Source organism: Pseudomonas sp. NY15374 (genome assembly GCF_048068255.1).
Classification (GTDB): Bacteria; Pseudomonadota; Gammaproteobacteria; order Pseudomonadales; family Pseudomonadaceae; genus Aquipseudomonas; species Aquipseudomonas machongensis.
This window is the reverse complement of sequence record NZ_JBLUPZ010000008.1, coordinates 52,943-278,585: the sequence shown is the minus strand read 5'-3', so window position 1 is coordinate 278,585 and position 225,643 is coordinate 52,943. Positions and strand designations below refer to the sequence as shown.

The window sequence follows — 225,643 nt, the reverse complement described above, 5'->3', positions numbered from 1 at the left end:
GCGACGCTGCTGCGCTCGCGCACGGCTTCAACGGGCAAGTAAGGGCGCTTGACCATGCAACTGAACAACCTCATCCGTCGTCTTGACCTGGTGACCTTGCAGTTGTTCGTCGCCATCCACGAGGAAGGTAGCCTGACCCGTGCCGCCGCGCGCGAGGCGATTGCATTGTCGGCGGCAAGCAAGCGCCTCAACGAGCTGGAGGCAGCGCTCGGCTCGCCGCTGTTCGCCCGCCAGGCCCGTGGCATGAGCCTGACCCCGGCCGGGGAAACCCTGCTGCACCACGCCCGGCGCATGCTGTTCAACCTCGAGAAGATAGGCCTGGAACTGGGCGAGCACTTGCAGGGAGTGCGCGGCTACGTGCGGATGCTCGCCAACCTGTCGGCGATCATCCAGTTTCTGCCCGAGGACCTGGCGCTGTTCGCCGCAGAACACGAACGGATCAAGGTGGACCTGGAGGAGCGGCCCAGCAATGGCGTGATCCAGGGGTTGCTCGATGGCGTGGCGGACCTGGGTATCTGCTCCAGCGACAGCGACACCCGCGACCTGCTCAAGGTGCGCTACAGACGCGACCAGTTGGTGCTGGTGGTGCGTGAAGGGCATCCATTGGCAGACCAGGCGCAGGTGGACTTCGCCGAAACCCTGGACAACGACTTTGTCGGCCTGCACTCGGCGAGCTCCATCAACATGCGTACCCACGAGGCCGCTCGCCGCGCCGGGCGGGTTTTGCGCCTGCGTATTCATGTCCCCAGTTTCGATGCAGTGTGCCGCATGGTGCAGGCTGACATGGGCGTGGGAATCCTGCCGCGCAAGGCCTTCGAGTTGTTTGGCGGTGCGCTGGGGTTGCGTGCGGTGGCGCTGAGCGACGACTGGGCCGAGCGTGAGTTGCTGCTGGTGGCGCGGGACCTTGAGTCGCTGTCACCGGTGAGCCGCTTGCTGTTCGAGCATTTGCGCGCGGCTGAGCCTGGCGGCTGAGGGGTGTCGCCCCTACCCTTCGCATTTGGCGAACGGTTGTTGCCGACACAGGATTGGTGCGTTCCCGGCGCCAGTCGTAGCCTCTACCTCAAAGTCCAAGAACAAAGAGGTACGCACCATGCCTGCCCCGCTACAAGGCATCAGGGTCCTGGAAATAGGCACGCTGATCGCCGCCCCCTTCGCCGCTCGCCTGCTCGGTGAGTTCGGCGCCGAAGTCATCAAGATCGAGGCCCTGGGTCAGGGCGACCCGCTTCGCAAGTGGCGAAAGCTGCACGACGGCACCTCGCTTTGGTGGTACCTGCAGTCACGCAACAAGAAGTCGCTGGCCCTCGACCTGAAGGCCGCTGAAGGCCTTGCCATCGTCAAGCGCCTGCTGGCCGACACCGACGTGCTGATCGAGAACCTGCGCCCCGGTGCGCTGGAAAAGCTCGGCCTGGGCTGGGACGTACTGCACGCGCTCAATCCACGCCTGACCCTGGTGCGTATCTCCGGCTATGGCCAGAGCGGCCCGTATCGCGACCGGCCTGGCTTCGGTGCGATCGGCGAGGCCATGGGCGGTATTCGCTATACCACCGGCGAACAGGGTTCGGCACCGGCGCGGGCAGGCGTCAGCCTGGGTGACTCGCTGGCCTCGTTGCACGCGGTGATGGGTGCCCTGCTCTCGCTGTTCAATGTGCGTGCCAACGGCGGTGTCGGTCAGGTGGTCGATGTATCGCTGGTGGAAAGCGTGTTCAACCTGATGGAAAGCCTGGTGCCGGAGTACGACCTGCTGGGGCATGTCCGCGAACGCAGCGGCGGTGCCCTGCCCGGCATCGCGCCGTCGAACACCTATCGCACCGCCGACGGTGCGTTCGTGGTGATCGCCGGCAACAGCGACCCGATCTTCCGCCGCCTGATGCAGGCCATCGGCCGACCAGACCTGGGCGAGGCCGAGGCCTTTGCCCATAACGATGGTCGCGCCGCGCAATCGGCACAGCTCGACGACGCGATCGAGGCCTGGACTCGCCGCCACCCGATCGACCAGGTACTGGCCACGCTGGAAGCCGCCGAGGTCCCGGCCGGGCGCATCTATTCGGTTGCCGACATCGTCAACGACCCGCACTACCAGGCCCGCGACATGCTGCTGGACAGCCAACTGCCCGACGGTACCCCGGTGCGCATGCCGGGTATCGTGCCGAAGCTTTCGGATACGCCCGGTCGCGTCGATTGGCAGGGCCCGGCGCTGGGCGAACACACCGATGCACTGTTGGCTGGGCTGGGCTTGGGCCCCGATGAGATCATCGGCCTGCGGGCCAAGGGGGTGGTGCAATGATCGACAACAACGCAGACCTGCTGGTGGTGCAGGAGGTTGCCCCGCGTGACGGCCTGCAGATCGAACCGACCTGGGTGCCGACCGAAGACAAGGTCCGCCTGATCGATGGCTTGTCGAAGCTGGGTTTCAGCCGCATCGAAGCGGGCTCGTTCGTTTCGCCCAAGGCCATTCCGGCACTGCGCGATGGTGATGAAGTCTTCCGTGGCATCCAGCGTCAGCCGGGTGTGATCTACGTCGCCCTGATCCCCAACCTCAAAGGCGCCGAGCGCGCACTGGCTGCCGGCGCCGACGAGCTGAACCTGGTGCTGTCGGCCAGCCAGTCGCACAACCTGGCCAACATGCGCATGCGCCGCGAACAGTCGCTGGCAGGCTTTGGCGATATCGTCCAGGCCGTGCAAGGTCGGGCGGTGAGTCTCAACGCCAGTGTCGCCACTGCGTTCGGTTGCCCGTTCGAAGGCGCCGTCGAGGAAGATCTGGTGCTGCGCCTGCTCGACGCCTACCTGGAGCTTGGTGTGCAGGGTGTGACCCTGGCCGATACCACTGGCATGGCCAATCCGCGTCAGGTCGCGCGCCTGGTGCGGCGCAGCCTGGAGCGCCTGCCGGCATCGATGCTCACGTTGCACTTTCACAACACCCGTGGGCTGGGCCTGTGCAATGTGCTGGCCGCCTACGAAGCCGGTGCGCGGCGCTTCGATGCCGCGCTCGGCGGGCTGGGCGGCTGCCCGTTCGCGCCGGGAGCATCGGGCAACATCTGCAGCGAGGACCTGGTCAACCTGTGCATCGAGACGGGCATCCCTACCAGCATCGACCTCGACGGCCTGCTGAAGATGTCGCGCAGCCTGCCTGCGCTGCTCGGCCACGAGGTGCCGGGGCAACTGGTCAAGGCCGGACGCAATTGCGACCTGCACCCACTGCCGGCCGGTTTGCCCGCCTGATTCTTCGCTACACCGAAGGGGCCGTGGCCCCGCCAGACAACAAGAACAACAAGGCCGCCCACAGGGCGGCCCGACTGGAGAACATCAATGACCCTTTCCGCCCTGCCGCTGGGTGCCACCGATGGCGCCGACAGCGAAAAAGCCCTGGTCCGCAAGGTCGCCTGGCGCCTCATGCCGTTGATCATGGTGTGTTATCTGTTCGCCTTCTTCGACCGCATCAACATCAGTTTCGCCAAGTTCCAGTTGCAGACCGACCTCGGTTTCAGCGACACCGCCTACGGCCTGGGAGCGAGCCTGTTCGTGGTGGGCTATGTATTGTTCGAGGTGCCGAGCAACCTGATGCTGTACAAGGTCGGTGCCCGCCGCTGGATCGCGCGGATCATGATTTCGTGGGGCCTGGCCACCGCCGCCATGGTGTTCGTCACCAGCGAATGGCAGTTCTATGCCCTGCGCTTCATCATCGGCGCCATGGAAGCCGGTTTCGCGCCCGGCGTGCTGTACTACCTGACGCTGTGGTTCCCGCAGCATTTCCGTGGCCGCATCACCTCGCTGCTGTTCCTCGCTTCGGCCTTCGCCGGGCTGTTCGGCGCGCCGTTCTCGGGCCTGGTGCTCGGTCATCTTGACGGGGTCATGCAGATGCGCGGCTGGCACTGGCTGTTTCTGCTGGGCGGCCTGCCCTGCGTAGCGCTTGGGTTGCTGGTGCTGACCCAGCTCAAGGACCGCATCGAGGACGCCGGCTGGCTCAGCGACAAGGAAAAACAGTTGCTGCGCTCACGCATCGAGCCGGCGCAGGCGGCTCATGGAAAAGGTTCGCTGCTGCAGGCGATCCGCATCCCCGGTTTCCTGATGCTCGGGTTGATCTACTTCCTGATTCAGATCGCCTCCTACGGCCTGAACTTCTGGGCACCTCAGCTGATCCGCAGCGCAGGGACGGAGAACCCGTCGATGATTGGCCTGCTGACGGCTGTGCCCTATGTCTGCGGGGCAATCACCATGGTGGTGTGTGGCCGGTGGTCGGATGCGACCGGCGAGCGGCGCTGGTTTACCGCCGGGTTGATCAGCCTCGGTGCCCTGGGCTTCCTGTGCGCCGGACTGTTCGATGACCACACGCCGTTGTTGATCGTCTCCCTCGGTCTGCTGGGTGCCGGTGTGGTGGCGGCCATTCCGAGCTTCTGGGCGCTGCCGCCGAAGTTGCTGGCTGGCGCAGGCGCCGGGGCTGCCGGTGGCATCGCGCTGATCAATACACTCGGGCAGTTGGGCGGGATCGTCAGCCCGGTACTGGTGGGACGTATTCGCGATCTGTCGGGCAGCACCACGCCTGCGCTGTATCTGATCGCTGCCACGAGCCTGGTGACAGCGGTGCTGTTGTTGTTCGCCTTGCCGGAAAAACTGCGCACGCGGGACTTGCCGAAACACTGAGGCCACTCGGTTGCCAGGTCCGCTGCAATCGCTTGCCTGGCAACTGATGAAAACCGCAAAACCAAGGCGACCAACGGTCGAACATCTGATCGTTGTTAATCCTGAGAAAATCCTGGCGCTCCATCCTCTCTCCATCGGCCGCTCCTGCAAGGCCCTTGAAGAATCAAACTACGATGGAGGGTCAAACCATGAAATCCCTGCGCTATGCCCTGGCCCTGCTGGCCGCCACCGCCGTAACCTCCGCCTTCGCCGAGGGCGGCGCCGAGCGCCTGCAGGAGCACCATGCCCGCTGGGCCCTGCAACAGCAGCAGAGCAAAGACATGGTGGCCAAGCGCGAAGCCGCCAAGGCCGCCCAGCAAGACGCCCAGGTCAACAGCGACAGCGGCCAGGACACAGCGGCGAAACCTTCGTCCTGATCCAGCAGAGGGTGCGGCCTCCTGTCGCACCTCAAGGGCTTTGGCAAGTGATGGGGCGCGGGCGTAGAATGCCGCGCCTTTTCGCCCAGTCGCCTCGTACGGTGGCTACCGGCAGCAATGACAACGTCCGTGCCTCAGCCACATCGCGCATGTGCAACAGGCTCAACCGACCCCGCCCGATCTCGTGCTCCGAGTCTGCGGTTGAGTCTTGCCCTGGTCGCATCTCCGCCCTGGCACTTACGTGCAGCCCCACTCCTTCGAGGTCCGGTCATACACGTGTGGTCGAAGAGGTTCATTCGCTGATCGATCACTTGAGGTACGTATGTCTCCGCGTTTGCTGGCGATGGCGCTGGCACCCCTGCTCGGGCTGTTCATCATTGCCCTGGGCAATGGCCTGCTGTATTCCCTGACCACCCTGCGCCTCGGCGAAGCCGGCGAATCGGCGACGATGATCGGTATCGTCTCGTCGGGCTTCTTCATCGGGCTCACCCTCGGCGCCATCTTCAACGACCGGCTGATCCTGCGCATTGGCCACATCCGTGCCTACAGCAGTTTCGCTTCGCTGATTGCCGCAACCATTCTGTTGCAGGGCCTGTTCGTCGATACCTGGGGCTGGTTCGCCCTGCGCCTGCTCAACGGCTGGGCGACGGTCGGCGTGTTCCTGGTGATCGAAAGCTGGCTGCTGCTGGCCGGTGACGCGAAGATTCGTGGACGCCTGCTGGCCCTGTACATGATTGCGCTGTACGGCGCGGGCGTGCTGGGCCAGGCGATGCTCGGCGAGCTGGTGAGCCTGGGCGCCAGTGCGCCGTTCACCGTTGCGGGCATGCTGGCGGCGCTGTCGGTACTGCCGATCGTGATCCTGCCGCGGGTATCGCCGTTGCTGGAGCAGGTCGAGCCGCTCAAGCCGCGGCAACTGCTGGGGGTGACGCCGAGCGGCCTGGTCGGCTGTTTTGGTTCGGGCGTGGCGATTGCTGCGGTATATGCGCTGCTGCCGCTGTACCTGCAGCGTATTGGCCTGGATGTCGGTGAAGTCGGGCGCATGATGGCCTGGGTGATCCTGGGCGCGATGCTGCTGCAGTACCCGGTCGGGCGCTGGTCCGACCGCAAGGATCGCCAGGATGTGTTGATCGCCCTGGGTACGCTGTGCGTCGTGCTGTCGCTGGTCATCCTGCTGTTGCCCTCCACCTCGGCGTGGCTGCCAGCGGTATTGTTCCTACTGGGTGGTGGTGTGTTCGCGGTGTATCCGGTGGCGGTCAGCCATGCCGCCGACCGCGCGCCGATGGATGCGCTGGTGCCGATGATCCAGGGCCTGCTGCTGATCAACTCGCTGGGGTCGGCGCTGAGCCCGCTGGCGATCTCGCCAGTGATGACCTCCTATGGCGAGGCCGGGCTGTTCTGGGCCTTCGCCGTGATCAACCTGGCAATGGTCAGCTTCTTCGTCTGGCGGCGTGGCAAGCGCCCGGCGCCCGAGCATCCGGCCCCCTTCGCGCCTACCGCGACTTTTTCGCCAACCGGCGCCGAGTTGCGCATGACCGAGGAACTGATCCACGCCGCGCAGGATCATCCGCCGATCGTCGATGCCGTTACGGGTGAAAGCGCCCCGCTCGCGCGCTCCGAGCCTGCCTGATCCAAGTGCGCACGTGGGGCTGCATGGCATCCCCACGACCGCCCGTCGCTCGACGGGCACCCTGCCCTCTGCGCGCAGCCGAACGAAGGACGATCATCCTCGTAGGAGATTCACCATGGCTCACATGCGCCCGCTGTTTTTCTTCCTCGCCTTTGGGCTGGCTTCCAGTGCCAGCTTCGCCGCAACCGACACCAATCACTCCGACCACAAGGCCCCCGCCACACAGGGCGAGACCGCCGGCGACGGCAGCAGCGTCAACAGCCCTGGCGGCAGCAAGGGTAACGACAGCAGTGATACCGGCAGCAACGCCGACGCGGCCGACGGCAGCACCGGTGGCTCGAGCAGCACTGGCGAGGCTACCGGCAGCGGCGCAGGGGCAACCGGTGGCAATGCCGAGGATCAGGACAGCCGGTGAGCCCTAGCGCCAGTAGCGTGGGTCATCGACCAGCCGCTCATGCGCCTGGAACAGCACCGGCAACTGCTCCTTGAGAAAGTCCAGCCAGGTACGCACCTTGGCATCGAGATAGTGCCGCGACGGGTAGATCGCATAGATCTCCCGTTGCCGCAACCGATGCGGGGCTAGCAGTCGGCAAAGGCGCCCGTCCTCCAGTGCCTGGCTGGCCGAGTAATAGGGCAACAGGCCAATGCCCATGCCGAGCTCGGTCGCCTTGACCATCGCATCGGCCACATTGGTGAGAAAGGTGTCCTGGGGGGAAATCACGCAGCTGTCCGGCGCGTCACCGAAGGGCCAGTCCTCCTCGAACAGCGGATCGACCGTGCGCAGGCAGACATGCTCGTGCAGGTCCTCAGGACGCTTGGGGACGCCGTGGCGAGCCAGGTAGTCGGGGGAAGCACACAGCACGCTGTAGATGCTGCCCAGCGGGATGGCGATCAGTTGCGAGTCAGGCAGGCCCTGGCCGATGGCAATGACCACGTCATGCCCTTCGGCGAGCAGGTCGGGGTTGCGCTGGGACAGGGTAAGCTCCATCACCACTTCACGGCACGAGGCGTTGTAGCGTGCCACCAACGGCATCATCAGCAGACCCAGACCATGACTGCAATGCACGCGCAGGCGTCCGCGGGGCGTAAGGTGGGCGCCGCGTGCTTCGTCGAATGCCTCTTCGGTCAACAGCATGATCTGGCGCGAGCGTTCGAGAAAGCGCTCCCCCGCCTCGCTCATGCGTAGCCGCCGGGTGGTGCGATGCAGCAGGCGAGTCTGCAACTGGTTTTCCAGTTCGGCGACGATCCGCGACACCTGCGCCGCCGAAATGTCCAGCGCATTGGCGGCTGCGGCGAAGCTGCCGCACTCCACGACCCGGGCGAAAGTGCGCATTGCGTGCAGCATGTCCATGAAGTGACGCTCCAGCGTGATTCATACCTTGAAGGCAGGAATCTATCACGGTCCAGCCCATTTATTGTGAAACACCAATGAATGGATCATGAGGGAAACCTCATCTGGAGTTCATCATGAAACGCTCGATCGCCGCACTTGCGCTGTTTAGCGCCCTCCTGCCCATCGCCGCCTTCGCCGCCTTCGCCGAGCAGCCTCGCACGCCGTCTGCCGAGGGGCAGGTTTACGAATACGGTATGCCGCTGGATGTCGCCAAGGTGGTGTCGATCACCCCGGCCAGTAACGCTGCCGATTGCCAGGTCGGCACGGCGCACATGGTCTACGTTGACCACCAGGGCCAGACCCACAAGATCGCTTACCGCGAAATGGGCAACTGCTCGCAGCAATGAGCATCAGGCCAGCAACTGGTCGATCCAGTCGATGTGCATCGCAAAAGCCTGGGCCTTGTCCTGAGGCACTTCCCTGGCCCGTTCGAAGTTGGCCAATGCCTGTTGACGCTGGCGCCGCATGCGCTGCCACTTGTTGATGAACGCCGCGCTTTTCTCGCGCATGAGCAAGGGGCCGAACAATAGCTCCTGCGGGCTGTAGCGCACCGAGTCGGCCTGTTCGGCGACGATGATCTCGTAGTCGAAGCGGTTCTCCCGCAACACCTCTTCGCTGACAATCCGATAGCCGTTGTCCATCAACCACTGGCGCAGCGGTTGCTCGCCGCCATTGGGTTGCAGCACCAGGCGCTGCCCATCCTGCAACCTCGCCTTGCCCGCCTCGAGGATCTCGACGATGGTTTCCCCGCCCATGCCCGAGAGGCTGATGGTGTCGATGCGATCATCGCTTTCGATGGCGGCCAGACCGTTGGCCAGGCGCACGCTGATGCGCGCGTCCAGCCCGTTGCGGCGCACATTGCGCCGGGCTGACTCGCAAGGCCCTGCCGCCGCCTCGCCCGCCACTGCGGCCTCGATGGCGCCACGCAATACCAGGACCACCGGCAGGAAGCCGTGGTCGGAACCGATATCGGCCAGGCGCGCCCCTGGCGGGATGTGAGCCGCCACGCGTTCCAGCCGCTGCGACAATGTCTGTTCGTTCAACGCCAACCCCTTGCATGAGAATCGGCGCGATTCTGAAGGCCGGGGCGCGTGATTTCAATGCATTTGCGACCGGGGCCGCGGCTCGCGTAGGCTTGCGCTTTCACTTCCAAAGCAAGGCAGAGTCGTTCATGGCCCAGACTGGTATCACCTTCACCCCCGATGCGGACGCCGCGTCCATCTCCTCCGATGTCGCCGAATACAACGGTATCCTGGTCACCACCCAGGTCCCGGTGCGCGCCGATGGCGAGCTTGAGCTGGGCGATATCGTCACCCAGAGCGAATGCACCCTGCAGGCACTCAAGGACGCGCTGGAGCGTGCGGGCAGCTCGATGGACCGCGTGCTGCACCTGACCATCTACCTGACCGACATGGCCGATCGTGCGGCATTCAACGAGGTGTACCAGCGCTTCTTCGCCAAGCCATGGCCAGTGCGTGCGGCGGTGGGCGTGGCCTCGCTGGCGTTCGAAGGGATGAAGGTCGAAGTGACGGCGATGGCGGCCAAGGGCTGATAGCAGAGCTAGACCTCCATCGCCAACAACGCCGCCCCCAGGCACTTACCATGGGCATCCAGCGCCAACGAGCGGGTCACGCCACCACGCAATAAACCCGGCAGCACGAAGTTCAGGGCCTTGAGTTGCGGCAAGTCATAGCGACGTACAGGCCCCGCGCTTTCATCGCGAAGATGGGCGAACCACGCTGCCACCCGTTCCGCTGTCAGCTCCCGTTCAAGCAGCGGGTAGTCCTCGTCCCGATACGCGATCAGCGAGATGTTCGAGGTGTCGCCCTTGTCCCCGGTACGGGTGTGGGCAAGTTCGTGCAGTCGGCGGGTCATGGACATTGCTCCAGGTGGACTTGAGGTTGCGCGAGTTCACGCGGCAGGTAGAGGCTGGCGACGGCCAATACTTCGCGGACCTGGCGAGTGGCCCCGCCACCGCCAGCCGGGCCATTGGTGTAGAGGGTCTCGACCTCGTTGGCGACCGCCTGCGCCGCTTCACGGCTCGGGCAGCGCGCCGCAACCCGCAGGCGTACCTCCCAGGGTTCGCCGCCCATGCCGAAGTGGCTGGCGTGCAGCGAATCAACCCCCATCAGCTCGCAGCGCAATTCTTCGACGGCGACGCCCGTCAACGCCAGGCGTTCCTCGACGATCCGCCCGGCCAAACGCGCCCGCGCCACGGCGTTCGGGCCACCGTAGGACATCTGCCCTTCGCCGATCCAGCCATCCCGATAGCCCACAGTAACCTTGAGGTGCTGCGGGCGAGCCGTGCCTTCGCCACCACTGACGCGCACCTGATCCTTGCCGCAGGCCTGCAAGTGCACGCCCGAAAAGTCGGCCGTGACATCCGGCGTCAGGTACCGACGTGGATCGTGTACCTCGTAAAGCAGTTGCTCGGTGCACGTCGCGACATCGATGCGACCGCCACTGCCGGCCACCTTGCCGAGCGTGGCCAGGCCTTCGCTGTCGATATCGGCGAAGGGGAAACCCAGCCGTGCCAGGTCGGCCACATCCTTCATGCCGGGGTCGGCAAAGTAGCCGCCACTGACCTGCCCCGCGCATTCGAGCAGGTGCCCGGTCAGCGTCCCTCGGCCTCGGCGGCGCCAATCGTCGGCAGGCCAGCCAAAGTGATGCACTTGGGGGGCAAGGAACAACGACGGATCGGCAACACGACCGGTAATCACCACATCGGCGTCCAGGGCCAGCGCCTGAACGATCCCTTCGACCCCCAGATAGGCATTGGCCGAGACCAGCCGCTCACCCAACCCGGCCACCGTCAGGCCATTGTCGAGCGTCCACTCCGGGTGCTGGCGCAGCACGTCGAGCACATCGTCACCTTCCACGGCCGCGACCTTCAGCCCCTGCACCCCGAGTTCAGCCGCGATGACCGACACTTGTCGCGCGGCGCCACGCGGGTTGGCTGCGCCCATGTTGGTGATGATCCGCAGTCGCTGCTCGCCGCGGCGTACGTAGGGCAGCACCGCCCGCATGCGCTCGGCCAGCAACGGATCGAAGCCGGCACGAGGGTCAGCCAGTCGGGCTTGCTGGGCCAGGGCAATGGTGCGTTCGGCCAGGCACTCGAAGACCAGGTAGTCCAGTTGCCCATCCCGGGCCAGTTCCACCGCAGGCTCCAGGCGATCGCCGGAATAACCGGCACCGGCGCCGATTCGCAAAGTGTTCATCTTCAGAAGACTCCAAGTGCCAGCGCGGTCAGGGTCATCAGCACCGACGCGGCGAACAGAAATGGCAGGGTGAAACGCTGGTGATCGGCAAGGTCAAGCTTGCACAGCCCCACCAGCAGGAAAGTCGCCGGGGTCAGCGGGCTGACCGGGAAGCCGGTGGTATGGACCCCGAGCAGCGACGCCTGGGCCACCTGCACCGGGTCCACGCCCAGCGAGCGGCCGACTTCGGCAATCACCGGCATGACCCCGAAGTAGAACGAATCCGGGTCGAACAGCAAGCTGAGCGGCATCGACACGAAGCCCACCAGGGCAGGAATCAATCGCCCGTGCCCCGGCGGAATCTGTTGCACCGCCACCTCGGCCATGGCCTTGAGCATGCCCGTGCCCTGCATGATCCCGGTGAACACCCCCGCGGCAAGCAGGATGCTGGCCATGGTCAGGGCAGTCTTGGCATGCGCGTCGATGCGTTCGCGCTGCTGGTCGACACGCGGGTAGTTCAGGCAAAGCGCCGCGACAGTGCCGAGCATGAACATCACCACGGGATCGACCCAGCCGGCGATCATCACCGCCATCACCAGCACGGTAAGCAGCAGGTTCGGCCAGAACATGTGGGTACGGCGCAGAGCCTGTTCATCGGCGGTCAAGATACGCTGCGGTGCCGCGCCGGCATCGGCGCCGGCCATGAGCCCCAGGCGCTTCTCTTCACGTCGGCCCAGCCAGTAGGCACAGCCGAAGACGAACAACAGCCCCACCACTTGCACCGGAATCAGTGGCTGGAACAGCTCGGCCACCGGCACGTGCAGCGCGGCGGATGAGCGCAGCACCGGGCCGGTCCAGGGCAGGAAGTTCACCCCCGCCGCCATCGCCGCAACGCAGGCCAGGACCCGCCGGTCGATGCCAAGCCGCGTATACAGCGGCAGCATCGCTGGCACCGTGACGAGGAACGTCACCGCACCCGAGCCGTCCAGGTGCACCAGCAACGCCAGCAGCGCGGTGCCGCAGACGATACGGGTCGGGCGGGTGCCGACGGCGCGCAGGATGCGGTCGATGATCGGGTCGAGCATGCCGGCATCGGTCATCACCCCGAAGAACAGGATGGCGAAGATGAACATGCCGACCACCGGGGCGACATTCTTGATACCCGTGAGAATGAAGCCGCTGGTCTGCAGGCCGAAGCCCGCGAGCAAGGCAGCCACGACGGGAAAGGCGATCAGCGCGACCAGGGGCGAGATGCGCTTGCTCATCACCGCGATCAGCAAGGACAGAATGGTAATGACGCCATAGAGGGCGAGCATGGAGTTACTCCGGCTTGTTTTTGTTGTTGCCCCGAGTATCAGGAGAGCGCCGGTAGCGTGTAAATTGCAATTTAAAGCCATGCACATTCGAAAAAACAAAATGAAGAACGCCCTGCAGCATATTCGTGCCTTCATCACCGTTGCCCAGCGTGGCAACTTCGCCCGCGCCGCCGACGACCTGCACCTGTCGCCCTCGGCCCTGACCGTACAGATCCGCCAGCTCGAAACCTGGCTGGGCGTCGCCCTGCTCGAACGCAGCCCTCGGCACGTCACCCTCACGGGCGCAGGGCGCGAGGCGCTGCCGGCAATGGAGAAGCTGCTGCTCGATCTTTCCAACATCGTCAGCGCCAGCCAGGGCTTGGCGGCGGTGCGCCGCGGGGTGGTCACCGTGGCTGCCCTGCCCTCGCTGTGCGCCGGAGCGCTGGCCGAGCGGCTGGCGGTGTTCCGCCAGTGGCATCCAGGTGTCGAAGTGCGTCTGCGCGACCTGGTTGCCGAGCGCATCGTCGAACGCGTGCGCGAAGGCGATGTGGATTTTGGGGTGGGTGTGCGCAGCCAGTTCGGCCATGGGCTGGACTTCACGCCGCTGTTGCGCGATCGACTGTGCCTGTTTGTGCCCGCCGGGCACCCGCTGGCCACCGGCCCTGTCAGTCTGCAAGCCTTGGACGGCCTGCCGATGATTCTCACCGGGCGCGACAGCAGCGTGCGGGCGCAGATCGAACAGGTGTTCCGCGCACACGGGCTGGTGTTGCAAGCGGCCATGGAAGCCAACTACATGTCGACGGTATTGGCGCTGGTGCGCAATGGGTTGGGCGTCACGCTGCTGCCGGAGTCGGCGGACGACGGTACACACAGGTTGCTGCGCAGGCCCTTGGAAGCGCGAGGTCTGGAGCGTGAAATCGGCATCATCACCCGCACAGAGTGCAGCCTTTCGCCAGCAGCTTCGGCCTTGATCGATTGCCTTGGTGATCTGTCTGGCACAGACGAGTGACCTATCATTTTTGCCAGTTGTCGACGAGCGCGGAACCTCAGTAGGTTAGATCTCAACAATGTTGTCCGAAACGGCGATGTCGTGTGTTGCTGTTCAAAGGATCTGACCCGAGGGAGCAAAGACCATGGCGAGTAAAGCACCGACCTCAATTAGTCTATTGGCCGCATTATTTTTATCGTGTTCTGCACTTTCCTCCGCCTGGGCAGCCGAGGTTACCGCTGATGAAGTAAACGAAGAAAACGCCTTGACGACAGTTGAAACATTGGGGGGGGAATTGACCAAGGCTCTCACCCCTGGCGTCCTGTATCAGTTGGATTGGGGCAACCCCAAGCATTATGCGTTCTACAAGGCTCAACAACTCCAGGCAGGGAATACAAAAGCACATGCGCCCGAACTGTTCAGGCGCATGGAAGCTGCGCATGAACAGCGGGTGAAAGCGCTAGCGGTTTCCGGCACAAAGGCCAATCCCGTAAAACCGGTTGACTTCCCCGAGACGTCCATTAATGCAGACGCCCCATTGGAAGATCTTCAGTTCATCTCGGAGCTTTCGCGCTCGACCGCGGCGGTAAATAGTTCAGCGATCACCTACCAGTCTGAAGCCATTTCCTCACTTGTGAACGGCAGTGACGCGAACACGATCACACTCGTTATGTATAACGACTTCACGGGGGATTTTGTTGCCTCGCAGACCGCGACTGACCTGACAAGTCTTCCTGACTTCCGCGTTAGCATGAGTGCCACGGTGGAGTCGGCAATTCCCGTTCGCGCTGTCGCTGTCTTCAGCGTGATCCCCAAAGACCCTGACGCTGAACTTCCACCGCCTGTCATGATAAAGGCGGTCAGTTCAACGGGGCTCGTTGATGCGTGTATGACAGAGCCCAGGCCTTGCGAAAGAGGCGCCAATGGCCAATGTGTCGCTGCTTCTGCATCGACTGAAGCCTGCAGCAATAAACTCGCTGACAAAGATAAACCCATCTTGATGTGCTGGAACCGCCTCAGCCGCGAAGAGTGCGATTATTGGGCAAGCCAGAACAAGCCTGTCAACTATGTAATTCCCGTCTCTGGCTACGCCGTCACCGAGGAAAAGACCGGATCCACGCTCACTGGCGCTACGACGATCTATTTACAAAGTCTGGCCGGAGGGGGGTGCCGGGTGTACTCCAGAACGGGGGAAAATTTGGACGATTGGACATCTGACGGTAACGGAAAGATGAGTTTCCAGTACGCTGCCGAAACGTTCAAACGTAACCCGTCCTGCTTGACCAACAACAAGGACTCAATCGTCAACTTCTGGATGACCAACAACGTAATCCTCCCAGGAACACCAGACGACCCCTCGCCACGAAACGTAACGTTTGTATTTACCAGCGATACCAGATCCGCTGGACAACCCGGCAGGGAGATCATCCCTCAACTCCGCATCATGGAAGGTTGTGTCGCAGGGGGCACATTGATCACCCTGGCGTCGGGCAAGACCAAGAAAATTGAAGATATCGTCTCGGGAGACCAGGTGAAGACACCTGCTGGCGTGCGCACCGTCAGTGAAAGAACCACGGGTACAGAAAATGAATTCATGCTTGAGATACGCACTACCGGCCAGACCCTCCATGTCACGCCCACCCATCCCATCATGCGAGCGATTCAAGTCGGGAGCGCCGTGAGAAACGTAGAGGTACAGGCACGGGAAATCCATCCAGGCGACAAGTTGGCCGTCGAGGGTTCTCCGGTTACGGTGACGGGCGTCGACTATGTCGAGGCTCACGCCACCCCTGTATACAACTTGCAGTTCAAAGGTGGCGTCGAGGGCAGTTATTATGCCAACGGCATTTTGTCGGGTAACCTCGCGACGCAAAATATGCTGGCAGATCTCAAAAGCAGAGCGCCACTTCTCAGCCCAGCGCAACAGCGAGCAAAAGTCCATCCGGCGTTCTTGACCGATTACGATAACCAGCAAAAACAAAAGGCGCAGCGTTCCTCTGACAAAAGCGGTGCTTCACAGGAGGTGGGCAATGCTGCGCGATAACGATGCACTCAGGCCCACCATCGTCCGGGCGGTTTACGAGGCAGACTGCCTGAGCGTGGCATGGAACCCTCTCGAGTGGGTCAAGCCCGCGGGTTGGGTGATCACCTTGTGCCATCAGGACGCAAGTGGTTGGACGTCATTGAAACATCAGTTCATTCCAGACCGCGCGGCCACCGCCGGCATATTGCCTCTGGCCGAACCCCTGAGCGCGATGCGTGAATATCGCGTCATCCTGATGGCGCTGCTGGAGCAGGGGGAATCAAGGAGCAGTGCCCCACTGCCCCTTGCAACCCTCCAGCCGGTCCTGCACTCGGCGATATACGATGGCGAGGCCCTGCACATTGATTGGCAGCCCTCCAGCCAGGCTCTCCTGGGCTATGAGATCGTCGTGTCATCAACGGTCAGCGGCACGACATTCGTCATTCCAGTCAGCGGAACAGACAGCGCCTGTGCTGTCGTGAGCAATTCGCAACTGGACGGGGGGCTAGGCAATAACCAAGGCTGGACAGTCGGCGTGGAGGCTGTGGCTTGCGAGCGTACCCGCGCCCGATCGGAGCTGATTCATTTCCCGCCATCCATGAACCCGCCGAATCTGGAGCAGAGCCCGCTTTATCGCGGTGGAAACCGCATAGCAGTAGCATGGTTTACGCTGGATCCCACAGAGATCGTGCGATACCAACTGAAGCTGCACAGTACGCTTACCGGCAAGCATTACGAAATGAGCCTGCCCATGGAATACGAGTTCGCCGACTTTCCACTGTCGTCGCCACTGCCGGAATTCGATGAGCTCACCTTCACCCTCACGGCCCTGACCGCAAAAGGTGCAGGCATCAGGACCACGCCTTTGCGCGTTGTGGCAGCCAGGCCCGAAATCACTTCAGTGGTGTTGGACAACGAGGGCGTCGATGTGGCCTGGAACATGTCGAACAGTCTGCAGTTCACTCACTACATCGTGCAGGTGTTTTCGCCAGAGACCGGCACGGTCGCCGCCTCTGCGAGCGTCGATGCCCCTCGGACCCAGGCGCGCTTGTCGTTGAAAGCGCCGCTCAGGACCGACAAGAAGTGGGTGTGTCAGGTCATTGCATATCCTGGGTCCGGGATCGGTACAGAAGGCGATTGGGTGCCGATGATCACGGGGGCTCCACGGCTTGCCCTGCTCCGGCCGAGAGTGGGCGTCGTGGATGTCACTTGGTCGCCTCCGGAGTCGGTGGTGTCGCCTGAAGGCACATGGGTATCGATTATTCGCGCAGGGAATGTCATCAGTCAGGACCGGGTCGCTGGCTGCAGTGCCCGGATGATGATTCCAGTGTTTGATGCGAACCTGGATCAATTGCTGAGCGTACAGCTGACGCCCATCTGTGGGAAAGCCTCCAGCAGGACGCAATGGCAAACCGAGCAAACTGCTCCGGCTCGCTGAAAGGTGTGGGCGCAGACGGGCCTGCTTCGAGGGAAGCGGGCCCGTCGCTGCAAGTACGCCCATCTGGAACGTCACGGGTGCCTGCGCGGCAATTCATCGCTACAATGCCGCCCTAAACCGTGACAGCCCGAACCTATAACGACATGTCCCTTCCAAAGAATCACCTGGAACTGCTCAGCCCTGCCCGCGATGTGGCCATCGCCCGCGAGGCCATCCTGCATGGCGCCGACGCCATCTACATCGGCGGCCCAAGCTTCGGCGCGCGGCACAACGCGTGCAACGAGGTCGGCGATATCGCCGAGTTGGTGGAGTTCGCCCGGCGCTATCACGCGCGGGTCTTCACCACGATCAATACCATTCTCCATGACAACGAGCTGGAGCCTGCACGCAAGCTGATCCACCAGCTGTACGACGCCGGTGTCGATGCATTGATCGTCCAGGACCTGGGGGTGATGGAGCTGGACATCCCGCCAATCGAGCTGCATGCCAGCACTCAGACCGACATCCGTACGCTCGAGCGGGCCCGGTTTCTCGACCAGGCCGGATTCTCCCAGCTGGTGCTGGCGCGTGAACTGAACCTGCAGCAGATCCGCGCCATCGCCGCCGAGACCGATGCTGCCATCGAGTTCTTCATCCACGGCGCGTTGTGCGTGGCCTTCTCCGGCCAATGCAACATCTCCCACGCCCAGACCGGCCGCAGCGCCAACCGCGGCGATTGCTCACAGGCCTGTCGCCTGCCCTACACCCTCAAGGACGACCAGGGCCGGGTGGTCGCTTTCGAAAAGCACCTGCTGTCGATGAAGGACAACAACCAGACCGCCAACCTGCGTGACCTGGTCGACGCCGGCGTGCGCTCGTTCAAGATCGAAGGGCGCTACAAGGACATGGGTTATGTGAAGAACATTACCGCCCACTACCGCAAGGAGCTGGATGCGATTCTCGAAGATCGCCCGGACCTGGCCCGCGCGTCGAGCGGTCGTACCCAGCACTTCTTCGTACCCGATCCAGACAAGACCTTCCACCGCGGCAGCACCGACTACTTCGTCAGCGACCGCAAGATCGACATCGGTGCCTTCGATTCGCCCACCTTCACTGGTTTGCCGGTAGGTGTGGTGGAAAAGGTCGGCAAGCGTGACCTGATGGTGGTGACCGAGGTGCCGCTGACCAACGGCGACGGTTTGAACGTGTTGGTCAAGCGCGAAGTGGTGGGCTTCCGGGCCAACATCGCCGAGCCGCGTGGCGAGTTCGAGGAAGACGGCCAGACACGCTACCGTTATCGCGTCGAGCCCAACGAGATGCCCGAAGGCTTGCACAAACTGCGACCGAACCATCCCCTGTCGCGCAACCTCGACCATAACTGGCAACAGGCGCTGCAACGTACCTCTTCCGAGCGTCGCGTCGCGGTTCAGTGGCAGGCCGTGCTGACCGAGCAACGCCTGGCGCTGAGCGTCACCAGCGAGGAAGGCATCACTGTGCAGGTTGCCCTGGACGGCCCGTTCGGTGCGGCCAACAAGCCACAGCAGGCGCTGGATCAGTTGCACGACCTGCTGGGCCAACTGGGTACCACCCAGTACCACGCCGAGGCCATTGAGCTCGATGCCCCGCAGGCGTATTTCATTCCCAACTCTCAGCTCAAGGCCCTGCGCCGCGAGGCTATCGAGGCGCTCACCGAGGCGCGGGTCAAGGCGCACCCTCGCGGCAGCCGCAAGGCCGAGACCAGTCCGCCACCGGTCTATCCCGAGGCGCACCTGTCGTTCCTGGCCAACGTCTACAACCAGAAAGCCCGTGACTTCTATCATCGCCATGGGGTGAAGCTGATCGATGCTGCGTTCGAGGCCCATGAGGAACACGGCGACGTGCCGGTGATGATCACCAAGCACTGCCTGCGCTTCTCGTTCAACCTGTGCCCCAAGCAGGCCAAGGGCGTTACCGGTGTACGAACCAAGGTCGCGCCAATGCAGCTGATTCATGGCGACGAAGTGCTGACCCTGAAGTTCGACTGCAAGCCGTGCGAAATGCACGTGGTCGGTCGGATGAAAGGCCACATCATCGACCTGCCCTCCCCCGGCAGTGCGGTGGGCCAGGTGGTTGGGCACATCAGCCCGGAAGACCTGCTCAAGACCATCGTGCGCGCGCCGCACTGAGGCCGAGCACGACCGCTGCCTCCGGCTCCCGGTGAAGTTTCGAGGCAGGCAAGGGTTGCCTGCCTGCGGGGCTCGAGCGCGAATTGATGCGGAAGATGACTACGGGTAGAAACCCGAAATTCGTGCCTTACCCTACTGCACTGTTGCGGTGCCGAGCTGCCCCGGCACCGCGCAGCATCGCTTACGAGCGACCGCCCTTGCGGCCCATGTCGTCGCTCTGCTTGTTGCCACCGGACTGCTGGCCCCCTTTGCGACCGGCTTCGGACGCTTTTTCCCGGTCGTTGGCGAAGTTGCCAGGATTTTTGCTTCCACCCTGACTGCCAGTCTTGTTCTGGTTATTGGCCATGGTCTTGCACCTCTTGTGGCTGTGGGATATGCACGGGCGTTTGCCGTACATAAGTTCGGAGCTCGGCGGCAACAGGGGATTCGGTTTATTACCGAGCCGCCAGACCGGCGGCGCTAAAGGTGCATGGCGGTGTATTTGGCGCGAGGTGCATTGCGCTACGGAGCATTCTCGAGGCGACGCTGGCGACGGCCCAACCAGGCGCCGGTAACCCCCCAGCCAAGCGCGAGGATGGCGCCGATCGACATCGCCAACTGCGGATGCTCGCCCAGCAGGTCCAGGCCACGCTTGACCCAACCGCTCAAGGCATCGCCACCCCGGTAGACCACGGTGTCGATGAAGTTCTTGGCTTTGTATTTCTCTTCGGCGGGCAACACGGTAAAGAGCATCTCCCGCCCTGGGCGAACCAGGGCGTACTCACCCGCACGACGCATGACCATCACGAAGACGAACACTGCAAATACCGGCGCCAGCGCCAGCCATAGGAAACCGACCGCCATCACCAGGGGCACGCCGACCAGTAGTACGCCGACACCCAGGCGCCGGGCCAGGCGTCCGGTGAGAAAGACCTGGGTGAGTATCGCCAGGGTTTGCACGACCGTGTCGATCAGGCCGAAGACCTGTGTCTGACGTGTCCGGTCGCTGAACGTCTCGCTGACGATACGGGCCTGCTCGAAATACAGGAACGTGCTGACGCTGGCCAGCAGTATGACGAACAACGCGATACCCAACAGGTAGGGCGACCGCAGCACGGCGGTGGCGCCGGAAAACGGATTGCCGCCCAGCGGCCGCGAGGTCGGATGCGCGGTGCTGGTCGGCAGCGGATTCAGCTCACGCCAGTGTTGCAGGTACAGCGCAGCGCCTATGCTGCCAAGCAGGCAGACGCCCGCCAGCACCAATAAACCCGCATGCCCGAGGGGAGAAACCAGCAGAGTGCCAAGAATCGGCCCGCTCAGGCCGCCAAGGCTTGCACCCGCCGCGAGCAGGCCGAACAGGCGCTTGCCCTGCTCGCTGGAAAACAGGTCTGCCAGTACGCTCCAGGCCAGGGAGATGGCCAGCAGGTTGAAAACCGACAGCCAGATATAAAAAGCCCGCGCATTCCAGAGGTCGTCCGGGTCGCGGGCAAAGAGCACAGCAAACAACAGCAGGTTGCTGGTGAAGAAGGCATAGGTCCACGGCAGGATGCGTCGCCTCTTCACCCGTGAAGCAAGCCATCCGAATAGCGGCAGGCAGGCCAGGGTGGCAATGAAGGTACCGGTGAACAGCCATTGCAGATTGTCCACCCCACCGGCCACGCCCATGGTTTCACGGACCGGGCGCAGCATGAAATAACCGGTGAACAGCAGGTAGAACAGCGCAAGACCTGCGACCACTGCCGGACCTTCGCCGGGCTGGATGTTGAGGCTCTGGTCCAGGCGCCGCCGCCAGCCGTTCATGGCGTCAGGCAAATTGCTTGATCAGCGCCTGGCGCTGGGCTTCGCTCAGCAGCGGCCCGCTGCCCGCCTTGAGCTGGTCAAGCTGACGGTCCGGTCCGCCGGTCGCAGGAATTACCGTGGTCACCGCCGGATGACTGATGGCGAACTTCAGGAACATCTGCGCCCAGCTGCCGATACCCGCCTCGGCCGCCCACCCCGGCAATGCCTGACCTTTGACCCGGGCGAACAGCCGGCCATCGTCAAAAGCACGGTTGACCAGCACCGCGACGCCTTTGTCCTGGCACAGCGGCAGCAGCTCGCGCGCGGCATCCGGGGCGTTCACCGAGTAGTTGATCTGGATGAAATCCAGCGGCTCGTTGCGCACGATGCGCGCCACCTCATCCTGGCCGCTGTTGAGATAGTGAGTGATGCCCACATAGCGTGTCTTGCCTTGCTGCTTCAACTCCCGGGCATAGGGGAGCTGAGTCTGCCAGTCGCGCAGGTTGTGGATCTGCAGCAAGTCGACCTTGTCGGTACGCAGGCTGGACAGGCTTTGCGCCCATTGCCGTTCGGCGGCGTCGCGGCTGTCGGCGGCGATCTTGGTGGCGATGAAGCACTGACGGTGCCAGCCACCCTCCTCCAGCAACTGGCCGAGAATAGCGTCGGCACCGCCGTAGTTGGGCGAGGTGTCGATGACCTTGCCGCCGCCTTTGAAGAACGCCTCGAGCACAGCCTTGAGCTGTTGGTACTGGGCAGAGCCGGCCTGGACCTCGAAACTGCCGGAAGTGCCGGCACCGATGACCGGCAAGGCCTCCCCGGTGGAGGGGATCTTGCGGGTCAGCAGGCCGCTGGCGGACTCGGCGCGCAGCCAAGGGCTCAGGGCCAGCGCGCCAAGCGCGGCGCTGGCCCGCAGGACATCGCGACGTGCGTACATGAAGGAGGCTCCCGTTTACAGGGGGAAACCTTCAAGGCTAGTCGCTCTACCCCGCGATGCGCAGCGATTCTGTATCGGGATATTTAACCGAGCAACAGGCGCAGGTCCAGGCCTTCAGCCCCCATTGGCGGGCACCAGTAGTAGCCGCCGGTCAGTGGTCGGCTGAAGCGGTACAAGGCATCGACCACGCCATCTTCCAGGCCACTCATGCGCCGCAGCTGGATTTCGAAGGCATCGAACGAACGGCCCAGAGCAACGAAAGCCAGCCCTGCGCCACGGTTGTCGGCCCAGGCCACCGAACGGCGCACCATGAAGGCCGCGGGGTCATAGCTTTCCTGCGCGGTACGCTTGACGTGGGCCGACTCCGGCGCGTCTTCCAGTTCCTCGTTGTCGCTCAGGCGACGGCCAATGATGTCGTCCTGCTCTGGCTGAGGCAGCGACTTGAAATAGTTGAGGTCGTGTTTCCACAGCTGGAACGCAGCGAAACTGGAACCTGCCAGGCCCGCTTGCTCGCCCGCCACGATGGCCGCGTCGACAGCATCGTTGTCCCGCGGGTTTTCGGTGCCGTCTTCATAGCCGGTCAGGTCGTGTCCGCCGTGGTGCAGAAAACCATCGACACTGTCGACCAATGTGAAAGCCGGCGCCAGGGCCTGCTCCAGGGCTTGGGCACGCAAGAACAGATCACCACGCGCGTCATCACGCAACCAGAGCCACAGTGCATGCTGGGTGGCCGGGTTTTCGACCGCCGCGTCCAGCTGCGGGAAGCTGCGCAAGCCTGGGACATCGCGCCCCAGTGCCTTGGCCAGCGGCGCGCCGACGGCCAGAATCAGGCTGTGGCCGTCGACTTGCTGCAACAAGGCATCCAGAACGGCAGGCAGCGCCTCCCCCGTATGCAGGGCAAAGAACAGGTGACGGGCGTGGGCCGGCACCGGAGTGGCGAGCAGACCTTGCTGGAACGACATGACGAGCTAATCCTTCGGCAAAAGCGCGAATCCTACTGTGCTCGGCAGTCCATCGCAACGCGTCAGGACGCGGCGAGGTGCGGCTCATCCGGAAATAATCAGTTACCAAAGGCTGGCACTTTGCGATTAGCTGATCGACGGAGCCTGCCTACACTCTCCGGAATCCCTCGCCCACGAGCATGCCAATGACCGCCTCCCCCTTGCTGACTGCCTTCCTGCCCATCGCCCTGGGCATCATCATGCTGGGCCTGGGGTTGTCGCTGACCCTCGCCGACTTCGCCCGAGTGGTGAAGTATCCCAAGCCCGTGCTGGTCGGCCTGGCCTGTCAGATCCTGTTGCTGCCGTTCATCTGCTTCCTGATCGCCAACGGGTTTGGCCTGGAGGCCGCGCTGGCAGTGGGCCTGATGCTCTTGGCCGCATCGCCGGGCGGGACTACCGCGAACCTGTTCAGCCACCTGGCACATGGCGACGTGGCACTGAACATCACGCTGACGGCGGTCAACTCGCTGATCGCCATCCTCACCATGCCACTGCTGGTCAACCTGTCGCTGATCTACTTCATGGAGTCGGACCAGGCCATCCCGCTGCAATTCGCCAAGGTCATGCAGGTCTTCGCCATCGTCTTGCTGCCTGTGGGCCTGGGCATGCTGATCCGCCGCTACGCACCGAGCTTTGCCGCGCGGATGGAGAAGCCGATGAAGCTGGTAGCGGGGTTGTTCCTGGCCTTCACCATCGTCCTGGCACTGGCCAAGGACTGGCAGACGGTGGTGGAGTACGCGCCGGTGGTGGGGGTCGCCGCGCTGCTGTTCAACCTGATCAGCCTGGGGTTGGGGTATTGGGTGCCGCGCCTGTTGCGCATCCCGAAACGCCAGGCAATTGCCATCGGCATGGAGATCGGCATTCACAACGGCACCTTGGCCATCGCACTGGCGCTGAGCCCCAGCTTGCTGAACAACGCCACCATGGCCGTGCCGGCAGCGATCTACAGCCTGATCATGTTCTTCACGGCCGCCGCCTTTGGCTGGTGGGTGAGTCGAGGACACAAAGAAGCCATTGCCGCGCAGGAAACCGCGAATTGAATCCTGCGCGACTCAATCACCTCGCCGCGCGCGCAACTGGCGCTTGAGCTCGCGCAGCGGTGGCGCGTAGAAGAAACCGAACGACACGCTACCCTCGCGCCCTTTGACCGCGTGATGAAGCCGGTGCGCCCGGTACAGGCGTTTGAGGTAGCGCTGCATGGGTTTGGGTTTACGCGGCCAATGCCGATGGAAGAAACCGTCGTGGGCCAGCACGTACAGCACTCCATAGCCCGCTACACCTGCGCCGACCCACTGCAGGGGCGCGTAGCCGGCCTTGCCCAGCGCCATCAGGCCAGCAGCGATCAGGGCCAGCGCCACCAGGTAGAGGTCATTGGTCTCGAGCACACCCAGGTGCGGCTCATGGTGCGAGCGATGCAGCCACCAGCCCCAGCCGTGCATGACGTACTTGTGGGCCAGCGTGCCGACACCCTCCATGGCCACCAACGTGGCGAGCAGCACGGCGGTGTTGAACAGCATGGGACAGTCCGGCGTAGATAGTTAAAGGCGCCAAGGTTACCACCGCTGACGAACGCATCGGAAACGGTAGGAGGTTTCGGCAATGAAGCAATTGTCATGAATTCGGCCTTGATTCTGCGCAACTGCAGGCGTAAGGTCCGCGTCGCACTTATGCATCCCCTACAGGAGTCCTGCATTGGACAGTAGCCCCAGTCGATTGCGACAGGTCCACACGGCAAGCTAGTCCGGCAGCATTCCTGCCGCTGTCTTGCCGAATACGGTAGACGGCGGTCCATCTCGCCTGCAAAGGCAGATCTCCCCTCTTCTTTCTCGCTCAGCCAGCTCATGCCGGCGAGTGTCGTGGTCCTGCGCGCTCATTCATTTCATCGGCGTCACGCTTGCCAGTGGCGTATGCGCGGGCCATTGCCCGTGGAAAGAGGTTTGCTATGGATTGGAAAGTATTTCTGCTGCGCGTCAGCGTGGCCCTCGTACTCGGCGCCCTGATCGGCGCCGAACGTCAACTGCGCCAGCGCCTGACCGGCCTTCGCACCAATGCGCTGGTCAGCACCGGTGCCTGCCTGTTCGTACTGATGACCCAGGCGGTACCCGGCATGGAACCCAGCGACGCCTCGCGCATCGCCGCGTATGTCGTGTCCGGGATCGGCTTTCTCGGCGGTGGCGTGATCATGCGTGATGGTTTCAACGTGCGCGGCCTGAACACGGCCGCCACGCTCTGGTGCACCGCGGCCATTGGTGTGCTGTGCAGCCTGGGGCTGTTGCTGGAGGCCACTCTGGGCAGCCTGGTGGTGCTGTGTGCCAACATCCTGTTGCGCGACATCGCCCAGCGCCTGGACCGTCAGGACGTGGTGCCCGCCAGTGAAGTTGAGCAGCGCTTCGAGGTGCGCATCGTCTGCCGGGCCGAAGACGAGATCCAGGTACGCAGCCTGATGCTGCACAGCCTCAGTGACCCAGGCCTGCGCCTGCAGTCGCTGCATAGCGAAGACCTCCACGACCCGCTGCGCCTGGAAGTACGCGCCGAACTGCTGGGCACCCCACAGGCGCCCACACAACTCGAGCGCCTGGTCAGCCGAGTGAGCCTGGAGAAAGGCGTCAGCTCGGTGCGCTGGCAACTCCATGCCCAAGCGGTAGAAGTCGATTAAGCATCGTCGCGCAAATGCCGCTCTCTGAGTTCCTGCCGCTCCTTGGCCTCGATGCACAGGGTCGCGGTCGGACGCAGCAGCAGGCGGCGCAGACCGATCGGCTCGCCGGTCTCTTCGCACCAGCCATAATCCCCCTTGGCCAGGCGCTCGAGCGCCTGGTCGATCTTGTCCAGCAGGCGCTTTTCCCGCTCAAGGGTGCGCAACTGCCAATGCCGCTCCTCCTCGGCACTGCCCAGGTCGGCCGGATCGCTGTGCACTTCCTGCTCGCGCAGCGCCTGGAAATCCTGCTCTATACGCTCCTGCAACTCCACCCGCTGCCCCAGCAACAGGTTACGAAAGTACTGGCGCTGGGGTTCGTTCATGTAGGCCTCGGCCGGCTGGCCGAGCAAGTCTTCTTCAGTCATGGGGCACACTCGTGCAATAAAGGGTCATCGATCGAATATCAGCGGCAGGCCCTGGCAGCGTGGCTGCACCTGGCCCTGATGCCAGGCGAGCTGGCCGGATACCACGGTGGTGCGCACCACATGCCGCAGGTGTCGATGCTGAAAGGGTGTCCAGCCACAGCGGGACAGGATCGGGTCGTCGGCGACCGGGCGCGGTTGCGCCAGGCGCTCGACCAGCGCCAGGTCGGCCCAGTAGCCTTCGCGCAGAAAACCGCGCTCGCGGATGGCGAACAGGCGGGCCACGGCGTGGCTGGTCTTGTCGACTACCTGGGTCAGGCTCAGCACGCCCTCGCCGACCAGCTCCAGCGCGGCTGGCAAAGCATGCTGCACCAGTGGCAGGCCCGAGGGCGCGCGACCATAGACGCGGCGTTTTTCCTCGAGCGTGTGGGGCGCATGATCGGTGCCAATCACGTCGATCACGTCGCCGGCCAGCGCCTGGCGCAGTGCATCGCGGTCGGCACGGGTCTTGATGGCCGGGTTGCATTTGATCAGATGGCCGAGTTGCGCATAGTCGCTGTCATCGAACAGCAGGTGATGCACGCAGACCTCGGCGGTAATGTGCTTGTTGCTCACGGGCCCTGGGGCGAACAGCGCCAGTTCACGCGCGGTGGTCAGATGCAGCACATGCAGGCGCGTGCCGAAACGCCTGGCCATGTCCACGGCCAGTGACGAGGAGCGATAGCAGGCATCGGCATCGCGAATCAGCGGATGAGCGGCCGCAGGAATGAATTCGCCATGGCGCTCCCGCCACAGCGTCTCGTTGGCCAGGATGCTCGGGGTGTGTTCGCAGTGGGCCAGCAGGATGGTCGGGCAATAGATGAATAGCCGCTCGAGCACCTGCGGGTCGTCCACCAGCATATTGCCCGTGGACGCACCCATGAACACCTTGACCCCGGCGACTTCACGCGGGTCGAGCGCGGCGATGGTGTCCAGGTTGTCGCGACTGACGCCGAAGTGAAAGCCGTAGTTGGCCTGCGAGCTGGCCGCCGCACGACGTTTCTTGTCGGCCAGCGCCGCAGTGGTGAGGGTTGGCGGGTCGGTGTTGGGCATGTCCATGAAACTGGTGATGCCGCCCGCCACCGCAGCCCGCGACTCACTGGCAATGTTCCCCTTGTGCTCTGCCCCGGGTTCACGAAAGTGCACCTGGTCATCGATCATTCCCGGCACCAACCACTGCCCTTGCGCATCGATCTCGACTTTAGCGCGCACGCCTTCGATGCTCGAGGCGATCTTGTCGATGCGCCCGCGGGCGACCAGCAGGTCAGCCTCGAACTCGCGCCCTTCGTTGACCAGTCGCGCGTTGCGTATCAGCAAGTCGGCCATGTTCAGAACTCGTTCTGCAGGGCCTTGTAGCCCTGCACCAGGTCGATGTTGGTGCGGGCGACATCCTCGGAGAACTCCGAGGCTGACACGCTGACCGGAGGGTAACGGTCAAGATCGGTGTGTGGGCCGATATGTTCGGTGGGCGGTACGTAAAAGCGCTCCGGCAGGTCGCGACCATCGACCACCGAGTTGTGACGCACGACGCTGCCATCACCCACGCGGCAATTGAACAGCACGCTGTTGAAACCGATGAACACCCGATCGCCGACCACGCAGGGGCCATGCACGATGGAGCGGTGGGCGATGGAGGTGTATTCACCGATACTCACCGCCGCGCCGGATTTGGAGTGGATGACCACGCCATCCTGGATGTTGGAGTTGGCACCAATGACGATCGGCTCCATGTCACCGGTGCCGTCCACCTCGTCGGCGCGTATGACCGCGTAGGGGCCGACGAACACATTGTCCTTGATGATGACCTTGCCGCAGATGATCGCGGTCTTGTCGATGTAGGCCGATTCGGCGATTTGCGGGAGGTGGCCGGAAGGGTTTCTGCGGATCACGGTGCGTTTCCTGAGGCAAGCTGATTCACGTAAATGTTACGTTATAACAATTTACTTGCAACCCCCTTCCCCTCCCGCCGAGCATGACGCCGGTGAGAAATTTCAAACTTTCGCCGCTTACCGACGCTCAACCGTCTGCGACACCGATGTCGCGACCACGGACAAGGAGAGACACATGAATACTCTGTTCCTCAAGCGAGCCGGTCTGTGCATGGCCATGGGCCTTGCCTCGATGCAGGTGATGGCCGCTTCCTCCGACGATTTCGTCGAGGCCGCGACCGAAGCCGGTATCGCTGAAGTCGTAACCGGCAACCTGGCGCTGGAAAAGAGCAAGGACGCCGAGATCAAGACCTTCGCTCAGCAGATGGTCACCGATCACACCCAGGCCAACCAGAAACTCGGTGATATCGCCCGCAAGCTGGATATCAGCGTGCCTGACGAGGCTGCGCTCACCGACAAGGTCAAGAAGATGATCCTGGAATGGCGCGACGAGTCGTTCGACAAGTCCTATGTCAACAATCAGGTCGATGCCCACGAGAAAGCCGTGGAGCTGTTCAAGAAGGAAGCCGCATCGTCCGACAAGCCGGAGCTCAAGGCCTTCGCCAGCGAAACCCTGCCCACCCTCGAGAAGCACCTGGAGCATGCCAAACAGCTTCAGGCCAAGCACCGCAAGTGATCCACAGGTAATCAGAGAGGCTTGATATGAGTAATGATGCTCTGCGCGCCGAAGTACTGACTCGGCTACTGCATGCCCACCCTGAAGGTCTGGGTAAGGAAGTACTGGACAACTACCGCGGCGAAAAGGCCGTGGCCGGCATGCTCAAGACGCTTCAGGAGGCCGGCTTGATCCATGATGGCAGCGTCAATGTAGATGCCGATCACCAGATCAGCGTGCGTTATCCAATCAAGTTGTCCAGTGCCGGCGTAGACGCGGCGCGTCAGCTCGACAGCTGAACCCTCGGGCTTGCGGGCGCGGCACTTGCTGCCGCGTGCGCACGCCCGAGGGATCATGACTCGGTTACTTACCTTTCTTTTCGTGATCGCGAGGTGGCTTTGCCGGACCTTGCGGGTCGACTTGCGGATCCTCCAGGTCAGGAGAGTCCGGATCAAAACCCAGGTCCTGCTTGCTGGACGCCTTGTCGGAGGAGTGAGGCCCTTGCGCAGGGTGGGGACGTTTCTGTTCGCTCATGGTGCGTTCTCCGTAACGGTGTCTACAGAAGAAAGCGCGGGTCTGGCGAAGTTTGATTTATCTACGCGCCCTTTGCCTGGAAGGTCTCGAGCTGCGCACAGCGCGCCTCGCTAAGTGTCAGACGATCCTGCAGGCGCTCGATCAGGCGCATATGTTCGGCGCAGATGTCACGCTGACCCACCAGCGCCTGACGCTCGCTGTCCAACTGCCGACGTACCTCCTCGCTCGCCCCCTGCGCCTGGGCCAGGATCGAGCGCAGCCCTGAACCTGGGCATCGCGCTGCTCCAATTGTTCGTCGAGTTGTTTGTGCTGGGCGCTGGCCTGTCGGTTTTCGGTCAGCAGGCGCTCATTCTCACGGTGCAGGTGTGTCAGTTCTTCCTGGCGGGCGATCGCGTCCTGCTGCAACTGACGCAATTCCCCTTGCGACTGCTGCAGTTGCTCGTCCTTGTCAGTCAGCCTGAGCCGCAGTTCGCCCAGGGATTGGTTGAGGCTGGCGCTGCGCAGTTGCTCGGCCTGCAGAGTGCTCAGCGCTGTCTCGAGCTTTTCCGACTCCGCCGCAAGGGCGCTGGCCTGAATCTGTTGTTGCTGGTGAGCAGCCGCGAGTGCTTGCTGGGCAAGCTGCAACTGCGCCTGCAATTGGCCGCGCTGTTCATCGAACACCGCCTGCGCGTCGCGAATACGGGCCTCTGCTTCCTCGCGCAACTGCTCGGCCAGTTGGCCTACGAAACGCCCCAGCGTGTCGCTGAGGGCCGGTGAACGCTTGTCAGCCAGCGGTTGCAGCGCTTCGAGCTCGCGCATGTAGCGATGAATGGTGGTTTTCGAACCGGTGTTACCCAATTCGATACGTACTGCATCAATACTCGGATGCTCGCCCCGGGCGATCAGCGCCTGCCGTGCCTGCTGTACTGCCGCCTTGTCGATGCCGCCACGGGCCATGTTCGCTCCTCATTTTCGTACCGTGGTATGTAGTCCGTAACAGTACCAATTGCCGAGCATAGCCGCCAGCCTGCTCTATAGTTCCCTTCATCATTCATTTGGCTGTCTCAGGGAATGGAGAACACCGATGAACCCTTTGCCTTCGCTATTCGACGGCACCCCAAGTGTCATAGCCCTCGACAACCGGGGACTTCCAGTGCGCGACATCGCCTACCACCGCCACCCCGACACCCCAGATATCAAGCACCAGCGTCTTACCCGCCATCGGTACGCCCCTCAAGGCTCTCTGATGAGCAGTACCGATCCTCGCCTGCACGACGTCGGGCTGTTCAACTTCATCTACCTCAGGCACCTGAACGGTGGGCTCCTGTACACACAAGGTGCGGATAACGGCACCACCCTTAACCTGAGCGACACGGCTGGACGCCCACTCGTCACGGTCAGTAACCTCTGCACCGACACCGGCGGTACGCAGGACAACAGTCAGTCGGTGACACGCACTTGGCAGTATGAGGGCCATACCCTCCCAGGGCGGCCACTGAGCCTGACAGAACAGGTCAGCGGCGAAGCTGCCTGTATCACTGAACGTTTTGTCCATGGCAGTAATTCGCAGGCGCGGAAAGGCCTGAACCTGGCCGGACGATGCATCAGTCACTACGATACTGCGGGGCTGGTGCAGACCGACAAGATGGCACTCACCGGCATCGCGCTGTCCCTGACCCGCCGCCTGCTGAAGGAGTCGGGTGAGGCGCAGATGCCCCCCAACTGGAAAGGGCAAGCATCCTGCAACTGGAATGACCTGCTCGCCGCAGAGGGAGAACGCCATACCACCTTGACCACTGCGGACGCCTGCGCAGCTGTATTGGCCACTACGGATGCAAAAGGGAATGTGCAGCGAGTGGCGTACGATGTGGCGGGCTTGCTCGCAGGCAGCTGGCTGACAATGAAAGACGGCACCGAGCAGGTCATAGTGAAAGCACTGGCTTACTCGGCTGCGGGACAGAAGCGGCGCGAGGAGCACGGTAACGGCGTGGTGACCGCTTATTCCCATGAACCCTATAAGCAGCGTCTCAGCGAGATCAGAACGGAGCGCCCGAAAGGACATGTGCTAGGGGCGAAGATGCTGCAGGACCTGCGCTATGCGTACGATCCGGTGGGTAACGTCCTGAAAGTCAGCGACAACGTCGGACAGACGCGCTTCTGGCGCAACCAGAAAGTGCAGCCGCAGAATAGTTACCGCTATGACAGCCTGTACCAACTGGTCAGCGCCACTGGACGTGAAATGGCCAACGCCGGCCAGCAGGGCTGCACTCTCCCACCCGCTACTATGCCGCCCTCCCCCGACGACTCTGCCTATACCGGTTATCTACGCACCTATACTTACGACATCGCTGGCAACTTGACGCGGATACGCCACGACCCAGCCACAGGCAGCGGTTACACGACGAAAATCACCACAAGCAACCGCAGTAACCGAGCCGTATTGAGCACCTTGGCCGACAAGGCCGCAGACGTGGATGCGCTGTTCAAGACCGGTGGCCAACAGACTCAGCTTCAGCCAGGTCAGAGCCTCACCTGGACACCACGTAACGAACTGCTGAAGGTGACGCCTGTGGTACGCGCGGGCGGCGCTGATGACTGTGAGCACTACCGCTATGACTCGAACAGCCAGCGCATCCTCAAGGTCAGCGTACAAAAGACAAACAGCAATCTACAGATAGATCGCACACTGTACCTTTCGGGACTGGAACTGAAGGTTCGTGCGTCTGGCGATACGCAAATGCAGAGTTTGCAGGTAATCACCGTAGGTGAGGCTGGCCGCGCACAAGTTCGAGTGCTGCACTGGGAGATCGGTAAACCGACCGACATCGGCAACGACCAGATACGTTACAGCTACGACAACCTCACGGGCAGTAGCGGGTTGGAATTAGATGGCAGCGGCAACCTCATCAGTCGAGAGGAATACTATCCGTATGGCGGCACATCCGTGCTGACAACACGAAGTCAGACCGAGGCGAAATACAAAACCCTCCGTTATTCGGGCAAGGAGCGGGATGCCACGGGGCTGTATTACTACGGTTATCGGTACTGTCAGCCTTGGGTTGGACGCTGGCTGAGTGCAGACCCGGCAGGCACGGCGGATGGGCTGAATCTGTTCCGTATGCTCAGGAATAATCCGTGCTCGGGCATGGATCGTGATGGACGGATATGGGAGTGGCCGGAAGAAGCCCACATAGAAACCCTTGCCGAAAAACTGCGGGACATCGACCGCAATGTTGTATTGGCGATATTGGAGCTCGACCAGGAAACGAATCCAGACCCGAGAGACCTCGCGGCATATATCATTAGCGGGATTAATAATGACTTCGGGCCTGCCAAAGATGCCATGACATACGTGAAATCACTCGAACCTCCGGCACCGACACCGCCCGCTGCGATCTCAGCGACAACATCGATGCCCGCCCCCAGCAACACCCAACAAAGCTGGACCTCTTCACTGTACATCGACCCTGCCATGCAAATTAGAATGAACTGGATCAAAGGCAATGCGCAGGTTCGCCAATCCGGAAATTTCATCTCCACAAACATTGAGGGCGATATATTTCAAAGTGACTATTTCCCCAGGGCATGGATAGTTTATGCAATTTTTAAAGACCCACGCCACAAGCATTACTTTGCCAGCGATGTTGCTAAACTGCAGTATGACGCAGTCTCAGAGCGAGAAAAATTTGACCGAAATCCAAACATAATCATCCATGACACTGTCATCAATCAAGAAACGCTCAAGGTCATGAATGAAGCCGCCCAGTCTGGAACGCCCTTACGACAACCATTTCTTTGGAATACGCCAAATGGGAAAAGCGCCAGGAGACTCATGGATGTTTTTAATCTAGAAGCTAGAAAAGTCACCCGGGCGGGCGATAGCTTCATCATCCATGTCAAACCCAAACCCTCAAAACTGTGGCGCCCTTGGCAAAGTTGAAGCATGTTCAAGCTTGGCGTAACCAATCGATGAACCGAGCGAAAAGTTCCGACTGCGAGTTGATGCCAAGCTTCAGATAGAGATTCTTGCGGTGCATGCGCACGGTTTCAGGCGAGATACCCAGCTCCAACGCAGTGGATTTGACCGAATGGCCACGCAGGATCATGTGTGCGACTTCACGCTCGCGATCGGTCAGCACCTCGCAACCGAAGCTGTCGAATGCAGCCTGCAGGCTGCCGTGCTCCAGTGACACTTTGCCCGGCTCGAGGTTGTGCCGTGCATAGCGGCCCAGGAGTTCGCGCACCACCGGCTCGACCGCGCGAAGCAGGTCGATCTGCTGCGGGCTGAGGTGCGTGCCACTACGCCCCTGGAACAAGCTCAAGGAAAGCTTGCGGCCATCGCACAGGTCGGCGATGTAGTAGCTGTCTTCGCTGCAGCCGGTGCCCAGGTAATAGGTCTTGTAGTAGTCGCTGTCGAAGAAGTTGTCCGGAGCGATGTCCTGCAAATGGTAAAACCCCTCGGCCAGGCCACCCTGCACTGCCAGGCAAAAGGGATCCAGCAGGTAGCCTGCGGCAAAGTAACGACCCAGCACGGCATCGCGATGAACCAGGGGAATCCCTTGCTGGTACAGCAGTTGCGGCGCCTGGCCCTGGCTCTCCAGGCTGATCATCATCGATTCGACCGCAACCAGATGACCAAGCGCTGCCGCCAGATGCTGCAGGGCGTCGGGCGATTCGCTGTGAACCAATGCGCATTGCAGCGCCGCATGCCATTGCTGCAATGCACCGAGGGTCAAGGTGAGCGGTGTGTCGGGGGAGGCCTGGGTCATGCCCGGCAGTCTAGCCTGCCGGGCACGCCCACGCACAGCCCGTTGCAGACTGCTCATCGCCCCTGGTACAGCCCTTGCGCCGCGAGCTCACGTGCGGTTTCGAGGATGCACTGACGCAGGGTCTCGACGATCTCGTCGACCTGGGCGTGGGTGACGATCAGCGGCGGCGACATCACGTTCAGGTGCATGATCGGCCGCACCAGCAAACCCCTGGCCTGGGCTTTGCTGTGGATGCGCTCACCAATATTGATCACATCGTCGAACAGTGCCTTGCTCGCCTTGTCGGCGACGAACTCGACGCAGGCCATCAGCTTCATGCAGCGCACATCGCCTACCAGCGGCAGATCGCGCAGGCTCTGCAGGCGTTGTTCCAGGTAGCTGCCAACATCCTTGACGTGTTCCAGCAAGCTTTCCCGCTCGATGATCTCGATGTTCTTCAGCGCCGCGGTACAGCACACTGGATGGCCGCTGTAGGTGAACCCGTGGGTGAAGCAACGCCCCTTGCCCGGCTCGGCGATCACCTGCCAGATACGCTCGGAGAAGATGCACGCACCCAGTGGCAGGTAGGCGGACGTCAGGCCCTTGGCCGTGGTGATGATATCCGGGGTGACACCGAACAGCTCTTCGCTGGCGAAGAAGGTGCCCAGGCGTCCGAACGAGGTCACTACTTCGTCGGCGACGAACAGGATGTCGTAGGTCTGGCACAGCTGCCACATGCGCGCGAAGTACCCCTCGGGCGGGATGATCACCCCGCCCGAGCCCATGATAGGTTCGGCGAAGAAGGCTGCGACGTTGTCGGCCCCCAGGGAGAGAATCTTGTCTTCGAACTCGGCGACCAGAAAGTCGAGGAATTCGGCTTCGTCCATGTTGTCCGGAGCGCGGTACGGGTTGGGGTTGGAGATGTGGTGGATCAGGTCGTGGGCATAGTCGAATTCAGGTACCCGGTCGGCAGCCTTGTTGCCGATCTGCATGGTCAGGGTGGTCGAGCCGTGGTAGGCGTTATAGCGGGCGATGATGTGTTTCTTGCCCGGCTTGCCGCGGCAGTTCTGGTAGTACTGGATCAGTCGGTAGGCGGTGTCCACGGCAGTCGAGCCGCCTGTGGTGAGGAAGACATGGTCCAGGTCGCCCGGTGCCAGTTGCGCAAGCTTGCGGCAGAGCTCGATGGCCACGTCGTTGGCCATGTCCGAGAACGGGTTCGAATAGGCAAGCTTGCGCACCTGGTCGGCAATGGCCAAGGCCATTTCCTCGCGCCCCAGGCCAATGTTGGTGCACCACATGCCGCCAACGGCATCGAGGAAGCGGTTGCCTTGGGTATCGCGGATATAGGCGCCTTCGCCTTCGGTGATGTTCAGCGCGCCCTGTTCGCGATGCTCGTCGAACATATGGTAACCGTGCATGTAATGGGCCTTGTCGGCTTCCACCAATGGATCGTGGACGATAGCGAATGCGTTGTTTGAGGTGGCCATGGGCAGCTCCTTGGCGAGGATCGTTCGAAAATGTTCAGAATCCGGTCTTGACCGTGCTCCAGACCCGCGTGATCGCACGCATGTCCTTGGGTGTCTGGGTCTTTTGCGCGAACAGCCGTTCGCGGGTCTGGGCGTCCGGGTAGATCGCCGGGTCCTGGCGGATATCGGCCTTTACCAGGGCGGTGGCCGCGGCATTGCTGTTGGCGTAGTGGATGAAGTTGGTCACCTTGGCCATGGTCTGTGGCTGCAGCAGGAACTCGATGAAGCGATGGGCGTTGCTGGCGTGCGGCGCGTCCTTGGGGATGTAGAGGTTGTCGAACCAGATCAGCGAGCCTTCCTTGGGAATGAAGAACGCCAGCTTGATAGCCTTCTTCGCCTCCACCGCACGCGCCTGGGCGGTGGCGTAGTCGCCCGACCAGGTCAAGGCCAGGCACACGTCGCCGTTGGGCAGGCTGGTCAGGTAGTTGACCGAGTCGAACTTGCGGATATAGGGGCGGATGCCCAGCAGCAGCTGTTCGGCAGCCTTGAGGTCCGCCGGTGCGGCGCTGCGCGGATCCTTGCCCAGGTACTGCAGGGCCAGTGGAATCACTTCGGTGGGGGCGTCCATCAAAGTCACCCCGCAATCGGCGAAGCGCGAAACAATGGCCGGGTCGAACAACATGGCCAGCGAGCCGATCGGTGCGTCGGGCATGCGCGCCTTGATCTTGTCGACGTTGTAGGTAACGCCGGAGCTGCCCCAGGTGTAGGGCGCCGAGTACTTCAGGCCAGGGTCGTAACCTTGCAGGTTGCTGACCACCTGCTCGTCGAGGTTGTGCCAACTGGGCAGTTGCTGTTTGTCCAGGGCCTGGAATACACCGGCCTGGATCAGCGGCGGTACCAGCGACGCATTGAGCATGACCAGGTCGTAGCCGGAGCGGCCGGTGAGCAGTTTGGTCTGGACCGTTTCATAGCCATCGAAGGTGTCGTAAACCACTTTGATGCCGGTGGCCTTTTCGAAGTCGGCCAAGGTGGTTTCACCGATGTAGTCAGTCCAGTTGTACAGCCTGAGCGTGTTGCTGCTGTCCCCCTCTGCCGCTGCCTGCACCAGTGCCGTCGAGGACACCAGCAGCAGACCGCCAATCACCTTCAGTGCCTTGCGCATAGCAACTCCATCGTGTGACTGCTCCGGATTGAGCCGATGGGGTCACTATGGGAGGTCTGGCTGGCTGCAGACATACCCCGAATGTGTGGGTGGTCGTTTTTGGGAAGGTCGCAGATGTGTCACTGGTTGATCAGCGTCAGCGTGCCGATATCCAGCAGGCTGAAAAAACCGCTGCTCCAGCCACCGGTATCCAGGTGCCACACGTTGCCCAATACCTTGTGCGTGATCACCGGGGTGTGGCCGACCAGCAGCGCACGCAGCCCTTGGATGGGTTGGCTATCGCCGCTCTTCAGGCGCCGGCGCGACCATTGGCAGACCTCGCGCACGGCAGGGTCGTCCCTCGTCTGCAGGCAGGCGCGCAGCTCAGCCCAGTCGGCGAACGGACTGTCTGCATGCAGCATGCCGACCAACCCGTGTGCAGTCTGTACTTCGAGCGCGACCGGCAGACGCTCGAACTGCTCGACGAAGCGCGCCTGCTCAGCCTTGGGCAAGTCGAGAAACCAGCCCCCGCCAGCCGCACGGTACATGTCCAGATCAACACGGCCACCGCGATAGTGGCTGATGGCCAATGCTTCGTGATTGCCCTGCACGGCATGAAACCAGGGTTGCGCCAGCCAGTTCAGGGCCTCTTCGCTGGCCGGGCCCCGGTCGACCAGGTCACCGACACTGAACAGCCGATCGACCTCGGGATCGAATGCCGCCTGCTCGAGCGCGGCCTGCAGGCGTTGGAAGTGCCCGTGGATATCGCCGACCGCCAAGTCGCGCCCTTTGTCGTTGGCAGCTAGCTGCCGAAAACGCGCCATTACATCATTCCTCTGCTGTGTCGCCGGCACCAGGCGTAGAATGGCGCGACAACGACGATCCTAACGCGGAGATGATCATGCGCTTTACCCTCGCCTGCGCTGCACTGCTGGTGCTGGCATACGACAGCATGGCACAAGGCATCCCGCCCGCGCAGGTCCAGGTCAGCTTCGATCACCCGGAAAAATTCCGCGATGCCAGCCTGAACACCCCCGGCTATGAGCGCGGCGCCGACCCAGAAGTGATGAAGGCACTCACCCGGCACCTGGAAAAACTTGGCCAGCGCTACCTTCAGCCTGGTCAGCGAGTACACATCGACATCCGCGACATCGATCTGGCAGGCCGCTACGAACCCTGGAACAGTCAGGCCTACAACGTACGTTTCATGCGCGAAATCACCTGGCCGACCATCGACCTCAGCTACACCCTCGTTCAACCCGGCCAGCCCGAGCGCAAGGCCGAGGAACGCGTCAGCGACAAGATGTACCTGAGCCGCCCGGGCCGCGTGGGCAGCAGCGATCGCCTGTATGCCGAGAAGGCCATGCTCGATGACTGGTTCCGCCAGCGCTTCGCTGCACGGCCGGCGTCCTGAGTTTTGCTGGTTAACGGCGAGCGGCTGAGGGTATCCTTTCCCTTTGTATCACCCAAGGAAGGATCCCCGTGAAGTACCTGCTGCTGGCATTCGCCAGCTACGCCTCCTGCTACTACCTGGTTGGCTTGCTGATTCGCGGCAGGCTGGCAGACATCGCCGAAGGGTTGCGCCATCGCCCGGATGCACCGACACCCGGCCAATACCTGCGTGAGGTCGAACGCCATGCCCGACGGGCGCAGCGGCACTACAGCCTGTTCGCAGGCTCGGTACTCGCGCTGGTGCTGTGCGCATTGGCGTGGTGGCTGAGCTGAGCGCTCAGAACAGCGACAGGCTCTGCCTGCCCTCGAGCGCCAGCAGATACTGCTTTGCCGGCAAGCCGCCAGCAAAGCCTGTCAGGCTGCCCGAGGCACCGATCACCCGATGGCAGGGTGCGATGATCGAGATCGGGTTGCGCCCATTGGCTGCCCCTACCGCACGCACTGCCGTGGGGTTGCCGATCTGTCGGGCGATATCGCTGTAGCTGCGAGTCTGGCCGAAAGGAATGGTCAGCAGCGCCGCCCAGACCTGGCGCTGGAATTCCGTGCCATCGAAGTCCAGCGGCAGCTCGAAGAGCTGGCGCTGGCCGGCGAAATACTCGCCTAACTGACGGGCAGCTTCCCGCAGTACGGGCACCTGGTCATCACGGTGCAGTTCGCCAAGGCGCACCCGATTGGCACGCTCCTCTTCCCATAGCACGGCGGCCAGGCACTCGCCACGGGCGACCAGTGTCAGGGCGCCGACTGGCGATGACATGAGGGTGAAAGCGCTGGACATGGGCAGATCCTGATGCTGGCTGACGACACCCCGGCACTCTACCGATCGCGTGCTAGGGCTGCATCCGCTTTCTTGACGTGCAATGCTCACGCCGCGGCCGTCGCACGCGCCGCGAGGGTGCGGGCCTGCTGCAGGTCGATCCTGGGGATCAATGCCGGGGGGATGCGTGAGCGGGTCGAGAGGTTATGAACGCGGAAACGCTCACCCACCACTTGATGCGCCATCAGGGTCAGTGACGGCAGGATACGGCTTTCCCAATGCTGGTCGAGGCCGCAGGGCGAACGCTTGCCGCCGCTGGTCTCATAAAAGCGCCCTGCCGACTGGTTCAGATCCACGCCGACCAATAGCACGTCATCGAAGCCCAGGTGGTAGGCCAGTTGCAGGGCCACAAAAGCCACGGTCCGGGCATCGAAGAACCCGTACGACAGGTTCCTGCTGAAACCGATCGAACGCGCCCGCTTGCTCCACAGCGTGCGGTTTCGCGCATAGCGTCCATCGCCGAGCCCCAGCCATTCGCTGAACGTCGGGTCCAGGGCCTTGAGCAGCGGGTAGCGCTCGGTGTCCTCAGGCAGGTCGAACAGATCGAACTGCTCCGGCCACAGCGCCAGCCGCGGACTGCTGTGCAATGCCGTGGCAAAAAGCTCGGGTTGCTGGTTGCAGAAATCTTTGTCGGTGCAAATGTAGAAGAACGGACGCACATCCGTGCCCACCAGCATCGAAATGGAGCCATTCATGGCGATGATCGGGACGCTGGCAAAATCTTCGAGCGGAAAATCTTTCGCTGACGCACCTGACGCCAGGATCACCACAGGGCCTTTCTGGGTATTGCGACACGCCTCAAAGCTGGAGAACGCCCCGCGTGCAGCCTCTGACTGCGACGGAAGTTGGTTCATGGGTCTGGCCAATGGTGTAGGTCGTTTCAGAATACAGTTGTTCACAATTCTTAAACGGTTTTTTACATAACCCTTACACAGACCCGAGGGAATGGATGTTGTAGGCAAGCGAGGCTGCAACGCGGGTCGGCATGTACGGCGACATGTTTCCCTGGCAACTGTCCGACCAGCAACACCTGGCCAACAGTTGATTGCCCAAAGGGCGACACCTCCTGTAAAAAACAAATTCAAGCCACTGATTTTATTGAAATAAAGCCACTGGCACGGTTTCTGCTCCGGTGAGCTGTGTACACGCACAGTTTCCCGAGGAACCCATGTCCACGCCTGCCGTCTCAGCCTCCTACGACATCCGCCAGCCGGATGCCCATGTCATCCGCGACGATGCCGAAGCCATCACCGTTGCCCACCAGATCGCCGCGCTGCTGCGCGAAGGCGCTGCCGAGCGTGACCGACGCCGAGAAGTCCCTGCCGATGTGGTCGATGCCTATTCCAACAGCGGTCTGTGGGGCATCACCGTGCCACGTGCCTACGGGGGTGCCGAAGTGTCCTTCGCCACCCTGGCGCAGGTGATCGCCATCGTCTCGGCCGCCGACCCTTCGCTTGGCCAGATTCCACAAAACCACTACTGCCTGCTAGAAGACATCCGCCTGCAAGGCACCGAAGAGCAGCGGCGCTTCTTCTTCGACTTGGTGCTCAAAGGCCATCGTTTTGCCAATGCACTGTCGGAAACCGGTGGCAAGACCGTCCAGGATATCCGTACCCGCCTGGTTGCCGAAGCCGACGGCTACCGCATCGACGGCCGCAAGGGCTACTGCACCGGCTCGCTCTATGCCCACTGGATCGGCGTCCTGGCCCTGGACGAACTGGACCGGGCGCAATTGGCCTTTGTGCCACGTGGCACTCCTGGGCTGGTGGTCGTCGACGACTGGAACAGCATGGGCCAGCGCACCACCTCCAGCGGCACCGTGCTGCTGGACGGATTGCGCGTGCCCGCATTCAACCTGTTCCCCAGCTACCGCTCCTACGAGCACCCTACCCTCGCCGGACCCTTCGCCCAACTGACCACTGCGGCGATTGACGCCGGTATCGGCCGCGCGGCGCTGGACGACACCATTGCCTTCGTACGCGACCATGCCCGTCCGTGGATCGATGCCGGTGTTGAAAAGGCCAGCGAGGATCCGCTCACCATCATTCAGATCGGCTCCCTGGAGATCCGCCAGGAGGCCGCCGAGGCCCTGCTCGAGCGCGCCGGCAAGGTGCTGGACGCCGCCAAGCCTGCGCCGAACGAAGACAACGTCGCCGCTGCCTCGGTGGCGGTGGCCAAGGCCAAGGTGCTGACCACGGAGGTGTCGATCGAGGTCAGCAATCGCCTGTTCGAACTGGGCGGGACCCGCTCCTCGTTGCTGCAGCACAACTTTGACCGGCACTGGCGCAATGCCCGGGTGCATACCCTGCACGATCCCGTGCGCTGGAAGTACCACTTGGTCGGCAACTGGGCCCTGAACGGTATCCGTCCCACGCGCCACGACTGGAACTGAGGCCGCGCCATGACCAAGCAGATCCGTCTCAATGCCTTCGCCATGAACACGGTCGGGCATCTGTCGCCTGGGCTGTGGCGCCATCCGCGCGACCAGGCGACGCGTTACACCGATATCCACTACTGGATCGAACTGGCCCAGACCCTCGAGCGCGGCTGTATCGACGGCCTGTTCCTCGCCGATGTGCTGGGTGTCTATGACGTCTACGGCGGCAATGCCGACGAAGCGCTGCGCAGCGGCGCCCAGGTACCGTTGAACGACCCGCTGCAATTGGTACCGGCGATGGCCGCAGCCACGTGCCACCTGGGGTTTGGCGTCACCGCCTCGGTGTCGTTCGAGCATCCCTTTCCCTTCGCCCGGCGCATGAGCACCCTCGATCACCTGACCCAGGGCCGTGCCGGCTGGAATATCGTGACCTCCTACCTGTCCAGCGGGGCACGCAACCTTGGCCAGCCCGAACAACTGAGCCATGACCAGCGCTACGCGCTGGCCGAGGAATACCTGCAGGTCTGCTACAAGCTTTGGGAAACCAGCTGGGAAGAGGATGCCGTGCGCGCCGATCGTACCAGCGGTGTCTACACCGACCCGAGCAGAGTCCACGGCATCGAGCATGACGGCACCTACTTCAAGGTCCCGGGTTTCCACCTCAGCGCCCCGTCGCCACAGCGCACGCCGGTGCTCTACCAGGCCGGGGCATCCAGCCGAGGGCGGGCCTTTGCCGCAGCCAACGCCGAATGCGTGTTCGTTGCCGCACCGAGCAAGACAGTGCTGAAGAAGCAGGTGGCCGATCTACGTGCCGCAGCCGTCGCCGCCGGGCGCAAGGGCTCCGATATCCTGATCCTCGAACAGCTCACGGTGATCGTCGCTGAAACCGACGAGGCCGCGCAGGCCCGTCTGCGCGAGTACCGCGAGTACGCCAGTGCCAGCGGCTCGCTCTCGCTGATGTCGGGCTGGACCGGCATCGATTTCGCTGCCTACAGCCCCGACCAGATTCTTCGCGAGGTGCCCAGCGAAGCCATCCAGTCGGTGGTCGAGGGCTTCACCCGCGCCGACCCGACGCGGACCTGGACCGTTGCCGAGATCGCCGAATACTGCTGCCTGGGTGGCGACGGCCCGCTGCTGGTCGGATCGCCCTCGACCGTCGCCGATCAGTTGCAAGCCTGGGTCGAAGACACCGACGTGGATGGCTTCAACCTGTCCAGCGTGGCCGTGCCGGAAACCTTCGTTGCCGTGGTCGATCTGTTGGTTCCGGAACTACAGGCTCGCGGCCTGTTCAAGCGCGAGTACGCCGAAGGCAGCCTGCGCAACAAGCTGTTCGGCCAAGGTGATCGCCTGCGTGCGCCCCATCCGGTGGCCGCGTTGCGCCAGGAGCGTGGGCGATGAATGCACTGTTGGCCAATCTGGACTGGAGTGAAATCGGCCTCGCCTGCCTCGAGACCCTGAGCATGCTTGGCGCCGCGCTGGGCTTCACCGTAGCGCTGGGGCTGCCGTTGGGGGTGCTGCTGTTTCTCACCGGGCAACGCCAACTGCTGGCCAATGCGCCGGCCTATCGGGCCATGTCGGCCGTGGTCAACGTGCTGCGCTCGTTGCCATTCATCATTCTGCTGATCGTGCTGATACCCCTGACCACCTTGGTTGTCGGCACCTCACTCGGTGTGCGCGGCACCATTCCACCACTGGTGGTGGGCTGTACGCCGTTCTTCGCGCGCCTGGTGGAGACCGCCCTGCGCGAAGTCGACCGTGGCGTGGTCGAGGCCACCCAGGCCATGGGTGGCAGCACCTGGCAGATCATCCGCCACACCCTGCTGCCCGAAGCCCGTACCGGGCTGATCGCTGCCGTCACCGTCACCGCCATCGTGCTGGTCGACTACACGGCAATGGCCGGTGTGATCGGTGGCGGCGGCCTGGGCGACCTGGCCATCCGTTTTGGTTACCAACGCTTCCAGACCGATGTGATGGTCGTCACCGTACTGCTGTTGATCCTGCTGGTGCAGGCGTTGCAGATGAGTGGCGATCGCCTCGTCAGACATTTCACCCGACGCTGATTCCCGACCTTTTTCGGAGCATTCCCATGAAAAAAATCCTCGCCACCCTGGCTGCGGTCATCGCCCTCAACGTGCAGGCCAACGAGCACCTGGTCGTCGGTGCCACCCCCGTTCCCCACGCCGAGATCCTCGAGTTCGTAAAACCGGTACTGGCCAAGGAAGGTGTCGACCTGGACATCAAGGTGTTCAATGACTTCATCCAGCCCAACCTGCAGCTTGCGCAGAAGAACCTGGACGCCAACTACTACCAGTACCGTCCCTTCCTCGCCGACTTCAACAAGACTCGACACACCGACCTGGTCCCGGTGGTCGGTGTGCACATCGAGCCGTTCGGTGCTTATTCGGCCAAGTACAAGAGCCTCGCGGAGCTGCCGGACGGTGCCAGCGTGGCCATTCCCAATGACCCGGTGAACACCGGTCGTGCCCTGGTACTGCTGGCCGAGGCCGGGCTGATTGAACTCAAGGACCCCAGCAACCCACAGTCGACCCAGCGCGACATCGTCGCCAACCCGCACAAGTTGAAGATCCGTGAGCTGGAAGGGGCAATGCTGGCGCGCTCGGTGAAACAGGTGGACCTGGCATTCGTGTTCGCCAACTACGCGCTGGAGGCAGGTATCGATACCAGCAGCGCGCTGATCGTCGAAAAAGGCAAGGATCTGTACGTGGAATACCTCGTGGCGCGTCCGGACAATCTGCAGGATCCCGGCATCCAGAAACTGGCCAAGGCGCTGAACTCCCCTGAAGTGCGTCAATTCATCCTGACCCGCTACAAAGGGCAGATCGCGCCTGGCTTCTGACAGCGCAACGTGGGTGCAGGGCATGCGACCTTCCCTGCACCCCGCCCAATCTCCCCTTATTGAAGGGCAACAAGCTCGGCGCGTTGCGCGGGATCAAGGTCATTGATCGAGACGATCCGAAGCGCGCCCTGCATCGCCTCCGCCACCGGCTGCCCAAGGTCAGCTGAGACCTCGTCCGGCAACTTGTACATCGCACCGGTCAGCGGATCGACGATCAGCATGCCGATAACACCGCCAAACAAGATGTTCGCCCAGTACCAACCGTCCACACTCGAGTCGAGTTCGACCTGTCGATCCGGGTACCCCTCCCTCATGAAACGCAACGTGTAGGTTTGGCCGCGAAAATATCCCTCCCCCGACATCAGTGTCACGACCCCAGGGGTGCTGCCGCGATGAACGACCACCCCTGATTTGTTGATGACCTCGAAATTCGCACCCGCCGGGCTGCTCGTGACAGTCACCGGATACTTGGAGTCACTGATGATGCTGGCGCAACCCTGCAGCGCCAGGAGCGCCAGAAGCGCCCCGATAGTTCTGGTTTTGTGAAAGCACACGGAATCGTTCCTCTACACGCTGATCGACATTGACCGAGAAAGGATTCTCCAGGGACGCTTTAGCGATGCATGCCATCCAAATAGCCATTGGCAGTAGGGGCTTTCCCAAAACTGGTTTTCTGCCCGTCGTACGCATTTTTTGACACCCCGTTCACGACATTTTCACGTCGCGGCTGGCACAGTCACCCTACATCCGTGAAATACTTCGCCCGCCCTCCCCAGCGGGCTTTTCTTTGCCTGCAGCATCCCTCGCAGGATGACCACGCTCGCTTCTGATAGAAATGGGCAAGGTTTCAAGAGCCCCCGGCATAGGGACGATCAGCCAATCCACCTAGCATGCTCGCGTACTCCACACACAGGATCGCGATCATGAGTGACAGCAAGACTCTCTTTATTACCGGCGTCAGCAGTGGTTTTGGCAGTGCCCTGGCCCAGGCCGCGCTTGCTGCAGGCCATCGCGTCATCGGCACCGTGCGCAACGACGGCGCACTGACGGCATTTCAGACCCTGGACAGCGAACGCGCTCACGCGGTGATCCTCGATGTCACCGACTTCGCCCGCATAGACGCGGTGGTTGCACAGGTGCAGGCGCTTCACGGCCCCATCGATGTGTTGGTGAACAACGCAGGCTACGGCCACGAAGGCATCTTCGAGGAATCGCCACTGGAGGAGATGCGCCGCCAGTTCGAGGTCAACGTGTTTGGCGCCGTGGCCATCACCAAGGCCTTCGTGCCGTATTTTCGAGAGCGCCGGGCCGGGCACATCATCAACATCACCTCCATGGGCGGCACCATCACGATGCCGGGCATCGCCTACTATTGCTCCAGCAAGTTCGCTCTGGAAGGCATTTCCGATACCCTGAGCCAGGAACTTCGCCCGTTTGGCATCGCCGTTACCGCAGTGGCGCCGGGCTCGTTCCGTACCGACTGGGCCGGTCGCTCCATGCAGCGTTCGCCGCGCAGCATCGCCGACTATGACCAGAGCTTCGACCCGATTCGCAAGGCGCGCCAGGACAAAAGCGGCAAGCAGCTGGGCGATCCGCGCAAGGCCGCCCAGGCGATCCTGCAGGTCATCGCCAGCCCCAGCCCGCCCGACCACCTGTTGCTGGGCAGCGACGCACTGGGCCTGGTGCGCGACAAGCTGCAGCGCATGAGCAAGGAGATCGATCAATGGCAAGACCTGACCTGCTCGACCGATGGTTGAGCGCCAGGCAGAGGACCGGGCAGTGACACAGACCGACACCCGCAGCGCGCGCATGGTGCAGTTGCTAACGCAGCTCGCGCCAGTGGAAGGCTATAACCTCAGCGCACTGCAAGACGTGCGCTTCCTGCGCTCGAACCGGCCGCTGAGCCATGTGCCGGTGCTCTACGAGCCCGGCATCGTCATCCTCTGCCAAGGCTGCAAGCGCGGCTACCTGGGTGACCAGGTATATGTGTACGACGCTCGGCACTACCTGGTGGTGTCGGTTCCCGTGCCCTTCACCATGGAAACCGATGCCAGCGAACGCGAGCCGATGCTGGCCATCTACATACGCCTGGACCTGCAGCTGGCCAGCGAGCTGACCCTGCAAGTGGATGAACTGCTGGGCAGCAGCAGCGAACCGCCGCAGGGCATGTACGCCTCTCCCATGGACGATGCGCTGCAGGCCACGACACTGCGCTTTCTTGAAGCCATGACCGTCGCCAGCGACGCACAGATCCTCGGCCCGGCGCTGGTGCGTGAAATCTACTACCGCATCCTCTCTGGCGCGCAGGGCGGCTCGCTGCGGGCGGCGTTGGGTCGGCACGGCCATTTCGCCAAGGTGACCCGCGCCCTGCGCACCATTCACAGCCGCTACCGGGAGCATCTGGACGTAGAGTCGTTGGCCCGCGAGGCCAGCATGAGCGTGCCCAGTTTCCATCGGCACTTTCGTAGCGTGACCAACACTTCGCCCATGCAGTACCTGAAGTCTGCCCGCCTGCACCAGGCACGCCTGCTGATGTTGCACGACGCCCTGAGCGCATCGACAGCCGCCTTCAGCGTCGGCTACGAGAGCCCCTCGCAGTTCAGCCGCGAGTTCAAGCGCTTCTTCGGCCGTACGCCCCAGGCCGAGATCGACTGGATGAAGGCAACCTATGCACTGCCCGCCCCCACTGGCTCACCGGTGTATGTTTCGTCCCATTGAGCAAGACGCTACTAAAAGCAGGTCCTTCCAGCAGGAAGCGCACAAAATTGTGAATCTCGTCGAAACCTATAGCACCCACATCATCTCCCCGCCCCCTTATCTCGACGCGCGAAAAAAACCCGCCCATCACTGAATGGGCGGGTTTGTATGTTCACCCTAGGATTTAGCCCAACAGCTCATTGGCCACTTGATCAACGGCACCCTTGGTGATGTTCACAATCAAGTCCGCTTCAGCCTCGGTGAGAATCAATGGCGGGGCGAAGCCGAGGATGTCGCCATGGGGCATAGCCCGGGCGATCATGCCGTGCTCAAGGCAGGCTGCCGAGACTTTCGGGCCGACCTTCAAGGCCGCATCGAAGGGCGTGCGCTGCTCACGGTCGGCCATGAATTCGACGGCCACGAGCATGCCGTCGCCGCGCACTTCACCCACCAACGGATGACCTTCCAGGGTTTCGCGCATCCGCCGGTTGAGATAGGCACCCACCTTGTCGGCGTTGGCCGTGAGGTTTTCCCGCTCCAGGATGTCGAGGTTGGCCAGGGCCGCCGCCGCACAAATCGGATGCCCGGAGTAGGTCCAGCCATGCCCCATCGGGCCGTGGGACTCGGAGGCTTTCTCGATCACATCCCAGACTTTTTCGCCGACGATCACCGCCGAAAGCGGCGCATAGGCGCTGGTCAGGCCTTTGGCCGTGGTGATCAGGTCCGGACGCATGCCATAACGCTGGCTGCCCATCTTCGCCCCCAGGCGACCGAAGGCGCAGACCACTTCGTCGGCGATCAGCAGCACGTCGTATTTGTTCAGCACCGCCTGAATGGCCGCCCAGTAGCCAGCCGGAGGAACGATGATGCCACCGGTGCCCATCAATGGCTCGCCGATGAACGCGGCCACGGTGTCCGGGCCTTCGGCCAGAATCATCTTTTCCAGCTCGTCGGCGCAATAACGCACGAAGGCCGCTTCATCCATGCCGGTGGGTGCCTTGCGGTACCAGTGTGGGCACACGGTGTGCTTGATGCCCTCGGCCGGCAGGTCGAAATGCTGATGAAAGCTCGGCAGGCCGGTCAGGCTGCCGGTCATGATGCCCGAGCCGTGATAACCACGGTCACGAGAGATGATTTTCTTCTTCTGCGGCCGACCTCGCACGTTGTTGTAGTAACGCACCAGTTTGATCTGGGTTTCGTTGGCGTCGGAACCGGAGAGGCCGTAATAGACCTTTTTCATCCCTTCCGGCGCCCAGTCGATGATGCGGCTCGACAGTTCGATGATCGCCTCGGTCGAGTGGCCAACGTAGGTGTGGTAGTACGCCAACTCCTTGGCCTGCTTGTAGATGGCGTCCGCCACTTCGGTGCGGCCGTAGCCGATGTTGACGCAATACAGGCCGGCAAAGGCGTCGATCAATTCGCGACCTTCGTGGTCGCGTATGCGGATGCCCGAAGCACCCGTGATGATGCGCCCCTTGAGCGCACCGCTGGCATGGTCGTGGGCGTGGGTGGAGGGGTGCATGAAGTGGGCACGGTCTTGTTCGAACAGCGGGTCGAATTCTTGGTTCATGGCGATCTCCTGGGAACGGGCCTTAGAACTGGCCTTGATGGTGCAAGCAAAAGTATTTGGTTTCGACAAAGGCTTCGAAGCCCTCGGTGCCGCCTTCACGGCCCAGCCCCGAGGCTTTCATGCCACCGAACGGGATCGGATGGCCAGTGAACTTGACGCCGTTGACCGCGACCATGGCGTGGTCGAGTCGACGGATCAGCGGGTAGATCAGATCCAGGCGATTCGAGCAAACGTAGGCCGCCAGACCGTACTCGGTGTCGTTGGCCATCTCGATGGCCTGGTCGAGGGTGTCGAACGGCATCACCCCGGCAATCGGCGCGAAGTTCTCTTCACGGTAAATGCGCATTTGCGGCGTGACGTCGGCCAGCACCGTGGGCTGGTAGAACAAGCCGCCGAGGGCATGGGCTTCGCCGCCCACCAGCCGTTGCGCACCCTGTTGCAACGCATCGGCCACGCGCTCGGCAGTCACATCGAAGGCGGCCTGGTGCATCAACGGACCCACCTCCACCTGTTGTTCCCGCTCGCCGATCATCGCCGGACCGACCCGTAGCTCACGCACAGCCTCGGCAAAGCGCTCGAGAAACGCCGGATAGACCGAACGCTCGACCATGATCCGGTTGGCGGCGCAGCAATCCTGGCCGGAAGTCTGGAACTTGGCGGCCACCGCGACTTTCACCGCCCGTTGCAGATCGGCATCGGCGCAGACAATGAATGGCGCGTTGCCCCCCAGTTCCAGCGAGACTTTCTTCACGTCATGAGCAGCCGCTTGCAAGACCAACTTGCCGACGCGGGTGGAACCGGTGAAGCTCACCGAGCGCACGCGGGTGTCCTGCACCAGGGTTTGCATGGCCATCTGTGGCTCACCCAACACCACGTTGAAGACCCCGGCGGGGAACCCGGCCTCTTCCGCGAGTTGCGCCAGGGCGAATGCCGAGTACGGGGTTTCGTGGGCCGGCTTGACGACCACGGTGCAACCGGCAGCCAATGCAGCCGCGGCTTTGCGGGTGATCATCGCCGAGGGGAAATTCCACGGTGTCAGCAGTGCACAAACGCCGACCGGTTCCTTGACCGTACCCAGATGAGCGCCGGGAATATGGCTGGGAATGTTCTGTCCATAGAGGCGCCGGGCTTCTTCGGCGAACCATGGAATGAAGCTCGCGGCGTAGGCGATTTCACCCCGGGATTCGGCCAGGGACTTGCCCTGCTCCAGGCTGAGAATCCGCGCCAGGTCTTCCTGATGTTCCAGGATCAACGCCGCCCAGCGCCGAAGAATCGCCCCGCGAGTCTCCAGGCTCTGCTCACGCCAATCGGCAAATGCCCGGTGCGCGGCATCCACGGCGGCGACGATCTGCGGTTGATCGAGCATCGGCACATGGCCGATCAGTTTCTGATCAGCAGGGTTGTGCACGGCGATGCTGTTGCCACTGTCGCTGTGCAACCAATGGCCATCGACGTAGCAGAGGGCTTTGAACAGCAGGGGATGTTTGTAGGTCATGGCATTCACTCCGAACCGTGTGCGTGGAGTTCATGCTAGGGCAGCGAGGCGTCGGGGAATTGCGGTTTGCAGGGGGGTATACAGGTGGTTTTTTCTGATTGAGCGGGGTCATTCGGAAGTTTTTGCGGCGAGGCTACCCCCCACCCTGCAGGCTCGCTCGCACAGTTTGATCGGGGGTGTTGCAGGTTTCAGTAGTCCTGAGACAACTCCGCAGGCAAGGCGCCGGCCGTCTTGATGGTCTTGGTGACGATGTAGGTGAAGTACCGCTCGATCCCCAGGTCATCGAGCAGCAACTGATCGATGAATCGCTGGTAGTGATCAATGTCAGGCGCCTGGATCATCGCCATGTAATCCACCCCGCCACCGGTGGCGTAACAGAACGCCACCTCCGGCGCGTCGTTCATCCGCTGTTCGAAGCGCCGCATGTCCTGCGCAGTGTGTCGGGCCAGGGTGATTTCCACCAGCACTTGCTGGCTCTTGAACACCGCGCCCCAATCGATCTGCGCGCGGTAACCCTTGATCAGGCCGAGGGTTTCGAGCTTGCGCACGCGCTCCCAGGCCGGGGTAACCGACAGGTTGATCGCCTCGGCCAGGCTCGACTTGGTGATACGCCCGTCGCCAGCGAGGATCCGCAGGATTTTCAGGTCATAGCGATCGAGTTTGTGCATGTGCCAAGAAGCTCCTGAGTGAATGGCAACCCCTGAGGAAATCAACCCAGTGGCAGTGTATTACTCCAGTATGTCCGCGATCACGGCAAGGGTATCGCCACACTGCACCAACCCCGGAAAATGCCGCGCCGCCAGCAGGCCGCCGCGTGCAGCACGATACTCCACCGGGGCCACGCCGCTGCGGGTGGCGTCGTGGACCCGGGCGATGACTTCGCCCTTGTCCACGCTGTCGCCCAGGTCGCGACACATTTCCAGCAGGCCGTCATGTTCGCTGGCGATGAAGCAATCACCGTCCGGCATGTCGAGCATGACCGACGGCCCCCTCTGCACCTCGCCCTGAAGAATCCCCGCATGCACCAGCACGTTACGCACGCCGCGCTCGGCAATCGCCACACTGCGCGCGGTGGAGGAACCGCCACCGCCCAGTTCCGTGGTGACGAAGACCTTGCCCTGAGACTCGGCAGCCGTGTCGTACATCGCCCCGGCATCCAGCTCCAGCATCCGCATGCTGTATGGCGCATTGAACGCGCGCATGCCCGCCTCACATCGCGCCTGCTGGTGTTTGTCCGGCAGCACATGGCAGGCGGCGAATGGCAGGAAATCCAGGGTGCGCCCGCCGGAGTGAATGTCCAGCACGAAGTCCGCCAGAGGCAGCAAAGTGCGGGTGAAATAGTCGGCGATCTTCTCGGTCACCGTGCCGTCCGGCCTGCCGGGAAAACTGCGGTTGAGGTTGCCCCTGTCGATGGGCGACGTGCGTCGCCCGGCACGGAACGCCGGGGTGTTCATGAACGGAATGATGATGACTCGCCCGCTGACCTCGGCGGCCGCCAGGCCCTGAGCCAGCTTGCTCAGGGCCACCGGACCTTCGTATTCGTCACCGTGGTTGCCACCGGTGAGCAGGGCCGTCGGCCCCTCCCCCCGCGCGATCACCGTGATCGGAATCATGACCGCGCCCCAGGCCGAATCATCCCGCGAATACGGCAACTTGAGAAACCCGTGCTGCACGCCTTCACGGCACAAATCCACCGTGGCGCTGATCGGGTTGGCAGGCAGATCGCTCATTGGCTCAATCCTTCACGAACAGTTGGCGTGGCACGTTGCACAGGGTTTCGACCCCCGTGTCGGTGATCAGAATACTTTCGGTGATTTCCAGGCCCCAATCGTCCATCCACAGGCCCGGCATGAAGTGGAAGGTCATGCCCGGTTGCAACACGCTGGTGTCGCCAGGACGCAGGCTCATGGTGCGCTCGCCCCAATCCGGCGGATAACTGATACCGATCGGGTAGCCACAACGGCTGTCCTTGTGGATGCCGAATTTCTCCAGCACCTTGAAGAACGCTACGGCGATATCACCGGTGGTGTTGCCCGGCTTGGCCGCTTCCAGGCCGGCGGCGATGCCTTCGACCACGGCTTTCTCACCCTCGAGAAAATGCTGCGGCGGCTTGCCCAGGAATACCGTGCGCGACAGCGGGCAGTGGTAACGCTTGTAGCAACCGGCAATCTCGAAGAAGGTCCCCGCGCCCTTTTCGAACGGCGAATCATCCCAGGTCAGGTGCGGCGCACTGGCGTCGGCACCGGTCGGCAACAAGGGCACGATGGCTGGGTAATCACCGCCATGGCCATCGGCACCCTGGATGCCGCTGCTGTAGATTTCGGCCACCAATTCGTTCTTGCGCAGGCCCGGTTCGATCCGTTCCAGGATCCGCCCGTGCATGTTTTCCACGATGCGTGCGGCAATGCGCATGTAGGCGATTTCCTGCGGCGACTTGACTGCCCGCTGCCAGTTCACCAACCCGGCCGCATCGATCAGCCGGGCCTTGGGCAGATGTTTCTGCAACGACAGGAAGGCTGCGGCGCTGAAATAGTAGTTATCCATTTCGACGCCGATGGTCAGCGCGTCCCAACCACGGGCAGCGATCACTTCCCGCGACAGGTAGTACATGGGATGCCGCTCCCGGGACTGCACGTAGATGTCCGGGTAACCGACGATGTTGTCCTGCTGCATGAACACCGTGCGCCTGGCGCCGTTGGCGTCCTGGCCGCGGCCGAACCAGACCGGCTCGCCATCCATCGCCAGCAGCACGCACTGGTGAACATAAAACGACCAACCATCGTAGCCGGTCAGCCACGCCATGTTCGACGGATCGGTGACCAGCAACAGCTCGATGCCCTGGGCCTGCATGGCCATTCGCACCTTGGCCAGCCGCTGGGCGTATTCCTCCCGGCTGAACGGGAGATTGACGACTATCTGAGACATGCACCTGCCCTCTTGTAGATGAAGCGGGGTAAATGACGCGCGGACAAAAAACCCTTAGCTGCCGAACTGGACGCCCTTGCCCGCCGAGCGCGCTCGCTCGAACGCGAGATTGGCCATGGCGGTATCCTGGGCGCCGGTACCGGTGAGGTCGCACAAGGTGACCTGCGAGGCGTCCGTGCGACCGGGACGTTGACCGGCCAGCACCTGGCCCAATTCGGCGAAGTTCGACTCGTCGCTGACGACGCCCGCCGCGAGGGCGTGATGCAACTCGCCGAGGATGCGGGTCTGGCTCAGTCGATCGGCCACGTAGCGGTCGACCTGTGCCAGCACCTGTGGGGAGATTTCGTTCTTGTGCTCGGCATCCGAGCCCATGGCGGTGATGTGCAGACCGGGATGCAGATGGCGCACATCGATCAACGGCTCGCGACTTGGCGTGCAGGTGATGGCGATATCCACCTCGACCATGGCTTCGTCGAGGGTGGCGCAGGGCTTGACCGCCAGACCGGTGTCACGGGTCAATTCCACGCTGAAGGCCTGCGCCTTGGCCAAGTCGCGCGCCCACACCCGCACGTTGTCGATGAGGCGCACCAGGCGCAGGGCCTGCAACTGCAACGCAGCTTGCTCGCCAGCGCCGATCAGCGCCACGCTGCGGCTGTCCGATCGCGACAATGCCCGCGCCGCCACCGCCCCGGCAGCGGCCGTACGTACCGCCGTCAGGTAACCGTTATCCAGCAACAAGGCATCCAGCAGACCGGTGCGCGCCGACAACAACATCATCATGCCGTTGAGGCTGGGCAGGCCGAGTTTCGGGTTGTCGAAAAAGCCCGGGCTGACCTTGATCGCAAAGCGCTCCAGCCCCGGCAGGTAGGCGGTCTTCACGTCCACTTCGCCGTTGTGCTCGGGGATGTCCAGACGCAGGATGGGTGGCATCGCCACGGCGGCGGTGGCCAGCAGCACGAAGGCCTGCTCGACGGCTTCGATACTGGGCAGATCAAGCGCCACACAGGCGCGCAGATCGGCTTCGCTCAGCAGGGTGATTTCACTCATCAACGGGCGCTCCCATGACGTCGTTATTGTTCGGTTTCATGCCTCGGCTCCGGCAAGTACCCGCAGGTGCTGATCGGTGTCGACGTTACGTCCGCTGATCACCACCACCACAGGGCCACGAGGCTCGATCAGGCCTTCGAGCAGCGCGGCGATTCCCACAGCAGCCGCGCCTTCCAGCACCTGGCGCTCTTCGCGATAGGCGTGGCGGATAGCGTTGGCGATGGAGGTTTCGCTGAGCAAATGCAGGTGATCGCAGGTGTCGCGGGTCATGCTGAAGGTGTATTGGTTGTCCAGACCGATACCGCCGCCGAGGGAATCGGCCAGCGTCGGCAGCTCTTCGACTTCCAGCGGATGGCCGGCTGCCAGGCTGGCGTGCATCGCCGCGCCACGCTGCATGCTGATGCCGTGGGTGACGATCTGCGGGTTGGCGGTTTTCAGCGCCAGCGCCACGCCGGCGAACAGACCACCGCCGGACAACGGCACCAGGACCTGGGCGACGTCCGGTCGCTGCTCGAGGATCTCCAGCCCCAACGTGCCCTGGCCGGCGATGATCGCCGGATGATCGAACGGCGGCAGCAGGATCGCACCCTGCTCGGCGGCAAGGCGCTCGGCTTCGCGCTGGGCGTCATCCTGGGAGTTGCCGACGATGCATACGTGGGCCCCAAGATCGCGAATCGCCCGCACCTTGTTCGCCGGTACCCGTTGCGACAGGCAGATCGTCGCCTTCACGCCCTGGCGGGAAGCCGCGTAAGCCAATGCGCGACCGTGATTACCGGTCGACGCCGCCACAACACCTCGTTGTTTTTCTTCAGCACTGAGTTGCGCCACGGCATTGCTCGCACCGCGCAACTTGAAGCTGCCGGTGATCTGCTGGGACTCGAGCTTGAGGTAGACCGGCACGCCCACCAGCCGAGACAGGCTGGGCGAATGCTCCATGGGCGTGCGCCGCACCAGCGCTTCGATACGCTGGCGTGCGAGGTAGATATCGTTGAGCTGTGGCGTTGGCATGACCGCGTCCCGATAAGATATTGGGCGCAGTCTAAGAGGCCAGGATTGTCGCGCTGAATGTACTAGGTCAATTCAGGACAACTTTTTTCGGCGTCTGTTTTCCCGCTCAAAAGTCATGGATACGTGGGTACTGACCAAAGATTTCACGCATGTTGATCAAGGCTTCGCGCGCGTCCTCGTCGCTGCATTCGGCGCCAACACACACCCTCACCGCCCGTGCCCTGGGTGTGCCACGCACGGTGAACGGGTCAGGCGGCGTGACGGCAATATGCCGATGGCGCAGGGCCCGCACGAGGCTGTCGACCTCCCAATGCGGCGGGATACCGACCCAGGCATTCAAGGCATGGGGATGTTGGCCCAGCACGAACTCCCCCAGGTATTCGCTGACCATCGCCTGGCGCACCGAGAGCAACTGGCGCTGCAAGCGCAGCAGCGTGTCGGCGCGACCATCGCGAATCCAGCGCGTGGCAATCTCCGAGACCATCGGCGTGCCCATCCAGCTGTTGACCCGCAGGATGCTTTCGGTACGCAGTGCCAGGCGCTTGGGCATCACCAGATAACCCACGCGCAAACCGGTCAGCACCGACTTGGTCATGCTGGTGCAGTAGAAGGACAGCTCCGGCAGGTAATGACTGATCGGCGGAGCGTGGCGCTCTTCGAGCAACGGGCCGTACACATCGTCCTCGATGATGTGCACGCCGAAGCGCCGGGCAATCTCGGCGATCTCCCGGCGGCGACTGTCCGGCATCAGCGTGGTGGTGGGGTTGTTCAGGTTCGGCGTGCACACCAGCGCAGTGATGCGCTCATTGCTGCACATGTCTTCGAAGTGCTCGGGATCGATGCCGTGGCGGTCCATTTCGAGCCCCTTGAGGGTGAACCCCAGCACTTGGGAATTGCCGATGACGCCGTGATCGGTTCTGCCTTCGCACAACACCACATCGTCGGGCCCGGCGAGAGAAGCCAGGGCGAGGAAGATCGCATGAGCCGCGCCGTTGGTGATCAGGATGTCGTCACGTTCGACCCGCAGGCCCAGGCGGCCGATCCATTGCATGGCCGCCTCGCGGTGGGATTCGAACCCGGCGATGGGGCGAAAGGCGTGAATCCACGGCTGATCTTCCTCGGTGCTGAGCTCCCGGCAGGTATCGCGCCAGACCTGGTCGTGCTCGCGGGTATGGAGGATGCGTGCGATGGAAAAATCCACCAGCGCTCGCTCGGGGCTGTCGAGAATGTAAGTCGCGACCCGGTCGCTCATGCGCCGCGAAACGAAGCTGCCGCGCCCTACTTCACAACGCACCAGGCCCTGGCGCTCAAGCTCCTTGTAGGCATTGGTCACGGTCTGCACGCTGATGCCCATGGCATCGGCCACATTGCGCTGCGCAGGCAGGCGTTGATCGTTGGCCAACAAGCCCTGTTCGATGTCGTCGGCAATCGCCTGAACCAGAATCTTGTATTTCGACTCGCCGCTGCGGGCGATTTCCAGTGCTGCTTTCCACTTGTCCATCGGCGTAGAACCCGCGTGTTCCCCAGTGTCGACAGCATCCCGCGAGAATCCGTGCAAAGCAATTGTCCTAGTGCAATGCAATGTCGTGTAGGGCTTTTGTATGCTCGTTCCAAGGTCGATGCCCGGACTTCTCGGCAAGCCCGAAAAATAAAACCAATCGATCTGTACGGCTGCAGTGCCCAAGCCCTGGTATCAGCTTTCGTGCGCTTTGCTCTTGTCACACTGCCTCCTAACACAGAGCCGTCATCGACGGGTCCACAAGAAACAGGAGATTTTATCGATGAGCAATTCCTTTCCCCGCAAGCCCAATGGTTTACGCCACCTGTTCGTGGCGTGCGCAATGTTCGGCCTCGCCGCCGGCGCCCACGCCGCCACGACGCTGGAAACCATCACCAAAAACAGCAAAATCCGGATCGGCTACGCCAACGAAACCCCGTTCGCCTTCACCGAAACCGACGGCCGGGTCACCGGTGAATCGCCGGAAATTGCCAAGGCCATCTTCGCCAAGATGGGCATCAAGCAGGTCGACGGCGTGTTGACCGAATGGGGCTCCCTGATCCCGGGCCTGCGTGCCGGGCGTTTCGATGTGATTGCCGCCGGTATGTACATCACCCCGGAACGCTGCAAACAGGTGATTTTCACCGACCCGCAATACCAGCTGCCCGATGCGCTTCTGACCGCCAAAGGCAACCCGAAGAATCTGCACAGCTATGAAGACATCGTGAAGAATCCGGAGGTGAAACTGGCGATCATGGCCGGTACCGTTAACCTGAAATATGCCCGGGATTCCGGCGTGAAAGAGGCCCAGATCCTCCAGGTTCCGGACACCACTGCCCAGTTGCAAGCCGTGCGCGCCGGCCGCGCCGACGCCGCCGTGGGCACTCAGCTGACCATGAAGGCCCTGGCCGCCAAGGGCGGTGAGAAGGTCGAAGCGGTCACCGAGTTCAAGGACGATCCGTCACACACCGGCTACGGCGCCCTCGCCTTCCGCCCGGAAGACAAGGACCTGCGCGATGCGGTCAACGCCGAACTGAAAAAGTGGCTGGGCTCCGAAGAGCACCTCAAGGCGGTCGCGCCGTTCGGTTTCGACAAATCCAACGTGACAAGCAAAACGGCTGCAGAGCTCTGCGCTCAATAGTCGAAACAGGCATGGCGCTGGCATGGCGCGATGCCTATTTCCCTGCTTAATCGGGATGCTGAACCATGGGTGAGTTACTTCCGCTGTTGATACAGGGCGCCTGGGTCACTATCCAGGTGACCTTCTTCGGTTCGCTGCTCGCGATCGTCGCGGCCATTCTTGCGGCACTCGGGCGCATGTCGCCGTGGCGGCTGGTGAGCTGGTTTTCGGTCACCTACATCGAAGTGTTTCGCGGTACTTCGTTGCTGGTGCAACTGTTCTGGCTGTTTTTCGTGTTGCCGCTGCCGCCGTTCAACCTGGAGCTGAGCCCCTACGCCGTGGCGATTGTCGGACTAGGCCTGCACATCGGCGCTTACGGTGCGGAGGTGATGCGCGGTGCGATCAGCTCCGTGGCCAAGGGTCAATACGAAGCGGCGACCGCGTTGAACTTCAGTGCCTACAAGCGCTTTCGCCGGATCATTCTGCCCCAGGCGCTGCTGGCCGCGATTCCCCCCGGCACCAACCTGCTGATCGAGCTGCTGAAAAACACCTCGCTGGTGTCGCTGATTACCCTGTCCGACCTGAGCTTCCGCGCTCGGCAACTGGATCAGGCTACCTTCCAGACCCTGGAAATTTTCAGCCTGGCACTGGTGATGTATTTCATCCTCGCCCAGGCGATCAACCTCGGCATGCGCGCAATTGAGCGTCGCCTGGCACGTGGCCGGATGCGTGGAGGCCTGTCATGAATCTGTTCGACTGGACGTATGCCTGGCAGATCCTGCCCGATCTGCTGCGCGCCTCGCTCAACACCGTGGGCATTACCCTGATCGGCTTCCTCATCGCCATCGTGCTGGGGCTGTTCCTCGCCATCGGCCGGCGCAGCCGCCTGTACTGGCTGTCGTGGCCGATCGCCGGGACGATCGAGTTCATCCGCAGCACGCCGCTGCTGATCCAGGTGTATTTCCTCTACTACGTGCTGCCCAACTACGGGGTGAGCATGACCGCCATGCAAGTGGGGATCATCGGCATCGGCGTGCATTACGCCTGCTACATCGCCGAGGTTTACCGCGGTGGGCTGGACGCGGTGCCACGGGCGCAATGGGAAGCCGTCACCGCGCTGAACATCGCGCCGTACAGCGCCTACCGCAACATCATCCTGCCCCAGGCCCTGCGGCCGATTCTGCCGCCACTGGGCAACTATCTGGTGGCGATGCTCAAGGACACACCGGTGCTGTCGGCCATTACCGTGGTGGAAATCATGCAGCAGGCCAAGAACATCGGCTCCGAGAACTTCCGATACCTGGAACCGATCACCATGGTCGGCCTGTTTTTCCTCGCCCTGAGCATCGCCCTGGCTTATCTGGTACGGCGCCTCGAACTGCGCCTGGAGCTACGCTAATGACTTCTCCACTCTCGTCTTCCCACGACCTTTCCCGGCGCGGCAATCTGACACCGCTGCATTTGCAGGAGGCCACGGCCATGCATCAACCGAAGGCAGTCCAGCCGATCGTCAGCTTCCAGGATGTCACCAAGAGTTATGGCAGCTTCACGGTGCTCGACCACTTACACTTGGATGTCATGCCGGGCGAGAAAGTCGCGATCATCGGCCCCAGCGGCTCGGGCAAATCCACGTTGTTGCGGGTGCTGATGACCCTGGAAGGCATCGATGACGGGGTGATCCGCATCGAAGACGACCTGCTGACCCACATGCCCAACCGCAATGGCGTGTTGGTGCCGGCCAATGACCGGCATATCCGTCGCGTGCGCGGCAAGGTCGGCATGGTGTTCCAGAGTTTCAACCTGTTCCCGCACATGACCGCGTTGCAGAACGTCATCGAGGCGCCGGTGCAGGTGCTGGGCATGAAGCCTGTCGAAGCCCGTGAGCGAGCAGCGGACCTGCTGGAGCTGGTGGGGCTGGGCAGCAAGCTGGGACATTACCCTTCACAGCTATCCGGTGGACAGCAGCAACGAGTGGCGATTGCGCGGGCTTTGGCGATGCGGCCGAAGGTCATGCTGTTCGACGAAGTGACTTCGGCGCTCGATCCTGAGTTGTGCGGTGAAGTGCTCAACGTGATCCGCAAGCTCGGCGCTGAGCACAACCTGACGATGCTGATGGTCACTCACCAGATGGGCTTCGCCCGGGAGTTCGCTGATCGCGTGTGCTTCTTCTACAAGGGGCAGATCCACGAACAGGGCACACCAACGCAGGTCTTCGAGCATCCGCAACAGGAGCGTACGCGTGCGTTTCTCAGTGCGGTGAAAGAAGCCAACTAGGGCCTGTCGGGTTCTATTCCATTTCCACGGACGGTTTGAAATCCGGCACTGACGGTCTGATCAGATAAACCCAGAACATGGCAAGCCCGTGTATATCTGCCCTGCAGACGAACTTGCCATGCACGGTCAATTAAATCCACATGAAACCCTAAGCTGCAAAGTGCGACAGGGGTCACAATTATCCAACCCATAAAAAATGCCGACAACTTCCCGACATTAACATGCGGCACCCGCCCTTCGGTAACCCAATGATTTAGCACTATTAATACAATTGAAAGCTTATATTGGTGCACGTTCTGCGCAGCGATTCATCATTTTGATTCCAATCAAAAAAAGAAGGATCGTTGTATGCGTCATTCACGCTTGAGACTTCCCCTGTGCCTGTTATTTACCAGTTTGAGTGTCGGTGCATTCGCGGCCAATGAATTCACTCGCGATTCGGGTGCACCGGTAGGCGATAACCAGAACTCTCAGACAGCAGGTGCCGATGGCCCGGTACTTCTGCAAGATGCCCACCTGATCGAAAAACTTCAGCGTTTCGATCGCGAGCGAATCCCCGAACGCGTGGTTCATGCGCGCGGCACAGGTGCTTACGGCACCTTCGAACCCACCGCAGACATCACCGACCTGACCCGCGCCGAAGTGTTCAAGAGCGGCACGAGTACCCCGGTCTTCGTGCGGTTCAGCACCGTGATGGGGTATCGCGGCTCACCCGAGCAAGCCCGTGATCCGCGGGGCTTCGCCGTCAAGTTCTATACCACCCAGGGCAACTGGGACATGGTTGGCATCAACGTGCCGGTGTTCTTCATCCGTGACGCCATCAAGTTCCCGGACTTCGTCCATGCCAACAAGCCCAGTGCTGTCACCGGTGTGCAGGACCCCAACCTGGCCTTCGACTTCTTCGCCCACAGCCCCGAAGCGACCAACATGCTGACCCACATGTACTCGCTCGAAGGCATGCCGGACTCCTACCGGCACATGAACGGCTCGGCGGTGCATGCCTTCAAGTTCGTCAACGCCCAAGGCGAGGTGCACTACGTCAAGTTCGCCTGGAAGACCCAGCAAGGCCTGCACAGCCTGGAGCCCGGGCAGATCAGCGAGTCCATCGGCAAGGACCCGAACATGATGACCAACGACCTGTACGGCGCGATCAACAAAGGCGACTTCCCCAAGTGGGACCTGTACGTCCAGGTGCTCAAGCCCTCGGAACTTGGCCAGTTCGCGTTCAATGCACTGGATGACACCAAGGTCTGGACCGGCGTGGCCGAGCGCAAGGTCGGCACCATGACCTTGAACAAGGTTCCGGACAACTACTTCGAGTCCACCGAAGAGTCCGCGTTTGCCCCGTCCCGCCTGGTACCAGGTATCGAGGCCTCCGAGGACCGCATGCTGCAAGGCCGCCTGTTCGCCTACGCCGACACCCAGATGTACCGCCTGGGCGCCAACTATCAGCAGATTCCGGTCAACCAGCCGCGTAACAAGGTGAGCAACAACTCGCAGGACGGCGCGATGAACAGCAGCGGTCGCAAGGGCGAGGTCAACTACGAGCCTTCCGGTATCGCCGAAATCCCGCAGGACCCGCAATACAAGTACGCCAGCACCCCGGTCAGTGGCGTCACGCAGCAGTTGGCAATCCAGAAACAGGCGAACTTCCTGCAGGCTGGCGAGTATTACCGCGCCCTCTCCTCCAAGGAAAAGGGGCTGCTGATCGAAGCCCTCAGTGGCGACCTGAACCATGTGACAAACGAAAGCAACAAGTACGCGATGCTCTCGTACTTCTACAAGGCCGACCCGGACTACGGCACTCGCCTGGCCAAGGCCACCCATGCCGATATCAAGCGCGTGGACACCGCCGCCAAGGCACTGGCGAACTGATCAGCCTGTGAGTGGCAAGCCTGCGCTGTCTGATGGCGCAGGCTTGCAGGAGAGTCCCGATGAGCATTGCACAAATCAAGACCAGCCTCGCCGCCGCCGCGGTGCTGCTGCTTCTGGTGATTGGATACCGGCTCTTGCATCTGTTCGTCCCCGGCCTGTGGCTACCTGCCGATACCGAACAGTTCCAGGCGCAGGCTGGAGTCCAGCGCGTCGATCCGCACCTGTACGACAGCCAGTGGTTCGATGCCGCGCGCGCCGGGCGCAGCGACATCACCGATGCGCTGCTCCAGGCCGGATATCCGATCGACAGCCAGACCAGCCGAGGCCATACCGCGCTGATCCTGGCGACTTATCACGGCGACCTCGACGAAGTGAACGCCCTGTTGCGGGCCCATGCTGACCCCTGCCTTGCCGACAACAATGGCAACACCGCGCTGATGGGGGCCCTGTTCAAAGGTGAAATGGCCATTGCTCGGCGCTTGATCGGCCTGTGCCCCATCGATACAAGCAACAACGATGGCCAGACTGCACTTTCGTTCGCAGCCCTGTTCGGCCGCCTCGACATCCTTGCCGAGCTGGTACGGCACGGTGCCGACCTGCAGCACAGGGATGCCAGGGGCAATACCGCGCTGATGATCAGCGAGTCCCAGGGTAACGATGCGGCGGTTGCGGCCTTGAAGGCCATTGCAGGTCATTGATGGCTATGCCGTTTGAGGTCGTTCCACATTTCCCGCAGCCCGTCCTTTTGTTTGCCAGCAGAGCAAAGATGGGCTGTGGATCAACGAGCCAAGTGTTACACTGCGCCGCTTCAAATCAGCGCTCGATGCGCTGAACATCCGTGACCGCCGCCAGCGCGATACCCGCCTCAGCTTCGCAACCCTGTGCCTGAGGGCTGCGCCATACATTCCCGCAGGACAAGTACTTGATTTCTACAGCCAATATCACGATGCAGTTCGGCTCCAAGCCGCTCTTCGAGAACGTCTCGGTCAAATTCAACAACGGCAACCGCTACGGCCTGATCGGGGCCAACGGCTGCGGCAAGTCGACCTTCATGAAGATCCTCGGTGGCGACCTGGAGCCGTCCGCCGGCCAGGTCATGCTCGAGCCCAACACCCGCCTGGGCAAGCTGCGCCAGGACCAGTTCGCCTACGAGCAGTTCAGCGTCATCGACACGGTGATCATGGGCCACGGCCAACTGTGGAAGGTCAAGGCCGAACGCGACCGTATCTACTCGCTGCCGGAAATGACCGAAGAAGACGGCATGGCCGTCGCCGAGCTTGAAACCGAATTCGCCGAGATGGACGGCTACACCGCCGAATCGCGCGCCGGCGAGCTGCTGCTGGGCCTGGGCATTCCGCTGGAGCAACACTTCGGGCCGATGAGCGAAGTGGCGCCAGGCTGGAAACTGCGGGTGCTGCTGGCACAGGCGCTGTTCTCCGATCCGGACGTGCTGTTGCTCGACGAACCAACCAACCACCTGGACATCAACACCATCCGCTGGCTGGAAAACGTGCTCACCGCACGCAACAGCACCATGGTGATCATTTCCCACGACCGTCACTTCCTCAACAGCGTCTGCACCCACATGGCCGACCTGGACTACGGCGAGCTGCGCCTGTTCCCGGGCAACTATGACGAGTACATGACCGCCGCCACCCAGGCGCGCGAGCAGTTGCTGTCGGACAATGCCAAGAAGAAAGCCCAGATCGCCGAGCTGCAGACCTTCGTCAGCCGCTTCTCGGCCAACGCCTCCAAGGCCAAGCAGGCCACTTCGCGCGCCAAGCAGATCGACAAGATCCAGCTGGCCGAGGTCAAGCCGTCGAGCCGGGTCAGCCCGTTCATCCGCTTCGAGCAGACCAAGAAGCTGCACCGCCAGGCCGTGGTCGTGGAAAAGATGGCCAAGGCCTTCGACGACAAGGTGCTGTTCAAGAACTTCGACATTACCGTCGAAGCCGGCGAGCGCGTAGCGATCATCGGCCCCAACGGCATCGGCAAGACCACCTTGCTGCGCACCCTGGTCGGCGAGCTGCAGCCCGATGCAGGCTCGGTCAAGTGGACCGACAGCGCCGAGGTCGGCTACTACGCCCAGGACCACGCCCACGACTTCGAAGACGACGTCACCCTGTTCGACTGGATGGGCCAGTGGACCAGCGGCGAGCAGGTGATTCGCGGCACGCTGGGGCGCATGCTGTTCTCCAACGACGAGATCCTCAAGTCGGTGAAGGTGATTTCCGGGGGTGAACAGGGCCGCATGCTGTTCGGCAAGCTGACCCTGCAAAAGCCCAACGTGCTGGTGATGGACGAACCGACCAACCACCTGGACATGGAATCGATCGAAGCGCTGAACCTGGCGCTGGAGAACTATCCGGGCACCCTGCTGTTCGTCAGCCATGACCGTGAGTTCGTGTCGTCGCTGGCCACGCGGATCATCGAGCTGTCGGCCGATGGCGTGGTCGACTTCAGCGGCACCTATGACGACTACCTGCGTAGCCAGGGTGTGGTGATCTAAAGCGGCAAGCCTCATCGAGGCACCGTGCAATGCGGTGCCCGTGAGGCGGCGGTGGAATTGCGGTGAGAGCGGTTCCGCTGGTTACGGCCGGTCGCGAGACGATCCCGTACCTTTGATCATCCCGCCGGCAGGCGAATCCTGAACTGCGCCCCACCCAATGACGACTGCGCCACGGTCAGCGTCCCGCCCTGCCCTTCGATCGCCCTGCGGCTGATCGCAAGCCCCAAGCCAAAACCACCGGTACTGCGGTCCCGACTGCGGTCCAGGCGGTAGAACGGCTGGAAGATCCGCTCGCGCTCCTCAGGCGGAATACCGATCCCGTCATCCTCTACCGTCAGCAGGCAAGCGCCATCCGCCTCGAGCTTGAGTCGCAGCAGCAGGCTTTCGTCGCAATAGCGCATGGCATTGCGCACCAGGTTCTGCACCGCCCGCGCGGTCAAGCGAGGATCGAGCACGAAACGTGGCAGCCTGTCGTCAGCGCGCACCTCCCATCTGATCCCGCGACCATCGAGTTCTTCGGCAAAGCTGCCCAGCACACTGTCGACCAGTTCCAGCAACGACACCTCGACCCGCTCGCGGACCTGGTCGGCGTTTTCCAGGCGGCTGTACGACAGCAGCTCAAGCACCAGCTCGTCCAGCTCCCGCACATGCCCCACCAGTTCCAACAAACGCTTGCGGCTGGTCGGCGGCACTTCGTCGAACAGCAGCACCAGGCCGAAGTCCAGGCGCGTCAGGGGGGTACGCAGCTCATGCGAGACCGCATTGAGCAGCTCGCGTTGCTGGTTGACCTGGCGCTCCAGGTCGCCTGCCATGGTATCGAACACCCCGGCCAGCTCGCCGATGTTCGAGCGCGGCGAGATCTGCGTACGCTCCGCCATCTCCCCGCGCCCCAGGCGCCGCGCGGTTTCCTTGAGCCGTTCCAGGTCGCGCCAGTGCGGCCAGACCCACAGCAGCAGGCAACCCAGCATGGCGGCACCGATCAGTACCGTGACGCCCCACGACAACACGTTGATGTCGAGCGGATCCGGCGGCGAGTGCAGGCGCACCAGCCAGTCCTTGTCCAGCGGCGCCAGCACGGTTTCGTAATAGCCCCAGTCGGCGATGCGCACTGCATACAGCCCGTGCTCCAGCCTCGCCCGCTCCTGCGGCGCAAGGTCGGCGGCGTCCATGCGCAGCAGTTGCACCTGCAGGGGCGCAAAGGCCGAGGCCAGGTCCTGCTCCACCGAAGGCCATTGCTCGCGCGGGGCCTGATGGAACTGGCGGACGATCAACGACTGCACGCCCTTGGCCTGGTCGAGGTTGTACGCCATGAAGCGTTCATGGAACGCCCCGACGATAGCGTCGGGGATCAGCAGCAAGGCACCGGCATAGGCGACGATGATCACCAGGTACAGGCGCACCAGGATCTTGAGCATGGCGCCTCAGTACTCCCACTCGACCCGGCTGAACAGATAGCCCTTGCCCCACACGGTCTTGATCTTGCGGGCTTCGCCGGCATTGTCGTCGAATTTGCGCCGCAGCTTGGAGATGGCCACGTCTACCGAACGGTCGGTACCGTTGAACTCGATGCCGCGCAGTTGCTGGAGGATGCGGTCGCGGCTGAGCACTTCACCGGCATTGCGTGCCAGCACCACCAGCAGGTTGTATTCGCCGCTGGACAGCTCCACCTCGCAGCCGCGCCAGCTCACGCTGCGCTCGGCCAGATTGATGCTCAGGCCACCGACCTGGATCAGCTCGCTATCGAGCCGTGGTTCGTTGACATTGCTGCGGCGCAGCAAGGTGCGGACCCGGGCCAGCAGTACGCGGGGCTCGCATGGCTTGGTGACGTAGTCGTCGGCGCCCATTTCCAGGCCCAGCACCTGGTCATGGCTGTCGTCACGGGCGGTCAGCATCAGGATTGGCAGGCTTTGCGACTCCTGGCGCAGCAGGCGGCACACCTGCAAGCCGTCAAGGCCGGGCAGCATCAGATCGAGCACCACCAGGTCGGGGCGCTGACGACGAAACTCGTCGAGCACATGATCGCCACGGGCGATGACCCGGACGTGGAAGTCGTTGCGCTGCAGGTAGCTGGCAATCAGTTCGGACAGCGCGCTGTCGTCTTCGACCAGAAGGATGTTTGGCATGTGGGTCGTCATCAACAGATAGGCTTGAGACCTTACCGTCGTCATTGCCGGACAAGCCCGCGCCTACAGAGGCTGCGAACACCTGTGGAAGCGGGCTTGTCCGGCGATGGGGCCAGTGCAGTCAGTTGCTCGCAGGATATAGAATCCTGCGCTCCACACGGCACGAGCCTTACACTTTTTCACACACGGCGTACACAGCTTAACAGCCCATGCGCGAGCGCCTGCCTTAGCATAGGGGCGATCCTATCCGGAAGATCCGTATGTCCATTCCCTTCTCCAAGCGCCCTTTGGCGATTCTCGCCTTGCTCACACTGGCCCTGACCGGCTGCAACGACGCCCCCGAACAGGACGCGCAGGCACCCGCCCCCCAGGTGCGGGTCGAAACCGTGCAGTTGCAAGCCATGGCGATCAGCACCGAACTCAGCGGGCGGATTCTCGCGCCACGCACCGCCGAAGTCCGCGCCCGGGTTGCCGGCGTGGTGCTCAAGCGGGTGTATCGCGAGGGCAGCGACGTCAAGCAGGGCGATGTGCTGTTCCTCATCGACCCGGCGCCGTTCAAGGCGGACCATGACAGTGCCCGCGCCGCGCTGGCCAAGGCCGAAGCCACCTTGTACCAGGCGCGCCTGCAGGAACAACGTTACCGCGAGCTGGTCGACGACAAGGCCGTGAGCCGCCAGGAATATGACAATGCCCGTGCCGCCTTCCTCCAGGCGGACGCCCAGGTTGCCGAAGCCCGGGCCGCACTCGAACGCGCGCGACTCAACCTGGGCTATGCCACGGTCACCGCACCAATCTCCGGACGGGTTGGCCGCGCGCTGGTCACCGAAGGGGCGCTGGTCGGACAGAACGAAACCACCGCGTTGGCCGTCATCCAGCAACTGGACCCGATCCACGCCGACGTCACCCAGTCGACCCGCGACCTCAACGCCCTGCGCCGCGCCATGCGCGCTGGCGAGCTGCAGCAGGTCGGCCAGGACCAGGCCCGCGCCACCCTGATCCAGGACGACGGCAGTGCCTATCCGCTGCCGGGCAAGCTGCTGTTCTCCGATATCAGCGTCGACCCGAGCACCAACCAGATCACCCTGCGCAGCGAATTCCCCAACCCCGACCTCGATCTGTTGCCCGGCAGCTACGTGCGTGTGCGCCTCGAACAGGCCCTGCAGCCCAAGGGCATCAGCGTGCCGCAGCGGGCGATCCTGCGTGACAGCGCAGGCGTGCCCAAGGTCCTGGTGGTCGACGCCCAGCAGCGCATCGAGGAACGCCAGGTGGTACTGGGCAATGCCCAGGGCGACCGCTGGATCGTCAGCGAAGGCCTGGCCCCCGGCGAACGGGTGGTGATCGAGGGGCTGCAGCACGTCAAGGTCGGCGATCAGGTCCGGGTCGATGCCGACAAGGCCGCCAACCCCATCGTCCAGCGCAACGGCCAGTGAGGGCCTGATCCATGCCGCAATTCTTCATCGACCGCCCGATCTTCGCCTGGGTGGTTGCGTTGTTCATCCTGCTCGCCGGTGCCTTGGCCATCCCGCAATTGCCCGTGGCGCAGTACCCCGATGTCGCGCCGCCGCAAGTGGAGGTGTACGCCGTCTACCCCGGTGCCTCGGCGCAGACCATGGACGAAAGCGTGGTCAGCGTGATCGAGCAGGAGCTCAATGGTGCGGACAACCTGCTGTACTTCGAGTCCCAGAGCAGCCTGGGCAGCGCGACCATCACCGCCACCTTCGAGCCGGGCACCATCCCTGACCTGGCCCAGGTCGATGTACAGAACCGCCTCAAGGTGGTCGAGTCGCGCCTGCCGCGGCCCGTCACGCAGCAAGGCCTGCAGGTGGAAAAAGTCTCCACCGGCTTCCTGCTGCTGGGCACCCTCACCTCCGAGGACGGCAGTTACGACGAGATCGCCCTCAGCGATCTGTTGGCGCGCAACGTGATGAACGAGATTCGCCGCCTCAAAGGCGTCGGCAAGGCACAGTTGTATGGTTCGGAGCGGGCCATGCGCATCTGGATCGACCCGGCGAAGCTGGTCGGCTTCAAGCTCACGCCCCAGGACGTCGCCGACGCCATCGCCGCGCAGAACGCCCAGGTTGCACCCGGCAGCATCGGAGACCTGCCCGCCCGTGCGACCCAGGAAATCACCGCCAACGTGGTGGTCAAGGGCCAACTGAGCACGCCAGAGGAGTTCGCGGCCATCGTGCTGCGGGCCAACCCGGATGGCTCGGTGGTCACCGTGGGTGACGTGGCGCGGGTCGAGATCGGTGCCCAGGAATACCAGTACGGCACACGCCTGAACGGCAAGCCCACCAGTGCCTTCAGCGTCAAGCTGTCGCCGGGGGCCAACGCCATGGAAACCGCGACCCTGGTACGCCAGAAGATGGATGAGCTGGCACGCTACTTCCCGGCCGGCGTGAAGTACGACATCCCCTACGACACCTCGCCGTTCGTCAAGGTCTCGATCCAGCAGGTCATCAGCACGCTGTTCGAAGCCATGCTGCTGGTGTTTGCGGTGATGTTCCTGTTCCTGCAGAACATCCGCTACACGCTGATCCCTACGCTGGTGGTTCCGGTGGCGCTGATGGGCACCTTCGCGGTGATGCTGGCGTTGGGTTTCTCGATCAACGTGCTGACCCTGTTTGGCATGGTGCTGGCCATCGGCATCCTGGTGGACGACGCCATCGTCGTGGTGGAGAACGTCGAACGGATCATGGCCGAGGAAGGTCTATCGCCGAAGGCCGCGACGCGCAAGGCCATGGGCCAGATCAGCGGGGCTATCGTCGGCATCACGCTGGTGCTGGTCGCGGTGTTCCTGCCGATGGCCTTCATGAAAGGCTCGGTGGGCGTCATCTACCAGCAGTTCTCGTTGTCGATGGCGGTATCGATCCTGTTCTCGGCCTTCCTCGCCCTGAGCCTCACCCCGGCACTGTGCGCCACCCTGCTCAAGCCAGTGGCCAAGGGCGAGCATCACGTACGCAAGGGCTTCTTCGGCTGGTTCAACCGCCGCTTCGAGGGCATGAGCAATGGCTACCAACGCTGGGTTGCCCACGCCTTGGCTCGTAGCGGGCGCTACCTGTTGCTCTACGGGCTGCTGGTGGCGGTGCTGGCCTATGGCTTCAGCCAGTTGCCCAGCGCTTTCCTGCCGACCGAAGACCAAGGCTACACCATCACCGATATCCAGCTTCCGCCAGGCGCCAGTCGCATGCGTACCGAGCAGGTGGCGGCGCAGATCGAGGCGCACAATGCCGCAGAACCCGGGGTGGGTAACACCACGCTGATTCTCGGTTTCAGCTTCTCAGGCAGCGGGCAGAACGCCGCGCTGGCGTTCACCACGCTGAAGGACTGGTCAGAACGCGGCGCCGACGACAGCGCACAATCGATCGCCGACCGTGCCACGATGGCCTTCGCCGCGCTCAAGGATGCCGTGGCCTATGCCGTGCTGCCGCCGCCAGTCGATGGCCTGGGCGAGTCTACGGGTTTCGAGTTCCGCCTGCAGGATCGCGGCGGCCTGGGTCATGCCGGGCTGATGGCAGCCCGTGACGAGCTGCTGGCCAACGCACGCACGAGCAAGGTGCTGGCCAACGTGCGCGAGGCATCGTTGGCCGAAAGCCCGCAGGTGCAACTGGAAATCGACCGACGCCAGGCCAACGCCTTCGGGGTTTCCTTTGCCGACATCGGCGCCGTGCTCAACACCGCGGTAGGCTCGAACTACGTCAACGACTTCCCCAACCTGGGCCGCATGCAGCGCGTGGTGGTGCAGGCCGAGGGTGACCAGCGCAGCCAGGTCGAGGACTTGCTGAAGATTCACGTGCGCAACAGCAGCGGCAAGATGGTGCCACTGGGGGCGTTCGTCCAGGCCCGGTGGCTCAGCGGCCCGGTGCAACTGACCCGCTACAACGGCTACCCGGCAGTGTCTATTTCCGGGGAACCGGCAAGCGGCTACAGCTCCGGCGAGGCAATGGCGGAAATCCAGCGCCTGGTCGATCGACTGCCAACCGGCAGCGCACTGGAATGGACCGGCCTGTCGTTGCAGGAGCGTCTTTCGGGTAGCCAGGCGCCCTTGCTACTGGCCCTGTCGCTGCTGGTGGTGTTCCTGTGCCTGGCAGCGCTCTACGAGAGTTGGTCGATTCCTACCGCAGTGTTGCTGGTGGTTCCGCTGGGTGTGCTCGGCGCCGTGCTTGCGGTAACCCTGCGCGGCATGCCCAACGACGTGTTCTTCAAGGTCGGCCTGATCACCTTGATTGGCCTGTCGGCAAAGAACGCGATCCTGATCATCGAATTCGCCAAGAGCCTGGTGGATCAGGGGGTCGACGCTGCGGATGCGGCGATGCAGGCCGCCCGCCTGCGCTTGCGTCCGATCGTCATGACATCGTTGGCGTTCATCCTCGGCGTCGTGCCACTGGCCATCGCACGCGGCGCAAGCTCAGCCAGCCAGCAGGCGATCGGCACCGGCGTGATCGGCGGGATGCTCAGCGCGACACTGGCGGTGGTGTTCGTACCGGTGTTCTTCGTGGTGGTGATGCGGTTGGCCGGCAAGCGCCGCGCTGAACCGGATCATGCAGTACCCCACGACGCCTGACTGGACAAGCCAGGCGTTGAATGAGAGGGTTCCGGGCATCGACTGCCCGGGACCCTTTTTCATGCCTGCCGCCCTGCCCCCCTGCTCCATCCTCATCCTCGCCGGTGGCCGTGGCCAACGCATGGGCGGGCGCGACAAGGGCCTGGTGCCATGGCGGGGCGAACCACTGATCGCACACATCCATCGGGTGGTGCGGGGGTTGAGCGACGACCTGGTGATTTCCTGCAACCGCAACCAGGACGCCTATGCCGCCTATGCCGACCAATGTGTGGGCGATGCCGAGGCGGATTATCCTGGGCCACTGGCCGGCGTCATTGCCGGGCTCAAGGTGGCCAGACACCCGTGGGTGGTGGTGCTGGCCTGCGATTCGCCGCGGGTCGACCAGGCGCTGATCGATGGGTTGCGCGGATTGGCTGCCCGCCATGACAGCGCTGCGATGGTGCGCCAGGGAGGCTATTGGCAGCCGATGTTCAGCGTATTGCCGACGCGCCTGTTGCCACGGCTGGAACAGGCGTGGCAGGCCGGTGAGCGGAGCCTGCAGCGGGCCTTGTCGCGTGAATCGCTGGAGGGGCTGGAATGTGCCGTCGACGATGAGCGGCTCGGCAACTTCAACAGCCCGGAGTGGTTACGCTAACCGGCTGACACCCCACCCAGTTCTTCGATACTGATCTCGCGCATCCGAAACTTCTGCACCTTGCCGGTCACCGTCATCGGAAACTCGTCGACGAAACGGAAATGCCGCGGCACCTTGAAGTGCGCGATGCGCGCCTTCGCCCATTCGCGCAACGTCTCGGCGCTGGCGCTGTGCCCCGGATGCAGCCGCACCCAGGCGACGATCTCTTCGCCGTACTTGCTGCACGGAATGCCGATCACCTGCACGTCGGCCACCGCCGGGTGGGTGAAGAAGAACTCCTCCAGCTCACGCGGATAGATGTTCTCCCCGCCGCGAATGATCATGTCCTTGCTCCGTCCGACGATACGCACGAACCCGGCCTCGTCCATCTGCGCCAGGTCGCCGGTGTGCATCCAGCCCTCCTCGTCGATACTCTCGGCGGTAGCCTTTGGGTTGTTCCAGTAGCCGAGCATGACGCTGTAGCCACGCGTGCACAGCTCGCCGATCTCGCCGCGTGGCAGGGTGTTGCCCTCGGCGTCGATGACCTTGCTTTCCAGGCGCGGCTGGGTACGACCCACGCTGGTCACGCGCACTTCCAGTTCGTCCTCCGGGCCGGTCTGCAACGACACCGGACTGGTCTCGGTCATGCCATAGGCGATCTGTATCTCGGCCATGTGCAGCTCGTCGATCACCCTACGCATCACTTCGATCGGGCAGGTGGCGCCAGCCATGATCCCCGTGCGCAGGCTGGAGAGGTCGAATTCGCAGCGACGCGGGTGGTCCAGTTCGGCAATGAACATGGTCGGTACGCCATACAGCGCAGTGGCGCGTTCCTCGGCCACGGCTTGCAGGGTGAGCAAGGGGTCGAAGGCATCGTTGGGGTAGATCAGCGTGCTGCCATGGGTCATGCAGCCGAGGTTGGCCATGACCATGCCGAAGCAGTGGTAGAGCGGCACCGGCACCACCAGGCGGTCATGCTCGGTCAGGCGCAGGCTCTCGCCGACCATGTAACCGTTGTTGAGGATATTGTGGTGGCTGAGCGTCGCGCCCTTGGGGAAGCCAGTGGTGCCGGAGGTGTACTGGATATTGATCGGCTCGCACGGGCGTAGACTTGCCTGACGGCGACCCAGCGCCTCGACACTGACCTCAACGGCGCGAGCCTGCAGGTCGCACCAGGCGAGAAAGCCTGGCGGCGGCTTTACCGCCAGGCTGATCACCCCGCGCAGCTCCGGCAGGCGCTCGCAGTGCACAGCCCCGGGCTTGCAGGCCGACAATCCGGGCACCAGGTCGCAGAGCATTGCGTGATAGTCGCTGGTCTTGAACGCATCTGCGCAGATCACCCAGCGGCAGCCCGACTGGCTCAGGGCGTAGTCCAGCTCACTGCTGCGGTAGGCCGGGTTGATGTTGACCAGGATCGCACCGATCTTGGCGCTGGCGAACTGGGTGATGCACCACTCGGCGCAGTTGGGAGCCCAGATGCCCAGGCGATCGCCCGCTTGCACGCCGAGCGCCATCAGCGCGCGGGCATGCTGTTCAACGGCATCGGCCAGCTGGCGCCAGGTGTAGCGCCGTTGCTGGTGACGCACCACCAGGGCCTCGCGGTCGGGGAAGCGGGCCACGGTGGCGTCGAAGGCGTCACCGATGCAGTGGTCGAGCAAGGGCTTGTCCGGGTTGCCCTGGGTGTGACTGGAGTGGGTCATGGAGGGGCCTGATAATTATTGTGTTGTTTAGGCGGGCCCTATCGCGGGGCAAGCCCGCTCCCACAGGTATCCACTGTAGGCAGAGGGGTAACCGTGGGAGCGGGCCTGCCCCGCGATAGGGCCGTCACAGACGACCGATTACCTGACGAACACCTGCGGCGTAGTGGTCGACATGTCACCCCCTGGCAGCTTGATGTTCTTCACCTTCTCCAGCGTGTTCGGATCGAACACCGCCAGGTCGTTGAAGGTCCCGCCCAGGTAGAGCTTGTCGCCCGCCTTGTCGAAGGTCACGCAGTAGTAGGTATGGTCCAGGTTCGCCGCCTTGACCAGCTTGCGCTGCTTGATGTCGTAGCGAGCCAGGCGGTTGAGCACACCATAGATCTGGTTCGGATCCTTGGGCGAGCGCAGCCCGGTGAAGTACAGCTCGGTCAGGTCGGCGAACTCCTGGGTGTGGGTCTTGCCGGTCTTGAGGTCCACGCTCAGGTAGCCGTACAGCAGCTCCGCGGTTGCCGGATCCTGTTTTTCATCCTTGAACCTGGCGATGGTATACAGCATCGAGAACTCGTGGCGCGGGCTCTGGTGCGGCCAGAAGTACAGCACGTCGGGCGCGCTGTAGCCCTTGCGGTTCCAGTTGCGCAGCGGCAGCGCCACGTCGTACTTGCCGGTCTTGACGTCCATCTTGTAGATATTCGGCCCGGCGACGAACAGGCTGCCATCGTCGGCGGCACGCATCAGGTAGACCTGGCGCGGCATGGGGAAAGTCCGCACCGGCTTGGCGCCCACCCCGTCGGCCGTGCTGAACACCTCCAGGCGTGGCGGCTTGACCACGTAGTGGTCGTTCAACCGCTGGGTCGGGTTGACCGTGGCATAGACCTCCTTGCCGTCGGGGCTGATGGCGAAGGAGTACATCGACTTGCCCACCTCGCCCGGCACACTCGACAGGTTGGCGTGGAAGGTGGTCTTGCAGGTGTCCAGGTCGATGCCATAGATATCGGCATAGTGATTGTTGAGGATGTAGGCGGTGCGGTTGTCCGGCGCCATCATCGCCGTGCCCGGGCCGAAGGCGTCCGGCAGGCGACAGCTCTTGAACAGCGTATCGCTGGCCACATCCACCACGTGCAGGTTGTTCGGGTAGTTGGTGGCGATCAGGTACTCATGGCCAGGCTTGAGGGCCGGCCCGGCGTCGCCGTCAGTGGCGTGCACGGCCAGTGTCGCGGCGCAGGTGGCGACGCTCAGCGCCAGTTGCGCGCAGAATCCAGGTTTCATGCGGTTTCCCCTTGTCGTTCTTGTCGGGCCGGTCACTTGTCTTTCGGGAATACGGTGCCGAGGTTGCGCCAATCGTCCTGCGAATTGCTCGCCTGGGCGTTCCAATCCTGGTAGGTGCTCATCATGTCGGGCACCTGGGCCGGCCACCAGCAAGGGTCGGAGCAGCCGTACAGGTCAGCCTCCATGGGCTGGCACAGCGAGCTGACGCCACCAAAGGCGTCCACTTCCCAGCCTGGGTCGGTGGTGGCGGTACAACCGGCCACTGCGCTCATGGCCATGACTTCTTCGACGCGGTCTTCGGCGGCAGCCTGTTCAAGAATGCGCGCCTTGTTGTTCAGGGGCTTCAAGTGCTTCATGTCAGTGCGCCTTGCGAGGAGTGATGTAGCGATCGATGAAGGCCGGGTTGGCGGCCATGATGCGGCTGTAGACCTCGATGCCGAAGTCGACCCAGTCGCGCATCAGTTCGCAGTAGTGGTAGGTCGGGTGCTGCGGGTCGCCGTAGCGCGCATAGCTCTCGTGATAGCAGCCACCGGAGCACAGGTTGCGGATGCGGCAGCTGTCGCATCCGGTGCCGCTGCGGTCCAGGCGCTGGGACAGGAAATCGTTGAGCTCGACCTGCTTGACCGCCGTGTGCACGTTGCCGAAGGTCGGCAGGCTGGAGCCGGTGAAGCGGTGGCACAGGTTCAGCTCGCCCTCGTGGTCGACCGCCAGCATTTTCAGGCCTGCGCCGCAGGGCAGCGCTTTCTTGTGCCCCTCGTGGATGTCGGTGATCAGTTGGTGCAGGTTGGAGAAACCGATGTTGCGGTGCTGCAACGCCGCCTCCAGGTACTGGCGCCCCAACGCCTTCATGTTGGCGAACACCTGCACCAGCTCTTCGCCAGTGAGGTTGAAGTCGACCATGTCGCCCGATGTCACCGGGGCGAAGCCCACTTCGGCAAAGCCCAGCTCGTTGAACAAGTGGTTCCAGATGGTCTCGACATCGGTGATGCCGCGGGTAAGGGTCACCCTGGCGCCGACCGGGCGGCTGTCATAGCGCGACAGCAGCATGTCGGCCTTGCGCCGCACCACATCGTAGGTGCCCTGCCCGCCCACGGTGATGCGGTTGCGGTCGTGCACGGTCTTGGGCCCGTCGATGCTCACCGACAGCCCGAAGCGATGGGCATTAAGCCAGTCGACGATCTCCTCGGTGAGCAGCGTGGCGTTGGTGGTCATGATGAACTCCACCTGCTTGCCGGCCTCGGCGAAACGTCGCTCGCAATAGCCGACCATGTGCTCGATCAGCGGCCGGTTGGACAGCGGCTCGCCGCCGAAAAACACCACGCTGTAGCGGGTTTCGTCGGGGGACTCCTTGAGCAGCATCTCCACCGAGGCCTCGGCGGTGGCGGCGCTCATCTTGCGCCCTGCCGAAGGCTTGTCGAGGTCTTCCTTGTAGCAATAGGTGCAACTGAGGTTGCAGCCCGTATTGACGTTGAGCACCACCGTATTGAGCGCGGTGCGCTCGACCTGCTTGAGGGCGATTTCAGGGGTCAGCGGCGAACCGTCGCTGACCAGCTCCAGTGCGATCAACTCGCGCAGGGTGTCCTGGATATCGTCGCCGGCGAACTGCTGGCCGAGACGCTGCATCAGCTCTTCGGCCGAGCAGCCTTGCTGGCGCAGGGTGTCGATGATGCCGCCGGTCACCGCGTCAGCGGTGAACAGCGAACTGCTGGGGATATGGAACAGCATGCGGTCGGCATCGACCTGCACTTCATGCAGGTTGCGTTCGACCAGATTCAGTAGTGCGCCCATGGTGATCTCCCGATAATCGATCCGTTGGAAAAACCGTGCCTGCTGCCCTTATGGGAGCGGCGGGTTGTTCCAGCGCTGGACGGTGACGATCATGTGGCCTTCACCCGTCTGTCCGCCGTCAGCCAGCGTGGCGATGACTTTCAGGTTGCCGGCGTTGTTGGTCATCATCTTGCGCGCCGGGTTCGGGCCGGCACCGCCGGGTACGAACACGCCGTCGGCCTGCATCTGCCCGGCGAACTTGACGTCTTCGTCCTCGACGGCGCGCTCGTTGAACGGCTCGACCTTCCAGGTGGCCGGCAGATAACCAATGCGCAACGGTTGGCCATTGGCGTCCTTGCCCCAGGCCTCGGCCTCGAAGCGCCCCTGGACCTTGGGTACCGAAGCACCGTTCTCGCCGATGCGGGCAATGGAGAACGCCGGCACCACCTTGACCTCCTCGACCTTGTCGTAGACCGCAAGATTCACGCCCTTGAGCGTGCCCAGCGTCACCTCGCGCTGGCCGGGTGCTGCATCGGTTGCGGCGCGGGCCTTGAGCCGAACCAGGGTTGGGGTCTGCTCCAGAATCTCGGTCACCTGTACACCGGCACCCAGCTCGGGCTTGCCGGACAAGCCGCTGCCCACCAAGGTGATCTCGCGCTCGTCCCCGGCCTTGATGAAGGCCGGTTGCACCGCCAGCAGGCGAGCCTTGCCCTCCTTCGCTGCGGTGAAATCGAGGCCGCGCTCGTCGTGCTCGGCCTCGAACATGCGCCCTTTCATCTCGCCATCGAGGGCGGCGAAGACCTGGCGCATCGTGCTATCGCCGATCTTCACGTTACCGCGCCACTCGTAGCCGTTGTAGAGGATCGCCGAGCCGCTGCCGTTGAACGGCGTGCCGTCAGCGTACTGCCCCTTGACCTCGACCTTGAAGCTGTCGCCCTGGTCGGCACTGACCGTCATCACGCCCCGGACATCGCCTTTGGCAAGCATATGACCACTGAACGCCCACTGCCCCGGCAGCGCGTCAGCCTGGGGCTTGGCCTTCTGCCACGCGCTCCAGGCGGGGCTATCGAGCGGGAAGCGCTTGGCCAGGTCCGGCACCACCTGCTTGAGGGCGATTTCCAGCCAGTCACGGTCACGTGCCTGGGCCTGGTATTCGAGGGACGGCCACTGGCCAAGGTGGAAGTTGACCAGGTGTTCCCATTCCTGCGCAGGGCGCCGCTGCAATGCGACACGGGCACCGGAATGGCAGCGGCCGCAGGTTTCGGCCAGTTGCGTATCGAAGTGTTCGACGGTATTGAGCCGGCGTTCCATGGCATAGCGCACGCCATCAGTCTCGCTCGGCGCCAGACCCTGCTTGTCGGCCAGGTACTTGACCAGGGTGCGGCGCTCGTCGTCGCTGATCTGCAGGCCGTGCATCACCTGCATGCGGGCGATGCTCATCAACCAGCCTTCGGGGGTCTTGCGCTGGTGGCTGATGCGACTGTAGGCATCGTTGCCCTCGGGGATGTGGCACCCCATGCACTTGTTCTGCAAAATCGCCGGGCCCGGTTCGGCCGCCATGGCCTGGGCGCTCAGCAGGGCGGCGGCGACCAGCGCCCATGTGCCCGCCTGCTGCCGGAGTCGAGTCGTCTTCAAGATCAGACCTCCACGGTGTTGTTCTTATCGTTATCGCACGCTTGGGTACCGCCGGTGCATGTGCCAGTAGCAATACAGGAAGCGTGCCAGGTGTTTGAAAGTGGCTTTTTTTCAGTGACTTGAGCTGCTTTGAGCGGTCTGCCCCGGTCAGTGGCGGCGGGTCGGAACGTCCCAATTCGCGACAGGTTGTTTCAGGTTGAGACAGGGGTATCGGTGGTGGTCTTTTCGCGGGCAAGCCCGCTCCCACTGGTTGGTGCAGGATTCAATACCTGTGGGAGCGGGCTTGCCCGCGAAAAGGCGCCTCGGCCTGCCTGTTTCACCACCGTCTCACACCGTCTCAATGTGCAACAGCACAGCGCCGCAACCCACCCTGTGCGTCAGAACAAAAATCAGCCTGATCAACGAGTTAAGCCCGCCAACCCACCTTGGCACGGCCATTGCGCCGCCCTTGCCACACTCCAATGACAAGAGGCACCGCCCCATGTTTTCCGACCTGCCCATCCTGCCCGCCACCCAGGCGTTCCTCGCGCGCAAGCTGAAGATGCGCATCGGCGCCGACTGGCAGGACGCTGCCAGTGGCCGCACTTTGAGCTTTCGCAACCCGGCCACAGGCGAAATACTCGGCGAGGTCCCCTCGGCCGACAGCGAGGACGTCGACCGTGCCGTGCGCGCAGCCCGCCAGGCCTTCGACGACTCGCCCTGGAGCCGGATGCGCCCTCGCGAACGGCAGAACCTGCTGTGGCGCCTGGCCGACCTGATGGCCCGTGATGCCCGCGAACTGGCCGAGCTCGAATGCCTGAACAACGGCAAGAGCGCCAACGTCGCCCAGGTCATGGACGTGCAACTGGCCATCGACTTCCTGCGCTACATGGCCGGCTGGGCCACCAAGATCGAGGGCAGCACCATCGAAGCGTCGATGCCGCTGATGCCCAACGAGCAGTTCCACGGCTTCATCCGCCGCGAAGCAGTGGGCGTAGTCGGTGCGATCGTCGCCTGGAACTTCCCGCTGCTGCTGGCCTGCTGGAAACTCGGGCCGGCGCTGGCCACCGGCTGCACCATGGTGCTCAAGCCTGCCGACGAAACCCCGCTGACGGCGCTCAAGCTCGCCGAGTTGGTCGATGAAGCCGGCTACCCGGCTGGCGTGTTCAACGTGGTCACAGGCACCGGGCTCAACGCTGGTGCGGCGCTCAGCCGCCATCCGGGCGTGGACAAGCTCACCTTCACCGGCTCGACCGAAGTCGGCAAGCTGATCGGCAAGGCCGCGATGGACAACATGACCCGCGTCACCCTGGAGCTGGGCGGCAAGTCGCCAACCATCGTCATGCCCGACGCCAACCTGCAGGAAGCCGCCGCCGGCGCGGCGACGGCGATCTTCTTCAACCAGGGGCAGGTGTGCTGTGCAGGGTCGCGCCTGTATGTGCACCGCAAGCATTTCGACAATGTGGTAGCCGACATCGCCGGCATCGCCAACGGCATGAAGCTCGGCAGCGGCCTGGACCCGGCGGTGCAGATGGGGCCGCTGATTTCCGCCAAGCAGCAGGATCGGGTCAGCAGCTACATCGACTTGGGCCGCGAGCTCGGCGCGACCATCGCCTGCGGCGGTGAAAGCTACGGGCCGGGCTACTTCGTCAAGCCAACGGTGATCGTCGATGTCGACCAGCGCCATCGCCTGGTCCAGGAAGAAATCTTCGGCCCCGTGTTGGTGGCGATGCCCTTCGACGATATCGACGAGGTCGTGCGCATGGCCAATGACAACCCTTACGGGCTGGGCGCGAGCATCTGGTCGAACGACCTGGGCGCCGTGCACCGCATGATTCCGCGCATCAAGTCCGGTTCGGTCTGGGTCAACTGCCACAGTGCGCTGGACCCGGCCCTGCCTTTCGGTGGCTACAAACAGTCGGGCGTCGGCCGGGAGATGGGTGCCGCGGCGATCGACTACTACACCGAGCTTAAGTCGGTACTGATCAAGCTCTGAACCTGAGCTGTCCCGGCCTCTTCGCAGCTTTGCCGGCAAAGAGGCCGACTTCCTGAAAACAACAAGAAAACATGGAGCACACCATGAGGCATCCGCTCGTCTGCACGCTGGCCTTTCTGCTGGCCACTCCCCTCACCCAGGCCCACGAGCTCTACAACCAGGATGGCACTGTCTTCAACGCCAACCTCGAGGCCTTGTTCGGCATCTTTCACAGTGACGAAAGCTTCAACCAGGCCGGCAACCGCACGCCTGGCAGCAGCAGCTGGCGCGAGGGCTACGTCAAATATGGCCTGAGCGCGAGCCAGACCTTGGCCGACACCGGCTCGCTGTACGGCGCCTTCAGCCTGCTCAGCTCCGCCACCTGGGGTGACGGCGATGCCGCGGGCCTGACCCTTGGGGACGAACGCCGCACGGCCGTCGAGGATGCCTACCTGGGCTGGCGCTCGGGCACGCTGTTCCCGCTGCTGGGTGACGACGGCATCGATATTTCCGGCGGCCGCCAGGTGGTCACCTTGGGGGACGGCTTCCTGATCCAGGGCGATCCCGTCAACCTTGGCAAGGTCGACCTGGGTGCCAATTTCAATCGCGGCGGCGCCTACTACCTGGCGGCGCGCAAAGCCTTCGACCGTACCGCCGTGCTGCGCCTGGGCGGCAGCCAGGGCTGGCGTGGCGACCTGATGTGGCTCAAGTCCGATAACCACTATCAAGCCGACAGTTCCATGGCTGTCGCCAACCTGGAGCACGTCGGCGACGCGGGTACCGTTGGCCTGAGCTGGATTCACGGTCTGGATGTGGACCGTCGCTATGCCCAGATCATGGGCCTGGAGCACCGCGATGGCATGGACACCGTCAGTCTGCGCGGGCGCGGCAGCCTTGGCGTCCAGGACCTGGAAGTCGCGGGCGAATATGTCACCCAGGACCAACGAGGCACCCGTGAGAACGCCTGGTACCTGGAAGGCAGCTGGACCTTCTCGCAGCTGCCATGGACACCCACCGCCACCTATCGCTACAGCCGCTTCTCCAAGGACTTCGACCCATTGTTCTACGGGCTCAGCCGGGGTTACGGGACCTGGTTCCAGGGTGAGGTCGCCGCCAATTATGCCGGCCCGTTCAATACCAACACCCAGGTCCATCATGTGGGCTTGAAGGCCAAGCCGCGCGACAACCTGACCCTTGGCGCGCTGTACTTCGATTTCGACACGCTGGACACCGACCAGGGCAACGTCGGCGGGCGGGAACTGGACCTGTATGTGGAATGGATGGTCAACGATCACCTGCTGGTCAGCCCGGTACTGGGCTTCTACAAGCCTGAGCGCAGTGCCGACAATGGCGGCATGCAGCTGGGTAGTCGGGATACCGGGACCTATCTGCAACTGGTGATCGGGACTTTCTTCTGAGCCTTCGCCAAGCGTCGTGCAGGCGCTTGGTTACTCAAACGCAATACGCGGCCCTCAGCGATAACCCTGCTCCAGCAACCAGCGCCGCACCATGGCTTGTGCCTGTTCAGGCTTGTCTGCCAACGCCTCGACCAGACCCAAACCTGCCTGCATGGCCCGTACCACCGGCGCCAGTTCGATGCCCTGCAGGTGCCATACCCCCAGCGGCTGGTCGGCCGTCACCACCACCTCGGCCTCGTCCACCCAGCCTTCGCGCAACACTGGCCTGCGCTCAACTCGAACCGCCTGCCAGTTTGCGGCCTGGTGCATGGCCTGGTCATCAGGCCATCTCTGGCGCGGTGCCCAGAATCCCGCGTCGGCATGCCTTTGTTCCAGTCGGTAGAAATCCCGACCTGTGCGGGCAAAACGCAGGAACAACTGCTCGACCCGCTGCTGATGGAAGCGTTGCGCCAACGCCGACCGCTCCGGTCGCCTCAACAAGGTGTTGATCACCACCGGCGCCTGCAAGGCCGACGACAGTGACTGGAAGATCCCGTTGCCCGACAGAGGATCGACGGCCATCGCCGCATCCCCCACCCGCAGCCAGTCCGCACCGGCACACGCGCCGGCAAGAATCGCCGTGCTGCTGCGTGCATGCACCTGAGCGGGCTCCAACGCTTGGGCATCGAACAACTGTGCGACCCCTGCCGACTGCCGCCGCCGGGCCGCGCAATACTCCCCCAGTGCCGCCTTGCCCGGCAGCGAGGCCGCGCTGGCATCGAGGGTGATCTGCCAGTAGCAACGCCCGTCTGCCAGGCGCGCCATCCATGCCCAGCCATCATCGAGGCTTTCCACTGCAGAGGCAGGCGCGCCGCGTGCTGTCGATTGCCAGAGGTTGAGCAGGCTGACGGTTTCCGGACCGCGCAGGCGGCTGGCAGGCAGGGGTGCCTGGCGACCACGGGCTTCGACCAGAAAATCGCCGTGCAGCACCTGGCCGTCGTCGAGCTGCGCCTGGTATCGCCCGTTCTGCGTCAGCTCGCGGACACGCCCGTGAATGACATTCACCCCGGCGCACAGCAGATCCTCGCGCAGCGCTCGATCGAAGCGCGCACGATCGAGCAGGAATTCCTGATTCATCTGCATCCGTTCGCCGTTCCATTGCACCTGGCGCGCGGCAGCAACCGTCGCCACCCCCAACGCCAAGCCAAGCCCTGCATGGCGCAGGCCGTCCAGCACCCGCTGCGATACCCCTTCGACGGCATCGAAACGGCGCCAGTCCGACACCAGCGTGACCGCATAGCCCATGCGGCGCAGGCCTATGGCGGTTGCGGCCCCGGCAGGGCCTGCACCAAGCACGAGGATCTGCGGGTCACGGCTCATCGACACCTCGACGCTCAGGCCCGACGAAAGCCGCATGCGCCTGCAGCCAGGCACGTAGCTGTGCAGGTTGCAGCTCGGGATGCTCGCGTAACAGTGCGCACATTCGCCCGGTCAAGGCCGCGCACGCCAGGCTGGCCCCTGCCTGGGCATTCCCCCCCACCGGCGCGCCGAAGTCGGCCTGCGCCGTGCCCAGCCATGACCACTGGCCTGCGCGGCAACGGGCGTCGCCCGTGATGCGCAGCACGTTCGGGTAGCTGGCCGGATACACCGCAGCGCCACGGGCTGGGCTGGCCGCGCACAACACGACGCCGGCAGCCTGGGCGGCGGCGCAGGCCTGGCGCAGCACAGGACGGTCCTGCTGCAGCCCCAGGCTCAGATTGACCAAAGTGGCGCCCTGCTCCACCAGCCACAGCAATGCTGCAGCCACCTGCAAGGCGCTGGTCCGTCCTTGGTCGCTGAACACCTGGGCTACCAGCACCGGTACATCACCGGCCCCCTCGCGCAGACACTCCAGGACCGCACGTCCGTGGCCAAGGGCATCAGGCTGCGCCTCGCCCTCCTGGAGCAATCCGTCTTGCAGCCAGAAGCGCCGCGCGGCCGCCACTGTCGACATTTGCGACAACGTGCAGCCGCTATCGATCACCCCCAAACGCAGTTCAGTGGCCATGATCGACACGTACCTGCTGCAGAATCCGCAGTTGGCCGTCCTGCAGCTGCAGATGCAGGTCTGCATCGGCCAGGGTCGACGGCCTGTGGCTGATGAGAATGCGCGTGCGCCCGGCAAACAACTGGTCGATAGCGGCAATCACCTCGCGCTCGGTCGCCTCGTCCACGGCCGAAGTGGCTTCGTCCAGTACCAGGATCGCCGGATCCTGTAGCAAGGCGCGGGCGATGGCGATACGTTGTTTCTGCCCGCCGGACAACTGCTGGCCGCGCTCGCCGAGGACGCCATCGAGCCCCATCGGCAGGCTGTGCACCAGGCCCTCCAGGCGGGTCAGGCGCACCACCTGCTCCAGTGCGCTGCGGCTGGCGTCAGGTGTGCTGTAGGCGAGGTTCTGAGCCAGGGTGCCACGAAACAGTACGATGTCCTGGCTGACCACCGCGATGCGACGGCGCAGTGCAGCCAGGTCGAGTTGGCGCAGGTCGACACCGTCGAGCAGGATACGCCCACGATCCGGGTCGTAAAAACGCTGCAGCAGGTCGATCAGGGTCGACTTGCCCACCCCCGAGGCTCCGCTGATGGCCACCTTCAGCCCACCCGCGACGATGATATCGACCTGATCGAGCACCGCCCCTTGGCGGCCATCATGGGCGAAGCCAACGCCTTCCAGGCGCAACTCACCCGGCCCGTCGGGCATCGGCGTGGGCATCTCTGGCTCGCTGACCGCCACCGGTTCGCGCTTGAGTTCCATGACCCGGCCCAGGCTCACCGCCATCCGCTGCACCGCGACATACAGGCCAAGCAAGCTCTGCACCGGCCCCACGGCCATGCCCAGGTAGGTCGAGAAGGCGATCAGGGCGCCCAGCTGCCAGGTGCCCTGGATTACCCACCAGCCGCCTACCAGAAAGGCACAGGCGCGGCACCACGAGGTCAGGGTGCCGGGCACGGCCTGGGTGAAGAATTCGGTGATCTGGACCTTGAGCAGTTGCTTCATGTAGCCCTGCCCCAGCTGATCCAGGCGCCCCGCTTCACGCCCCTGTTGCCCGGCGGCCTGGATGAACTTCATCGCGGGCAGCGTCTCGACCAGGAACGACGACACGTCTGCCGAACGCTCACGCAGGCTGCGCACTTCGCGTTCGACCTTGCGCCGCATCCAACGCAACCACAGCACTTCGATCGGTACGAGCAAGGCCAGCAACAACGACAGTTGCCACGACAACATCAGCATCAAGGCCACCGCGCCAAGCAGGCCGATGACGCTGGAGACGGCCGCGAACAGCGAATCCACGGCAAAGCGCTGGATCTCGGCCACATCACCGTCCAGGCGCGAAAGGATATCGCCCGTACGGCGTCGCCCATAGAACGTCGGCGACAGCTGCTGCAAGTGTCGATAGAGGTCGTCGCGCAAGGCGAACAGGATGCGCCCCGACAAGCGCGTATGCAGGTAGCGGTTGCCCCCCGACAGCACGGTACCCAGCACCCCGGCACCGATCATCAACGCCGCCATGTGCCAGAGCGTCTGGTAATCGCGTGCCAGCAGGCCCTCGTCGATCAAGGTCTTGACCAGCCAGGGCTGGGCCAGGGCCAGCAGCGAAGCGACCAGCGACAACCCCAGCAACACGGCGATGGCCCGGCGCTGGGGCCGCACGAAACCGTACAGCCAGGCCAGGGCCTGGCGCATGAGCACGGGGTCGCCAGACTCGATCAGGCGCGAGAACACTCCGCCCATGGTCTATCCGCGCAACTGCTTGAGCTTGCGGTACAGCGTCGCGCGACTGATGCCCAGCGCCTCGGCGGCGGCCGATACATTGCCCTGGTGGCGCGCCAGGGCGCCACGGATCAATTCCAGTTCATTCTCGCGCAGGCTACCGGCCGCAGGCGTGCCACTGGACAACTCGTCGAGCAGACAATCGGTCAGGTGATCGAGCCCGAGCACCTGCTCACCCGCCTCGCGCATGGCCAGCGCGGTGCGCAGTACCATCTCCAGTTGGCGGATATTGCCCGGCCAGTCAAAGCCTTCGAGCAGGGAGGTCAATGCCGGATCCAGGGTGACGCCGCGGGCGCCGAGCTTGTCCAGCACCCCGTCGATCAGGGCGCCGAGGTCATCACGCTCGCGCAGGGCCGGCAGGCGCAGGGACACGCCGTTGACCCGGTAGTACAGGTCCTCGCGAAAGTGCTGTTCGGCTACCTGCCGCTTGAGATCACGGTGCGTGGCGCAGATGATCGCCACGTCGATGTCCTGCTCCTCGCCGGCCCCCAGCGGTGCCACACGGCGCTCCTGCAGCACGCGCAGCAGCCGGGCCTGCAGGGCCAGTGGCATGTCGCCGATTTCGTCGAGAAACAAGGTACCGCCATGGGCCTGCATCAGCCGACCGACCATGCCGCCGCGGCGCGAGCCGGTAAACGCGCCGTCGCGGTAGCCGAACAGCTCGGACTCGATCAGCCCTTCGGGAATCGCTGCGCAGTTGACTGCAACGAACGGTTTGTCCGCGCGCGGGCTGGCTTGGTGCAGGGCACGCGCCACCACTTCCTTGCCTGTCCCGGTTTCGCCCAGCAGCAGCACCGGCAGCCCGTTGACCAGGCCCTGGCGAGCCATGCGCAAACCCCGCGCCAGACGGCTGTCGCCACCGCCCAGTGCATCGAGCGCCGACCACTTGACCGCCGCAACAGGCTTTGCCGCGACGGTCGCGCCCAGGTTGCCATGGCGCGGCAGTTGCAGCACCCGAACGAAGAATTCCCCTTTGGCGGTCTGCACACTGCTCATCCCGCCCTGCAACAGGCGGTTGAGAAAGGCCGGCGAACGCTCGCCGAGCAAGTCGCTGCAACGTCGGCCGATCAAGCCAGGGCGTGGCAGCCCGAGCAACTGGCAGGCATTTTCGTTGGCCGCCATCACCTCACCATCAAGGCTCAGGGCCAGTAGCCCATGCCAGGCACTGCCCAGGTACTGCGGGCGACTGTGGAACGCCAGCACCAACTGCTCGGGGTGGTACAGGCCGAACAGCCGACTCTCGATGTTGCCGGCGGCAAGCATCAGGGTCGAAAGGCTGTCCTGCGGCTGGCTCATCACCCCTTCGCGGGTGATGTCGAGCACGCCGATCACTTCGCCGCGTGGATCGCGCAGGGGCACGGAGGTGCAGGAGAACGGGCTGAGGCGATCGAGGTAGTGTTCACCGCAGTTGATCAGGGTGGGCCGCCCTTCGACCACGGCGGTGCCGATGGCATTGGTGCCGCGCAGCGCCTCGCTCCAGCAACTGCCGGGGTGCAGGTCGCGCAGGCCATTGCGATTGAGCACATGGGTCTGCCCTTCGATGGCCAGCACATTGGCCTGGGCATCGCCGAGAATGATGATTCCGCCCTTGCCCTGGCGCTCGACCAGGTAGTCGAGTTCGGGGGTGACGGCGTCAATCAGCGTGCGGTTGAGCTCGAGCAGGGTCTGCAGGTTCTGGCCGTGCTCGATGCCAAGGCCGACCTGTTCGCCTTGCAGGCAGTCCAGGCCATGGCCGTGGCTGCGCCGCCATGAGGCATCGATCTCTTCGCGCAGCATGCCGGAAGGCAGCTCGCCCTCGTTGGCCAGGTGCAGGCGGACCTGGCGGGATTGCTGCATCGGGTCGTGGGCGTCTGTTATGGGTGATTGTCGCGCCATCGTTTACTCCAGCTGTACCCCGGAACTCTGCGCAGTGTGCGTCAGCCTGACGCATACGTAAAGCGGGCTGCGGCTGTGGGTGGCGCAGGCTGTGCCGGTGTCTGCGGGCGAGCCCGCTCGCACGACGAAAGCGCCCGGCCACCGCGTCTTTTCCGATCCGCGGGTGCACAGGGTCGCTTGCTGGGACCGACCAACCCTGCGCTCAGGGCGCCCGCCGATCACTTGCCATGGGCTGGACGAATCAACAGCGATACAATCCAGGCTTACCCACACCAGTGCCCGCCATGATCCAGTCAGACCTCGACCTCTTCGGTTCTCAGCCGCAATCGCTGGCCAGCCAGGTCATGCTGTTGCCAGGCTTTGCCCTGCCCGAGGTCGAAGCCCTGCTCGATGCCCTGCGCCCAGTGTTGCGCGCGGCACCCTTTCGACACATGCAGACGCCCGGCGGGCTGCACATGGCCGTCGCGCTGAGCAATTGCGGCAGCCTGGGCTGGGTCAGCGACGCGCGTGGCTACCGCTACAGCCCGCTGGATCCGCTGAGCGGCAAGCCCTGGCCGGCGCTGCCCGAGGTGCTGCTGACGCTGGCTGCGCGGGCCGCTTCCCAAGCCGGCTTCGAGGGGTTTGTGCCGGATGCGTGCCTGGTGAACCACTACCTGCCCGGTACACGCCTGAGCCTCCACCAGGATCGCAACGAGCAGGATTTCAGCCAGCCTATCGTGTCGATCTCGCTGGGGCTGCCCGCCGTCTTTCTGCTCGGCGGCATGCAACGCAGCGACCGGCCGCAGCATGTGCCGCTCAGTCATGGCGATGTCATGGTATGGGGTGGCGAGGATCGCCTGCGCTTCCATGGCGTGCTGCCGATCAAGCCGGGCAAGCATGAGCGGATGGGGGAACGACGGATCAACCTGACCCTGCGCAAGGCAGGCTGAGTGACCGTACCGAATGCAGATCCGGCACGATCACTCAACGAGCATCAGCGACTGGCCTCCAGCACCTGGTTCAATGCCGCCCCGTCGATACTCAAGGTCGCCGAATCGAACATGCCGTTGACGTAATTGCGCACCAGTTGCTCCTGGCGTTGTGCCCTGAGCAGTTGGGTCAGTTGCGGTGTCACCTCCTCCAGGGTTGCCGCCCGCGCCGGTTGCTGTTCGACCAACTTGATGATGTGCAGGCCCGCCGCCGTGCGCACCGGTTCACTCACTCCGTCGACCTTGAGCCGCGTCACCACCTCACGCACTTCAGGTAGCAACTGGTCGAGCGCCTGCAGCCCGCTGTCGCCGCCTTGGGCGGCAGTGCCGGTGTCCTGGGAGTGCTCGCGGGCGAGCGTGGCGAAATTGCCGTCGCGTGCCTGCTTGGCCAGGGCCTGGGCCTGCTTGACCACTGCCTCGTCGTCCTTGGGATTTTCGACCCGCAGGAAAATCTGGCTCAAGCGATAGCGTACCGGCAGGCGCAGTTCGTCCTTGTTGGCTTGGTACGCCTGCTCAAGCTCTGCCTGGTTCGGGTAATCGTCAGGCACTTGCGTGACCGAAGCGAGGTAGTCGCGCAATACGATCTGTTCGCTCACCGCACGGGTCTGCGCCTCGACATCTGGACGCTGTGGCCAGCCCTTGGCTTCGGCCTGGCGATACAGCGCCTTTTCTGCCAGGCGGGCGCGAATCCATGCCTCCAGTGCCGGACGATCGCCACGCAGGTGCTCGCGGGTCGACTCCGGTAACTGCGCCAGCAGCGTCTTCAGCTCGTCGCTACCGACCCTCTGTTCGCCCAGGCTGGCCAACACCGGTCCTTTGACCTCGGTCGCCGCCGGGTGCGCTGCGGCGACCGGCTCCTCCCCCGGACGTAGAACAAGGGCGACAGCCACGGCAATGACGGCCAGCGCACCCGCGCCGGCCCAGAAGGTACGGGAAGTCACGAAGCAGTCGCCGCGCCAGCCACCTGTTCGGTCTGGTCGGCGACAGTGCGGCTGTAGTCGCGCAGGTAGACGATGAACTCCTGCAGCAGACGATCCCACAGCACCAGGCTACCCAGCAGATGCTTCTCGCTGACGCCATCGGCCACCACCACGTCCTTTTCCATCACCAGGAACTCGCCCTGCACCGACAGCCGGGCGAAACGACGGCTGGCGTTCCAGCGCTCGGCCAGCCCGGCCGGCAGCTCGCCCTGGATGCGCAATGCGCAACTGAAGGTAAAGTCGAGGAACTCGCCCTCCTGGTCCTTGGCTCGATTGCCGAACCGTACTGCGTAACCCACGCCCTGGCTGGCGCTGAGCAGCTGCACGACAGCATTCTGCTCGCTACGATTGACCCGGCAGCCGGCATCCTGCAGCAGCTTGGTCAGGGAATCGGCGCTCACGGTTTCGATCAGGGTGACTTCGGTCATGTGTAGCCTTCCTTGTGGTGATGAAACAGCTCGGATTCATTCACACGCAGCAGGAAGACGGCTATAGCGGGGGCTGGCAAGACATCAGCGCTGGCGAATTCCCTGCCTCTGCGACCGTCCATCTGCAATCGCGCGTGTCGATATCAAGTAGTAGCACAAGGATTGCGCTCGGCCAGAAATTCTCTTTGCCCTGGCATCGGCACATCGCGGCGAACCCTATCCTCCGCCCTTTCAAAGCCCGGTGCTTGTGTGTAAAACGGTCCAACCATCTTCTTCGACGCAAGGACCTCCAGCATGCGCTACCGCCCTCTCGGCCGCTCCGGCCTGCAAGTCTCAGCCCTGACCCTGGGCAGCATGATGTTCGGCGAACAGACCGATACCGAGGCTTCGCTGCGCATCATCGACCGCGCCTGGGACCAGGGCATCAACTTCATCGACACCGCCGATGTCTACAACGCCGGGCGCTCCGAGGAGATCGTCGGCGAAGCGGTGGCACGCCATCGCCAGGACTGGATCGTTGCCTCCAAGGCCGGCTACGGTCCGGCAGACGGCCTGCCCAACCGCAGCGGGCTGTCACGCAAGCACCTGTTCAATGCGCTGGAGGCAACACTGACGCGCATGGACACCGACTACCTGGACATCTACTACCTGCACCGCGAAGACCACAAGGTACCGCTGGAAGAGACCGTGCGAGCCATCGGTGATCTGCTGCAGCAAGGCAAGATCCGCTATTGGGGCGTGTCCAACTTCCGCGGCTGGCGCATCGCCGAGATCTGCAACCTGGCCGAACGCCTCGGGGTGCCCAAGCCTGTGGTGAGCCAGCCGCTATACAACATCGTCAACCGCCAGGCCGAGCCCGAGCAACTGACCGCCGCGGCCTACCACGGGCTGGGCGTGGTGCCGTTCAGTCCCCTGGCCCGAGGCGTGCTCAGCGGCAAGTATGCGCCAGGCTCGACCCCTGACGCCGGCAGCCGCGCCGGGCGTCAGGACAAGCGGATCATGGAGGTGGAGTGGCGTCAGGAGTCGCTGGCCATCGCCCAGAAGATCCACGCCTACACCGACGCCAAGGGCGTAGGTATCGTCGAATTCGCCATCGCCTGGGTGCTCAACAACCAGCTGGTCAGTTCGGCCATCGTCGGGCCGCGTACCGAGGCGCAGTGGGAAACCTACGCCGGCGCGCTGGAGGTCAACATCACCGCCGAGGACGAAGCCTTCATCGATTCGCTGGTAACACCGGGGCATGCCTCGACGCCGGGGTTCAATGACGTCGCGCACTTTGTCAGCGGACGCTTGGCGCGCTGAAGTGCGCCGCCGTTCCTCCCGAACGAAATCGATGATCGCCCGTGACGCCGTCGACACTCGTCGGCGGCTCAGGTACTACAGATAGCCTCCCGGATAGGCGACTTCTGCTACTGGATACGTCCGAAACGCTCTATTGCAGGCCATTGGGGAGCGACAAGCGGGGATACCGGTCCCCCTTTTCCCCAATGGGACAGGTATGGTGCAGCCCATCGTATTTACTGCACCCAGAGGCTTCAATGACACTCGAGCACCTGTTCCGCCCCGTTCAAGTCGGCCCCCTCACCCTGCCAAACCGCGTTTTCATGGCGCCCCTGACACGCCTGCGCAGCCTGGAACCGGGCGATGTACCCACGCCGCTGATGGCCGAGTACTACAGCCAGCGTGCCAGTGCCGGGTTGATCATCAGCGAAGCGACGCAGATTTCCTTCCAGGCCAAAGGCTATTCGGGATCACCCGGTATCCACACCGACGAGCAGATCGCCGGCTGGCGCCTGGTCAACGAACGCATCCACGCAGCAGGTGGGCACAGCGCGGTACAGGTCTGGCATACCGGACGTATTTCCCACACCTCGCTACAGCCCGGCCAGGCCGCGCCGGTCGCGCCGTCGGCATTGCCCGCAGATGCCCGCACCTCGCTGCGCGACGCACAGGGCAATGTCATTCGCGTCGAAACCTCCGCGCCGCGGGCCTTGAGCGAAGCCGAAATCGCCGACATCGTCGCTGACTTCGGCCAGGCCGCCCACAATGCGCAGCACGCAGGCTTCGACCTGATCGAACTGCACGCCGCCCATGGTTACCTGCTGCACCAGTTCCTCTCGCCCAGCGCCAACGTGCGTGAAGACCGCTACGGTGGCAGCGTCGAGAATCGCGCACGGATCGTGCTGGAAGCGGTGGACGCCGCCATCGCCGGCTGGAGCGCCGACCGCGTGGCGATCCGCATCTTCCCGCTGGGGCCATTCAATGGGGTCGACAACGGTGAGGATCAGGAAGCCGCAGCGCTGTACCTGATCGAAGAACTGGCCAAGCGCAACCTGGCTTATCTGCATCTCTCGGAGCCGGATTGGGCCGGTGGAAAGCCGCTGCGTGACGAATTCCGCGAGGCGATTCGCGCCGTGTATCCGGGGGTGATCGTAGCGGCTGGCGGCTACACCCCGGAAAAAGCCGAGGCGCTGATTGCGCGTGGGCTGATCGATGCGGTGGCCTTCGGGCGCAGCTATATCGCCAACCCGGACCTGGTGGAACGCCTGCAGCAGCAAGCGCCTTTGAACGAGCACCGCGCACAGTTCGATTACGCCAATGGCGCCGAAGGCTATACGGACTACCCCGCGTTGCGCCGGGCTTGATACCGGAGCTATGCAGGCGCGGACTTGACCGCGCCTGCAGGCGATAGCTCTGTGAAAGCAGGTTCAGCTGCGAAGCCGTTATCCCGCTGCGTGATCGGGTTTGCGTTCGCCTTGAGCAGGTGCGGGCTTGCTCCCAGACAACCGCCAGCTCACCCCGGTCACCCCATAACGCTCGGCCATGGGTCGACTCACCTTCTTGATCTTCTCTCGTCCGAACTTCGGAATGATCCCGACCCCTGCATCACAACTGGCCCAATGCCAAGCCTCGGCATTGTCCATTCGCTCCGATCGAATGATGAAGCTGCGCGCCTCGTCGTGCAGCGTGTATTCGATGATGTACAACTGTGGGGCTGGCATCACGGGCCTCCTCTTCTCCATGGATGACTACTGATTGATCAGGGTTTTCCGTGAAGATTCAAAAGATTATCGAACCCGCTGAAAAACCCTGCCAAGGCTGCACCGTCTGCAGCTGAGCAGCCGCTTGCTCATTGACTGCGACCACCGCCGTGGCTGTTCTGGCCACCCCGGCGCCCGGCTTCGGAAGCACGAGCTCGATCATTGGCGAAGTTGCCCCCCGAATTCTTGCCGCCCTTCTGGCCTGCACGGGAAGCCCGCTCGCGGTCGTTGGCGAAGTTGCCAGGGTTGGTTTCCTTGGTGCCACCACGTTGGCTTGGGCGATCCTGGTCGTGTGCCATGTCATTTCTCCTTTACGGTCTGTGGCGTAAGGCACGAATGCGCGCCCCACAAGAGTTCCGAACGGATGTGTGACGATCTGCTCCATCGCGTTGTCGGCGGACTGACCGGCGGCGCTAAAAGGCGGCGATAACGAACGCTTGCGCACCAACCTTCTCGCCGTATAGCACTGGGCTTCAGGCATGCACGCTCCACTGCACCACATCGGCCGCGACCGGCAGTTCATCGATCGCATGGATCATTCCGCTGGCCAGGGCCTCACGTGGCCCCAGGATGCGTGGATAGGCCATCAGGTAGCGCACCACATCCAGGTCCTCGGCCGAGCCTTGCGTACGTTCGGCGACGATCTCGGCATACAGACGCAGGTCGTAGTCCAGGCTCATGGCGTACTCGGCCATGCGCGAGTGGTCCACTGAGCCATGCAGGGTCCAGTGGAACGGGTGAAAGAGGAACTTGCTGTACTGGCAAGCCGTACGATGGCTGCCGGCAAGAAACAGGATGTTGCCCATCGACTCGACGGTGCCGAGGTTATGGGTGTGCACCGGCACCGGCTGGCCAAGCAGGAAGTTGTACAGCGTGAAGCCATAGCTGCACTCGCCGCCCATGGTGGCGATGTTGATCTGCAACACCTCGGCGCCCTGCTGCACGGCACGTGAGCAGGTACTGATCAGGTTGCCACAGGTCGAGGAATTGATCGGGCCGGTGAAGTGAATGATATGTCGGGCCATGCATACCTCCAGGGTCGTCCATCGAAGACGATGGTTCAGTCGGTCGGGCTGGCGATACCGGAGGCAGCGTGCAGCCGCTGCAGAAGGTCCGGCATTCGGTGGAATCGTCTGGCCCGGCAAAGTTCCCCCGCAACACCCAGCCCCGCGCCTGCCGGTGGACACCGACGGCGACGCGCCCCTGTGCAAGGCTGCCTGGGCCGCGCCGTGCTGTGGCATCATCGACGCTCCGACCGCCCGCGAGCGCCTGTGCATGCTGATCGACGAAGAACTGACCCTGAAGAAGCTCGAGACCTTTCTCGCCTTCATGCGCAGCGGCAACCTGGGCCGTGCCGCCAGCGAACTGTCGACCAGCGCGGTCAGCGTGCACCGGGCGATCCACTCGCTGGAAAACGCCCTGCGCTGCCCGCTGTTCAAGCACGAAGGCCGCCAGCTGATCCCGCTGGAAAGCGCCTATGTGCTGGAGAAAAAGGCCCGACAACTGCTGCAGGACGCCGAGCAGATGGTGCGCCAGACCCGCGAGGCCGCAGGTTTCTATGCCGAACGCTTTCGCCTCGGGGCGCTGTACTCGCTCACGGTCAAGACCGTGCCCAAGCTGGTCATGGGCCTGAAGCTGCGCCGCAGCGAGCTGAACATCGACCTCACGCTCGGCTCGAACGTCGACTTGCTGCACCGTCTCAAGAACCATGAACTGGACGCCATCCTGGTCTCGCTCGACGACAGCATCAACGATCCGGCCTGTGAACACCTGGCGCTGTTTTCCGACGATATCTTCCTGGCCGTGCCGACCGACTCGCCGTTCGCCGAGCAGGCCGAAGTCGACCTGGCGGACCTGGCCGACTCCACCTTCATCACCCTCACCCAGGGTTTCGCCACCCACCGTGACGGCGCGCGGGTGTTCGAGCAGGCCGGCTTCGAACCGAAAGTGGCGATGCAGGTCAACGATATCTTCACCCTGCTGAGCATGGTCAGTTCCGGGGTGGGCTATGCGCTGCTGCCGGGACGTATCGCCGCGGTGTACGAGAACCGCGTGCGCTTGATCGCGCTGCAACCGCGCTACCGGTTGCAGCAGCACATCGGTGCGGTGTTTCTCAAGGCACGCGAGCGCGAGCCGAACCTGCTGGCGCTACTGGCTGAATGCCGGATGTACAGTCGCGAAGGGTGATAGCCCAGGCCGACTGTGCTCCTCATCCAACCAGGCCGCGTACACAGAAATACAGGATCGACGGCCCCATCAAGCACCCCAGCCCGGTATGGAAAGTGGCGGTCAGCGCACCATAAGGCACCAAGCGCCGATCCGTTGCAGCCAGCCCGGCCGTCACACCGGAAACGGTCCCGGCCAGGCCGCCGAACACCATCGCCGAGCGCGGGTTGTCCAGGGCCAGCATACGTGCCGACACTGGCGTGAACACCATCACCAGGATCGCCTTGATCAGGCCTGTTGCAATCGACAAGGCCATCACATCGGAGCTTGCCCCCAGCGCCGCCCCGGTCACCGGTCCGACGATATAGGTCACAGCGCCCGCGCCGATGGTGGTGATACTGACCGCATCGCGATAACCAAAGGCCCAGGCCACCGCCGCGCCGACGATGAACGGCAGCACAGTGCCCAGCAACAGCGCCACCGCGCCAATCATCCCGGCCTTGCGCGCTTCGGTGGCCTGCACTTCGAAGGCGGTGGCGACGATCGCAAAATCGCGCAGCATCGCTCCCCCCATCAGCCCGATCCCGGAAAACAGCGTCACGTCCGCCAGGCCTTTCTGGCCGCCGGTCAGGTTGCCGCCGATCCAGGCCAGCACCAGGCCGATGACGATGGCGATGGCCGAGCCGTGCACGCGGCCGAAGGTGAGGTATTTGGAGAGCATCACCGATACCCACATCACCGCACCGACGACGGCGAAAGCGGTGATCAGGTCATTGTGTTCCAGGGCTTTCTCAATGAGTGGCCACATATCAACGACCTCCCGCAGGTGCAGGCTGCACCGAGGCTGGCGGTGTCGCATCGAGCGCCGGCAGCGGCTCGCCGCGGTGACTGCGGCTGATCAGCGCGATGGTCGCGCCGCACACCAGCACCGCACCGACCGCGGCCACCACGGCCACAGGCCCGCCGTGCAGGGCAGTGACCACATTCTGCTGGGCCGCCATGGCCACCACCACCGGGATGTACATCGCGCCCCAGAAACCGACACCGAACTCGCACTCTTTGCTCATGCCACCCTTGCGGTGCATGTACAGCCGCGCACAGATCAGCAGGATCATGGCGATGCCGACCCCGCCCACATTGGATTTGACGCCCAGCAGCACGCCCAGGAAGTCGCCGACGATAACGCCGGCCAGCGTGCACACCGCCAGCAGAGCCACACCATAGATGATCATTGTTGTTGTCCTCAGGTTGTATCGAAGTTGTTTGTTGTTGTCCTTCGAGCTACAGCGCGGTCATCGGTTGTCGGCCACCTCCTGACGCAACAGTGCATCGATGCTGTCGGCACGGGTGGACTCCACGCTCAGCACCTTTCCAGGCTCGAAGACTCGCCTGGCAAGACCCGTGAGTACGCTGCCCGGCGGCAATTCGAGGTGCAGGCGCACACCGCGCTCCCAGGCGCCGCGCAGGGTCGCGCGCCAGTCGACGATGCGAGCCATGTTGCCGGCCAGGTCGTCGCGCAGGCGTGCCGGATCGAAAATCGGTCGTGCCGTGCTGCCGCTGAGGTAGGTGATGCGTGGGCGACGCAATTGCACCTCGCAGAACGCTGCGGCCAGGGTAGCCGCAGGCGCAGCCAACAGAGGGCAATGCGACGGCACACTGACCGCCAGGCGCCGGGCCACGCCCTGCCCCAGGCTGCGCGCGCGCGCGGCGACCGCTGTCATCGCTGCATCGCTGCCGGCGATGACGATCTGGTTGTCGCTGTTGAGGTTGGCGAGGTACACCTCACCCCCGACCGCTTCCAGCAAACGCTCGACACTGGGCAGGTCCAGGCCGCTCAAGGCCGTCATGCCGTAGCCTGTCGGATAAGCCTGCTGCATCAGCTCGCCGCGCAGCGATACCAGGCGTACGGCGTCCTCCAGTGCCAGCGCATCGGCGGTGACCGCCGCGGCATAGGCACCGATCGACAGCCCGGCCACATACTCCGGCGCCGGGCTGCGTCGCATCAGCCAGCGCGCCCATGCCACGCCGGTCAACAGCAGGCACAGCTGCACGGCGCGGGTATGGCGCAACGCCTCGGCGCTGTCGAGCGTCAGCACCTGCTCGCCCAGCGCCTCGCTGGCCGCTTCGAGCAGATCCGAACTGCCCTCCGGCAGGCAATGAAGCATCCCCACCTGCTGGGCGCCCTGCCCCGGGAACGCGAACAGGCTGCTCATGCCGCATCCTCCTGCAGTTGCCATGGATCACTCACCAGACGCACGCCAGCCGCCGACTTGAGCAGCACCCGACGCGCCCCGCTGGCCCATTCGCGCAAGGCAACCGCGCCCTGGGGCGTTTCCAGTTGCGCATCGACGCGACAGGCCGCGCCTTCCAACTGTTTCAGCAGTCCAGCGGCCTGCTCACGAGGTATCGACACAGGGGCGCGCAGCAGCAGATCAAGATCGCTGCCAGCGTGCAGCACCTCGATCCCCGTCGCGAGCTGGAAACCCGCGCTGCCGGTAGGTCCCCACAGCCACTCGTGATCGTTCAACCAAGCGCTGACCTGCGATAACGCACGCAAGGCTGGCGACGACAACTCGCCCTCCCTGCGCAGCGCTTCGGGGCTGACCCAGCGCTCGATGTCCAGCAGGCGCATCTGCCAGGCAAAACGCTGCTCGCGCCCTCTGCCGCGTACCCCGACCGCCACCTGGTCCGGTGCCACCAGCGCCCGGCGCACTACCACCGGCTCGCCGGCTGCCAGCACCGAGTGCACCCAGGCAGGCGCATCGGCAGGCAGCATGGCCGGAGTCATGCCCCAGAGCAGGTCGTGTGGGCGCGGGGCGTACATCTCAGGCCTCCTGCCATTGGCTGCGCAGGCGCTGACGCACCTCGCGGGAGGCGCTGCGATGCTCGCCGTTCAGGCGACTACGCAGGTCGGTGGTATCGCCAATGTCGCGCACGGCATCGATCAGACTGGCACGGACCTGTACCAAATCCCGGGCGGTCGGCGCCTGCGCGTTATCCACGGCAAGACGCGTGTGCAGCAGCCCCAGTGAGGCGTAGCTTTTCAGGTCGTAGGCCATCGGCGGCACTTCGGCGGCCAAGGCTTCCAGGTCCTCGACACTGCGCAGGGTGATCCGCGCCGCTGCCGCCTTGCCCATCGCATGCACCATGACGCCACTGTCATCCAGCGCGATCAGGCGCTGCGCCTGGTAGCCGTGGGCAAGAAACGCCCCGGACATCGCCTTGCCCACCAGCAGCCCGATCACCGGATGCCCGGCCAGGCGCGCCTGGGCATACGCTTCCACCGCACCGGCCAGGGCCTGGTGGATGCCCAGCGCTTCCTCACGCCGCCCGTAGGCCTGGCTGGGTACATCGATCAGCGCAACCAGCACGCGTTTCTCACTGTCGCGGTCGGCCTCTACCGCCTCGGCGACCGCCTTGGCCAGGCCCCAGCCTTCAAGCAGGCCAACCTCGCCGCTACGGGCGCGTACAAAGGGATTGCGCGCATCGGGCACCACGGCGATAAAGCGCGCCAGGCGATTGTCCAGCTCGCCATCGACCACCTGCACCGAGGCGGGGAAGCCTGGCAGCGACTCGCCGCTGGCAAGGCCCTGCAACCAGTTCTGGGCACGGTTCATCAGGCATCTCCTTGATACAGGGCACGCACGGCGGCGGCATCGAGTTGCGGGCAGTCATCACCCAGTTGCGCCAGGCGCTCGAGAAACCACTGATGGCGGCTGGCACGCTGCGCAGAAGGTGCGTCCAGCAACGCCAGCAACTGGCTGCGAACAGCCTCGACGTCATCGGCGACGTAGCCGTCCGCCAAGCCGCTGGCGTGGCGCTGCTCGCCACCGGTAAGGCTCCAGATGAAAGGCCGGTCACGCGAGTCGTACTCACCGATCCCCGCTTCCTGCTCGATCACCTGTGGGCCATTGAGGCCCAGGCGTGCTTCGCGGGTTACCAGCAGATGGCTGCACAGCCCGGCGGCAATGGACATGCCGCCGAAGCAGCCGACTGAGCCTGCGATCACGCCGATGACCGGTTGGTAGGCACGCAGTTCGACGATCGCGGCCTGGATCTCGGCAATCGCCGCCAGGCCCAGGTTGGCCTCCTGCAGGCGCACGCCCCCGGTCTCCAGCAACAGCACGGCGCAGGTGGGGATGCCGTTACGGTTGTCTTCGGCGGCCAGTTCCAAGGCGCCGGCGATCTTCGCGCCCCCCACCTCGCCCATGCTGCCGCCCTGGAACCCGCCTTCGATGGCTGCGACCACGGCGGGACGGCCGTCGAGCGTGCCCTTGGCGATGACCACGCCGTCATCGGCCTGCGGCACGATGCCTTGGCGTGGCAGCCAGGGCGACATCAGGCGGTCGAAGGGGCCAAGCAGTTCGCGGAAACTGCCCGCATCGAGCAAAGCCCTGGCACGCTGGCGGGCCCCCAGTTCGACGAAACTGCGGCTGTGCAACAAGCGTTCGCTATCAGTCATGGCCGATCTCCTCGAAGCCTTGTTCCAGGCGCAGGCGCACCACGCCGGGCGTGGCGCCGAAATCATGGATGTCGATCTTCAGCGCGGGCAAGCTGCGGCCGTCGAACAGGCGCTGGAACAACTGGCTCCAGCGTGCCTGGCTGCCGTTGACCGAGGTCACGACCTGGATATCGAGGCTGCCGGCCTGGCCGGGCTCGATCAGCACCTCCAGGTCGCCGGAGCTGACGCAGCCGACCAGGGCGCGGCCACGGCCCGGTTGCGCAGCGGGGAATTGAAAGTTCAGGGTTTCCATGTCACAGGCTCCCGGCTTTGTCGAGGAACAGGCAGGCGGCCAGCAGATCGGCAGCACCGCCTGGAGAGGCATTGAGTTGCAGCAGGCGCGCATCCAGGGCGCGCAGTTGGCGGCGACCCGCCAAACTCGCGCTGCCGCCTGCATCGAGCACCGCACGGGCCCCTTGCTGCAGGGCATCCAGGCCTTGCTGACCGGCACGCCAGAGCACGCAGGTGTCGCTCAGCGAAGCCATGATCGCCAGCAGCGCGTCCAGGCGTGCATGGGTCTCGCTGGCGCCAGCGGCGCGGCTGCGCCAGAGTTGCGGCAGAGCGTGACCGGTGATCGCCGGAAAGCCTTGCTGGGCCTGCTCGCGCGCACCACCCGCGCCATAGCGGCGGCGCACCTGGGTGCCGTGGCTGTCCTGTGCGGGGGCGGCCGGATCATCGATCAGCGCAAGGCGCCCGGCACGGGCGGCAAGGGTATGCGGGTCGCTGCTCAGGGGGCTCAGCGCCCGCGCCGCAACCAGCAGCCCCAGCGCCCAGATAGCACCACGGTGGGTATTCACCCCGGCCGTGGTGGCGAGCATTGTCGCCTCGCCTTCGCGCCCAAGGCGTCCCAGCTCGGCGCGCAGCGGCGCAGCGATCTCGCCATGGCGTTGCGCCGCTTCGGCCATCTGCCGCAGGCACGGCCACAGCGACAGCGCCGAGGCGTGCATCAAGGCCAGGTTCATGTCGCCATGGGCGCCGCTGCCGCGCCGGTCCACCAGCCCAGGCTTGGGCGAGAGGTCGGCCTCATCGATCAGGGCTTCGACGGCCAGGTCCGCCAATTGGTCGGGCAAGGCCAGGGGCTGTAGGCAAAGTGCTTTCATCACCAGCTCCTGAAGCGTGCGGGCGGGTTATACAGGCCACCGGACCACTCCACGAGGTCGGCGATACTGCGTGCGGCGAGCAACTCACGGGTGGCGTCGGTACGGCGGATGCCCAGGTCTTCGGGCAAGGCCACCAACCCTTCGCGGCGCAGGCGCTCGGTATCCTTGGGGTCATGGCGCAGGCCAATGGCGGTGACCCCGGCCACCGCCGCGATCATCTGCTGGCGTTCCTGCAGGCTGCGCGCCTTGTACAGGTAGGCGATGCCCTCTTCGGTGAGCAGGTGGGTGACGTCATCGCCGTAGATCATCACGGGTGCCAGCGGCATGCCGGCCTTCTTCGCCACCTCGACCGCATCCAGGGTTTCGACGAAGGTCGGTTTACCGCCCTCCTGGTAAGTCTCGACCATCTGCACCACCAGCTTGCGCCCGCGCTCGAGCAGGGTTTCGGGCACGGTCATGTCCAGCCAGGCCGGTGTCGCGTGGCGTCGCCCGCGTGGGTCGTGGCCCATGTTCGGTGCCCCGCCGAAACCGGCCAGGCGGCCACGGGTGACCGTCGAAGAATGCCCGTCGCCATCGACCTGCAAGGTGGCGCCGATGAACAGGTCCACCGCGTACTGCCCTGCCAGCTGGCACATCAGCCGGTTGGAGCGCATCGAACCGTCGCGCCCGGTGAAGAACACGTCCGGGCGCTGGGCGATGTAGTCTTCCATGCCCAGCTCGGTGCCGAAGCAGTGCACGCTCTGTACCCAGCCGGTCTCGATGGCCGGGATCAGCGTCGGGTGAGGGTTGAGGGTCCAGTTGCGGCAGATCTTGCCCTTGAGCCCCAGCGACTCGCCGTAGGTCGGCAGGATCAGCTCGATGGCGGCGGTATTGAAGCCGATGCCGTGGTTGAGCGACTGCACCTGGTGTTTTTCATAGATGCCGCGGATCGCCATCATCGCCATCAGCACATGCACCGGCTTGATATGGCGCGGGTCGCGGGTGAACAACGGTTCGATGTAGAACGGCTGGTCGGCGACTACCACGAAGTCGATCCACGAGGCAGGAATGTCCACCCTGGGCAGGTCGTCGACACGGTCAACCAACTGGTTGACCTGGGCGATGACGATGCCATCGCTGAATGCCGTGGGCTCGACCAGCGCCGGGGTGTCCTCGGTGCTCGGGCCGGTGTAGAGGTTGCCATCGCGGTCGGCAGTGAAGCCTGCGACCAGCGTGACGTTGGGGATCAGGTCCACCAGCAGGCGCGAGTAGAGCTCGATGTAGGTGTGGATGGCGCCGACTTCGAGCAGACCGTCTTCGAGCAACTGGCCGATGCGCTGGCTCTGGGGGCCGGCGAAGGAGAAGTCGAGCTTGCGCGCGATGCCGCGTTCGAACAGGTCCAGGTGCTCGGCGCGGCTGACGCTGGGCATGATCAGGTGCAGGTCGTGGAGACGGCCAGGGTCGGCCTTGGCCAGCGAGCGCGAAAGAAAGTCAGCCTGCTTCTGGTTGTTGCCTTCGAGCACCACTCGATCACCCGGGGCGATCAGCAGTTCGAGGGCCTCGACGATCCGCTCGGTGGGCAGCACCACGCCATCGGCGAGGTGACTCACCCGCTCGAGACGGCGCTGCTTTTCGGCGCGCCTTCTCGACCATTGCGGCGGTGGATTCTTCGTTGTGGTCATTGGTGACTCCACGGGTTCGCTGTCGTGGGGTCACCTTAGGCCTGGGGGGTGGGAGGCATCAATCAAGCACGGTGGTCGATCGTTACGGTGAGCGTAATGTTTTTAACGTAAGGACTTGGGCCGTTGTCTTTCGCAGCAATGTCTTGTTCGCGGCTAAATCCCCCCCCCCGTCCTCGCCAGCTTTTTTGAACTCTCCCCTCACCTACTCCCTCAATTCTTCAGAGACCCGGGAGTCGTCCCGAAACCCGCCACGACCAAGCCGCCGCAGCATTTCCAGCGCCAGGATTGGTTTGAGTTCGACTGACAGCAGGAGCTTGGCAACGATGAACGAGCACATGATCCAGGCTGACGCGGGCACCCCTTGGAACGAATGGCAGAAATCCGCGCACTTGGCCCGGGCCGCCTGGATTACCCCCGAGCAACTGTGCCCGCCGGGTCGGCGCCTGGTGTTGGTAGCGCCGCATCCGGATGACGAGGTGCTCATGGCGGGCGGATTACTGAGTGACTTCCATGGCCGCGAGCAGGACCTCGTGCTCATCTCTGCCACCGACGGCGAAGGCAGCCACCCAGGCTCGGCACAATGGACTGAACGACGCCTGCGCCACCAGCGCCCACTGGAGAGCCGCCATGCCTTGCAGCAGCTCGATCTGCGGGTCGGCGATCTGGATTGGCGACGGCTTAACCTCAAGGACGGCGCCTTGCCCCGGGACGAGGCCTTCCTGGTCAATTACCTGAACCAGTTACTGCAACCCGGCGATCTGTTGATGTGTCCCTGGCGCCACGACGGTCATTGCGACCATGACGCGGTGGGCCGTGCCTGCGCACAGGCCGCCCAGGCGCGCGGGGCAACGCTGGCCGAAGCGCCGATATGGGCGTGGCGCTGGTCGACGCCGGACGATCCTCGGCTACCTTGGCAACGCGCGCGTCGTATCCAGCTCGACGAAGCGAGCCTCGCGCGCAAGCGCCAGGCCATCGCTGCCCATGTCAGTCAGATGGAGGCGGATGCGGACACGCCGCCCGTGGTGCCGCAACAGCTGCTGGAATGCCTGCTGCAGCCTTTTGAACTGGTCTTCATCTGACAGCCAACCCCTCGCAGATGCCCCTTCAGCGCCCGCGCTTGAGCGTCTCGCTCGGCAATTCGCGAAACAACTGGCGATAGCTCTCGGAAAACCGCCCCAGGTGCCAGAATGACCAACGCATCGCCACTTCCGCTACCGTCACCTCGCTGGCGCGGCGCAGCAGGTCGCGGCGCGCACCGTTGAGTCGGCGCAGACGCAACCAATGCGCCGGGGGCATGCCGGTAAAGGCCTTGAAGGCCTCCTGCAATTGACGCAACGACACCCCGGCCACCTGCGCCAGCTCCATGAGATTGAGCGTCTCTTCCGGGCAGTCCGCCGCCCATTCGCTGACCCGCTGCATGATCGCCCGCTCTTCACCGCGCTTGCCCAGTGCCTGGCCTTGCAGGCGCTGGCAGGCGTTGTCGAGGATGAACAGGCAGTCATCGAGCAGTTGCTCGGCCAAGGCCTGCCCTTCGAGTGGGCAGTCAGCCTGCGCCAGACGCGTCAGGGTCGCGCTCAGCCAGCTGCCGAACAGCGCATTCTGGCCGCTGCCCAGCGGCACCATGAACAGCCCCTGCAAACGCTCCAGATCCAGGCCGTGCCGCTGCAGGAACGGCTGGTCGAACACCACCGCCACTTCCTGGTAGTTTTCCGGGGTTATCCAGATGTTGCGGCTTTGTTCATTGAGCAGGTACAGGCTGTTCTCGACCTGGTCGAAGCAAAAGGTCAGCGAGCCGCTCGGGGCGCGGAAGAACTGCTCGACTCGAGTATTCAGGCGCTCTTCGTACACCTCGACGCCATCGAGCCCCAGGCAGCGCAGCTGGCCGCTGAAATGCCCGGGTGACATCTGCCGGTACTGCTGCTGCCAGCCAGGGGTGGCACGCACCTGCTCGGTGACATCGGTGGTGTTGAAAGCCTGGACCTGCAAGGCGGTTTGCGTATTCACGCGACGTCCTATATGCACTCTTTTGGTGCATTGATTGACGGAGAAAACGGATAGATCACCCCGAGGGGCAGCGCCCAAGATAGTCCTCAGCGTGACCTGTGGGAAGTGGCGCCGTGAAAAGGTTTGTAATACCTCCTGGAGGTCGACGGCCTTCACGCGCTGCGCATGCCCACCACCAAAACCTAACCAAGAGGTCTGTATGAACGCCCCCTTCGATCAGCTGTCCGCCTGGCTGAAAGAACACCGGATCACCGAAGTCGAATGCGTGGTCAGTGACCTGACCGGCATTGCCCGCGGCAAGATCGCCCCGACCAACAAGTTCCTCAACGAGCGTGGCATGCGCCTGCCCGAGAGTGTGCTGCTGCAGACCGTCACCGGCGACTTCGTCGATGACGACATCTACTACGGCCTGCTCGATCCGGCGGACATCGACATGATCTGCCGCCCTGACCCGGCAGCGGTGTACCAGATCCCTTGGGCGATCGAACCGACCGCCATCGTCATCCATGACACCTTCGACAAGCACGGCAACCCCATCGAGCTGTCGCCGCGCAACGTCCTGAAGAAAGTCCTCAAGCTCTACGCCGACAAGGGCTGGCAGCCGATCGTTGCGCCCGAAATGGAGTTCTACCTCACCCAGCGCTGCGAAGACCCGGACCTGCCGCTGCAGGCGCCATTGGGCCGTTCGGGCCGTGCCGAGAGCGGCCGGCAGTCGTTCTCCATCGATGCCGCGAACGAATTCGACCCGCTGTTCGAGGACGTCTACGACTGGTGCGAAATCCAGTGCCTTGACCTGGACACGCTGATCCACGAAGACGGCCCGGCGCAGATGGAGATCAACTTCCGTCACGGCGACGCCCTGGACCTGGCCGACCAGATCACCGTATTCAAGCGCACCATGCGCGAGGCGGCGCTCAAGCACAATGTCACCGCCACCTTCATGGCCAAGCCGATCACCGACGAGCCGGGCAGTGCCATGCACCTGCACCAGAGCGTGGTCGACATCGCCACCGGCAAGCCGGTGTTCGCCAATGAAGACGGCAGCATGAGCGAGCTGTTCCTGCACCACATCGGTGGCCTGCAGAAGTACATCCCCAAGGTACTGCCGATGTTCGCGCCGAACGTCAACTCGTTCCGCCGCTTCCTGCCGGACACCTCGGCGCCGGTGAACGTGGAATGGGGCGAGGAAAACCGCACCGCCGGCCTGCGCGTGCCGACCTCCAGCCCCGAGGCGATGCGCGTGGAGAACCGCCTGCCGGGTGCCGATGCCAACCCTTACCTGGCGATCGCCGCGAGCCTGCTGTGCGGTTACCTGGGCATGATCGAGAAGATCGAGCCGAGCGCGCCTGTACAGGGCCGCGCCTACGAGCGCCGCAACCTGCGTCTGCCGATCACCATCGAGGATGCGCTGCAGCACATGGAAGACTGCAAGGTCCTGGAAGACTACCTGGGGCGCCAGTTCGTCCAGGGCTACGTCGCGGTCAAACGCGCCGAGCATGAAAACTTCAAGCGGGTGATCAGCTCCTGGGAGCGCGAGTTCCTGCTGCTGAGCGTGTGACCCCATGGAGGGTTTCTGTGGGAGCGGGTCGATCCGCTCCCACAGGCAACGCGCTGCCCCTGCTTCCGTTTCGAACCCGAAGAACAAGTCCAACGAGGTGCCGACATGCGTCATTTGCAAACCCTGATTCCCGCAGCCTTCGCCCTGATGTTCGGCGCGGCCGCCCAGGCCGAGCCCACGGTCAGCGTGTACAACTGGACCGACTACATTGGCGAGACCACCCTGGCCGACTTCCAGACCAGTACCGGGATCAAGGTGGTCTATGACGTCTTCGACTCCAACGAAACCCTCGAGGGCAAGCTGCTCGCCGGCCGCACCGGCTACGATGTGGTGGTGCCCTCGAACCACTTCCTCGCCCGCCAGGCCAAGGCCGGCGCGTTCCTGCCACTGGATCGCAGCAAGTTGCCGAACTGGCAGCACCTGGACCCGAAACTGCTCAAGCAACTGGAGCAGAACGATCCGGGCAACAAATACGCTGTGCCGTACCTGTGGGGTACCAATGGCATCGGCTACAACGTCGAGAAGGTCAAGGCCGCGCTGGGCATCGACAAGGTCGACTCCTGGGCCGTGCTGTTCGAGCCGGAGAACCTGAAGAAACTCAAGCAATGCGGCGTGGCCTTCATGGACTCGCCTGACGAGCTGTTCCCGGCCATGCTCAACTACCTGGGCATGAACCCACGCAGCGAAGACCCGAAAGACTACGCCAAGGCCGAAGCACGGCTGATGGAGCTGCGCCCGTACATCACCTACTTCCACTCCTCCAAGTACGTCTCGGACCTGGCCAACGGTGACGTGTGCGTGGCCTTCGGCTACTCCGGCGACGTGTTCCAGGCGGCCAACCGCGCCGTGGAAGCCAAGAACGGCGTGAAAATCGCCTACAGCATTCCCAAGGAAGGCAGCAACCTGTGGTTCGACCTGCTGGCCATCCCGAAAGACGCCAGCAATCCAGACCAGGCCCTGGCCTTCATCAACTACCTGCTCGACCCGAAAGTGATCGCCAAGGTCAGCGCCACGGTCGGCTATGCCAATGCCAACCCTGATGCCAAGGCGTTCATGGACAAGTCGCTGGTGGAGAATCCCGAGATCTATCCGTCCCAGGAGGTTCTGGACAAGCTCTACGTCTCCAGCACCCCCAGCCCGCAGATCATGCGGGTGATGACCCGCTCCTGGAGCAAGATCAAGTCCAACCGCTGATTCGAGTGTTTCCGATGCCTCATCAAACCGAACACACCACCTCCTACTACGCCGCCACGGCCCGTGCCACGGCGCCCTACCCCGAACTCGAAGGCGAGTTGAGCGCCGACGTGTGCGTGGTCGGCGGCGGCCTGACCGGCGTCAACACCGCGCTGGAGCTGGCCGAGCGTGGCCTGTCGGTGATTCTGCTGGAGGCCCGCCGCATCGGCTGGGGCGCCAGTGGGCGCAATGGCGGGCAACTGATCCGCGGTATCGGCCATGACGTCTCGGGCTTTGCTCGCTACGTGGGCCAGGACGGCGTGCGTTACCTCAAGCAGGCAGGGCTGGACTCGGTCGAGCTGGTGGCCAGGCGCATCGAGCAATACGGCATCGAGTGCGACCTGCGCTGGGGCTTCTGCGAGCTGGCCAACACCCCGGCGCAGTTCGCGGCGTTCAACGACGAACTGCAGGACCTGGCCGAACTGGGCTATCGCCATGAAACCCGGCTGGTCGCCCCAGCGCGCATCCACGACATCGTCGCCAGCGACCAGTACGCCGGCGGCCTGGTGGACATGGGCTCCGGCCACCTGCACCCACTGGACCTGGTACAGGGCGAGGCCCGCGCCGCCAGCAGCCTTGGCGTGCGAATCTTCGAGCAGAGCGCTGTGCAACGCATCGAACACGGGCCCACCGTCACCCTGCACTGCGCACGCGGCAAGGTACGGGCCAAGAGCCTGGTGCTGGGGTGCAATGCGCACCTGGACGAGCTGGAGCCGCGCTTGACCGGCAAGGTGCTGCCCGCCGGCAGCTACGTGGTGGCGACCGAACCGTTGCCCGAGGCTCTGGCGCGCAGCCTGATTCCGCAGAACATGGCGCTGTGTGACCAGAAAGTCGGCCTTGACTACTACCGCCTCACCGCCGACCGCCGCCTGCTGTTCGGTGGCGCCTGCCACTACTCCGGTCGCGACCCGAAGGACATCGCCGCCTACATGCGCCCGAAAGTGCTGAAGGTGTTCCCGCAACTGGCCGATGTGCGCATCGACTTCCAGTGGGGCGGCATGATCGGCATCACCGCCAACCGGTTCCCCCAGGTCGGCCGCCTGAGCCAGCATCCGAACGTGTATTACGCCCAGGGTTACTCCGGGCATGGCCTGAACGTGACCCACTGGACCGCCAAGCTGCTGGCCGAGGCCATCGCCGTCGGCCACAGCCAGGGCCTGGATATCTTCAGTGCCGTACCGCACCTGACCTTCCCCGGCGGCAAGGCCCTGCGCTCGCCGCTGCTGGCCCTGGGGATGTTGTGGTATCGCGTGAGGGAGGTGCTGGGGTGATTGAAGGATGGTTTGCAGGCCCTGATTTCATGTGGGAATTCACATCACAGAACCAAGGGCGCACACCAAACCACCTGCAAACTGGCCAATCGCCAAGCAACTGCTAGCGTTGATCTGGCCTCCCCCTCAATGGACGCTACCCATCATGAAACCGCTGCCTCGCGCCACCCTGCTGTGCGCTGCCGTGCTTGCCCTGGCCGCCTGTTCCAGCAACCGCGTCGATCCGAGCCAGTATTCCGGGTTTCTCAAGGACTACAGCCGGCTCAAGCCGGCGGAAAGTATTTCCGGGGCACCGGTAATGCGCTGGATCGACCCCGGGATCAAGGCCAGCCAGTATCGACAGGTCTATATCGAGCCCAGCCAGTTCTACCCCAGACCACAACCCACAGCGGTGATCTCGGCGCAGACCCTGCAAGCGATCACCCGCTACTTCGACGACGCCATGCGCCGGGAACTGGGCAGCGTGCTGACGGTGGTCAGCGCTCCTGGCCCGGGAACGATCGTGGTACGCCCGGCGATCACCGCGGTGTCAACCAAGACCGAGGGGCTCAAGCCCTATGAAGTGGTGCCCATCGCCCTGGTGGCCGCAGCGGTGAACACTGCGGCCGGTGGTCGTGACCAGGAAGTGGACATCGCCGTGGAGGCGGCCTTCCTCGACGGCGCCAACCAGAAGGTGCTGGCCCAGGTGGTGCGCAAGGGCACCGGCGAGGCGCTGGAGAACGATACCGCGCAGCTCAAGCTGGAGAACGTCAAGCCGGTGCTCGATGGCTGGGCCAGCGACATGCGCCGTAGCGTCGTGGAACTGCGCAAGAAGGGCCAGTAAACGGCGTCGGATCAGTCTTTCGCCGCAGGCATGCCCGAGGTTTCAGTCGTGGTCTGGGCGCTGGCAACCGCGCCCGGGCTGCGGCTGATCACCGCCAGCCGGTCCCTGTCGAGTTCGCCCTCCCAGGCTGCAACAGTCAGGGTCGCGACCGCATTGCCGATGATGTTGGTCAGAGATCGGTATTCGGCCATGAAGCGGTCGCCGCCAAGGATCAGCACCATTGCCGCGACCGGTACGCTCGGCACTACCGCAAGGCTTGCGACCAGCGCAACGAAACCCGCGCCGACAGCCCGTATCAGGCGTGCAGCAGGAACGGCAGGGCGTGCTCGAGCAAGGCTTGCGGGGCTTCTTCAGGAATGTAGTGACCACAGGGCAACTCGCTGCCGCGCACGTCCTCGGCACAGGCGCGCCATTCCTTGAGCGGTTCGAAGCACTTGCCGATGACGCCGTCACGACCCCACATCACCAGCAGCGGGGTCCTGACCGTGTTCCCGGCATCGAGATCGGCCTGGTCATGCTCCAGGTCAATGCCTGCAGCCGCCCGATAGTCTTCGCACACGCCACGCGCTGCGCCCGGTAGCGACAGGCAACGACGGTACTCGGCGAACGCCTCGTCGGTGAACGGCGCAAGGCCGGCACTGCGTCCGCCCATGACGCTGCGCAGGTAACCTTCCGGGTTGGCTTCGATGAGGGTTTCAGGCAGTGGCGCCGGGCGAATGAGGAAGAACCAGTGCCAGTAGGCACGGGCGAAGGCTTCGTTGGTCTGGCGATACATTGTCAGGGTTGGCGCGATGTCCAGCAGCACCAGGCGGGACAGGCGCTGGGGATGGTCGAGCGCCAGGCGGTGCGCGACCCGCGCGCCGCGGTCGTGGGCCATCAGGGCGAATTGCTCGAACCCCAGGGCATGCATGAGCCCGACCATATCTGCGGCCATGCGGCGCTTGGAATACGCCTCATGCCGGTCGTCGGCCTCAGGCTTGGCCGAATCGCCGTAACCGCGCAGGTCGGCAGCGACCACAGTGAACTGCTCGGCCAGCTTCTCGGCCACCTTGTGCCAGATCACATGGGTCTGCGGGTGGCCGTGCAACAGCAGCAACGCCGGCCCCTTGCCGCCGATACGGTAGGCGATCTCGATACCTTCGACGTGCTGGAAGGCTTTCTTGAAATCCTGGAACATGCCAATCACTCCGTTCGTGTGCACTCAGGTCGCAAGGCGACCCTTCAGGTGCCGAGCATAGCTGCGGCACCGAAGGCATCAAGAACACAAATGCAGAGCGAAGCAACACGAATCGTGAAGCATGGCCTCAGGCAAAGAAGCCGTAGAAGATCGCAGACAAGGTGATCAACCCCACCAGCACGACGAACACGTTCGACAGCGCGCCCGAGTACTTGCGCAGCGAAGGCACCTTGCGCACGGCATACATCGGCATCAGGAACAGCAGGCACGCCAGCACTGGGCCACCGAGGCTTTCGATCAGTCCGAGGATGCTCGGATTGAGGGTCGCCACGATCCAGCAGCCCAGCACCATGAACAGCGCGGTCACCCGCTCCAGGCGCTTGGCCGACCAGCTTTTACCGCGGCTGCGCAGGCTCTTGACGATCATGCCCTGGAAGCCTTCGCTGGCACCGATGTAATGACCCAGGAACGACTTGGTGATCGCCACCAGAGCAATCAGGGGGGCGACGAAGGCGATGACCGGCGTCTGGAAGTGGTTGGCCAGGTACGACAGGATCGAGATGTTCTGCACCTTGGCCGCTGCCAGGTCGGCAGGGCTCAGGGCCAGTACGCAACTGAAGCAGAAGAACATCACCGTCAGCACCATCATCACGTGGGCGGTGGCCAGGGTACGGCCGCTCTTGCGGTCGGCGTCGGCGCCGTAGCGATGCTTCTGGTCAACGGCGAAGGCCGAGATGATCGGCGAGTGGTTGAACGAGAACACCATCACCGGGATCGCCAGCCACAGGGTCAGCAGCAGCTTGGAGGTGCTCAGGCCTTCGCTGGCCTGGGCGAAGAAGGCACCGTTCCAGTTGGGGATCAGGCTCAGGGCCAGCAGCAGGAGCGAGGCGACGAAGGGATAGACCAGCACGCTCATGACCTTGACGATGATCTGCTGGCCGCAACGCACCACCACCATCAGACCGGCGATCAACAGCAGCGACAACAGCGCACGCGGCGGCGCGGTCACATGCAGTTGGTGCTCGAGGAAGCTGGTCAGGGTATTGGTCAGGGCCACGCTGTAGACCAGCAGGATGGGGAAGATCGCCAGGAAGTAGAGCAAGGTGATGAGCTTGCCGGCACCCACGCCGAAATGCTCCTCGACCACCTCGGTGATGTCTTCGTTGCCGCCACGGCGCCCGGAAAGCACGAAGCGGGTCAGCGCACGGTGCGCATAGAAGGTCATCGGGAAGGCCAGCAGCGCGAGGATCAGCAGCGGCCAGAAGCCCCCTACCCCGGCGTTGATCGGCAGGAACAGGGTACCGGCACCGATGGCAGTGCCGTACAGGCCCAGGGCCCAGGTGGTGTCGTGGCGGTTCCAGCTGCGCGTGGCTGTGGTCGAAGCCGGCGCAGCCGAATCCGCACGAACGGTCGTGGTGTTGTGTACATCAGTCATGGGTTTCGCCTTTGTAGTTGTTTTTGTTGCTCGGTGCAGCGGGTGTTGCAAATGGGTTCAGGCTTGTTGAGTCGAACGCCTACAGGAGCGGGTTTGAACCAGCGAACTCAGCACTCGACAAAGGCAACGGCCAGGCCGCCGCGCGAGGTTTCCTTGTAGTTGGCGTGCATGTCCGCGCCGGTGTCGCGCATGGTGCGGATCACCCGGTCGAGGGAGATGAAATGCTCGCCATCACCCCGCAAGGCCATCTGCACGGCATTGATCGCCTTCACGGCGGCGATGGCGTTGCGCTCGATGCACGGCACCTGGACCAGACCGCCGACCGGATCGCAGGTCAGGCCGAGGTTGTGCTCCAGGGCGATTTCAGCGGCGTTTTCCAGTTGCGGCGGGGTGGCGCCGAGCACTTCGGCAAGGCCTGCAGCAGCCATCGAGCAGGCCGAACCGACCTCACCCTGGCAACCCACTTCGGCGCCGGAGATCGATGCGTTTTTCTTGCACAGGATGCCGACCGCCGCAGCGGCCAGCAGGAACGCCACCACGTCGTCGTCGCAGGCCGCGGGGTTGAACTTCATGTAGTAGTGCAGCACCGCCGGGATGATGCCGGCCGCGCCATTGGTCGGTGCCGTGACCATGCGCCCGCCAGCGGCGTTTTCTTCGTTGACCGCCAGCGCGAACAGGTTGACCCACTCCATCGCGCTCAGGGTCGAGCCGATCACGTTGGGCTTGCCCAACTCCTGCAAGCTGCGGTGCAGGCGCGCAGCGCGGCGCTTGACCTTGAGCCCACCCGGCAGGATGCCTTCATTACGCAGGCCGTTATCGACGCATTCGCGCATGGCGGCCCAGATGCTCAGCAGGCCGCTGCGGATCTCGTGTTCGCTGCGCCAGGCGCGCTCGTTGGCCATCATCAACTGGCCAACGGTCAAGCCATGGGTCTTGCACAGCGCCAGCAGCTCGGCGCCTGAGGAAAACTCGTACGGCAGCTCGACGTGCACGTCGGCACTGGCCGGCGCATCGATTTCGGCCTGCTCGATGATGAAGCCGCCGCCAACGGAGTAGTAGGTCTGGGTCAGCAGGCTGCCCTGCCCGCCCAGTGCTTCCAGGCTCATGGCGTTGGGGTGGTAGTCCAGGCTCTCGTCGAGCAGGCGCATGTCGCGGCTGTACTGGAACGCCACCGGATGCGAGCCATCGAGCATCAAGCACTGCTCCTGCATCAACTGGTCGATGCGCGGCTCGATGCTGTGCGGGTCGATGCGGTCCGGCCACTCGCCCATCAGGCCCAGCAGGCAGGCGCGGTCGGTGGCGTGACCGATGCCGGTGGCCGACAGCGAGCCATACAGGCGCACCTCCACCCGCTGCACCTGGGCCAGCAGGCCATGTTCGCGCAGCCGTTGGGCAAAGGTGGCGGCGGCACGCATGGGCCCCACGGTGTGGGAGCTGGACGGCCCGATGCCGATCTTGAAGAGGTCGAAAACACTGATAGCCATGCTAATGCCTGACCGCTGCGACGTTGTTTGCCGCTGCGCGGTCCTCCGGAAAAATTGATGGGTATTGCGAATTTGCGCGATACTGCCGCGCTCGCCTGACCATGACCAACGAAAATTCCTAAGCAAGCCTTTAGCAGGACTAAACAATGAAAGGGCAACTCAACGGCCAGGTATTCGTCTGGCTGCATGTGTTCTCCTGTGCGGCGCGGCATCTGTCGTTTACCCGCTGTGCCGAAGAACTGCACATCACCCCCGGGGCGGTCAGCCAGCAGATGCGCCAGCTTGAAGAGCGCCTGGGCTTCGCCCTGTTCCTGCGCCGCGCCCGTGGTGTGGAGCTGACCGCCGAGGGGCAGCGCCTGGCGCAGACTGTCGCCGAGGCCTATGGCAGCATCGAAGCCGAATTGCTGCGCCTGGACGCGGGTGAAATTCGCGGCACCTTGCGCCTGCGCTCGATCCCTTCGTTCCTCGCCAAATGGCTGACCCCGCGCCTGCCACGCTTCCAGCAGCGCTACCCGGACATCGAGCTGCGCCTGGTGGCCGAAGACAGCAAGCAGGCCCTGCATGACGGCGACTTCGATCTGGCGATCGACCTCAATGACGGCAGCTACCCCGGAATGCTCTCGACGCCGCTGCTGGACGAGCAGATCTTTCCGGTCTGCTCTCCCGCCCTGCTACGCGGTCGCCCGCCGCTGCACGGGCCGGCCGATCTGGTCCACTATCCGCTGCTGCACGACATCACGGCCTGGCGCGGCAGTTCGGAATACGCAGAGTGGGAGTTCTACCTGGAGGGCATCGGCGCGGGTGGCCTGAACGTGCGCCGCGGCCACACCTTCAACCGCAATCACCTGACCATCGAGGCGGCGATTGCTGGTATCGGCGTCGCGATTGCGCGCCGTACCTTGCTCAACGATGAACTGGAACGCGGCACCCTGATCGTGCCTTTCGGGGTGTCGATCCCCAATCACAAACGCTATGTGTTGCTCTACCCGCCAGGCGGCCTGACCCAACCCGGCGCCCGCGCGGTGCACGATTGGCTGGTGGAGGAAGCGCAGACCTTCCGGGCCCTGCATCCGCTGATGTAGTACCTTGGAGGTTCACAAGCGTCGCAGTGGGGCGCGCTTCCCCACCGCCACTCCCCTTTATCGGGAATCACCTGCGCAGCGCGTACTGGTTCACCGCCTTGGGCAGGCCAAGGTGCTCGCGCAGCGTGCTGCCCTGGTATTCGCGCCGAAACAACCCGCGCCGCTGCAGCAACGGCACCACTTCCTCGACGAACACCCGCGCGCCTGAAGGAAACATGTCAGGCATGATGTTGAAGCCATCTCCCGCCCCCGCCAGGAACCACTCGGCCAGGGTGTCGGCGACTTGCTCGGGCGTACCGACCGCCAGCCGATGGCCTACCAGGATGCGTCGCGACAACTGGCGAATGGTCAGGTTTTCGCGCCGGGCCAGGTTCAGTTGCGCCTCGAGAAAGCCATGGGAACCCTGCTCGAACGCAGCCACCGGGCCGATCCTGGCCCAGGGCAAGGGCGCATCCGGGTCCAGCTCGCGCGCATCGATACCGATGCGTCCGGCCACTTGCTGCAACAGGCCATGCTCGCCATGCCAGGCGTTGAGCTCGTCGAAACGCGCATGGGCCTCAGCCTCGGTGCTGCCGATCACCGTCGACAGGCCGGGCATGATCTTCAGGTGCCTCGGGTCTCGCCCCCAGGCCTTGGCGCGGGCTTTCATCTCCCGGTAGAAGGCCTGCCCGTCAGGCAAGGTGGTCTGGGTGGTGAAGATCGCATCGGCATAGCGCGACCCCAGCGCCTTGCCGCCTTCGGAAGAACCGGCCTGGACCAGGACCGGACGCCCCTGGGGCGAGCGCGGAAGGTTCAGCGGACCCTTGACCTGAAAGTGCCGGCCCTTGAAGTCGACGGTATGGACCTTGTCCGGGTCGGCGAAGCGCCCCCCTGCCCGGTCCCCGATCACTGCATCCTCTTCCCAGCTGTCCCACAGCTTGAGCGTCACCTCGAGAAATTCCTCGGCGCGGCCATAGCGATCGACATGCAGCGGCGCACCCGCCAGGCCGAAATTCTGCGCGGCCGCGTCGCCGGCGTTGGTGACCACGTTCCATGCGGCGCGCCCACCACTGATGTGGTCCAGCGAGGCGATGCGCCGGGCCAGGTTGAACGGTTCGTTGTAGGTGCTCGAACAGGTGGCGATCACCCCAATGCGCTCGGTGGCAGCGGCCACGGCGGTCAGCAGCAGGGTCGGCTCCAGCCGCCCGCCCGGCTGGCTGGCGACATCGCCGGGCAGTGCCGGGCCATCAGCGAGAAAGATCGCATCCAGGCAGCCCTTTTCCGAAAGCCGGGCGATATCACGGTAGTAGGCGACATCGACATACGCGTCGATGGCCGCCTCGCCCTGGCGCCAGGCCGCAGCATGGGCGCCGAACCCGAGGATGTTCATGCCCAGGCTCATCTGCGCTTGATCTGTGCTCATGAGGCTCTCCCCGCACTCAGAATCGGAAGGCAACGCCAGTGGTCACGTTGAACGCATCCCCTGGGTAGAAGTTCGCAGAGTCGCGCCCGCCTGCGTCATAGGCGGTGTTGGTGGCGCTGGCATAGCGCTGGTTGGTGAGGTTGCGCAGATCGGCGAACACTTCCCACTTGCGGCTAGGCGCCTGGTAGCCGAACTTGGCGCCCCACAGCAGGTACGAGGGCGTCTGCCAGGTGTTGGCGTAGTCGATGTAGTAGCTGGACGCGGCACGCAGGTTGAGCGAGGCATAGAACCCGCTGGCCTGGCGATAGGCGAGCTCGGCCTGGTAGACCTGACGCGGCAGGCCGGGCAGTTGGTTGTCGCCGAAGCGTTCGTCGTGGCGGTACTTGAAGTCGTTGAGGGTGTAGGCCTGGCGCAGGTCGAGGGTGTCGCCGTTGGCACCGGTCCAGAGCAAGGCATTGAGCCCCGCTTCGATGCCTTGATGAAGGGTCGGGCTGGCATTGGAGGTGGCCGTGAGCTGGTCCTGGGTGGCGGTTGCCTGTTGCGCGACCACGGTCAACAGCTCTTTCTGCACCCAGGAGCGGTACAGGGTCAGGCTGCCATCGAAGATCCCATGGCTGCCGCGTACCCCCACCTCGAAGGTCGTGGCCTTCTGCGGCCGGACATCGTAGAGGAAAGGATTGCTGGTGCTGCCCAATTGCCAGGTCACCGGCGGGTCGATGCTGCGGCTGACGTTGCTGAACAGCTGGAATTCGGGATTGATCTGGTAGCGCAGTCCCAGCCGCGGCGCCAGGTCGTTCTCGACGTATTCGACGCGGGTGGGGAAGTTGCTGGGGTTGGCCGCGTTCAGGGTACTCGCCTCGATCTCGCCCTTGCGACGGATGTTGACGAACGACAGCCCCGACGACAACCACAGGTCATCGGCCAGTTGCAGCTCGTTGGCCAGTGTCAGCACGGTATCGCGCGAGCCGGTGTAGTTGGTTTCCTGGGTCTTGAGCCCGGTGGCGCGGCTGTGCGCCTTGACATCGGCCAGGTAGGCGCGGGTGTTGCTGAAGATCACGCTGCTGTCACTGGGCAGGCCGAGGAAGGTGTCGCCGGTACGCAGGTAGCGCAGGGTCAGGTTGATATCCTTCGAGCGCCAATCCTGCGGCGCCAGGGCATAGCGCCAGCCATTGAGCAGCGGGTAGTTGTTGTACGACGCGCCGACTTCGAGCCTGGCGCCATCGTCGAAGGTGTAGGTGGTCTTGTTGCCGATGAAAGTGGTGCCGTCCTTGCGCCGCCCAGTGGGCACCAGGTTGCTGCGCGGGTCATGCTTGAGCTGTGCGCGGGTCAGGGTGTTGCCGTTGATCAACTGCTCTTCGCGGTACTTGAAGAACATGCGGGTCTGCAGCTTGGGGCTGAATACGTGGCCGAAGTTGGCGGCTATGCCGCGACCTTCGTTACTGGCGTGATCCTGGTAACCGTCGCGCTCGTTGTGCAGCACGTTGATGTAGTAGTCGCTGTCGCCCACCACACCGCCCGTGCTCAGCTGCTGCTTGCGGTAGCCATAGCTGCCGACCTCGAAGCGTGCATAGTTGCCAGGGTCGGTACGGCCGGTCTTGCTGACCATGTTGATCGCCCCGCCCAGTGCCAACGCGCCGTACTCGTAAGCGTTGGCGCCGTAGAGCACCTCGGTGTGATCCACCGCCTGCATGTCGAGGAAGTCTTCCTGGGTGCCACCGGGGCCGGTGATCGGCAGGCCGTCGAAGAGAAACTTGGTGCCCAGTACATAGCCTTGGTAGAAGGTGTTGAGCCCCGAGCCGCGGATCGAGATCTTGTTCGCAGCCGTGCCGCTGGTGCCCTGGGCGAACACACCGGGCTGCAGCGCCAGTACGTCCTCGGCGTTGGCCGCACGGCCCTGCTCGACTTTGCGGTTGTCGACCACCGTCGTATTGCCAGCAACCTTCTGCAGGCGCTTCTGGTCCTGCTGGGCGCCGGTTGCCGCGGCGCCGGTGACCGTCACCGTGCCCAAGGTGGATTCCTCGGCGGCCAGCGTTGCCGGGCTGAAAGCAGCCAGTAACAACGGCAGGCTGGCGGCGGTCACCAGACTGAAACGCGGCTGAGTGGAAAATCGAACTTTCGCACGCACTACTGATACTCCCCATTTATATATAAGGCCGTGTTTCGCTGTTATTCACGAAGTACGGTCGGGCATTCAAATGGGGTTATTGCAGTTGTTGTGCCAAGGCACTGAATACACTATTTCAGCGATTCACGTGTTGGAGGACAGGCTATTTGTGCAACCCACTGTTCAATAAACAACAGTTCAAGGCCACACCAGGAACTTCAGCTGTGATTCGGGTATTTCGATATAACGACCGCTGTTCGAAACTCAACAACCGGTCAACAGAAGTTCTCTGGGAACACACAACGTTCAATCCTTCGCGCGCTGTATTGGGCGTTCCGGCGCTTTCGCGGGCAGTCGAGGCGCCAAACCGCCGCCCCTGCAGCAGGTGGTGAACTGTCTGCAGGGGCGGGTTCATCAATCAACGCTGCTCGAACACCGGATACGACGCGTGCTCGATCGCTGCCATGGCCTGCGCCTCGGTCATCACACCGGACTCGGCCAGGATCGCCAGCAGCGAGCGCCCTTCACGCACCGACTGACGCGCCAGCTTGCTGACCTGGGCATAACCCAGGCGCGGCACCAGGGCCGTCGCCACCGCCATCGAATCGGTCAAATGCGCCAGGTTGCGGGCTTCGTCAGCCTGGATGCCGGCCACGCACTTCTCACGAAAACGCTGGATGCCCTGAGTGAGCAAGGTGATGCTGTCGAACACTCTCGAGGCCACCACCGGCTCGAAATGGTTGATCTCGAGCTCGCCGTACTGCACCGCCTGAGCCACTGCGACATCGTTGCCAATGATCGCGAAGCTCAGCTGGATCATCGCCATCGGCAGCACCGGATTGACCTTGCCGGGCATGATCGAGGAGCCGGCCTGGGCTTCGGGCAGCTTGAGCTCGCCCATGCCGCCCACCGGCCCCGACGACAGCTTGGTCAGGTCGGCGGCGATCTTCGCCAGCGAGGTGGCGCAGGTACGCAGCTCGCCAGATACGCGGCCGAACACATCCATGTTCTGCATCGCATCGAAGGGGTTGGCTGGCGCCTGGTAGGCGACACCGGTGATCGTCACCAGATGCCGGTACACTGCCGCGCGGTAAGCCTTCGGCGCGCCGAAACCGGTGCCGATGGCGGTGCCGCCCAAAGGCAGTGTGTGCAGCTTTTCACGCACGGCGACCAGTTCGTCGGCCAGGCGGTGAGTCAGCGCAGCGTAACCTCCGAACAGCTGCCCCAGGCGCATGGGCTGGGCGTCCTGCAGGCAGGTGCGGCCCAAGTGAAGGATATCGGCGAACTGCAGCGCCTTGGCATCGAACACCTGGGCCAGCAAGCGCACCTGCTCGATCAGCCCGGCAAGCATGGCGTGGGTGGCGATCTTCAACGCCGCCGGGTACACGTCGTTGGTGGACTGCGAGATGTTGACGTGGTCATTGGGGTGCACCACCTCGTAGCTGCCTGGCGCATGGCCGAGGAACTGTTGGGCGCGGTTGGCGATGACTTCGTTGAAGTTCATGTTGGTCGAGGTGCCGCCTGAGCCTTCCAGCAGATCGACGATCAGCGAGTCGTCACATGCACCGGCGATCACCGCCTGGCAGGCTTGGGCAATGGCGTCGGCCTGGGCCTGGGCGATCACCCCGCATTCATGGTTGGCCAGCGCTGCGGCCCACTTGCACTGGGCAAAGGCATCGCGAAAGGCCGGGTAATGGGCGATGCTCAGCGGCGACACGCTCAGGTTGTCGAAGCCGCGCAGCGAATTCACGCCATAGAGCTTGTCGGCAGCAATCCGCACTTCGCCCACATAATCCTGCTCGACGCGTGCATCGAGGCGATCAAAAGTACTCACGGGTATTTCCCTCATCGAATTTGACTAATGCCTCGACGCCCTTGCCCAGCGCCGCCAGGCGCGGCAGGAAGCCATCGAGGATGACAGCACGCGCCGACTCGCAGGCATCTGCGAAGAAGGCGCCGTATTCGTTGCGCCGCGCCACCAGGTAGAGCGAGCGCTCCAGGCTCAGCTCAGGGGTCAGGTGCGCGGTGACGTTGTCGACCCAGGGCATGGCCTGCAGAAAGCACATCGGGCTGGTCACCGCCCAGCCGATGCCTTCGGCGACCATCGCGGTCAGGGCGTCGGCGTTGTCCAGTTCCAGGCGGTTGGGCACCCGCACATTGAGGCCGCGCAGGTGCCGCTCGATCTGCAGGCCGACCTGCGACAGGCGATTGAAACGCACCACCGGCAGCACATTGGCCAGCGCCCGCACATCGTCGAGGCTGTGCAGCGCTCGCCCCAGCGCCTTGGGCGTAATCACGAAATAGCGCTCGGTGAACAAGCGATAGCGGATGACGTCGTTGGCATCCATCAGCGGATCGCTGGTGACGATCAGGTCCAGGTCGCGGCGCAGCAACGACTCGCCCTGCTGCGGGCTGAGGCCGGTACGCACCGACAACTGCGTGACCTGGCCAAGCATCTGCCGGGTGAACATCGAGCCACAGGTAGCGGCGAAGGAGTCGACCAGGCCAATGCGCAGGTCGGGTTTGACCCCGCGCCCGGCATCGAGCACCTGCGCCTTGAGGTTGGACAGCTCCTCGCTGAGCAGCGCGCCTCGGTTGCGCAGGGCCAGGCCGAACGTAGTCAGGGTCAGCGGCCGCGTGGTGCGGTCCACCAGCACCACGCCAAGATCGTCCTCCAGCTGGCGTACCAGCTGCGATACCCCGGATTGGGAGATGCCCATGCGACTCGCGGCACCGGACATGCTGCCCTCCTCGGCCACAGCGATGAACACCTGGACCGCGTACATGTCGATGAGTCTGTTGCCAGGCATGCTCAAGCTCCCGTGTGGGTGATCAATGGGCGTTCAACGGCCGCTCTTCAGGTTTGCCGTCGCCCTCCTCCGGCGTGACCGCTGCCAGGCGCTCCTGGCTGGTTTCCGGGGCGAACAGGTGGCAGAACAATCCGCCGAACAGCAGCACCCCGACGCACACGCCCAGCGCCGTATGCACCCCCAGATGCTGCACGGCGATCGGCAACAGGAAGGTGGCGAACGCCGAGCCGAAGCGGCTGGCGGCCACGGCCAGGCCGATGCCCGAGGCACGCAGGTGGGTGGGGAACAGCTCCGGCGGATAGACGAACTCCAGGTTGACCGCTGCCGCCAGCACGCACGCGAAGAAGCCGAACGCAATGATGGTGCCCAGCGCCCCGAAGTTGGCCCAGGCCAGTACGGCCAGGCCCACGGCGCTCAGGTAGAAGGTGCCGATCAGGAAGCTGCGGCGCGAAATGCGGTCGATGATCAGCAGGCCGAACAGTGCGCCCAGCATCAGCAACACGTTGTAGACCAGCCCGCCGACGAACTTGTCCTGCACGTTCAATGCTTCGAGCACACGCGGCGAGAAGGTGCCCAGGGCGAAGAAGGGAATCACCTGGCAGGTGTAGAACACGCAACCGACCAGGGTGTTCTTGCGCCAGCGGCGGCTGAACAGCTCGCTGAAGCTGCCGCGTTGCTGCGCCGCTGCCGGTGGCGCGACGGGCAAGGTCACGTGCGCACCGAACTTGGCCTGGACGATGGCCAGCGCCTCGGCACTGCGACCGCGCGCCATCAGCCAGATCGGCGATTCCGGCACACCCAGGCGCAACGGCAGGATCAACAAGGCCGGCACACCGCTCAAGGCCAGCATCAGGCGCCAGGCATCCGGGCCGATATCACGGATGGCGAAGCCCACCAGGTACGCGGCGACGTAACCTGCGGCCCAGGCGGCGGCCAGTACACTCAGTAAACGCCCGCGATAACGGCGTGGGGCGAACTCGGTGACCAGCGACTTGCTCACTACATAGTCGAACCCCAGCACCAGCCCGAGCAGCAGGCGCAGGGCCAGAAGTTGCTCGGGAGAAGTAACGAAGAACTGCGAAGCTGAAATAACCGCGAACAGCAACATGTCCCAGGCAAAGATACGGCGCCTGCCGAACTTATCGGCCAAAGGCCCTGCAAACAAACTGCCGAGAAACAGACCGGCCAGTGACGCCGCGCCGAGCAAACCCATCCATAGCGCATTCAATTGCAACGGCCCCGCCGCCATGCTGACGGCAATGCCGATAATCCCTAGCACGAATCCGTCACTGAATTGACCGCCCGTACCACTGAACACCGTCTTGATATGAAAACGGCTGAGTGGGAGGTCTTCGAACGAAACTTGGCTACTCATTCGTGTCTCCACTTGCTTCTTGTAGTTGTGAGCCGGCTCGGGTGGCCGGTTACGAATAAGTCTACGGTCACAACTTCAGCAAAACAGCAGGTGCGCTGACAGTATCAAGAATGCTGATAGTGTAAGCCGCAATTGTTGATGAAGTCGGGCGGCCGATATGCGGTCGCTCGTCTGGCAATTGCTCGCACGGGGAACTCTGGCCAATGGCCGCACCTCTTAATTGCATGCACGAGATCCCTTGGGCTGTGATGCTTCTGGAGGACTGATCATGCGTTATTCACTGCTTGTTCCGGCACTGCTGCTGTGCATTCCCGCAGGGTCCGCCCTGGCCCGTGTCGACGCGGGCGATGTGGCCACCTCGGCAGGGGTTTCTGCTTCGCTCTACTCCACATTCAAGGATGACAAACGGATCATTCCGGCGCGCGACGAGCTGTCTGCGTTCGTGGCCAGTGGCGGTGCGATTCGCGGGGCGTATGTGGAGTCGGCGCTGGAGCAGGTACGCCAGAGCCATCCAGGATTGCAGGCCAGTGATGAAGAACTGGCCAAGGCGCTGTTGTCGCAGGATGAGGTTGTCGCGGATCATTGATGACTGTGGTGTTCTTTTCGCGGGCAAGTCGCAGCGGCGGTTCACAGCGGCGACGTGCCCGCGAAAAGAATACCCATGATCTCAGGCTTCTCCACGCCACTGCGAAGGGCTCACCCCGGTCTTGCGCCTGAACACTCTCGCCAGCGCCGAAGGGCTCTGGTACCCCACCTCATCCGCCACCAGCGCCAGCGGCCTGCCCTCGCGGATACGCTTCTGCGCAAGCCCGATGCGCCAATCTGCCAGGTAATCCCCCGGGGTACTGCCCACCACCGCGCGAAAGTGCGCGGCAAAGCTCGCCCGCGACATCCCCGCCAACGATGCCAGCGCCTCCACGCTCCAGTTGTGCGCAGGGGCGTCATGCATCGCCACCAGCGCCCGCGACAGGCGCTTGTCGGCCAGCCCGGCCAACATGCCCGAGGCCATCTGGCCATCGCCGAGCAACTGTCGCAACAGCTGGATCACCATCAGCTCGAACAACCGGTTGAGCACCAGTTCGCGTCCGCAATCATCGCCGAAGGCTTCGGTGAACAGCCAGTCGCTGCTGGCCTGCAACCCGGTCAGGGCGCTCAGCGGGCTGACCAGCGCGTCTGGCAATGCACGGGTCAGCGGATTGTCCGGGCCACCGGTGAACGCCAAGGTGGCGCAGACCAGTTCGGCATTGTCCGACTCGCTGGCCAGCAGTTGGTGGGTCTGCGGACGTATCAGCAAAATCAGGCTGGGTTCTTCCAGCACCTGCTCGTGCCCGGCCGGGCCTCTGAAGCGCAGGCGCCCTGTGCGCAGCAGATGCACATGACCACTGCGCTGCTCGCCATCGAACCGCGAGAGGCCGCAGAAGCCGCCCTGATGGAACGTCGAGGCGTTGAAGTCGAAATGGTTGAGCAGCGTGGCGAGGCGGTCCATGGCAGATCCATATTTAGACGATCAGTCGCATAAACTGGACGATATGAACCCGAAAGGCAATTCCTGCTGGGTAATCTGTACCCAAGCTTGAACAGCAAGCTCCCACTCAGACAGGAGATTCACCATGACTCGCATTGCCGCCCTGACCATCGAACAAGCCCCTGAAGCCGCCCGCCCAGCCCTGCAAGGCGTGGAAAAAGGCCTGGGCTTCCTGCCCAACGCCTTCGCCACCATGGCCCACTCCCCAGCCGCACTCAACGGCTACATGGCCTTGGCCCAGGCCATGGGCAAGAACAGCCTGACCCCGGCCGAACGCGAGGTCGTGGCCCTGGCCGCATCCCAGGTCAATGGTTGTGAGTACTGCGTGGCTGCGCACAGCTTCTTCGGCGGTAAGTCGGGGCTAAGCGAGGCTGATATCCAGGCAGCACGCGCCGGCACCCTGAATCCGGTAGCCGTGCTTGCCCGCGCGGTGACGCTGAATCGCGGCCAGGTGCCCGACGGTGTGCTGGCCGAGGTACGCGCCGGAGGGTTGGACAATGCGCGGATCGTCGATGTGATTGCCCAGGTGACGCTGCTGACCTTGACCAACTACCTGAACAATGTGGCGCGGACCGAAGTGGACTTCCCACCACGCGGCGCATGATCGGCCAAGAGCAGCAGCCCTCTCGCGGGACAAGCCGCGAGGGGGCTGCTCTGTCAGCGCACACTTTCAAAGAAAAGCCGAAAGTCTAACTTCCATAACGATGTTTTTCAGCCAAACCGCGTTAGCTAAGGTATCCCCATCGCCCATCGATACCCAAGGAACCCCCATGAAAGCCATCGTCTTCACCGAACACGGTCTGCCCATCGACAGCGCCCAAGCCCTGTTCGACAGCGAACTGCCCCGCCCCACCCCAGGCCCACGCGACCTGCTGGTGGAGGTCCAGGCCATTTCAGTCAACCCGGTCGACACCAAGATCCGCGCCGGCGCCGGCAAGACGGCCCCGCGGGTGCTGGGTTGGGATGCGGTCGGGACCGTCCGTGAAATCGGCACCGAAGTCACCCTGTTCCAGCCCGGTGACCAGGTCTATTACGCCGGAGCCATCGATCGCCCCGGCAGCAACAGCCAATTGCACCTGGTCGACGAACGCATCGTCGGCCACAAGCCACGCAGCCTGGACAACGCCAGCGCCGCAGCATTGCCGCTGACCTCGATCACCGCCTGGGAATTGCTGTTCGACCGATTGGGTGTCGTTGAAAACGCAGGCCACGGCCAGAGCTTGCTGATCATCGGCGCGGCCGGTGGCGTGGGTTCGATCCTGCTTCAATTGGCACGCCAGCTCACCGGCCTCACCGTGATCGGCACCGCCTCTCGCCCCGAAACCCGTCAGTGGGTGAGCGAGCTGGGCGCGCACCATGTGATCGACCACAGCCAGCCGCTGGTCGAGCAACTGAACGCCATCGGCTACCCCGAGGTCGACCTGGTGATCAGCCTGACCCACACCGACAGTCACTTTGCGCAACTGATCGCGGCGCTGCGCCCGCAGGGCAAGCTGGCGCTGATCGACGATCCGGCCAGCCTCGACGTGGTGCCGCTCAAGCGCAAGTCGCTGTCGCTGCACTGGGAACTGATGTTCACCCGTTCGCTCTATCAGACCAGCGACATGATCAAGCAGCACGAGTTGCTGGAGCGGGTGGCGAAGCTGATCGACGATGGTGTGCTCAAGACCACGCTGGGTGAGCATTTCGGCACCATCAATGCCGCCAACCTGCGCCGAGCCCACGCGCTGATCGAAAGTGGCCGGGCCAAGGGCAAGATCGTGCTGGAGGGGTTCGGGGACTGATTTCAGTCATGCGGTGAGGGGATCGCGAGCACGTCGCAACGCCGCTGCCACATGTGTCGCCATCGATAAACAGGCCCGACATATCATTCCGCGTGATAATGACCTTCGCGCCATTCGATTCGTTCCTGTAACGCAACACACTCATGATCCGCCCACTATCAATACAGTGGCGGAGTTCTCCATGGAATATTCATTCAAGGCCCTGCGCTATCCCCTCGCTGCCCTGGCAGTGGCGGTGATCAGCGCTTGCGGTAAAACCCCCGACGCCATGCAGGCTCCCGCCGCCCCCAAGGTGAGCGTGGCCAAGGTGATCGAGCAGCCGATCAACGAATGGGATGAGTTCACCGGACGCCTGGAAGCCCCGGAAACCGTGGAAGTCCGCCCGCGCGTCTCCGGCCAGATCGATCTGGTGGCCTTCACCGAAGGCGCTCAGGTCAAGAAAGGCGACCTGCTGTTCCAGATCGACCCGCGCCCGTTCCAGGCTGAAGTCCGTCGCCTCGAAGCCCAATTGCAACAGGCCAAGGCCACCGCCATCCGCAGCGCCAACGAAGCCCGCCGTGGCGAGCGCCTGCGCGACAGCAACGCCATCTCCGCCGAGCTTGCCGAATCGCGCACCAGCGCCGCCGCCGAGGCCCGCGCCGGGGTGGATGCGATCCAGGCCCAGCTCGACCTGGCCCGCCTGAACCTGAGCTTCACCCGCGTCACCTCGCCGATCAGTGGCCGCGTCAGCCGTGCCGACTTCACCGCTGGCAACATCGTCACCGCCGACGTCACCCCGCTGACCAGCGTGGTCTCCACCGACAAGGTCTACGCCTACTTCGACGCCGACGAGCGCGTGTACCTCAAGTACACCCAGCTTGCCCGCCAGGGCCAGCGCGGCCAGACCACCCCGGTGTACCTGGGCCTGACCAACGAGACCGGCAACCCGCACCTGGGCCAGATGAACTTCGTCGACAACCAGGTCAACCCGCGCACCGGCACCATCCGTGGTCGCGCCGTGTTCGACAACCGCGATGGCCAATTCACCCCAGGCCTCTACGCCCGCCTCAAGCTGGTCGGCAGCGCCAAGTACGACGCCGTGCTGATCAATGACGAAGCGGTCGGCACCGACCTTGGCAAGAAGTTCGTGCTGGTCATGGACAAGGACAACAAGGCCGCCTACCGCGCGGTGGAATTGGGTCCGAAGCTCGAAGGCCTGCGTATCGTGCGCAGCGGCCTGAGCAAGGACGACCGCATCGTGGTCAAGGGCCTGCAGCGTGTGCGCCCAGGCTCGCCGGTCACCCCGGAGGAAACCCCGATGGCCAGTGAAGAAACCCTCGCTACCCTCGCCCGTCAGCGCCAGGCGCTGGAAGCCAGCAATCCGGCACCGGCGGTGGCAGGTTCGAATGTGAAAGTCGCCAGTGCCCAGGCACCGCGCGGTTAAGGGACAACATCGATGAACTTCTCGAAATTCTTCATCACCCGCCCGATCTTCGCCGCCGTGCTCTCGCTCGTGCTGCTGATCGCCGGTGGCATCTCGCTGTTCCAGTTGCCGATCAGCGAATACCCTGAAGTGGTGCCACCGACCGTGGTCGTGCGCGCCAACTTCCCGGGCGCCAACCCCAAGGTGATCGGCGAAACCGTCGCCGCACCGCTTGAACAAGCCATTACCGGTGTCGAGAACATGCTCTACATGTCCTCGCAGTCCACCGCCGATGGCAAGCTGACCCTGACCATCACCTTCGCCCTGGGCACCGACCTGGACAACGCGCAGGTGCAGGTACAGAACCGCGTGACCCGGACCCAGCCCAAGCTGCCCGAGGAAGTGACGCGCATCGGTATCACCGTCGACAAGGCCTCGCCCGACCTGACCATGGTCGTGCACCTGACCTCGCCGGACCAGCGCTACGACATGCTCTACCTGTCCAACTACGCCATCCTCAACATCAAGGATGAGCTGGCGCGCCTGGGCGGTGTCGGTGACGTGCAGCTGTTCGGCATGGGCGACTACTCTCTGCGTGTGTGGCTGGACCCGAACAAGACCGCCTCGCGCAACCTGACTGCCAGCGACGTGGTCGCGGCGATCCGCGAACAGAACCGCCAGGTCGCTGCCGGTCAGTTGGGCGCACCGCCCGCCCCCGGCTCGACCAGCTTCCAGTTGTCGATCAACACCCAGGGCCGTCTGGTCAGCGAGGAAGAGTTCGAGAACATCATCATCCGCGCCGGCGCCGACGGCGAGATCACCCGCCTGAAAGACATTGCACGCGTCGAGCTGGGCTCCAGCCAGTACGCCCTCCGCTCGCTGCTGAACAACCAGCCGGCGGTAGCGATCCCGATCTTCCAGCGCCCTGGCTCCAACGCCATCGAGATCTCCGACGAAGTGCGGGCGAAGATGGCCGAGCTGAAGAAGGACTTCCCGGAAGGGATGGACTACAGCATCGTCTATGACCCGACCGTGTTCGTCCGCGGCTCGATCGAAGCGGTAGTGCACACCCTGTTCGAAGCCCTGGTGCTGGTCGTGCTGGTCGTGATCCTGTTCCTGCAGACCTGGCGCGCCTCGATCATCCCGCTGATGGCCGTACCGGTCTCGCTGATCGGTACCTTCGCGGTGATGCATCTGTTTGGCTTCTCGCTCAACGCCTTGTCGCTATTCGGCCTGGTCCTGGCGATCGGGATCGTGGTGGACGACGCGATCGTCGTGGTGGAGAACGTCGAGCGCAACATCGGCCTGGGCCTGCAGCCCATGGAGGCCACGCAAAAAGCCATGAGCGAGGTGACCGGCCCGATCATCGCCACCGCCCTGGTACTGTGCGCGGTATTCGTACCGGCGGCGTTCATTTCCGGCCTTACCGGGCAGTTCTACAAACAGTTCGCCCTGACCATCGCCATCTCGACCGTGATCTCGGCGTTCAACTCGCTGACCCTGTCGCCGGCCCTGGCCGCGGTACTGCTCAAGGACCACCACGCGCCCAAGGACCGTTTCTCGCGGTTCCTGGAAAAACTGCTGGGCAGCTGGCTGTTCACGCCGTTCAACCGCTTCTTCGACCGTGCCAGCAACAGCTACGTCGGTGGCGTACGCCGGGTCATTCGTTCCAGCGGCATCGCCCTGTTCGTGTATGCCGGCCTGATGGGCCTGACCTACCTGGGCTTCTCGTCCACCCCGACCGGCTTCGTCCCGGCGCAGGACAAGCAATACCTGGTGGCCTTCGCCCAGTTGCCTGACGCCGCCAGCCTCGACCGCACGGAGGCAGTGATCAAGCGCATGAGCGAAATCGCCCTCAAGCAGCCAGGCGTTGCCGACTCGGTGGCCTTCCCGGGCCTGTCGATCAACGGCTTCACCAACAGCCCCAACAGCGGCATCGTGTTCACCCCGCTCAAGCCGTTCGATGAGCGCAAGGACCCGAGCCAGTCGGCACAAGCCATCGCCGCAGCGCTGAACGCGCAGTTCGCCGATATCCAGGACGCGTATATCGCGATCTTCCCACCGCCGCCGGTACAGGGGCTGGGCACCATTGGTGGCTTCCGCCTGCAGATCGAGGACCGCGGCAACCTGGGCTACGAGGCGCTGTACAAGGAAACCCAGAACGTCATCGCCAAGAGCCGCAGCGTGCCTGAGCTCGCCGGGTTGTTCACCAGCTACCAGGTCAACGTGCCGCAGGTCGATGCTGCCATCGACCGGGAAAAGGCCAAGACCCATGGCGTGGCGATCACCGACATCTTCGACACCCTGCAGGTCTACCTGGGCTCGCTGTACACCAACGACTTCAACCGCTTTGGCCGGACCTACCAGGTCAACGTCCAGGCTGAACAGCAGTTCCGTCTCGACGCCGAGCAGATCGGTCAGTTGAAAGTGCGCAACAACCTGGGCGAGATGATCCCGCTGGCGACCTTCCTCAAGGTCAGCGACACCTCCGGTCCCGACCGCGTGATGCACTACAACGGTTTCATCACTGCCGAAATCAACGGTGCCGCAGCCCCAGGCTACAGCTCTGGCCAGGCCGAGGCGGCGATCGAGAAGCTGCTGAAGGAGGAACTGCCCAACGGCATGACCTACGAGTGGACCGACCTGACCTACCAGCAGATCCTCTCGGGCAACACCGCGCTGTTCGTGTTCCCGCTCTGCGTACTGCTGGCCTTCCTGGTGCTGGCTGCCCAGTACGAAAGCTGGAGCCTGCCACTGGCGGTAATCCTGATCGTACCGATGACCCTGCTGTCGGCCATCACCGGCGTGATCATCTCCGGGGGTGACAACAACATCTTCACCCAGATCGGCCTGATCGTACTGGTGGGCCTGGCGTGCAAGAACGCGATCCTCATCGTCGAGTTCGCCAAGGACAAGCAGGCCGAGGGCCTGGACCCACTGGCCGCCGTGCTGGAAGCCTGCCGCCTGCGTCTGCGTCCGATTCTGATGACCTCGATCGCCTTCATCATGGGTGTAGTGCCGCTGGTGTTCTCCTCCGGTGCCGGTGCCGAGATGCGTCATGCCATGGGCGTGGCGGTGTTCTCGGGGATGATCGGGGTGACCGTGTTCGGCCTGTTCCTGACGCCGGTGTTCTTCAACCTGATCCGCCGTCACGTCGAACGTCGCCAGGCCCGCAAGGCCGAGCGAGTGCAAGCGCTGGAGAATCATGCATGAACCTGCTCAAACCCCTGACTCCTAGCCTTCTGGCGCTGGCCCTGGCGGCCTGCGCGGTGGGCCCGGACTACAAGACCCCAGACACCCAGCCTGCGCGTTTCGATACCGAAACGCCGGCCAAGGCCCTGGACCGCAGCCGCTTCGAGAGCAGCTGGTGGAAGCAGTTCGACGACCCGACCCTGAACCAGCTGGTGCAGGCATCGCTGCAGGGCAACCGTGACCTGCGCGTGGCCTTCGCCCGCCTCAAGGCCGCACGCTCGATCCGCGAGGACGTCTCCAACGACGACCTGCCGGTGGTCACCAGCCGTGCCAGCAGCGACATCGGCAAGGGCCAGGTACCCGGCCAGACCGATCGCCGAGTCAACACCGAGCGCTACGACCTGGGCCTGGACATGGCCTGGGAGGTCGACCTGTTCGGCCGCATACAGCGTCAGATCGAGGCCAGCAAGGCTCAGGAGGACGCCGCCGAAGCCGACCTGCAACAACTGCAGGTCAGCCTGATCGCCGAGCTGGTCGATGCCTACGGCCAACTGCGTGGCGCCCAGTTGCGCGAAAAGATCGCCCTGGCCAACCTCAAGACCCAGCAAGACTCGCGCAGCATCACCGTGACCCTGCGCGACACCGGGGTCGGCAACGAGCTGGATGTGGTGCGTGCCGATGCCCGCCTGGCGGCGGTCGAGGCCACCGTGCCGCAACTGCAGGCCGAGCAGGTGCGGGCACGCAACCGTATCGCCACCCTGCTGGGTGAGCGCCCGGACGCACTGAGCGTGGACCTGTCGCCCAAGCAACTGCCTGCAATCGCCAAGGCGCTGCCGGTGGGTGATCCGGGTGAACTGCTGCGCCGCCGCCCCGACATCCGCAGCGCCGAGCGTCAACTCGCCGCCGCCACCGCCAATGTGGGCGTCGCCACCGCCGACCTGTTCCCACGGGTCAGCCTGAGCGGCTTCCTGGGCTTCACCGCTGGGCGTGGCTCGCAGATCGGTTCGTCCGCTGCCAATGCCTGGGCACTGGGCCCGACCATCAGCTGGGCCGCCTTCGACCTGGGCAGCGTGCGTGCCCGCTTGCGCGGCGCCAAGGCCGACGCCGAAGGCGCGCTGGCGACCTATGAGCAACAGGTACTGCTGGCACTGGAAGAGTCCTCCAATGCGTTCAGCGATTACGGCAAGCGCCAGCAGCGCCTGCTGTCGCTGATCCGCCAGAGCGATGCCAGCGGCAAGGCGGCAGAACTGGCCTCGGTGCGCTACCGCGAAGGCACGGTGGATTACCTGGTGTTGCTCGATGCCGAGCGCGAAAAGCTTGCCGCCGAAGATGCCCAGGCCCAGGGCGAAGTCGAGCTGTATCGCGGCATCGTCTCGATCTACAAGGCCTTGGGTGGCGGCTGGCAGCCAGACACCGTGGCCAGCGTGAAGTAACCCTCACGCGATCCGTTGCAACGACTCCTTTGGTTGGTCCCTCCCCCAACCCTTTGCCCCGCCGACCTTGGTCCGCGGGGCTTTTTTTGCAGCCCTGGCCGTGCGCACCGGCGTCAGGCTCATGACACCGCACGGATCAATGCCAGGATGTCGTCCCGGCTTACCACCGTGCGGCTCAGCGCATTGTGAATGGTGAAGCCTTCGATCAGCGCATCCAGCGCCCGCGCGGTCTTCTCGTCGAAATGCACCTGCAACGCCGCCCGCGAGCGGGCCATCCAGTCGTCCATGATGTAGGTGTAGTCGGGGTGGCGCGAGACGAAGGCATAGAGTTCGAAGATCAGCAGCATCTGCCCGGAAGCTTTCCACAGCTCGCCACAGATCAGGTCGGCCAGCAGTTCGCGGGCATGCTCGGCATCACGCGCATCGCCCAGGCGGGTGAAGTACTGATCGGCGATGCGGTTGGTCATCTTGACGAAGGCTGCCGCGACGATCTCCTGGATGGTGCTGAAGTGGTAGGTCATGGTCCCTGGCGAAACCCCGGCCTCGCTGGCGATGCGCCGGTAGGTGGCGCACACCGAACCGTCGCGCTGGATCACCCGCAATGCGGCATCAATGATCTGTGCCTTGACGTCGCTGTCGCTGCTGTCCTGTTTTCGCGGCCTTGCCATGGTGGTCTCTTGAGGTGGGTTCGCTGCAGAGCATACCAGCCAGGACGCTTGCCCGGCATGCTGCACGATTCGTGCAGCACAGCATTACGTTGGCCGCGTTGTTCCACGATTCGAACGGAATAAGCTGGACCCAGGCGCTTACCGTGACGCCTACGCCCATGACCATTCGATCGCGAGTGACAGCCATGCATCGCCCCAGAACGCTCTACGACAAGCACCTCGACGCCCACACCGTCTGCACCCTGGACGACCAGGGCCATGTGCTGCTGTACATCGACCGCCAGGTCGCCAACGAATACACCAGCCCCCAGGCCTTCAGCGGCCTGCGCGAAGCCGGGCGGCAGGTCTGGCGCCCGGCCTGTACGCTGGCGGTGGTCGACCACGTCAACCCCACCGCCCCCGAACGCATCGCCACCATGCCTGACGCTGGCGGCGCACTGCAGGTCTCCTACTTCGAGCAGAACTGCCGCGACTTCGGCATCGAACTGTTCGATGTGCTGGACAAGCGCCAAGGTATCGAGCACGTGGTGGCGCCCGAGCAAGGTTTCATCCTGCCCGGCATGGTGGTCGCGGCCGGCGACAGCCACACCACCACCTACGGCGCGCTGGGCGCCTTCGGTTTTGGCATCGGCACCTCGGAGATCGAGCACCTGCTGGCCACCCAGACCCTGGTCTACAAGCGCCTGAAGACTCTGCGCGTCACGGTGACCGGCGAACTGGGCGCAGGTCTGGTCTCCAAGGACATCATCATGCAACTGATCCGCCGCATCGGTGCCTCCGGTGCGACCGGCTATGCCATCGAGTTCACCGGCCCGACCATCAGCGCCCTGAGCGTCGAGGCGCGCATGACCATCTGCAACATGGCCGTGGAGGCCGGTGCCCGAGGTGCCTTCATGGCGCCCGACCAGAAGGTCTACGACTACCTTGCCGACAAGCCCCGCGCGCCCAAGGGGGAACTCTGGGAGCAGGCAGTGCAGCGCTGGCGCGACACGCTGTTCAGCGACCCGGACGCGCAGTTCGACCTTGAGGTTGCCCTCGATGTCGGCGAGCTGGCGCCCATGGTGACCTGGGGCACCAGCCCCGACCAGGCCGCCCCTATCGACCAGCAGGTGCCCGACCCGCTGCACGAACCTGACCTGATCCGCCGCCAGGACCTGCAACGCGCCTTGCGCTACATGGACCTGACACCCGGCATGCAGCTTGACCAGATCCCCATCAGCCATGCCTTCATCGGCTCGTGCACCAACGCCCGCATCGAAGATCTGCGCGATGCCGCCCGCGTGGTGCGCGGACGCCAGGTGGCGGCAGGGGTGCGCGCAATGATCGTGCCCGGCTCCACCCAGGTGCGCGAACAGGCCGAGCGTGAGGGCCTGGCGCAGCTGTTCGTCGATGCCGGTTTCGAATGGCGCCAGTCGGGCTGCTCCATGTGCCTGGCAATGAATGACGACGTACTCAGCCCCGGTGACCGCTGCGCGTCGAGCACCAACCGCAACTTCGAGGGCCGCCAGGGCGCCGGTGCACGTACGCACCTGATGAGCCCAGCGATGGTCGCCGCCGCAGCCGTCAGCGGCCACCTGGTCGATGTCCGCACTTTTTCCCTGGAGGCCTGAGCCATGCAACCCTTCCTCACCGAAACGGGCATCGCCGCCCCATTCCTGGCCGCCAACGTCGACACCGACGTGATCATGCCCAAGCAGTTTCTCAAGGGCATCGATCGCAATGGCCTGGACCGTGGGGTGTTCTTCGACCTGCGCTTTGCCGCGGGCGGCGCGCCGAACCCTGAGTTCGTGCTCAACCAGGCACCCTGGCAGGACGCGCGCTTTCTGGTGGTCGGCCCCAACTTCGGCTGCGGCTCGAGCCGCGAACACGCGGTATGGGGCCTCAAGCAATTGGGGATTCGCGCGTTGATCGGCAGCAGCTTTGCCGGGATTTTCTTCGATAACTGCCAGCGCAACGGCGTGCTGCTGATCCAGCTCGAGGAGGCCCAAGTCAAAGAGATCGGGCAATCGGTCAGCGAGCCCCGCAGCGCTGAACTGAGCATCGACCTGGAGCGACAACGGATCGCGCTGCACGACGGTCGCAGCATCGACTTTGAGATCGATCAGTTGCGCAAGCAGGCGTTGCTGCTGGGGCTCGATGCCATCGGCAGCACGCTGCAACGTACCGAACAGATCCGCGCCTTCGAAGCACGGCATCTGCAGGCCCATCCGTGGCTGGCCTGAGCCGCTAGGGACGACACAAGCCCGCCCGGACACGGGCGGCGCTTCACGGCTCCTCGTACAACAACAAATAGAGGACATGCACATGAACAAGACTCTGGCGCCCAGCGCCGAACACACGCCCGTCCAGCGCCGGCTCAACGCGCTGCTCACCTACCCGATCGGTGTGATTCCCCTGCCCTATTTCATCGGCATCGCCCTGATCGTGTTCTGCTCGGCACACTTCGGTTACCTGCCCAAGACCATGATCGGCGGCCTGGCGGTGATCATGACCATGGGCGTGTTCTTCGGCCAGCTCGGCCAGCGCCTGCCACTGCTCAAGGAAATTGGTGGCGGCGCGATCCTCTGCCTGCTGTTGCCCTCGGTGCTGGTGTTCCATGGCTTCTTCGGCAGTGCCACGCTGGAGGCGACGAAGATGCTGATGAAGGATGCCAACTTCCTTTATTTCGTCATCGCAAGCCTGGTGGTGGGCAGCATCCTGGGCATGAACCGCTTCATCCTGGTCCAGGGCATGATGCGCATGTTCGTGCCGCTGGTGGCCGGCACCCTGGCGGCGATCGCGGCGGGAATACTGGTGGGCGTGCTGTTCGGCTATTCGGTCCACCACACCTTCTTCTACATCATCGTACCGATCATCGGCGGCGGCATCGGCGAAGGCATCCTGCCCTTGTCGCTGGCCTATGCACACATTCTCGGCGGCAGCCCCGAGCAGTACGTGGCGCAACTGGTGCCAGCAGCCGTGGTGGGCAACATCGTCGCGATCATCTGCGCCGGCGCCCTCGCGCGCCTGGCCGGCAAGCGCCCGCAGCTCAGCGGTGACGGCATGCTGATCCGCGCTCGCGAAGAAAACGACAAGTTCAAGGAGCAGGCCGACGACCAGGCCATCGACTTCCGCTACATGGGTGCTGGTGTGCTGCTGATCTGTACCTTCTTCGTCCTCGGCGGCCTGCTGGAGAAGCTGGTGCACATCCCGGGGCCGGTGATGATGATCGTGGTCGCGGTCCTGTTCAAATACCTGCGCGTACTGCCCACGCACCTGGAAAAAGGCAGCAAGCAGTTCTACAAGCTAGTGTCGACAGCCTTCATCTGGCCGGTGATGATCGGCCTGGGCATGCTCTATGTACCCCTGGAAAGCGTGATGGGCGTGTTCTCCATCGGCTATGTACTGGTCTGTGCCTCGGTGGTACTGGCCATGACCCTGGCGGGATTTCTGATCGGCAATCTGCTGAAGATGTATCCGGTCGAGTCGGCCATCGTCACCTGCTGCCACAGTGGGTTGGGCGGCACCGGCGATGTGGCGATTCTTTCGGCGTGCAACCGCATGGGGCTGATGCCCTTCGCGCAGATCTCCACGCGCCTGGGCGGCGCCGCGACGGTGATCGGCGCAACCCTGCTGCTGGGCCTGTTCAACTGAACGCAACAGGGGCCACCCCGTGGCCCCTGGCTTCAACCCAGCAACACCCTGAAGTGCCGCTCGAGAAACTCCACGCATACGCGCAGTTTCGCCGAGTCCGCCAGGCGCGTCGGGTACACCGCCCAGACGTTGGCACTCTGGGTGTAGTCGTGCAGCACCTGCACCAGCCGACCGCTCTCCAGCAGTGGCCGTACATCCCAGTACGAACGCAGCAGGATGCCCCGCCCGCCGAGCGCCCACTGCAGAACGATCTCACCATTGTTCGACGACAGCGGCCCGCTGACCCGCACCGTTTCTTCGCGACCGGCATGCTGCAACTGCCACACACCGAACGGGTTGTTGCGCTCCTTGAGCACCAGGCAGTCGTGATTGTCGAGATCCTTGAGGTTCAGCGGCGTACCACGCTGGGCAAGGTATTCGGGCGTGGCGCACAGCACCCGCTGGTTGCTCGCAAGCTTGCGCCCGATGTGCTGCGCCGGCAGGTCGTCGCCGATACGGATTTCAAGGTCGAAGCCTTCGGCAACGATATCCACCACGCGGTCGAACACGTCCAGGCGAATCTCCAGGGCCGGATACGCCGCCGACAACTGCGCCACCGCAGGTGCGACATGGTTGCGGCCGAAGCCGAAGCTGCTGCACAGGTGCAGCACACCGCGCGGCTCCTGGCGTACCTGTTTCATCTCGCCGACGAAGTCGTCCATGTCGCCGAGAATGCGGATGGCCCAGCGCTGGGCACGCTCTCCGGCGTCGGTGAGGGCAATGCTGCGGGCGTTGCGGTGCAGCAGCCGCGTGCCCAGCGCCACCTCCAGCAAGCGGATGCGCTTGCTGACATAGGCTGGCGACAAGCCCAGTTCGTCCGCCGCCGCTGCAAAACCTGACTTGCGGATCACCGTGAGGAAGACCCGCAGGTCTTCCGGCAGCGGCGATTCGGCACGAGGTGTGTTCATTGGAGGTACTCCCGAAGCGATTGATTCACGCTTCGGGCATGATGCCAGCCCTACCGGTTAGCGACAATCGATCCGATCGGGCCTAAAGCACCATCGCCGCTACCCAGCCAAACGCCAGCAGCGGCAGGTTGTAATGAATGAAGGTCGGCACCACCGTGTCCCAGATATGGTGATGCTGGCCATCGACGTTCAGGCCCGAGGTCGGCCCCAAGGTCGAGTCCGAGGCAGGCGAGCCAGCGTCGCCCAACGCACCGGCCGTGCCGACGATGCACACCGTGGCGAGCGGGTCGAAGCCCAACTGCACACACAGCGGCACGAAGATCGCGGCAAGAATCGGCACGGTGGAGAAGGAAGAGCCGATGCCCATGGTCACCAGCAACCCCACCAGCAGCATCAGCAAGGCACCGATACCCTTGCTGTGGTCGATCCACTGCGCCGAGGTCTCGACCAGGCTCTTCACCTCGCCGGTGGCCTTCATCACTTCGGCAAAGCCCGAGGCCGCGATCATGATGAAGCCGATCATGGCCATCATCTTCATGCCCTCGGTGAACAGATCGTCGGTCTCGCGCCAGCGCACGATGCCCGACAGCGAGAAGATCAGGAAACCGACCATCGCACCGATGATCATCGAATCCAGCCACAACTGGATGATGAACGCCGCAGCGATGGCTGCGCCGGCCACCAGCAACGTCAGTGGGTTGTACTGCACACTGACCTGCTCGACCTCTTCGATGCGCGCCAGGTCGTAGTCACGCTTGCGCCGGTAGCTGATGAACACCGCCACCAGCAGGCCAACGAGCATGCCCGCCGCCGGGATGGCCATGGCGTGGGTGACGTTGACGCCGCTGATGTCCACGCCCGCGCGGCTGACGTTGGCCAGCAGGATCTGGTTGAGGAAGATATTGCCAAAACCCACGGGCAGGAAGATGTACGGAGTAATCAGGCCGAAGGTGATCACGCAGGCGATCAGGCGCCGGTCGATGCGCAGGCGTGTCAGCACGTACAACAGCGGCGGCACCAACAGTGGGATGAAGGCGATGTGAATCGGCAGAACGTTCTGCGACGACACCGCTACCACCAGCATCAGGCCGATCAACAGCCATTTGAGCTTACCGCCCTGTGCTTGCCCCTGGCGGTCGATCATCGCCAGGGCGCGGTCAGCCAGGGCATGGGCCAGGCCTGACTTGGCGATGGCCACGGCGAAGGCGCCGAGCAACGCGTACGACAACGCCACCGTCGCGCCGCCGCCCAGGCCGCCATTGAAGGCCGCGAGCGTGCCCTCGATCCCCAGGCCACCGACCAGGCCCCCGGTCAGGGCGCCAACGATCAGGGCGATGACCACATGCACGCGGGACAGGCTCAGTACCAGCATGATACCGACCGCGGCGATCACTGCATTCATGGTGTGCAATACCTCATTACGACAGACAAAAAGCGGGCGCTCCGGCGACAAGCTGCGCTGGGCAGCGGCCGGACCAGGGGTGTTGTTATGGAGGGCGCACACTCTGAAGCACTGGGGGGAGGATGTCAAAACTGCCGAGGGATGGCGTTTGTATAGGCGCTTTTATCTTTATTGAACGTTCATATAAAGAAAAACCCGATTCCGCCGAAACAGTCGTCAGCCCCAGCTCTACTATTACAAGGGATGTAAACCATGCCGTTGCGTCAACTTTCCATCCAATGGAAGATCACCCTGCTCGCCGGGCTGTGCCTGGCCAGCATCGTCACATTGCTCGTCGGCCTCTCGTTGTATCGCATGGACCACAGCTCGGATCTGGTCAAAGCCAGCAGCTCGCAGATGCTCACTGAATCCGCCCAGGCCCGCATCGAATCTCAAGGCGAGGTCCAGGCCCTGAGCATTCGCCGTCAGTTCATGGACGCGTACCAGTACGGTGCCGGCTTCGCACGCCAGGTTCTGTTCCTGCGCGAACAGGCCGAAAAGCGCTTCATCGACGCCCACGACCTGCGCCAGGACATGACCGCCCAGGTCCGCGCCGCGCTGCAGGCCAACCCCGACCTGCTCGGCCTTTCGCTGGTATTCGAAGCCAACGCCCTGGACGGCAAGGACAAACTGTTCAGCGGCCTCGCCGAGCTTGGCAGCAACGAAACCGGGCGCTTCGCCCTGTACTGGTCGCAGCCGCGCGCGGGCCAGCTGACCGCCATGGCGTTGCCCGAGCGTGATATGGCCAACACCCAGATCGGCCCCAGCGGCGAGGCGGCCAATACCTGGTGGGCCTGCCCGCGCAGCACCGGCAAGGTCTGCGTGATCGAGCCCTACTTCTATGAGATCGCTGGCCAGCAAGTGCTGATGACCAGCATCGTCTTCCCGCTGATGGTGGACGGCAAGGTGATCGGTACCCTGTCCATCGACACCAACCTGAACAGCTTGCAGGCCCTGAGCGAAGACGCCAGCCGCAGCCTGTACGAAGGTCGCACCAAGGTCGGCATCCTCAGCCCCGCGGGCCTGCTGGCCGGCTACAGCCCGGACGCCGGCAAGCTGGCCGAGCGCTTCGACCAGGTCGATACCCGCCAGGGCGCCGAGCTGGTGCGCAAGCTGACCGCCGGCAAGCTGCAGGTGCTCCACGACCAGCAACGCCTGAAGGTACTGGCCGCGTTCGCACCGATTCCCGGCGGCAAGCCTTGGGGGGTGCTGCTCGACGTACCGGAAAGCGCCCTGACCGGCCCTGCCGACGCGCTCAAGCGCGAACTCGACGTGCTCAACACCAGCGGCACCCTGCTCGAGCTGGGCCTGGGCCTGGCTGCGGCGATCGCCGGCCTGCTGGCGGTGTGGCTGATGGCGCGCGGGGTGACCCGGCCGATCCTCGGTGTGGCAGCGATGCTCAAGGATATCGCCAGCGGCGAAGGTGATCTGACCCGTCGCCTGAACTACGACAAGCGCGACGAACTGGGTGAGCTGGCCGGCTGGTTCAACCGCTTCCTCGACAAACTGCAACCCACCATCGCCGAGGTCAAACGCTCGGTGCAGGCAGCACGCGGCACGGCCGACCAGTCTGCTGCCATCGCCAGCGAAACCAGCGCGGGCATGGAGCAGCAGTACCGCCAGGTCGACCAGGTCGCGACCGCCTCCCACGAAATGAGCGCCACCGCCCAGGACGTCGCCCGCAGCGCGGCCCAGGCAGCGCAAGCCGCGCGCGATGCCGACCAGGCCACCCGCGAAGGCCTGGCCGTGATCGATCGGACCACTGACAGCATCGATGCGCTGGCCGCCGACATGAGCAGCGCCATGGCCCAGGTCGAGGGGCTGGCGCAAAACAGCGAGAAGATTGGGTCGGTGCTGGAGGTGATTCGCTCCATCGCCGAGCAGACCAACCTGTTGGCTCTCAATGCGGCCATCGAGGCCGCGCGCGCCGGGGAAGCCGGGCGTGGTTTCGCAGTGGTCGCCGACGAAGTCCGCAACCTCGCGCGGCGTACCCAGGAGTCGGTGGAAGAGACCCGCCAGGTGATCGAGTCGCTGCAGGCCGGCACCCGTGAGGTGGTTGGCGCCATGGACAGCAGTCATCGTCAGGCCCAGGGCGGCGTGGAGCAGGTCGGCCAAGCGGTCACCGCGCTGCAGCGCATCGGCCAGGCGGTCACCGTGATCAGCGACATGAACCTGCAGATCGCCTCGGCCGCCGAGGAACAGAGCGCGGTGGCCGAAGAGATCAACAGTAACGTGGCCACCATCCGCGACGTGACCGAATCGCTGTCAGGTCAGGCCAATGAGTCGGCGCGGGTCAGCCAGTCGCTGAACAGCCTGGCCAACCAGCAGCAGGGGCTGATGGACCAGTTCCGGGTCTGAACACGCCTGCGCGGTGCCAGCCTGGCATCGCGCAGGGATCGGCGCCAGCCGCCGAACCAAGCCACTGCCCTCGTCGTCTACACTTTGCCCGACCCCACGAATTGGCAATCGACGAGGCCATCATGAAGAAAATTCCAACCTTGCTGGCCGGCCTGATGCTTGCGCTGGGCCTGGCCAGTACCGACAGCGCCGCACGCGCCGAGTCAGCCAAACCCATCCAGTTCGGCGCCATTGGCTGGGAAAGCGGCGCCCTGACCACCGAAATCCTGCGCCTGATCGTCGAGAACGGTTACGGCTACCCCACCGATACCCTCCCCGGCAGCACCGTCAGCATGGAAGTCGCGCTGGCGAAAAACGACCTGCAAGTGATCGCCGAGGAATGGGCCGGACGCAGCCCGGCCTGGGTCGAGGCCGAGAAAAAGGGCGAGGTGTTCGCCTTGGGCGACACCGTGAAGAACGCAGTCGAAGGCTGGTATGTGCCGGCATACGTAATCGAAGGCGACCCGGCGCGCAACCTGAAGCCGCTGGCGCCAGAACTCAAGAGCGTCGCCGACCTCAAGCGCTATGCGCAGGTATTCAAAGATCCCGAGGCGCCGACCAAGGGTCGCTTCCTCAACAGCCCAAGCGGCTGGACTTCAGAGATCGTCAACAGCCAGAAGCTCAAGGCCTACGGGCTCGATGGGCTCTACAGCAATTTCCGCACCGGCTCAGGCGCCGCCCTCGACGCTGAGGTCAGCTCGGCTGTTCGCCGTGGTCAACCGGTACTGTTCTATTACTGGAGCCCGACGCCACTGATGGGCCGCTTCGATTTCGTGCGCCTGGAAGAGCCCCCTTATGACGCCCAGGCCTGGGCCACCTTGACCGACCCGGCCAACCCCGCCCCACGTGGCAGCAGTTCGCTGCCCGCCAAACTGTCGATTGGTGTGTCGAAGGCCTTCAAGACCCAATACCCGGACCTGGTGGCCTTGTTCGAAAAGGTCGACTTGCCGATCGACACCCTCAACCAGGCCCTGGCCATCATGAGCGAGAAACGCCAGGACCCGCGGGAGGCGGCCAAGGTATTCCTGCGCGAGCATCCGCAGGTCTGGAAAGCCTGGATGCCGCCCGCAGTGGCGCAGAAAGTCGGCGACGCGCTCGGGAAACCGTGATCAGGCAAAGAAATGTAACACCCCTCCCCCTTGGCTCCGGCACTCCATGGACTAGGCTTACACCCATGTGATGCCGGGCCCCTCTGACGGTTTGCGCCGCCATGTCGGAATCACTGTTGCCATGCAACGTCGACAATCAAGGAGGGGCTCATGACAGCTCTGCAGACATTCCTCACAACACCCCTGCTCGGCACCAGCACCTGGCTGTGGCTGGTATTCGTCACCATCGTCATCGCTCTGCTGGTCCTCGACCTGGGCGTGCTGCACCGCCAGGAACGCGAAATCGAAATGCGCGAAAGCCTGCTGCTGTACTCGGGCTACTTCAGCGTGGGCGTACTGTTCGGGGTATGGGTGTGGTACGAGCTAGGCGCCCAGTCGGCACTGGAGTTCTACACGGGCTTCCTGGTCGAGCAGTCGCTGTCGATGGACAACGTGTTCGTCATGGCGATGATCTTCAGCTTCTTCGCCATCCCTCGCCGTTACCAGCACCGCGTGCTGTTCTGGGGCATCCTCGGCGTGGTAGTCCTGCGTGCGATCATGATTGGCGTGGGCGCCGCGCTGGTACAGAACTTCGCCTGGGTACTCTATCTGTTCGGTGCGTTCCTGCTGTTCACCGGGGTGAAGATGGCGCTTTCCAGGGAAGACAGCCATCCGGACCTGGCCAATAACCCGGTGCTGCGCTTCGTGCGCAGGCACATGCGGGTCACTGACCAGATCCACGGCAAGCACTTCTTCGTCCGTCTCACACCACCCGGCCAGAGCAAGGCGTTACGTTACGCCACCCCACTGTTCCTCGCCCTGGTGCTGATCGAGCTGGCCGACCTGGTATTTGCCGTCGACAGCGTGCCGGCGATCTTCGCCATCACCCAGGACCCGTTCATCGTCTACACCTCGAACATCTTCGCCATCCTCGGCCTGCGCTCGCTGTACTTCGCCCTGTCAGCCTTGATGCACCGCTTCGTCTACCTCAAGTACGCTCTGGCGTTGGTGCTGATCTTCATCGGTTGCAAGATCTTCTACCACGGGTTGGTGGGCAAGGTGCCGGCGCTGCTGTCGCTGGGCGTGACATTCGGGTTGCTGCTGGGCGGCGTGGTGCTGTCGCTGTTCAAGACCCGAGGCAGCGAAGGGCAAGAACCTGCCTTGGCCCAGGACAGCCCGAGCAAGGCCGAAGCTACCGCTGGCGACGCTGCGCCGAGGTCATCCACGGCCTCTACCACGAATCACACAGGTCCTTGACCGCAAGCACCTGCCCAGCGGGCTTACTGCCCGCCGCGCAGCATCTCCTTGGGCACATACTTGCCGATCTCGTACTTGCCGATCGCCGCCCGATGCACTTCGTCGGGCCCGTCGGCCAGGCGCAGGGTGCGCTGCATGGCATACATGTAGGCCAGCGGGAAGTCGCCGCTGACACCGGCACCACCATGAATCTGGATAGCGCGGTCGATCACCTTGAGCGCGACGTTCGGCGCCACCACCTTGATCTGGGCAATCTCGCTACGCGCCACCTTGTTGCCGGCGGTGTCCATCATGTACGCCGCCTTGAGGGTCAGCAGGCGCGCCATATCGATTTCCATCCGCGAGTCAGCGATCTTGTCGACGTTGCCGCCCAGCCGCGCCAGCGGCCGACCGAACGCGGTGCGGCTTACCGCACGCTTGCACATCAGTTCCAGGGCACGTTCGGCCATGCCGATCGAACGCATGCAGTGGTGGATACGTCCCGGCCCCAGGCGCCCCTGGGCAATCTCGAAACCACGCCCTTCGCCCAGGATGACGTTCTCGTAAGGCACGCGCACGTTATCGAACAGCACCTCGGCATGACCATGGGGCGCATCGTCGTAACCGAACACCGGCAGCGGGCGAACGATCTTCACCCCGGACGCATCGGTAGGTACCAGCACCATCGAATGCTGCTGGTGGCGCGGGCCATCGGGGTTGGACAGCCCCATGAAGATCATCACCTTGCAACGCGGGTCGCAGGCGCCGGAGGTCCACCACTTGCGTCCGTTGATTACCCACTCGTCACCATCACGCACGGCGGTGGCAGCCATGTTGGTGGCATCGGAGGAAGCCACATCAGGTTCGGTCATGGCAAAGGCCGAGCGGATCTCGCCACGCAGCAGCGGTTCGAGCCACTGCTGCTTCTGCGCCTCGCTGCCATAACGCACCAGCACTTCCATGTTGCCGGTATCCGGCGCCGAGCAGTTGAACGGCTCTGGCCCCAGCAGCGAGCGCCCCATGATCTCGGCCAGCGGTGCGTACTCCAGGTTGGTCAGCCCCGCGCCGTACTCGGACTCAGGCAGAAACAGGTTCCACAGCCCTTCGGCCCGGGCCTTGGCCTTGAGCTCCTCCATGATCGCGGTGGGCTGCCAGCGGTCACCCTCGGCAACCTGGCGCTCGAACACCGCTTCGGCGGGATAGACATAGGCGTCCATGAACGCAGTGACGCGCTCGCGCAGAGCCTGGACCTTGGGCGTATAGGCGAAATCCATCTGGGCTACCTTTGCGGAATGAAGAACATGCAGCAGAGCCTAGAGCAGTGCAGGTCAATCCACCTAGTCTATTTTCGGCGTGTATTAACATTCATAACCGATATATGATCGGCGAATAACATCAACAACACGTGGCGCCCTTATGAACCTCAGCAAGGTCGATCTCAACCTGTTCATCGTCTTCGACGCCATCTACACCGAAGCCAACCTGACCCGTGCCGGGCAGATCGTCGGCATCACTCAGCCTGCCGTATCCAATGCCCTGTCACGCCTGCGCGAAACCTTCAACGACCCGCTGTTCGTGCGCACCGCCCAAGGCATGGTGCCGACACCGATGGCACAGAACATCATCGGCCCGGTGCGTAATGCCCTGGCCCTGCTGCGTACCTCGGTGCAGGAAAGCCGGATCTTCAATCCGCAGCAGGCCAGCAAGACCTTCCGCATCAGCATGACCGACCTCACCGAAGCGGTGGTCCTGCCGCTGCTGTTCCAGCGTTTGCGCCGCCTGGCGCCGGGCGTGGTGATCGAGAGCTTCCTGTGCAAGCGGCGCGAGACCACCAAGGAGCTGGCCGCAGGTCGCCTGGACTTCGCTGTCGATGCCCCGCTGAACACCGATCCACAGGTGCGCCACGTCAAGCTGATGCAGGACCGCTATGTTTGTGCCTTGCGCCAAGGCCACCCCTTGGGCGAGGCCAAGCTGACCCTCGACAGCTACCTGGGCATGACCCATATCCATATTTCCAGCCGTCGCAACGGCCTGGGCTACGTCGATCTGGCACTGGGCAAGATGGGCGTGCAGCGCAAGATCGCGCTGCGCTCCCAGCACTACCTGATGGCCTCGCAGGTGCTGCAGCAGACCGACATGGTGATGACCGTCCCTGAGCGTTTCGCACGCCGCCATCAGTTGCGCTACCTGACGCTGCCGGTAGAAGTCCCGCCACTGGAAACGCACCTGTACTGGCATGAAAGCACTGACCAGGACCCGGCCAACCGCTGGATGCGCGAGCAGATCATCGAACTGTGCCAGCAGGTGGTGGCGCAGGATGAGCGAGAGATTGCCGCGCAGGCCGCTGCCGACTGAGCGAAGGCGGTGCATTCGATGATGGCACACTGGACGAACGGTGCTATCACCTCTAGCATCTGCGCCGCCCTCACCCAACGCTCAAGGACGATCATGCTCGCCACCGCAGCACGCTCCATCACTCTGGTTGCCGCTTGCGCACTGCTCGGCGCCTGCAGCTTCAACGGCACCTACCAGGACAGCAGCCGCACTGACGCGGCAAAACTGCGCTACGTCTCCAACACCTCCAACTCGACGCTGGATGTCTACCGGGGTCCCCGATGCGAGGGCAGCACCACCGGCCTGCTCAACAACTTCCTGGCCAGAGACACTCGCCGTCGCGCCGACATGCGCGTGCCGCCCACCGCCGACACCCGTGGCTACCTGGAGATCCGCCTGGAGCCCGACCAACCACTCTATCTGTTTGTCAACACCTTGAGCACCGGTGGCGCGCCCTGCTCGATCGGGGTCACCTTCACCCCCGCCGCCGGTTCGGAGTACGAAGTGAGCGTCGACCGCAGCGACGGTTACTGCATGCTTCAACTCACCCGCCTGCAACGCATCGACGGCAAGGATGTACGCATCCCCTACCCGCTGAACGATGAGCCCCTGGCAAGCTGTAGCGGCACCTCGCCGCTGTTCCCGCTACCGCCCACTCCGCTGCCTGCCTCCGTGCAACGCAGCGCGATGATCGAAAGCCTCATCAATGACAGCCTGGCCTCGTCCGGCGCAGTGATCGACATACTGCAAGCCGGCAACCTGCAGCAACCTCCGGCCGATCAGCAGATCGCCGAACGTCGCAAGGCCTTGGGCAATGCCACGCTGCCCGATGCCTACTGGGACCAGTACCGCGCCAATCTGCAGCATTTCGAGCAAGCCCTTGGCCAGGTCAAGCCCCTCGCCCAGGCCAGATTCCGCGACAATAACCGCAAGTACCTCAACAGCGTGCAGGACCAGCAGTTGCAGATCTGGGCGGGTCTGGAGTTGGGTAACCGCTACAATAGCCGCGAGGTTCGCATGCGCGACATGAGCCGTTACTACGCGCGGGTTTACCGCCAGATCACCGCTGAAGCGAAGCTCGAACACCTGCGGGCCATGGCGCAGCTTGACCGGCAATACGGCGTTTGCGAACGCTTCGAAGGGTGCTGGAGGCTTTGATGCAACGGTCAGCCAGAATAGTTTTCTTCTGGCTGACCTCAAGGAGAAAAATATTTCTACTGAACACTGAGAAAGGCGAAAACAAGAAAAACTTCTTCCCTCGCGGCTCCCCTAGCATGCTCACATCATTCTTCAGCCTCTGCTCGCACGGACCCACCCATGCACAACTCGCCGCTGTACCTCGACTACGCCGCCACCACCCCAGTCGATGACCGGGTCATCGAAAGCATGCTGGCCTGCATGGGCCGCCAGGCGCATTTCGGCAATCCTGCGTCCAGCGGTCACGCCTTCGGCCAGGCCGCCCGCGAGTTGGTGGAACAGGCCCGTCGCCAGGTCGCCGAACAGGTCGGCGCGGCGCCCGAATCGCTGGTATGGACGTCCGGTGCCACCGAGTCGAACAACCTCGCCCTCAAGGGCATCGCCCAGGGCGGCGGCCAGCCCGGTCACTTGATCACCAGCCAGTTGGAACACAAAGCCGTGCTCGACACGGTCGCCGAACTGGAGCGCCAGGGCTGGACGGTCACAAGGCTGGCGCCGGATGCACAGGGGCTGATACAGCCCGAAGCCGTCCAGGCCGCTCTCCGTGCCGACACCCGCCTGGTATCGCTGATGGCGGTCAACAACGAGCTGGGCACCACCACCGACTTCAGCCGGGTCGGCGAATGCGTACGCGCACACGGCGCACTGTTGCATGTGGATGCCGCCCAGGCCGTGGGCAAGGTCAGCATCGATCTGGCGCGCCAAGCCGTCGACCTGATGTCGTTTTCCGCACACAAGGTCTATGGCCCCAAGGGCATTGGCGCGCTGTATGTCGGCAGCCGCGCGCGCCCCTGCCTGCAGGCGCAGATACATGGTGGCGGCCATGAAGGCGGGCTGCGTTCCGGAACGCTGCCGGGGCATCAGATCGTCGGCATGGGAAGTGCTTTCGCCCTGGCCGGCGCCCTGGCCGCAAGCGAGCACGAGCGGATCAAGGCACTGTCGCAACGCCTGCGTGACGGCCTGCTGGCCTTGCCGGGTGTGAGCCTCAACGGTTGTGCCGAACAACGCATCCCACAGACCTTGAACCTGTGCATCGAGGCCAAGGGCTTCAGCAGTGCGGCATTGGCGAGCGAACTGGCCATTTCCACGACCTCGGCATGCAACTCGGCCAGTAACGCCGCATCCCACGTGCTCCTGGCCCTGGGGCTGAGCGAGCAGCAGGCACGCAGCAGTGTACGCATCAGCCTGGGGCGCTACAGCACCGAGGCTGATGTGGACAAGGCGCTCGAGGTGTTCGGGCGGGTCATTGCAGCGGGCGCCGTGGCGCTCTGGTAGCGACGTCTTCTGTCAGGTACGGACAGTGAAGAAAAACCCATTGCCATGGCATCCGGCCCCGATTACTGGCATCTTGGCGCTTTCCCCTGCGAAGGACCGCGCTCCATGGCATTGCATCTCTGGCTGACGTTTTCCCTGGCCTACCTGATCACCTCGCTCACCCCGGGCCCCAACGTCCTGCTGACCGTACGCAACGCCCTGCGTTACGGCCCGTCCGGCATGGGCATGACGCTGCTGGGCAACCTCAGTGCGCAGTTGCTGCTGATCAGCGGTGTGGCGATGGGCGTCGGTGCGTTGTTGATCTCGCTGCCGGCGGCATTTCTGGCATTGAAGCTGGTGGGTGCGGGGTATCTGATCTATCTGGGCCTGCGTCAGTTGCTGTCACGGGACAAGCCCAAGCTGCCCGCAGGCGAGATCCCCCCGGTAGCGCCGCGCGCGAAATGGCGGATCGGTGTCGAAGCCTTCCTGGTGTCGGCGAGCAACCCCAAGACCTTGGTGTTCTTCTGCGCCTTCCTGCCACAATTCCTTGAACCTGGCCGGCCAATCTTCGGCCAGTTCGCAGCAATGTTCATCAGTATCGCGGCCATCGTCGGGCTGGTGCATTCGTTCTACTGCTTCACCGCCTACCGCTTCGGCCAGCGCCTGAAGGCCTCGCGCCTGGCAGCCTGGTTCAAACGCGCCACCGGTGCGCTGTTCATCGGGCTGGGTGTGCGATTGCTCAGCACCAAGGCGGTGTAAGGCGCGTTATCTGAGCAATGCCTGGATCTGTTCATGCAGGGTGTCGAGGTCGAACGGTTTGGCCAGGATCGGCGCCTTGCGCGCGATCGGGCTGCCAGACTCGAGGATCTCCGCGGGATAGCCGCTGATGAAGATCACCTTGAGGTCCGGGCGCAGCTTGACCGCAGGCTCGGCGATATCAACCCCGGAAATCCCGCCTGGCAGGCGAAAGTCCGTGACCATCAGGTCCAGGTGCGGCTTGCTCGCCAGAATCGCGAACGCCTGCTCACCATTCTCGGCCACCAGCACGTGATAGCCCTCGCCCGCCAGGTAGTCGCGCAGGATCATCCGGATGACCGGTTCGTCCTCGACCACCAGCACCACATCTTGTGCATCTTCGCTCATGACAACGCCTTGAATTTCAAATAGTTGGCCATCTGACCACCAGGTCACACAGAGGTTGCCTGCGCCTGGTCACTTTGTTGATCGGCCGTCGCCAGCGGCAGCAGGATGCTGAACGTCGCACCCTGCCCCTCTTGGCTCTCGACCTGGATTCGTCCACCGTGGGCCTGCACGATCTGCTCGGAAATATACAAGCCAAGCCCCAATCCACCACTGGCCTGGTGCGCCGCAACCCGCTCGAACTGCTGGAAGATCCGCTGCTGGTTGGCGGCACTGATGCCGATGCCGTGATCCTGGACCTGCACACAGGCCATGCCGGTTTGTTCGAACACCCGCACCTGGACTGGGCGTCGCTCGCCATAGCGCAAGGCATTGGACAGCAAGTTGGCGAGCACCTGCTCGATACGGAACTCGTCCCACTCCCCCTGCAGCGCGTCGCAGCGTTGCAGCTCGATGTGGGTGTCCAACGCCGTTGCCTGGGCCGAGAAGTTCTCCACCAGGCCGCGCACCAACTGCGACAGGTCGAACAGCCGCGGGCGGATCGACAGCTTGCCGGTGCGGATGCGCGACACGTCGAGCATGTCCTCGATCAGCCGAATCAAGCTGTTGATCTGCCGTTCGTCACGCTCGACCATCGCATGCAGGTGGGTTTCGCTGAACGCCGCGAGGTTGCCCCGCGACAAATGCATCTTGCGCAGCTGGGTCTCCAGGATCAGGCCGTTGAGCGGCGTGCGCACTTCGTGGGAAACGATCGACATGAAGTCATCGCGCATGCGCACCGCACGCTCCAGCTCGCTGCGTGCCACCTGCAGCTGGGCAAGCAGTTGCTCCTGCTCCTGCCGGCTGCGCTCGAGCGCTTCCAACTGACGCCCGAGCACCTGGCGCTGGCGATAAAGGTCGACGAACACCGACACCTTGCTCTTGACCGCCTGGGTGTCCAACGGCTTGTGCAGGAAGTCCACCGCGCCGCTCTCGTAGCCCTTGAAGGCATAGTTCATCTCGCGGCCAGCAGCGCTGACGAAGACGATCGGAATGTTCTTGGTCTTCTCCATGCCGCGCATCAGCTCGGCCAGCTCGAAACCATTCATGCCCGGCATCTGCACATCGAGGATGGCCAGGGCGAACTCGTGCTCGAGCAGCAGCGACAAGGCCTGCTCGGCCGACTGGGCGCGGTGCACCTCACGGTCCTCACCCTGGATCAGGGCATCGAGGGCCAGCAGGTTTTCCGGCAGATCGTCGACGATCAGCAGTTTGGCGATGATGTGGCTTAGCATGCGCTGGGTTCCAGGGTGGCGAGCAACTGCCCGATACCGCTCAGAGAAAGAATATGGTCGGGGCGATGCAGGGCCAGTGCGGCCTCCGGCATCAGCGCAACCTGTGCGTCGCGGGGGTCCTGGACCACGGTCCGGCCTCCGCACTTCTTGATGTAGGCAAGGCCCTCGGCGCCATCTTCGTTGGCACCGGTGAGCAGCACGCCGAGCAGCCCTTCGCCATAGGCATCGGCAGCCGAGGCGAAAAGGAAGTCGATCGCCGGGCGCGAAAAGTGTACCGGTGCCTCCTGGCTCAGCGACAGGCTCAGGTCGCGCTCCACCGACAGGTGATAACCGGGCGCTGCAACATAGATCTGCCCGGCCTCGATCCGTTCCTTGTCACGAGCCTCGCGCACCGGGCGATGCAACCGGCGCTGCAGCACCTCGGCCAGTTGGCTGTGGCGGTCATCCGGCAGGTGCAGCACACACAGCACCGGCTGGGCGAAGCCCTCTGGCAAGCCGCCAAGCACCTCGAACAAGGCCGCGACGCCACCGGCCGAGGCGCCGATGACCACTGCGCGCACGCCGTTCATGTCTTGCGGTAGATCCGCTCGGGCCTGACCAAAGGCTCGAAGCGGTCGCTATAGGCCGAAAAATCCACCGATTCCTTACTGCCCAGGAACAGGAAGCCGCGATGGCACAACGACTCGTGGAACAGCCCCAGGGCACGGTCCTGCAAGTCTTTGTTGAAGTAGATCAGCACATTGCGGCATGACACCAACTGGGTTTCGGAAAACACGCTGTCGGTGGCCAGGCTGTGGTCGGCGAAAGTCACGTTGTCACGCAGGCTGCTGTCCATGATGGCGTTGCCGTAAGCAGCAGTGTAGTACTCGGAGAAGTCGCGCCGCCCTCCGGCCTTGCGGTAGTTCTCCTCGTACTCGCGCAGGCTTTGCATCGAGTAGATGCCCTGCTTGGCCTTCTCCAGCGAGCTGGGGTTGATGTCGGTGGCGTAGATGATGGTGCGCTCCAGCAACCCTTCCTCGCGCAGCAGGATGGCCATGGAGTACACCTCCTCTCCCGTGCTGCAACCGGCGATCCAGATCTTCAGTGAGGGCCAGGTGCGCAGCAGCGGCACCACCTCCTCGCGCAAGGCGAGGAAGTGGTCGGGGTCGCGGAACATCTCGCTGACCGGGATCGTCAGGTATTGCAGCAACTGCATGAACATGCCCGGGTCGTGCAGTACCCGCTCCTGCAGCGCAGTCACGGTACGGCAGTCGAACTGTCGCAGGGCATGGAGGATCCGGCGCTTGATCGACGCGCCTGAGTAGTCACGGAAGTCGTAGCTGTACTTGAGGTAGATCGCCTCGATCAGCAGCCGGATCTCGATATCGGTGTTGCGTTCGCTAGTCAAATTCGCTCCAGTTGCGGCAGCCAGACGCGGATCAGGGAGAACAGGCGATCAAGGTCGATCGGCTTGGCCAGGTAATCGTTGGCACCCGCCTGCAGGCAACGCTGCTGGTCATCCTTCATGGCCTTGGCCGTCACGGCGATGATCGGCAGCTTGCGCCAGCGGGGCTGCTGGCGGATCAGCCGGGTCGCTTCATAGCCGTCCATTTCCGGCATCATCACGTCCATCAGCACCAGGTCGACATCATCGTGCTGCTCAAGGCGCTCCAGCGCTTCCCGGCCGTTGCGCCCGATCTCGACGATAGCGCCCTTGTGCTCCAGGGCACTGGTCAGGGCGAAGATGTTACGCACATCGTCGTCCACCAGCAGGATCTTGCGCCCCTCGAACACCTTGTCGCGGCTGCGCGCGGTCTTGAGCATGCGCTGGCGCTCGTGGGACAGTTGCGACTCGACCTTGTGCAGGAACAGCGTCACTTCGTCGAGCAGACGCTCCGGCGAGCGCGCGCCCTTGATGATGATCGAACGCGAGTACTTGAGCAGGTCGGCTTCTTCTTCGCGGGTGAGGTTCCGCCCGGTGTAGACGATCACTGGCGGGAAGCTGCGGATGTCTTCGGCCGTCATGCGCTTGAGCAGCTCGTTGCCGAGCATGTCGGGCAGCTTGAGATCGATGATCATGCAGTCGTAGATGTTCTCGCGCAGCAGCTCCAGGGCCTCCTGGGCCATGGCCACGGCGGTGATCTCGATGTCGTCGTCGCCGATCAGGCGGGCGATGCTCTCACGCTGCAGGTCGTCGTCCTCCACCAACAGGATGTGCTTGAGCTTCTGCGTCAGCTTGGCTTCCAGGCGGTTGAACACCTCCTTGAGCTCCTCGCGGCTCGCCGGCTTGACCGCGTAGCCCACCGCGCCCATGTGCATGGCGGCCTCGACGCGGTCTTCCACCGAGATGATGTGCACGGGGATGTGCCGGGTGTTGGCCTGCTCCTTGAGGCGCTGTAGCACAGTGAGCCCGGAATGGTCGGGCAGACGCATGTCCAGCAGCACGGCATCAGGCACGTACTGTGCCGCCAGGGCGAAGCCTTCGTCGGCGCCATGGGCGACCAGGCAGTTGTAGCCCAGTTCATGGGCCAGGTCGTAGAGGATCCGGGCGAAATTCGGCTCGTCCTCGATCACCAGGATGCAGCGATTGGCGAACGGCGCCTGCTCGCGATCGTCGGCAAATGCGGGAATCGGCAGCGGCTGTTGAGGTGCAGCCAGCGCGCGCGGTGGCGGCGGCAACTGATCGAGGGTCGGGCGCAGGCTGTGGGCCTCTTCCTGTCCATCCACCGATTCGTAGCGCTCGGGAATGATCAGGCTGAACACGCTGCCCTGGCCGGGACTGCTGTCGACGCTGATCTGGCCACCGAGCAAGTGCGCCAGGTCGCGTGAGATCGACAGGCCCAGACCGGTGCCACCATAGCGGCGGTTGCTGGTGCCGTCGACCTGATGGAAAGCACCGAAGATTGCCTGTTGCTGGTCGGCGGCGATACCGATGCCGCTGTCACGCACGGCAAAGACGATGCCCATGCCGACCTGATGACTGATGTTCAGGCTCACCTGGCCACGCTCGGTGAACTTGATGGCGTTGGACAGCAGGTTCTTGAGGATCTGCTCCAGACGCTGTCGGTCGGTGAACAGGGTCGCCGGCACCTGCGACTCCAGCTTCACCTCGAAACTCAGGCCCTTGTCATCGGCCAGCGGCTGGAACATGCCGCGCAGTCCTTCGACCAGGCGCACCATCTGGGTGGTCTCAGGACGCACTTCGAGCTTGCCCGCCTCGACCTTGGCGATGTCGAGAATATCGTTGATCAGGTTGAGCAGATCGTTGCCAGCCGAATAGATCGACTCGGCAAACTTGACCTGTTCCTGGCTGAGGTTGCCCTCGCCATTCTCGGCCAGCAGCTTGGCCAGGATCAGCGAACTGTTGAGCGGCGTGCGCAGCTCGTGGGACATATTGGCGAGGAATTCGGACTTGTACTTGCTGGAACGCTGCAAGTCCTCGGCACGCGCCTGCAGTTCCACTTGCGCAGCATTGAGCTCGCTGTTCTTGCGGTCCAGGGCGACGGTGCGCTCGGCCAGTTGCTCGTTGGTCTGCTCGAGCTCGGCCTGCTGGGTCTCCAGGTGGGCCTGGGACTCCTTGAGCACCCGCGACTGCTCTTCAAGCTCCTCGTTGGCGGTCTTGAGCTCCTCTTGCTGGACCTGAAGTTCTTCATTCAGTTGTTGAGTTTCGGCAAGCACTTCCTGCAGGCGCTGGCGATAGCGCGCGCTCTCCAGGGAGATGCCGAGGTTTTCGCTGATCCGTTCCAGCAATTCGACATCACGCTCCTGCAGCGGTCGCAGGAAGCCCAGTTCGAGTACGCCATTGACCTGGTTGTTGTCACTGGCCGGCGCCAGCAAGGCACTGCGCGGCAGCCCGCTGCCCAGGCCGGAGCTCAGCCGGTAGTAATCCTGCGGCAGGTCATCCAGACGCAGCACGCGACGCTCGCGCACCACCTGGGCCAGCAGGCCATCGTGCTCGGCCATTACCTGCTCGCGCCCCTGCTGTTCGGCATCGAGCCCATAGCTGGCCACGCGCACCAGGCGCCCATGACTGTCACGGATATACAGTGCACCGACCACACTACCCAAGTAGCCGGCGAAGAAGCGCAAGATGTTGTCCCCCAGCATGGTCAGCGTCAGTTGCCCAATGACCTCCTGCCCCAACTGGGTCTGCCCGTTGCGCAACCAGGCCTGGTGTTCCAGACGCTCGGCCGAACGCTGCTGCGCCTGCAGGTTGTTGACATAGCTTTCGGACAGCGCCAACAGGTCACGCCGCCCCAAGTAGGCCAGCAGCGCACTGAGGCCGACGATGAACAGCACGAATGCGCTGATCGCGGTGATGGTGACCGTGCTGACCTTCTCGTTGCGCGCCATGCGCAGCTGCTGCTCGGTGGCAACGAAGTCGTCGAATTCCTTGCGGATCTCGTCAGTGATGCGCTTGCCGCGACCATTGCCGATTATGCCGCGAAAATCGCCCTGGTCGCGGCGCACCTTGATCAGTTCGCTACCGAACTCGTTCCAGGCACGCTGAAGGGCCACCAGCCGGTCGATGCGATCGACCTGCGGTGGGTTGTCCAGGACCATGCCACGCAGGCTGTCCAGACTGCTGAAGATTCTCGGCTTGGCCACCTCGTAGGGGTCGAGGAAGCGCTCGTCGCCGGTGATCAGAAAACCGCGCATGCCGGTTTCCATGTCGATCGACAGCTTGACCGTTTCGTTGGCATTGCCAATCACCCGATCGGTGTGCTCGACCCACTGCATGGCCGAGAGCAAATAGTTGATCACCGCAACGAAGGCGACGGCGCCCAGCAGGCCGACACCCAACGGGAGGCCGACGTTACGGCTCAGCAGCTTGCGAAAACTGCGTTGATCCATGGAGGCTGCTTGAATCATCTGATAACGCCCGAGCGAAATAAGTCCATTGAACAGTGTGTGGCCACTACATTCAGTCATTGTTGTATGCCGCTGCCACCCCCGCACCTGGTGCGAGTCTAACCAGCTTTGCCTGATCTGACAGGGCATTTAGCCAGTATTTGAAGCTATCCGCAGCCAATCGTTCCATCCGATTGCAGGGGCCGCTATCCTGACGGAACTTCTGCCTGTGCAACAGGCACAGAGTAAAGACATTTCCCTTACGTGACAGGATTCAAACCATGCACCTTCTGGTAGTCGAAGACGACGACATCGTTCGTATGCTGATGGTCGACGTGCTCGACGAATTGGGCTACACCACCATCGAGGCGCAGGACGCCACCACAGCCTTGAGGATTCTCGAGGATGGCACGCAACCCCTGTCGCTGCTGATGACCGATGTCGGCCTTCCTGACATGCGCGGCGAAGCGCTGGCCGCCAAAGCCCGGGAAATCCGGCCGCTGCTGCCGGTGCTGTTCGCCAGTGGCTACGCCGAGAACGTCAATGTCCCCGAGGGCATGCACCTGATCGGCAAGCCATTCAGCATCGACCAACTGCGCGATAAGGTCGTGGAAATCCTCGGGACGCCCTGACGCGGGCCTCACCTCTCACGGCGCAACAGGTAGGTATCCATGATCCAGCCCTTGCGCCGCCGCGCGTCCTCGCGCACTTGCACGATCTGTGTCTTGACCTCCACCAGCTTGCCCGCCACCAGGATCTCGTCTGCCGTTCCCAGATAAGCCCCCCAGTAGATCGTCAGGCCCGGGTCGCCCAGCGCGGTGAATGCGCACTGTCCATCGAGCATGACCACGACGTTGTCGATCACTGCCTGCTCGGCCAGGCGCCGCGCCGGCAGTACGATCAGGGGTTCGCCAATGCGGTTCAGCGCGATCCGGTGTCGCGCGGCCAAGGCCTGGACACTGCTGATCCCAGGGATGATTTCAAGCTGCAGCGCCGCCCCGCGCTCGCGCACCAGGTCAAGAATGCGCAAGGTGCTGTCATACAGCCCCGGCTCGCCCCACAACAGGAAGGCGCCGATATCGTCGTCCGCCAGTTCATCCTCGAGCATGCGGGCGTACAGGGCTGCGCGCGCGCGGTGCCAGTCCTGCACCGCACCGACATAGTCCTGGTGCTGCCCGTCCCGCCGCGGATCCTCCAGTTGCACCAGGCGATACCCACCCTCGGGGACATAGCGCTCGAGCATGAGTTTACGCAGTTGCAACAGCTCATGCTTGTCGCCACCTTTATCGAGCACGAAGAACACCGTGGCGCGGCGCAACGCGTCGACGGCCTCGAAAGTGACCTGACGGGGGTCGCCCGGGCCTATACCGATCAACAGAAGTTGCTTCATGGCATTGCCTCGCTGCCCGTACCGCCGATCATTGTTCATCGCCCAGGGGTATTTGGCAAAGTGCGTCAGAACACCGCGAAGTTGTAACTGACGATGACCCGTGTCTCGTCCATGTCACGCGCCCATCGTTCGTAGTTGCTGCGATACGTGGAGTTGCGCAGACGCACGCTGAGATCTTTGAAGGTGCCGCTCTGGACCTGGTACTTGAGTTCGCTGTCACGCTCCCATTCCTTGCCTTGGGCGCTGCTGCCCGGCACCTGGATATGATCACCGTTGATATAGCGAGTGAAGAAGCTCAAGCCAGGAATGCCCAACGCCTTGAAATCGTAGTCATACCGCAATTGCCAGGAACGCTCACCAGCGGCTGCGAAGTCGTTGACCTGAGCGTAATTGACCAGATAAGGGTTGCTGCCATCCAGATAAGGCATGGCGCTGTCGCCATACATGCGTTGCCAGCCGGCACTGAACTTGTGCCCGCCCAGGCTGTAGCCGAGCATGCCGCTGAACGCTCGGTGCTCGATCTCACCGGCGCGTGCGTTGCCGATATCGTCGCTCTTGATCAGGCGCAGGTCCGCAGAAAGCGCGCCCACCGCCAAAGGTTGCGTGGCGACCAGCCCGAGGAAGTGCTGGCGGTAGATATTCTCGAGCTTCGACACCTGGTACTGGGCACTGAGGCGATCATTGACGCGGTAATCGACGCCCGCCAGATCGAAGTGGTCGGCCTGGATATCGCAGGCGTAACGCTTGTTCTTGCAGTGCACGCGAATATCCTGGCGATCACTGGAGTCTCGCGCGGTGTACTTGTCCAGACGGGCCACGGTGAACTTCAGGTCGCGCAACTCTTCGGACGTCAGCATTGCACCGTGGAACATGGTGGGCAGCAGACGACCATCGTTGTACTTGAGCAGCGGCACGTCCGGCATCATCGCGCCATAACGCAGTACCGTCCGGGACACCTTCATCTTTGCCGCCACGCCCAGCTTGGCGTATTGATCGGCAGAATGGCGCGGGTCATGCCCACTTGAGGGCAGCAGACCACTGTTGCTGTCGGCGGGGCTGGAATCGAGCTTGAAACCTAGCATGCCCAGCGCATCGACACCGAACCCGAGCGTGCCGTCGGTGTAGCCGGAACGGGCATCGAGAATGAAACCCTGCGCCCATTCCTCGCGCTTGGAAGCACCCTGGGCGGAACTGCTGTGGCCGTCACGAAAGTCCCGGTTGAAATAGACATTGCGCGCCTCGACCTTGGCGTGACTGTCTTCGAAAAAACCATCGGCCTGCGCACCGGCTGCCGCGCACAACAAGGACAGGCCGGCAATACTGCGGCCAGGGGCGAGAGGAAAGGGAGAGCACATGCAGGGGAACATCCAGAAGAGGCGAGAAACATGCCGATGCACTATCGGGCACACATGCCGCGAGGCACTCAACATTAAACGAAGACGACGCGCCATTTTCACGCGGGCGCTCTAGTCGGGCCATTGGACCATGGTATGAAAGCTGTTGCAGAGGCCTGGAAAGCGCACTGAGTTTGCGGTTCGTGACGCCCAGAAAGTTCCTTACTTGCCGCTAAAAGTTTGAGGTTTACCGAACACTGGGCCACGTCTACACTCTTGTTCAGCGAACAGTTTCACCCATCCGCGTGGCCGGCGTTTATTACTGTTGCATGTTCGTCACGCCATGCCACGGCCGACTGACAGGAGTGATGAAAGTGTCCAGACTTGCAGAGTTTCGTGCGGCCGAAAAAGCACTTCAGGAGCAAATCGCGCAACTGGAGACAATGAAAAAGGACGCCAGCCTTAAACGCGAGATCGAGTTCGAGCAGAAACTACTCGGGCTGATGAAAAGCTATGACAAGGGCTTGCGTGACATTGTCGCGATCCTTGACCCCAAGGGCGTGAAAGCCAGCGCGAAAACCTCGACCAGCCCCGCCAAGCAGCAACGCCGTCCGCGCGTGGTCAAGGTCTACGAGAACCCGCACACCGGCGAGCTGATCGAGACCAAGGGTGGCAACCACCGTGGCCTGAAAGCGTGGAAGGAACAGTACGGTGCGGCCACGGTGGAATCCTGGGTACGCTGATGAAACATCCACGCCTGCTTCACAGTTTTTTCACATCGGCTGGGCGAGTATCGAACCAGCTAAAGGACTAGCGACCCCATCACGCGCCCGCACATGCGGGCCTCTAATTCCAGCGCCCTGCCTTCGTGCAGGGCGCTTTCATTTGCGCAATCGCTTCACTGCCGTATCATGGCCGTCCTGTTTTCACCGTCGGCGCGGTCTGCGCCGGCCTTGTCTCTGGAGCCCCCATGAGCCTGAACGATCTGCAAACCCTGCCCGGCGTCACCGCCCAGCCCGACACCGCTACCGCAAAATTCGTCTTCAATCACACCATGCTGCGGGTCAAGGATATCGAGAAGTCGCTGGACTTCTACACCCGCGTGCTGGGCTTTCGCCTGGTAGACAAGCGCGATTTCCCCGAAGCGAAGTTCAGCCTGTACTTCCTGGCCCTGGTCGACCCGGCGCAGATTCCTGCCGATGACGCCGCACGCCACCAGTGGATGAAATCCATTCCAGGCGTGCTGGAGCTGACCCACAACCACGGCACCGAGAGCGATGCCGAGTTCGCCTACCACAACGGCAACACCGATCCGCGCGGCTTTGGCCACATCTGCATCTCGGTGCCGGACGTACGTGAGGCCTGTGCACGCTTCGAAGCGCTGGAGGTGCCCTTCCAGAAACGCCTGCAGGATGGCCGCATGAACCACCTGGCGTTCGTCAAGGACCCGGATGGCTACTGGGTCGAAGTCATCCAGCCGACCGAACTGAAGGGCTGACCGCAGCAGGTCACGCTCGTCGGGGCCGGGAACTTCCGGCCCCACGCTGTGGTACATAGAGGTGAGCGCTTCCAAACCAGCACAGCGAGGTAAGGACGATGCAAACCCTTCACTGTGAGTACCGTGAGCACACCATCACCGCCAGTGTGATGCCCCACCCCGATTCTCCCCTGCCCTACGCCGCCGGCTGCCTGATCACCGATCCCGAAGGCCATACCAGCAGGCGCCTGTCGATGCCCATGAAGTTCTTCTCCGACCTGGAAAACGCCCAGCACGTTTCTCTGGCGCACGGCCGCGCCCTGGTGGACGAGCGACTGGATAAAGGGCAGAGGGTGTTCTGAGGGCATTCAAGCCATCACGGGGATCCCCGTGATGGCAACCGTTCAGGCTTCACGGGCGTAAGCGACCGCGGCCTCCACTTGCTCTACGGTCGGTCTGATACCGGTGTACAGCACGAACTGCTCCAGCGCCTGCAACGCAATCACGTCGAGCCCAGTGATCACCGGCTTGCCCAGCTCCTGGGCGAGAACGATCAGCGGGGTCATCGCCGGCATGGCCACTACGTCAAATACGAGTTGCGCAGCATCGACCGCCTCACGTGGGAAGGCCAGCTCCTGCGCCTGCGGCCCGCCGGCCATGCCAATGGGGGTCACGTTGACCAGCATCGGCGGACACAGGTCGCCCAGCTCGCGCTGCCAGCGATACCCGCAGGTATCTGCCAGTTGCCGCCCGGCCTGCTCGTTGCGGGCAATGATCAGGCCCTCGCGGAAACCTGCGTCACGCAGCGCACTGGCCACCGCCTTGGCCATGCCGCCGCTGCCGCGCAGGGCAAAGGCGGTGGCCGGATCGACCTGGTGCGACTCCAGCAGTTGGCGCACAGCCAGGTAATCGGTGTTGTAGGCCTTCAAGTGACCGTTGGTGTTGACCAGCGTGTTCACCGACTCGATGGCTGCCGCGGAGGGATCGATCTCGTCCACCAGGGCCATGCACGCCTCTTTGTAGGGCATGGACACACCGCATCCGCGGATACCCAGGGCGCGGATGCCACCCACTGCCGCAGGCAGGTCCTGGGTGGTCATGGCCTTGTAGTAGTAGTCCAGCCCCAACTGTTGATAGAGGTGGTTGTGGAAACGCACGCCGAAAGTGCCCGGACGTCCGGCAAGGGAAATGCACAGTGTCGTGTCCCTGCTGGGTGCAATCGCCATATCTGCTCCTGTCGTTGATGACTGAATCGTTTCTGCGAGCGTACCAGACCTGACCGTCAATCGCCCCTTACACAACCTTTACCTTGCACCTGTGCTCTCTTTACCGATTTCGCGGTCTTATTGATAAGCCCCAAGTGTGGGGTTATCGCGAGGATTCATTCATGAACCGTCTCATCCCCGGAATCGCCCTGCTGGTCGGCGCACTGGCCGTCAGCGGGCAGGCAGCCGCCCATGGCGGCGGTTGGGGCCCAGGCCCTGTACTCGGTGCAGCCGTGGTCGGTGCCGTGGTCGGGGCAGCAGTATCCGGCGGCCATGACCGCACCGTCTATGTGGAGCGCCAACCGGCCTATTATCCGCCGCCTCCGGTCTATGTGCAGGCGCCACCGCCGCCGGTGTATTACCAGCCCTATGTCGTCGAGCGCTATGTACCCGCGCCGCCGCCAGTGTATCGCCGCTACTACGGCCCGCCGCCGGTGTACTACGGCCCGCCGCGCTGGTGACCTGCACTTGTCGTTGAAAAAAGTAATGACCACTATCGAGCAAGTTGATTTCAAACAGCGTCGGCTGCTGCGTAAGGTAGGGCCATGTTTCACAGGAGGTCCAACATGGCCACTATCCACATCATGTCTGTCGTCGGCAGTGCTGTCCCTGCTCCCTTGCGCGCTCAAGGCCTGCTGGCCTGCTGGTACCTGATGCGCAACGGCGAGCCCGTCAGCGGCCCTCTGGATTCCCGCGCCAAGGCCCAGGCCATGGCCGAACAGCTGCAGGCCGGCACCCTTACCGCCTGACCACCGTTTTTGTTGACCGTTTCATGTGTTGTGCGTTGCTCCTTACGCTTCTTTCTGCCCGCCTCTGGCGGGCTTTTTTTCGCCTGTGCGAAAGCGCGGGGACCATTTGTCGCAACAGGCGGGAAAAACCGATACAGCATGAAGGTTTTTTCATTTCGACGCTGGGCCTGGACGAGCAATCGACAGCCGCTGAGCCATACTCCACAATGCAGCGGTTTTCGGGGGAAACCCTTGCACAGCCAACGACATACCAACTATTAGTGAGCCTCAACGTGAAAACTTCCCTGTCCATCCTCAGCCTGCTGCTGGCGCTCACAGGAACCGCGATCCTTCCGTCGACCGCTGCTGCACAATCCCCGGCCCAGGCACAACGCGATCCTTCCAAACTGCACCTGGCTTCCGGCAGCGCCTTGCTGATCGACCTGAATACCAACAAAGAGCTGTACTCCAGCCACGCCGACCGCGTGGTGCCCATCGCCTCGGTCACCAAGCTGATGACCGCCATGGTAGTGCTCGACGCCAAGCTGCCGATGGACGAGATGCTCACCATGACCATCGCCAACAACCCTGACCTCAAGGGTGTCTTTTCCCGCGTCCGCCCCGGCAGCGAGCTGAACCGCCGCGAGACCCTGCTGATTACCCTGATGTCGTCGGAGAACCGCGCGGCCAACACCCTGGCCAACCACTATCCCGGCGGCTATGGCGCGTTCATCAAGGCGATGAACGCCAAGGCCCGCAGCCTGGGCATGACCCAGACCCGCTACGTCGAGCCGACTGGCCTGTCGACGCACAACGTCTCCACTGCCCATGACCTGGCCAAGCTGCTGATCGCCTCGCGCAACTACCCGATGCTCAGCGAGCTCTCGACCACCCGCGAGAAGACCGTAGCCTTCCGCAAACCCAATTACACTTTGGGCTTTCGCAACACCGATCATCTGGTGAACAAGAGCAACTGGGATATCAAGCTGACCAAGACCGGCTTCACCAACGAGGCGGGGCACTGCCTGGTACTGCTGACCAGGATGGACAACCGCCCGGTGGCGATGGTGATTCTCGACGCCTACGGCAAGTTCACCCACTTCGCCGATGCCGGGCGCCTGCGCCAATGGCTGGAAACCGGCTCGGCCAAGGCCGCGCCGGCGGTGGCGATGCAGTACAAGTCAGACCGCCAGAACCGCTCGCGCGTGGCGTCCGAGTAAGTCACCACGTTCAGGGCGGCCCGTTGCGGTCCGCCCTGCCCTCACCCTCAGGCAATGGTGCTGATCAAGTTGCCGGAGCTACTGCTGTTCAGCTTGCTCAAGGCCTGCAGCAACTGCGCGGTCGCCTGCTGGATCTGACCGCTGATGGTCGCGATCTGCGCCTGGACACCCGCCACCGCAGCCAGCTTGGCCTTCTCGTCCATCGGTTGCGCCTGAACCTCGGACAGCCGCTTCTGGGCGTCGGCCAGTTGCTTCTGCATTTGCTTGATCAGCTCACGCAACTGGCGGATGTGTGACGGCTCGCTGCTGTTGTCGCTGCTCTTGGCCTTGTCGGCCTTGTCAGACGGTGCCGGCATGGCGACCTGGGCGCCGCCAGCCGCGCTGCTGCTCTTTTCAGTGTCGCTGGCCTGGGCGGCCGTCTGCAGCGCAGACGACTGCCCATTCACGCCGGTGACATTGACACTTGTGATCCCTACCATTTCCCTTCTCCGCAAGGATTTTGACCTGACCGCTGTATCGGCCGCCAAACGCCATGCTTGAGGCTTCATGCTTCCGGCAACAGGCTGCGCTCGAACAGAAAGGGGCCCACGCCTTGCGGCAGGTGCTCGTAAAGCTGTTGCGGCCGGCCCAGTCGCGGCTGATTGCGTTCGCCTGTATCACGCACCCAGCCTGCCTCCCTCAGACGCTCCAGGCGCTTGCGCAACGACGTGTTGTTCACCGGCCGCCCCAGGCACGCCTGCGCCGCACTCAACGCATCGAGCACCGTGAAACGCGTCGGCAGCAAGTACAGCGGCAGGCTGCTGTACAGGCTCTTGGCCGCCAGCCGCTCGCAGGTGCGCTGCACCAGCAGCCCATGATCGAACGGCAACAGCACTTTGCGGGTCGACAGGCTGTCGAGGTCGAAAAAGGCCAATTGCTCTGCCTCGATGGACTGCGCCGGGTCGAGCAATGCCAGGTAGTAGGTACTCAACGACCACCCGCGCGGATCACGAAAAGCGTTGCCTTCTGTACCGACCTGCTCCATGTGCCGAGGCAGAACCTGTGCCTTCTCTCGCAGCGCCCGCTCGGCCGCCGCATCCAGGCTATTGTCCGGTGTGCTGCCGTTGACGATGACACCCGGCAAGGCCCACTGGCCTCGATGCGGCTCTCGCTCGCGGCGGTGCAACAACACCTGCAACCCCTGCAAGTCCGGGGCAAGGCGCAATGCAACGATGTCCACGCTGGCCAAGACTTCAACTGCGCTCATGTCGACTCCTTGTTCAATACGCCATATTCCACCAGGTGTTTTTTGTGATGCAAGCCCTAGTCCCGAAAAAAGGCAGCTTGACACACTTATAATACCAGGTGAAATATATAGGCATTCCAGTGGAGGAACCTCCTGATGAAGATCGCCAGTTTCGACGTCGATGCCCAGAACGGCTTTACCGCTAACGCCCCGCAGGAGCTGCCGGTACCCGGCGGCCACCTGATTGCACCGGCGCTCAATGCCATGGCCCGTCGTGCCGACCTGCGCCTGGGCAGCAAGGATGCTCACCCTGCCAATGCCGCCTGGGTCGTGAGCGATGCCGCACAGATGCTTCAGCCACTGGCATTGACCAACGCCGACCTCACCTGGGTCAGCCACTGCGTGCCCGGCACACCCGGTTTCGAACTGCTGCCCGGCCTGCCTGCCCCGATCGATTACGACTATTTCGTCTGGAAAGGCGTGGAGCCTGACCTGCACCCCTACGGCGCCTGCTACCACGACCTGGCCGAGCACCGCTCCACCGGGGTCATCGAGTACCTCAAGGTTCACGCCGTCGAGGTCGTGCTGGTCGGCGGCCTGGCTTTGGATTACTGCGTGCGCACCACCGCGCTGCAACTGAACCGCGCCGGATTCCAGGTGCTGCTCTACCTACCGGCCTGCCGAGCACTGAGCGACGCCGGCGCCCAAGCTGCCTGCAGCGAGCTGGCTGCCGCCGGGGTAGTACTGTGCGCCAATGAGGAAGAGCTGGACCGCCAGCTCGCATTGTTCAAGGAGCCCCGCCCATGAGCGACGACGTTTTTGCCCCACGGATCATCCAGAACCTGCTGGATACCGACTTCTACAAGATCACCATGATGCAGGCGGTGCTGCACAACTACCCCAACGCCGAGGTGGAGTGGGAGCTGCGCTGCCGCAACGACGAAGACCTGTCGCCCTACCTTGCCGAAATCCGCTACCAGATCGAACAGTTGGCCGAGGTCTCGGTGACCCACGACCAGCTCGCCTACCTGGAAAAAATCCCCTTCATCAAGCCGGACTTCATCCGTTTCCTCAGCCTGTTTCGCTTCAACCTGCGTTATGTCCAGGTCGGACTGGACGATGCCGGGCAACTGGCGATCCGTATTCGCGGCCCCTGGCTGCACGTGATCCTCTATGAAATCCAGTTACTGGCAATCATTTGCGAGGTGCGTAATCGCTACCGCTATCGCGAAGTGACGATGGCACAGGTGGGCGAGCGCCTGTACCAGAAACTCGACTGGCTCAAGGCGCACGCCAGCAGCGATGAGCTGGCGGGGTTCCAGCTCGCTGACTTCGGTACCCGCCGACGCTTCTCCTATCCCGTACAGGATCAGGTGGTGCATATCCTCAAACGCGACTTCCCCGGGCGTTTCGTCGGCACCAGCAATGTCCACCTGGCCCGAGAATACGAACTCAAACCCATTGGTACCATGGCCCACGAATGGTTCATGGCCCACCAGCAGCTCGGCCCGCGCCTGGTCGATAGCCAGGTCGCAGCGCTGGAGTGCTGGGTGCGTGAATACCGAGGGTTGCTCGGCATCGCCCTGACCGACTGCATCGGCATGGACGCCTTCATGAAGGACTTCGACCTGTATTTCGGCAAGCTCTTCGATGGTCTTCGCCACGACTCCGGCGATCCACTGGCCTGGGCGGAAAAAGCCATCGCCCACTATGAGCGCCTGGGCATCGACCCGCTGAGCAAGACCCTGATCTTCTCCGACGGCCTGGATTTCGCCAAGGCACTGCAGCTCTACCGCGCGCTGCACGGGCGGATCAACGTCAGCTTCGGCATCGGCACCAACCTGACCTGTGACATTCCTGGCGTGAAGCCGATGAACGTGGTGATCAAGATGACCGCCTGCAACGGAGCCCCTGTCGCGAAGATCTCCGACAGCCCTGGCAAGACGCAGTGCCGGGACGAAAATTTCGTCGCCTACCTGCGCCATGTGTTCAAGGTGCCCGCCTGAGCCATCGTGCACTGGCAATTGCCCAAGCGCCGAATCTTTGCCTCTCCCCCTCGTTGCCGCGTGCAATTGTCGGTATGGTGTTGTCAAAGAAGGATGTTTTACCCGCACAGGAAAGACTTAGATGCCCCAACGCAATGTCATCAACGCCTCCGTCAGCCCCAAAGGCAGCCTGGAGACGCTGTCGCAACGTGAAGTCCAGCAACTGAGCGAAGTCGGTACCGGCAGTCTCTACACCCTGTTCCGCCAGTGCGCCCTGGCTATCCTCAACACCGGCGCCCATGTCGACAATGCCAAGACCATCCTCGAGGCCTACAAGGACTTCGAGGTCCGCATCCACCAGCAAGATCGCGGCGTGCGCCTGGAATTGCTCAATGCCCCGGCCGATGCCTTCGTCGATGGCGAGATGATCGCCAGCACCCGCGAAATGCTGTTCAGCGCCCTGCGTGACATCGTCTACACCGAAAGTGAGCTGGCCAGCCAACGCATCGACCTGGAAAGCTCCCAGGGCATCACCGACTACGTATTCCACCTGCTGCGCAACGCACGCACCCTGCGTCCGGGCGTGGAGCCGAAGATGGTGGTGTGCTGGGGCGGTCACTCGATCAGCAGCGAGGAGTACCAGTACACCAAGAAAGTCGGCCATGAACTGGGCCTGCGCAAGCTGGACGTCTGCACCGGCTGCGGCCCGGGCGTCATGAAGGGCCCGATGAAGGGCGCCACCATCGCTCACGCCAAGCAGCGCATGCACGGCAGCCGCTACCTCGGCCTGACCGAACCGGGTATCATCGCTGCCGAGGCGCCGAACCCCATCGTCAACGAGCTGGTGATCCTGCCGGATATCGAGAAGCGCCTGGAGGCCTTTGTCCGCGTCGGCCACGGCATCATCATCTTCCCCGGAGGCGCAGGCACGGCCGAGGAATTCCTGTACCTGCTCGGCATCCTCATGCATCCGGACAACCATGACCTGCCCTTCCCGGTCATTCTCACCGGCCCGCGCAGCGCCGAGCCGTTCCTGCAGCAACTGCATGCCTTCGTCGGTGCCACCCTCGGCGAAGCGGCGCAGCGCCACTACCAGATCATCATCGACGACCCGGCCGAAGTGGCCCGGCATATGGTCGAGGGGCTCAAGACGGTCAAGCAGTTCCGCCGCGAGCGCAACGACGCCTTCCACTTCAACTGGCTGCTGAAGATCGACGGTGGCTTCCAGCACCCGTTCGACCCGACCCACCAGAACATGGCCGATCTTGCCTTGCGTCGCGACCTGCCGCCCCATGAGCTGGCCGCCAACCTGCGTCGGGCGTTCTCGGGAATCGTCGCCGGCAACGTCAAGGACAAGGGCATTCGCCTGATCGAGGAGCATGGCCCGTACCAGATCCGCGGCGACCAGGCGATCCTCGACCCGTTGGGCAGGCTGTTGCAGGCCTTTGTCGACCAGCACCGGATGAAACTGCCCGGCGGCGCGGCCTACGTACCGTGCTACCAGGTCGTGACCTGACTGCGGTCGCGGCTCCAGCGCCAATCTGCGCGGATCAATCGCAGCGGTGAACTGCCACTGCGATTGATCCGCGCACGCGTCACCCCATGAGCAAACCTGTTATCTGCAATATCTTGCAGACAATTCCCACCCAAAGCAGTGAACCTGCCTACAAAAAAACGGTCTTTCGCTGACGGTCAATCCACCGACCGCTTCACGGCCCAGTCACCGGGCCTCCAACCGTACTGTTTCAGCGAAGACCACCATGCCCGAATTCCGCCGCGCCACCCTCGCCCTCGCCGCCCTGCTCGCCACTGCCCCGTCCATCCACGCCGAAGAATCCTCCAGCGACGCACGCTGGGTCAGCGACAGCCTGAGCACGTATGTGCGCAGTGGTCCGACCGATGGCCATCGCATCGTCGGCACGCTCAAGTCCGGGCAGAAGGTGTCGCTGATCGGCACCCAGGGCAACTACAGCCAGGTTCGCGGCCAAAGTGGCGATCTGGTGTGGATTCTTACCAGCGACCTGCAGACGGTCCCCGGCCAGAACGAACGCCTGCCGCAACTCGATGCCCAGGTCGCAGACCTGTCCGGCCAGCTCAAGACCATCGACGACAGCTGGAAGACGCGCGTGCAAGGCATGCAGGAAACCCTGGATTCGCGCAAGGCGCTGATCGATGAGCTGGAGTCGCGCAACAAGGCCCTCAACGAACAGCTCGAGCAGTCGCAGTCGAGCCTGCGCGACACCCAGGCACGCCTGGGCGACGAGAACAAGCAGGTGATGATGCGGTACATGGTCTACGGCGGCAGCATCGCCGGCGCCGGCTTGCTGGCCGGTCTGATCCTGCCGGCGCTGACCCGCGGGCGCAAACGCAACGACCGCTGGTTCTGAAGCCCTCAGCTGGCGGGTAACTGCCCGCCCGCCACCAGAAAGTCGATGAACAGCCGCACCCGCAGCGGCATGTGCCGCGCCTGCGGATAGATCAAGGTGAATGGTCGCGCCGTGCCACCGAAGGCCGGTAGCACTTCGACCAGCTCACCGCTGTCCAGGGCGTCCTGCACGGTGAAGCGGTACGCCTGCATCAGGCCGGCGCCATGTCGCGCGAGGGTGGCGGTGGCGAGAAAGTCGCCCAGGCAGGTGATCGAACCGCCGACCTCGATCTCCACCAGGCCACCGTCACGGCGAAAGGTCCAGGGCGCACTGCGTCCGCTACTGGGGATCTCGAACAGGATGCACTCATGCCGCGCCAGGTCTTCCGGTACCTGCGGATGGCCTGCTCGCGCCAGGTAGCCCGGGGTGCCCACCACCACCAGCTCGGCGTTTTCCAGGCGCCGTGCCACCAGGCGCGAATCGGCAGGCTCGCGTCCGCGGATGGCCAGGTCGAACTGCTCTTCGGCGAAATCGACATTGCGATTGCTGACATGCACGTCCACCTGCACTAGCGGGTAGCGCTCGCGAAAACGCGGCAGCCAGGGCAACAGACGGTGATGGGCGTAAGGCGTCGGCGCACTGACCCGCAGGCGTCCACGCGGCTCGATCTGGCCACCTGAAACTTCGCGCTCGGCCTCCACCAGTTGCCCAAGCGCCAGGCGGCACTGTTGGTAGTACATCTGCCCGGCATCGGACAAGCGCATCTGCCGCGTAGTACGCACGAACAACCGTACACCCAGGCGTTCTTCCAGGCGTGCCACCGAGCGGCTGACCGCCGCGGGCGTGACCCCGGCCTCGGTGGCTGCGGCAGTGAAGCTGCCGGTATCGGCAGCCAGGCAGAACAGCTCGAGGCTGCCCAGTTGAAGATCATCGAAATGGCGGGTCATGATGGCTCTATTGATTACATGAGGTATCGATTGAAATGCCATCCGCCATATTTTTCAACTTCAGATGAGGTCTTAGAGTGGCTCCACCTACGAACCAGCCGGTTCGCTTATCTGGAGACCACCATGAGCACCGCAAGAACCATCGTTATCACCGGCGCATCCAGCGGCTTGGGCTTTGCCCTCGCCAAGGCCTTTATCGAACGAGGCGACAACGTGGTCGGCAACGCCCGCACCCAGGCCCGCCTCGAGCAGGCCGCCATCGAGCTGGGCAATCCGGCAGCCTTCGTCGGCGTCGCTGGCGACATCGCCGACGCCAGTACCGCACCACGCCTGTTCGATACGGCGCTGCAAGTGTTCGGCCGCATCGATATCCTGGTCAACAATGCCGGGATCTTCATTCCCAAACCGTTCACCGACTACACCGAGCAGGACATCGACGCGCTGTTTGCCACCAACCTCAAGGGCTTCATCTACCCCTCCCAGGCCGCAGCGAAGATCATGAGCGCCCAAGGCCATGGACACATCGTCGCGATCACCGCCTCGGTCGCCATGCAGCCTAACGTGCGGGTACCCGCAGCGCTGCCGATCCTCGTCAAGGGTGGCCTGAACCAGGCGGTCAAGGGCCTGGCGCTGGAACTGGCCGGTAGCGGCGTACAGGTCAACGCCGTGGCTCCGGGGATCATCGAGACGCCCCTGCACAACAACGACGTCGCAGGCCTGGGTGTCTTGTCGCCGAGCGGGCGCACCGGCAAGCCGCAGGACATCGTCGATGCCGTGCTATACCTGACCGACGCACGTTTCGTCAGCGGCGTCGTACTTCCAGTAGACGGCGGCAGTACCGCCGGTACCTGGCACTGAAAACCCAAGGAGCCTGCCATGCCATACGTTCATATCCGTGTGACCGAAGAAGGGGTCACTGCCGAGCACAAGCGTCTGTTGATCGAAGGCACCACCGAACTGCTGCAACGGGTGCTGAACAAGCCACCAGCGAGTACCTTCGTGGTGATCGAGGAAGTGCCCACCGACAATTGGGGAGTGGGTGGAGAGACGATAACGGCGGTGCGCAAGCGCGAGCGGGGTTGACCCACATCATCGCCGTGGTCTTTTGGCGGGCAAGCCTGCCCAAGGACCACGGCGGTGCATGCCCGTGTTGGCAGTCGACACAGACGGTCATTGCCGCAACCGTTCCAAAGCCTCCAGCACATGCCCCGTGGCCCGCTCCACCTCACCTTCGCGGCAAGCGATTCCCAGCGCACGCCACAACCCCGGTCGCAACGGGCGTCGAGCGATGCGCCGATCCAGCTCAGGCGCCTCCCCCTCCTGGGGCAGCAATGTCGCGCCATACCCCGCAGCCACCAGGCTCTTGATCGCATCGTTGTAGTTCAACTCGATGCGCGCCTCCGGGTACAGCCCGGCCGCCGCGAACCAATCGCTGGTCACCCGCGAAAGCTGCGTGCTGCTGTCGTTGAGAATCAGCGCGCGCTGCCCGAGCCAGGCCGGTGTGACCCGCGCCGGAGGCTGCCAGTCGGCAGGCAGGTAGGCCATGATCGGGTCGCGTCGCCACGGGGTGAGTTTCACCCCCTTCACTGCCACCTGCGGCAGCGCCACCAGGCCGATGTCCAGGCTCCCCTCACGCACACGCGCCAGTGATGCTTGAGACGTGAGCACCTGAACCTGCACATCGATCCCCGGATGCTCACTGCGCAGGGCCGCCAATGCACTGGGCAACAGATGAGCGATGGCGCCAGTGGAGGCGCCCAGGCGCACCCGCCCGGTCAGCCCGGCCACCTGGCGTTGCACTTCATCCAGCGCCTGGTCTGCATCGGCCAGCAGCCGACGGGCACGCGCCAGCAGGGTTTCTCCGACCACCGTGGGCCGAACCTGCCCGCGGGTACGGGTAAGCAGCGCAGCCCCCACCCTCGCTTCAAGCTCGGCGACATGCAGGCTAATGGTCGGTGGTGCCAGGTTCAACTGGCGAGCGGCCTCGGCGAAAGAGCCAAGGTCGGCGATCACCACCAGTGTGCGCAGGCGGTCGAGGCTGATTTCTCGCAGGGTGCTGCTCCTTATGCTGTTGAACGTCGTGATTCATTTAATCTGAACATCGTCGTCATGATATTCAAATTTTCTTCAGATCAAACAACAGCGAGGATACACCCACTTCCTTCCTGAACGGATCCCCACCATGCACCAGCCCCTGATATTCATCGACGGCGACCAGGGCACCACCGGCCTGCAGATCCACGCCCGCCTGCACGGTCGCAGCGACCTTCGCCTGCTGACCCTGCCCGAGACCGAGCGCAAGGACCCGCAGCGCCGCCGCGAGGCCATCAACAGCGCCGATATCGCCCTGCTCTGCCTGCCCGACGCGGCCGCACGCGAGGCCGTGGCGACGATTCACAACCCGGCAGTACGGGTGATCGACGCCAGCTCTGCGCACCGCACCACCCCAGGATGGGTCTACGGCTTGCCGGAGCTGGACGAGCAGCAGGCCGAACGCATCGCCCAGGCCACACGGGTCAGCAATCCCGGTTGCTACCCGACCGGTGCCATCGCCCTGCTGCGTCCGCTGGTGCGCGCCGGCCTGCTGCCTGCGGACTACCCGCTGAGCGTGCATGCCATTTCCGGCTACTCCGGTGGTGGTCGGGCTGCGGTCGAGCGTCATGAGCAGTCGGGTGGCGATCCTGCCCCGGCGCTGCAGCTCTACGGCCTTGAGTTGGCGCACAAGCATGTCCCGGAGATCCAGGCCCATGCTGGCCTGAGCGCGCGCCCGGTGTTCCTGCCAGGCTATGGCGACTATCGCCAGGGCATCGTGCTGAGCATCCCGCTGCAGTTGCGCCTACTGTCGCCGGGCGTCACCGCCGAGCACCTGCAGGCCTGTCTCGAACAGCACTACCAGGGCGCGCGCCATGTCCAGGTAATGCCCCTGCACCAGCAAGGCCCAGCGACACCCTTGGACCCGCAGGCGCTGAACGGCAGCAACGACCTGCGCCTGGCACTGTATGCCAACCCCGAGCACGGGCAGGTCCTGCTGACGGCCGTGTTCGACAACCTGGGCAAGGGCGCTTCGGGTGCCGCAGTGCAGAACCTCGACCTGATGCTGGCAGCGATGCGCCAGTGAGGCCAAGCCGGTAAAAGCGGTTAGACTGTGCACCCCGCGTCATTCAGGCGCGGGGTGAGTTCAACCGCCGGAGCCTGTCCACCGATGTTCATCCTGAGCCGCCTCGACGGCGTGCCGCCCGAGTCCTTCCAGAACCAGATCCGCCAGCTGGTGATCGAACATGTCGGCGCGCTGAGCAGCGTCGCCATCACCGCAGACAACCCGCTGTATCCGCTGTACCAGTACGGTGTCGGCCTCGAAGTCCACCAATACCTGCAGGCCCTGGACGGCACCCGGGGCCTGGCCGTGGAGCTGGTCCTGGCACTGGACGCCGACGCCCCGGACCAACTGCTGGGTTTCGCCCTCGCCTTGCCCGCCCAGGATGACGCACACGCCTGTGTTCTGGCGTTTCTCGCCGTATCCCCTGCCCATCGTCGCGAGGGCATCGCCCGCGGACTGCTGACAGACCTGCAGGCACGCTACCGTTGCGTGGAGATGAGCGCGTTCGCCCACGCCGTGCCCTGGTTCGAGGCCATGGGCCTACAGGTCGTGAGCGCCACCGGGCCGCAGGTGCTGATGAGCAGCACCGGCAAGGCCAGCGGCGCGCTGGTCGGACGCCTGGACATCGCGCCTATCTACCAGACCCTGGAAGTACGTCAGATCCACGCCTACCTGCTCAAGCAGCATGGCGAAGAGGCGATGATCGACGCCGAACGTCAGCGCGATGAGCACCTTGACGAACTGGCGTTGCAGGCCCAAGCCTGCGTGGCGATGCGCAAGCGCGTGCATTGAGCCGAAATCGGTCGCCGCTCGCGGCAATGGCCTGTGATGCCATCGCCGCAGCGGCGACAGTCAATCAGCGAAGCGCGGTATGGCCAGCCCCAGGCTCTCCCTCAGGGTCGTCCCTTCGTAGGCCGTGCGGTAGACCCCTCGTTCCTGCAGCAACGGCACCACCTCCTGAGTGAAGCGGCGGAACTGCTCCGGATGCCCGATGTAGATATTGAAGCCATCCAGCGCCCGCGCTTCGAACCAGTCGGCCATCTTCGCCGCCACCGTCTGCGCCGAGCCCACGAAGGCACCCGGGCGTAGCTGGCGGCCGAACTCCACCGCCTGGCGCAGGCTGAAGCCCTTGTCCCGGGCCTGGTCGGCGATGCGCTTGGCATTGGTGAAGAAGCTGCTGCGGGCAAACTCAAGGCTCTGCTGCGGAAACGGCGCATCGAGGTCGTACTGGCTGAAATCGTGCCAACCGAAGTTACGCCCGAACTCCTTCAACGCCAGCTCGAAGCTGTGATCGGCCTGATGATAGTGATGCTCGATCTCACGGGCATGCTCGTCGGTGTCACCCACGTAGATCTCGGCGCCCGGCAGCACCAGCACCTGCTCAGGGTCACGCCCCAGGCGTGCGGCGCGAGCCTTCACGTCGCGGTAGAACGCCTGGCCCTGCTCGACGCTTGCGGCATGGGTGAAGATCACGTCCGCCGTGGCCGCCCCCAGGTCACGCCCCTGCTCGGAATCCCCGGCCTGGAAGATCACCGGCTGGCCCTGGGGTGAGCGCTGGATGTTCAACGGCCCGACCACCGAGAAGTGCTCACCCTTGTGGTTGAGGGTGTGCAGCTTGGCGGGGTCGAGAAAGCGCCCGCTCTGGCGATCCCGCGGGAAGGCATCGTCTTCATAGGAATGCCAGAGTTTCTGCACCACCTCCACATGCTCATGGGCGCGACTGTAGCGGGTGTCGTAATCGTAATGCTCGTCCAGCCCGTAGTTGCCAGCGGTACCGGCATCGCCGCTGGTGACCACGTTCCAACCGGCACGCCCCTTGCTGATCAGGTCCAGCGAGGCCAGGCGCCGAGCGACGTTGAATGGCGCATTGTAAGAGGTGGTCAGGGTGCCGACCAGGCCGATATGACGGGTGCTGACGGCCAACGCCGAGAGCAATGTCAGGGGTTCGAGACGATTGAGGTAATGGGACGGCGAACCTGGCGTGATGAACTGGCTGTCGACGATGAAGATCAGGTCGAACAGCGCAGCTTCTGCCTGGCGGGCAATATCGATGTACCAGTCGATGTTGACGCTGGCGTCGGCAGGCAACGCCGGGTCCAGCCACAGGTTGTGTCGCCCTGGGCCGCCGCAGCCCATGGTCAGGGCACCCAGTTTGATCTGTCGTTTGCTCATGCCGGGGCCTCAGTGCTGAGTGACGGCGCGGTCCTGCAGCGCCGCCGAGAAGGAGGTGTCGAACAGACTTGCGGCCGGATAGCCCTTGATCAGGCCGATTCCGGCAAAGAAGTCCACGGTCTTCTGTGCATCGGTGATCACCTGTGCGTTGAGTGGTGCCAGGTCGGTGCGGGCGCGGGCGAACCAGGCGCGGGCGATGTCGCCGTCGGCACGGGTACGCTTGGCCCAGGCGTCGGCGTACGCTTCGGTGTGCGCCGGATCGCTCAGGGTCCATTGACGCGCCTTTTTCAGGCGCTGGAGGAAGTCGGCGATCTGCGCACGCTTTTCCTGCACGGCCTTGGCATTGGCGACCACGAAACTCTGCGCTGGGATGATGCCTTCGGCGGTGGCCAGCACCCGTGCACCCTGGCGCTCCTGCTGGGTGACGTAGGGCTCCCAGGTGGCGATCACGTCGACCGATCCGCCATCCAGCGCGTGGGAGGCGTCCAGGGCGCTGAGGTAGCGCAGCTCCAGTGCATCGCGGGGTACACCGGCCTTGTCGAGGGCGCTGAACAGCAGTTGCTGGCTCCAGGAACCTTTCCAGATCGCCGCGCGCTTGCCCTTGAGGTCGGCCAGGCTGTGGATGTCGGAATCCTTGCGCGCGAGGATCGCCACACCCTCGAGGTTCTGCCGCGACACCGCCACCACCTTGATCGGCGCACCGAGTGCGCCGAGGAACAACGGTGGCGCATCCCCCAACAGGCCAAGATCGAGGCTGCCGACATTGAGTGCCTCGGCCACTGGAGAGCCGGCAGTGAACTGCTTCCATTCCAGGGTGTAGGGCAAGTCTTCAAGCACACCGGCCGCTTCCATCACGGCACGGGCGTTGTAGCTCTGGTCGCCGACCACCAGGGTCTGCGCAGCCGCCGCAAGGCTGATCGAGGTGGCCAGCACACCGGCGGCCAGTTGTTTGAGATAACGCACGTTCGTCTCCAGATGCCACTTCGGGCAAGTCAGGGCGATCCGCGCGTGCGGTCTCGTCGCGTGTAACAGTGAATATCAGGCGTTGCGCGCTGCCACCTTGGCGCGGGTCAACGGGATCAGTTCGCGGCCATAGTCCTCGGCGTCAGCCAAAGGGTCGAAGCCGCGGATGAGGAAGCTGGTCACGCCCAGGTCGTAATAGGCCAGCAAGGCATCGGCGACCTGCTCGGCGGTCCCCACCAGCGCCGTGGAGTTGTGACCGCCGCCCACCAGCGCAGCGATGCCGGTCCACAGGCGTTCGTCGACCCGCTCCCCCTTGGCCACGGTGTCGCGCAGGCGCTGGGCGCCCACGCTCTGCGGCTTGTTGGCGATCACCGGCCCTGCCTGCTCGAGGCGCTGACGAGCCTGACCGAGGATGCCCTCGGCCTTGGCCCAGGCCGCCTCCTCCGTGGCGGCGATGATCGGCCGGAAGGACACACTGAACTGCACCTGGCGACCATGACGCGCAGCCTGCTCGCGCACGGCGGCGATGGTTTCGGCAGTTTGCTCCAGCGATTCGCCCCACAAGGCGTATACATCGGCGTGCTTGCCCGCCACCGCCAGGGCCGCAGGCGAGGAGCCGCCGAAATAGATGGGCAGATGCGGCTGCTGCAGCGGCTTGATCGCCGAAAACGCCCCCGCCGCCTGGTAATGGTCGCCGTCATGGTCGAACGGCGTGTCATGGGTCCAGACCTTGCGCACCACATCGAGGAATTCATCGGTGCGGGCATAGCGCTGGTCATGGGCCAGGTGGTCGCCGTCCTTGCGTTGCTCGATGTCGCTGCCGCCGCTGATGATGTGCACCGCCAGGCGCCCGTCGAGCAGGTGTTCGAGAGTCGCCAGCTTGCGTGCGGCCAGGGTCGGTGCGACGAAACCCGGGCGGTGCGCCAGCAGGAAATGAATACGCGAGGTGGCAAGCCCTGCCAGGGCAGTCACCAGGAAGCCGTCAGGCTGGTCCGACCAATAACCGACCAGGATGCGATCGAACCCAGCCTGCTCATGGGCCTGGGCAAAACGGGTGATGTAGTCCTTGTCGAAGACGGGCCCGCTGGGAGCCAGGATCTCCGATGACAGGCGATGGCCGATCATGCCGATGAATTGAACGCTCATTGCAGGTGCCCCAAGGTCAGAAAGGGTTTTTATAGCGTTTGAATCTAAATGCCCACTGACTTATACGCTAACCACTTGATCACACCCTGTGAAATTCGTTTTAGGCATAACCTAATGCATTCAAAATGCAGGAATTGCAGATAACGCCTTATCACCAGTAAATGCTAGATTTGCATATTAGCTTATGAATAATTTGAATTTTGAGAATATTCAGGCAGTTGCTAGGGTTTGCCCATGACCGTCAGCCCGAGCCTGAACCATGAGCCAGACACCGCGCCTCGAGCGCCTGCGCCACTTCATTGGCGAACTCTCCGACCTGCTGGACCGCCACCCCGACGAAGCCACCCTGCTCGATCAGGGCCACACCCTGCTGCACAGCCTGGTCGCCCAAGACGACTGGTTGCCCGAAGCCCTTGCCCAGCCGGACCCCGCCCGCTACCAGCAATACCTGCTGCATTGCGATTCGCGCCAGCGCTTCTCGGTGGTCAGCTTCGTCTGGGGCCCAGGCCAGAGCACGCCGATCCATGACCACCGTGTCTGGGGCTTGATCGGCATGCTGCGCGGAGCCGAGTACTCCCAAGGCTTCACCCGCGACGCCCATGGCGCCCTGGTGGCCCAGGGCGAGCGGCTGCGGATCGACCCTGGCCACGTGGAAGCGGTGTCACCGCGCATCGGCGATATCCATCAGGTCAGCAACGCCTTCGACGACCGCGTCTCGATCAGCATCCATGTCTACGGCGCCAACATCGGTGCGGTCAGCCGCGCCGTCTACCTGCCCGACGGTAGCGAGAAGCCGTTCATCTCCGGTTATTCCAACTCCAGCCTGCCCAACATCTGGGACCTGTCCAAAGAGAACCCTGCCCCATGACCCGCCTCAGCACACGCAGTTTCCATGAAATTCGCTCCGCCCTGCTGGCCCAGGAAGAAGTCGCCCTGATCGACCTGCGCGAAGAAGACCCCTTCGCCCAGGCGCATCCGCTGTTCGCGGCCAACATCCCGCTCTCGAAGCTGGAACTGGAAATCTTCGCGCGCGTGCCACGCCGTGACACCGCCATCACCGTCTATGACGATGGCGAGGGGCTGTCGGCCATCGCTGTCGAGCGTCTGCAGGCACTGGGCTATAGCGATGTGGCGGTGCTCGAGGGTGGGCTTGGCGGTTGGCGCGATGCCGGCGGCGAGCTGTTTCGCGACGTCAACGTACCCAGCAAAGCGTTCGGCGAGCTGGTGGAGAGTGTGCGCCACACCCCCTCGCTGGCCGCCGAAGAGGTCCAGGCCCTGCTCGACAGCCAGGCCGACGTGGTGGTGCTCGACGCCCGGCGCTTCGACGAATACCAGACCATGAGCATTCCCGGAGGCATCAGCGTGCCTGGCGCCGAACTGGTGCTGCGCGTCGCCGAACTGGCACCCGATCCGGCGACCCGGGTGATCGTCAACTGCGCAGGGCGCACCCGCAGCATCATCGGCACACAGTCGCTGGTCAACGCCGGCATCCCCAACCCGGTGGCAGCGCTGCGCAACGGCACCATCGGCTGGACACTGGCCGGTCAACAACTGGCCCACGGCCAGGCGCAGCGCTTCGCCGAGGTCGGCGACAGCACCCGCAGCAGCGCTGCCGAGCGCGCCCGCGCCGTTGCCGACCGGGCCGGAGTGCAGCGCCTGGACCGTCAAGGTCTGGCCAGCTGGCAGGCAGAGACTGCGCGCACCACCTATCTGTTCGACGTGCGCACACCCGAGGAATACGTTGCCGGTCACCTGCCCAACAGCCGCTCCACGCCCGGTGGCCAGTTGGTGCAGGAAACCGATCACAACGCCAGCGTGCGCGGCGCCCGCATCGTGCTGGTCGATGACGACGGCGTGCGTGCCAACATGAGCGCTTCGTGGCTCGCGCAGATGGGCTGGGAAGTGGCGGTGCTCGACGGCCTGAGCAAGGCCGACTTCAGCGAAACCGGCGAATGGCAGGCACCCCGCCCGGCACTTGCGCGCAATACCGAGATCGACGTCGAGCAATTGCAGGCCTGGCTGGCCGAGGAAGGCACCGTCTTGCTGGACTTCACCGCCAGCGCCAATTACGTCAAGCGCCACATCCCGGGCGCTTATTGGGCGATCCGCGCGCAGTTGCCCGAGGCCCTGGAGCGCCTGCCCAAGGCCGAGCGCTACGTGCTGACCTGCGGCAGCAGCCTGCTGGCAAGCTTTGCCGCCACCGACCTGCAAGCCCTGACGCGCACACCGGTCTATCTGCTGGCAGGCGGCACGGCAAGCTGGATCGCCGCCGGCAAACCCCTGGAATCAGGTGAAACGCGCCTGGCAGCGGAGCGTACCGACCGCTATCGCCGGCCATACGAAGGGACCGACAACCCACGCGAAGCCATGCAAGGCTACCTCGACTGGGAGTTTGGTCTGATCGCGCAACTCGAGCGCGATGGCACCCACGGCTTCAAGGTGCTGTGACCTGAAGCGCAACGGCTGCAGGCGTATCCGCTCACGCGAGATAGGCCTGCAGCCGTTGCGCCAGAAACCCATGCAAGCGCCGCACTGCCGGGCTCAGCGACTGTCGGTGCGCGCATACCAGGTGCAGTGGCGCCGCCTGCCCTGCATGGTCCGCCAGCAACTCCACCAACCTTCCGGCGCGGATGTCCTCGAGCACATCCAGGCGCGACTTGTAGACCACACCAAGCCCCGCCACCGCCCAGCGTCGCACGATATCGGCATCGTCGCTGCAGCGATCGCCACTGACCAGCACCGTGCTCGTTGCCCCTGCATCCTCAAAACTCCAGCGATCGTGGGTCTGCTCCCCCATCACATAACGCAGGCAGTTGTGCCCGGCCAGCGCCTGCGGAGTCTGCGGCGCGCCATGCCGAGCGATGTAGGACGGTGCCGCGCACAACGTGCGGCGGTTATCGGCGGCCAGCGGCAAGGCCACCAGGCTGGAATCCCCCAGCAGCCCGTAGCGGATGCTGGCATCCAGTTGCTCGCCAAACAGGTCGGCCACCTGGTCGCTGACTCGCAGGCGCATGTCGAGTCGTGGATATTCGGCCTGAAACTCCGTCAGCCAGGGCAACAGCAGGTTGCGCCCCAGGTCCGACGGCATCGACAGACGCAATGGCCCCGCCAGTTCGGCGCGTGCCTGCTCCAGCGCCATTTCGCCATCGACCAGCGCGTCCAGGGCCTGACGCGCGTGGGGCAGATAGCGCTCGCCATCGTCCGACAGGCGCAGCCGGCGTGTCGAACGCACCAACAGACGAATCCCCAGGCTGTGCTCCAGGCGCTGCAGCGCGGCGCTGGCCAGGGCTGGCGAGATGTCCAGCTGTCGCGCTGCAGCTGAAAGCCCACCGGCCTCGACAGTGGTGACAAACACCTGCAGGTCGTCCATGCGCACCCGTTTCTTCATGCCACGACTCCTTCACGCCCCACGCGCCGTGCATCACGACGTATCGCCTGGGGCGGAATGCCGAACATGCGTACAAAGGCCTCGCGCAAATGCCGACGGTCGCGAAATCCTGTCTCGCGCGCCACCACATCCAGGCTGTGCCGACTTTGTTCGATCATCAGCCGCGCCGCCTCCAGGCGCAGGCCCTCGATGGCCCGCGCCGGCGATTGCCCGGTTTCGGCACTGAACACGCGGCTGAACTGGCGCGGGCTCAGGTGCGCAACCTCAGCCAGTTCCTCGACGCTCAGCAGCCGCTGCAGGTGCTGGCGAGCGTAGTCGAGCACACTCTGCATGCGGTCGGTGCGCGGTGCCAGGTCGAGCAGCTGAGAATGTTGCGACTGGCCTCCCGAGCGGCGCTGATGCATCACCAGCCGATGCGCAACGGCTCGTGCGAGCTCATGGCCGTGATCCTGCTCGAGCATGCCCAGGGCCATGTCGATACAGGCGGTCATGCCGGCAGACGTCCAGATGTTGCCATCGGCAATGAAGATGCGGTCGTCCTCTACCTGGATCGTCGGGTGCATCTGCCGCAGCTCCCGGGCGTAGGCCCAATGCGTGGTCGCCCGACGCCCGTCGAGCAGGCCGGCTGCCGCCAAGGTGAAGGCCCCCGTACAGATCCCGGCGGTACGGCGCGCCTGCTCGCCCAGCCGACGCACCAGGTCCACGCTGGCCGTAACGGCAGGTGAAGCGATCGGCGACAAGGTGCCCGCCACCAGCCAGGTGTCGGCATGCCCCGGCGTATCGACCGCCTGGGTCTGCAACTGCATGCCCAGCGACGACACCAGCCCACCGCCGGCCACGCTGTAGTTGCCCAAGGCGTAAAGACGCTTGCCCGTCAGCACATTGGCGAACTCGAATACCGACTGCGACGCCAGCGCCATGACCTGGAACCCTTCACACAACAGATAGCCGACCCGATGCATGGCCCACCTCGCTTGATGTCCTGAAAACGTACTATATGCGTCATTTGCGCCACAATCAAAGGCGCGCATCATCGCTGCAACCCAACCCACGGAGCAGCAACCATGACTCGTACAGCCCTCATCACTGGCGCCTCTACCGGCATTGGCGCACTCTACGCCGAACACCTGGCCCGCCGCGGCCACGACCTGATCCTGGTCGCCCGCAACCGCGAACGCCTCAATCAACTGGCCTCTCGCCTGAGCAGCCAGACCGGACGCAGCGTCGAAGTCCTGCCGGCAGACCTGGCCGACAGCCAGGACCTGGCGCGCATCGAAACCCGTCTGCGCGAAGATGCCAGCATCGGCCTGCTGGTCAACAACGCGGGTATCGGGACCCACACCGCACTGCTGGAAAGCGACGTTGAACAGATGACCCGCATGATCGCGCTGAACATCACCGCCCTCACCCGCCTGACCTATGCCGCGGTGCCTGGCTTCGTCGAGCGCGGCGAGGGTGCGCTGATCAACATCTCCTCAGTGGTCAGCCTGCTGCCGGAACTGCTCAATGGCGTGTATGGCGGCAGCAAGGCATACGTCACCGCCTTCACTCAGAGCCTGCACAAGGAGCTGGCCGACAAGGGTGTGCAGGTCCAGGCCGTACTGCCAGGCGCCACCGCCACCGACTTCTGGAGCATCGGCGGCCTGCCGGTGGAGAATCTGGATCCTGCGATCGTCATGACTGCGCAGGACCTGGTGGAAGCGGCACTGGCCGATTTCGACGCCAAGCGCCTGATCTCGATTCCGTCGCTGCACGAAATCGAACGCTTCGAGGCGTTCGAGGCCAGCCGCCAGGCGTTGAACGGGCACCTGTCGAATCAACAGTTGGCGCCACGTTATCGTCAGGGTTGATCTGGGTGTGCGTGGGTAGGTTTTGTGATAGCAGGTTCTGTGGGGGCAGTCCATTTTGTGGGAGCGGGCTTGCCCGCGAAGCAGGCTCCGCCGATTTTCGAGCATTGAGCAGACTGTAGGCCTTTTCCAGGTTGAGATTCTGGAAATCATCTCAAGGTGTTCGAATGTGATCGCGTGAGGGCTGACAGGTGTTCGCCGACAGCTTTTTAGGGCCTGTGAGATCGAGCGCCGCCCGCGCGGCGCTTCGCGGGCAAGCCCGCTCCCACAGTTTGTTTCGGGCCAATGAGTCCTGTGGCATTTTCGCGCGACCCCTTTGGCGCACGGCGCGATATCGAGTCGTACACACCAGGCGGTCGCGCGCCTATGGCACAGGCATAACTGGCCCGAAACAACTGTAGGAGCGGGCTTGCCCGCGAAGCGCCGCGCGGGCGGCGCTCGATCTCACAGGCGCTGAAGAACTCCCGCCAAGCAACAAAACTTGCGAGCCACCCCCCAAAATCGCAAGCTAGGCCGTCCCCCCATCCGGATAGCCCCATGGAACTACACATTCGCCTGGAGGGCCGCAAGGGCCTGGCCGAGCAGCTCTACCAGCAGCTGCGCAGCGCCATCGACAGCGGCCACCTGGCCGCCGGCACCCAGTTGCCGCCCACGCGCCTGCTGGCCGAGCAGTTGGGGATATCGCGCAAGACCGTGGCCGAAGCGTACTCGCGGCTGACCTACGACAATCTGCTCAGCGGCGTGGTCGGGCGTGGCACCTTCGTCAGCCCACGGCGGGCCCTGCAGGCCAGCGACGTCGAGCCGATTGCCCTGGCCGCCGCCAGCAGCCTCGAACGCTGGCAGCAACGCGCCACCGTGCTCGGCCGCTCCGCGCTCGAGGCGCCCTCGCGTTACGACTTCGTCGGCGGCGTATCGGCCAAGAGCCAGTTTCCCTTCGACCAATGGCGCGCCTGCATGCAGTACGCCCTGCGCTGCAGCCAGCGCCACAGCGAGCGCCAGTTCCCGGCCCAGGGCCTGCCCGAGCTGCGCGAAGCCATCGCCCATCACATTGCCTTCGCCCGCGGCGTGCACTGCAGCGCCGCCGATGTGCTGGTGTGCAACGGCGCCCAGCAGGCGCTCGACCTGATCGCTCGGGTGCTGGTAGAACCCGGTACACGCGTGGCCATGGAGGATCCCGGCTATCCACCGGCACGCCAGCTGTTTCTGGCGATGGGCGCTGATTTGCAGTCGGTGCCGGTGGACGATGAAGGGCTGTGCGTCGAGCTGATCGCAGACGGCACCCGGCTGATCTACGTGACGTCCTCGCACCAGTTCCCGCTCGGCATGCCGATGAGCGAACGCCGCCGACACGCCCTGCTCGCCCGCGCCGCTGAACTCGGAGCGCTGATCATCGAGGACGACTACGACTGCGAATTTCGCTATCAGGGCCCGGCCAGCGATGCGTTGCAACGCCTGGATCGACACGGGTTGGTGGCCTATGTCGGTACCTTTTCCAAGACCTTGCTGTCGGAGCTGCGCCTGGGCTATGCCGTACTGCCTCCCAGCGTCCTGCGCGCCGCCTGCGTGGCCAAGCACCTGAGCGACTGGCACAGCCCGAGCCTGCAGCAATGGGCGCTGGCGCGCTTCATCGGCGAAGGCCATCTGAACCGCCATATTCGTCGTTGCCACGACATCTATGCCGCACGGCGCGAGCGCATCCTCGCACGCCTGGAAAGCGACCTGGCGCCCTGGCTGAGCGCCGTACCGGCCAGCGCCGGCTTTCACCTCAGCGCCCTGGCCGCACCTGGAGTCGATGTGGAGCTGCTGGTCAGGCTGACTCGCCGGGTCGAAGTCGGCGTCTATTCACTGGCGCCGTTCTTCAACGACGTGCCAGTGCGTCCGGGGCTGCTGATGGGCTTCGGTGCCATCGAGCGGCTGGACATCGACCCGGCGCTGGACCGCGTCCGCGATGCCCTGCAGCAGCTCAGTTGAGCGTCGTCGCCTGCATCGAGCGCCCCCGCCGCGCCACGGCAGCGGTGTAGCCTCGGGGGGCAAAGCGTGCGGTCACCAGCAGCATCGCCACCACGGTCAGCGTCAGCAGCGTCCAGGCAGCCTGGAAATCGCCGGTGAACGCACGCAGCCAGCCCGTCACATAAGGCACGGTACCGGTGACGATGAAGCCGACACCCTGCACGAAGGCAGCCAGGCTCCCCGCCTCGCCCGGTGTTTTCAGATGCTCGAGGGTCAGGGTAAGGCTGAGGCTGAAGCACGCACCCAGCCCCAGGCCGATCAACGCCACCCAAAGCCCCATGGCCTGGGTAGGCGCCAGCAGCAAACCGAGAAACCCACCCAACTGGATCGCCAGCGCCAACCACAGACCAGGCCGCCGGTCATGCAGGCGCCTCAGCAGCAATGGCAGCCCCAGCGCGCCACTGACCTGGAAGATGGTCATCAGCCCCACCAGCTCGCCACCGCCCTGAGCCGTACCGCCGTGCTCCAGGTGATAGGCCGGCAGCCAGGCGACCATGCTGGTATAGCCGCCGTTGATCAGGCCGAAATACAGCGCCAACAACCAGGCACGGCGATTACCGAACCAGTGACCGCCGCTGGCCGCGGCCAGGTGCGGCGTGTCGTGGCGCGGGCGTAGCCAGGCCCAGCCGCACAGCGCAAGTAGCGCGGGCACTGCCCAGATGCCAAGCCCCGCCTGCCAGCGCCCTGCCACCTCGCTGACAGTCGGCCCGAGCACCGCAGCCAGGCCGCCGCCGCTCATCAACGCTGCCGAGTACAGCCCCATCGATGCAGCCAGGCGGCTCGGGAACCAGCGATTGACCAACCCCGGCATCATGCCCTGCACCACCGCCACGCCAAGGCCGGCGACCACGGCGCTGGCGATCAGCGCCCAGGCGCTGTCCAGTTGCAGCCGCCACAGGCACGCCAGGGCGATGGCCGAAAGTCCGGCGAGCATCCCGCCATGCTCACTGATCCAACGCCGCAGCCAAGGCTGCAGCAAAGGCATCAACCCCATGCACAGCACCGGTAGCGCCGTGAGCAACGCCGCTTGCTGGTAGCCAAGCCCGGTGCTGCTGCGCATGGGTTCGAGCAAGGGGCCGATGCTGGTCAGGATCGGCCGCAGGTTCAGGGCCAGCAGGATCACCAGCAGCAGGTTCAACGCGCCTCTCATACCGGGTTCGCCTGCCGCCACTGCTGGTAGAGGCCGGCCTCGCCCTCAGGCTTGAGCACGTGCAGTGGCAGGCTCTGCTGCTGCGGTGCACGTGCCATCTGCGCGTAGACCGCTGCCGTAGACAGTCCGTAAGGCTCGCCCTCGTCGTTGTCATAGGCGAACCATGCCCGCTCGATGCCGCACAGGTGCATGGCGGCCAGGCACATCGGGCACGGGTGGCCGCTGGCATAGATTTCGGCACCGTCCAGACGCGACCGGCCCAAGGCCTGGGCGGCTTTGCGGATCGCCTGCAATTCGGCATGGGCAGTCGGGTCCTGAGTGCTGTGGATCTCGTTGACCGCACGGGCGACGATCTGGCCCTGGTGCACCAGCACCGCACCGAACGGGCGACCACCCGCTTCGATATTGGCGCGGGCCAGTGCCAGTGCTTCACGCATGAAGGTTTCGTTGGACATGAATCGATACTCCTCGAACAACAGGCGGCCATTATCCCGGCTGCTGGCGCGCGGCAGAAATGAAGAGATTGGATGCAGGTCAGTGGCCGCACGAATGCCGGCATTGGTCTCCCGGCAAATAGCGGGATTGGCTATCGGGCCCTGCAGGCAACGGCGCTACGCTGGCACCACGAATCACCCCTGACTTGAACTGACTGGAGAATCACCATGCACGATCGAATCGAATGGGCCAGGCACGCCCCTGAAGCCTACAAGGCCATGGTCGGCCTGGAGCAGGTCCTGGCCAAGTGCGGCCTGGAGCATTCACTGCTCGAACTGGTGCGCCTGCGCGCCTCGCAGATCAATGGCTGCGCCTATTGCGTGAACCTGCACGCCAACGATGCGCGCAAGGCGGGCGAAACCGAGGCACGCTTGCAGACCCTGAGCGTGTGGCAGGAAACCCGTTTCTTCACCCCGCGTGAACGCGCCGCACTGGCCTGGCTGGAAAGCCTCACCCGCTTGCCTGAGCGCGGTGCACCGCAGGTCGAGTACGAAGCGCTGCTGGAGCATTTCGAACCGAGCGAGGTCGCCAACCTGACCCTGGCGATCGCTACCATCAATGCCTGGAACCGCTTTGGTGTCGGCTTTGCCATGGTGCCGGCTTGAGGTGGAGCCTTTGGGGCCGCTATGCGGCCCCGGCGGTCTACGGGTTCACACCCAGCCGGGTCCGATAACTCCCCGGACTCTGCCCCGTCCACTTCTTGAACGCCCGGTGAAAGGCGCTGGGCTCCTGGAACCCGGTCTGCTCGGCGATCTCGGCAATGCTCAGTTGCCCCTCGCGCAAACGCTCGAACGCCATGGCCCGGCGCACTTCATCCTTGATTTGCTGGTACGAGCGCCCCTCGCGCTCCAGTTGCCGGCGAAAGGTACTGGCGCTCAGGCCCTGGCGCTCGGCCATGGCCGTCAGGGTCGGCCACTGTCCGTAGCCACGGCTGCGCAGATGGCGATAAACCTCCGCCACCAGGTCGCCCTGGTTGCGAAAACGGATCACCAGGCCCTGCGGCGCGCTGCGCAGGAAGGTCTTGAGCGCCGCCAGGTCCTGCACCACCGGCAGGCGCAGCCAGGCGCTGTCGAACTCCACCTCGGTACGCCCACTGCCCAGGCGCAGGTCCGGCCCCCACAGCAGCGTGTCGTCGTCCTGCGCCGGGCGCGCCACGGCAAGCTCGGTGCGGTCGATGCTGATGCGTCGTCCGGCCAGCCAGCACAGCAGGCCGACCACCAGCACCAGGAAGGTTTCCTCGGCATAGACCCGTGTCAGCGGATCTTCGATATTCGACTGCACGCTGATCACCGCACGCCCGCCGCGCACCGAGAAACTGCCGCGCAAATCGCGCAGGAACAACGCGAAGTTACCCAGGCACTGACGCAGCGCCTTTTCCAGGGTCGGCTCCTGGATCAAGCCACGGCAGATCAGGGCGAAGCTGCCCATCGGCATGCCATGGCTGTCGAGACGGAAGAACTCGTCGTCCAGGTCTTCGATCAGCGCCAGCCACAGCCGGGCGAACGCCTTGGCCGGTACCCGCGCCTGGGGGCGGGCCAGCAGCGCCGGGTCGATGCCGACCGCACGCAGTTGCGCATTGCGCTCCTCGGGGCGATCGCGCAGGGCGTGGAGCATGGCATTGAGAAAGTACACCGCGACCGAATCGCTTTCGCGCATGACGGATATCCGCTGTCTATGCTGAGTGGCAAAAAATGCCAGGTTGACTGAGCAGTTTCGGCATAGGCCCGTTCCCGGCCTTTGCCTAGACTCGGACCCCATCCGCAACGGTCGCCATTCTCGCAGAGCCCGGCACCGTCCCGCCACGCCTTCGCAATCGGAGCTATATATGAGCAGCGCAGAAATCTATGTCGTCAGTGCAGTGCGTTCGGCCATCGGTGGTTTTGGTGGCTCACTCAAGGACCTGCCGCTGGCCGACCTCGCCACCGCCGTGACCCGCGCTGCCATCGAGCGCTCGGGCGTGGCCGCCGAGCAGATCGGCCATGTGGTGATGGGCAACGTGATCCCGACCGAACCACGCGACGCCTACCTGGGCCGAGTGGCGGCGATGAACGCCGGCATCCCCAAGGAAACCCCGGCATTCAACGTCAACCGTCTGTGCGGATCGGGTCTGCAAGCGATCGTATCCGCCGCCCAGGGCCTGCTGCTGGGCGATACCGACATTGCCCTGGCTGCTGGCGCCGAGTCCATGAGCCGCGGCCCTTACCTGCTGCCGCAAGCCCGTTGGGGGGCACGCATGGGTGACCTGCAGGGCATCGACTACATGGTCGGCATCCTCCAGGATCCGTTCGAAGGCTTCCACATGGGTATCACCGCCGAGAACGTCGCCGCCAAGCACGGCATCACCCGTGAAATGCAGGACGAACTGGCGTTGACCAGCCAGCGTCGCGCCGCCCGCGCCATCGCCGAAGGTCGCTTCGACAGCCAGATCGTGCCGATCGAGCTGAAAACCCGCAAAGGCAGTGTGCAGTTCGCCGTCGATGAGCACGTGCGCGGCGATGTCAGTGCCGAGCAGTTGGCGGGCATGCGCACCGCCTTCAAGAAAGACGGCAGCGTCACCGCCGGCAATGCCAGCGGCATCAACGACGGCGCCGCCGGCCTGGTCCTGGCGACCGGCGATGCGGTGCGCCGCCTTGGCCTCAAGCCGCTGGCAAGACTGGTGGCCTACGCCCATGCCGGTGTCGAACCTGAGCTGATGGGCCTGGGCCCGATCCCGGCCACGCGCAAGGTACTTGAAAAGGCCGGCCTGTCGGTCAAGGACCTGGACGTGATCGAATCCAACGAAGCCTTCGCCGCCCAGGCCTGCGCTGTGGCCCAGACGTTGGGCTTCGATCCGGAAAAGGTCAACCCCAATGGTTCGGGCATCTCGCTCGGCCACCCGGTCGGCGCCACTGGCGCGATCATCGCCACCAAGGCCATCCACGAATTGCAGCGCATTCAGGGGCGCTATGCGCTGGCGACCATGTGCATCGGTGGCGGCCAAGGCATCGCCGTGGTCTTCGAGCGCGTGTGACGGGAGCATTGACATGACCATCCAGCAGATCGCCGTGATCGGCGCCGGTACCATGGGCAACGGCATCGCCCAGGTGTGCGCGATAGCCGGCTTCCAGGTGTTGCTCATCGATGTCAGTGACGCAGCGCTTGAGCGCGGTGTCGCCACACTGAGCAAGAACCTGGAACGCCAGGTCAGCAAGGGTACCCTCGAGGCGGACAAGGCCGAAGCCGCCAGGACGCGCATCCGCACCAGTACCGACTACGCGCAGCTGTCGAGCGCGCAACTGGTGATCGAGGCCGCGACCGAAAACCTGGCGCTCAAGCAGCGCATCCTCCAGCAGGTGGCCGCCAGTGTCGCTGCACAGTGCCTGATCGCCACCAATACCTCATCGCTGTCGGTCACTCAGCTGGCCGCCAGCATCGATCATCCTGAGCGGTTCATCGGTGTGCACTTCTTCAACCCAGTGCCGATGATGGCCCTGGTCGAGGTCATCCGTGGCCTTCAGACCAGCGACACGACCTACGCCCAGGCGCTGCTGGTCACAGAGAAGTTGGGCAAGACACCGATCACTGCGGGCAACCGCCCCGGCTTCGTGGTCAACCGCATCCTGGTGCCGATGATCAATGAAGCGATCTTCGTGCGTCAGGAGGGCCTGGCCAGCGCCGAGGATATCGACACGGGCATGCGTCTGGGCTGCAACCAACCGATCGGCCCGCTGGCCCTGGCCGACCTGATCGGCCTGGACACCCTGCTGGCGATCATGGAGGCCTTCCACGAGGGCTTCAACGACAGCAAGTACCGCCCTGCACCGCTGCTCAAGGAGATGGTTGCCGCCGGCTACCTCGGGCGCAAGAGCGGCCGTGGTTTCTTCACCTACTGAGGAGCGCGCGTCATGCCGGTCACCGCTGCCCTGCGCTGCGCCAATTTCGAGGAACGCCGCGACAGGGCCATGGCGCTGTTCGCCGAAAAAGGCTTCGGCCAGGTCAGCATGCGCGAACTGGCCGCGCATGTCGGGCTGACGGCGGGCTCGCTGTACCACCATTTCCCGAGCAAGCAGGACCTGTTGTTCGACCTGATCGAGGAGCTGTACGAAGAACTGCTGGCCACGCTCGACCAAGGTCGCCGTGCGCTGGCCAGAGGCAAGCCGGCATTGCCTGGCCTGATTGCCGCGCACTGGCAGTTGCACAGTGAGCGGCCCTTGCAGTTTCGTCTGGCAGAGCGGGATTTCTGCTGCCTGAGCGAGGCTCAGCAGGCACGCCTGGGCGAGCTGCGCCACGACTACGAAACCGGATTATTGCAATTGGTCGCGCCCAAGGCGCGCCATGGCGGCGAGGTGCTGGCAGCGGCCGGGCACGTGCTGGGCAGCTTGCTGAATCAGCTGCCGGGCGTGCTGCAAGCGCGTGGCGTGCCCGAGCTGCAAGGCGTCGGGCTGATGGAGAGCCTGGTGGCGGGCGGGATAGAGCGAGCGTTGGTGTGAACGGTACGCGCTTCGCGTCCCGCTCACACCATCCTCTGCGTCAGGACGCCGCCGAAGCTTCCTCGCCCACCACTTCCCGCGCTGCGTAGCGCTGCGCCAGCACCGCACACACCATCAGCTGGATCTGGTGGAACAGCATCAGCGGCAGGATCATCGCGCCGATCCCGCTCCCCACGAACAATACCTGAGCCATCGGCACCCCGGTGGCCAGGCTCTTCTTCGAGCCGGCAAACAGGATGGTGATGCGGTCTTCGACGCTGAAGCCCAGCACGCGCCCCAGCAAGCGGGTACCGAGCAGCACCACCGCCAGCAACACGCCGCAGGCGACGAACAGACCCAGCAAGTGCTGCGGCGAGACGGTATTCCACAATCCCGTCACGACCGCTTCACTGAACGCGGTATAGACCACCAGCAGGATCGAACCCTGGTCGACGATCTTCAGCCAGCGTGCATTCTTCTTGACCCAGGCGCCGATCCAGCGACGGGCGATCTGTCCGGCCACGAAGGGCACCAGCAGTTGCAGGGTGATCTTCAGTACCGCATCGAGCCCCGAACCGGTATCGCCGTCAGCACCCAGCAACAGCATCACCAGCAGTGGCGTGAGGAAGATGCCCAGCAGGCTGGAGGCCGCCGCACTGCAGATCGCTGCCGGGACGTTGCCGCGTGCCAGCGAGGTGAAGGCGATGGCCGACTGCACGGTCGCAGGCAAGGCGCACAGGTAGAGCAGGCCCAGGTACAGCTCGTTGCCCACCAGCGGCACGAACAGTGGCTTGAACGCCAGGCCCAGCAATGGAAAGAGTACGAAGGTGCAGGAGAACACCAGGATGTGCAGGCGCCAGTGGCCGGCACCGGCGATGATCGCCTCGCGTGACAGCTTGGCGCCGTGCAGGAAGAACAACAGGGCAATCGCCAGGTTGGTCAGCCAGCCGAAGGCCACCGCGCCGTCACCCGAGCAGGGCAGCAAGGTCGCCAGCAGGACCACCGAGAGCAGGGTCAGGGTGAATTTATCGAAAAGCATGCGCAGGTACTTCATGAAGTGTCCGTCTTGTCATGGTGCAAGGCCTGACGATAAGGTCTGCGCTCTCTCGGCGCTAACGCCGGAACCCCCGCCAGTGTCGCTGAACGGACATTGGCCCTCTTCCAGGCAAGGAAACCTACCGATGTACAACCTCCGCCCCGCCCTGCTCACCCTGGCCCTGGCGATGACCGCAACCCCGGCGCTGGCCGACGACCTGCAACACCAGGTCGACGCCATCGTCCAGCCACTGATGCAGGCACAACGCATTCCCGGCATGGCCGTGGCGGTCTACGCCAATGGCCAGGCGCACTACTTCAGCTACGGCGTGGCCGACAAGGCCGACAATCGCCCCGTGACCCGCGACACGCTGTTCGAAGTCGGCTCGGTGAGCAAGACCTACACCGCGACCCTCGTCGCACTGGCCAGCGCCCGAGGCAAGCTCGACCTTGATGCCCCGGCCAGCCGCTACCAACCGGCACTGGAAAAGTCCGCTCTGGGCTCGGCGAGCGTCCTGGAACTGGGCGCCTACAGTGCTGACTGCCTGCCCTTGCAGTTTCCCGACGAGGTGAGCAACGACGCGCAGGCGCTGGTGTTCCTCCGGCAGTGGCAGCAGAAAACCGAGCGCGGCACCCGCCGTTGCTATTCCAATCCAAGCCTGGGACTGTTCGGTAACCTCGCAGCGCAGGCGCAGAAACGCCCGTTCGCCGAACTGATGCGCCAGGACCTGCTCCCAGGCCTGGGTCTGAAGCACACCTACCTGCAGGTCCCGGCAGCAGAGCGCAGCCACTACGCCCAGGGCTACGACGCCAATGAGCGCCCGATTCGCGTCAGCCCGGGGGCCTTCGCCGACGAAGCCTACGGCATCAAGACCAGCGCCACCGATATGCTCGCCTACCTGCGCGCGCAGCTCGACCCGCAGGGATTGTCGGCCGATATGGCCAAGGCGATCGCCATCACCCACGGCGGCTACTTCCAGGTGGGCGACATGACCCAGGGCCTGGGCTGGGAACGCTACCCCTATCCGGTCGCACTCGACACTCTGGTCAAGGGCAATGGTGTGCAGATGATCCGTGAGGCACAGGCCACCAAACGCCTGCAGCCGGCGCAGCCGGACGCTCCTGGGTACTGGTACAACAAGACCGGTGCCACCACCGGGTTCGGCGCCTACGTCGCCTTTGTGCCTGCCAAGGGAATCGCGATCGCGCTGCTCGCCAATCGCAATTACCCCAACGATGAACGGGTTCGTGCGGCCCACGCGATCCTGTCTGCCGTGGCGCCGTGAGTGGCATGCCTTTCAAGGTGGTTGCGTAGAGGCTGGGAGGGTTCGCCGAAAGATTTTCAGCGCCTACGAGATCGAGCGCCGCCCGCGCGGCGCTTCGCGGGCAAGCCCGCTCCCACAGTTTGTTTCGGGCCAATGGATCCTGTGGCATTTTCGCTCGCCCCCTTTGGCGCACCGCGCGATATCGAGTCGTACACACCAGGCGGTCGCGCGCCTGTGGCACAGGCATAACTGGTCCGAAACAAATGTAGGGGCGGCGGTTCGGCGCTCCGACTTGCCCGCGAAGCGCCGCGCGGGCGGCGCTCGATCTCATAGGCGCTGAAAATCTTTCGGCAGGCACCTACCAGCCCTCACACAATCGCATGCGAACTCCTTGAAACGGATGACCTCAAGTACACGCTATTCCCCTGAAAAAGCAGGATTGTCCGACAAGATGTAGTGAGCAAAAAGTTTCACTACAAAACCATTGACGCCCTTCCCCAGCCTTGTGCATGATGAGGCCGTCTCCCTGATCGGGAGCGGTGGCAAGGGTATTCCAGACGGCCTGCGCGGTAACGCAGGCCGTTCGTGGAGAGGGAAACTGTCCAAAAGGCAGCGTGAGAAAGCCCCTGTTGCGATGCTGCTGTAGCAGCCTTGGTAGAGCGCTACACCGCTGTGGCGCCAACTGTGAAAATCACCACCGAATGGGTAATGGGGGCTTTATGATGAACTTGAACAACAATCCTACGATCGACCAATTGGCCCAGCTGTTCGCCGCGCGCAAGGACAGCCTCGACGACCACCTGCTGTGGGTCAGCCAGACCGGCGAGGTCCGCCTCGACCGCCTGCCGGCCAACACCGTCGAAGACGAATCCGACCTGCATATGCCCGACAGCATGTGCGCCCGTTTCAAGGTCTACCGCCGTGGCCAGGGCTACGTCGGCAAGAAGGCCGCCGCTGACACTCAGTTCGTCGAACGCGTGCTCATGACCCTGCAACAAGAATGGCCCGCTGCCCGTGAGCAGCAGGCCGTCAAGGTGATCGACCCACTCAACTGAGTTGTACACCGCTACTTGAGCCCGGCCCGCAAGGCCGGGTTTTTTCATGCCTGGCACGGGCTCCTGCAATCGGATCAATGAGGCGTCAGGATGACTTCTTGGCTGGCACCCGTGGCGTGAAACGCCCTTTCTTGCTGCGCTGCAAGTGGGCCGGCTGAAGCTGCTCGGATTCGTCGAGGGTCATGTTGGCAAAACCCAGGTGAAAGGCCGTCTGGCCGCAACGCACCTGGTTATTGATCGGGAATGCGTCGTTCAGGTCTTCGATATAGGACTCGCTCATGCCCTGTCTCCCTCCAAAGGCGTCCGCGTCGGCAAGCAACCTGCTTGCCCAGAGAAACACGGCCCGTTGAACTGAGACTAGTCGGTCATTTGCAGACCGGCCGGACGAAACGCCTTGGCCCGACCAGTGGCTCCTGGCCGCTATCTAAGGCGCACAGCCGTCCCGGTGGCGAACACCACGACCATTCCGCCCTGCACGGACGGCATGCTGATTTCGAAGTCCACCCCCACCACTGCATCGGCCTGCAAGCGACGTGCCCGCTCCAGCAGTTCCTCAGTGGCCTGCTCGCGCGCCTGGCGCAATGCGCTTTCCAGGGTTTGCGAGCGACCGCCGAAGAAGTCGCGCCAGCGTGCGAAGAAATCGCGCACGAAGTTGACGCCCTGCACCGATTCGGCGCTGACCACGCCGAGGTACTCGGCGATCGGGCGACCTTCGAGCTGGCTGGTAGTGGAAATGATCATGGGCGCGGCTCCGTGGTTCTGGAAAACCCCAGATCCTAACAGAGCCTTGCGCTGAACAGCGCTAGTGCGCGCTGGCAGCTCGCAGGCGCTGGCTCAGGCGAGGCCCGAAGACATTGATCAGCAGCCCCAGCATCACCAGCAGCGCCCCCCAACCCTGCGCGGCGCTGAGGCGCTCGTCGAGCAGCCAGGCGGAGGAGCTCAGGCCGATCACCGGCACCAGCAGCGAAAATGGCGCGACCTTGCCGGCCGGGTGACGCGAGAGCAATGTGCTCCACAGGCTGTAGCCGAGCATGGTGGCGACCAACGCCAGGTAGAGCAGCGCCAGCACCGAACTCATGCCGATGTTGGCCAGCGCATGGCCGATGCGCTCCGGCCCCTCCAACCACCACGACAGCGCCAGGAACGGCAGCGGCGGAATCAACCCGCCCCAGATCACCAAGGCCACCAGATCCACCGAGCCAAAACGACGGGTGATGATATTGCCCATGCCCCACATGGCACCGGCGCACAGGGTCAACAGCAGCGCCACAAATGGCACATGGCTGCTGTCTTCGCTGCCGATCACCGCAAGGCCGCCGGCCGCCACCAGCAACCCGAGCACGCTGGCCGGGCGCAAGCGCTCACCCAGAAACAGCGCCGCGAAACCCAGGGTGAAGAACGCCTGCGACTGCAGCACCAGCGAAGCCAGACCCGGGGGCATGCCGCTGTACATGGCCTGGAACAGGAAGGCGAACTGCCCCAGCGAGATGGTCGCGCCATAGGCAATCAGCCAACGCCAGGGCAGGTTCGGACGCTTGATGAAGAGGATTGCCGGAAAGGCCACCAGCATGAAACGCAAGGCACCGAGCAGCATGGGCGGAAGGCCGTCGAGCCCGACCTTGATGACCACGAAGTTGACGCCCCAGGCAATGATCACTACCAGAGCGATCAGCAGGTCCTTGACTGGCATTTCGGTGTTCCTTCTCTCAGGCTTTACTAGACATATTTCGTTACAGCATAAGGGTATTCCGTCGACAGCGACCAGCACAGTTGCGGCCCAGGGTTGCGCAACAGTCAGCTGTTTGCGCAAGGGTTGAGCGGTTTTGCAGCGGTCGTCTCGCGGCAAGTCGGAGCGCCTAATCGCTGCTTGTGTCCTGAAAGGTGCCGCGTAGCGGCCCCAGGATCTGTGCAGATACACAGAGTATCGGGCGCTTCTGCGCAGCCCTTTCGCAACATAAGGCCACTCCTACAGGGCCGATTGCCGTCGAGGGCAAAGACTGAAGTTACCCCGGCAATCGATACCGCTCGGCAAAATACTGCCGGAAGAACTCCACCGCGACCCGCACCTTGGCCGATCCGGCCAGGGGCGCGGTGTACACCGCCCAGATGTCCGCCGCCTGCTGGTAATCCTCCAGTACCTGTACCAACCGGCCATCGATCAGGTTGTCGTGCACATCCCACCACGAGCGCAGCAGGATTCCGCGCCCATCCAGGCACCACTGGTGCGCCACCTCGCCATGGTTGCTCGACAGCGGCCCGGTCACCCGCACGCTTTCTTCGCCACTGGGCCCCTCCAGGTGCCACAGACCGAACGGATGATCGCGTTCCTTGATCACCAGGCAGTCGTGGCTGGCCAGCTCCGCCAAGGTGCGCGGTGTACCGTGCCGGGCCAGGTAGGCCGGCGCCGCGCAGAGCACCCGGCGATTGCGCGCCAGAGGCTTGGCAATCAGGTGCGGTGCGATGACGTTGCCCACGCGAATGTCCAGGTCGACACCTTCGGCGATCAGGTCCACCAGCCGATCGTGCACGTCCAGACGGATGTCCAGGCGCGGATAGCGCGCCGCCAGCTCCGACAGTGCTGGTGCCACGAAACGTCGCCCCAGCCCCAGGCTGCTGGCGATGCGCAGTTGCCCGGCAGGCTCGCGCTGGCCGGCGTTGAGATCGTCGTCCATGCCCTGGAGCGCATTGAAGATCTGTTGTGCCCACTGATAGACCCGTTCGCCCTCCTCGCTCACCGTCACCCGTCGCGTGGTGCGATGCAGCAGGCGTACGCCCAGGCTTTCTTCGAGCAGCCGGATACGCTTGCTGACGAACGCCGGCGACATGCCGCGCTCGTCCGCCACTGCAGCAAAGCTGGCACGACGGGCCACGTGCAGGAAGATATCGAGGTCGTCGAGGTTCGGCAGATTATTCACGATACGTACACTAAGAATAAATGAATGGATGGATTATCTCTGAATCGTCTCCTTATAGCATGAGCCGCATCTGTTCCCAAACACACGAGATGCACGTCATGACCAAGACCTTCAAAATCGCCGCCATCCCGGGTGACGGCATCGGCAACGAAGTCCTCCCCGAAGGCATCCGCGTGGTCGAGGCCGCGGCACGCAAGCACGGCCTGGACCTGCAATTCGAGTTCTTCGAATGGGCCAGCTGCGACTACTACCTGGCCCACGGCAAGATGATGCCCGATGACTGGTTCGAACAGCTCAAGGGCTTCGATGCGCTGTTCTTCGGTGCCGTCGGCTGGCCAGACAAGGTGCCCGACCACATCTCGCTGTGGGGCTCGCTGCTCAAGTTCCGCCGCGACTTCGATCAGTACGTCAACATCCGCCCGGTGCGCCTGTTCCCTGGCGTGCCCTGCCCAATGGCCAACAAGCAGCCGGGTGATATCGACTTCGTGGTGATCCGCGAGAACACCGAGGGTGAGTACTCCTCGCTCGGCGGACGCATGTTCGAAGGCACCGATAACGAATTCGTGCTGCAGGAATCGGTGTTCACCCGCCGCGGCGTCGACCGCATCCTCAAGTACGCGTTCGAAGTCGCCCAGACCCGCGAGCGCAAGCACGTGACCTCGGCGACCAAGTCCAACGGTATGGCCGTGAGCATGCCCTACTGGGACGAGCGCACCGCCGCAATGGCCGCGCACTACCCAGAGATCAGCTGGGACAAGCAGCACATCGACATTCTCTGCGCACGCTTCGTGCTGCAGCCAGAGCGTTTCGACGTGGTGGTGGCCTCCAACCTGTTTGGCGACATCCTCTCCGACCTGGGTCCGGCGTGCGCTGGCACCATCGGCATCGCGCCCTCGGCCAACCTCAACCCCGAACGCAAGTTCCCGTCGCTGTTCGAGCCGGTGCATGGGTCGGCGCCAGACATCTACGGCAAGAACATCGCCAACCCGATCGCGATGATCTGGTCCGGCGCGCTGATGCTCGAGTTCCTCGGCAAGGACGGCGACGACGCGCGCTACCAGGCCGCCCACGACGACATCCTCAAGGCCATCGAGACCGTGATCGCCAACGGCGACACCACCCGCGACATGGGCGGCAGCCGTTCCACCCAGGAGGTCGGCAAGGCCATCGCCGAACTGCTCGGCGCCTGACCAGCAGTATGGATATCCGTGAGAGCGGCGGGTCGCCGCTCTCATAGGGATAGAGCGGGCTTCGCGCGCTCACCGGAACTGCACCAGCCTCGCTTTGACCACATCGCCACAAAACCCGCCATCAGGATTGTCCGACGATCCTCTTGCGGCCCTCGACAAATCCATGCACACTTTTCGTTAACCAATGGATTTGTGTTAATCAATGGTTAACAGAGTAAAAAAGCCTCACCGATACGGACTTCCCCAACGCCTGACTCCTACTACAAGAAAAGCTCCAGGAGACAATTGATGTCCCCCGATAACAAAAAGATCGACGTGTTCCTGATTGCCATGAGCCTGCTTGCTGTACTGCTCACCGTGATCGGCCTCGCAGCCTTCCCTGTTCAGGCAGAAGGCATGGCCAACCAGCTGTTCGAACTGTCCACCCGTACCTTCGGCACCAGCGTTCAGGTGCTGGTGTTCGCCAGCACCCTCGCGGTGCTGTACATCGCCTTCAGCAAGTACGGCAACATCCGCCTGGGCAGTGGCAAACCCGAATATGCCACCACCACCTGGGTGTTCATGTTCATCTGCGCTGGCATGGGGTCCTCGACCCTGTACTGGGGCGTGATGGAATGGGCCTACTACTACCAGACACCCGGCCTGAACATCGCACCGATGTCCGCCCAGGCCCTGGAATACAGCGTCAGCTACTCGTTCTTCCACTGGGGCATCAGCGCCTGGTCGATCTACGCCTTGGCATCACTGGCACTGGCCTACCACTTCCACGTACGCAAGAAGACCGGCCTGAACCTGGCCTCGATCATCGAAGCGGTGACCGGCTTCAAGGCCACCGGCCCCGTTGGCCGCGCAGTGGACCTGATCTTCCTGCTGACCATGATGGGCGCGCTGACCGTGTCGCTGGCATTGACCGCCTCGACCCTGACCCGCGGCCTGTCGGACCTGGCCGGCACCCCCAACACTTTCACCGTGCAACTGCTGGTGATCGGCGCGGTGGCGCTGCTGTTCTCGCTCAGCTCCTACATCGGTATCGATGGCGGCCTGCAGCGCCTGTCGAAGATGGTCTGCATCGGCGCCCTGGTGTTCGCCGGCGTGGTGCTGCTGGTCGGCCCGACCCAGTTCACCATCAACAACACGGCCAACGCCGTCGGCCTGATGTTCCAGCACTACGTGCACATGAGCCTGTTCACCGACCCGGCCGGCGACGGCGCCTTCACCCGCAACTGGACAGTGTTCTATTGGCTGTGGTGGGTATCCTATGCCCCAGGCGTTGCCATGTTCGTCGCCCGTGTATCGCGCGGCCGGCAGATCAAGGAAGTGGTGTTCGCCCTGCTGATGGGCGGCAGCTTCGGTTGCTGGTTCTTCTTCGGCGCGCTGGAAAGCTACAGCATGCACCAGTTCATCAACGGTCAGATCGACGTGCCGAAGATGCTCAGTGAACTGGGCGGCGAAGCAGCGGTAACCGACCTGCTGCTGGCGTTGCCGTGGGGCACGCTGTTCCTGGCGGCATACCTGTTCATCATGGCCGTGTTCTGTGCCTCGCACATGGACGCCGCCGCCTATGCCGTGGCCGCGACCAGCACCCGCAACCTTCGTGAAGGCGATGATCCAAGCCCGACCCTGCGCCTGTTCTGGTGTGTAGTGCTGACCCTGGTACCGCTGGCCATGCTGTTCGCCAAGGCCTCGCTGTCGACCATGAAGACCGCAGTGGTCCTGACCGCGATACCGTTCATGGTGATCCTGCTGGTGAAGATCTACGGATTCTTCAAATGGCTTGCCGCGGACTACGGCGACATGCCGGCCTACCGCATCGAGGAAGAAGCGGCACGCCTGGCCGGTGAGCAAGCGCCCGCGAAAGCACCGCGCAGCGCGGCGACGGTTCACTGATCGCCGGTGAGTATGTGGTGAGTGGGCGGGCCCTTCGCGGGCAAGCCCGCTCCTACGAGATGCTCGACACGGGATCGAAAATTTTTTTGCCCTGATTGTTAACTGACAGATACGCGTTAACCAAAATAAAACCGAGAGACAGCCATGAACGATTTCAAACGCCTGCCCGCCGACTTCTGCACCAACCCTGAAGAGGCCTATACCCTCCCGGCCAACTTCTATACCAAGGCCTCGGTGTTCGAGCACGAAAAGGAAGCGATCTTTGCCCGCAGCTGGATCTGTGTCGGCCACGGTAGCGAGGTTGCCGAGAAGAATGCCTACATCACCCGCGAAGTGATCGGCGAAAGCATCATCGTCGTGCGCGGCCGCGACGATGTACTGCGTGCCTTCTATAACGTCTGCCCGCACCGCGGCCATCAGTTGCTCGAAGGCAGCGGCAAGGCCAAGAACGTCATCACCTGCCCCTACCACGCCTGGACCTTCAAGCTCGACGGCGAACTGGCCCATGCGCGCAACTGCGAGAACGTGGTCAACTTCGACAAGCAGAACTCCACCCTGGTGCAGCTGCGCGTTGAAGAGTACGCAGGCTTCATCTTCATCAACATGGACAACGATGCAGGCTCCGTCGAAGACCAGCTTCCAGGCCTGCAGCAACGCATGCGCGCGGCCTGCCCGGTGATCGACGACCTGCACCTGGCGGCGCGCTTCGTCAGCGACACCCCGGCCAACTGGAAATCCATCGTCGACAACTACCTGGAGTGCTACCACTGCGCCCCGGCCCATCCTGGTTTCTCCGCGTCGGTCGACGTCGGCCAGTACAGCCATAGCCTGCACGGCAACTGGACCCTGCAGTACGGGGTGGCGACGCCCTCGGAGCAGTCGTTCACGTTCGACGAATCGGTCAAGGATCCGTCCTTCGCCGGCTTCTGGGCCTGGCCGTGCACCATGTTCAACGTCCCGCCAGGAGCCGACTTCATGACCGTGATCTACGAGTTCCCGGTCGATGCCGAAACCACCCTGCAACACTACGACATCTACTTCCTCAACAAGGACATCAGCGAAGAGCAGCAAAAACTCATCGACTGGTACCGCGAAGTGTTCCGCCCAGAAGACTTGCGCCTGGTGGAAAGCGTGCAGAAGGGCCTGAAGTCCCGCGGCTACCGTGGCCAGGGCCGGATCATGGTCGACCAGCAGCGCAGCGGTGTCAGCGAGCACGGTATTGCCCACTTCCACAACCTGATCGCCGTCGCCCACCTGGACGACTGATTTCCCTGAAGTTCGTCCCGCGTCAGGGCCTGGCGCGGGGCTTTGCTGTCGAGGTACGCCATGGCCAAGCAATACGAGATGTTCAAGGTAAAGGTCACCGGCGTGGAGCAAGCCACCCCGCTGATCAAGCGCTTCACCCTGGCCCGCGCCGACGGCGCCGCCCTGCCGGCCTTCACCGGTGGCAGCCACGTCATCGTGCAGATGCAAGGTGCCGACGGGCGCCAGTTCAGCAATGCCTACTCACTGATGAGCGACCCGCGCGAACTGTCCAGCTACCAGATCGGCGTGCGCCTCGAGGAGCAGTCCAAGGGCGGCTCGGCGTTCATGCATCACCAGGTGGAGGTGGGCAGCGAGCTGACCATCTCCAGCCCCAACAACCTGTTCGCCCTGGAGCCGGAGGCCGGTCGCCATGTGTTGATCGCCGGCGGCATCGGCATTACCCCGTTCCTGGCGCAGCTGCACGAACTCGAAGGCGGCGCGACGCCCTATGAATTGCACTACGCATTCCGCGCCCCCGAGCACGGCGCCTTCCAGGCCGACCTGGAAAATGGCCCGCATGCGCACAGCACACGGTTCTACATCGACAGCCTCGAGCGCAAGCTTGACCTGGCCGCCCTCTGCGCCAACCTGCCCGATGATGCGCACCTTTATGTCTGCGGCCCCAAGCCGCTGATCGACGCAGTGATCGCCAGTGCCGCAGCGGCCGGGATCGCCGAGTCACGCGTGCACTGGGAGCAGTTCGCCGCTGCCGCCCCTGCCGCCGGCAGCGCTTTCACCGTGGTGCTGGCGCGCTCGGGCACCGAACTTGAAGTCGAGCAAGGCATGACCATCCTCCAGGCCATCGAGAAGTCCAAGGCGGCCAAGGTCGAGTGCCTGTGCCGCGAAGGTGTGTGCGGCACCTGCGAGACGGCCATTCTCGAAGGCGAAGCCGAACATTTCGACCAGTACCTGAGCGATGAGGAAAAAGCCTCGCAGCAGACCATGATGCTGTGCGTGTCGCGCGCGCGCAGCGCACGGCTGGTGCTGGACCTGTAAGGCAGGCCACCCGGCAGCTCGGCACCGCGGCCTCGCCCGCGGTGCAGTACCATGTAGACGTCCTTCCAGCGTCGACATGTCCATGACCCATCCCGCCAGCTTCCCGGATACCCCCCACGTCTGCCACGACCTGCCGCGTCGGGTGCTGTTCCTCGCCTACCCGCAAATGGGCCTGCTTGACCTGACGGGCGCACAGACCGTGTTCTGGGCGGCGAGCAAGGCCCGCAACGAACGAGGGCTGCCAGGCTATGAAGTGCGTACGGCAAGTCTTGGCGGCGGGCTGATCACCACAGCCGAGGGCCTGGCGGTGGCCAGCGAATGCCTGCAAGTCCTGCTCGATCAGGCCCTGGACACGCTGGTGGTGCCCGGTGCACCGCAGATGATCGGGCTGCTGCCCGACCAGGGCGAGTTGATCGAAGCCCTGCGACACGCCAGCCACAAGGCACGACGCACGGCATCGGTGTGCAGCGGCACCTTCCTGCTTGCCGCGGCCGGATTACTGCAGGGGCGTCGTGCCGCCACCCATTGGGCGATGTGCGACGACCTGCAGCGGCTGTTCCCTGAGGTACAGGTCGATGCCGAGTCGATCTTCGTCGAACAGGAGCATTTGTGGACCTCGGCCGGCGTCAGCGCCGGCATCGACCTGGCACTGGCCTTGGTCGAGGCCGACTGTGGCCGGGAGGTCGCCATGCAGGTGGCACGGGAACTGGTGGTGTTCCTCAAGCGGCCCGGCGGCCAGACCCAGTTCAGCCAACTGCTCAAGGTCCAGGGTGAAGACAGCGCCGCCTTCGAAGCCTTGCACCTATGGATCAACGACAACCTGGGCGACCCGCGCCTGAGCGTGGAGTGCTTGGCGGACCAGGCGAACATGAGCCTGCGCAACTTCACCCGGGTGTACAAGCAAAAGACCGGTCGCACCCCGGCCAAGACCCTCGAGCTGTTTCGCGTGGAAGCCGCGCGCCGCCTGCTGGAGTCCTCCGCGCAGCGTATCGAGCAGATCGCCCGCCTGTGCGGCTTCGGTAACGAAGAACGCCTGCGCCTGGCTTTTCAGCGCCACCTGCAGGTCAGCCCACGCGACTATCGCGCCCGTTTCGCCCGTAGCGTGCCCCTGGCCGAAATCCAGGGATCTTTGACCTAGGGCCGCCCCGCCAGCGCACGTAGCATCGCCGTGACAGATCGAGCCTTGCGGCTACGCCTGTCGGGCCACGGCCGTGCGACGCCAGCAAGCCTCATCATCGACTTCGGCCAGTCAGGCGAACCGCACTGCGCCGCCAGCCGTTCGAGCGACCCTTCCTGCGTCATCGCATGCCGTGCCCGTTACCGACAACACCCATAATTTGCGGTATCCGGAATTTTCCAGGAGCACAACGATGAAACAGATCCTGATCCTCGGCGCAGGCTTCGCCGGCCTCTGGAGCGCCCTGGGCGCTGCGCGCCAGCTCGACCTGCACGGACGCGACGACGTCCAGATCACGGTGCTCGCACCACAGGCCGAGCTGCACATCCGCCCACGCTTCTACGAGCCTGACGTTCACCAGATGGCTGCACCGTTGCAGGCGCTGTTTGACGCAGTAAACGTGCGCTTCGTACAAGGTACGGCCCACCACATCGACGAGGCAGGTCAACGCGTCGGCTATCGCAGCGCAGATGGCAGCGAGGCGACCCTGGCCTACGACCGGCTGATCATGGCGTGCGGCAGCATCCTCAATCGTCCGGCGCTTGCGGGCATCGAGCGGGTATTCGATGTCGACAAGATCGACAGCGCCACACGCCTGGAAGAGCATCTCAAGTCGTTGCCGGCCCAACCCGATACACCGGCGCGCAATACCGTGGTGGTTGCCGGGGGCGGTTTTACCGGTATCGAGACGGCCACTGAACTCCCCGCGCGGCTGCGCAAGATCCTCGGCGACCCGGTGAAGCATCGTGTGGTGGTGGTCGATCGCGGTGCACGGATCGGTGCTGCGCTGGGCGACGGCATCAGCCCGGCGATCGTCCAGGCATCGCAAGCGTTGGGGGTGGAGTGGATCTGCGGCGCATCAGTAAACGCAGTGGACGCCGCCGGCGTCACGCTGGACAACGGGCAGCGCATCGATGCCAATACCGTGATCTGGACCGTCGGCTTCGTGGCCAACCCACTTACCGCACAGGTCAGCGGCGAGCACGACCGTCAGGGCCGTCTGCATGTGGACGGCGCCCTCAAGGTCAAGGGCAATGCGGCGGTCTACGCGGCAGGTGACGTCGCCTATGCCGCCTGCGACGAGGTGGGCAATTTCGCGGTGATGTCGTGCCAGCACGCCATCGCGCTGGGTCGCTACGCCGGCAACAACGCCGCCGCCGAGTTGATCGGCGTGGCGCCGATGACCTACAGCCAGCCCAAGTACGTGACCTGCCTGGACCTCGGTGCGTGGGGCGCGGTGTACACCGAAGGCTGGGACCGCAAGGTCAGCCCGCCGGAAGACAAGCACGAGGCCAAGGCACTCAAGAGCCAGATCAACAGCATCTGGATCTACCCACCAGCGGCCGAACGCGCGGCCGCCCTAGCCGCAGCCGACCCCTTGATCCCCGTGGCCTGATGCAGACCGCTGCGCGTCTGCAAGCCCCTGGCAGCCGCGCATCGGTTATAACCCCTGCGCAATACTTCACTTCCCTTGACCACTTCTCCTGCCCTAGTCTTGACCCATCGCACCCTGATCGCATCAGGCGATCGCAATGGGATCGAAGACCATCAGGAGATTTCATCGGATGAGCAACAGCCCCTACGTCCCACCGAAGGTCTGGAAGAACGACGCCGCAGCCGGCGGCCAGTTCGCCAGCATCAACCGCCCGATCGCCGGCCCCACCCACGACAAGGACCTGCCCGTCGGCAAGCATCCCCTGCAACTCTATTCGCTGGCCACGCCCAACGGCGTCAAGGTCACGGTCCTGCTCGAAGAGCTGCTGGCCCTGGGGCACAGCGGCGCTGAATACGACGCCTGGCTGATCCGCATTGGTGATGGCGACCAGTTCTCCAGCGGCTTCGTCGAGGTCAATCCGAACTCCAAGATACCGGCTCTGCTCGACCGCAGCGTCGAGCCGCCGGTGCGGGTGTTCGAGTCCGGTTCGATCCTGCTGCACCTGGCGGAAAAGTTCGGTGCCTTCCTGCCGAAAGACCCAGCCGCCCGCGTCGAAAGCCTGAACTGGCTGTTCTGGCAGATGGGCTCGGCGCCTTACCTGGGCGGTGGTTTCGGCCACTTCTACGTGTATGCGCCGGAAAAGATCGAGTACGCCATCAACCGCTTCACCATGGAAGCCAAGCGTCAGCTCGACGTGCTCGAGCGACGCCTGGCGGTGAGCCGTTACCTGGGTGGGGACGAGTACAGCATCGCCGACATCGCCGTATGGCCGTGGTACGGGCAGCTGGTGCGCGGCAACCTGTACGGCGCGGCCGAATTCCTGGCGGTGGAGGAATATCCGCACGTGCAGCGCTGGGCCGAAGAAATCGCCCTGCGCCCGGCCGTGCGGCGCGGCACCCGGGTCAACCGCACCTGGGGTGACGAGCAAAGCCAGGTGCCGGAGCGGCACTCGGCGGCAGACCTGCGGTAACGGCTCTACCCGCGAACACCGGCCATCGTGATGGCCTTTTCGCGGGTAAACCCGCTCCCACAGGTACGCGTCAACGCACCAGGTGCAGGAAGTGCAGGTGCCGTTCGAAGTGATCGAGAATGTCGCCGATCACTTCGTCCTTCGACCAGCCCATCACATCGTGGTCCTGCCCGCCCTCACGCAAGTGCACTTCGGCACGGAAGTACTTGCGCTCCTCACCGGCGGCATCGCTCAGCACGAAGCTGGGCATGGCATAGGCGCGCGGGCGAATCTCATAAACGAACACCTCATCGCTCGGCCCGACCTTGAGCGTCACTCGGCCACCCTCGCCTTCCTCGACGCTGCACTCATAACCCTGGCGACGCCACTCCTCGGCCACCGATTGGCAGGCCGGCAGCGCTACGTCAGCGATGAAGCGCTGCACATGTGAACGACGCGGGAACATCGCCAGGGTGCGCAGACGTCGCTGCCAGTTGCCCGCAGCACGCGAAGCGGTTGGCGAGATCGCCAGCGCCTGGTAGCGCAGGTCACGCTTGGTGGCGTCGAGCTTGAGCGCCTTGAGCAGCCCGCGCATGCTCAGCAGCAACGCCAGGGTAAACGGCAGCGCACTGGCGATGGTCGCGGTCTGCAGCGCCTTGAGGCCGTCGGCCAGCAGCAGTGCGATGGCGACGATACCCATGCTTGAGGCCCAGAAGATCCTCTGGCGGATCGGTGTGCCTTCCTTGCCGCCGGAGGCCAGCATGTCCACCACCATCGCGCCGGTATCGGCCGAGGTGACGAAGAACACCACCACCATGATCACCGCCAGGGTGCTGATGATGCTGGCGAAGGGGAAATGCTCGAGGAAGGCGAACAGCGCCAGCGACGTATCCTGCTCCACCGCCGCGGCCAGGTCGGTCAACCCCTCGTCAAGGATCATGTGGATCGCTGTGTTGCCGAACACCGTCATCCACAGCAGGGTGAACGCAGTCGGCACCAGCAGCACCCCGGTCACGAATTCACGGATGGTGCGCCCGCGCGAGATGCGCGCGATGAACAGCCCGACAAAAGGCGACCAGGCCAGCCACCAGCCCCAGTAGAACAGGGTCCAGCCGCCGATCCAGTCGGTGGGCTGATAGGCGTAGAGGTTGAGCGTGCGACTGACGATCTCGCTCAGGTAGCCACCCGTGTTCTGTACGAAGGTCTGCAGGATCAGCACGGTCGGCCCTAGCAGCATCACCATCAGCAACAGCAGCACCGCCAGGCCCAGATTTAGCTCGGACAACCGCCGAATGCCCTTGTCCAGCCCGGACATCACCGACAACGTGGCCAGGAACGTAGTACCGATGATCAGCGCGATCTGCACCGGAATGGATACCGGCACACCAAACAGGGCATTGAGCCCGGTGTTGATCTGCGACACGCCAAAGCCCAGCGAAGTGGCGACGCCGAACACCGTGCCGATGATCGCAAAGATGTCGACCGCGTGCCCCAGTGGCCCGTGGATGCGCTCGCCGATCAGCGGGTAGAGTGCCGAACGCAGGGTCAGCGGCAAGCCATGGCGATAGCTGAAATAGGCCAGGATCAACGCGACGATGGCGTAGATCGCCCAGGCATGCAGCCCCCAGTGGAAGAAGGTGATACGCATTGCCTCGCCCGCCGCCAGCACCGTGCCGCCCTCACCCAGCGGTGGCTTGAGGAAGTGCATCACAGGCTCCGCGACACCGAAGAACATCAGGCCGATGCCCATGCCTGCGGAGAACAGCATGGCGAACCAGGTGGCATTGTTGTAGTCGGGGGTGCTGTGGTCGGGGCCGAGCTTGATATCGCCGTAGCGACTGATGCCCAGAAACACCACAGTGCCGAGAATCAGCGCCACACCGAGAATGTAGAACCAGCTGACATTGACGATGATCCAGCCCTGGATATGTGCGAACAACGCCTGTGCATGGGCCTGGAACACGCTGGCGTACAGCACCAGAATCAGCAGCAGGACCGCGGAAATCCAGAAAACCGGTGGGTTGATGGTGGGCTTGCGAGGTTGTTCGGGCGGACTTGCCATGTACGGGTAATCTCCATCAGGGCGCTTCATGCGCACGGTTAGCTACGACAAACGGTAGACGCTGATGGTTTTGCCCGTCGTGACATATCGGATGTTTCTGAATTTTTCAAAGCGCGCCCTCCTGAGCACACGCCCTCCTGCCCGCACATGCCGTGCTGCAAACAGGTTTTTCCCTGGTGCAAACCTGCGCCCGCGCAGGGCTTCTTGTACACTCGCCTGCATAAAATCCACCTGTACATTTTGGTGACAGCATGATCGAGGTAACCGAGGTTTCCATTGCCGAGCTGCGCAACGCGCTCGAGTCCGGCCGCACGACGGCGGTCGAACTGGTCAAGGCCTACCTGGCCCGTATCGACGCCTACGATGGAGCCGACACCGCCACCGCGCTGAACGCCGTCGTGGTGCGCAACCCCGAAGCGCTCAGGGAGGCCGAGGCCTCCGACGCCCGCCGCGCCGCCGGCACCACGCTTGGCCCGCTGGACGGCATCCCCTACACCGCCAAGGACAGCTACCTGGTCAAGGGCCTGACCGCCGCCTCCGGCAGCCCGGCGTTCGAGCATCTGGTCGCCCAGCGCGACGCGTTCACCGTCGAGCGCCTGCGCGCTGCAGGCGCGATCTGCCTGGGCAAGACCAACATGCCGCCCATGGCCAACGGCGGCATGCAGCGCGGCGTCTACGGCCGCGCCGAAAGCCCGTACAACGCGGCCTACCTCACCGCCCCCTTCGCCTCTGGCTCCTCCAACGGCGCCGGTACCGCCACGGCGGCCAGCTACAGCGCCTTCGGCCTGGCCGAGGAAACCTGGTCGAGCGGTCGCGGGCCGGCGTCGAACAACGGCCTGTGCGCCTACACCCCATCGCGTGGGGTGATCTCGGTGCGCGGCAACTGGCCGCTCACGCCAACCATGGATGTGGTCGTGCCTTACGCACGGACCATGGCCGATCTGCTGGAAATTCTCGACGTGGTGGTGGCCGACGACGCCGACACCCGTGGCGACCTGTGGCGCATGCAACCCTGGGTGCCAATCCCGGCAGCCTCGAGCGTGCGCCCCGCCAGTTACCTCGACCTGGCCGTCGGCGCCGGCGCGCTCAAAGGCAAGCGCTTTGCCGTACCGCGCATGTACATCAATGCCGACGCCGAGGCCGGCACGTCGGAAAAACCCGGCATTGGTGGCCCGACTGGCCAGCGCATCAACACCCGCGCCAGCGTCATCGACCTCTGGGAGCAGGCCCGCAAAGCGCTGGAGGCGGCAGGCGCCGAAGTGGTCGAAACCGACTTCCCGTTGGTCTCCAACTGCGAGGGTGATCGTCCGGGCGCGCCGACCGTGTACAACCGCGGTATCGTCAGCAAGGAATTCCTGCACGACGAGCTGTGGGAATTGTCCGGCTGGGCCTTCGACGATTTCCTGCGCGCCAACAACGACCCCAAGCTGAACCGTCTGGCTGACGTCGACGGGCCGAAGATCTTCCCGCACGATCCGGGCACCCTGCCCAACCGCGAGGACGACCTGGCGGCCGGCATGGACGAATACGTCAACATGGCCAAGCGTGGACTCAAGTCCTGGGACCAGATCGCTACCGTCCCGGACGGCCTGCGCGGCCTGGAGCAAACGCGCAAGATGGACCTGGAAGACTGGATGGACGAGCACAAGCTGGACGCCGTGCTGTTCCCCACCGTCGCCGATGTCGGCCCGGCCGATGCCGATATCAACCCAGTCTCGGCAGACATCGCCTGGAGCAACGGGATCTGGGTCGCCAATGGCAACCTGGCAATCCGTCATCTGGGTGTGCCGACAGTGACCGTGCCGATGGGCGTGATGGCCGACATCGGTATGCCAGTGGGCCTGACCTTCGCTGGCCGGGCCTATGACGACAGTAACCTGCTGCGCTTTGCCGCAGGTTTCGAAGCCACCGGCTCGCGCCGGGTGATTCCACCGCGCACGCCACCACTGAGCTAACGTTCGAGCGCAATCCACACTCGCCAGATTCAACTATTTGTGTAAAATTCAACACAATTAAGAATCTGGCGATTTCCCATGCCCGCACTCCCCCTTCAGCAAGAACGCCATCTCACCCTCACCGTCCTCAAGGCTGCGCTCCAGGCCTTGGGCAGCGTTGCGCCGCGCAACCTGGAAATCCTCCTGCACGACCTCGACAATCCCGAGCACTCGGTGATCGCCATCGTCAACGGCCATCTTTCGGGCCGTCGAGTGGGCAGCCCGATCCTGGCCGCACCGGAACAGGACCAAGGCTTCAAGGCACTGATGCACGCCGGCCGTACTCAGGACGGCTGCGAGCCGGTGGTGCTGCCGGACTACCCCACAACCCTCAAGGGGCGCACGCTGCGCAGCGCCACGGCAATCTTTCGCGACAGCGGTGGCCACCCGTTCGCCAGCCTGTGCGTGAACACCGACATCACCGGCCTCGATGCCGCCATGACCTTTCTCCAGCACTTTCAGCCACTCGGCGCCCTCCCGGACACACACCCGCCCCGTGAGGCGGCCGACATGACGCTGCTGATGAGCGAAATCATCCAGGACTCGCTGCAGCGCTCAGGCCGAGGGCGGATGAACAAGCAAGCCAAGGTCGAGGCCGTACGGGTGATGCAGGAGCGCGGCCTGTTCATCGTCAAAGGTGGCGTGGAGAAGGCTGCCGACGCCCTGGGCGTGACCCGCTACACCATCTACAACTACCTGGAGCAGCTGCGCGGCGACGCCACGCCGGCTGCCCGCGAACGCTGAATGCGGAGCCCGCCATGACCTTGCATATCCAGACCCCTTTGATCGAATCCCGCCCGCTGTCACTGGCCGCCGGCCGTACCCTGTGGCTCAAGCTCGAGGCCCTGCAGCCCTCTGGCTCGTTCAAGCTGCGCGGCGTAGGCCATGCCTGCGAAGTGCACCATGCGCGTGGCGCCCGGCACTTCGTGTCGTCTTCCGGAGGCAACGCCGGCCTCGCCGTGGCCTATGCCGGGCGCAGGCTCGGCGTGCCGGTAACCGTGGTGGTGCCGGAAACCACCAGCACGCGCGCCATCGAACTGCTGAAACTCGAAGACGCCCAGGTCGTGGTCAAAGGCAGCTCGTGGCAAGAAGCCAACCAGCATGCGCAAGGCTTGCTGGGCCCGGGTGATGCGTTCATCCACCCGTTCGACGACCCGCTGCTGTGGACCGGACATGCCAGCATGATCGACGAAGTCGCCCAGGCCGGACTCAAACCCGATGCAGTGGTGTTGTCGGTAGGGGGCGGCGGACTGCTCAGCGGCGTGGTCGAGGGGCTCAAGCGCAATGGCTGGCACGACGTGCCTGTGCTGGCGGTGGAAACCGACGGTGCCGCATCACTGCACGCCGCCATCGCTGCGGGCCATCCGGTGGAACTGCCGGCCATCACTTCGGTGGCCACCTCGCTGGGCGCCAAGCGTGTGGCGGACCAGGCGCTGGCCTGCGCACAAAACCACCCACTGCACAGCGAGCGAGTAACCGACCATGCGGCGCTCCAGGCCTGCGAGCGCTTCCTGCACGATCACCGAATACTGGTAGAACCTGCCTGCGGCGCAGCGCTGGCCCTGGCCTACGCACCCGAGCGCCTGGCGCAGTACAGCAACGTGCTGATGATCGTCTGCGGTGGCGCGACTGCCACGCTGGAGCAGATTCGCGACTGGCTTGCAGCCTAGCGGCCAGTGCTCGCGAAACAAGGCCACTCCTGCAAGACCTGCAGGAGTGGCCGTTTCTTCAGGCGTGGTTGATATCCCGGTCCTTGGTCTCAGGCAGGAAGAAGATACCCAGCACCGCGGTCATCACCGCGATGACGATCGGGTACCACAACCCGTAGTAGATATCCCCCGTGGCCGCCACCATGGCAAAGGCCACCGTCGGCAGGAAACCGCCGAACCAGCCGTTACCGATGTGGTAAGGCAGCGACATCGAGGTGTAGCGGATACGCGCCGGGAACAGCTCCACCAACCAGGCAGCGATGGGGCCGTAGACCATGGTCACGTAGATCACCAGAAGGGTCAGCAGCAGCAACACCATCGGGTAATGGATCTTCGCCGGGTCAGCCTTTTCGGGATAGCCGGCCTCCTTCAGCGCGCCGGTCAGGGTCGCGGTGAACGCATCGCCCTGAGCCTTGAGCTCGGCCGCCGCCAACCCTGTGCCTTCGAAGCTTGCAATGACCCGTTCACCGATACGCACCTGCGCCACACTGCCGGGCTGTGCACGTTCGTTGTCATAGGGAATGGCGCGCTTGGCCAGCAGGCTCTTGGCGATATCGCAGGAACTGGTGAATTTGGCCTTGCCCACGGGATCGAACTGGAACGAGCACTGCGCCGGGTCGGCAATCACCACGACGGGGTTCTGCTCCTGGGCGACAAACACATCCGGGTTGCCGTACTCGGTCAAGCCCTTGAAGATCGGGAAGTAGGTGAGCGCGGCAATGATGCAGCCCGCCATGATGATCTTCTTGCGCCCGATGCGATCGGACAGGCTGCCGAACAGGATGAAGAACGGCGTGCCAATCAACAGCGAACCTGCGATCAGCAAGTTGGCGGTCTGGGGGTCGATCTTCAGGGTCTGCAACAGGAAGAACAGCGCGTAGAACTGCCCGGTGTACCACACCACGGCCTGGCCGGCAGTGCCGCCGAGCAGCGACATGATCACCACCTTGAGGTTATCCCAACGCGCGAAGGATTCGGTCAGCGGCGCCTTGGACGCCTTGCCCTCGGCCTTCATCTTCAGGAACACCGGCGACTCGTTGAGCTGCATGCGGATGTACACCGAAATCACCAGCAGCAGGATCGAGATCAGGAACGGAATCCGCCAGCCCCAGGCTTCGAACGCTTCGGTACCCATCACCGTGCGGCAGGTCAGGATCACCAGCAGCGACAGGAACAGGCCCAAGGTGGCGGTGGTCTGGATCCACGACGTGAAAAAGCCACGCTTGCCGGGCGGTGCGTGCTCGGCCACGTAGGTCGCTGCGCCACCGTACTCGCCGCCCAGCGCCAGGCCTTGCAGCAGCCGCAGGGAGATGAGAATGATCGGCGCCGCCACGCCGATGCTGGCATAGCTGGGCAGTATCCCGACCACGGCAGTGGACAGGCCCATGATGATGATGGTGATGAGGAAGGTGTGCTTGCGCCCGATCATGTCGCCGAGTCGGCCGAACACGATGGCCCCGAACGGCCGCACGGCAAAGCCTGCGGCAAACGCCAGCAAGGCGAAGATGAACGAGGTGGTTTCGTTGACGCCGGCGAAGAAGTGCTTGGCGATGATCGCCGCCAGCGAGCCGTAAAGGTAGAAGTCGTACCACTCGAACACGGTGCCCAGGGACGAGGCGAAGATGACCTTCCTCTCCTCCCGACTGATGCCGCGTTGGGGCGCACTGCCCGTCGATGTGCTGTCGATTGCCGCCATGGGTTGCCTCCGTCTTGTTCTTGTCAGGCCGGAGTACCTCAGAAAAACAGCATCGCACCCTGGCCCCGGGTCTAAGCAGGACTACGGTTGCGCGAAGCACGACAGGGCGGGCTGCCCAGAATCGCAGCAAGGTACGTTGAAGCATAATCGGGATTGCGCGGATATCCACTGCGCCCCTGATGACGCTAGGGACGGGTAGCCTGCTCGCCAACAGGCCCTTTCAGCTCGACCTGGTTGCCATCGGGGTCATAACAGTAAAGCGACAGGCCCTCGCCCTCGGCGCCGTATCGCACTTCGGCGGCATCGACCGCAACCCCGGCGGCTTGCAGGTAGCGGGTCAACGCCTGCTCGTCGAACGGTTCGATACGCAGGCAGAAGTGATGCAGGTTACGCCCGCTCTCGCCTGCCGCAGCACCGCCCGGGCGTCCCAGCTCACCGTCCAGGCTCACCAGATCGATCATCGCGGTACCGGCGGCCAGATGGACCATGCCCAAGTCCGGCCGCTCCTTGCTCACCCGGCAGCCAAGCACGTCACGGTAAAAGGCGACACTGCGCTGAAGATCGCGCACTCGCAGCACCAGATGATCGATATGACGAATGGCAAAGGGACGCATGGGGGCAGCTCCTGGTCGTCGCTTCGAAAGGGCATCGCAGCACCATAACCGATCCCTCGCAGACAGGACAATTCACGATCAGGTGCTAGCCATCTACAGGCGCGCGCGCCCTGCAAGCCAGCCTTTCGGCGCGGAAGGGCATCAGCGGTTTCTGTCGCACACGAGGCGGCATACAACGCGCTGCGCGATGAGCAGACCAGCGTCGAGCGCGGCCTGTTCGACAGCCTGACCCGTGAGGTCGAAACCCCCTGACGCTGTCCACCCTCACTGGCCGCGCAAGTCCTCGAAGAAGGCTTGCCGGCCCTGTACCTGGCTGGACGCACGATGCAGCGCCGCCGCCTCGCCGCTGACAGCGTCCACATGCCAATAGCAGTGCCTGATCGCCCGCGTCACCCCGACGTAGGCCAGGCGCTGCGCTTCGTCTTTCTGCGCGCTGTCGAACGGCTGTGCATCCCCGGTACGCCCTAACCCGGCCATGCGATACACCTGGTTCTTGTAGGGTGAACTGGTCAGGTACTGACAATCACCGAGCATGAACACGGCATCGGCCTGCAGGCCCTTGGCGCTGTGATAGGTGAGCTGACGCAGGCGACGCTGCTCAGGTGGCAAGCTCGAATCAACCCTGACAACCGTTTCTATATGTTTTGAAATCAATAACTTATCGCTGCTTTTTCGAAACAACATCATCACCGTTTCGCCCCGTTGGTAATGCTCGATCAGGGTCTGCCCGAGAGCGGCTTCGTCGCGCTCGAACACCTTGACTGGCGACAGTGGCAGCGCGGCGGCGCCACCGCAGGCCCTGGCTTTCTTGCCGTTGATCGCCGTTGTACCGCGCACAAGGTGTTCGGCCGCATCGATGATGTGCTGCTGGCTCCGGTAGTTCTCGACCAGCATCACCCGGGTATTGGCCGGTGATGGGAAGGTCTTGCCAAACTCCATGAAGTACTTCGGAGAACTGCCGCGCCAGCCATAGATCGACTGCCAGTCATCACCCACGCACATCAACGACGAATGCCCGGCGTTGCGCCCGGTATGCATGCCAGGGCCACGCCTGCGGATCTCGCCCAATGTAGCGCGCAGCCAACTGACGATCTGTGGCGAGACATCCTGGAACTCATCGATCATCAAGTGCGCCAGCGGGCGTAGCAGCGGGTCTGGCAACAGTTGCAGGTTCTCGGGGTTGTTCTCGCCGAACAGGGCGAACATGCGGTTATAGGTCATCACTGGCGGCGACTGCCCAAGCAGGTGAGCTTCCAATGCCTTCCAGTACAGGGCCAGGGCTTCGAAAAACGGCGCATCGCTGTCGCCTGGCGCAAAGCTCATGCGAGCCACGGCGCTCCCCACCTCGAGCCCCAGGTTCTCGATGAAGCTCGCCGCACCGACGAAGGCATCGAGCAACGGCGCAGGAGCCAGTTCGCCCTTGACCTTGAACTCGAACCCGGGCCCCGCCACCGCATCACCCGCCAGCGACGCGGCGAGACGTTTTGCCGAAGTATAGTTATCAAGCCAAATCAATGGCTTATCACAGAAAGCTTGAAACAACGTGCGCTTTACAGCCCACTCGGCACGCACCGACAGCTTGGCGTTGGCACGCTGGTACTGGGCGCTTTCCGACGGATCGAAGCCCAGCACCACCCAGGCATCAAGCCCTTCGAGACGCCCGTGCACATGGAAACGCTGGCCACGGATCTGCACGGTTTCCCGACAGGGCTCGATGCCCTTGATCGGCCAGGCGCCCGCAGCGAACCACAGGTCTTCGATCACGTCGCACAGTTCTTCGTCGCGCTGGGCAGCCAGTTGAGTCACCTGCACGCGCTTCTGCACATCGGGATGATCCGGATCGAGGGGCTTGAGCTGCAGGGCCTCGCGGCGCATCGTCGCGACCAGTTCGACAAAGCGTGGGCTGTCACGCAGCAGGTCGCTATAACACAGATTGAGCTGGTGGCGCTGGGCATCGTTCAGGCGCAGGTCGAAAGGATTACCTTCGCTCTCGGCTTCGCTGCCAGCCGGTAGGTCGTTACCCAGTGTCTCGAATGCGCGCAGTTGGGAGAACCCCGGCAGGCTGCGCACCAGCGGCAGGATGCGCGAATGGAAGGTGCGAACCAGGTCACGAGCACGGGCCGGCGGCAGGTCGATCTGCCAGATGGCGAAGACCTGCACCAGCCGCTTGATGAAGTCCTTGCGCGACTCACGCGTGAAGGTGACCACGGTCATGGCGTCCAGCTCGAAGCCCAGGTAGTGGCGCAGCAGCAGGATACGCAGCACCAGCGAAGTGGACTTGCCGGCACCGGCACCCGCCACCACGCAGGTAGATGGCGTGTCGCTGAAGATCAGCTTCCATTGCGCGGCGCTGGGCTGGGCGTCGGCAGGCAGGCGCTGGACGACATCGGCCTTGAAGCGTTTCTTCAGCTCCGCTGTCAGCGGCAGGCGCCAGTCGTCGAACAGCTTGTCGTCCTGGCCTGGTACTGCAGCGCTGTCAGGGCGGCTGTCGCGGATCACCAGGACCTGCCGCCCGGCCTCGTACCCTTCGGCACGGCCACGTTCGTAGCCGTCACGCAGGCCATCGGCGTGCCCGCTGCGTTGGCCGGTGGCGTGGCCGAGGAACCATGAGTCGCGGTGCTGCGCCTGCAAACGGCTCAATCCTCGCCCAAGCAGGCGTGCGGCCAGGCGGCGCAACCAGGGTAATTGCGCGGGCGGGGTCAGGTCCGGTGGCGCCGGGGGCTGCTCGAGAGACACGGTCACTCCATTGCTAGTCGAATCAGTGGAGCATGTTCCACCGAACTGCTGAAAAGTGCCAGCTAATGCTTGCAGATCATGGGATTAGGCGATGAAACGCAGAAAGTACCATAACGAAAAACATCTATTTATCAGATAAAAAAAAGCCGATATTTACGCTTATTTTCGATACTTGAAAAAGGCATCATGAGCCCATTCCCATCTACCGAGGACCCTGATCATGCTGCAACTGCGCCCCTTCGAAAGCCTCGGCCATGCCAACCACGGCTGGCTGGACGCCCATCATCACTTTTCCTTTGCCGAGTACTACGACACAGAACGTATGCACTGGGGCAACCTGCGCGTGTGGAACGACGACCTGATCGCCGCCGGTAGTGGCTTCCCGCCGCATCCGCACCGGGACATGGAGATCATCACCTACGTGCGCGAAGGTGCAATCAGCCACCAGGACAATCTGGGTAACAAAGGCCGCACCGAAGTCGGTGACGTGCAAGTGATGAGTGCGGGCACGGGTATCGTGCACAGCGAGTACAACCTGGAGAAGGTCGACACCCGCATTTTCCAGATCTGGATCGTGCCGGACAAGGTCGGAGAGGCGCCGTCCTGGGGCACTCGGCCCTTCCCCAAAGGTGACCGCGGCGAAGGCTTCGTGACCCTGGCCAGCGGCCGTGTCGAGGACCAGGACGCCCTGCGCATCCGCGCCGACGCCCGGCTGGTGGCCGCGACCCTGCGCGCCGGCGAGAGCGCCGAGTACCGCTTCGATGCCGGACGACGTGGCTATCTGGTTCCGGCCAAAGGCGTGGTCGAGGCCAATGGCGTGCGCGCCAAAGCCCGGGACGGGGTTGCCGTGGAGGGTGAAGAAGTGCTGCGCGTCACGGCGCTCGAGGACAGCGAGATTGTGCTGGTGGACGTGGCCTGAGGCAGATGACCGAACCGTGCTTTTCGCGGGCTGGCCCGCAAAAAGCACGGTTCGGCATGCGCGTAGGCAATCAGCTGATGGCCGCATCCACCAGTGCCTGGGCCTCTTGCACCAGGCGCTGCAGATGCGCCTCGTCAATGAAGCTTTCGGCGTAGATCTTGTAGATGTCCTCGGTACCCGAAGGACGCGCGGCAAACCAGCCATTGGCGGTCATCACCTTCAGGCCGCCGATGGCCTGGCCGTTGCCCGGTGCGTGGCTGAGGATCTGCTGGATCGGCTCGCCGGCAAGCTCGGTGGACTTCACCTGCTCAGGCGCCAGCTTGCTCAGCAGCGCTTTCTGCCGCGCATCGGCCTTGGCCTCGACGCGGGTGGCGTAGGGCTTGCCCAGGGCTGCGGTGAGATCGGCGTAGGCCTGGCTCGGATTGCGTCCTGTGCGTGCAGTCATCTCGGCCGCCAGCAAGGCGGGAATCAGGCCATCCTTGTCGGTCGCCCAGACGCTCCCGTCCAGACGCAGGAACGATGCACCGGCACTCTCCTCCCCACCAAAACCGAGCGAGCCCTCGAACAAGCCCTGGGCGAAGAACTTGAAGCCCACCGGCACTTCATGGAGCTTGCGCCCTAGCCGCTCGGTAACCCGGTCGATCATGCCGCTGCTGACCACGGTCTTGCCGACAGCGGCGTCGTTGCGCCACTGCGGGCGATGGCGGAACAGATAATCGATGGCCACGGCGAGGTAGTTGTTCGGCTGCAGCAGGCCGTCACTGGTGACGATACCGTGGCGGTCATGGTCCGGATCGCAGGCAAAGGCCACGTCGAAACGCTCGCGCAGGCCGATCAGGCCCTGCATGGCGTGTGGCGACGAAGGGTCCATGCGAATCTGCCCGTCCCAGTCGACGGTCATGAACCGGAAAGTCGGGTCGACCTCGGTGTTGACCACTTCAAGGTTCAACTGGTATCGCTCGGCAATCGCCGACCAATAGCGCACGCCCGCGCCACCCAGCGGATCGACACCCAGGCGCAGGTTGGCATTGCGGATGACCTCGAAATCGATGACGTTTTCCAGGTCTGCCACGTAGCTGTTCACATAGTCGTGACGCTGAGTGGTGGCAGCCTGCAGAGCCTGGGCGTAGTCAATGCGCTTGACACCCTCAAGGCCTGCGGCCAGCAGTTCGTTGGCCTTGGCTTCGACCCACTTGGTCACATCGCTGTCGGCCGGGCCACCATTGGGCGGATTGTATTTGAAACCACCGCTCTGGGGCGGGTTGTGCGAGGGGGTGATGACGATGCCGTCGGCCAGGCCCTGTTGACGCCCGCGGTTGTAGCACAGAATCGCATGGGACACCGCCGGGGTTGGGGTGTACTCGTCGTCCTTGGACAACCGCACCTGCACGCCATTGGCCGCCAGGACCTCCAGCGCGCTGGCGGTGGCCGGCGCCGACAAGGCATGGGTGTCAGCCCCGATGAACAGCGGGCCATCGATGCCCTTCTCCTGGCGGTACAGGCAGATCGCCTGGGTGATCGCCAGCACATGATGTTCGTTGAAGCTCAACTCGAACGAGGTGCCTCGATGTCCGGAAGTGCCGAAGGCCACGCGCTGCGACGCGACCGTAGCGTCCGGGCGACCGGTGTAGTAGGCGGTCAACAGGCGGGGAATATCGACCAGCACGCTGGCCGGAGCCGGCTTGCCTGCCAAAGGACTGAGCGTCATGCAAAACCTCGAGTTCAACGGATGTAGATGTTGGAACGCGCAGTGTACTGGGAGTTGCAACGGCGCGCGATGGGGCTGGCTCAGTTGATAGCGGTCTGCCACCAGATGGGAAACATCTGTTGCACCCGCGGCTCCTTGAAACGCTCATCGATCAGGAACAGCACGCCACGGTCCTGGTCGCCGCGAATGACCCGACCGGCTGCCTGGATCACCTTGCGCACGCCAGGGTACAGGTACGCGTAGTCGAACCCGCTGCCAAACTGCCGGGCCAGACGTTGCTTGAACTGTTCGTTGACCGGATTGACCTGAGGCAACCCCAGGGTGGCGACAAAAGCACCAATCAGCCGGGTGCCTGGCAGGTCTACCCCTTCAGCGAAGGCCCCACCCAGCACGGCGAAGCCTATCCCTCGCCCATCCGCCACGAAACGCGCCAGGAATCCCTCGCGTGCGGCCTCGTCCATGCCCGGCGCCTGCCGCCAGTACGGCACTTCGGGATAGCGTTCGGCAAACAGGGCCATCACCTGCTCCAGGTATTCGAAGCTGCTGAAGAACGCCAGGTAGTTGCCCGGCTGACGCTGGTACTGCTCGCCGATCAGCCCGACGATCGGCGCCAGGGACGCTTTGCGCTGCTGAAAACGGGTCGAGACCTCACTGACGATACGCACCTGCAGCTGCTCGGCACGAAATGGCGCGGCCACATCCAGCCAGGCGGTATCTGCCGGCATGCCCAGCAAGTCGGCGTAGAACCGTCGTGGCCCCAGCGTCGCCGAAAACAGCGTGACACTGCGCGCCGCAGCCATGCGTGGGCCGAGCAGGCGCGCGGGCACCACGTTACGCAGCGTCAGCGTCGCCAGACGACGGCTGCGCGGGCCGTTGCGCAGGCTGATATCGAACAGGAAATGCTCATCGAACAGCTCGGCCACACGGCTGAACTGCAGAGCCTGGAAGTAGAACTGCAGAACCTGCGGCTCGATGTGCGCAGGCGCCTGCTCCATGCCCTCCTGAATCAGGCCGATGCACTGTTGCAACGCCCGCAGGAACGCCTCGGGCAGTTGCTCACTCGCCTGGTACGGTGCCACCTGAGCCTTGTACAGCGCATTCCACTGGCGATTGAGACGATCCAGTGCACCGTTCAAGCCCGCCGGCTTGGTCTTGCGCAAGGCCAGCAGTTGCCCTTGGTCGAGGCTGGCGCTGTACATGGCGCGGCCGCGTTCCACCAGGTTATGCGCCTCGTCCACCAACACGGCGACTCGCCACTGGTTGAGCTGGGCCAGGCCGAACAGCAGCGCATGGGCGTCGAAGTAATAGTTGTAGTCAGCGACCACCAGATCGACCCAGCGCGCCATCTCCTGCCCCAGGTAGTACGGGCAGACCTGGTGTGCCAGCGCGACCTCGCGCAACCCGGCCCGGTCGAGCAACACCACCTGAGAGGCCGCTTCGCGAGCCGCTGGCAGCCGATCGTAGAACCCCTTGGCCAGCGGGCAGGACTCGCCATGACAGGCACTGCCCGGGTATTCGCAGGCTTTGTCCCGAGCGATCAACTCCAGCGCTCGCAGGCTGGGCTGTGCGGTGGTGTCGGTGATCTGACGCAGTGCATCGAGCGCCAACGCCCGGCCTGGTGTCTTGGCGGTAAGGAAGAACAGCTTGTCCAGTTGCTGCGGGGCCATGGCCTTGAGCAGCGGGAACAGGGTGCCGAGCGTTTTGCCAATACCGGTGCTGGCCTGGGCCATCAGGCAGCGACCGGTGGCCACCGCCTTGTACAGGGTTTCTGCCAGTTGGCGCTGGCCCTGGCGAAACTGTGGGTAAGGGAACGCCAGCCCCTGCAGGTCGTTGTCCCGCAGGCGCAGCCGTGCGGCCTGGGCCTGTGCCCAGCCAAGAAAGCGCTGGCACAAGGCCTCGAAGAACTGCTGCAACTGTGCGGCATTATGCGGTTCGCTGAACAAGGTCTGCCGGTCGCTGTCGACATCCAGGTAAACCAGCGTGACCTCGATCCGCTCCAGCCCACGCGACTGGCACAATAGCCAGGCGTAAACCCGGGCCTGCGCCCAGTGCAATTGCCGGTGGTTGTCCGGCTGGCGGTCGAGACTGCCACGGTGAGTCTTGATCTCTTCCACACGATTACGCAGCGGGTCGTAGCCATCGGCTCGTCCACGCACCCGCAATCCCTGGTACTCGCCCTCCAGCGATACCTCCGCCTCGTAGCCAGGCCCGCGTCGGGCAACGACCCGCCGATGGCCATCGATGCCCTGCTGGGCGGTGGGCGACGGCGTAAAGCGCAAGTCCAGGTCGCCGACCTTGGCAGCAAACTCACACAGCGCACGCACCGCCACACTCAGACTCACGGCGCAACCTCGCACCACCGCACATGACATACCGCGACCGGCATGCCGTGCTCACGACAGAAGTCCAGCCAGCGCAACTGGTTATCCTGCAGGCGATCACCCGGCCCCTTGACCTCGATCATGCGGTAGCGCCCTTGCCCCGGCCAGAACTGGACGAGGTCGGGCATGCCTGCGCGGTTGTTGCGAATATCCTGCAGCAGGCGCTGGAAACACCGCTTCAGATGCTCGGCAGGAATGCAGGCCAAGGCCTGTTCGAGCAGCACCTCGTTCAGTACCTGCCAGAACACGAACGGTGACTGCAGGCCGTGCTTGGTGGCAAAACATTCGCGTATCGCCTGTCGGTAGCTGCCATCGTCGAGCCGCCCCAGACAGGTTTCGAACAGCGCGGCGCGGCGCGTCAGGAAATCACTGTCGTGCAAATCCTGCGGCGCCGCCTGATAAGGGTGAAAGAAAGCGCCGGGCAGTGGCGCGAAAATCGCCTCCCAGCACAGGAGGCCGAACAGGCTGTTGAACAAGGTATTCTCGACATAGTGGACCTCGCCGTCAGCGTGCGCCAAGTGCAAGCGCACCGCCTCCTCCACACCCCGTTCGGCCATTTCCACGGGCAACTCCAGTTCGATGAGCGTTTGCGCGGCAGGCGACGGGCGGCGTCGGGGCGGCCCTCCGAGCTTGCGTGCAAGGCGCGGCAGCATGCGCGCCAACGCCTGGCTCTCGAGCGGATTGGCCACCGTCTGGGCCATGTGTGACGCCAGTGCCTGCGCCCTCTGCCACTGCTCGCTGCGCTCGAGCACGCGCACCTGACGAATGCGCGCCTCGGGGTGGTCGAGCCCATCGTAGACGCTCAAGGCCAGGTCCCACTGCCCAAGCCGCTCGCAGCGCTGGCCAATTGCAAACAGCAGACGTGCACGACGCCGGGCCAGCCAGGGGTTGGTGCTGTCGACCCGTTCCAGTGCCTGCAGCAACGTACTCGGCGCCTCTCCCTGCTCCAGACGCTCGACGCAAGCATGCAAGGTCATCGCCAGATCGACCTCATCGCGCTGGCGCAAGGCGCGTGAATCCGCACTGAAGTTCACCTGCTCGTAGCGCAGCACGCCCAGGTCGGCCAGTACGAACTCCGACCAATCCTGATAAAGATTGCCAAAGAACAACAGGCGCAGGCGGTCGCACAGGGGTTGCAGGCGCCATTGCAGGATCTGCACCGGCGCCTGCGCGAACCAGGCAGAAAGAGGCCTGCCCGGCAGATCCAATGGCCGCAGCGTGGCCAGCAACTGGGTCTTGGTCGCGCGAGGATGGGCCAGGTGATCGGCAAAACAGGTGAGCAGTTCGTCCCGGCGCAACAAGGCGAACAGCTGTTCCAGACCCAGTACCGGCCTCGGGCAGACCCATCCCAGGGTGAGCAAAGGCTGCAAGGCCGCGTCCGTGTCGCCGATCTCGGCATACTCGAGCCGGTCGCCGCGAAACAGCTCGCCTTTGCGCATGACCATACGCACCAGCAGTGCCTGCGTCGGCTGGGCTAGCCCGCTGAAGACTCGGAGAAAGTCTTGCTCGTGCGAGTCAAGGATATCGGCGTATCGGTGTTCGACCCACCTCAGTACCTGGCGGAAGTTATGCAGGTAATAGAGCGGATCTTCGACGGAATGGGCAATCACGGCATGGCGTCGCAGGCTGGCATGAGCACTGGTTATACATACAGATACAGCCGCCTGGCAAGCGCGCCGGATCGACGGTCAGTCCGACCTGTCCTTTGCGTTGGCACGCAAGCACTGCAACCGCTGTCCGAGTTCCCCGAGTGCATCCTCCAGCTCGCCTGCATCGTCCCCCTGCCAGGCCAGCAGCAGGTGGCGATCGTAACTCTCTTGCAAACTGAACAGATTTCCAGGCGCCGCCAGCAGCGCCGGGGTACTCGAGGCCTCCAACAACTGACGCACATCCACTGCCAAGTCCAGGCGACACCAGAGCACGCGTCCGCCTTCAGGCACACTGAACGCCAACAGGCTGCCCAGATGCTGTTCGACGGCGTGGCATAAAATCGCCATGCGCAACTGCAGCCGGTCGCGCATTTGCTGCAGATGGCTGTCCACATCGCCTCGGGTCAGCAGACAGGCCACAGCCTGTTGGCGCCGAGGGGGCAACACAAAGCTGCGGCGCACGAAAGCCTCACACACTGCTGGATGCCGACTCAGCACATAGGCATAGGGCGCTTCGGCACCGATCATTCCTTCCAGCGAACCCATGACCAGCAGCCAGTGCGGATCGACCCAATCGCGCAGGCGTGTCGCAGGTGGCGCGGCAAAACACTGCTCGCTATCCAGGTCATTTTCCAGCAGCCATGCCGGATATCCCGCGAGCAGACGCGCCACTTCACGCTGTTCCTCCAGCGACATCAGGCGTCCGGGAGGTGTCGCCAGACACGACGGCATGAGCAGCAGGCGCACGGTTTCGCGCTTGAACAACTGCGCCAAGGTACCCAGGTCCAGCCCCCCCTGGTTATCCAACGGCCACTCGATAACCCGCACTCCCAGCTGTTGCAGGACCTGCAGCTGCTGCCAGCAACAGGGCGTCGCCACCAGCACCGTGCCCCCCTGCAAGTCCAGTGCAAGCAGCAATGTCTGCAGCAGCGCCTGGACATCCGTCGCCAGATGCACGTCCTCAGCCCGCCAGAACTGCCTGGAAGAACGGGTATGGCGGGCCGCCAGCGCACTGCGTAACAGCGCGTTGCCGGACTGCGTCGTCGCGGATTGACGCGCCAGACGCCGCTCATGCGCCAGCAACAGCGGCTCGAGCGCCCCACATGGCAATGGCGGGAGAATGAACGGTGCGCACTGGCCAGATCTGGCAATTGCCCTCGGCGCACTGGCACGTCCATCGACCGGCACCAGTGCAAAATATCCGGACTTGGGCACCGAATGTACCCGTCCCTCGCGCTCCAAGAGGCTGTAGGCGTACTGCACCGTGGCCAGGGAAACCCGCAGGCGCCGGGCCAGGTCACGCAGCGATGGCAAGCGCGGGTCCCCTCCCTCGCACGCATGGCTGATCAGCGTTTCGAGGTAGCGATAGACCGTTTGATAGGCGAACTCGCGCCGCACGGAACGCCCCATCAACTGGCGGCCTGCGCCATCTCGGCCCGGGGCGAGGGGCGCCCCAGCAATCGCAACCGCACATCGCGCCGTGTCAGCTTTGCCATCAGGCGAGATGCCGTCTGCGGCAGCTCACCCGAATAAATGACCCGCAGCTGTGCCAGGCTCAGCCCGCTGGTGCCAATCAGCCAATGGACCACGGCTTCCGGGCAGGGTTGCCCCTGAAGCGCGCGGTGCAGATAGGGCAGTGCGACACGCATGGCCGGGTGGCAACGCTGCAGGAATGCCGGCAATCCACGGCCTTGCTCGGCGAACGGGGCGTACAACAGACAGGTCAACTGGTTGTCGTCGATCGCAAAGGCCTCCTGAAACAGATGCCTGCCCTCCCCCGAACGGACGGCGTCGCACTTGCCCAACTGCCATTGATCACGCAGCCGCTGCAGGTGTGTCAGGTACATCGGGTCGAAAAACACGCCCAGCGGCTCTTCACAAGCCGACACAGGCAACTCGATACCCAGCATGTGAAACAACGTGTCGTCCGCTCGACTGTCGTTGATCAGATCATCGACCGCGATCACTCGCAAGGTTGCCTCGCACTGGCATGACGGAACTCTTGCCTCGGTATGCTCCGTCGGCTTGGCAGCCAGCGTTCGCAGGCGCCCAAGCGTTTCGCACAACACCGCTGCGCACTGGTGTATGGCATGGCTTCCGCGCTCGCCGGTCAGGCGCATGAGCGTGCGACTCCACGCCAGGTACCGACGCCGCTGCCGCACCGGGATCGCCGTGACCAGCGCGCTGGGGAGCGTCCCTTGGGACAGGACGCAGCGCAGCGTCTCGGCCAGTTCAAGGTACAAACGGCTGCCTAGCAAGGATTCCGGGCACCCGGCAGCAAGATGACCGAACGTCAGCAGCGCCTCGCGCCCCAGCGGTGTGCCGGCAACTGTCGCGGCGTGGCGGCTGAAAGGCTGCAGTTGTTGGCCGCCAGCCAGCAGTAACTCCACACGGGGGTCATCCTGCAGAAACAGTGCATTGAAGGTGCTCTCCAGGCCGCGAAGCACTGCTGCCCCCGGTGCGGGCTGGCACGCGACCACTACTTGCAGGCGAAAGGTATCGGGCGCTCGCAGCGCGATGCTCAGTTGCGCAGCACGTAAAAATGCCAGCAGGCGTGTGTTACATCGGTCATGCCCGTGTATGACCAGCACGCGAAAGTCCCCGATGTACTCCACGCCACCTGCCGCCACCAGCAGACGCTGGATCAGCAATTGCACGCAGGCCCGTTGCGCCTGGGACATATGCTCCAGCAGACGATCCAGAACCTGCTGATATATGTAGTGCATGGCCTGCTCATGGATATTACTCATATAGCCCACTCCATTCCTTGAGCACAAAGAAAGCCGGCATTAACCGACATAAGAAACAAGTAGCGATTCACTTCAAAGAACTTTCCCACAAACCATTAGGAGATTTCTAAGCAACAACAGGCCGGCATTCATTGGAAGCAAAGGCATTTACCATGCCCCTGCATGCGCCCTGTGCCTCACCAGCAGTGGCCACGTACTTGATTCCGCCGAGCCGCGCCAAGTATCACAGCGCCATTATCGAGGGTTGTCGACTGAATAAAAGATACAGATCCTGGTAAAAAAACCATTCAGTAGAGCAGCATTGATCTACAGACAATAAAGAAAAACCCAAGCATGGAATCATGGCCGCAGTGGCAATTAACCGTCGTTGCCGCGGCAGTGTTATTACGTCGGATAGTTATTAATTTTTTGTAGGAAATATCAGAAAAAAACCGGGCCTAAGCCCGGTTTTTCATGCAACTCGACGCGCTGGAATCACGCAGATCCCATGTCCAGCACAATCCGCCCACCACATGGGCATTCATCCATCAGGCGATGGGCCTCGACAACCTGCTCGAACGGGTAGACCTTGATGATCTGTGGCGTCAGCAGCTTGTCGGCGGTGAACTGGTTGATGTCTCGCAACGCCCGCTGCAGCGCGACCTGGTCCTGGGCAATACCCAGCTCCGGCTTGCCGGTGAAGTTGCCAATGCAGTGCACGTAGAACTGGATGTTCTTCTGGAATGCCGCACAAGCCGGGAATGGCGTCTGGTTACCACCCTGCAGGCCGTACAGCACCAGGCTGCCACGCGGCGCAAGCACATCGCCGAGCAGCGACATCTGCGGCCCACCCATGCCGTCCAGGACCATGTCCACGCCGCGGCCATCGGTGTATTTGCCGACCTGCATCAGCAGGTCCTGCTCCTCGGTGACGATCACCTTGTCAGCCCCCAGGCCCAGCAGGTATTCACGCTGCTCCGGCTCCTTGGTGGCGGCGAACACCTTCAGGCCCAAGGCCTTGCCCAACTGCACGAAGGCGGGCCCTGCGCAATGGCTGGCATCGGTAACCAGCGCCGTCTGACCAGCCTTGGCCCGCGCCAGGTCGACGTAGGCGAAGTAGGCAATCAGCAGCGGTGTGTAATGCACGCTGGCCTCGACCGGGGTGAGGTGCTCGGGATAGCGGGTAATGGCCGTGCGGGGGAGCACGATCACATCACCATAGACCGGATGCTCATTGGGGCTGGTCGCCGGGAAACTGGCGACACGGTCGCCCACGACGATATCGTCGACACCCTCCCCGACCTGCGTGACCACCCCGGCCATTTCGTGACCGATCCCTGCCGGCAGGCGCGCCTGCGACGGTGCCAGGTTCTGGCGCCAGAGCACGTCATACCAGCTCAGGCCGATGGCCTCGACGCGCACTTGCACCTCGCCCGCTGCGGGAGACGGCTCGGCCTGCTCCTCGCAACGGAGCACATCGGCCGGGCCGAACTTGTGGAAACGGATCATGCGGGACATCGCATACCTCGCCTTTGTGAACCTCGTATTACCACGGACTTTATCCGGGCTTTGCACGTTAGACCATCAGTGGCCGTTAATAGTCGACATGCCTGTCATTGATTGGG

General features: G+C 63.7%; 203 protein-coding genes and 5 pseudogenes (1 of these 208 only partly in view). 103 read left to right on the top strand and 105 right to left on the bottom strand.

Translation table 11 applies throughout. The annotated features are described in order from the left end of the window. The 8 genes from ACNFHO_RS18470 to ACNFHO_RS18435 all read left to right on the top strand — a co-directional run. A protein-coding gene (locus ACNFHO_RS18470) for a hypothetical protein (protein ID WP_416767030.1) crosses the window boundary here: on the top strand, positions 1-42 show its final stretch. 741 nt of this gene lie to the left of the window's left edge; only the last 42 of its 783 coding nucleotides appear in the window; the start codon falls outside the window, past its left edge; the stop codon is at positions 40-42. A gap of 12 nt (positions 43-54) precedes the next feature. Next, on the top strand, positions 55-972 hold the full coding sequence (locus tag ACNFHO_RS18465) for a LysR family transcriptional regulator (protein ID WP_054891411.1): 918 nt from the start codon (positions 55-57) through the stop codon (positions 970-972). A 118-nt stretch (positions 973-1,090) separates the two neighbouring features. Then, entirely contained in the window at positions 1,091-2,284 is a 1,194-nt protein-coding gene (locus tag ACNFHO_RS18460) for a CaiB/BaiF CoA transferase family protein (RefSeq protein ID WP_416767029.1), read from the top strand. Further along, positions 2,281-3,219 (top strand): hydroxymethylglutaryl-CoA lyase, encoded by a 939-nt coding sequence (locus ACNFHO_RS18455; protein WP_063544885.1) that lies wholly within the window; start codon positions 2,281-2,283, stop codon positions 3,217-3,219. The genes ACNFHO_RS18460 and ACNFHO_RS18455 overlap by 4 nt, the downstream gene beginning before the upstream one ends. An 87-nt stretch (positions 3,220-3,306) precedes the next feature. Then, positions 3,307-4,638: an MFS transporter gene (locus ACNFHO_RS18450; protein WP_063544884.1), complete on the top strand. Its 1,332-nt coding sequence runs from the start codon at positions 3,307-3,309 to the stop codon at positions 4,636-4,638. A gap of 188 nt (positions 4,639-4,826) precedes the next feature. Then, a complete protein-coding gene (locus tag ACNFHO_RS18445; RefSeq protein WP_416767028.1) occupies positions 4,827-5,054 on the top strand; it encodes a hypothetical protein in 228 nt (75 codons plus the stop codon). Positions 5,055-5,376: 322 nt separating this feature from the next. Then, on the top strand, positions 5,377-6,681 hold the full coding sequence (locus ACNFHO_RS18440) for an MFS transporter (protein WP_416767027.1): 1,305 nt from the start codon (positions 5,377-5,379) through the stop codon (positions 6,679-6,681). A 115-nt stretch (positions 6,682-6,796) separates the two neighbouring features. Continuing rightward, the gene (locus tag ACNFHO_RS18435; protein ID WP_112898242.1) at positions 6,797-7,096 is read left to right on the top strand and encodes a hypothetical protein; all 300 of its coding nucleotides are present in this window, start codon (positions 6,797-6,799) and stop codon (positions 7,094-7,096) included. 3 nt (positions 7,097-7,099) lie between these two features. Here the strand turns inward: ACNFHO_RS18435 and ACNFHO_RS18430 are convergent, their stop codons facing one another. Continuing rightward, complete coding sequence (locus tag ACNFHO_RS18430) at positions 7,100-8,032, bottom strand: LysR family transcriptional regulator (protein WP_414155454.1); 933 nt, start codon at positions 8,030-8,032, stop codon at positions 7,100-7,102. A 116-nt stretch (positions 8,033-8,148) separates the two neighbouring features. Here ACNFHO_RS18430 and ACNFHO_RS18425 point away from each other — a divergent pair, with 116 nt between their 5' ends. Next, entirely contained in the window at positions 8,149-8,421 is a 273-nt protein-coding gene (locus tag ACNFHO_RS18425; RefSeq protein WP_416767026.1) for a DUF2790 domain-containing protein, read from the top strand. Between the two features lie 3 nt (positions 8,422-8,424). Here ACNFHO_RS18425 and ACNFHO_RS18420 read toward each other — a convergent pair whose 3' ends face one another. Continuing rightward, positions 8,425-9,117, bottom strand: a complete 693-nt coding sequence (locus tag ACNFHO_RS18420) for a tRNA (adenine(22)-N(1))-methyltransferase (protein ID WP_063544879.1) — start codon at positions 9,115-9,117, stop codon at positions 8,425-8,427. A 128-nt stretch (positions 9,118-9,245) separates the two neighbouring features. Between ACNFHO_RS18420 and ACNFHO_RS18415 the strand changes: the two genes are divergently transcribed. Next, a complete protein-coding gene (locus ACNFHO_RS18415; RefSeq protein WP_054891401.1) occupies positions 9,246-9,626 on the top strand; it encodes a RidA family protein in 381 nt (126 codons plus the stop codon). Positions 9,627-9,634: 8 nt separating this feature from the next. Here ACNFHO_RS18415 and ACNFHO_RS18410 read toward each other — a convergent pair whose 3' ends face one another. The 3 genes from ACNFHO_RS18410 to ACNFHO_RS18400 are packed head-to-tail and all read right to left on the bottom strand — an operon-like array spanning position 9,635 to position 12,587. Next, positions 9,635-9,949 carry a hypothetical protein gene (locus ACNFHO_RS18410; protein ID WP_054891400.1) on the bottom strand — a complete coding sequence of 105 codons (315 nt, stop codon included), beginning with the start codon at positions 9,947-9,949 and terminating at the stop codon, positions 9,635-9,637. Beyond that, positions 9,946-11,292, bottom strand: a complete 1,347-nt coding sequence (locus tag ACNFHO_RS18405) for an acyclic terpene utilization AtuA family protein (protein WP_414155452.1) — start codon at positions 11,290-11,292, stop codon at positions 9,946-9,948. The genes ACNFHO_RS18410 and ACNFHO_RS18405 overlap by 4 nt, the downstream gene beginning before the upstream one ends. A gap of 2 nt (positions 11,293-11,294) precedes the next feature. Next, the gene (locus ACNFHO_RS18400; RefSeq protein ID WP_416767025.1) at positions 11,295-12,587 is read right to left on the bottom strand and encodes a CitMHS family transporter; all 1,293 of its coding nucleotides are present in this window, start codon (positions 12,585-12,587) and stop codon (positions 11,295-11,297) included. 100 nt (positions 12,588-12,687) lie between these two features. Here ACNFHO_RS18400 and ACNFHO_RS18395 point away from each other — a divergent pair, with 100 nt between their 5' ends. The 4 genes from ACNFHO_RS18395 to ACNFHO_RS18380 all read left to right on the top strand — a co-directional run bounded on the left by ACNFHO_RS18395 (position 12,688) and on the right by ACNFHO_RS18380 (position 19,159). Beyond that, complete coding sequence (locus tag ACNFHO_RS18395; RefSeq protein ID WP_063546717.1) at positions 12,688-13,575, top strand: LysR family transcriptional regulator; 888 nt, start codon at positions 12,688-12,690, stop codon at positions 13,573-13,575. Positions 13,576-13,699: 124 nt separating this feature from the next. Continuing rightward, on the top strand, positions 13,700-15,598 hold the full coding sequence (locus ACNFHO_RS18390; RefSeq protein ID WP_416767024.1) for a Hint domain-containing protein: 1,899 nt from the start codon (positions 13,700-13,702) through the stop codon (positions 15,596-15,598). Continuing rightward, positions 15,585-17,015 carry a hypothetical protein gene (locus ACNFHO_RS18385; RefSeq protein ID WP_416767023.1) on the top strand — a complete coding sequence of 477 codons (1,431 nt, stop codon included), beginning with the start codon at positions 15,585-15,587 and terminating at the stop codon, positions 17,013-17,015. The genes ACNFHO_RS18390 and ACNFHO_RS18385 overlap by 14 nt, the downstream gene beginning before the upstream one ends. Positions 17,016-17,158: 143 nt before the next feature. After that, on the top strand, positions 17,159-19,159 hold the full coding sequence (locus tag ACNFHO_RS18380) for a peptidase U32 family protein (protein WP_416767022.1): 2,001 nt from the start codon (positions 17,159-17,161) through the stop codon (positions 19,157-19,159). A 181-nt stretch (positions 19,160-19,340) separates the two neighbouring features. Here the strand turns inward: ACNFHO_RS18380 and ACNFHO_RS18375 are convergent, their stop codons facing one another. From ACNFHO_RS18375 to ACNFHO_RS18360, 4 genes are all read right to left on the bottom strand, one after another. After that, positions 19,341-19,505, bottom strand: a complete 165-nt coding sequence (locus ACNFHO_RS18375; protein ID WP_054891392.1) for a general stress protein — start codon at positions 19,503-19,505, stop codon at positions 19,341-19,343. 155 nt (positions 19,506-19,660) lie between these two features. Continuing rightward, positions 19,661-20,938: an NTP/NDP exchange transporter gene (locus ACNFHO_RS18370; protein WP_416767052.1), complete on the bottom strand. Its 1,278-nt coding sequence runs from the start codon at positions 20,936-20,938 to the stop codon at positions 19,661-19,663. A 4-nt stretch (positions 20,939-20,942) separates the two neighbouring features. After that, entirely contained in the window at positions 20,943-21,851 is a 909-nt protein-coding gene (locus tag ACNFHO_RS18365) for an aldo/keto reductase (protein WP_416767021.1), read from the bottom strand. Between the two features lie 83 nt (positions 21,852-21,934). Then, entirely contained in the window at positions 21,935-22,813 is an 879-nt protein-coding gene (locus ACNFHO_RS18360; protein WP_063544871.1) for a Dyp-type peroxidase, read from the bottom strand. A 185-nt stretch (positions 22,814-22,998) separates the two neighbouring features. Here ACNFHO_RS18360 and ACNFHO_RS18355 point away from each other — a divergent pair, with 185 nt between their 5' ends. Continuing rightward, complete coding sequence (locus tag ACNFHO_RS18355; protein ID WP_416767020.1) at positions 22,999-23,892, top strand: bile acid:sodium symporter family protein; 894 nt, start codon at positions 22,999-23,001, stop codon at positions 23,890-23,892. Between the two features lie 12 nt (positions 23,893-23,904). On the opposite strand, the gene ACNFHO_RS18350 is transcribed toward ACNFHO_RS18355, so the two are convergent. Beyond that, positions 23,905-24,369, bottom strand: coding sequence for a sterol desaturase family protein (locus ACNFHO_RS18350; RefSeq protein WP_416767019.1), 465 nt, complete (start codon positions 24,367-24,369; stop codon positions 23,905-23,907). 425 nt (positions 24,370-24,794) lie between these two features. Between ACNFHO_RS18350 and ACNFHO_RS18345 the strand changes: the two genes are divergently transcribed. Beyond that, positions 24,795-25,508, top strand: coding sequence for an MgtC/SapB family protein (locus tag ACNFHO_RS18345; RefSeq protein WP_054891386.1), 714 nt, complete (start codon positions 24,795-24,797; stop codon positions 25,506-25,508). Here the strand turns inward: ACNFHO_RS18345 and dksA are convergent. The 3 genes from dksA to ACNFHO_RS18330 are packed head-to-tail and all read right to left on the bottom strand — an operon-like array spanning position 25,505 to position 27,837. Then, positions 25,505-25,912: an RNA polymerase-binding protein DksA gene (gene dksA, locus ACNFHO_RS18340; protein ID WP_054891385.1), complete on the bottom strand. Its 408-nt coding sequence runs from the start codon at positions 25,910-25,912 to the stop codon at positions 25,505-25,507. The two genes, ACNFHO_RS18345 and dksA, sit on opposite strands and share 4 nt — an antisense overlap. Positions 25,913-25,936: 24 nt before the next feature. Continuing rightward, entirely contained in the window at positions 25,937-27,274 is a 1,338-nt protein-coding gene (locus ACNFHO_RS18335) for a dihydroorotase (RefSeq protein WP_416767018.1), read from the bottom strand. Positions 27,275-27,276: 2 nt separating this feature from the next. Next, positions 27,277-27,837, bottom strand: a complete 561-nt coding sequence (locus tag ACNFHO_RS18330) for a carbonate dehydratase (protein ID WP_153773612.1) — start codon at positions 27,835-27,837, stop codon at positions 27,277-27,279. 175 nt (positions 27,838-28,012) lie between these two features. Between ACNFHO_RS18330 and ACNFHO_RS18325 the strand changes: the two genes are divergently transcribed. Next, positions 28,013-28,513 (top strand): DUF4142 domain-containing protein, encoded by a 501-nt coding sequence (locus tag ACNFHO_RS18325; RefSeq protein ID WP_416767017.1) that lies wholly within the window; start codon positions 28,013-28,015, stop codon positions 28,511-28,513. A gap of 26 nt (positions 28,514-28,539) precedes the next feature. Next, complete coding sequence (locus tag ACNFHO_RS18320) at positions 28,540-28,791, top strand: hypothetical protein (protein WP_054891381.1); 252 nt, start codon at positions 28,540-28,542, stop codon at positions 28,789-28,791. A gap of 64 nt (positions 28,792-28,855) precedes the next feature. On the opposite strand, the gene ACNFHO_RS18315 is transcribed toward ACNFHO_RS18320, so the two are convergent. Continuing rightward, positions 28,856-29,026, bottom strand: a complete 171-nt coding sequence (locus ACNFHO_RS18315) for a DUF6021 family protein (protein ID WP_177339335.1) — start codon at positions 29,024-29,026, stop codon at positions 28,856-28,858. Between the two features lie 61 nt (positions 29,027-29,087). After that, positions 29,088-29,962: pseudogene (locus ACNFHO_RS18310) on the bottom strand (DNA-binding protein). Positions 29,963-30,089: 127 nt separating this feature from the next. On the opposite strand from ACNFHO_RS18310, the gene ACNFHO_RS18305 reads away from it, so the two are divergent. Further along, positions 30,090-32,945 carry an RHS repeat-associated core domain-containing protein gene (locus ACNFHO_RS18305; protein ID WP_416767016.1) on the top strand — a complete coding sequence of 952 codons (2,856 nt, stop codon included), beginning with the start codon at positions 30,090-30,092 and terminating at the stop codon, positions 32,943-32,945. A gap of 7 nt (positions 32,946-32,952) precedes the next feature. On the opposite strand, the gene ACNFHO_RS18300 is transcribed toward ACNFHO_RS18305, so the two are convergent. The 4 genes from ACNFHO_RS18300 to ACNFHO_RS18285 all read right to left on the bottom strand — a co-directional run bounded on the left by ACNFHO_RS18300 (position 32,953) and on the right by ACNFHO_RS18285 (position 37,184). Continuing rightward, positions 32,953-33,774 carry a helix-turn-helix domain-containing protein gene (locus ACNFHO_RS18300; protein ID WP_054891378.1) on the bottom strand — a complete coding sequence of 274 codons (822 nt, stop codon included), beginning with the start codon at positions 33,772-33,774 and terminating at the stop codon, positions 32,953-32,955. A 53-nt stretch (positions 33,775-33,827) separates the two neighbouring features. Then, on the bottom strand, positions 33,828-35,240 hold the full coding sequence (locus ACNFHO_RS18295; RefSeq protein ID WP_416767015.1) for an aminotransferase: 1,413 nt from the start codon (positions 35,238-35,240) through the stop codon (positions 33,828-33,830). Positions 35,241-35,274: 34 nt separating this feature from the next. Then, the gene (locus ACNFHO_RS18290) at positions 35,275-36,381 is read right to left on the bottom strand and encodes a polyamine ABC transporter substrate-binding protein (protein WP_063544861.1); all 1,107 of its coding nucleotides are present in this window, start codon (positions 36,379-36,381) and stop codon (positions 35,275-35,277) included. Between the two features lie 119 nt (positions 36,382-36,500). Beyond that, on the bottom strand, positions 36,501-37,184 hold the full coding sequence (locus ACNFHO_RS18285; RefSeq protein ID WP_416767014.1) for a metallophosphoesterase: 684 nt from the start codon (positions 37,182-37,184) through the stop codon (positions 36,501-36,503). A gap of 77 nt (positions 37,185-37,261) precedes the next feature. Here ACNFHO_RS18285 and ACNFHO_RS18280 point away from each other — a divergent pair, with 77 nt between their 5' ends. Then, positions 37,262-37,774 carry a DUF3016 domain-containing protein gene (locus ACNFHO_RS18280; RefSeq protein ID WP_416767013.1) on the top strand — a complete coding sequence of 171 codons (513 nt, stop codon included), beginning with the start codon at positions 37,262-37,264 and terminating at the stop codon, positions 37,772-37,774. 68 nt (positions 37,775-37,842) lie between these two features. Then, positions 37,843-38,085, top strand: a complete 243-nt coding sequence (locus ACNFHO_RS18275) for a hypothetical protein (RefSeq protein WP_063544858.1) — start codon at positions 37,843-37,845, stop codon at positions 38,083-38,085. Between the two features lie 4 nt (positions 38,086-38,089). Here ACNFHO_RS18275 and ACNFHO_RS18270 read toward each other — a convergent pair whose 3' ends face one another. Beyond that, a complete protein-coding gene (locus ACNFHO_RS18270; protein WP_416767012.1) occupies positions 38,090-38,587 on the bottom strand; it encodes a methylated-DNA--[protein]-cysteine S-methyltransferase in 498 nt (165 codons plus the stop codon). Positions 38,588-38,673: 86 nt separating this feature from the next. Continuing rightward, positions 38,674-39,480, bottom strand: a complete 807-nt coding sequence (locus ACNFHO_RS18265) for a lipopolysaccharide biosynthesis protein (protein ID WP_151924719.1) — start codon at positions 39,478-39,480, stop codon at positions 38,674-38,676. Positions 39,481-39,794: 314 nt separating this feature from the next. Here ACNFHO_RS18265 and ACNFHO_RS18260 point away from each other — a divergent pair, with 314 nt between their 5' ends. The 4 genes from ACNFHO_RS18260 to ACNFHO_RS18245 are packed head-to-tail and all read left to right on the top strand — an operon-like array spanning position 39,795 to position 43,860. Further along, entirely contained in the window at positions 39,795-41,018 is a 1,224-nt protein-coding gene (locus ACNFHO_RS18260) for an SfnB family sulfur acquisition oxidoreductase (protein WP_416767011.1), read from the top strand. Positions 41,019-41,027: 9 nt separating this feature from the next. Further along, positions 41,028-42,401, top strand: a complete 1,374-nt coding sequence (locus tag ACNFHO_RS18255) for an LLM class flavin-dependent oxidoreductase (RefSeq protein ID WP_416767010.1) — start codon at positions 41,028-41,030, stop codon at positions 42,399-42,401. Continuing rightward, complete coding sequence (locus ACNFHO_RS18250; RefSeq protein ID WP_054891369.1) at positions 42,398-43,063, top strand: methionine ABC transporter permease; 666 nt, start codon at positions 42,398-42,400, stop codon at positions 43,061-43,063. Before ACNFHO_RS18255 ends, ACNFHO_RS18250 begins: the two co-directional genes overlap by 4 nt. A gap of 26 nt (positions 43,064-43,089) precedes the next feature. Beyond that, positions 43,090-43,860: a MetQ/NlpA family ABC transporter substrate-binding protein gene (locus tag ACNFHO_RS18245; RefSeq protein WP_416767009.1), complete on the top strand. Its 771-nt coding sequence runs from the start codon at positions 43,090-43,092 to the stop codon at positions 43,858-43,860. 56 nt (positions 43,861-43,916) lie between these two features. Here ACNFHO_RS18245 and ACNFHO_RS18240 read toward each other — a convergent pair whose 3' ends face one another. Then, positions 43,917-44,414, bottom strand: coding sequence for a hypothetical protein (locus ACNFHO_RS18240; RefSeq protein ID WP_112898217.1), 498 nt, complete (start codon positions 44,412-44,414; stop codon positions 43,917-43,919). A gap of 369 nt (positions 44,415-44,783) precedes the next feature. Here ACNFHO_RS18240 and ACNFHO_RS18235 point away from each other — a divergent pair, with 369 nt between their 5' ends. Together ACNFHO_RS18235 and ACNFHO_RS18230 are read left to right on the top strand one after the other, a co-directional pair. Then, complete coding sequence (locus ACNFHO_RS18235; protein WP_153773600.1) at positions 44,784-45,617, top strand: oxidoreductase; 834 nt, start codon at positions 44,784-44,786, stop codon at positions 45,615-45,617. 52 nt (positions 45,618-45,669) lie between these two features. Continuing rightward, complete coding sequence (locus ACNFHO_RS18230; RefSeq protein ID WP_416767051.1) at positions 45,670-46,578, top strand: AraC family transcriptional regulator N-terminal domain-containing protein; 909 nt, start codon at positions 45,670-45,672, stop codon at positions 46,576-46,578. Between the two features lie 163 nt (positions 46,579-46,741). Here the strand turns inward: ACNFHO_RS18230 and ACNFHO_RS18225 are convergent, their stop codons facing one another. The 8 genes from ACNFHO_RS18225 to ACNFHO_RS18190 form a co-directional block, all read right to left on the bottom strand. Continuing rightward, entirely contained in the window at positions 46,742-48,127 is a 1,386-nt protein-coding gene (locus ACNFHO_RS18225; protein WP_416767008.1) for an aspartate aminotransferase family protein, read from the bottom strand. 22 nt (positions 48,128-48,149) lie between these two features. Continuing rightward, entirely contained in the window at positions 48,150-49,622 is a 1,473-nt protein-coding gene (locus ACNFHO_RS18220) for an NAD-dependent succinate-semialdehyde dehydrogenase (RefSeq protein ID WP_416767007.1), read from the bottom strand. A gap of 188 nt (positions 49,623-49,810) precedes the next feature. Next, positions 49,811-50,290, bottom strand: a complete 480-nt coding sequence (locus tag ACNFHO_RS18215) for an Lrp/AsnC family transcriptional regulator (protein ID WP_065862861.1) — start codon at positions 50,288-50,290, stop codon at positions 49,811-49,813. Between the two features lie 60 nt (positions 50,291-50,350). Further along, on the bottom strand, positions 50,351-51,352 hold the full coding sequence (gene doeB / locus ACNFHO_RS18210) for a N(2)-acetyl-L-2,4-diaminobutanoate deacetylase DoeB (protein ID WP_414155433.1): 1,002 nt from the start codon (positions 51,350-51,352) through the stop codon (positions 50,351-50,353). A 4-nt stretch (positions 51,353-51,356) separates the two neighbouring features. Then, positions 51,357-52,547, bottom strand: a complete 1,191-nt coding sequence (doeA, locus tag ACNFHO_RS18205; protein WP_416767006.1) for an ectoine hydrolase DoeA — start codon at positions 52,545-52,547, stop codon at positions 51,357-51,359. A gap of 54 nt (positions 52,548-52,601) precedes the next feature. Next, the gene (eutC, locus tag ACNFHO_RS18200; protein WP_416767005.1) at positions 52,602-53,594 is read right to left on the bottom strand and encodes an ectoine utilization protein EutC; all 993 of its coding nucleotides are present in this window, start codon (positions 53,592-53,594) and stop codon (positions 52,602-52,604) included. A gap of 36 nt (positions 53,595-53,630) precedes the next feature. Then, positions 53,631-54,602 carry a hydroxyectoine utilization dehydratase EutB gene (gene eutB, locus ACNFHO_RS18195; protein WP_063544845.1) on the bottom strand — a complete coding sequence of 324 codons (972 nt, stop codon included), beginning with the start codon at positions 54,600-54,602 and terminating at the stop codon, positions 53,631-53,633. Between the two features lie 106 nt (positions 54,603-54,708). Beyond that, positions 54,709-56,103: a PLP-dependent aminotransferase family protein gene (locus ACNFHO_RS18190; protein WP_112898206.1), complete on the bottom strand. Its 1,395-nt coding sequence runs from the start codon at positions 56,101-56,103 to the stop codon at positions 54,709-54,711. A gap of 280 nt (positions 56,104-56,383) precedes the next feature. Here ACNFHO_RS18190 and ehuB point away from each other — a divergent pair, with 280 nt between their 5' ends. The 8 genes and pseudogenes from ehuB (at position 56,384) to ACNFHO_RS18150 (ending at position 63,878) form a co-directional block, all read left to right on the top strand. Further along, positions 56,384-57,241: an ectoine/hydroxyectoine ABC transporter substrate-binding protein EhuB gene (gene ehuB, locus ACNFHO_RS18185; protein WP_416767050.1), complete on the top strand. Its 858-nt coding sequence runs from the start codon at positions 56,384-56,386 to the stop codon at positions 57,239-57,241. A gap of 65 nt (positions 57,242-57,306) precedes the next feature. Beyond that, positions 57,307-57,966, top strand: a complete 660-nt coding sequence (ehuC, locus tag ACNFHO_RS18180; protein ID WP_063544843.1) for an ectoine/hydroxyectoine ABC transporter permease subunit EhuC — start codon at positions 57,307-57,309, stop codon at positions 57,964-57,966. Next, on the top strand, positions 57,963-58,619 hold the full coding sequence (gene ehuD, locus ACNFHO_RS18175) for an ectoine/hydroxyectoine ABC transporter permease subunit EhuD (protein WP_065862854.1): 657 nt from the start codon (positions 57,963-57,965) through the stop codon (positions 58,617-58,619). The genes ehuC and ehuD overlap by 4 nt, the downstream gene beginning before the upstream one ends. A gap of 80 nt (positions 58,620-58,699) precedes the next feature. Continuing rightward, positions 58,700-59,494 carry an ectoine/hydroxyectoine ABC transporter ATP-binding protein EhuA gene (gene ehuA, locus ACNFHO_RS18170; RefSeq protein ID WP_416767004.1) on the top strand — a complete coding sequence of 265 codons (795 nt, stop codon included), beginning with the start codon at positions 58,700-58,702 and terminating at the stop codon, positions 59,492-59,494. A gap of 348 nt (positions 59,495-59,842) precedes the next feature. Next, a complete protein-coding gene (locus ACNFHO_RS18165; protein ID WP_416767003.1) occupies positions 59,843-61,369 on the top strand; it encodes a catalase in 1,527 nt (508 codons plus the stop codon). A 59-nt stretch (positions 61,370-61,428) separates the two neighbouring features. Then, positions 61,429-62,067: an ankyrin repeat domain-containing protein gene (locus ACNFHO_RS18160; RefSeq protein WP_416767002.1), complete on the top strand. Its 639-nt coding sequence runs from the start codon at positions 61,429-61,431 to the stop codon at positions 62,065-62,067. Positions 62,068-62,140: 73 nt separating this feature from the next. Beyond that, a pseudogene (locus tag ACNFHO_RS18155) lies at positions 62,141-62,257 on the top strand (integrase); the annotation flags it as partial. 34 nt (positions 62,258-62,291) lie between these two features. Continuing rightward, the gene (locus tag ACNFHO_RS18150) at positions 62,292-63,878 is read left to right on the top strand and encodes an ABC-F family ATPase (protein ID WP_054891347.1); all 1,587 of its coding nucleotides are present in this window, start codon (positions 62,292-62,294) and stop codon (positions 63,876-63,878) included. Between the two features lie 116 nt (positions 63,879-63,994). On the opposite strand, the gene ACNFHO_RS18145 is transcribed toward ACNFHO_RS18150, so the two are convergent. After that, positions 63,995-65,293 carry an ATP-binding protein gene (locus tag ACNFHO_RS18145; RefSeq protein ID WP_112898201.1) on the bottom strand — a complete coding sequence of 433 codons (1,299 nt, stop codon included), beginning with the start codon at positions 65,291-65,293 and terminating at the stop codon, positions 63,995-63,997. Between the two features lie 6 nt (positions 65,294-65,299). Next, positions 65,300-66,001 carry a response regulator transcription factor gene (locus ACNFHO_RS18140; RefSeq protein WP_063544839.1) on the bottom strand — a complete coding sequence of 234 codons (702 nt, stop codon included), beginning with the start codon at positions 65,999-66,001 and terminating at the stop codon, positions 65,300-65,302. Positions 66,002-66,261: 260 nt separating this feature from the next. Between ACNFHO_RS18140 and ACNFHO_RS18135 the strand changes: the two genes are divergently transcribed. The 3 genes from ACNFHO_RS18135 to mobA all read left to right on the top strand — a co-directional run bounded on the left by ACNFHO_RS18135 (position 66,262) and on the right by mobA (position 71,199). Continuing rightward, positions 66,262-67,431, top strand: a complete 1,170-nt coding sequence (locus ACNFHO_RS18135) for an efflux RND transporter periplasmic adaptor subunit (RefSeq protein WP_054891344.1) — start codon at positions 66,262-66,264, stop codon at positions 67,429-67,431. Positions 67,432-67,442: 11 nt separating this feature from the next. Then, the gene (locus tag ACNFHO_RS18130; protein ID WP_416767001.1) at positions 67,443-70,565 is read left to right on the top strand and encodes a multidrug efflux RND transporter permease subunit; all 3,123 of its coding nucleotides are present in this window, start codon (positions 67,443-67,445) and stop codon (positions 70,563-70,565) included. A 61-nt stretch (positions 70,566-70,626) separates the two neighbouring features. Continuing rightward, positions 70,627-71,199, top strand: a complete 573-nt coding sequence (gene mobA / locus ACNFHO_RS18125; protein ID WP_414155428.1) for a molybdenum cofactor guanylyltransferase MobA — start codon at positions 70,627-70,629, stop codon at positions 71,197-71,199. Here mobA and ACNFHO_RS18120 read toward each other — a convergent pair. The 5 genes from ACNFHO_RS18120 to peaA form a co-directional block, all read right to left on the bottom strand. Beyond that, positions 71,196-72,878: an AMP-binding protein gene (locus ACNFHO_RS18120; RefSeq protein ID WP_416767000.1), complete on the bottom strand. Its 1,683-nt coding sequence runs from the start codon at positions 72,876-72,878 to the stop codon at positions 71,196-71,198. The genes mobA and ACNFHO_RS18120 overlap by 4 nt on opposite strands. A gap of 138 nt (positions 72,879-73,016) precedes the next feature. Beyond that, positions 73,017-74,144: a quinohemoprotein amine dehydrogenase subunit beta gene (peaD, locus tag ACNFHO_RS18115; RefSeq protein ID WP_416766999.1), complete on the bottom strand. Its 1,128-nt coding sequence runs from the start codon at positions 74,142-74,144 to the stop codon at positions 73,017-73,019. Positions 74,145-74,176: 32 nt separating this feature from the next. Then, positions 74,177-74,500 (bottom strand): quinohemoprotein amine dehydrogenase subunit gamma, encoded by a 324-nt coding sequence (qhpC, locus tag ACNFHO_RS18110; protein WP_054891339.1) that lies wholly within the window; start codon positions 74,498-74,500, stop codon positions 74,177-74,179. A 1-nt stretch (position 74,501) separates the two neighbouring features. After that, positions 74,502-75,932: a quinohemoprotein amine dehydrogenase maturation protein gene (peaB, locus tag ACNFHO_RS18105; protein ID WP_416766998.1), complete on the bottom strand. Its 1,431-nt coding sequence runs from the start codon at positions 75,930-75,932 to the stop codon at positions 74,502-74,504. Between the two features lie 48 nt (positions 75,933-75,980). Beyond that, complete coding sequence (gene peaA / locus ACNFHO_RS18100; protein ID WP_416766997.1) at positions 75,981-77,546, bottom strand: quinohemoprotein amine dehydrogenase subunit alpha; 1,566 nt, start codon at positions 77,544-77,546, stop codon at positions 75,981-75,983. A gap of 481 nt (positions 77,547-78,027) precedes the next feature. Between peaA and ACNFHO_RS18095 the strand changes: the two genes are divergently transcribed. Both ACNFHO_RS18095 and ACNFHO_RS18090 read left to right on the top strand, forming a co-directional pair. Beyond that, complete coding sequence (locus ACNFHO_RS18095; protein WP_416766996.1) at positions 78,028-79,521, top strand: aldehyde dehydrogenase family protein; 1,494 nt, start codon at positions 78,028-78,030, stop codon at positions 79,519-79,521. An 83-nt stretch (positions 79,522-79,604) separates the two neighbouring features. Then, positions 79,605-80,918, top strand: coding sequence for a hypothetical protein (locus tag ACNFHO_RS18090; RefSeq protein ID WP_416766995.1), 1,314 nt, complete (start codon positions 79,605-79,607; stop codon positions 80,916-80,918). Positions 80,919-80,972: 54 nt separating this feature from the next. Here the strand turns inward: ACNFHO_RS18090 and ACNFHO_RS18085 are convergent, their stop codons facing one another. From ACNFHO_RS18085 to ACNFHO_RS18070, 4 genes are read right to left on the bottom strand one after another with little or no spacing between them, the layout of a single operon-like run. Then, entirely contained in the window at positions 80,973-82,313 is a 1,341-nt protein-coding gene (locus ACNFHO_RS18085) for an NAD(P)/FAD-dependent oxidoreductase (protein WP_416766994.1), read from the bottom strand. Continuing rightward, positions 82,267-82,944 (bottom strand): S8 family serine peptidase, encoded by a 678-nt coding sequence (locus ACNFHO_RS18080; protein ID WP_414155422.1) that lies wholly within the window; start codon positions 82,942-82,944, stop codon positions 82,267-82,269. Before ACNFHO_RS18080 ends, ACNFHO_RS18085 begins: the two co-directional genes overlap by 47 nt. After that, a complete protein-coding gene (locus ACNFHO_RS18075) occupies positions 82,934-84,667 on the bottom strand; it encodes an ABC transporter ATP-binding protein (RefSeq protein WP_416766993.1) in 1,734 nt (577 codons plus the stop codon). Before ACNFHO_RS18075 ends, ACNFHO_RS18080 begins: the two co-directional genes overlap by 11 nt. Positions 84,668-84,670: 3 nt before the next feature. Continuing rightward, entirely contained in the window at positions 84,671-86,581 is a 1,911-nt protein-coding gene (locus tag ACNFHO_RS18070) for a sigma-54-dependent Fis family transcriptional regulator (RefSeq protein WP_416766992.1), read from the bottom strand. A gap of 284 nt (positions 86,582-86,865) precedes the next feature. Between ACNFHO_RS18070 and alkB the strand changes: the two genes are divergently transcribed. Continuing rightward, complete coding sequence (gene alkB / locus ACNFHO_RS18065) at positions 86,866-87,510, top strand: DNA oxidative demethylase AlkB (RefSeq protein WP_054891331.1); 645 nt, start codon at positions 86,866-86,868, stop codon at positions 87,508-87,510. A gap of 44 nt (positions 87,511-87,554) precedes the next feature. Here alkB and ACNFHO_RS18060 read toward each other — a convergent pair whose 3' ends face one another. Together ACNFHO_RS18060 and ACNFHO_RS18055 are read right to left on the bottom strand one after the other, a co-directional pair. Beyond that, positions 87,555-88,490, bottom strand: a complete 936-nt coding sequence (locus ACNFHO_RS18060; RefSeq protein WP_416766991.1) for a peptidylprolyl isomerase — start codon at positions 88,488-88,490, stop codon at positions 87,555-87,557. After that, a complete protein-coding gene (locus ACNFHO_RS18055) occupies positions 88,487-88,957 on the bottom strand; it encodes a YbjN domain-containing protein (RefSeq protein WP_112898187.1) in 471 nt (156 codons plus the stop codon). Before ACNFHO_RS18055 ends, ACNFHO_RS18060 begins: the two co-directional genes overlap by 4 nt. Positions 88,958-89,251: 294 nt before the next feature. On the opposite strand from ACNFHO_RS18055, the gene ACNFHO_RS18050 reads away from it, so the two are divergent. Then, positions 89,252-90,259 carry an aldo/keto reductase gene (locus ACNFHO_RS18050; RefSeq protein ID WP_054891328.1) on the top strand — a complete coding sequence of 336 codons (1,008 nt, stop codon included), beginning with the start codon at positions 89,252-89,254 and terminating at the stop codon, positions 90,257-90,259. A gap of 236 nt (positions 90,260-90,495) precedes the next feature. Next, positions 90,496-91,602 carry an alkene reductase gene (locus ACNFHO_RS18045; protein ID WP_416766990.1) on the top strand — a complete coding sequence of 369 codons (1,107 nt, stop codon included), beginning with the start codon at positions 90,496-90,498 and terminating at the stop codon, positions 91,600-91,602. A gap of 78 nt (positions 91,603-91,680) precedes the next feature. On the opposite strand, the gene ACNFHO_RS18040 is transcribed toward ACNFHO_RS18045, so the two are convergent. The 3 genes and pseudogenes from ACNFHO_RS18040 to ACNFHO_RS18030 form a co-directional block, all read right to left on the bottom strand. Then, entirely contained in the window at positions 91,681-91,959 is a 279-nt protein-coding gene (locus tag ACNFHO_RS18040; protein ID WP_054891326.1) for a DUF6555 family protein, read from the bottom strand. Positions 91,960-92,087: 128 nt separating this feature from the next. Further along, positions 92,088-92,243, bottom strand: a pseudogene (locus ACNFHO_RS18035) (general stress protein); the annotation flags it as partial. A gap of 228 nt (positions 92,244-92,471) precedes the next feature. Continuing rightward, entirely contained in the window at positions 92,472-93,023 is a 552-nt protein-coding gene (locus tag ACNFHO_RS18030) for an ATP-dependent Clp protease proteolytic subunit (protein ID WP_054891324.1), read from the bottom strand. 250 nt (positions 93,024-93,273) lie between these two features. Here ACNFHO_RS18030 and ACNFHO_RS18025 point away from each other — a divergent pair, with 250 nt between their 5' ends. After that, on the top strand, positions 93,274-94,185 hold the full coding sequence (locus ACNFHO_RS18025; RefSeq protein WP_054891430.1) for a LysR substrate-binding domain-containing protein: 912 nt from the start codon (positions 93,274-93,276) through the stop codon (positions 94,183-94,185). 22 nt (positions 94,186-94,207) lie between these two features. Here ACNFHO_RS18025 and madM read toward each other — a convergent pair whose 3' ends face one another. From madM to mdcA, 9 genes are read right to left on the bottom strand one after another with little or no spacing between them, the layout of a single operon-like run. Continuing rightward, on the bottom strand, positions 94,208-94,972 hold the full coding sequence (gene madM / locus ACNFHO_RS18020; protein ID WP_054891323.1) for a malonate transporter subunit MadM: 765 nt from the start codon (positions 94,970-94,972) through the stop codon (positions 94,208-94,210). Between the two features lies 1 nt (position 94,973). Continuing rightward, entirely contained in the window at positions 94,974-95,396 is a 423-nt protein-coding gene (madL, locus tag ACNFHO_RS18015) for a malonate transporter subunit MadL (protein WP_063544829.1), read from the bottom strand. 60 nt (positions 95,397-95,456) lie between these two features. Then, the gene (gene mdcH / locus ACNFHO_RS18010) at positions 95,457-96,377 is read right to left on the bottom strand and encodes a malonate decarboxylase subunit epsilon (RefSeq protein ID WP_372822725.1); all 921 of its coding nucleotides are present in this window, start codon (positions 96,375-96,377) and stop codon (positions 95,457-95,459) included. Next, positions 96,374-96,988 (bottom strand): malonate decarboxylase holo-ACP synthase, encoded by a 615-nt coding sequence (locus ACNFHO_RS18005; protein WP_416766989.1) that lies wholly within the window; start codon positions 96,986-96,988, stop codon positions 96,374-96,376. Before ACNFHO_RS18005 ends, mdcH begins: the two co-directional genes overlap by 4 nt. 1 nt (position 96,989) lies before the next feature. Continuing rightward, positions 96,990-97,781: a biotin-independent malonate decarboxylase subunit gamma gene (gene mdcE, locus ACNFHO_RS18000; protein ID WP_151924748.1), complete on the bottom strand. Its 792-nt coding sequence runs from the start codon at positions 97,779-97,781 to the stop codon at positions 96,990-96,992. Continuing rightward, positions 97,781-98,626, bottom strand: coding sequence for a biotin-independent malonate decarboxylase subunit beta (locus ACNFHO_RS17995; protein WP_416766988.1), 846 nt, complete (start codon positions 98,624-98,626; stop codon positions 97,781-97,783). The genes mdcE and ACNFHO_RS17995 overlap by 1 nt, the downstream gene beginning before the upstream one ends. Next, a complete protein-coding gene (locus tag ACNFHO_RS17990) occupies positions 98,619-98,918 on the bottom strand; it encodes a malonate decarboxylase subunit delta (RefSeq protein WP_054891317.1) in 300 nt (99 codons plus the stop codon). Before ACNFHO_RS17990 ends, ACNFHO_RS17995 begins: the two co-directional genes overlap by 8 nt. 1 nt (position 98,919) lies before the next feature. After that, complete coding sequence (locus ACNFHO_RS17985; RefSeq protein WP_416766987.1) at positions 98,920-99,765, bottom strand: triphosphoribosyl-dephospho-CoA synthase; 846 nt, start codon at positions 99,763-99,765, stop codon at positions 98,920-98,922. Then, the gene (gene mdcA, locus ACNFHO_RS17980; RefSeq protein ID WP_153773566.1) at positions 99,765-101,426 is read right to left on the bottom strand and encodes a malonate decarboxylase subunit alpha; all 1,662 of its coding nucleotides are present in this window, start codon (positions 101,424-101,426) and stop codon (positions 99,765-99,767) included. The genes ACNFHO_RS17985 and mdcA overlap by 1 nt, the downstream gene beginning before the upstream one ends. Before the next feature lie 323 nt (positions 101,427-101,749). On the opposite strand from mdcA, the gene ACNFHO_RS17975 reads away from it, so the two are divergent. Continuing rightward, positions 101,750-102,505, top strand: coding sequence for a PIG-L deacetylase family protein (locus ACNFHO_RS17975; RefSeq protein WP_416766986.1), 756 nt, complete (start codon positions 101,750-101,752; stop codon positions 102,503-102,505). Positions 102,506-102,530: 25 nt separating this feature from the next. Here the strand turns inward: ACNFHO_RS17975 and ACNFHO_RS17970 are convergent, their stop codons facing one another. Beyond that, a complete protein-coding gene (locus tag ACNFHO_RS17970) occupies positions 102,531-103,430 on the bottom strand; it encodes a helix-turn-helix domain-containing protein (RefSeq protein ID WP_414155417.1) in 900 nt (299 codons plus the stop codon). A gap of 199 nt (positions 103,431-103,629) precedes the next feature. On the opposite strand from ACNFHO_RS17970, the gene ACNFHO_RS17965 reads away from it, so the two are divergent. The 4 genes from ACNFHO_RS17965 (at position 103,630) to ACNFHO_RS17950 (ending at position 108,315) form a co-directional block, all read left to right on the top strand. Further along, entirely contained in the window at positions 103,630-104,988 is a 1,359-nt protein-coding gene (locus ACNFHO_RS17965) for a glutamine synthetase family protein (protein WP_054891312.1), read from the top strand. A 105-nt stretch (positions 104,989-105,093) separates the two neighbouring features. Then, positions 105,094-106,182 carry a polyamine ABC transporter substrate-binding protein gene (locus tag ACNFHO_RS17960; RefSeq protein ID WP_416766985.1) on the top strand — a complete coding sequence of 363 codons (1,089 nt, stop codon included), beginning with the start codon at positions 105,094-105,096 and terminating at the stop codon, positions 106,180-106,182. A gap of 14 nt (positions 106,183-106,196) precedes the next feature. Beyond that, a complete protein-coding gene (locus ACNFHO_RS17955) occupies positions 106,197-107,492 on the top strand; it encodes an NAD(P)/FAD-dependent oxidoreductase (RefSeq protein ID WP_125929816.1) in 1,296 nt (431 codons plus the stop codon). 145 nt (positions 107,493-107,637) lie between these two features. Then, positions 107,638-108,315, top strand: coding sequence for a DUF3313 domain-containing protein (locus ACNFHO_RS17950; RefSeq protein ID WP_063544818.1), 678 nt, complete (start codon positions 107,638-107,640; stop codon positions 108,313-108,315). Between the two features lie 11 nt (positions 108,316-108,326). Here ACNFHO_RS17950 and ACNFHO_RS17945 read toward each other — a convergent pair. From ACNFHO_RS17945 to ACNFHO_RS17930, 4 genes and pseudogenes are all read right to left on the bottom strand, one after another. After that, positions 108,327-108,602: pseudogene (locus ACNFHO_RS17945) on the bottom strand (C4-dicarboxylate transporter DctA); the annotation flags it as partial. Between the two features lie 8 nt (positions 108,603-108,610). After that, positions 108,611-109,492, bottom strand: coding sequence for an alpha/beta fold hydrolase (locus ACNFHO_RS17940; RefSeq protein WP_416766984.1), 882 nt, complete (start codon positions 109,490-109,492; stop codon positions 108,611-108,613). Between the two features lie 127 nt (positions 109,493-109,619). Further along, positions 109,620-110,927, bottom strand: a complete 1,308-nt coding sequence (locus ACNFHO_RS17935; RefSeq protein ID WP_063544815.1) for a serine/threonine transporter — start codon at positions 110,925-110,927, stop codon at positions 109,620-109,622. Between the two features lie 107 nt (positions 110,928-111,034). After that, entirely contained in the window at positions 111,035-112,411 is a 1,377-nt protein-coding gene (locus ACNFHO_RS17930; protein WP_323454235.1) for an L-serine ammonia-lyase, read from the bottom strand. 146 nt (positions 112,412-112,557) lie between these two features. Here ACNFHO_RS17930 and ACNFHO_RS17925 point away from each other — a divergent pair, with 146 nt between their 5' ends. Beyond that, complete coding sequence (locus tag ACNFHO_RS17925) at positions 112,558-113,493, top strand: LysR substrate-binding domain-containing protein (protein ID WP_054891304.1); 936 nt, start codon at positions 112,558-112,560, stop codon at positions 113,491-113,493. Positions 113,494-113,560: 67 nt separating this feature from the next. Here ACNFHO_RS17925 and ACNFHO_RS17920 read toward each other — a convergent pair whose 3' ends face one another. The 5 genes from ACNFHO_RS17920 to ACNFHO_RS17900 all read right to left on the bottom strand — a co-directional run bounded on the left by ACNFHO_RS17920 (position 113,561) and on the right by ACNFHO_RS17900 (position 121,184). Beyond that, entirely contained in the window at positions 113,561-114,895 is a 1,335-nt protein-coding gene (locus ACNFHO_RS17920) for an LLM class flavin-dependent oxidoreductase (RefSeq protein WP_372822713.1), read from the bottom strand. A 16-nt stretch (positions 114,896-114,911) separates the two neighbouring features. After that, positions 114,912-117,020 carry a TonB-dependent receptor family protein gene (locus ACNFHO_RS17915; RefSeq protein ID WP_416766983.1) on the bottom strand — a complete coding sequence of 703 codons (2,109 nt, stop codon included), beginning with the start codon at positions 117,018-117,020 and terminating at the stop codon, positions 114,912-114,914. 397 nt (positions 117,021-117,417) lie between these two features. After that, on the bottom strand, positions 117,418-118,833 hold the full coding sequence (locus tag ACNFHO_RS17910) for an aspartate ammonia-lyase (protein WP_416766982.1): 1,416 nt from the start codon (positions 118,831-118,833) through the stop codon (positions 117,418-117,420). Beyond that, positions 118,820-119,809 carry a LysR family transcriptional regulator gene (locus ACNFHO_RS17905; RefSeq protein WP_054891300.1) on the bottom strand — a complete coding sequence of 330 codons (990 nt, stop codon included), beginning with the start codon at positions 119,807-119,809 and terminating at the stop codon, positions 118,820-118,822. Before ACNFHO_RS17905 ends, ACNFHO_RS17910 begins: the two co-directional genes overlap by 14 nt. Positions 119,810-119,831: 22 nt before the next feature. Further along, on the bottom strand, positions 119,832-121,184 hold the full coding sequence (locus ACNFHO_RS17900; RefSeq protein WP_416766981.1) for an MFS transporter: 1,353 nt from the start codon (positions 121,182-121,184) through the stop codon (positions 119,832-119,834). 268 nt (positions 121,185-121,452) lie between these two features. Between ACNFHO_RS17900 and ACNFHO_RS17895 the strand changes: the two genes are divergently transcribed. Next, a complete protein-coding gene (locus ACNFHO_RS17895) occupies positions 121,453-121,770 on the top strand; it encodes a DUF2388 domain-containing protein (protein ID WP_054891299.1) in 318 nt (105 codons plus the stop codon). A gap of 81 nt (positions 121,771-121,851) precedes the next feature. On the opposite strand, the gene ACNFHO_RS17890 is transcribed toward ACNFHO_RS17895, so the two are convergent. Then, positions 121,852-122,670: a cupin domain-containing protein gene (locus ACNFHO_RS17890; protein WP_416766980.1), complete on the bottom strand. Its 819-nt coding sequence runs from the start codon at positions 122,668-122,670 to the stop codon at positions 121,852-121,854. 124 nt (positions 122,671-122,794) lie between these two features. Here ACNFHO_RS17890 and ACNFHO_RS17885 point away from each other — a divergent pair, with 124 nt between their 5' ends. The 5 genes from ACNFHO_RS17885 to ACNFHO_RS17865 all read left to right on the top strand — a co-directional run bounded on the left by ACNFHO_RS17885 (position 122,795) and on the right by ACNFHO_RS17865 (position 130,520). Further along, positions 122,795-123,313 (top strand): carboxymuconolactone decarboxylase family protein, encoded by a 519-nt coding sequence (locus ACNFHO_RS17885; protein WP_054891297.1) that lies wholly within the window; start codon positions 122,795-122,797, stop codon positions 123,311-123,313. A 166-nt stretch (positions 123,314-123,479) separates the two neighbouring features. Next, complete coding sequence (locus ACNFHO_RS17880; RefSeq protein ID WP_125929807.1) at positions 123,480-124,493, top strand: zinc-binding alcohol dehydrogenase family protein; 1,014 nt, start codon at positions 123,480-123,482, stop codon at positions 124,491-124,493. Between the two features lie 181 nt (positions 124,494-124,674). Then, complete coding sequence (gene mexE, locus ACNFHO_RS17875; RefSeq protein ID WP_065862810.1) at positions 124,675-125,916, top strand: multidrug efflux RND transporter periplasmic adaptor subunit MexE; 1,242 nt, start codon at positions 124,675-124,677, stop codon at positions 125,914-125,916. Between the two features lie 12 nt (positions 125,917-125,928). Next, positions 125,929-129,108, top strand: coding sequence for an efflux RND transporter permease subunit (locus tag ACNFHO_RS17870; protein WP_112898166.1), 3,180 nt, complete (start codon positions 125,929-125,931; stop codon positions 129,106-129,108). Next, entirely contained in the window at positions 129,105-130,520 is a 1,416-nt protein-coding gene (locus tag ACNFHO_RS17865; protein WP_054891293.1) for an efflux transporter outer membrane subunit, read from the top strand. Before ACNFHO_RS17870 ends, ACNFHO_RS17865 begins: the two co-directional genes overlap by 4 nt. 119 nt (positions 130,521-130,639) lie before the next feature. On the opposite strand, the gene ACNFHO_RS17860 is transcribed toward ACNFHO_RS17865, so the two are convergent. Further along, a complete protein-coding gene (locus tag ACNFHO_RS17860; protein WP_063544805.1) occupies positions 130,640-131,188 on the bottom strand; it encodes a TetR/AcrR family transcriptional regulator in 549 nt (182 codons plus the stop codon). 185 nt (positions 131,189-131,373) lie between these two features. On the opposite strand from ACNFHO_RS17860, the gene leuC reads away from it, so the two are divergent. The 3 genes from leuC to ACNFHO_RS17845 all read left to right on the top strand — a co-directional run bounded on the left by leuC (position 131,374) and on the right by ACNFHO_RS17845 (position 134,821). Beyond that, complete coding sequence (gene leuC, locus ACNFHO_RS17855) at positions 131,374-132,798, top strand: 3-isopropylmalate dehydratase large subunit (RefSeq protein WP_416766979.1); 1,425 nt, start codon at positions 131,374-131,376, stop codon at positions 132,796-132,798. 3 nt (positions 132,799-132,801) lie between these two features. Further along, positions 132,802-133,410: a 3-isopropylmalate dehydratase small subunit gene (gene leuD, locus ACNFHO_RS17850; protein WP_416766978.1), complete on the top strand. Its 609-nt coding sequence runs from the start codon at positions 132,802-132,804 to the stop codon at positions 133,408-133,410. A gap of 82 nt (positions 133,411-133,492) precedes the next feature. Then, a complete protein-coding gene (locus ACNFHO_RS17845) occupies positions 133,493-134,821 on the top strand; it encodes a 2-hydroxycarboxylate transporter family protein (RefSeq protein WP_416766977.1) in 1,329 nt (442 codons plus the stop codon). A 32-nt stretch (positions 134,822-134,853) separates the two neighbouring features. Here ACNFHO_RS17845 and ACNFHO_RS17840 read toward each other — a convergent pair whose 3' ends face one another. Both ACNFHO_RS17840 and ACNFHO_RS17835 read right to left on the bottom strand, forming a co-directional pair. Beyond that, positions 134,854-135,768, bottom strand: a complete 915-nt coding sequence (locus ACNFHO_RS17840) for a LysR substrate-binding domain-containing protein (RefSeq protein WP_416766976.1) — start codon at positions 135,766-135,768, stop codon at positions 134,854-134,856. An 82-nt stretch (positions 135,769-135,850) separates the two neighbouring features. Next, positions 135,851-137,170: a Na+/H+ antiporter family protein gene (locus ACNFHO_RS17835; RefSeq protein ID WP_197889634.1), complete on the bottom strand. Its 1,320-nt coding sequence runs from the start codon at positions 137,168-137,170 to the stop codon at positions 135,851-135,853. 252 nt (positions 137,171-137,422) lie between these two features. Between ACNFHO_RS17835 and ACNFHO_RS17830 the strand changes: the two are divergent. The 4 genes and pseudogenes from ACNFHO_RS17830 to ACNFHO_RS17815 form a co-directional block, all read left to right on the top strand. Beyond that, positions 137,423-138,709: pseudogene (locus ACNFHO_RS17830) on the top strand (HAMP domain-containing protein); the annotation flags it as partial. A gap of 102 nt (positions 138,710-138,811) precedes the next feature. Continuing rightward, on the top strand, positions 138,812-139,567 hold the full coding sequence (locus tag ACNFHO_RS17825) for a methyl-accepting chemotaxis protein (protein ID WP_371105596.1): 756 nt from the start codon (positions 138,812-138,814) through the stop codon (positions 139,565-139,567). A 122-nt stretch (positions 139,568-139,689) separates the two neighbouring features. After that, positions 139,690-140,715: an ABC transporter substrate-binding protein gene (locus ACNFHO_RS17820; RefSeq protein ID WP_063544799.1), complete on the top strand. Its 1,026-nt coding sequence runs from the start codon at positions 139,690-139,692 to the stop codon at positions 140,713-140,715. A gap of 150 nt (positions 140,716-140,865) precedes the next feature. Then, positions 140,866-141,951, top strand: coding sequence for a TerC family protein (locus ACNFHO_RS17815; RefSeq protein WP_416766975.1), 1,086 nt, complete (start codon positions 140,866-140,868; stop codon positions 141,949-141,951). A gap of 23 nt (positions 141,952-141,974) precedes the next feature. Here the strand turns inward: ACNFHO_RS17815 and ACNFHO_RS17810 are convergent, their stop codons facing one another. Continuing rightward, on the bottom strand, positions 141,975-143,204 hold the full coding sequence (locus tag ACNFHO_RS17810) for an acyl-CoA dehydrogenase (protein ID WP_416766974.1): 1,230 nt from the start codon (positions 143,202-143,204) through the stop codon (positions 141,975-141,977). A 142-nt stretch (positions 143,205-143,346) separates the two neighbouring features. Here ACNFHO_RS17810 and ACNFHO_RS17805 point away from each other — a divergent pair, with 142 nt between their 5' ends. The 4 genes from ACNFHO_RS17805 (at position 143,347) to ACNFHO_RS17790 (ending at position 147,474) form a co-directional block, all read left to right on the top strand. Further along, positions 143,347-144,285 carry a LysR family transcriptional regulator gene (locus ACNFHO_RS17805; protein ID WP_054891282.1) on the top strand — a complete coding sequence of 313 codons (939 nt, stop codon included), beginning with the start codon at positions 143,347-143,349 and terminating at the stop codon, positions 144,283-144,285. Between the two features lie 93 nt (positions 144,286-144,378). Beyond that, a complete protein-coding gene (locus tag ACNFHO_RS17800) occupies positions 144,379-145,422 on the top strand; it encodes a hypothetical protein (RefSeq protein ID WP_125929799.1) in 1,044 nt (347 codons plus the stop codon). 159 nt (positions 145,423-145,581) lie between these two features. Then, a complete protein-coding gene (locus ACNFHO_RS17795; protein ID WP_416766973.1) occupies positions 145,582-146,736 on the top strand; it encodes a cysteine desulfurase family protein in 1,155 nt (384 codons plus the stop codon). Positions 146,737-146,841: 105 nt separating this feature from the next. Continuing rightward, positions 146,842-147,474 carry a LysE family translocator gene (locus ACNFHO_RS17790; RefSeq protein WP_054891279.1) on the top strand — a complete coding sequence of 211 codons (633 nt, stop codon included), beginning with the start codon at positions 146,842-146,844 and terminating at the stop codon, positions 147,472-147,474. A 6-nt stretch (positions 147,475-147,480) separates the two neighbouring features. Here ACNFHO_RS17790 and ACNFHO_RS17785 read toward each other — a convergent pair whose 3' ends face one another. The 5 genes from ACNFHO_RS17785 to ACNFHO_RS17765 are packed head-to-tail and all read right to left on the bottom strand — an operon-like array spanning position 147,481 to position 153,980. After that, positions 147,481-147,858, bottom strand: coding sequence for a response regulator (locus ACNFHO_RS17785; RefSeq protein ID WP_054891278.1), 378 nt, complete (start codon positions 147,856-147,858; stop codon positions 147,481-147,483). 44 nt (positions 147,859-147,902) lie between these two features. Further along, positions 147,903-149,129, bottom strand: a complete 1,227-nt coding sequence (locus ACNFHO_RS17780; protein ID WP_063544794.1) for a hybrid sensor histidine kinase/response regulator — start codon at positions 149,127-149,129, stop codon at positions 147,903-147,905. Then, on the bottom strand, positions 149,123-149,698 hold the full coding sequence (locus tag ACNFHO_RS17775; protein ID WP_063544793.1) for a chemotaxis protein CheB: 576 nt from the start codon (positions 149,696-149,698) through the stop codon (positions 149,123-149,125). The genes ACNFHO_RS17780 and ACNFHO_RS17775 overlap by 7 nt, the downstream gene beginning before the upstream one ends. Next, the gene (locus tag ACNFHO_RS17770) at positions 149,695-150,516 is read right to left on the bottom strand and encodes a CheR family methyltransferase (RefSeq protein WP_063544792.1); all 822 of its coding nucleotides are present in this window, start codon (positions 150,514-150,516) and stop codon (positions 149,695-149,697) included. The genes ACNFHO_RS17775 and ACNFHO_RS17770 overlap by 4 nt, the downstream gene beginning before the upstream one ends. Next, positions 150,513-153,980 carry a response regulator gene (locus tag ACNFHO_RS17765; RefSeq protein ID WP_416766972.1) on the bottom strand — a complete coding sequence of 1,156 codons (3,468 nt, stop codon included), beginning with the start codon at positions 153,978-153,980 and terminating at the stop codon, positions 150,513-150,515. Before ACNFHO_RS17765 ends, ACNFHO_RS17770 begins: the two co-directional genes overlap by 4 nt. A 260-nt stretch (positions 153,981-154,240) precedes the next feature. On the opposite strand from ACNFHO_RS17765, the gene ACNFHO_RS17760 reads away from it, so the two are divergent. Continuing rightward, positions 154,241-154,591: a response regulator gene (locus tag ACNFHO_RS17760; protein ID WP_063544790.1), complete on the top strand. Its 351-nt coding sequence runs from the start codon at positions 154,241-154,243 to the stop codon at positions 154,589-154,591. Positions 154,592-154,599: 8 nt separating this feature from the next. On the opposite strand, the gene cobF is transcribed toward ACNFHO_RS17760, so the two are convergent. After that, positions 154,600-155,349 (bottom strand): precorrin-6A synthase (deacetylating), encoded by a 750-nt coding sequence (gene cobF, locus ACNFHO_RS17755; protein WP_416766971.1) that lies wholly within the window; start codon positions 155,347-155,349, stop codon positions 154,600-154,602. A 65-nt stretch (positions 155,350-155,414) separates the two neighbouring features. Further along, positions 155,415-156,704 (bottom strand): OprD family porin, encoded by a 1,290-nt coding sequence (locus tag ACNFHO_RS17750; protein ID WP_416766970.1) that lies wholly within the window; start codon positions 156,702-156,704, stop codon positions 155,415-155,417. 353 nt (positions 156,705-157,057) lie between these two features. On the opposite strand from ACNFHO_RS17750, the gene ACNFHO_RS17745 reads away from it, so the two are divergent. The 3 genes from ACNFHO_RS17745 to ACNFHO_RS17735 all read left to right on the top strand — a co-directional run bounded on the left by ACNFHO_RS17745 (position 157,058) and on the right by ACNFHO_RS17735 (position 158,522). Beyond that, entirely contained in the window at positions 157,058-157,426 is a 369-nt protein-coding gene (locus ACNFHO_RS17745; protein WP_416766969.1) for a histone-like nucleoid-structuring protein, MvaT/MvaU family, read from the top strand. Positions 157,427-157,653: 227 nt separating this feature from the next. Then, positions 157,654-158,181 (top strand): lactoylglutathione lyase, encoded by a 528-nt coding sequence (gene gloA / locus ACNFHO_RS17740; RefSeq protein WP_054891270.1) that lies wholly within the window; start codon positions 157,654-157,656, stop codon positions 158,179-158,181. Between the two features lie 98 nt (positions 158,182-158,279). After that, positions 158,280-158,522 carry a hypothetical protein gene (locus ACNFHO_RS17735; RefSeq protein WP_063544787.1) on the top strand — a complete coding sequence of 81 codons (243 nt, stop codon included), beginning with the start codon at positions 158,280-158,282 and terminating at the stop codon, positions 158,520-158,522. A 42-nt stretch (positions 158,523-158,564) separates the two neighbouring features. Here ACNFHO_RS17735 and ACNFHO_RS17730 read toward each other — a convergent pair whose 3' ends face one another. Next, a complete protein-coding gene (locus ACNFHO_RS17730; RefSeq protein ID WP_416766968.1) occupies positions 158,565-159,386 on the bottom strand; it encodes a shikimate 5-dehydrogenase in 822 nt (273 codons plus the stop codon). 161 nt (positions 159,387-159,547) lie between these two features. On the opposite strand from ACNFHO_RS17730, the gene ACNFHO_RS17725 reads away from it, so the two are divergent. The 3 genes from ACNFHO_RS17725 (at position 159,548) to pbpG (ending at position 161,373) form a co-directional block, all read left to right on the top strand. Beyond that, positions 159,548-159,886: a hypothetical protein gene (locus ACNFHO_RS17725; RefSeq protein ID WP_054891267.1), complete on the top strand. Its 339-nt coding sequence runs from the start codon at positions 159,548-159,550 to the stop codon at positions 159,884-159,886. A gap of 105 nt (positions 159,887-159,991) precedes the next feature. Beyond that, positions 159,992-160,174: a hypothetical protein gene (locus tag ACNFHO_RS17720; protein ID WP_054891266.1), complete on the top strand. Its 183-nt coding sequence runs from the start codon at positions 159,992-159,994 to the stop codon at positions 160,172-160,174. Between the two features lie 272 nt (positions 160,175-160,446). Beyond that, positions 160,447-161,373 (top strand): D-alanyl-D-alanine endopeptidase, encoded by a 927-nt coding sequence (gene pbpG / locus ACNFHO_RS17715; protein ID WP_153773534.1) that lies wholly within the window; start codon positions 160,447-160,449, stop codon positions 161,371-161,373. A gap of 47 nt (positions 161,374-161,420) precedes the next feature. Here pbpG and ACNFHO_RS17710 read toward each other — a convergent pair whose 3' ends face one another. Further along, on the bottom strand, positions 161,421-161,852 hold the full coding sequence (locus ACNFHO_RS17710; RefSeq protein ID WP_054891264.1) for a hypothetical protein: 432 nt from the start codon (positions 161,850-161,852) through the stop codon (positions 161,421-161,423). A 65-nt stretch (positions 161,853-161,917) separates the two neighbouring features. Further along, positions 161,918-162,619, bottom strand: coding sequence for an NrtR DNA-binding winged helix domain-containing protein (locus ACNFHO_RS17705; RefSeq protein ID WP_063544783.1), 702 nt, complete (start codon positions 162,617-162,619; stop codon positions 161,918-161,920). Between the two features lie 135 nt (positions 162,620-162,754). On the opposite strand from ACNFHO_RS17705, the gene ACNFHO_RS17700 reads away from it, so the two are divergent. The 4 genes from ACNFHO_RS17700 to ACNFHO_RS17685 all read left to right on the top strand — a co-directional run bounded on the left by ACNFHO_RS17700 (position 162,755) and on the right by ACNFHO_RS17685 (position 166,970). Then, positions 162,755-163,405, top strand: coding sequence for a nicotinamidase (locus tag ACNFHO_RS17700; protein WP_112898154.1), 651 nt, complete (start codon positions 162,755-162,757; stop codon positions 163,403-163,405). Then, positions 163,402-164,604, top strand: coding sequence for a nicotinate phosphoribosyltransferase (gene pncB, locus ACNFHO_RS17695; protein ID WP_416766967.1), 1,203 nt, complete (start codon positions 163,402-163,404; stop codon positions 164,602-164,604). The genes ACNFHO_RS17700 and pncB overlap by 4 nt, the downstream gene beginning before the upstream one ends. A 121-nt stretch (positions 164,605-164,725) precedes the next feature. Beyond that, positions 164,726-166,099 carry a nucleotide 5'-monophosphate nucleosidase PpnN gene (gene ppnN / locus ACNFHO_RS17690; RefSeq protein ID WP_054925383.1) on the top strand — a complete coding sequence of 458 codons (1,374 nt, stop codon included), beginning with the start codon at positions 164,726-164,728 and terminating at the stop codon, positions 166,097-166,099. A 244-nt stretch (positions 166,100-166,343) separates the two neighbouring features. After that, positions 166,344-166,970 (top strand): TIGR04211 family SH3 domain-containing protein, encoded by a 627-nt coding sequence (locus ACNFHO_RS17685; protein ID WP_054895397.1) that lies wholly within the window; start codon positions 166,344-166,346, stop codon positions 166,968-166,970. A 5-nt stretch (positions 166,971-166,975) separates the two neighbouring features. Here ACNFHO_RS17685 and ACNFHO_RS17680 read toward each other — a convergent pair whose 3' ends face one another. Continuing rightward, positions 166,976-167,896, bottom strand: a complete 921-nt coding sequence (locus ACNFHO_RS17680) for a LysR family transcriptional regulator (RefSeq protein ID WP_416766966.1) — start codon at positions 167,894-167,896, stop codon at positions 166,976-166,978. Positions 167,897-168,019: 123 nt separating this feature from the next. Between ACNFHO_RS17680 and ACNFHO_RS17675 the strand changes: the two genes are divergently transcribed. Both ACNFHO_RS17675 and ACNFHO_RS17670 read left to right on the top strand, forming a co-directional pair. After that, positions 168,020-168,754, top strand: a complete 735-nt coding sequence (locus ACNFHO_RS17675) for an SDR family NAD(P)-dependent oxidoreductase (RefSeq protein WP_416766965.1) — start codon at positions 168,020-168,022, stop codon at positions 168,752-168,754. Between the two features lie 18 nt (positions 168,755-168,772). Further along, complete coding sequence (locus ACNFHO_RS17670) at positions 168,773-168,979, top strand: tautomerase family protein (protein ID WP_054895394.1); 207 nt, start codon at positions 168,773-168,775, stop codon at positions 168,977-168,979. A gap of 87 nt (positions 168,980-169,066) precedes the next feature. Here ACNFHO_RS17670 and ACNFHO_RS17665 read toward each other — a convergent pair whose 3' ends face one another. Next, the gene (locus ACNFHO_RS17665; protein ID WP_063544776.1) at positions 169,067-169,948 is read right to left on the bottom strand and encodes a LysR family transcriptional regulator; all 882 of its coding nucleotides are present in this window, start codon (positions 169,946-169,948) and stop codon (positions 169,067-169,069) included. A 130-nt stretch (positions 169,949-170,078) separates the two neighbouring features. Here ACNFHO_RS17665 and argC point away from each other — a divergent pair, with 130 nt between their 5' ends. Together argC and ACNFHO_RS17655 are read left to right on the top strand one after the other, a co-directional pair. Beyond that, the gene (gene argC, locus ACNFHO_RS17660; RefSeq protein WP_416766964.1) at positions 170,079-171,014 is read left to right on the top strand and encodes an N-acetyl-gamma-glutamyl-phosphate reductase; all 936 of its coding nucleotides are present in this window, start codon (positions 170,079-170,081) and stop codon (positions 171,012-171,014) included. An 84-nt stretch (positions 171,015-171,098) separates the two neighbouring features. Continuing rightward, on the top strand, positions 171,099-171,785 hold the full coding sequence (locus tag ACNFHO_RS17655) for a GNAT family N-acetyltransferase (RefSeq protein ID WP_112898149.1): 687 nt from the start codon (positions 171,099-171,101) through the stop codon (positions 171,783-171,785). A 60-nt stretch (positions 171,786-171,845) separates the two neighbouring features. Here ACNFHO_RS17655 and ACNFHO_RS17650 read toward each other — a convergent pair whose 3' ends face one another. The 3 genes from ACNFHO_RS17650 to ACNFHO_RS17640 form a co-directional block, all read right to left on the bottom strand. Then, positions 171,846-173,165, bottom strand: a complete 1,320-nt coding sequence (locus ACNFHO_RS17650; RefSeq protein WP_416766963.1) for an LLM class flavin-dependent oxidoreductase — start codon at positions 173,163-173,165, stop codon at positions 171,846-171,848. 9 nt (positions 173,166-173,174) lie between these two features. Further along, positions 173,175-174,128 carry an ABC transporter substrate-binding protein gene (locus ACNFHO_RS17645; RefSeq protein ID WP_416766962.1) on the bottom strand — a complete coding sequence of 318 codons (954 nt, stop codon included), beginning with the start codon at positions 174,126-174,128 and terminating at the stop codon, positions 173,175-173,177. Positions 174,129-174,203: 75 nt separating this feature from the next. Then, complete coding sequence (locus ACNFHO_RS17640; RefSeq protein WP_416766961.1) at positions 174,204-175,274, bottom strand: LLM class flavin-dependent oxidoreductase; 1,071 nt, start codon at positions 175,272-175,274, stop codon at positions 174,204-174,206. Between the two features lie 259 nt (positions 175,275-175,533). Here ACNFHO_RS17640 and ACNFHO_RS17635 point away from each other — a divergent pair, with 259 nt between their 5' ends. Both ACNFHO_RS17635 and ACNFHO_RS17630 read left to right on the top strand, forming a co-directional pair. Further along, complete coding sequence (locus ACNFHO_RS17635; RefSeq protein ID WP_416766960.1) at positions 175,534-176,142, top strand: cysteine dioxygenase; 609 nt, start codon at positions 175,534-175,536, stop codon at positions 176,140-176,142. Further along, complete coding sequence (locus tag ACNFHO_RS17630; protein ID WP_416766959.1) at positions 176,139-177,722, top strand: rhodanese-related sulfurtransferase; 1,584 nt, start codon at positions 176,139-176,141, stop codon at positions 177,720-177,722. Before ACNFHO_RS17635 ends, ACNFHO_RS17630 begins: the two co-directional genes overlap by 4 nt. A gap of 31 nt (positions 177,723-177,753) precedes the next feature. On the opposite strand, the gene ACNFHO_RS17625 is transcribed toward ACNFHO_RS17630, so the two are convergent. Then, positions 177,754-178,662 carry a LysR family transcriptional regulator gene (locus tag ACNFHO_RS17625; protein WP_372822689.1) on the bottom strand — a complete coding sequence of 303 codons (909 nt, stop codon included), beginning with the start codon at positions 178,660-178,662 and terminating at the stop codon, positions 177,754-177,756. After that, positions 178,659-179,624, bottom strand: a complete 966-nt coding sequence (locus ACNFHO_RS17620) for a GlxA family transcriptional regulator (RefSeq protein WP_416766958.1) — start codon at positions 179,622-179,624, stop codon at positions 178,659-178,661. The genes ACNFHO_RS17625 and ACNFHO_RS17620 overlap by 4 nt, the downstream gene beginning before the upstream one ends. A 102-nt stretch (positions 179,625-179,726) precedes the next feature. On the opposite strand from ACNFHO_RS17620, the gene ACNFHO_RS17615 reads away from it, so the two are divergent. Both ACNFHO_RS17615 and ACNFHO_RS17610 read left to right on the top strand, forming a co-directional pair. Then, positions 179,727-180,512, top strand: coding sequence for an SDR family NAD(P)-dependent oxidoreductase (locus ACNFHO_RS17615; RefSeq protein ID WP_112898144.1), 786 nt, complete (start codon positions 179,727-179,729; stop codon positions 180,510-180,512). Positions 180,513-181,046: 534 nt separating this feature from the next. After that, positions 181,047-182,480, top strand: a complete 1,434-nt coding sequence (locus ACNFHO_RS17610; protein WP_416766957.1) for a PLP-dependent aminotransferase family protein — start codon at positions 181,047-181,049, stop codon at positions 182,478-182,480. Here ACNFHO_RS17610 and ACNFHO_RS17605 read toward each other — a convergent pair. Both ACNFHO_RS17605 and ACNFHO_RS17600 read right to left on the bottom strand, forming a co-directional pair. Beyond that, positions 182,473-183,669, bottom strand: coding sequence for a cyanate transporter (locus tag ACNFHO_RS17605; protein ID WP_416766956.1), 1,197 nt, complete (start codon positions 183,667-183,669; stop codon positions 182,473-182,475). The two genes, ACNFHO_RS17610 and ACNFHO_RS17605, sit on opposite strands and share 8 nt — an antisense overlap. Next, positions 183,666-184,124: a nucleoside deaminase gene (locus ACNFHO_RS17600; protein ID WP_063544752.1), complete on the bottom strand. Its 459-nt coding sequence runs from the start codon at positions 184,122-184,124 to the stop codon at positions 183,666-183,668. Before ACNFHO_RS17600 ends, ACNFHO_RS17605 begins: the two co-directional genes overlap by 4 nt. Positions 184,125-184,331: 207 nt before the next feature. Here ACNFHO_RS17600 and ACNFHO_RS17595 point away from each other — a divergent pair, with 207 nt between their 5' ends. After that, a complete protein-coding gene (locus tag ACNFHO_RS17595) occupies positions 184,332-184,769 on the top strand; it encodes a carboxymuconolactone decarboxylase family protein (RefSeq protein WP_054895379.1) in 438 nt (145 codons plus the stop codon). Between the two features lie 37 nt (positions 184,770-184,806). Here ACNFHO_RS17595 and ACNFHO_RS17590 read toward each other — a convergent pair whose 3' ends face one another. Then, a complete protein-coding gene (locus tag ACNFHO_RS17590; protein WP_416766955.1) occupies positions 184,807-185,820 on the bottom strand; it encodes an AraC family transcriptional regulator ligand-binding domain-containing protein in 1,014 nt (337 codons plus the stop codon). A 169-nt stretch (positions 185,821-185,989) separates the two neighbouring features. On the opposite strand from ACNFHO_RS17590, the gene ACNFHO_RS17585 reads away from it, so the two are divergent. The 3 genes from ACNFHO_RS17585 to ACNFHO_RS17575 are packed head-to-tail and all read left to right on the top strand — an operon-like array spanning position 185,990 to position 188,633. Further along, positions 185,990-187,174 carry an acetyl-CoA C-acyltransferase family protein gene (locus ACNFHO_RS17585; RefSeq protein WP_063544748.1) on the top strand — a complete coding sequence of 395 codons (1,185 nt, stop codon included), beginning with the start codon at positions 185,990-185,992 and terminating at the stop codon, positions 187,172-187,174. A 13-nt stretch (positions 187,175-187,187) separates the two neighbouring features. Continuing rightward, positions 187,188-188,036: a 3-hydroxybutyryl-CoA dehydrogenase gene (locus ACNFHO_RS17580; RefSeq protein ID WP_416766954.1), complete on the top strand. Its 849-nt coding sequence runs from the start codon at positions 187,188-187,190 to the stop codon at positions 188,034-188,036. Positions 188,037-188,048: 12 nt separating this feature from the next. Continuing rightward, positions 188,049-188,633, top strand: a complete 585-nt coding sequence (locus tag ACNFHO_RS17575) for a TetR/AcrR family transcriptional regulator (RefSeq protein ID WP_063544744.1) — start codon at positions 188,049-188,051, stop codon at positions 188,631-188,633. Between the two features lie 40 nt (positions 188,634-188,673). Here the strand turns inward: ACNFHO_RS17575 and ACNFHO_RS17570 are convergent, their stop codons facing one another. Beyond that, complete coding sequence (locus ACNFHO_RS17570) at positions 188,674-189,666, bottom strand: bile acid:sodium symporter family protein (protein ID WP_063544742.1); 993 nt, start codon at positions 189,664-189,666, stop codon at positions 188,674-188,676. Positions 189,667-189,793: 127 nt separating this feature from the next. Here ACNFHO_RS17570 and ampC point away from each other — a divergent pair, with 127 nt between their 5' ends. Continuing rightward, positions 189,794-190,933 carry a class C beta-lactamase gene (ampC, locus tag ACNFHO_RS17565; protein ID WP_416766953.1) on the top strand — a complete coding sequence of 380 codons (1,140 nt, stop codon included), beginning with the start codon at positions 189,794-189,796 and terminating at the stop codon, positions 190,931-190,933. 698 nt (positions 190,934-191,631) lie between these two features. Further along, positions 191,632-191,967, top strand: a complete 336-nt coding sequence (locus ACNFHO_RS17560) for a hypothetical protein (protein ID WP_054893774.1) — start codon at positions 191,632-191,634, stop codon at positions 191,965-191,967. A gap of 85 nt (positions 191,968-192,052) precedes the next feature. Here the strand turns inward: ACNFHO_RS17560 and ACNFHO_RS17555 are convergent, their stop codons facing one another. The 4 genes from ACNFHO_RS17555 to ACNFHO_RS17540 all read right to left on the bottom strand — a co-directional run bounded on the left by ACNFHO_RS17555 (position 192,053) and on the right by ACNFHO_RS17540 (position 194,882). Continuing rightward, positions 192,053-192,247, bottom strand: a complete 195-nt coding sequence (locus ACNFHO_RS17555) for a hypothetical protein (RefSeq protein WP_054893773.1) — start codon at positions 192,245-192,247, stop codon at positions 192,053-192,055. Between the two features lie 140 nt (positions 192,248-192,387). Next, a complete protein-coding gene (locus ACNFHO_RS17550; protein WP_063544738.1) occupies positions 192,388-192,708 on the bottom strand; it encodes a YbjQ family protein in 321 nt (106 codons plus the stop codon). Between the two features lie 61 nt (positions 192,709-192,769). Continuing rightward, positions 192,770-193,657 (bottom strand): EamA family transporter, encoded by an 888-nt coding sequence (locus ACNFHO_RS17545; RefSeq protein WP_054893771.1) that lies wholly within the window; start codon positions 193,655-193,657, stop codon positions 192,770-192,772. A gap of 313 nt (positions 193,658-193,970) precedes the next feature. Then, positions 193,971-194,882: a LysR substrate-binding domain-containing protein gene (locus ACNFHO_RS17540; RefSeq protein WP_063544736.1), complete on the bottom strand. Its 912-nt coding sequence runs from the start codon at positions 194,880-194,882 to the stop codon at positions 193,971-193,973. 98 nt (positions 194,883-194,980) lie between these two features. On the opposite strand from ACNFHO_RS17540, the gene ACNFHO_RS17535 reads away from it, so the two are divergent. From ACNFHO_RS17535 to yghU, 7 genes are all read left to right on the top strand, one after another. Then, entirely contained in the window at positions 194,981-196,072 is a 1,092-nt protein-coding gene (locus ACNFHO_RS17535) for a tartrate dehydrogenase (RefSeq protein ID WP_416766952.1), read from the top strand. Between the two features lie 288 nt (positions 196,073-196,360). Next, positions 196,361-197,959 (top strand): BCCT family transporter, encoded by a 1,599-nt coding sequence (locus ACNFHO_RS17530; RefSeq protein WP_063544732.1) that lies wholly within the window; start codon positions 196,361-196,363, stop codon positions 197,957-197,959. A gap of 144 nt (positions 197,960-198,103) precedes the next feature. Continuing rightward, entirely contained in the window at positions 198,104-199,225 is a 1,122-nt protein-coding gene (locus ACNFHO_RS17525; RefSeq protein WP_063544730.1) for an aromatic ring-hydroxylating oxygenase subunit alpha, read from the top strand. Positions 199,226-199,285: 60 nt separating this feature from the next. Continuing rightward, complete coding sequence (locus ACNFHO_RS17520; RefSeq protein WP_054893766.1) at positions 199,286-200,260, top strand: PDR/VanB family oxidoreductase; 975 nt, start codon at positions 199,286-199,288, stop codon at positions 200,258-200,260. Between the two features lie 82 nt (positions 200,261-200,342). Further along, entirely contained in the window at positions 200,343-201,398 is a 1,056-nt protein-coding gene (locus ACNFHO_RS17515) for a GlxA family transcriptional regulator (RefSeq protein WP_416766951.1), read from the top strand. A gap of 232 nt (positions 201,399-201,630) precedes the next feature. Beyond that, positions 201,631-202,833: an NAD(P)/FAD-dependent oxidoreductase gene (locus ACNFHO_RS17510; protein ID WP_416766950.1), complete on the top strand. Its 1,203-nt coding sequence runs from the start codon at positions 201,631-201,633 to the stop codon at positions 202,831-202,833. A gap of 169 nt (positions 202,834-203,002) precedes the next feature. Next, positions 203,003-203,842, top strand: coding sequence for a glutathione-dependent disulfide-bond oxidoreductase (yghU, locus tag ACNFHO_RS17505; RefSeq protein WP_416766949.1), 840 nt, complete (start codon positions 203,003-203,005; stop codon positions 203,840-203,842). 70 nt (positions 203,843-203,912) lie between these two features. On the opposite strand, the gene ACNFHO_RS17500 is transcribed toward yghU, so the two are convergent. After that, positions 203,913-205,883, bottom strand: coding sequence for a BCCT family transporter (locus ACNFHO_RS17500; protein ID WP_416766948.1), 1,971 nt, complete (start codon positions 205,881-205,883; stop codon positions 203,913-203,915). 251 nt (positions 205,884-206,134) lie between these two features. Between ACNFHO_RS17500 and ACNFHO_RS17495 the strand changes: the two genes are divergently transcribed. The 3 genes from ACNFHO_RS17495 to ACNFHO_RS17485 all read left to right on the top strand — a co-directional run bounded on the left by ACNFHO_RS17495 (position 206,135) and on the right by ACNFHO_RS17485 (position 209,547). Continuing rightward, positions 206,135-207,838, top strand: coding sequence for an amidase (locus ACNFHO_RS17495; RefSeq protein ID WP_112898130.1), 1,704 nt, complete (start codon positions 206,135-206,137; stop codon positions 207,836-207,838). A 78-nt stretch (positions 207,839-207,916) separates the two neighbouring features. Further along, a complete protein-coding gene (locus tag ACNFHO_RS17490) occupies positions 207,917-208,621 on the top strand; it encodes a helix-turn-helix transcriptional regulator (protein WP_063544716.1) in 705 nt (234 codons plus the stop codon). A gap of 14 nt (positions 208,622-208,635) precedes the next feature. Continuing rightward, entirely contained in the window at positions 208,636-209,547 is a 912-nt protein-coding gene (locus tag ACNFHO_RS17485; RefSeq protein WP_125930042.1) for a pyridoxal-phosphate dependent enzyme, read from the top strand. Positions 209,548-209,605: 58 nt separating this feature from the next. Here the strand turns inward: ACNFHO_RS17485 and ACNFHO_RS17480 are convergent, their stop codons facing one another. The 3 genes from ACNFHO_RS17480 to ACNFHO_RS17470 all read right to left on the bottom strand — a co-directional run bounded on the left by ACNFHO_RS17480 (position 209,606) and on the right by ACNFHO_RS17470 (position 214,632). Next, the gene (locus ACNFHO_RS17480; RefSeq protein ID WP_112898127.1) at positions 209,606-211,282 is read right to left on the bottom strand and encodes an MFS transporter; all 1,677 of its coding nucleotides are present in this window, start codon (positions 211,280-211,282) and stop codon (positions 209,606-209,608) included. A gap of 185 nt (positions 211,283-211,467) precedes the next feature. After that, a complete protein-coding gene (locus ACNFHO_RS17475) occupies positions 211,468-211,896 on the bottom strand; it encodes a VOC family protein (RefSeq protein ID WP_416766947.1) in 429 nt (142 codons plus the stop codon). A gap of 264 nt (positions 211,897-212,160) precedes the next feature. Continuing rightward, positions 212,161-214,632 (bottom strand): UvrD-helicase domain-containing protein, encoded by a 2,472-nt coding sequence (locus ACNFHO_RS17470; protein ID WP_416766946.1) that lies wholly within the window; start codon positions 214,630-214,632, stop codon positions 212,161-212,163. A 220-nt stretch (positions 214,633-214,852) separates the two neighbouring features. Between ACNFHO_RS17470 and ACNFHO_RS17465 the strand changes: the two genes are divergently transcribed. Beyond that, the gene (locus ACNFHO_RS17465; RefSeq protein WP_063544708.1) at positions 214,853-215,551 is read left to right on the top strand and encodes a pirin family protein; all 699 of its coding nucleotides are present in this window, start codon (positions 214,853-214,855) and stop codon (positions 215,549-215,551) included. A gap of 70 nt (positions 215,552-215,621) precedes the next feature. Here ACNFHO_RS17465 and pgm read toward each other — a convergent pair whose 3' ends face one another. The 6 genes from pgm to ACNFHO_RS17435 all read right to left on the bottom strand — a co-directional run bounded on the left by pgm (position 215,622) and on the right by ACNFHO_RS17435 (position 225,536). Further along, positions 215,622-217,259 (bottom strand): phosphoglucomutase (alpha-D-glucose-1,6-bisphosphate-dependent), encoded by a 1,638-nt coding sequence (gene pgm / locus ACNFHO_RS17460; RefSeq protein ID WP_416766945.1) that lies wholly within the window; start codon positions 217,257-217,259, stop codon positions 215,622-215,624. Between the two features lie 80 nt (positions 217,260-217,339). Continuing rightward, complete coding sequence (locus ACNFHO_RS17455) at positions 217,340-219,601, bottom strand: ATP-dependent DNA helicase (RefSeq protein WP_416766944.1); 2,262 nt, start codon at positions 219,599-219,601, stop codon at positions 217,340-217,342. Further along, positions 219,598-221,250 carry a VRR-NUC domain-containing protein gene (locus tag ACNFHO_RS17450; RefSeq protein WP_416766943.1) on the bottom strand — a complete coding sequence of 551 codons (1,653 nt, stop codon included), beginning with the start codon at positions 221,248-221,250 and terminating at the stop codon, positions 219,598-219,600. The genes ACNFHO_RS17455 and ACNFHO_RS17450 overlap by 4 nt, the downstream gene beginning before the upstream one ends. A 78-nt stretch (positions 221,251-221,328) precedes the next feature. Then, a complete protein-coding gene (locus ACNFHO_RS17445; protein ID WP_416766942.1) occupies positions 221,329-222,699 on the bottom strand; it encodes an aminotransferase class I/II-fold pyridoxal phosphate-dependent enzyme in 1,371 nt (456 codons plus the stop codon). Further along, positions 222,699-224,039 carry a hypothetical protein gene (locus ACNFHO_RS17440; protein ID WP_416766941.1) on the bottom strand — a complete coding sequence of 447 codons (1,341 nt, stop codon included), beginning with the start codon at positions 224,037-224,039 and terminating at the stop codon, positions 222,699-222,701. Before ACNFHO_RS17440 ends, ACNFHO_RS17445 begins: the two co-directional genes overlap by 1 nt. A 474-nt stretch (positions 224,040-224,513) precedes the next feature. Next, complete coding sequence (locus ACNFHO_RS17435) at positions 224,514-225,536, bottom strand: zinc-dependent alcohol dehydrogenase family protein (protein ID WP_372820973.1); 1,023 nt, start codon at positions 225,534-225,536, stop codon at positions 224,514-224,516. Between the last annotated feature and the right edge of the window lie 107 nt (positions 225,537-225,643).

What these genes read in the sequence shown, in the direction of transcription:
- ACNFHO_RS18465 (WP_054891411.1), top strand. Translation starts at nt 55, where the DNA reads ATGCAACTGAACAACCTCATCCGTCGTCTTGACCTGGTGACCTTGCAG.
- ACNFHO_RS18460 (WP_416767029.1), top strand. Translation starts at nt 1,091, where the DNA reads ATGCCTGCCCCGCTACAAGGCATCAGGGTCCTGGAAATAGGCACGCTG.
- ACNFHO_RS18455 (WP_063544885.1), top strand. Translation starts at nt 2,281, where the DNA reads ATGATCGACAACAACGCAGACCTGCTGGTGGTGCAGGAGGTTGCCCCG.
- ACNFHO_RS18450 (WP_063544884.1), top strand. Translation starts at nt 3,307, where the DNA reads ATGACCCTTTCCGCCCTGCCGCTGGGTGCCACCGATGGCGCCGACAGC.
- ACNFHO_RS18445 (WP_416767028.1), top strand. Translation starts at nt 4,827, where the DNA reads ATGAAATCCCTGCGCTATGCCCTGGCCCTGCTGGCCGCCACCGCCGTA.
- ACNFHO_RS18440 (WP_416767027.1), top strand. Translation starts at nt 5,377, where the DNA reads ATGTCTCCGCGTTTGCTGGCGATGGCGCTGGCACCCCTGCTCGGGCTG.
- ACNFHO_RS18435 (WP_112898242.1), top strand. Translation starts at nt 6,797, where the DNA reads ATGGCTCACATGCGCCCGCTGTTTTTCTTCCTCGCCTTTGGGCTGGCT.
- ACNFHO_RS18430 (WP_414155454.1), bottom strand. Translation starts at nt 8,032, where the DNA reads ATGGACATGCTGCACGCAATGCGCACTTTCGCCCGGGTCGTGGAGTGC.
- ACNFHO_RS18425 (WP_416767026.1), top strand. Translation starts at nt 8,149, where the DNA reads ATGAAACGCTCGATCGCCGCACTTGCGCTGTTTAGCGCCCTCCTGCCC.
- ACNFHO_RS18415 (WP_054891401.1), top strand. Translation starts at nt 9,246, where the DNA reads ATGGCCCAGACTGGTATCACCTTCACCCCCGATGCGGACGCCGCGTCC.
- ACNFHO_RS18410 (WP_054891400.1), bottom strand. Translation starts at nt 9,949, where the DNA reads ATGACCCGCCGACTGCACGAACTTGCCCACACCCGTACCGGGGACAAG.
- ACNFHO_RS18405 (WP_414155452.1), bottom strand. Translation starts at nt 11,292, where the DNA reads ATGAACACTTTGCGAATCGGCGCCGGTGCCGGTTATTCCGGCGATCGC.
- ACNFHO_RS18400 (WP_416767025.1), bottom strand. Translation starts at nt 12,587, where the DNA reads ATGCTCGCCCTCTATGGCGTCATTACCATTCTGTCCTTGCTGATCGCG.
- ACNFHO_RS18395 (WP_063546717.1), top strand. Translation starts at nt 12,688, where the DNA reads ATGAAGAACGCCCTGCAGCATATTCGTGCCTTCATCACCGTTGCCCAG.
- ACNFHO_RS18390 (WP_416767024.1), top strand. Translation starts at nt 13,700, where the DNA reads ATGGCGAGTAAAGCACCGACCTCAATTAGTCTATTGGCCGCATTATTT.
- ACNFHO_RS18385 (WP_416767023.1), top strand. Translation starts at nt 15,585, where the DNA reads ATGCTGCGCGATAACGATGCACTCAGGCCCACCATCGTCCGGGCGGTT.
- ACNFHO_RS18380 (WP_416767022.1), top strand. Translation starts at nt 17,159, where the DNA reads ATGTCCCTTCCAAAGAATCACCTGGAACTGCTCAGCCCTGCCCGCGAT.
- ACNFHO_RS18375 (WP_054891392.1), bottom strand. Translation starts at nt 19,505, where the DNA reads ATGGCCAATAACCAGAACAAGACTGGCAGTCAGGGTGGAAGCAAAAAT.
- ACNFHO_RS18370 (WP_416767052.1), bottom strand. Translation starts at nt 20,938, where the DNA reads ATGAACGGCTGGCGGCGGCGCCTGGACCAGAGCCTCAACATCCAGCCC.
- ACNFHO_RS18365 (WP_416767021.1), bottom strand. Translation starts at nt 21,851, where the DNA reads ATGTACGCACGTCGCGATGTCCTGCGGGCCAGCGCCGCGCTTGGCGCG.
- ACNFHO_RS18360 (WP_063544871.1), bottom strand. Translation starts at nt 22,813, where the DNA reads ATGTCGTTCCAGCAAGGTCTGCTCGCCACTCCGGTGCCGGCCCACGCC.
- ACNFHO_RS18355 (WP_416767020.1), top strand. Translation starts at nt 22,999, where the DNA reads ATGACCGCCTCCCCCTTGCTGACTGCCTTCCTGCCCATCGCCCTGGGC.
- ACNFHO_RS18350 (WP_416767019.1), bottom strand. Translation starts at nt 24,369, where the DNA reads ATGCTGTTCAACACCGCCGTGCTGCTCGCCACGTTGGTGGCCATGGAG.
- ACNFHO_RS18345 (WP_054891386.1), top strand. Translation starts at nt 24,795, where the DNA reads ATGGATTGGAAAGTATTTCTGCTGCGCGTCAGCGTGGCCCTCGTACTC.
- dksA (WP_054891385.1), bottom strand. Translation starts at nt 25,912, where the DNA reads ATGACTGAAGAAGACTTGCTCGGCCAGCCGGCCGAGGCCTACATGAAC.
- ACNFHO_RS18335 (WP_416767018.1), bottom strand. Translation starts at nt 27,274, where the DNA reads ATGGCCGACTTGCTGATACGCAACGCGCGACTGGTCAACGAAGGGCGC.
- ACNFHO_RS18325 (WP_416767017.1), top strand. Translation starts at nt 28,013, where the DNA reads ATGAATACTCTGTTCCTCAAGCGAGCCGGTCTGTGCATGGCCATGGGC.
- ACNFHO_RS18320 (WP_054891381.1), top strand. Translation starts at nt 28,540, where the DNA reads ATGAGTAATGATGCTCTGCGCGCCGAAGTACTGACTCGGCTACTGCAT.
- ACNFHO_RS18315 (WP_177339335.1), bottom strand. Translation starts at nt 29,026, where the DNA reads ATGAGCGAACAGAAACGTCCCCACCCTGCGCAAGGGCCTCACTCCTCC.
- ACNFHO_RS18305 (WP_416767016.1), top strand. Translation starts at nt 30,090, where the DNA reads ATGAACCCTTTGCCTTCGCTATTCGACGGCACCCCAAGTGTCATAGCC.
- ACNFHO_RS18300 (WP_054891378.1), bottom strand. Translation starts at nt 33,774, where the DNA reads ATGACCCAGGCCTCCCCCGACACACCGCTCACCTTGACCCTCGGTGCA.
- ACNFHO_RS18295 (WP_416767015.1), bottom strand. Translation starts at nt 35,240, where the DNA reads ATGGCCACCTCAAACAACGCATTCGCTATCGTCCACGATCCATTGGTG.
- ACNFHO_RS18290 (WP_063544861.1), bottom strand. Translation starts at nt 36,381, where the DNA reads ATGCGCAAGGCACTGAAGGTGATTGGCGGTCTGCTGCTGGTGTCCTCG.
- ACNFHO_RS18285 (WP_416767014.1), bottom strand. Translation starts at nt 37,184, where the DNA reads ATGGCGCGTTTTCGGCAGCTAGCTGCCAACGACAAAGGGCGCGACTTG.
- ACNFHO_RS18280 (WP_416767013.1), top strand. Translation starts at nt 37,262, where the DNA reads ATGCGCTTTACCCTCGCCTGCGCTGCACTGCTGGTGCTGGCATACGAC.
- ACNFHO_RS18270 (WP_416767012.1), bottom strand. Translation starts at nt 38,587, where the DNA reads ATGTCCAGCGCTTTCACCCTCATGTCATCGCCAGTCGGCGCCCTGACA.
- ACNFHO_RS18265 (WP_151924719.1), bottom strand. Translation starts at nt 39,480, where the DNA reads ATGAACCAACTTCCGTCGCAGTCAGAGGCTGCACGCGGGGCGTTCTCC.
- ACNFHO_RS18260 (WP_416767011.1), top strand. Translation starts at nt 39,795, where the DNA reads ATGTCCACGCCTGCCGTCTCAGCCTCCTACGACATCCGCCAGCCGGAT.
- ACNFHO_RS18255 (WP_416767010.1), top strand. Translation starts at nt 41,028, where the DNA reads ATGACCAAGCAGATCCGTCTCAATGCCTTCGCCATGAACACGGTCGGG.
- ACNFHO_RS18250 (WP_054891369.1), top strand. Translation starts at nt 42,398, where the DNA reads ATGAATGCACTGTTGGCCAATCTGGACTGGAGTGAAATCGGCCTCGCC.
- ACNFHO_RS18245 (WP_416767009.1), top strand. Translation starts at nt 43,090, where the DNA reads ATGAAAAAAATCCTCGCCACCCTGGCTGCGGTCATCGCCCTCAACGTG.
- ACNFHO_RS18235 (WP_153773600.1), top strand. Translation starts at nt 44,784, where the DNA reads ATGAGTGACAGCAAGACTCTCTTTATTACCGGCGTCAGCAGTGGTTTT.
- ACNFHO_RS18230 (WP_416767051.1), top strand. Translation starts at nt 45,670, where the DNA reads ATGGTGCAGTTGCTAACGCAGCTCGCGCCAGTGGAAGGCTATAACCTC.
- ACNFHO_RS18225 (WP_416767008.1), bottom strand. Translation starts at nt 48,127, where the DNA reads ATGAACCAAGAATTCGACCCGCTGTTCGAACAAGACCGTGCCCACTTC.
- ACNFHO_RS18220 (WP_416767007.1), bottom strand. Translation starts at nt 49,622, where the DNA reads ATGACCTACAAACATCCCCTGCTGTTCAAAGCCCTCTGCTACGTCGAT.
- ACNFHO_RS18215 (WP_065862861.1), bottom strand. Translation starts at nt 50,290, where the DNA reads ATGCACAAACTCGATCGCTATGACCTGAAAATCCTGCGGATCCTCGCT.
- doeB (WP_414155433.1), bottom strand. Translation starts at nt 51,352, where the DNA reads ATGAGCGATCTGCCTGCCAACCCGATCAGCGCCACGGTGGATTTGTGC.
- doeA (WP_416767006.1), bottom strand. Translation starts at nt 52,547, where the DNA reads ATGTCTCAGATAGTCGTCAATCTCCCGTTCAGCCGGGAGGAATACGCC.
- eutC (WP_416767005.1), bottom strand. Translation starts at nt 53,594, where the DNA reads ATGAGTGAAATCACCCTGCTGAGCGAAGCCGATCTGCGCGCCTGTGTG.
- eutB (WP_063544845.1), bottom strand. Translation starts at nt 54,602, where the DNA reads ATGCCAACGCCACAGCTCAACGATATCTACCTCGCACGCCAGCGTATC.
- ACNFHO_RS18190 (WP_112898206.1), bottom strand. Translation starts at nt 56,103, where the DNA reads ATGGACAAGTGGAAAGCAGCACTGGAAATCGCCCGCAGCGGCGAGTCG.
- ehuB (WP_416767050.1), top strand. Translation starts at nt 56,384, where the DNA reads ATGAGCAATTCCTTTCCCCGCAAGCCCAATGGTTTACGCCACCTGTTC.
- ehuC (WP_063544843.1), top strand. Translation starts at nt 57,307, where the DNA reads ATGGGTGAGTTACTTCCGCTGTTGATACAGGGCGCCTGGGTCACTATC.
- ehuD (WP_065862854.1), top strand. Translation starts at nt 57,963, where the DNA reads ATGAATCTGTTCGACTGGACGTATGCCTGGCAGATCCTGCCCGATCTG.
- ehuA (WP_416767004.1), top strand. Translation starts at nt 58,700, where the DNA reads ATGCATCAACCGAAGGCAGTCCAGCCGATCGTCAGCTTCCAGGATGTC.
- ACNFHO_RS18165 (WP_416767003.1), top strand. Translation starts at nt 59,843, where the DNA reads ATGCGTCATTCACGCTTGAGACTTCCCCTGTGCCTGTTATTTACCAGT.
- ACNFHO_RS18160 (WP_416767002.1), top strand. Translation starts at nt 61,429, where the DNA reads ATGAGCATTGCACAAATCAAGACCAGCCTCGCCGCCGCCGCGGTGCTG.
- ACNFHO_RS18145 (WP_112898201.1), bottom strand. Translation starts at nt 65,293, where the DNA reads ATGCTCAAGATCCTGGTGCGCCTGTACCTGGTGATCATCGTCGCCTAT.
- ACNFHO_RS18140 (WP_063544839.1), bottom strand. Translation starts at nt 66,001, where the DNA reads ATGCCAAACATCCTTCTGGTCGAAGACGACAGCGCGCTGTCCGAACTG.
- ACNFHO_RS18135 (WP_054891344.1), top strand. Translation starts at nt 66,262, where the DNA reads ATGTCCATTCCCTTCTCCAAGCGCCCTTTGGCGATTCTCGCCTTGCTC.
- ACNFHO_RS18130 (WP_416767001.1), top strand. Translation starts at nt 67,443, where the DNA reads ATGCCGCAATTCTTCATCGACCGCCCGATCTTCGCCTGGGTGGTTGCG.
- mobA (WP_414155428.1), top strand. Translation starts at nt 70,627, where the DNA reads ATGCCTGCCGCCCTGCCCCCCTGCTCCATCCTCATCCTCGCCGGTGGC.
- ACNFHO_RS18120 (WP_416767000.1), bottom strand. Translation starts at nt 72,878, where the DNA reads ATGACCCACTCCAGTCACACCCAGGGCAACCCGGACAAGCCCTTGCTC.
- peaD (WP_416766999.1), bottom strand. Translation starts at nt 74,144, where the DNA reads ATGAAACCTGGATTCTGCGCGCAACTGGCGCTGAGCGTCGCCACCTGC.
- qhpC (WP_054891339.1), bottom strand. Translation starts at nt 74,500, where the DNA reads ATGAAGCACTTGAAGCCCCTGAACAACAAGGCGCGCATTCTTGAACAG.
- peaB (WP_416766998.1), bottom strand. Translation starts at nt 75,932, where the DNA reads ATGGGCGCACTACTGAATCTGGTCGAACGCAACCTGCATGAAGTGCAG.
- ACNFHO_RS18095 (WP_416766996.1), top strand. Translation starts at nt 78,028, where the DNA reads ATGTTTTCCGACCTGCCCATCCTGCCCGCCACCCAGGCGTTCCTCGCG.
- ACNFHO_RS18090 (WP_416766995.1), top strand. Translation starts at nt 79,605, where the DNA reads ATGAGGCATCCGCTCGTCTGCACGCTGGCCTTTCTGCTGGCCACTCCC.
- ACNFHO_RS18085 (WP_416766994.1), bottom strand. Translation starts at nt 82,313, where the DNA reads ATGCGGCTTTCGTCGGGCCTGAGCGTCGAGGTGTCGATGAGCCGTGAC.
- ACNFHO_RS18080 (WP_414155422.1), bottom strand. Translation starts at nt 82,944, where the DNA reads ATGGCCACTGAACTGCGTTTGGGGGTGATCGATAGCGGCTGCACGTTG.
- ACNFHO_RS18075 (WP_416766993.1), bottom strand. Translation starts at nt 84,667, where the DNA reads ATGGGCGGAGTGTTCTCGCGCCTGATCGAGTCTGGCGACCCCGTGCTC.
- ACNFHO_RS18070 (WP_416766992.1), bottom strand. Translation starts at nt 86,581, where the DNA reads ATGGCGCGACAATCACCCATAACAGACGCCCACGACCCGATGCAGCAA.
- alkB (WP_054891331.1), top strand. Translation starts at nt 86,866, where the DNA reads ATGATCCAGTCAGACCTCGACCTCTTCGGTTCTCAGCCGCAATCGCTG.
- ACNFHO_RS18055 (WP_112898187.1), bottom strand. Translation starts at nt 88,957, where the DNA reads ATGACCGAAGTCACCCTGATCGAAACCGTGAGCGCCGATTCCCTGACC.
- ACNFHO_RS18050 (WP_054891328.1), top strand. Translation starts at nt 89,252, where the DNA reads ATGCGCTACCGCCCTCTCGGCCGCTCCGGCCTGCAAGTCTCAGCCCTG.
- ACNFHO_RS18045 (WP_416766990.1), top strand. Translation starts at nt 90,496, where the DNA reads ATGACACTCGAGCACCTGTTCCGCCCCGTTCAAGTCGGCCCCCTCACC.
- ACNFHO_RS18040 (WP_054891326.1), bottom strand. Translation starts at nt 91,959, where the DNA reads ATGCCAGCCCCACAGTTGTACATCATCGAATACACGCTGCACGACGAG.
- ACNFHO_RS18030 (WP_054891324.1), bottom strand. Translation starts at nt 93,023, where the DNA reads ATGGCCCGACATATCATTCACTTCACCGGCCCGATCAATTCCTCGACC.
- ACNFHO_RS18025 (WP_054891430.1), top strand. Translation starts at nt 93,274, where the DNA reads ATGCTGATCGACGAAGAACTGACCCTGAAGAAGCTCGAGACCTTTCTC.
- madM (WP_054891323.1), bottom strand. Translation starts at nt 94,972, where the DNA reads ATGTGGCCACTCATTGAGAAAGCCCTGGAACACAATGACCTGATCACC.
- madL (WP_063544829.1), bottom strand. Translation starts at nt 95,396, where the DNA reads ATGATCATCTATGGTGTGGCTCTGCTGGCGGTGTGCACGCTGGCCGGC.
- mdcH (WP_372822725.1), bottom strand. Translation starts at nt 96,377, where the DNA reads ATGAGCAGCCTGTTCGCGTTCCCGGGGCAGGGCGCCCAGCAGGTGGGG.
- ACNFHO_RS18005 (WP_416766989.1), bottom strand. Translation starts at nt 96,988, where the DNA reads ATGTACGCCCCGCGCCCACACGACCTGCTCTGGGGCATGACTCCGGCC.
- mdcE (WP_151924748.1), bottom strand. Translation starts at nt 97,781, where the DNA reads ATGAACCGTGCCCAGAACTGGTTGCAGGGCCTTGCCAGCGGCGAGTCG.
- ACNFHO_RS17995 (WP_416766988.1), bottom strand. Translation starts at nt 98,626, where the DNA reads ATGACTGATAGCGAACGCTTGTTGCACAGCCGCAGTTTCGTCGAACTG.
- ACNFHO_RS17990 (WP_054891317.1), bottom strand. Translation starts at nt 98,918, where the DNA reads ATGGAAACCCTGAACTTTCAATTCCCCGCTGCGCAACCGGGCCGTGGC.
- ACNFHO_RS17985 (WP_416766987.1), bottom strand. Translation starts at nt 99,765, where the DNA reads ATGAAAGCACTTTGCCTACAGCCCCTGGCCTTGCCCGACCAATTGGCG.
- mdcA (WP_153773566.1), bottom strand. Translation starts at nt 101,426, where the DNA reads ATGACCACAACGAAGAATCCACCGCCGCAATGGTCGAGAAGGCGCGCC.
- ACNFHO_RS17975 (WP_416766986.1), top strand. Translation starts at nt 101,750, where the DNA reads ATGAACGAGCACATGATCCAGGCTGACGCGGGCACCCCTTGGAACGAA.
- ACNFHO_RS17965 (WP_054891312.1), top strand. Translation starts at nt 103,630, where the DNA reads ATGAACGCCCCCTTCGATCAGCTGTCCGCCTGGCTGAAAGAACACCGG.
- ACNFHO_RS17960 (WP_416766985.1), top strand. Translation starts at nt 105,094, where the DNA reads ATGCGTCATTTGCAAACCCTGATTCCCGCAGCCTTCGCCCTGATGTTC.
- ACNFHO_RS17955 (WP_125929816.1), top strand. Translation starts at nt 106,197, where the DNA reads ATGCCTCATCAAACCGAACACACCACCTCCTACTACGCCGCCACGGCC.
- ACNFHO_RS17950 (WP_063544818.1), top strand. Translation starts at nt 107,638, where the DNA reads ATGAAACCGCTGCCTCGCGCCACCCTGCTGTGCGCTGCCGTGCTTGCC.
- ACNFHO_RS17940 (WP_416766984.1), bottom strand. Translation starts at nt 109,492, where the DNA reads ATGTTCCAGGATTTCAAGAAAGCCTTCCAGCACGTCGAAGGTATCGAG.
- ACNFHO_RS17935 (WP_063544815.1), bottom strand. Translation starts at nt 110,927, where the DNA reads ATGACTGATGTACACAACACCACGACCGTTCGTGCGGATTCGGCTGCG.
- ACNFHO_RS17930 (WP_323454235.1), bottom strand. Translation starts at nt 112,411, where the DNA reads ATGGCTATCAGTGTTTTCGACCTCTTCAAGATCGGCATCGGGCCGTCC.
- ACNFHO_RS17925 (WP_054891304.1), top strand. Translation starts at nt 112,558, where the DNA reads ATGAAAGGGCAACTCAACGGCCAGGTATTCGTCTGGCTGCATGTGTTC.
- ACNFHO_RS17920 (WP_372822713.1), bottom strand. Translation starts at nt 114,895, where the DNA reads ATGAGCACAGATCAAGCGCAGATGAGCCTGGGCATGAACATCCTCGGG.
- ACNFHO_RS17905 (WP_054891300.1), bottom strand. Translation starts at nt 119,809, where the DNA reads ATGCCTGGCAACAGACTCATCGACATGTACGCGGTCCAGGTGTTCATC.
- ACNFHO_RS17900 (WP_416766981.1), bottom strand. Translation starts at nt 121,184, where the DNA reads ATGAGTAGCCAAGTTTCGTTCGAAGACCTCCCACTCAGCCGTTTTCAT.
- ACNFHO_RS17895 (WP_054891299.1), top strand. Translation starts at nt 121,453, where the DNA reads ATGCGTTATTCACTGCTTGTTCCGGCACTGCTGCTGTGCATTCCCGCA.
- ACNFHO_RS17890 (WP_416766980.1), bottom strand. Translation starts at nt 122,670, where the DNA reads ATGGACCGCCTCGCCACGCTGCTCAACCATTTCGACTTCAACGCCTCG.
- ACNFHO_RS17885 (WP_054891297.1), top strand. Translation starts at nt 122,795, where the DNA reads ATGACTCGCATTGCCGCCCTGACCATCGAACAAGCCCCTGAAGCCGCC.
- ACNFHO_RS17880 (WP_125929807.1), top strand. Translation starts at nt 123,480, where the DNA reads ATGAAAGCCATCGTCTTCACCGAACACGGTCTGCCCATCGACAGCGCC.
- mexE (WP_065862810.1), top strand. Translation starts at nt 124,675, where the DNA reads ATGGAATATTCATTCAAGGCCCTGCGCTATCCCCTCGCTGCCCTGGCA.
- ACNFHO_RS17870 (WP_112898166.1), top strand. Translation starts at nt 125,929, where the DNA reads ATGAACTTCTCGAAATTCTTCATCACCCGCCCGATCTTCGCCGCCGTG.
- ACNFHO_RS17865 (WP_054891293.1), top strand. Translation starts at nt 129,105, where the DNA reads ATGAACCTGCTCAAACCCCTGACTCCTAGCCTTCTGGCGCTGGCCCTG.
- ACNFHO_RS17860 (WP_063544805.1), bottom strand. Translation starts at nt 131,188, where the DNA reads ATGGCAAGGCCGCGAAAACAGGACAGCAGCGACAGCGACGTCAAGGCA.
- leuC (WP_416766979.1), top strand. Translation starts at nt 131,374, where the DNA reads ATGCATCGCCCCAGAACGCTCTACGACAAGCACCTCGACGCCCACACC.
- leuD (WP_416766978.1), top strand. Translation starts at nt 132,802, where the DNA reads ATGCAACCCTTCCTCACCGAAACGGGCATCGCCGCCCCATTCCTGGCC.
- ACNFHO_RS17845 (WP_416766977.1), top strand. Translation starts at nt 133,493, where the DNA reads ATGAACAAGACTCTGGCGCCCAGCGCCGAACACACGCCCGTCCAGCGC.
- ACNFHO_RS17840 (WP_416766976.1), bottom strand. Translation starts at nt 135,768, where the DNA reads ATGAACACACCTCGTGCCGAATCGCCGCTGCCGGAAGACCTGCGGGTC.
- ACNFHO_RS17835 (WP_197889634.1), bottom strand. Translation starts at nt 137,170, where the DNA reads ATGAATGCAGTGATCGCCGCGGTCGGTATCATGCTGGTACTGAGCCTG.
- ACNFHO_RS17825 (WP_371105596.1), top strand. Translation starts at nt 138,812, where the DNA reads ATGGAGCAGCAGTACCGCCAGGTCGACCAGGTCGCGACCGCCTCCCAC.
- ACNFHO_RS17820 (WP_063544799.1), top strand. Translation starts at nt 139,690, where the DNA reads ATGAAGAAAATTCCAACCTTGCTGGCCGGCCTGATGCTTGCGCTGGGC.
- ACNFHO_RS17815 (WP_416766975.1), top strand. Translation starts at nt 140,866, where the DNA reads ATGACAGCTCTGCAGACATTCCTCACAACACCCCTGCTCGGCACCAGC.
- ACNFHO_RS17810 (WP_416766974.1), bottom strand. Translation starts at nt 143,204, where the DNA reads ATGGATTTCGCCTATACGCCCAAGGTCCAGGCTCTGCGCGAGCGCGTC.
- ACNFHO_RS17805 (WP_054891282.1), top strand. Translation starts at nt 143,347, where the DNA reads ATGAACCTCAGCAAGGTCGATCTCAACCTGTTCATCGTCTTCGACGCC.
- ACNFHO_RS17800 (WP_125929799.1), top strand. Translation starts at nt 144,379, where the DNA reads ATGCTCGCCACCGCAGCACGCTCCATCACTCTGGTTGCCGCTTGCGCA.
- ACNFHO_RS17795 (WP_416766973.1), top strand. Translation starts at nt 145,582, where the DNA reads ATGCACAACTCGCCGCTGTACCTCGACTACGCCGCCACCACCCCAGTC.
- ACNFHO_RS17790 (WP_054891279.1), top strand. Translation starts at nt 146,842, where the DNA reads ATGGCATTGCATCTCTGGCTGACGTTTTCCCTGGCCTACCTGATCACC.
- ACNFHO_RS17785 (WP_054891278.1), bottom strand. Translation starts at nt 147,858, where the DNA reads ATGAGCGAAGATGCACAAGATGTGGTGCTGGTGGTCGAGGACGAACCG.
- ACNFHO_RS17780 (WP_063544794.1), bottom strand. Translation starts at nt 149,129, where the DNA reads ATGCTAAGCCACATCATCGCCAAACTGCTGATCGTCGACGATCTGCCG.
- ACNFHO_RS17775 (WP_063544793.1), bottom strand. Translation starts at nt 149,698, where the DNA reads ATGAACGGCGTGCGCGCAGTGGTCATCGGCGCCTCGGCCGGTGGCGTC.
- ACNFHO_RS17765 (WP_416766972.1), bottom strand. Translation starts at nt 153,980, where the DNA reads ATGATTCAAGCAGCCTCCATGGATCAACGCAGTTTTCGCAAGCTGCTG.
- ACNFHO_RS17760 (WP_063544790.1), top strand. Translation starts at nt 154,241, where the DNA reads ATGCACCTTCTGGTAGTCGAAGACGACGACATCGTTCGTATGCTGATG.
- cobF (WP_416766971.1), bottom strand. Translation starts at nt 155,349, where the DNA reads ATGAAGCAACTTCTGTTGATCGGTATAGGCCCGGGCGACCCCCGTCAG.
- ACNFHO_RS17750 (WP_416766970.1), bottom strand. Translation starts at nt 156,704, where the DNA reads ATGTGCTCTCCCTTTCCTCTCGCCCCTGGCCGCAGTATTGCCGGCCTG.
- gloA (WP_054891270.1), top strand. Translation starts at nt 157,654, where the DNA reads ATGAGCCTGAACGATCTGCAAACCCTGCCCGGCGTCACCGCCCAGCCC.
- ACNFHO_RS17735 (WP_063544787.1), top strand. Translation starts at nt 158,280, where the DNA reads ATGCAAACCCTTCACTGTGAGTACCGTGAGCACACCATCACCGCCAGT.
- ACNFHO_RS17730 (WP_416766968.1), bottom strand. Translation starts at nt 159,386, where the DNA reads ATGGCGATTGCACCCAGCAGGGACACGACACTGTGCATTTCCCTTGCC.
- ACNFHO_RS17725 (WP_054891267.1), top strand. Translation starts at nt 159,548, where the DNA reads ATGAACCGTCTCATCCCCGGAATCGCCCTGCTGGTCGGCGCACTGGCC.
- ACNFHO_RS17720 (WP_054891266.1), top strand. Translation starts at nt 159,992, where the DNA reads ATGGCCACTATCCACATCATGTCTGTCGTCGGCAGTGCTGTCCCTGCT.
- ACNFHO_RS17710 (WP_054891264.1), bottom strand. Translation starts at nt 161,852, where the DNA reads ATGGTAGGGATCACAAGTGTCAATGTCACCGGCGTGAATGGGCAGTCG.
- ACNFHO_RS17705 (WP_063544783.1), bottom strand. Translation starts at nt 162,619, where the DNA reads ATGAGCGCAGTTGAAGTCTTGGCCAGCGTGGACATCGTTGCATTGCGC.
- ACNFHO_RS17700 (WP_112898154.1), top strand. Translation starts at nt 162,755, where the DNA reads ATGAAGATCGCCAGTTTCGACGTCGATGCCCAGAACGGCTTTACCGCT.
- pncB (WP_416766967.1), top strand. Translation starts at nt 163,402, where the DNA reads ATGAGCGACGACGTTTTTGCCCCACGGATCATCCAGAACCTGCTGGAT.
- ppnN (WP_054925383.1), top strand. Translation starts at nt 164,726, where the DNA reads ATGCCCCAACGCAATGTCATCAACGCCTCCGTCAGCCCCAAAGGCAGC.
- ACNFHO_RS17685 (WP_054895397.1), top strand. Translation starts at nt 166,344, where the DNA reads ATGCCCGAATTCCGCCGCGCCACCCTCGCCCTCGCCGCCCTGCTCGCC.
- ACNFHO_RS17680 (WP_416766966.1), bottom strand. Translation starts at nt 167,896, where the DNA reads ATGACCCGCCATTTCGATGATCTTCAACTGGGCAGCCTCGAGCTGTTC.
- ACNFHO_RS17675 (WP_416766965.1), top strand. Translation starts at nt 168,020, where the DNA reads ATGAGCACCGCAAGAACCATCGTTATCACCGGCGCATCCAGCGGCTTG.
- ACNFHO_RS17670 (WP_054895394.1), top strand. Translation starts at nt 168,773, where the DNA reads ATGCCATACGTTCATATCCGTGTGACCGAAGAAGGGGTCACTGCCGAG.
- argC (WP_416766964.1), top strand. Translation starts at nt 170,079, where the DNA reads ATGCACCAGCCCCTGATATTCATCGACGGCGACCAGGGCACCACCGGC.
- ACNFHO_RS17655 (WP_112898149.1), top strand. Translation starts at nt 171,099, where the DNA reads ATGTTCATCCTGAGCCGCCTCGACGGCGTGCCGCCCGAGTCCTTCCAG.
- ACNFHO_RS17650 (WP_416766963.1), bottom strand. Translation starts at nt 173,165, where the DNA reads ATGAGCAAACGACAGATCAAACTGGGTGCCCTGACCATGGGCTGCGGC.
- ACNFHO_RS17640 (WP_416766961.1), bottom strand. Translation starts at nt 175,274, where the DNA reads ATGAGCGTTCAATTCATCGGCATGATCGGCCATCGCCTGTCATCGGAG.
- ACNFHO_RS17635 (WP_416766960.1), top strand. Translation starts at nt 175,534, where the DNA reads ATGAGCCAGACACCGCGCCTCGAGCGCCTGCGCCACTTCATTGGCGAA.
- ACNFHO_RS17630 (WP_416766959.1), top strand. Translation starts at nt 176,139, where the DNA reads ATGACCCGCCTCAGCACACGCAGTTTCCATGAAATTCGCTCCGCCCTG.
- ACNFHO_RS17625 (WP_372822689.1), bottom strand. Translation starts at nt 178,662, where the DNA reads ATGAAGAAACGGGTGCGCATGGACGACCTGCAGGTGTTTGTCACCACT.
- ACNFHO_RS17620 (WP_416766958.1), bottom strand. Translation starts at nt 179,624, where the DNA reads ATGCATCGGGTCGGCTATCTGTTGTGTGAAGGGTTCCAGGTCATGGCG.
- ACNFHO_RS17615 (WP_112898144.1), top strand. Translation starts at nt 179,727, where the DNA reads ATGACTCGTACAGCCCTCATCACTGGCGCCTCTACCGGCATTGGCGCA.
- ACNFHO_RS17610 (WP_416766957.1), top strand. Translation starts at nt 181,047, where the DNA reads ATGGAACTACACATTCGCCTGGAGGGCCGCAAGGGCCTGGCCGAGCAG.
- ACNFHO_RS17605 (WP_416766956.1), bottom strand. Translation starts at nt 183,669, where the DNA reads ATGAGAGGCGCGTTGAACCTGCTGCTGGTGATCCTGCTGGCCCTGAAC.
- ACNFHO_RS17600 (WP_063544752.1), bottom strand. Translation starts at nt 184,124, where the DNA reads ATGTCCAACGAAACCTTCATGCGTGAAGCACTGGCACTGGCCCGCGCC.
- ACNFHO_RS17595 (WP_054895379.1), top strand. Translation starts at nt 184,332, where the DNA reads ATGCACGATCGAATCGAATGGGCCAGGCACGCCCCTGAAGCCTACAAG.
- ACNFHO_RS17590 (WP_416766955.1), bottom strand. Translation starts at nt 185,820, where the DNA reads ATGCGCGAAAGCGATTCGGTCGCGGTGTACTTTCTCAATGCCATGCTC.
- ACNFHO_RS17585 (WP_063544748.1), top strand. Translation starts at nt 185,990, where the DNA reads ATGAGCAGCGCAGAAATCTATGTCGTCAGTGCAGTGCGTTCGGCCATC.
- ACNFHO_RS17580 (WP_416766954.1), top strand. Translation starts at nt 187,188, where the DNA reads ATGACCATCCAGCAGATCGCCGTGATCGGCGCCGGTACCATGGGCAAC.
- ACNFHO_RS17575 (WP_063544744.1), top strand. Translation starts at nt 188,049, where the DNA reads ATGCCGGTCACCGCTGCCCTGCGCTGCGCCAATTTCGAGGAACGCCGC.
- ACNFHO_RS17570 (WP_063544742.1), bottom strand. Translation starts at nt 189,666, where the DNA reads ATGAAGTACCTGCGCATGCTTTTCGATAAATTCACCCTGACCCTGCTC.
- ampC (WP_416766953.1), top strand. Translation starts at nt 189,794, where the DNA reads ATGTACAACCTCCGCCCCGCCCTGCTCACCCTGGCCCTGGCGATGACC.
- ACNFHO_RS17560 (WP_054893774.1), top strand. Translation starts at nt 191,632, where the DNA reads ATGATGAACTTGAACAACAATCCTACGATCGACCAATTGGCCCAGCTG.
- ACNFHO_RS17555 (WP_054893773.1), bottom strand. Translation starts at nt 192,247, where the DNA reads ATGAGCGAGTCCTATATCGAAGACCTGAACGACGCATTCCCGATCAAT.
- ACNFHO_RS17550 (WP_063544738.1), bottom strand. Translation starts at nt 192,708, where the DNA reads ATGATCATTTCCACTACCAGCCAGCTCGAAGGTCGCCCGATCGCCGAG.
- ACNFHO_RS17545 (WP_054893771.1), bottom strand. Translation starts at nt 193,657, where the DNA reads ATGCCAGTCAAGGACCTGCTGATCGCTCTGGTAGTGATCATTGCCTGG.
- ACNFHO_RS17535 (WP_416766952.1), top strand. Translation starts at nt 194,981, where the DNA reads ATGACCAAGACCTTCAAAATCGCCGCCATCCCGGGTGACGGCATCGGC.
- ACNFHO_RS17530 (WP_063544732.1), top strand. Translation starts at nt 196,361, where the DNA reads ATGTCCCCCGATAACAAAAAGATCGACGTGTTCCTGATTGCCATGAGC.
- ACNFHO_RS17525 (WP_063544730.1), top strand. Translation starts at nt 198,104, where the DNA reads ATGAACGATTTCAAACGCCTGCCCGCCGACTTCTGCACCAACCCTGAA.
- ACNFHO_RS17520 (WP_054893766.1), top strand. Translation starts at nt 199,286, where the DNA reads ATGGCCAAGCAATACGAGATGTTCAAGGTAAAGGTCACCGGCGTGGAG.
- ACNFHO_RS17515 (WP_416766951.1), top strand. Translation starts at nt 200,343, where the DNA reads ATGACCCATCCCGCCAGCTTCCCGGATACCCCCCACGTCTGCCACGAC.
- ACNFHO_RS17510 (WP_416766950.1), top strand. Translation starts at nt 201,631, where the DNA reads ATGAAACAGATCCTGATCCTCGGCGCAGGCTTCGCCGGCCTCTGGAGC.
- yghU (WP_416766949.1), top strand. Translation starts at nt 203,003, where the DNA reads ATGAGCAACAGCCCCTACGTCCCACCGAAGGTCTGGAAGAACGACGCC.
- ACNFHO_RS17500 (WP_416766948.1), bottom strand. Translation starts at nt 205,883, where the DNA reads ATGGCAAGTCCGCCCGAACAACCTCGCAAGCCCACCATCAACCCACCG.
- ACNFHO_RS17495 (WP_112898130.1), top strand. Translation starts at nt 206,135, where the DNA reads ATGATCGAGGTAACCGAGGTTTCCATTGCCGAGCTGCGCAACGCGCTC.
- ACNFHO_RS17490 (WP_063544716.1), top strand. Translation starts at nt 207,917, where the DNA reads ATGCCCGCACTCCCCCTTCAGCAAGAACGCCATCTCACCCTCACCGTC.
- ACNFHO_RS17485 (WP_125930042.1), top strand. Translation starts at nt 208,636, where the DNA reads ATGACCTTGCATATCCAGACCCCTTTGATCGAATCCCGCCCGCTGTCA.
- ACNFHO_RS17480 (WP_112898127.1), bottom strand. Translation starts at nt 211,282, where the DNA reads ATGGCGGCAATCGACAGCACATCGACGGGCAGTGCGCCCCAACGCGGC.
- ACNFHO_RS17475 (WP_416766947.1), bottom strand. Translation starts at nt 211,896, where the DNA reads ATGCGTCCCTTTGCCATTCGTCATATCGATCATCTGGTGCTGCGAGTG.
- ACNFHO_RS17465 (WP_063544708.1), top strand. Translation starts at nt 214,853, where the DNA reads ATGCTGCAACTGCGCCCCTTCGAAAGCCTCGGCCATGCCAACCACGGC.
- pgm (WP_416766945.1), bottom strand. Translation starts at nt 217,259, where the DNA reads ATGACGCTCAGTCCTTTGGCAGGCAAGCCGGCTCCGGCCAGCGTGCTG.
- ACNFHO_RS17445 (WP_416766942.1), bottom strand. Translation starts at nt 222,699, where the DNA reads ATGGGGCGTTCCGTGCGGCGCGAGTTCGCCTATCAAACGGTCTATCGC.
- ACNFHO_RS17440 (WP_416766941.1), bottom strand. Translation starts at nt 224,039, where the DNA reads ATGAGTAATATCCATGAGCAGGCCATGCACTACATATATCAGCAGGTT.
- ACNFHO_RS17435 (WP_372820973.1), bottom strand. Translation starts at nt 225,536, where the DNA reads ATGTCCCGCATGATCCGTTTCCACAAGTTCGGCCCGGCCGATGTGCTC.